We start from the raw sequence: 224,179 nt of genomic DNA on the forward strand, positions 1-224,179 counted from the left end.
CGCCACCCGCTACGACAAGACCCCTGAGAGCTACATCGCCGGCCTCCACCTTCGTGGCGCGATGATTTGGATCAAAGACCTCACACGACCCACCCCTTGATCACAACCCAATACGCGCCCTAGAACGCCCATCAAAGAACGCCTTCGTGTTGATCGCCAGCTGGTCACCGTGCCAACCGCGGGCTGGCTGTGCGACAGGTACGGGCGCCGCCCAGCGATGGTCGCCGGATCGGTCGCGGCAGCGGTGCTGTTCTACCCCTTCTTCATGCTCGACACCGGCACTCCGTGGTGATCTGGGCCGCCTTCGTCATGATCTTCACCCTCTGCAACGACCTGACGCTCGCCTCGCAGGCCACGATGTGTCGGAGCTGTTCGACGTCCGGACCGCTACACCGGCGTCACCTTCACCCACGACATCGTCGGCGGTTGCATCCCCTTCGTGGCCGCCTGGCTCGACGGCTGGTCGAGAGGTCAGCTCTGGCCCGTCGTGGTGGTGTCCGTCGCGCGGTGCCTGCTGTCGGTGCTCGGCAATAGGATCATCGACGAACCCGCCCACCTGCGGCAGCCCGCCACCGGCTTCGGCGCGCGGCGGCAACCCGGCGGCATGACCGGCGATCCTGGCCGTCACGAACGCCGCCCGACCCGGCGCCTCGGGTCAGGACAACTGCGCGCGCCGGCGGGGCTTACGCTTCTTGCCTTTCCGGAGTTCCTGCGACGCGTCGATGGTGTTGCCATCGCCGTTGATGACGACTCCGCAGCCTATCGCGATGTTCGTGGGCCCCGACCGTTCGGGGACGGCCGGCTCCTGTAACGGCGATGCCACCGTGGCCTCCGATGCGGACCTCCTTGATGTCATCGTGCCGAGGGCGGCGCCCACCATGCCCACAACCCCCGTGACGAAGCCGCCGACGCTCGCGAGTTGATCGGCGCTCTGCAACGTATGGTCGTACAGAAAGACGCCCAGCCCCGCCAGAGCGCCGGACGAGATCAGAATGGCTGACCACATGGCGGAGCGGCGGCCTTCTGCCATGGCTTCCTCCTCGACTATCGCCCGGGTCTCTCGAACGGCCCGTGCATTCTGGAGATGTCTCTTGTCATTCCGGACACCTCGCGGGTGCGGCGTGCGACCTCTTTGGCCGGTTCGGGAATCTTCCCGATCTCGGTGCGTATCTTCTGGACGATCCGGTTGTCGCGCCCGACGGTGCCCGTCGTGGCGGAGTCGCCGTACGCGGACAGTCCGTCCCCGGATCGCACGACGCGAGTAGGGCCGCCGTCGCAAGCCAGGGTGCGCATCAGCTTTTCCGGAGCCAGGTCCCGGGTGGCAGCGCCGATACGCCGGTTAAACTGCTGCGCGATCTCGCGATTCGAGGGATCCCGCAGAAGGCGGGCGAAGGTCGCGACCAGTTCCGGATCCCCTCCCAACAGCGTAGACACGGGTATCCCGCCACGGGCGATCACATGACTGATCTTCATCCGGGCGGTGTTCCGGTTTCCCCATGCGACGACGTCACAGCCGATCGCCGTCACGTCGACATGACGGGTCACCCTGAAGCTCACCATGTGCCTGTGGCGGTCGTCTGGTCCACGGGATTTCGTGAGCTCGGCCCGGAACCGGTCGTTGGCCCGGCGGTCGTCCGGATCGCCGATCAGGCGGATCAGCGCCTTGCGGGCGTCACCACCCCGGAGTTTCCCCGCCAGCTCATCCGCATCGAACCTCACGCTTCTGATGCGGTATTTGATCGTCCGTTCGGCCTTGTTGTCGTTCCCGATGAGCACGTGGGAGAACTTGTACAAGGTGACGTCGTGAACGGGCCGGGATCCAGTGCCATGCGGCTCAAGCCGGACGTGTGGTTCCACGGCTATCGTGACCACGGCCGGCTGGGGCGGGCGAGTGCGGCCGGGCTCGGCGCGGGCTGGCAGCGGGATCTTCCGCACCACACGCGTCGTGCGCGTCCGCGTCCGGGTGCCGGAAGGCGGGGGATCGTCTTCGCGGCGTGGCTCTTTATTGTTGCGCTCCGGTGGCCGCCGTGCATCCTGTGCAGGTTCGGGCGCTTGAGAGGGGACTTGGCTGGAATGATATTGCGGAGATTTCCGGTCACGCCGGGCTGATTGCGCTTGGTTGCGAGGCGGTCTCGATGGCGCGGGGAGCCTGAAATCGGCGGGTGAGAGCGCAGGAGAGAACTCGGACGAGGGAGACGGACCCGACATGCTGCTCTCTGGCTTGTCAGGCCGGGACGCGTCGGCCGCTCGATCCAGCGAGACGTCCGCGAATGAGGGTGCCGGCCGCGAGGGCGTCAAGCTATGCCTTGTGAACGACGCCGCGCCGGGCGGCGCGGAAGGCTCTGCCGCGGGGGCGGACTCCCCACTCTGATCCGCGCGCGCCCTCCTCCGGTTGAGTTCCATCCGGATCGCGACGCCGAGGAACAGCCCGGCGAGAAGGAAACAGCTCATGGAGACCAGCGCGCTCACGGCACACCTGCCTGGTTCTACCGGCGGACGGGAAGTCGACGGGCTTCACCACATGGCTGTGGTGAAGCCCCATCCTGGCCGAGCGGGCGGGCTTCGGCGTCTATCGCGACCGATCGAGTATGGTTCCTCAGCACTTCGTACGTACTTCAGGGGATGAAAACGGGCTTCACGGTGACGTACCACTTGCGCGGGAGGAGGCCGGGTTGCGCCGTTGCCGACCCGTACCGCGTCATGCGGCTGGCCATCCAGGCACGGCGGCCACACTCGAGCTCGCCTTCACCGCCTCACGGGAAGGTGACGCCGCCATGATCGAGCAGGGGCGCAGGCTGCTGCGGGCGTACGTCGCCAACGTGGCATCGGCTCGCTGAATGCCGGTGGGAGTTGCGGGCTGCTAGCGTCTCCCCCGTGAGCGGAACTGATCGCAGGATCGGGGACACGGCGGTCATACCGTTACGCATCGGCGGATTCGGCGCCTGCAGGATCGTGGGGATGGACGGCGATCACCTCATCGTGGGCGTGCTCGACTGGCACTCCGAGACGGTGCCGTCCCTGGAGGACGTGGCAGTCGCGGGTACGCTGATTCTTGATCACCATTCACATGCGGCGGAACCCGCCGTGATATCCATCGACCGAACCGAGACTCCGCCTTCCGACCTGCGCTGGATCGGCACGCTGGACGGCATCGAGCCCGTTGCGAACTGCCCGCGTTCCGGAGGATGGGTGTACGTGCTCATCCAGGCGAACCTGCAGTGGCACTGGGATCTGTCCCTTCCCGAGGCGGCGAAGGCGGCCTACAAGGCCGCTGCCGTGATCCCATCGACGAGGGTGGAGCTGGACTTCGGACACGGGCGGAAGACGTTCCGCCTGGGAACGAGCCACCTGGACTTTCCCAAACTGGCCGCCGTCCCGCCTGACGCAACACCCGACTGGTCCCAGCTCGACGCCCTGCCGATGCTGACCGGCCTGACCTGGGAGGGGACTGACCGCGGGCTGATCGAGGCCATCGGCCGCCGTCCTGTCATCTCCGCGCTGCGCTGGCAGAACGCGCCGCCGCTCGTCGACCTCTCCCCGACGCGTGTCACGTCGTTGTGGCTCAGCGGAAGCTCTCCCCGACGGCTGCTGCTGCCGGACCGGTTCGAAAGGCTGACATTCGTGGAGCTCTCCGGTGAGCCGCCGGAGGTCGTGGCCGAGGCGGACGGCGCGCGCGTCGGGCTCTTCATCATTTCGCCGGACCCGTCCATACCCCCAGGTCTGCGCTCCGTCCGCAACCTTCAGCTCAGCGTGCGAGGATCCTTTTCCGTCGCGTCGTTGTCCGGTTTGGATGACCTCGAGGTCCTGCGCATCGACTGGACGACGTCTCCTGGCGAGTTGGCCGAGGCGCGGCAGCTCAGTCGTTTCCTCTCGCTCTTCAGTCTGGAGCTCAACTCCGCGTACGCCCTCGATGCCTCCTCGTTGCCGGAAACTTGGCCCGCGCTGCGTTCGCTGCACGTGGACGGGATCAGGCGGGAGACGGCGAAGCTGCTGAAGTCCCGGTACCGCCGGTCCGAGCTGGATCTCGTCGTCCAAGGCGCGAAGTCGGACGATTGGCTCGCCGAGAACCTGAACAACCCGTTCCGCGACTGGATCGAGGACGACCGGCGCGCTGCCGCGGCCGCCTGCAAGGCCTACACGACCGCCTCGCGCGCCCTTGGCGACCTCCCCGGCGATCCCGGGGAGCGGGCCGAAGCCGCGAAATCGGCGCTTCGCGCTTTCATCGAGACGCTCAATCTGGTGGACGAGCGTCACGACGGCTTCATCGACACCATCAGACGCGAGGAATCCGGCGAAGCCTTCGCCGACCTGGCCGAACGCGCCGGCATCAGCACCACCCAGGCCGACGAATGGTTCGACGACTGGCGCGATTTCTGAGGCGCCCGCTCCGGGCGGCGACACCCGAGTGTCAAGAGGCGCCAACGTTCAGCGCCGCTGCTCAGCAGGTGATGGCAGGGTCGCGGGGTGCCCTGGCTGCTGCACTCCATTCGCGCGGCTCTCCGGACGGTGACAGGCATCCGCTGGTTGCTCGCGCGCTTACGGTGCTGCCCGAGCAGACCCCGGTCTCAACAGAGCGATGTCCGGGCGGAGAGGGTGAGAGGCTCAGCTGGTGGGATGTGCCCTCAAGTTGCCAGCAAGTCGAAATCGAACCCGATGAGGAACAGAACGAACGCGACCAGGCGCGCCGGATGGCCGTCATAGTCGGGCCCGATTGCGTGGCGCGCGACGAACGCAGGCACGATCTATGAAGATCGTGACCAGCGGCACGACAACCACGGCAAGACAACCCGCGATCAGCAGCAGGCCGACCGGGCGGCGACGCCGGCAAGCGCGGCACACGTCCACAATGATCTGACGCAGTGCCGGGGTCCCGGGCCAGGCGCTGCAGCGCGTACAGGCCTGCCAGCCGGACTGGGGCCTGGTCGCTGCCGAACTGCTCGGCGGCTTTGGTGTAGAGCTCGGTCACCCGGCGCTCAGCTGGCGTCGTGCGTGGTGTACGCGGTGGCCGGTTCGTGGTGCCGCTGGCGGCGTACAGCCGGCAGCAGCCAGGTGCTCACCACCCCAGTCGGCCGCGCCGACTAGCAGCGCAGCTGGAAGAGCCCCCACCACAGCGAACGCGGCGGCCGCAACTCGGGTGGACGGGCGGATGGCTCAGGAGCGCCGGACAGGCCCGTGCACGCTTCCTGCGGGCACTGGTTGATCAGGTCGGTAAGGGCTTGCCGGTCCTGCTCGGAGAAGCTTCGAGAAGGTGCGGCTGCGCAGCACCAGCGGCGGCGGGTCGTACGTCATCCACCCGCCGGACCGCCCGCTGGCTCCGACCACCCCAGGGTTGCCCGCGAGCTGGTGAGCAGTGCCCTGGCGGACTTGCGGAACGCCGCCACCAGGCGGTTGCGGTCGCCGGCCCGGGTGGCCAGCACGACGTGACTCGGTTCGACGCCCTCCAGGGGGATCGAGGTGAGGTCCGGGCGGAGGCTGACGAAGATCGGGCCGGCCGCGATGGCCACCGCCTCGCCGGCGGCGATCGCCTCGTACTTGTCCTCGATGCCGGCGATGAGCGGGCCGTCGGGGGCCGGGCGGCCGTCGGGCCTGGGATCGATGCGCCAGTACGCCTCCCAGGCCGGGTCCGGGTCGGCCAGCCGGGGCAGCGGCTCGTCGGCGATGTCGTCCAGCGTCACGGATTCTCGGCCCGCCAGGCGGTGGTCGCGCGAGAGCAGCAGCATGCGCGGCTCGTCGTACAGGATCGTCACGTCGAGCCCATCGGTCACCAACGGCAGCCGGGTCACCACCGCGTCCACACGATGGTCGAGCAGGGCGGGGCGCGGCTCGTTCCAGGCCACGTGTGAGGTGCGTACGTCGGCGTCCGGGTGCAGGCGGCGCAGCTCGCGCACGGCCGGCGTGACGATGAGGCCCGCCGTGTACCCGATCGTGATCCCGCTGGGCCGAGCGGCGGCGCGGGTCTGCGCCGCCGCCTGGGCGGCCGAGCGCAGCAGCGTCTTGGCGCGGGGCAGGAAGACCTCGCCCGCCTCGGTGAGCCGCGTGCCCTGCGGGGTACGGTCGAGCAGGCGGGCGCCCAGTTGCCGCTCGAGGCCGCGGATCTGCCGGCTCAGCGACGGCTGGGTGATGTGCAGGGCCTCGGCGGCGCGGCCGAAGTGCCCGTGCTCGGCGACCGCCGTGAAGTAGCGCACGAGCCGCAGATCGAGGTCGGGCGAGTCGGGCATACACCGCAGCCTACTGCGGTGATGCCTGAAACGTATTGCGCGATGAGGAACAGGCTTTGGACGCCGTACGGCGCCGGCTCCGACGATGGGAACACCGCTGAAGAAGGAGATCATCATGCGTGTTTTCGTCACCGGTGCCACGGGATTCGTGGGTTCCGCCGTCGTTCGTGAGCTCATCGAGGCCGGGCACCAGGTTTCCGGTCTGGCCCGTACGGACGAGGCCGCCGCCGCGTTGAGGGCCGCGGGAGCCGAGCCACACCCGGGCTCGCTCGACAACCTCGCCGGCCTGCGCGCCGGGGCCGCCGCCGCGGAGGGCGTCATCCACCTGGCCTTCGTGCACGACTTCACGAACTTCGAGGCTGCCAACCAGACCGACCGGCGGGCCATCGCGGCGCTCGGCGAGGCGCTAACGGGGTCCGGCCGCCCGTTCGTGAGCACCTCGGGCACCGGCCTGCTCCCGCCTGGCCGCGTCGGCACTGAGGAGGACGAGCCGGGGACACATTCGCCCCGGGGGGCCGCCGAACAGGTGGCGCTGTCGTTCGTGGAGCGCGGGGTGCGGGTCTCGGTGTTGCGGCTGCCGCTGGTGCATGGGGAGGGCGACCCGGGGTTCGTCGCGACCGCGATCGGCATCGCCCGCGCGAAGGGCGTCTCCGCGTACGTGGGAGACGGCGGCCAGCGCTGGCCGAGCGTGCACCGGCTGGATGCCGCCCGCCTGTACCGGCTGGCCCTGGAGGAGGCTCCCGCGGGCGCGCGGCTGCACGCCGTCGCCGAGGAGGGCGTGCCGGTACGCGACGTCGCCGGCGTCATCGGTCACCGGCTCGGCGTGCCGGTGACCGCGATCACCGCGCGGGAGGCGGGCGAGCACTTCGGCTGGCTGGCCTCCTTCGTCACGCCGGACACGCCGGCCTCCTCCGCCCTGACCCAGAAGCTGCTGGACTGGCGTCCCGGCCGGCCCGGGCTCATCGCCGATCTGAACGCGGGACACTACTTCACGGGCTGAGCTCCCAGCACCGCCAGTTCCTCCTCCAGGTCCTGCCCGGCGGCTGGGAGCCGCGCTCCGCGGCGGCCTTGCAGCCTGTCGAACCGCCTTGTCGCGCCCTGACGCCTGTCAGCAAGGGCTCTCGTAGAAGTCCAGGTAGCCGCTGCGGACGCCCCACATGTCGACCGCCCCATTGCAGTCCTCGTACCTCTCTCCGACCACGGTGGTGCGGGTGGAGTCGCTGTAGTAGACGGTGACGCACGCGTGGCCGAGCTTGCAGGCGCGGGCCTGGGCGGTTCCTGTGGTGACGGTGGTGACGGCGGCCAGGGCGAGGACGGTGGCCAGCAGGGCACGGCGGATCATGGGGTCCCTCCGGGGGGGTCGGAAGCTCTGTCTCGATGGTCGGCTGCCACGCCCGATCGATCAAGAGGCGAGCGCGGGTCGTCAGTGCCGGATCAGACAGGCACAACGTGCCGGGCCGCCCCAGAGGATGCTGTGTCAGCACCTGGTCCGGAGCCGAGATCCGCAGGAGGCAGCACGCACGGATGACGGCGCTGGCCGAACCGCCGCCCACGCCGACGTCCTGGTACGCGCCCTGGGCAGGACCCGCCGGCCTTCCCGTCGACGGCTCCTCCGACGCCGGCGCGGTGCACCGCCGCTACGTCCTCCCCCTCGGACCCGGCCGCACCACGTGGCCGCACCGGCTGATCGCCGCGGAGCCGGCCACCCTCAGTGGCGATCACGTGCCTGAGCGACCCGCCGATCCGGACCGCCGCCTCCCGGTCGGCGAGCTGAGGGGACTCTCAGCGCCTCTCAGCGAAATCAAAGGTCCGGCGAAGCAGACTTCCAGGGTCTCTCCCCCAGCCCAAGGAGCCGCATGAACAGCCGTTCCGATACTCACGCGATCGCGTCGTCGATCGGGTGGTGGCGGCGATGGCCGTCGTGGGCGGGTCACGCCGCAGGCGGAGCGGCAGCCTTGTACGGCTGCGTGCTGCTGGTGGCCGCGCTCATGGGATATCGCTCGTTCATCGGCGTCACCGACCTCGGCCTGCCCGACGCCACGTGGCCGGGCGCCGCGGTGCTACTCGCCGGATCCGCGATCGCCACCGCCACCGTACGCCCGTGGGGTGGACGGGTACCGCCTCGGGCCTTGTCGGCAGGCGCGTGGGCCGTGGCGGTGCTGGCCCTGGCGGGTAGCTGCATGGTGCTCCTCAACCTGATCCAGCTGGTCCTGACCGGCACCGTCAGCGACCGCCAGGGCAACAGCGACTGGGTGAGCTTCGCCGAGCGGTTATGCCTGGCCGTCCTCGGAGCCCTGTTCGTGGCCACCGCGCTGTCGCATGCCCGCCGTACCGCCGGCCTCTGCCCCCGGTGCGGCCGGGCGCATCCGCCACAGGCTTCGGGCCGGCGGCATCCCACGCCGCACGCGGCACCTCCCGTGGTGCGCCGGATCGTCTACGCCGGTGGTTGCGCGTGGCTTCCGTACCTCGTCCTGCACACCCTCGGCGCGGCCGGTGTCCCCGGAATCGAGCCCAACGGATTCCGGCCGACCTGGTACATGCTTCTCGCGGGGGTCTGCGGCATCGGGCTCGCCGTGTTCCTGCTGCTGGGACTTGTCCGGCCGTGGGGCATGGTCTTTCCCCGCTGGACGCTGTGGCTGGCGGGCAGACGGGTGCCCCGGTTCCTGCCGCTGGCACCGGTCTGGGTGGTCGCACCGACCCTTGCCGTGTACGGCACCACAAGCGGGATCCTCGCAGGCGCCGGCCTCTTGAGCGACGACCTGTTCGGCATCGGCGGAGCGGCGTCGCTGGCGTTCGGCGGATACGGCTGGGCGCTGGCCATCGCCGCTGTCTCCTACCAGCTCCGGACCCGACCCCTGTGCGTCCCGGCCGGGACGGCCGCCCCCTGAGCCGCCGATGGAGAGCAGCACGCTCGCCGAGCAGTGGGGGGCGAGCGCGTCGGTGACCTGGAACCGCAACCGGGCTGCCGTCGCCTCGTGGCTGGTCTGGTGCCAGGCCAAGAAGGGGTGCCGGTAAGGAATGGAGCAACACGCCCCAACGCGAAGTTCCTGGGCGGCTTGACATAAAGGCCCTCCACTCGCCCAGGGTCCGTGCGATGAGCCCCAAGCTCGAAACCGTGGAACCTTTGCGCTCGGGGAGAGATCCAATAGGGACATGAGAGCCAGGCAACCGCGACTACCCACCCGCCAGGTCATTACGGCGGCGACCGCAGCCAGAGCACGTCGCATGGCCGCAGCCGCAGAAGCGGCTCCTCCGCCGGCCCCGCCCCCCTCGATGCACTGGGCGTGGCGGTGGATACGCCAATTGCTGTGGCTCGTCCCCCTGCTGGCCGGGATCTTATGGGCCGCCTCGACCGCGGCTGACGAGTACGCCATCATCCCGGAGTGGGGACGCTGGATCCTGGCCGGTACCGCCCTGGCCGGTGCCGCCGTCCTCGGCATCGCCGTACTCATCGGCCCGGTCGCGCGCCGCCTCGCAGGTGAACGACACCCGCTCACCCAGGCCGAGCGCGGCCAGATGACCGCCACAGAACGCGTGGAGGCGCTCAACGCCGCCCGCCACACCCTGATCCAAGCCGCCACGGGGCTGGTCGTTGTCGGAGGCGTCGTCTTCACTGTGCAGGGCCTGTGGTACACGGCGCAGTCGCTCGACGCCTCCACGCAGGGGCAGGTCACTGATCGGTTCACCAAGGCGGTCGAACAGCTCGGCTCCGACAAGACGGATGTTCGTCTGGGCGGCATATACGCCCTGGAACGGCTCGCGCAAGACTCCCCGCGCGACCATGTGGCCGTTTACGACGTGCTGGCCGCGTTCGTTCGCGAGCACGACCCGAAGCCCAGCGTCAAAGACAAGGATCTGCCCCCGGAGCCCACCACTGACGTGCAGGGCGCGTTGACCGTCATCGGCCTTCGCGACACTTCCTACGACCTTGCCCGCAATCGGCGTGTGCCCAACCTGTCCCAGATTCGCGTTCCTCATGCGTACCTGGTCCTGGCGTACCTGGCTGGCGCGGACTTGACAGGCGCGAACCTGACAGGCGCGGACCTGACCGGCACGAACCTGGGCGGCGTACGGGGAGTCACAGAGGACGAAATCAGGAAAGTCGCCCGTGTCGATACGACCACGATTTTCTGATCGCATCTGGGCACCCAAGGCCTGATCGACATGGCGGCGATGCGGCGTCGTAACGGGATCTCCTGGTCGGCGGGCCGGTCTTTGACGGCCTTCCGCTCGGGCCCGTGCGACCAGCCGCAGTAGCTCTGGGTGACCGGGAGGGCTTGACATCAAGCTTGCGACCCGCCGTAGCTTCGGGCGTGCTGGGCCGTGACCTGCGTTAAGTCGCTCGTTCGGACCGAGTGAAGCGATTCTCACCGCCGAGCGAAGATGCGCTGGGCCGCTCCGTCGGTCCCGTCCGACGCCACGCACTCGCGGCCCGCTGCTCCTGTCCGAACGGCGCCCCGTCCCCGCTCGTCTTACCGGCTGCCGTCGACATCTGCCCGCACACCGGCCGCAGTTCATCATGGGCAAAACCCGGCAAAAGACGTCAGAAGCCCCGATGGCGGCTGGTGACAGACGCGTTTACGGCACCCCCTGTACGACAGCGCCCACCTCGGCTACGGCTCCGTCGGCCTCGCAGCCAGCGCGCCACGCGACGAACAAGACCAGCTGGGCACCCGCGGCTGGCCGATCACCGGGTCGCCTGCCGACACTCGGATCAGTGCACTCAGGCGAGAGAGGTGTCCTCTTGGGTGACCTCGAGCGCATGCTGCTGAACCTCTGCGGAGCGTTCGCACGTCTGAAGGTCATGCGCTCACTCGCCTTCCTCGCCCTCATGGTGCTGACCGCCTGCGGCAGCGGAGTGGCGGCCAGCAAGCCGGTCACGTACGCGGCCGACGCCGTCTCCGTCCTGGAGGACCCCGGCCACGGGCCGCAGCTGTGCGCCGCGATGGCCGCGTCGCTGCCACCCCAGTGCAGTGGGCCGGACATCGTCGGCTGGGACTGGTCCAAGGTTGAGCACGAGAGCGTCCAGGGTACGAAGTGGGGTCAGTATCGGGTGGTCGGCACCTGGGACGGCTCCCGGCTGACCCTGACCGAACCACCAGGGGCGGCGGCCCAGGGCAGGCCGGAGGAGCACAGGTTCGACAGCCCGTGCCCCGTCCCGGAGGGCGGCCGGCGGCCGGCTGATCCCGCCAAGGCCACCCAGGAAGCGCTCCAGGCGACTCAGCAGCGGCTGCAGAATGAGGAAGCCGTGGGCGGGGTGTGGCTGGACCAGAGCTATCTGGACTCGATCCCCGGCTACGACGGCAGCAAGCGGGAGTGGTCGGAGAAGTACGCCAACGACCCGACCAAGCTGGTGCTGAACGTGAAGTTCACGGGCGACCTGGCCGGCAGGGAGGCGTGGATCCGGGAGACCTGGGGTGGCGCGCTCTGCGTCAGCCAGGCCCGGCGCAGCCAGGAAACGCTGCGGCAGATCCAGGAGTTCATCGGCGACGATCTGGGCCAGCCCTTCACCTCGACTTCCGTCGACGTCATGAAGGAGCAGGTGGTCGTGGGCGTCTGGGTGGCCAGTGAGGAGCTCCAGCAACGGCTGAAGGACAAGTACGGCGAGGGCGTCGTGCTCCTGCAGGCGGTACTGAAGCCGGTGCAATAGGGAAGCCGTGACCGCTCTGACGCGCTGCCAGAGAGTCGACTCGTTGCCGGTGCTCCGCGATCGCCGCGACCATCGTGGTCCTCAACGTGCTGGACCAGCCGCGCGAGAGAGTCTTCCCGAGGACCCTGGATCCGTGGGCCACAGACGCGGCGCCACACCTGGTCGTGAGCGCCAGGCAGGCTCCCCTGCCCGACAGGCAGGCCGGGACCGTTTATGGCGACACCGAGCCGTCGCTGCTGAAAGCGGAATGGCAGCCGGAGGAACCAGCTTCGACGACGTTGACCTCCGCAAGGCCTACCGCGCCAAGATCCAGCTCGTGGTCTGCGAGTACCTGGATTCGCTGGGTGAGCGTGTCACCTCCTGCGGCTACAGGCCCGTTCGGGCAGCTTGAAGATCTGGGAATCGACCGCCGGTGCTGGTCTGGGGTGGACGCTCTCCGGGCTCGCCTGCGGGGCTAGGCATTCGCCCGGCGGAGGCGTTCGGCCGCCTGTGCCCGCAGCGCATCGCCGCCCGCCGGGGGGCCACCGCACAGTGCCATCTCCCGGGCGTTGTACGCAGCCATCCACACGCTGGCCGCCCATGCGATCTCCATCTCCACGGGCGTGAACACGCGCCCCCGAAAGCCCTGATAGGCCACCAGGAAGGCCTCGGAGCTCTCGATCGGCGCCAGCGTCGGCGGCCCGGCACTGGCGAACGACCCGCTCGCCGCTCCCACCAGCGCCGCCTCCGGCTGCCACGCCAGGCTGTCCCAGTCGTGCACCGCCCACACCTGCCGCACCTGCCACCGCAGGTTCTGCGCCTCGAAATCGGCGTGGCCCAACACGCACGGCAGACCGGCGGTCAGCAGCCGCTCCCGGGTCCGCTCAGCCGCCTCGACGATGTGCTCGGGCACGACAGTCTGGTCCAGGCCGTCGAGGAAGTCGATCGCCGGCCACGTCTCAGAACCGGTCTCGTCCCAGCGTACCCAGGGCGGATTCGGCAACGGCGGCGTGACGATCACACCGGCGAGTTCGGCCATCAGCCGAGCGAACACCTCCGCGCAACGCACGGCCGTGTCCGGCGAGTCGCCGTGCAGCACCTCGCCGCCTGGCCGGAATTCCTCAGCGTGCACGGCCAGCGCACCGACACCGACCACCGGCGTCAGCGGCCGGGCACACGGAAACCCGCGCTCGGCCAGCCGGGCCTGCGCCGCAACACACGACCCCGCCCGGCCGTCGTCGGCACGTGCCTTGACCACCACGTCCCGGCCACCGGCCAACCGCAGACCGAACACCATCGAGACCTGTTGGGTCCGGAACAGCACGTCGGCGGGTTCGCCGCCCAGATGGTCAAGACACCAGGCCGGCAACCAGTTCGGCAACTCGTCCAGCGGCACGCTCATGACTGTGCCATAGGCGCCGAACCCAGCGGGAAGCGACGGGCGAGGCCAAGGCTTCGCTTCGCGGCGCCGGCAGGACCAGGACGGCTTGCCGGTGGTCGACGACGACAAGCGTGCCGCATCCTGTCGCGGCGGCAGCGCGGCGAGTCCATCCGCACCATCGCTGCCGAGGTGAAGGTGTCAGTCGGAGTGGTGCGCAAGACCCTGACCGAGGCCGGCCAGGTGGTTCCTGATCAGCAGGTCCAGGGCATGACCGCTTGAGGCGCAGCGATCCATCCACCTGCCTCGAAACCGGACGTATCAGGTGGACCGCGCGCAGCCGGAACGACTCACCTGCCGCTGCACCTCCTACGGCTACTCCCGGAACGAAGCGCCGCTCTCCCGGCCGCCGCCAAGGGCGTGAATGAGGGGCGTGCCGGATGCCGTACCCTGCAAAACGGTCCTCACGAGATCGGGATCAGCAAGTGATCTTCCTGCTGCTGTTGGTGAAGCCACCAGCTTTTTCTGCGTAGACCCAGACACGCCAGTCGTAGGTGCCGTCACCACATTTCGCCGGGAGTCCGACCTTCTTGTCGGGGTCCTTGGTCCACGTGTCCGAATTCATGGTCTGCCAGCCGTACCATCGCTTGCGCTGCACCTTCAGAGTCATCTGCCCGCAGTCGCCGACCCACGCGACCGTACCTCTGACGTGAGCGCCATCCTTGTAAGGAATGCCTGGGCTGACGCTGCACGCTGCTGCTTGTGTCGTGGCGGCGCCCGCCGGCTGGACTCCCGCGAGCAGTCCGGCGGCGACTGCCAGGACGGTAATTCCGACCGATATCCGCATGATTCTCATGTCCCTTTCGTTCCTTGGACCGATGTGGAGGAACGATACGGACGAGCGGTATGTCCGCGGTATGTCAGGCGTGCCCGATTCAACGACCTCCGGCGCCCCGTGACGCGTCCCCCCATTCGGCCCATGGGGGGCAAGTAGCGGCTGCGCAAGGGGGTTACCGGCCGGATCAGCGGCGTTCGCGTAGTGCGCCCGGGCGGTTACCGGTATCCAGGAGGGGGTGCGGCCGGTTGCCAGAGGGGAAGCCGGTTCGTCCATGCGCTGGGCGCCCGGGGAACTGCGGTTCCCGAGCGCTCCCGCGCTCGTCGAGCGTAGGCCCGCCGCGGGCTACATGAAGTAGTTCGGATGGGTCGCCACCCAGAAGACCAGCGCCGCGACGAAAATTGAACAGCCCTCTACGGTCCTATTCCGATCGAATGACTCATGCGTCTTGGGGCTCCTCATAGGGGATGCGGTTCAGGTGCAGAATCTCGCCCAGCGTTCCCCACTCGTCGCCGCCGAGCTTGGTCAGCGGGCGCAACCGCTCGGCGTCAGGCCGGCCGTTGACGATGTACTCCTCGTGCACCGCCGCGAGGAACACCCTGCCGAAGACCAGGGTGGAGTTGCCCATGCGCAGAGTGGTGTGCGAACGGCACTCCAGGACAACGGGAGAGGCGGCCACCCGGGGAGGTCGCACATGACGGCTGGGCTCGCGTTCGATTCCCGCGGTACCGAATTCGCTGACGGTCCGGGGGAAATCGGTGGCGGTGTCGCGGATCAGATGCAGCAGTGGTTCGGAGGAGAAATTGACGACGAACTCACCGGTGTCCTCGACATTGCGCAGGGAATCCTTGCGGCCGATCGAGGTGAACTGCACGATCGGCGGATCGGTGCTGGCGATGCTGAAGAAGGAGTGAGGAGCGAGGTTGTCCACCGCTCCATCGGGTGTGACGGTGGACACCCACGCGATCGGACGCGGAACGACGACCGACGTCATGAACTTGAAGAAAGCCGCCCCACCCAGGGCCTCGGGGTCGAAATCGACACGCATACCGTTCAGTATCCATTTCGCTCACAGCGTGTAGTGGCCGCCACGCGGAGCTACGGCGGTATCCGGCCCCGGCCCCGGCCCGCAGGACAAGCCGGTCTGGTCGAACGCAACTCCCTGCTGGCCCACCGCGTGATCTTCCACCCCGCGCCGGACAACCGCTGGGCGGTGGGGCGCGACATGCCGTACGCCACCGGGGTGGAGCCGACGATCCCCCAGACGGCGGGGCGTGGACGAGGACGGAGGGTAATCCCCCGGGGCACGGCGAGTCGTTCGCAGCGCCCGGCTGACTGCGCCGGTGAGCAGGCCGGCGCGCTTCAACGCGGCTGGCTGCTGGGGTGTGCCGGCTGGGTGGCTGCCAGGCTGGCCAGGAGCTTGAGCCGCTCTTCTGAGGTGCCGCCCGGTTCGGCGGTGTAGATGGTGAGGCCGTACGCCGTCCGGTCGGACATGGGCAGGTCGAGGGACTGGTAGGTCAGCTCCAGGTCGCCGACCTGCGGGTGCCACAGCCGCTTGCTGCCGTCGTGGCGGATACGTACGTCGTGGACGGCCCACTGGCTGCGGAACTCGGTGCTGAGCGTGGACAGCTCACCGACGAGGTCGCGCAGGGCCCGGTCATGGGGCCTGCGTCCGGCCTCGGCGCGCAGCAGCGCGGCGCTGACCACGGCGGCCTCGTCCCAGTCGACGAAGAACTGCGGCGAGCCCGGGTCGAGGAAGACGTAGCGGGCGATGTTGGCGCGGCCGTACTGCGTGGTGGCAGGGCTGTCGAAGACCGGCGCGAGCAGGGCCCGGGCCAGCGCATTGTGGGTGACGATGTCCTGGCGGCCGTTGCGTACGAACGCCGCCGACATCGTCATGGAGTCCAGCATCCACTGGACCTGCGGCGGGACCTGAACGTCCTTGCGGCGCGAGGGCGCGCGGCGGGCGGGCCGGGCGGCGTGGGCCAGGTCGAACAGGTAGGTGCGTTCGTCCTGGTCCAGGCGCAGGGCCTGGGCCACCGCGTCGAGCACCTCTTCGGACACGCCGCCGATGTGGCCCTTCTCCAGCCGGGTGTACCACTCGGTGCTCACACCGGCCAGCACCGCGACCTCTTCGCGGCGCAGCCCGGGGACCCGGCGCCGGCCGCTGGTGGGCAGCCCGACCTGCTCAGGGGTGAGCTTGGCGCGCCGGGTGGCGAGGAAGTCCCGGATCTGGGCGCGGTGGTCGGGCCGGTGGTCCATGCCCTCCACGGTAGCCGCAGGGTTCGCGCAAGTGGCGGCGGTAAGGGGGTTGAGCTTGTCCCCCCATAAACGCGCTCTGCCTCGCGCGCGGCCAGGCGGGTTTCCTGGCATCAGCAGGTTGGACGCAACCCTGCGCCACCCGAGAGAGACAACCGTCTGAAACGGAGACCTTCTGATGCGTGCAACCCTGATGTACGGCGCCGGCGACGTCCGCGTCGAGCAGGTACCCGACTCGGTCATCAAGCTGCCCACCGACGCGCTGGTCCGCATCACCGCGTCCTGCATCTGCGGCAGCGACCTGTGGCCCTACGGCTCGATGAGGCCGGAGGACGGCCCCGCCCGGATGGGGCACGAGTTCATCGGCATCGTCGAGGACACCGGCCCGGAGGTGACCACCCTCAACCGGGGCGACCTGGTCGTGGCGCCGTTCGCCATCTCCGACAACACCTGCCAGTTCTGCCGCGAGGGCCTGCACACCTCCTGCACCCACCCGCAAGCCGGCTTCTGGGGCGGCTCGTCGTTCGAGGGCGGCCAGGCCGAGGCGGTCCGCGTCCCGCTCGCCGACGGCATCCTGGTCAAGCTGCCCGTCGAAGCGGACTCGGCCCTCATGCCGTCCCTGCTGACGCTCTCGGACGTGTTCGGCACCGGCTACCACGCCGCCGTGGCCGGCGGCGTCAACCCGAGCACCCGCGTCACCGTGATCGGTGACGGCGCCGTCGGCCTGCTGGCGGTCCTGTCGGCCAAGCGCCTGGGCGCCGACCAGATCATCCTGATGGGACGCCACCAGGCCCGCACCGACCTCGGCCGCAAGTTCGGCGCCACCGACGTCGTCTCCGCCCGCGGCGAGGAAGGCATCGAGGCGGTACGCGAACTCACCGGCGGGCACGGCACCCACGTGGTCCTGGAGGCCGTCGGCACCATGCCCGCCTACCAGCAGGCCCTCGGCGTCGTCCGCCCGGGCGGCGTCATCAGCCGCGTCGGCGTCCCGCAGTACGAGGACGCGCCGATCGGCTTCGGCGGCCTCTTCCGCCACAACCTCCGCCTGACCGGCGGACCCGCGCCGGTCCGGGCCTACATCAAGGAGCTGATGCCCGACATCCTGGACGGCGCCATCGAGCCGGGGAAGGTGTTCGACGCCACGACCGGCCTCGACGGCGTCCCGGCCGGCTATCAGGACATGGCCGACCGCAAGAGCCTCAAGGTCCTCATCAGGCCCTGACCTCGAGCGGCGGCGACTGGGTGCGGGGTCCGGCCTCGTCCGTACCCCGCACCCGGTCGGAACTGTCGCCCTCCCTGGTCCGCGGCAGGAACGAACTCTTCCCGCCACACACGAATTCTGAGCGCTGGAGGCTCGGTCCTCCGTCGGATCCGGGTACGTGGTGAAGCGTTGGGCTCGGTGACGTCCGTGGGCTGGCGGAACAGGCCGGCTGCTCAGGTGCTGTCCAGATAGGCGAGTACGGCCAGCACCCGGCGGTGGCCTCCCTCGGCGGGTGGCAGGCCGAGTTTGGCGAAGATGTTGCCGATGTGCTTGTGCACGGCGTTGTCGGTGATGAACAGCCGCTTGCCGATGTCGTTGTTGCCGAGGCCCTGGGCCATCAGGGTGAGCACCTCACGTTCGCGGCTGGTGAGTGTGCCGACGGCGCTCGTGCCGCCGCCCGCCAGGAGTTGGGCGATGACCTCAGGGTCCATGACGGTGCCGCCTTCGGACACCCGGCGCAGGCCGTCGACGAACTCGCTGACCCGGCTCACCCGGTCCTTGAGGAGGTAGCCGACGCCCCCGCGGCCGTCGGAGAGCAGCTCCCGTGCGTAGACCTTCTCGACGTACTGCGACAGCACGAGCACCGGCAGGCCGGGATGCGCGCGCCGGATCTCCAGCGCGGCCTTGATGCCCTCGTCACGGAAGGACGGGGGGAGCCGGACGTCGACGATCAGTGCGTCCGGCCGGTGCCGGTCCACGGCCTCGATCAGGGCGGGATGGTCGGTGACGACGGCGGCGACCTCGATGCCCTTGGTGCCCAGGAGGAGTTCGAGACCCGCGGAGAGCAGGACGTTGTCCTCGGCGATCACGACTCGCACGGCAACTCCACGGATACGGCGGTCGGGCCGCCTGGTGGGCTGGTGACGATCATGGTGCCGTCGAGTGCGGCGACCCGGCGCCGGATGCCGGTGACGCCGCTGCCACGGGACTCCTCGACCCCGCCGATGCCGTTGTCGGTTACCTCGATCAGCAGCCATCCGCGGTCGCGGGTGATCCGCACCTGTACCCGGGTGGCGCCGCTGTGCTTGGCGGCGTTGGTGAGCGTCTCGGCCACGATGAAGTAGGCGGCTGCCTCCACGGCGGCGGGTAAGTAGCCGAGATCGCCGAGGTCGATCTCGGCGGGCACGCCCGACCGTGTGGTGAGCGCCGCCAGCGCTCCGGGGAGTCCTCGGTCGGCGAGGATCGGCGGATATATCGAACGGACCACGTCACGGAGCTCCGCCATGGCCTCCTCGGTGCCTTCGTGGGCCTCGCGCAGCAGGTCGGCCAGGTCGGCGGAACCGTCGGTGAGGGACTCCCTGGCCACCCCCAGCCGCATGGCGATGGCGACCAACCGGGCCTGCGTGCCGTCGTGCAGGTTCCGTTCGATACGGCGTAGCTCAGCGCCGTGGGCGTCGAGCACTCCCGCGCGGCTTTCGGTCAGCTCGCCGACCCGCTCGGTGAGCTGATCCTGCGCCGAGGGCTCGAGCGCAGCCAGGCACCTGCTCGCGTGGAAGGCCGCGAGCCGGGGCACCGCCCAGTACGCCAGGGCCGCGAAGCCCGCGATCTGAACGGCCCCCATGCCCAGCGCGCTGCCCCAGCCGGTCACCGGGAACGCACCCAGCAGTCGCAGCGGCGCGCCGGCGGGGAACAACCACCACAGGGGAGCCGCGAACGCGGTGAACACCACCGTACCGACGCAAGCCAGCGCGGCGAACCCCGCCGGCACGCCGGTCACAATGTGCCGCAACACCCAGCGGACGTCACGCCTGGTCTCCGGGTCATCGAGCACCTGCCGCCACCGCGCGCGAATCCCCGTTCCCAGCGCCATCTGCCGGGGGGATACCTGCCTGCCCAGCAGAGCGGCGGCGCGCCGGCGGTGCCACTCGGCCCAGCGCCGCAGCAAGGCCATCGCCCGGGGAAACAGGACGAGCCCGATGCCGCCGAGCCCGGTCGACAACGCCGTGGCCGCGAGGAGCGGCAGCACCATCATCGTGGCCATCGCGGTCGGCAGGCCGAGTAAGAGATATCTGCTGCCCCGCCAGGTCTTCTGCCATCTTTCCTGCACGACATTCAGTCTCGTGCAGTGCGGCCGGTGGACGCACTACAGCGGACTGTAATACCAGCAGGGCCGCCTGCTCCATCGTCGGCGGACCGGGGTGCTACCTACCGTTCGTGGTCATGACCACACCAACGCTCCGCCGCCCCGCCGTGCCATGGCTCACGGTCGCGGCGTTCCTCACCATCACCTTCGGCGCCATCTGGGCCGCCGGAGCCGCCCTCTGGTTCGGCGGAGGTGACGTCCAAGGGGACGCGGCCACGCCCGTCCTCATGCTCGCCATGTACACGCCCACGCTGGGAGTGCTCATCACGGTGTCGGTGACAGGAGAGCTGCGCCGCCCGCGCGACCTGCTCAGGGAGACGGGCGTCCTGCCGTCGCGGTCGCTGCCCCGGATGGCCGGCTACACCGCAGCCGGCCTCCTGCTCGCACCGCTCCTGACGCTCGCCGCGCTCGGCGTCAGCTCGTCCGCCGGTCACTTCGCCTTCCACGATCCCCTGCCGCTCGAGGGCCTGGCGAACATGCTGGCCCCCCAGCTCCTGATCTTCCCGCTCGGCATGGTGTTGACGTTCGGCGAGGAATTCGGATGGAGCTACCTGCTGCCCAAACTCCTCCCGCTCGGGCTCTGGCGCGCCCTGCTGACCAGCGGCGTGATCTGGGGAGTGTTCCACGCCCCGTTCACCTTGCAGGGCTACCACTATCCCGGACTACCCGGCGGCCTGGCCGTACTCGCCTTCACCATCGCGTCGGTGCTGCTCGGCGCCCTGCTGGGCTGGCTGCGCCTGGCCGCCGGCAGCATCTGGCCGGCGGTCGTCGCGCACGCCGCGGCGAACCTGATCGCCTCCGCCCTGCCCGCGCTCGTCGGAACACCCCTGAGCGCCGCGGATGCCGCCTTACACGCATCGCTTTCCGGTTGGCCGGGCTGGCTGGTCATGGCCGGTACGATCGCGGTGCTCATCGTGACAGGACAGTTCAGGAAACTCGCGATCCAGGCAGCTGGTGTCATGCCCGAGCCAGTCCAAGCCGCGCACCGCGTTCGGTCCGCCGATTCCTCCTCCACTGACGACTGCGCTGCGACCCATGACACCTTTGGTACGCGACCGCCGTACCGTCCCGCACAAGCCGCCAGGATGGGCGGGGTCGCGTCCGATCACCGAAGGTCGTGATCTGGTCGAGGTCATCGAGGACGTCGCCCATCTAGGCACCCGCCTTCTCGACCACGCGCTGTCCCGGCGGCTCCGGAGGCCACGTCGTGGATCTCGCCACCCGCTGAAAATCCTCCAAGGTCACGCGGGGCGGGATCAAGGGCGGGGGCCGGAGCGCATGCTCAGGGTTACGGTGGTGCCGGCATCGACTACGCGGCCTGCGGCTGGTGACTGGCTCCCGACCCAGGTGCCGGTGCCTGTGCATTGCGGCACCAGCCCGGCAGCCCTGACCTGGTTGGAGGCGCCCGTGCACGAAAGATCCGTCACGTCGGGCACGACGGCCCGCATGGACAGGCCGACCACGGTGAACTTCGGCACCACGGTCCCCGACGGGATGGACTGCGCGGTCACCGTGCCGCCGTTGTAGGAGCACGCTGGGGTCAGGTCGGCGGCGCTCAGGGCGGCCGCGGCGACGGGGCAGCTGACGCCGATCACGTGGGGCACCACGGCGTGCTGCGAGGTCGCGATCGCAAGCGGGGTGTACTCCCCCACGCTCATGGTGACCACGCCGGGCAGGGTGGTGATCCTGGTGGGCTGGGTGATCGGGTTGGCATCGGTGATGTCGACCGTCCCGTTGGCAGCCTCACCGGAGGTGTTGCTGCCCCAGTAGGAGAGGTTTCCGCCGGAGTCGAGCGCCATGGAGCCCACGCGGCCCGCGTTGATCTTGGTGATGCCGGTCAGCCCGAGGTGCACGGGGACCAGACGGTCGGCCTTCGTGCCGTCGCCGATCTGACCGTGGTCGTTGGCGCCCCAGATCCATACGGTGCCATCGCCACCCAGTGCCATGGCGTGGTTGTCGCCTGCGCCGATCTGGACGATGCCGGACACACGCCGGTCCACCCGCACCGGTGTGGGCACGGCATTGGCGGTCGTGCCGTTTCCGAGCTGCCCGTTGGTGTTTCGTCCCCAGGTCCACACCGAGCCGTCGTTGCGCAGCGCCACGCCGAAGTTGCCCCACGCCGCGATTTGCACGATCCCGTACGGCACGGCCACCCGCACCGGGGTCGGGCCTCCGGCGTTCACGGTGCCGTTGCCCAGCTGGCCCAACCCGTTGCCGCCCCAGGCGAACACCTCACCGTTGGACTTCAGCGCCAGGCTGAAGTCGCGCCCGGCGGCGACCTGGACGACGGTGGAGATCGGCGCGCCTACCGGCGTCACGCTGGTGGCCGGGCCGGTCACGCCCAGTTCGCCGAAGAAGTTGTCGCCCCACCCCCATACCTTTCCTTGGCCGTCGACGGTGAGCACGTGCCCCGTCCCTGCACTGACCTGGCTGATCCAAGGGAGCCCGGGGACCCGGGCCGGTGTCGAGCGGGACGGGCTCGGGTAGCCCAGCCGCCGATCGCTGCCCCAGGTCCACACCGAGCCGTCGGAGTGCCGAGCCGCACTCACCCCGCCGCTGCCGCTGACCTGGGTGACGTCGGTGGCGAGGCCGGACACCGGAGCGGGCGTCGGCAGCGGGGGCCCTATGCCGCCGTTTCCCACCTGGCCCGATCCGTTCAGCCCCCACCCGTACACGATGACGCCGGAGACGGCCGACGCCGGAGAGGCCTGCCCGAGCAGCCCGGACGTCAGCGCGAGCGCGGCCACCGCGGCGACCACGCGCTGCTTCAAGGGTTTCATGAGAGCCTCTCCACCTTCGATTCCTCTTTCCTCGAAGGCGTTCCGTCCCGTTCCACCGTCAGCCGACCCGGCGCGGGGCCCTTTCCCAGCGCTCGGCGACCCGCGAACCCGACTCCCTGCGCCCCCTACCGCGCTCTTCTGCCTGATCGAACCGCCGGGTCCGCCAGGCACTCACCACCCACGGCGCGACCAAGGTCGACGGCTTGTACGCCGGACGACCCGCCATCCCCACCGGCAAGCTCGTCCAACTTCGTCTCCTGGATCTCCTCGGTGTTGATCCACGAGACCTCCGCTGAAGATCACAGCACCTGGTCGCCCTCGAATGGGAGGAACACCTGCGCCCCGCTCCCGCTCTTGGCCACGATGCACAGGTAGGAGTCGGCCGGCGACATCAGGACGTTCCCCGAGCCCAGGATCACCGGCGCGCCGGGTATTGATCGTGGCGGCTGCCATCGCGCCGGTCGAGGGCTTTGCGGCTCGCCTGGCGGATCTCCGCCGGCGTCCCGTTCCCCGAAATCCGCCACATCAAATGAGAAAGCAAGACCAGCTCGACAGGTCGGACGAGAGGCCACATCCGCGGCTCATACGCACGGGGGCGGCTCATCGGCTCGGCCCTGCAGGTCTGTGGCGATGGCGGCGAACTCGCCGATCAGCGGGTTGCGGCGGGTGCTGTCCCAGGCCAGGCACACCTGGTTCGGTGGGATGTCGGCGATCGGGACGTAGGTGACATCGGGCCGGGTGTAGAAGGTCACCACCGACAGCGGCAGGACGATGACGCCGTGGCCCTGCGCGACGTGTTCGAGCTTCTCCTCCACCGAGTGGAAGGCCGGACCGGGGCGGCGTCCACCCGGCCGCCGCAGCTCGGTGGCGATGTCGCGCCATTCGGGAACGGCATCGGGGTCCTGCAGGAGGTGTTCGTCGGCGAGGTCGGGGATGCCGACGACGTCCTTGCCCGCCAGCCGGTGGCCGGTGGGCAGCACGGCGACGCGTGGCTCGGCGAGCAGCGGCCGGACGCGGAGCCCGCGCTGGTCGATCGGCAGGCGCACGTAGCCGACGTCCACCCGGCCGTCGTGGATGACCTCGGTCTGGTCGTCCCAGGTGGTGCGCATCACCTCCACGGTGAGCCCGGGATGGCGTTCGCGGAGCGCCTGGACCGCCGGCGTGACGATCAGCCCGGGCATGAATCCGACAGTGAACACGTCCGTGCCGCGGGCTGCGCGACTGACGCGACGGCGCAGCGCCTGGGACGCCGCCAGCAGCGGGCGGGCGTCGGCGAGTAGTTGCTCACCCGCGGAGGTGAGCTCGGTGGCCCGCCTGTTCCGTACGAACAGCTGGACCTTCAGCTCCTCCTCCAGCGCGCGGATCTGGCGGGACAGGACCGGCTGCGCGATGTGCAGAGCCTCGGCGGCCCGCCCGAAGTGCAGCCGCTCGGCCACCGCGACGAAGTAGCGCAGCTTCCGCAGATCGACGTCCACCAGCGCCTCCTTCCGCCTTTCATTACCCAAAGGGTATTACAGGTCGACGAAAGGGTCTTGGACGGCAGCGATCGGCCGGGTTCATCGTGGAGGAGTCGGATTTCTCTTCTCGAATTTCTCTTCTCAAAGGACACGATCATGGATCTACAGGGTCAACGCGTCATCGTGCTCGGCGGCACGTCGGGGATCGGGCTGGCCACCGCGGAGGCGGCCGCGCGGCAGGGCGCCGTGGTCACAGTCGCCTCCAGCCGGCGGGCCAGCGTCGACCACGCTCTGTCCCGGCTGCCCGGCGGCTCCGGGGGCCATGTCGTGGATCTCGCCGACACCCGGGCGGTGGGCGAGTTCTTCGACGGCGTCGGTGAGTTCGACCATCTGGTGTTCACCGCGGGCGAGCCGTTGACGCTGATGCCGATGGACACGCTCGATCTGGAAGCGGCACGGAACTTCTTCGCCCTGCGCTATTTCGGCGCGCTGAGGGCGGTCCGTGCCGCGATGCCTCACCTGCGCAAGGACGGCTCGATCACCCTCACCACCGGCACCGCCAAGGACCGGCCGGGCCCGGGCTGGGCGGTCGCGGCGAGCATTTGCGGTGCCATGGAGGCGCTCACCAAGGCGCTGGCCGTCGAGCTCGCGCCCGTGAGGGTGAACGTCGTCTCGCCCGGCTTCGTACGGTCGCCTCTTTGGTCGGCGATGGACGAAGAGGAGCGGGAACGGATGTATGCCGAGGTCGGCGCGGCGATCCCGGTGGGGCGGGTCGGCGAGGTCGAGGACATCGCCCAGGCGTTCGTGTTCCTGATGACGGAACGGTTCGCCACCGGGACCGTCCTCACGGTGGACGGTGGGCACGTCCTGGTTTGATCCACCCATCACCGGGGCCGGCCATTGCCGTTCGGTCAGCGTCCGGGTGTTCGTCATCGCGATGCCCAAACGCCAAGGCACCGGTGGGCCGCGTCGGCCTCCTGAACGCGCCTGGGATGCGGTCAGGCGGGCCCCGCGGAGTTCCTAGTTCTCCGGTGCCAGGGTGGTCAGGGTGATCATCTCCTCCGCGCTCAAGTGGAGGTCATGAGCCATGAGGTTCTCCTTGAGGTGACGCAGGCTGGTCGTGCCGGGGATCGGGAGCGTGACGGGCGAGCGGTGCAGGTGCCAGGCGAGCGCGATCTGCTGGAGAGTCGCACCGTGGCGGCGGGCGATCGGCTCAAGAGCGGCGGTGACGCGATCGAGGTCGCCACCGTCGCCGAGCGTGACGGGGTGCCAGGGCGAGAACGCGGTCCCGGCTGCCTCGGCGGCCGTCAGCAGGGTGGCTCCGGTGCGGTTCCCGAGGTTGTACAGGGCGGTGACGGCGGCGATGTCGGTGATGGCCCGGGCCGCGTGGAACTGTTCCAGGGTGATGTTGGACAGGCCGATGTCGCGGATGAGCCCTTGCTCGCGCAGTTCGGCCAGGGTGGCGATCTGCTCCTCGAACGGGGCGTCGGTGGCGCGCCCACTGTGCAGGTAGTAGAGATCGATGTGCTCCACACCCAGCCGACGTGCGCTCATGTGGGCGCTTTGGCGCAGGTAGTTGCGGTTGCCGACGGCGTCGAGGGTGGAGTAGTCGAAGCCCCCGCGGACGAAGCCGCCCTTGGTCGCGATGACCAGGTGGTCCGGGTAGGGGTGCAGCGCGTCCCGGATGAGGAGCTCGTTGCTGTGCGGGCCGTACACGTCGGCGGTGTCGATGAACGTCACCCCGGCGTCCACGGCCGCGCGCAGCAGCCCGATTCCGGCCTGCCGGTCGGGGTAGTCGCCCCACACCTGCCTGCCGGTGAGCTGCATCGCTCCGTAGCCCACCCGCCCGACGGCCGGTCCGTTGCCGATGGTGATCGTCGTACCGCTGGAAGTTTCCGTGGACATGCCGCGGCGCCCTTTCGTCGTGATTGGGGAACAGGTGGCCATGGTGGCCACGTCTCCAGGCAACCAGCGGCGCGCCCGCCGCCACGCCCCGAGAGGGGGCGCGTTCCACCGGGGGCATGGCAGACCCCCTCTGGTGTGGCTCCGCACTAGCCTGGAGGTATGAGCGCACCCTCCGCCGCACCGGGCCAGCGGGAAATCACCGAGTTCCTGCGCTCACGCCGGGCGCGCATCACCCCGAAGGACGCCGGCCTGCCGCTGCGGCATGGCACGCGCAGGGTGCCCGGGCTACGCCGGGAGGAGGTGGCGCTGCTGGCCGGCGTGAGCGCCGACTACTACATCCGGCTGGAACGCGGCCGCGTCCACGCGTCCGACGCCGTCCTGGACGCCGTGGCCCGCGCGCTGGCGCTGAACGACACCGAGCGCGAGCACCTGTACACCCTGAACCGGCCGGTCCGCCCCCCTGCCGCCCCGATGCCGCCGCAGCGGCTGCGCGCCGGCCTTCGCCTGGCCCTCGACTCCGTCGGCGACGTCCCGGCCATGGTGACGGGACGACGCCTCGACGTGCTGGCCGCCAACCGGTTGGCCCGCGCCCTGCTGACCGACTTCGACGCGCTGCCGCACCGGGATCGCAACATGGCCCGCTTCATCTTCCTCGACGAGGCGGCCCGGACGTTGTACACCTACTGGGAGCAGGCGGCCCGCGACGCCGTCGCCGCCCTTCACCTGTACGCCGGCCGCTACCCCGCCGACCCGCTGCTCGCCGAGCTCGTCGGTGACCTGTCCACCAGCGACGCGGACTTCCGCCGGTGGTGGGCCGACCACAATGTGATCCGCCGCAGCAACGGCGTGAAGTACTACCACCACCCCGTGGCCGGTGACCTGGCCCTGGGCTACGAGGCCTTCGCCCCCGTCGGCGATCAGGACCAGACCTTCGCCCTGCACACGGCCGAGCCGGGCTCGCCCTCCGAGCTGGGCCTGCGCTCACTGGCCGCCTGGACCCGGGAGCACCTCGCCTGAACTCGTCGGCGGGGCGCGTGCGACGCGCGGGGTGGGGTGTTCGGCGAGCGGGAAGGCGACCGCCGAGCGACCGCCGAGCGACCGCCGAGCGACCGAGCGCGCCCCGCGACCGCGGCGGGACGCGGGACCGGCCGTCCCGTCGCACTGCCGGGTTTTCCGCCGGGCGGGAGTCAGGCGCGTTCGGCGACGAAGCCGCCGAACGGCCAGAACTCGAGGTCGCTCTCGCCCGGCAGCGCCCGGAACGAGGGGAACCCGGCGTCGGTCAGCGAGCGCGCCCACTCCTGCTGGGTGAGGTAGCCGACGTTGACGCGGCGCGGCGGGTCCAGGACCGCCCGGTTGTAGCTGTGCAGGCTGGTCTGCAGGACCTCGCAGGGGAAGAACATGCCGGCCCGCGTACGGTTCCCCGAGGTGAAGACGAGCCAGCCGCCGGGCTTGAGGATGCGGTGGCAGGAGCGCAGCACCTCGTGGAGGTTCTCGACGTCGTGCAGGACGTTCTCCAGGATGATCAGGTCGGCCGAGCCGTCCCGCAGGTAGGGCACGTCGTCGTAGGAGTCCAGGTCGTCGAGGTCGACCCGGTCGAAGGAGGTGACGGCCAGCAGCTCCGGCGCCTCCTGCCCGAGCATCTCCCTGGCGCCGCGCATGAGCTCGCGGCTGATGTCGGTGAAGCCGTAGTGCCTGATCGCCCTGGCCCGCTCGCGGAACCCGTCGATCTGCAGGGCGGCGCGGATGGTGGCGCCGACGCCGGCGCCGCCCTCGAACACCACGATGGGGTCGCCCGCGCGCAGGCGCTGGTCGAGCACGCGGGCCACGAGGCTGTTGCAGGTCTGCTTGGGTGCCACGTCCACCATGAGGTACTGCCAGATGTCCCAGGTCTCCGCGACGCCGATCCGCTCCTCCATCGCGGCCAGCCCGTCACGGCCCTGGAGGACCTCCCCGGCGACCGACTCGACGGCGCGCAGCGCGACCATGGTGGCCGTGTCCGGCGACGACACCCCGGCCAGGTAGACGTCCTCGGGGGTTTGCGCGCGCCCTACCAGCTCGGGGGTGGGGCGGTAGACGTAGCCGTCGCGGAACAGGTCGCCGCGGTCGGCGAGGTACTCGATCAGGCGCTTGCGGAAGAAGTACGGCTGCCGCTCCGACCCGCTGGACGGCGGCGGCGCCTCCGGGTCGTGCACGGCCTCGCCCGTGGCGAACAGGTGCCGCATGGCGATGCGGGACAACACCAGCGCGGCCTCGTACCTGATGCGTTCGAGCTTGGCGGTGTAGTCGGGCGTGCAGATGTCGCTGATGTCGATCGCCGCGATGTCGGCGCGGGTCGCTTCCTGGACCGTCTGAGTCATGACGTGACCTCCGTGTTCCTCGATCCGAGCCACTTCACGGCGGCGTCGACGACCGCGCCGGGCCGGTGCGCCCAGCGGAAGTGGTGTGTCCTTTCCAGCCCGACGTCCTCGGGTGGGATCTCCGCCCACGTGACACTGGCCGACCGGAGCTTGGCGGCGAGATGCTCCGAACAGGATTCGGGAACGTAGCGGTCCCCGGGAAGTACGACGAACAGCGCGGGGACCGTGGAGCGGGACAGGGCCGCCTCGTAGTCCACCCGGCTGCCGTGGATGAGGTAGGCGCCGTGCCTGGCGTCGTGCATCCAGTCGCGGACCACGCCGCGGGCCTCCTTGCCCGCGAAGGGCACCCAGCCGGGCAGGTAGCCGTGCAGCGCGGTGGCGATCCTGATGATCTGCAGGCCCAGGAACCTGGCCGGCCTGCGCATCCCGGCGACGCGGCCGTACCAGCTCGTTCCGGTGGCGACGAGCACGGTGGCGGCCACGTGCGGCGACGTGGCGGCGTGCAGCACGCTCAGGTGGCCGCCGAGGCTGTGCCCGAACAGCGTGATCCGCTCGGCGCCGAACTCCCGGCGCAGTGCCTCGACGATCTCCGGCAGCTCGGTTTCGAGCATCTCGGCGTAGCCGAACGTGGTCGAGCGCGACGGGCGGACCGAGCTGCCGCCGTTGCCGCGCAGGTCGGCCAGCACCGCGGTGTGCCCGCGCGCGGCGAGCTCGACGGCGACCGCCGTGTAGTAGCTCGCCCGCACGCCCATGGCAGGCAGGCAGAGCACGACTGGGGCGTCCTCCTCGGCGGCCGGGAAGACGACGAGCTCGCTCGTGTTGCCGTCGCTGAGGCTCACGCGGAGGCGCTGCGGCGCCCGGCGCTGGTCGGTCATGGTCATCTCAGGGCACCTCGATGTCGGAGAAGAGCCGTCGCTCGTCGTGGTCGCGTTCGAGGCGGTCCACCGCCTGCCGGCGCAGGCCGGTGTCCGCGGGCTGGGGCTCGCCCAGCCGGGCGGCGATCCGTCGCAGGCACAACAGCAGCCACGCCCCGGTGGCGTGGAAGTCGTCCCGGCGCTGCCCGCGCAACCAGGCCGAGGCGCAGGCCGCGGCGGCGTCCAGACCGGGCGCCGTCCCGCCACGTGAGGTGAGGCGGTCGAGCAGCTCCAGCAGGCGGGGGGCGTACGGTCCCGGCAGGCCCTCCTCGTGGACGAGGGCGCGGGCCCGCGCGAGGGGGTCGCCGTGATCGGGGGCCTCCGCCGCGGGCACCCCGAGCCAGGCCAGCTCGGGCGGCACCGGGACGAACGGGTCGGGCGGCAGCTCGTCCGGCGGCGGCTGGTCGGACTCCGCCAGAGCGGTCACCACGGCCACGTCGCGGCGCATCTTCTCCACGATGCCGTGCCAGTGCTCGGTCGCGCAGTACGCCCGCGCGCCCAGCACGATCGCCAGGGACTCGACGGCGTCGCCGGCCAGCTCCGGGACCAGGTCGCCGACGCGTGCCGAGGCCGCGGGGAAGCGGTGCGGGTCGGTACGCGCGATGCGGCTCAACTCGTGGCAGACGGCCTCGCCGATTTGCACATCCGCGTAGACGTCGGCCAGGCGGACGGCGACGGGTTCGAGCTCCAGGATCGGCGCGCCGTACAACATGCGGGATCGCGCGAACGCCACGACCGCGCGCAGGCAGGTGTCCAGCCCGCCGAGGGCCAGGCCGGCGACCACCAGCCGCGCCACCGGCAAGGTCCGCGCGGCGATCTCCAGCCCCTGCCCGGGCGGGCCCAGCGTCTCGGCGGGGCCCGCGGGGAAGCCCGACAGCGTGAGCCGGCCGAGCGCCGAACCGCGCAGGCCGTGCGTCTCGTACGCGGGGTCGGATCGCCAGTGGCCGCCGCGGTCCGCCTCCCGCAGCAGCAGGAACGCGGTGACGCCGGCGCCGGTGCGGGCCAGCAGGGTGGTGCCCGCGGCGTGCCCGTCGTGGCCGGCGAGCGTGGTCCTGCCGCTCAGGCTCCACGCGCGCCCCGCCCCGGCCAGGGCTTCGAGCCGGGTGTCGGCCGTGACGTCCACGCCGTGCTCGGCCTCGCCGATCGGCAGGCCCAGCAACTCGTGCCGGCGCAGCAGCGCGGCGACCGCCCGGCGCTGGGCGGGCGTGCCGTGCTGCCAGACGGGCAGGCCGGCCAGGAAGCCGGCCGCGATCGCCGACGCCGCCGTGAGGTCGCGCCGCGCCAGGACGCGGAGCAGGGCGACACAGTGATCCAGGGACCGCAGCGAGCCGCCCGAGACGGCGGGGATCAGGTGCTCGGCGAGCCCCCACGAGAACGCCGCGTCGCAGAGGTGCTGGGGGAACCTGCCCTCCCTGTCGGTCGCGACGGCCGCGTGGAAGGAGGCGGGGTTGCGCTCGTCCATGGGGTCGCCGAGAGCCTGGTCGAGCCGGGCGGCCGTGTCGAGGGCGGCCTCGATGGTGAGATCCATGTGCCCGCCCCTTCAGGCCGGTCGTGACAGGGACAGCGCCGAGCGGCCCGCGTACCGCATGGCGAGATCCAGGAACAGGCTCTCGGTCGTCTCGCGCGGCATGCGGGCGCCGGGACGCAGCAGCGACTCCACGCCCGCGGCGAGCCAGTGCGCGGGCTCCGACCGGGCGAGACAGACCGCGGCGAAGGTGCGCGCGTACCGGTCGCCGACCCGCTGGCCGTCCTCGGAGCGCGGGTCCACGTCGCGCCGCGCGTCCGCGAGCAGGTCGCGGCCCGCCTGCCGGAGCAGCGCGGCCGCGCGCCCGGATCCCGCCCGAAGCTCCAGCGCGGCGCAGGCGCCGTCCAGACCGGCGGTGACGGGGTCGAGGTCGCTCGCCGTGCCCAGTGCCGCCAGCCCCGAGGGGTACGGCCGCGGCGCGAAAGCCGGCTGGAACACCTCGTCGGCCGCCCCGGGGTCGGTCCCCGGCTCGGTCAGGCACGACACCTGAGCCGCCAGCGAGCTGAGCACGACCGGCTCGCTGCCGTCGAACAGGCTGAAGAGCCGCGCGTCGCGTACGAGCTTGTCGTAGAGGCCGTACCAGTGGTCCTGGCGCAGCAGGTAGCGCGCCCCGAGCACGCCGGCCAGGCGGCGCAGCCGCTGCTCGGCGAGGTGCGGCACCAGGTACTTGGCGACCGCCGAGGCGATGGGGGCCAGGGCGGGCAGGTGCTGCAGGATCCGCACGCAGCAGGTGGCCACCGTCTCGGCCACGCGCAGGTCCAGGTCGGCGGCGGCGAGCTCCTCCCGGACGTGCGGCAGGTCGATCGCCCGCTCCTGCCGCACGCGGCGGTGGCGCAGGAAGTCGAACGCGCACCGCAACCCGGTGTCGAACGCGCCCAGGCTGAGTCCCGGCACCAGCGTGCGGATGGTCATCAGCGAGCGGATCGTGAGGTCCAGCCCGCGGCCGGGCCGCCCCAGCACGGCCGACGACGGCACGAACGCGTCCAGGAACCGTACCCCCGCGATGTCCGCGCCCCTGATCCCGTGCGTGTGGATCCTGGGCAACAGCTCGTAGCTGCCGGCCGGCAGCCGTTCCATGTCCACCAGCAGCAGGGTCAGCGAGCGCAGCCCCGTCAGGGACGGCTCGCGTACGAGCAGGCAGACGAACCGGGCCAGCCGGACGTTGTTGATCACCCACTTGGCGCCGTCGAGCATGTACCCGCCGCTCACGCGCCGCGCGGTGAGGTCGCTCGACAGCAGGTCGGCGCCCCTGTCGAGCTCGGTCAGCGCCAGCGACATCCACTGGCCGCGCAGGACGGCGTCGGCGTAGTCGCGCTGCTGGGCGGGCGTCCCGGCGAGCCACACCGGCGTGCCGGACGCCCACGGGGAGTTCGCGATCACGGCCACGGTCGGGTCGCGGCGCGCCACCACCCTGCCGAGGGCCAGCAGCTCCTCCAGGGAGGTCAGCCGGCCGCCGAGCGAGGCGGGCACCAGGTGGGCGGGGTAGCCCCATGCCCGCAGCCGGTCCAGCGAGCTGTGCGGCCAGCGTTCGGCGTGGTCGCCCGCCATCGCGGCGCCGAACGTGAGAGGGCCGGTGGGCCGGTGCGGGTCGCCGAGGGCCAGTTCGAGCTGCTCGGCGGCGGGGAAGCGGTTCATGCGGCGCTCCTGACGCGCTCGTCCGCTGTCACGTGTTCGAGGACCCGGTCGAGCGTGCCGGCGAGCAGGTGGTCGCGCATGAGCAGGCGCTGGAACTTGCCGCTGGTGGTGCGCGGCAACCCGCCCCTGCCCAGGAGCACCACGTCGACGGAGGCGCCGCCCAGCTCCTCGGCCGCCGCCGCCCTGAGGTCGGAGACGAGCTGTCCGTACGGCGGCCGCGCCAGGGCGGCCTCAGCCAGCACCGCGATGCGCTCGCGCCGGCCGGCGGCGGGGTCGGCAGGCAGGACGACCGCGACGGCCCGCCGCTGGTACAGCCCCGCCACCTCGCGCACCCTGACCTCGACGTCCTCCGGATAGTGGTTGCGGCCGTTGAGAATGATCATCTCTTTGCGCCGCCCCGTGACGTGCAGCGCCGAGCCGGCCAGGTAGCCGAGGTCTCCCGTGGGGCACCAGCCGCCGGCCGGAAGGGGCGCCTGCCGGTGGTAGCCGCGCGTCACCGGCTCACCCCGGACCTCGATGTCGCCGACGACCCTCTCGCCGGCCTCGACGCCGTCCTTGACGATCCGCACCTGGACGCCGGGCACGGGCACGCCGCAGCTCACGATGCCGCGCGCGGCGGGGTCGTCCCGGTCGGCGGGCTCGGCCCGTCCCGCGTTGTTGAGCAGGTCGCGACGCACCCAGTCGACGCTGGCCTCCTCCCCCGCGGGGGTGAAGGTGACCGCGAGGGTGGCCTCGGCCAGGCCGTAGCAGGGGGTCATGGCGCGAGGGTCGAGCCCGGCGGGCGCGAAGCGCTGCTGGAAGGCGGCGATCAGGTCAGGGGCGATCGGCTCGGCGCCGTTGAGCATGACCCGCACCGCGGACAGGTCGTAGCCGGGCACTTCCTCCGGGGGGATGGAGTCGAGCAGGTAGCCGTAGCCGAAGGCCGGGCCCGCGTAGATGGTGGCGCGCAGGTCGCAGAACCAGCGCAGCCAGTCGTCCGGCCGCTTGACGAAGTCCTGCGGCGCGGACACGTGGACGGCGACGCCGGCGCCGACCGCCGCCAGCGTGGAGAACAACCCCATGTCGTGGGAGAGCGGCAGCCAGTGGCAGACCACGTCGTCGGCTCGCGCGTCGGCCCCACGCTGGATGACGCGCAGGCCCGCCAGCACGTTGCGATGGGTCAGCGCGACGCCGCGGGGCGCCGAGGTGCTGCCGGAGGTGTACTGGATCAACGCGAGGTCGTCGGCGCCGGCCTGCGGCGGCTCCAGGACGCCGGGATCGACGAGCAGTCCCGCGTACGGGCCGGCGAGGTGAGAGACCGGCACGACCCGCAGGCCGGGCACCAGCTCGGCGAGCGGCTCGGCGTACGGGTCGTCGATGACGGCGAACCGCGCGCCGCTGTCGGCCAGCACGTGCCGCATCCGGGACAGAAACGCCTTGGTGAACCCCGTGGAGACGGCGAGGGGGACCAGCACCGCGCCCGCGAGCGCGATGCCGCCGGTGACCCGGAGGAAGTCCAGCGGCGACTGCAGGAGCACGGCCACCGGCGTGCCGGGCTCCGCGCCGAGGAACCGCAGGCGCGCGGCCGCGACGCGGCCGTCGCGGAGCAACTCGTGGAAGGTCAGGCGGTGGCCGGGGAAGAAGGTGCCGGCGACCTGACCAGGATGCAGCTCGGCCGCGCGGACGAACATCTCACCCAGCGTCCGCACGCCTGCCGGGACGAGCGCGCTCAAGCAACCTTCTCCTGTTCCTGCCCGCACAGCCGGTAGACCTCGTCGGCGATCTCGCTCAGGGTTCCGCTGCGGAACAGCACCTCGTTCTCGAGCTCGATGCCGAACGTGCGCTCGATCCGCCCGGCGATCCGGAGCAGCTTGATGGATTCGACGAGGCTCAGGTCGGTGATCCTGGCGTCGTCGGTGATGGTGCTCTCGGGGACTTGCAGTACGCGCGCCACGATGCCTTTCAGCGCATGGGAAACCGCCTGGTGCGTGAGCTGGCCGGCCATTGATAACCCCATTTCAGGTGTTATTCGGTTGAGCCAGGCCAACGTAACCAGGGAATTGCGGCACTCCAACCCCTAACAATGCCGCCCCCTATGCCGTATCCACTGCCACCTGCGCCGACGTGGTCATAGGGGGTTGTGCCGCAGGGCATTGTTTTCCGCGTACTCGAATTCCCGCCCCGAATTCCGGTTCCGGGAACGGCGGCGGTGAACTGGCGGCATGAGGGAGAGGCGGGGCAGTGCGGGATGAGCCGGAGGTGCAGGAGTCGCGGCCGCCTCTTACGGTCGGACGGCCCTTGATCCGTTCAGGGCACCGGAGACAGACTGGCATCCGGGGTTCGCGCTCGCGGAAAGGAGCTGTGGTGTCCGTTTTCGCATGGGTATTAGGGGCTTTCGGGCTTGTCACGGCTTCGCTTCAGCTGTACCGGATGGGAACAGGGCGACTGCTCGGCAGATGGGTACGGGAGGCCGGGCCCGTGGCGGCGCGGCAGCGTTCGGCACGGCATTTCGTGTACGCGGGTCTGATGACGACTCTCGCGGCGGTTATCGGCGTGCTTGGACTCCGATTGCCGGAGGCTGTTCCGGTGATGCTGCTCGCCGCTGCTCTGGGCATGGCGTACGGTGTCAGCGACCTCGTCCTGTGGATGAAGGCATCGCGTGCGTGGGAGGAGGTCCAGCGGTCCGAGCCGCGTTCGCAGATTCATGACGAGAGAGCGGGCACGTGACCCGCTGGAGCATTTTCTTGGCTGTTTACGTACCGTTTAGGGGGCTTTGCCCTGGTCGGGTGGCCGATGTTGGCCAGGCGCCGGTCCACCCCTTACGACCAGCACGAACATGCCCGCGCGCGGCTGCGAGCCCGATCGAGCCGATGCCGGCCACGACGTGGGCAGCGGCATCGCGATCCGCCGCAGCGCCACCCCAGTGATCTTCAAGTGTTCCTCTCCACCACGTAGTACGTCCTGCGATGGAAGCCGGTCACCGTCGCGCCCTCCTCCATGAGGCCGCCCAGTACGTCGCGCACGGCGTGCCGCCACGCCTTGGCGGCGCCGGCGTCCACCCCGCGCAGCCGCTCGATGTCCTCGGGGACCGCGACCAGCACCACGCGCCCGTCGGTACGGCCCTCGACCGGGCGGTCGCCGTCGTCGCCCAGCCCCACCACAGCGTCCTCCGGCACCGCCGGCAGGTACGGCACCCGCCGGACCGCCGCCTCGACCCGCGGATCGGTCAGCGGCCAAACGGCCAGGATGCGGTCGGACTCGTCGCCCTGGTTGATGGCGTCAGCCATCACGCCGTAGAAGTTCGGCAGGTACTCCGCCGGCCGCGCGCCCAGCTTGGCCAGGTTGAAGTGCGCGTTGCGGCGGACCAGCGGGTCGTAGGTCCAGGTGATCCGGGAGATCCCGCGGTCGAGCGCCCACAGCCGCTGGTGCAGCTTCAGTTCGAAGCCGATGCCCCGTCCCGCCGCCGCGCCCGTGGTGTTCGAGTGCAGGGTCGAGTCCTGCCCGAAGAAGCCCACCGACGCCCCGACCATCCGGTCGCCGTCGAAGGCGCCGGAGACGTAGTTGCCCGCGTGGCTCAGCGCCCGCATCAGCCCGGCACTGATCGGCCGGCTGTCCGGCTCGAACCCCCAGATCCGCTCGAACAACTCGTCGACCTGCTCGAACTCCTCGTTCGCACGGAGCTCCCTGATCAGGACCGAGATCGTCATGGTCGAATGGTCGAGCCCGCTGGCCGCCCCCGGCACGTGCACGCGGTCGCCGTCGACGACGGCCCCGGCATACCTGATCTGTTCCTCGAAGGTCGATCCGCTGAGGATCGCGCGTCGCTCCGTCACCCGACGAACGCTAGGAGGACCAGGGGTGATACGTCCAATACGCGCTGGTCGATGAGTTGATATCTGTGGACGTATGGACCGTCCCGAGCGTCCCCTGCTCGGCATCGCGCAGCCGCGAGCACCGTTTGGTCGTTAGGGTGGGCCGCACCTGGGTGGGCGGCTTGAGGGTGTTCACGAGTTTCAGCACCGGCAACATCATCGAGACCGGCACCGACTCCTACCGCCTCGCCCAAACCCGAGCACGCGCCGAAGCCTGAAAGAGGCCCGTCAGCTCTGTCGCCGAGCCGGCCTGGCAGACTCACCCGTTACCAGCTAGCTGCACGGGGGCGGCCATGACCAGCGATCATCTTGTGATCCTCAACGAGCTCGCCCAGGAGCTGAAAGCACTCGAGACCGGCATCGCCTGGTTCAGCTCCCTGAACCCCGCCGAACAGGGCCAGGTCCTCCGTGAGCTCTCCAACTACTGCATCCAAGCCCACCCCAGCCAGGAGGAGACCGCCGAGAGCATCCGCCGCGCCGGGCTTCGCCCGACCCACACGCCTGCAATGCTCATCACCCGCCCAGGCCTCCCCGAACAGCTCAACAAGATCATCCATCTGCCGCAGGCCGAGCGGATCACATCCTTCCGACTCCTGATCGCGCTGCTCGGCATCGCCGACATGCGCAGACGACTGCAAGATTGCATCAACGGATGCAACCATCCCTGGCACCACCTCTAGGCCAGCACGCCCTACGAACCCCCAGCCAGAGCAAGATCAAAAAGTGGCGCTCGAACCCATGACGAACTGGTGCCCGTTCGCACGTTCATGGCCACCAAGGTGAACACGAACGACAGACTCCGGTTCATCACGGACAAAGGCACTACCGCCGAGAAACGCTGGCCGGACCTTCCCGACAACGTCGAGGTGCCGACTCGGGAACTCAGATCGGTCAACTACTGCAAATACTCTTGCGACGAGTATCCGTTAGCGTCAACCAAAGAAGGTGCTCTCAACAGGTTCTATGACGCGATGCCGGCCGCTCGGTCACATGCCGGCGATGAGCTTGTCCACCCGCTCGTCGACGCTGCGGAACGGGTCCTTGCACAGGACGGTGCGCTGGGCCTGGTCGTTCAGCTTGAGGTGTACCCAGTCGACGGTGAAGTCGCGCCGCTTCTCCTGGGCCTTGCGGATGAACTCGCCGCGCAGCCGCGCCCTGGTGGTCTGCGGCGGCACCGACTTGGCCTCGAAGATCTTGATGTCGGAGGCCACCCGCTCCACCGAGCCGCGGCGCTGTAGCAGGTAGAACAGGCCGCGCTTGCGGTGTATGTCGTGGTAGGCGAGGTCGAGCTGCGCCACGCGGGGCGAGGACAGCGGCAGGTCGTACTTCTTCCGGTAGCGCTCGATGAGCTGGTATTTCGTCACCCAGTCGATCTCGCGCGAGACCAGGTCGAGGTTGCCGGTGTCGACCGCGTTGAGCGTGCGCTCCCACAGCTCCAGCACCCGGTGGGCGATGGCGTCGCCGCCGCGGCGGTCGACGAAGTCCTTCGCCTTGGACAGGTATTCCTGCTGGATCTCCAGGCTGGAGGCCTCGCGCCCGTTGGCCAGGCGGACCCGGCGGCGTCCGGTCATGTCGTGGGAGACCTCGCGGATGGCTCGGATCGGGTTCTCCAGGCTCATATCGCGCATCACGGTGCCGGCCTCGATCATGCGCAGCACCAGGTCGGTGGCGCCGACCTTGAGCAGCATGGTGGTCTCGCTCATGTTGGAGTCGCCGACGATCACGTGCAGGCGGCGGAACCGTTCGGCGTCACCGTGCGGCTCGTCCCGGGTGTTGATGATCGGCCGGGACCGGGTGGTGGCCGACGACACGCCCTCCCAGATGTGCTCGGCGCGCTGCGAGACGCAGTAGACCGCGCCGCGTGGCGTCTGCAGCACCTTGCCCGCGCCGCAGATGATCTGCCTGGTGACCAGGAACGGGATCAGTACGTCGGCCAGCCGGCCGAACTCGCCGTGCCGGCCCACGCAGTAGTTCTCGTGGCAGCCGTAGGAGTTGCCGGCCGAGTCGGTGTTGTTCTTGAACAGGTAGATGTCGCCGGCGATGCCCTCCTCGCGCAGCCGCTTCTCGGCGTCGACGAGCAGGCCCTCGAGGATCCGCTCGCCGGCCTTGTCGTGGGTGACCAGCTCCACGACGTTGTCGCACTCGGGGGTGGCGTACTCGGGATGGCTGCCGACGTCCAGGTACAGACGGGCGCCGTTGGGGAGGAAGACGTTGCTCGAGCGGCCCCAGGACACGACCCGCCGGAACAGGTACCGGGCCACCTCGTCGGGGGACAGCCTGCGCTGGCCCCTGAACGTGCAGGTCACGCCGTACTCGTTCTCCAGGCCGAAGATGCGACGATCCATTTGCCTCACGCTACTCCCCCATCACGGTCTCGCCCAGGTCATCCAGGTGGCCGGCGAGGACCTGGTGGTCGGCGTCCCGATGACCGCCCTCCTGCAGGACCTTCCCGCGCAGGAGGAAACCGACCCCGAGCGACAGCTGACCACCTGGGAAGCACCCAAAACCCTGGGTCCGCTTGGTCTGAAATCCCTTGCCGTCATCCTGCTGATGTTGCTCCGCATGACGCACACCGAGATCGAGATCACCGTGGAGTTGGTGCGGGAGCTGCTGCGTGACCAGCACCCCGACCTGGCCCATCACCCGGTGAGTCTCGGCGCGCGGGACTGGGACAACCAGCTGTGGCGGCTCGGCGACGACCTCGCCGTCCGGTTGCCCTGGGCGACGGAGTCCGCGGACGAGCTGCTGCTCAAGGAGCACACAGCCGCGCCCGCGGATGGGCAGTACGCCGCGCTCTCGGCGGCATCCACGTCGGAGAAGCCGGCGTCCGCGGCCGGCCCAGCGGCAAGGCCACGGGGCCCACCCGCCCACGCGGCACTGCGACGCCTCATCGCAACGGCCCAGCGTTGATCGATCGCCTCTCCAGGCTCTCGAAGACCGTCGCGCCGAGGTGATCGTGCGCAAGCCCCGGATGTGTGTCGCCCGCGCCGGCTACCGCTTCCCGACGGTGTAGGCCAGGTGGGTCACCCGGGATGAGGTGTCCGTGCGGGTCTGGTGGAGGGCGAGGCGGGCCGGGTCCACGCGGTCGAACAGGCGGATGCCGGTGCCGAACAGCACGGGCGCGAGGGTGATCGAGAACTCGTCGATCAGGCCGCTGTCCAGGTACTCCTGGATCGTCTCGGCGCCGCCGGCGATGCGGACGTCGCGGTCGCCGGCGGCCTCGCGGGCCTGGTCGAGAGCGCTGAAGATGCCGTCGTTGACGAAGTGGAAGGTCGTGCCGCCCGGCCGCTCCCACGGGTCACGCTTGGTGTGGGTCACGACGAACACCGGGGTGTGGAACGGCGCCTCCTCCGGCCAGGCCAGCTCGCCGCCGTCGAACATCCGCTTGCCCATGACGCTCACGCCGGTGCGCTCGTACGTAGCCCTGACGACGTCGTTGTCGAGTCCTTCCTCGCCGCCCTCGCCGAGCTTGAGGTTCTCCCTGAACCACCGCTGCGGGAACACCCACGCCTGCAGCTCCGACCACTTCGTCATCCAGCGCTGGACCCTCGGGTCGTTCTTACCTTCGGGCGAGAAGACGTCCTCGACGGGCACGGCCTCCGGCGCCATGAAACCGTCGAGCGACATCGTCACGCTGAAGAACACCTTCCCGGCCATCAGCCCTCCGCTCCCTTCGGTGTGGTCTCGTTGCAGGTGAGTTCGGCGACGTAGGCCGCCAGGTTGCGCAGGGTCTGCTCGCCGCCCTCGATCGCGTGGTATTTTTCCACCGCCTCCTCACGGAGCTCCCTGGTGGGGAACACCGTGCGCATCACGATCCGGGTCTCCTCGCCGGCCGGTTCGAAGGTCAGGACCGACTCGAAGGCGTTGGGGTCGTCGCGGAACGCGCCGTGCACCAGGGCGATCCGCTCCGGCGGGACGATCTCGGTCCAGGTGATCCACTCCTGGTAGTCGGTCCCGTCCGGCCCGTGCATCACGAAGGCCCAGGCCCCGCCGACGCGGAACTCGAAGGACCGCGTCGTGGTCGTGAACCCTTCCGGCCCCCACCACCGCGACAGGTGCCGAACCTGTGTGAACGCCTCGAACACCAGCTCCCGTGGGGCGCCGATGGCCCGGGAGAGCACGATCTCGCGGTCCGCGGTCATGTGGTCAGGCGCGCTGCCGTTACTGGTCGTCGTCATCCGGTGGTTCCTCCTGATTTGCTTGCTTCAGATTTCGCACGTACTCGTCCAGCCGGTCGAAGGTCTCGTTCCAGAACTCCTCGAAGCCGCCCACCCACTCGTGGATCGGCCGCAGCCCGCGGGCGTCCAGGCCGTACAGCCGCTGCTTGCCCGCCCCGCGGACCTGCACCAGCCCGACCTCGCGGAGCACCCGCAGGTGCTTGGACGCCTGTGGCTGGCTCATCCCCAGGTCCCGCGCCAGTTCGGTCACGGGCCGCTCGCCGCCCCGCAGCAGCACCAGGATCTCCCGCCGCTGCGGCTCGGCGATCGCATTGAACGCGTCCGAGGTCGTCGCCGCTCGTGCCATGGCCGTCATCATATGCCTATATCGGAATGTGTCAACGGCGGTGTGGTCAACGACCGGTCCCCGGCTGGTCCGGCTTGCCAACCTGACCGTGACGAAGGTGCGGCAACGCATGGCTCGTGGGCGGCTGGGCCATTCACCCATACGGCGGTCCCACGTCGAGCGGATGCGAATACTGGCGTGGGAGATCACCAGGGCCACCCCGGCGACACGGACCCCGACACCGCGCGACTCGCACAAGCGGTCGTTTGCCCGAGCAGCGCCTTCAGCCGCCACAAGCTCACGGATGACTGTCGCGGCCGCCGTGGCGCGCGTGCTGGTCGGCCACGCCGCCGACCTCGTGCCGGCGCCCGCGGTGGGGACGCGGTTCCTCGACGTCCGGGCACTGATCGGCACGGGCGAGGTGGCTGCGCACCCCGGGGCGGCGTCGGCCTACCGTGCTCTTCACGGATGAGACGGCTCCGTCCGAAGGAGGATGCGCGTAGTGCCGGGGCGCTGCCAGGGTCGGAAGCAGGCGGCCGCTGGGCCGCCCCGATCCGGAAGGACTCCAGCAGTGTCATCGAGACACACCTGGGTGGTGCGGGGTTCGGCGCTGATCGCGGGCCTCGCGCTCGCGGGCGGGCTCACCGCGGCCGCTCCCGCCGTGGCGGCGGAGCAGGCCAAGCTCACCGCGCCGGCCCTCACCGGCCGGTACGACGTCGGCACCACCGACCTCCACCTCCTCGACCCCTCCCGCCCCGACCCGTGGAAACCGGAACGCCGCCGGGAGCTCATGGTCACCGTCACCTACCCGGCGGACCCGTCCGCCGGGGGCCCGCGGGCACCGTGGCTCACGCCCGGCATGAGCACCGTCATCGACCAGGCGCTGGCCGGCGAGGACTACCTCGATCTCCCGGCCGGCTCCATCGACTGGGCATCGGCGAAGCGAAGGGCCGAGACCGGCGTCCCCGTGGCGCACGGCGCGCCGAAGCCGGTCGCGCTCTTTTCCCCCGGCTTCGGCAGCCCGCGGGAGACGTACACGGCGATCGTCGACGATCTGGCGAGCCGCGGCTACGTGGTCGTCTCGCTCTCGCACACCTACGAGAGCGTGGCGGTCGAGTTCCCTGGCGGGCGGCTCGAACTCGCGGTGTCCGGGGATGGAATCCCCGACTTCGAGAAGACGGCGCTCGACGCCCGGGTCGCCGACAGCCGGTTCGTCCTCGACCAGCTCACGAAGATCACCCGGGGCGAGAACCCCGACGCCGGCAAGCGGCCGCTCCCCCGCGGGCTCGGCCGGTCGCTCGACCTGTCCCGGGTCGGCGCCTACGGGCACTCCTACGGCGGGTTCACCGCGGGCGAGACGATGGTCCACGACCGCCGCATCGACGCCGGGATCAACCTGGACGGCGCGATGGCGACCGCGTTCGGCTATCCCCCGGGGACTCCTTACGTGCCGGGCGAAGTCACGAAACGCGGCCTGGACAGGCCGTTCCTCCTGATGGGCGCCGAGGGCGTCGACGAGAACGGGAAACCGCTCGAGCACACGCACCGGCATCCCGAATTCGACCGCAGTTGGGCGGACTTCTGGGCCAACCAGCGAGGCTGGAAGCGGGATCTGCTCCTGCGCGGCGGCAGCACGCACATGGCCTACAGCGATCTGCAGATCATCGTGCCGCAACTCGGCGCGCGCGTGGCGCCGGAGAAGCGTGAGGCGGTCATCGGCACCATCGATCCCCGTCGTTCGCTGGCCGCGCAACGGGACTACATCGGCGCGTTCTTCGACCTGCACCTTCGCGGACGGGACCGGCACCTGTTCGACGGCGAATCCCCGCGGCACCCGAACATCGACTTCATCGACTAGGGACTGAATGCAGTTGAAGTCTACTTAATGTCTCGCCGGGCGCCGGTTGGAAATATCTTATTATCCGATGCGTTTATCACTCGATCTCGCCCGTTCTGGATATGGCGCGCTCCAACAAGGGTGCGAAAGCGCCCGCCATCTGGGTGGATGCCGCGGTGTCAGTTCGGTCAACGGATGGCCGATCCCTCGGTGCCCGCGTCTTGAGGTGTTGCCGCGGCGAGTACCGGAACGGACTCCGGGGGTCACTGGGCAGCGTCCTGTGCCGCTTCTACGCTCCGAACATGGCGAACGTCAGCTACTTCGAGGCGTGGGGCATGTGGTTCGACGGCAGGTCAACCCCCGGAAACGACCTGCTGGGGCTGTCGATGATCTGGTGGGGCCGCTTCGGCAAGATCCTCTCGTTCGTGGCTGGTGCCGCGGTCATCGTTGACCTGCTCGGGCCGAGCAGGCTGTCTCGATATAGCGATCGCTTGACGGGGTTTTTGGCGCGGAGGACCTTCATGGCCACGGCTGGCGCCAGTTTCGTAGCAGCGATAACGTTCCTCTGGATCACCGACCCGATCGGGATGCACCGGCTGTTGCAATCTGTGCTTTGTCTGACATTCGTAACGGCTGCCGGCCTACTGGTCACCGCGGTCAGCCGCGCGCTGCCCGCCACTCACCGGGTTATACGGGCGGCGTCCCGCGAACGCGTCGTCGGATGATGCCGACCCAGCCGGCGCTAGCATGGCGTGCCATGCCGATCATCGAGGAGACGATCACAAGGCTGCGGGTCGCGGCTGCCGCCGGGAACCCGGATGCCGCTCGCGAACTGGGCCGCCTGCTGTGCATGCTCAGGACCGACTCCCTGGAAGACGCCATGGACAGCGATTTCCTGGCCACTTGGCCGGAGGAACCCTGGCTCCGCGCCGCCCTGCGCGCCCGCCCTGACGATCAGCTCGCCGCCGTCCTCCTGGCTGGACGGCTCGTTCAGCAAATCGCTTTCTGGCAGATCGATGACGACCACGCGATGGCGCATGGCGAGGACGACGACACGCTCGCCCGCCGACATGACGAAGCACAAGCCCTGTACGCGAGCGTGCTGGAAACCGATCCTGGCCATGCCGCCGCGCGCGCCGGAGTCGCCGCCCTGAACGCCTGGGCCGACGACACCGGCGCCCTGGAGAAGGAGCCGCCCTTCTCGTATTACGAGCTCATCATGGAGGCGGGATCGGGCTCGTTCAGCCATTCCGAGCATGTGGTCACCACAGATCCGGACGAGATGCGCTGGGCCTGCTCGTGGCTCGTGGCCCCGATGGTGGCGCAGGCAGAGGAGCCTCCCTTCGGCGTGGACCTCGATCTGTTCATCTACTCGGATGGGCGGTCCGACAATGTCGTTCGTCTCGCCCGGCATTTCCGCGCCGACGGGACGCTGGACTGGGACGCAGTCGAGATCCCGCCGCTCATGGGCGATCCACTCCCCGTGGGCCACCCGGTCGGCATCGGTCACTACGGCTACTTCTGCGACTGGGGGTGACCTGCCATTTCCTTCAAGGTCTGATCTCGCGTTCCACCTCTGAGGGTCATCGTGGCAACCATCCTCAAGAGCACCGCCCCGCGGGGAACCGGCTGGTGTGGGAGGCCTGTTTCGCAGGGCAGTGTGTCCGTCCCATGCCGGCGACGTCTTGCGCGCAGTGACGGCAAGCTGGCGGAGCCCAAGAAGGTCAGGGCGGGGGCCGTTCCGTCACCGTTGATCGATGTGTTCTTGCTCGGCGGTCGCGGCGTAGGCGGCGTCGAGGCGTTCGAACGGGCCTGGACCGTCGTGCGGCTTCGGCGGGGCGTCGAGGTGGCGGACGCGAAGCTCGTCCATGAGCTCCTCGATGAACGCCGGACCCTCCTCGCGCATGAGCTGCTGCCGGCTCTGAAGTTCGTCGCTGCCCGGGCGCCAGTCGAGGCCCCAGTTGCCGAGGGCGTAGATGATCGGAAGAGTCTGGATCCCGGCTTCGGTGAGGCTGTAGCGAGCGCGCTGCCCCCGCGCGGCGGTGCCACGGGTGAGGAGCCCCGCGTCGACGAGCCGCACGAGGCGGTCGGCGAGGATGTTCGAAGCGATGCCCTCGACCGACCCGGTGAGCAGCGCCCGGAAATAGCGGCGGTCGCCGAAGATGACGTCGCGCAGCACGAGCAACGACCAGCGATCTCCGAGTACCTCGACGGCGGCGTTGACCGGACACCCGGACCGTGGTTCCACGATTCCTCCTTGACAGGTATTTCGTCCTCCCTATAGTAGTTGCAGAATGCAATCACTCTTGGGATGGGGCGATGATGGGCCGCTTCGTTTATTCGATGCAGGCGTCCCTCGACCTGCGGATCGAGCAAGTTCCTGGGGACAACGGTGCCGGTGAGTGGCTGCGCATCGGCGAGGAGCTGCACCGCGAGGCTAATGCGCGGACGCGGGCGCTCGCGCTCATGGTCCAGGGCCGGGTCTACTACGAGGTCATGGAGGAGTACTGGCCACGGGCGCGCGGGGACGCGTCGTTGCCGGGCTACATGCGCGAGTACGGCGAGATCTGGACCGCCAAGCCCAAGGTGCTTGTCTCCCGCACCCGCCTCAGCGCCGATCACAACACCCGGATCATCGGCGGCGACGACGCGATCGAGCAGCTCGCCGCCCTGCGAGCCGGAACCGACGGCAGCATCAGCGTGGGCGGCGCGGCGCTCGCGACGCAGTTGCTCCGGGCGGGGCTTCTTGACGAGTTGATGCTCTGGACCCACCCCGCGATCCTCGGCTTCGGCAGGCCGCTGTTCGACGACTACGACATGCCGATCGAGCTCGACCTGCTCGAGCAGCGATCGTTCGAGCAGGGCGTCACGATGCATCGCTACGCCATCCGGGACGCAAAGGGGGCGAGCTCGTGCTGAGGCAGGTCGCGGAGGGCGTGCTGGTCCACGAGAGCGAGTTCGTGCAGAGCAACGCCGTTGTCGTGCAGGGCCGGGCCGGCGTGTTGCTCATCGACCCCGGGATAACGGGCGACGAGATGGCCTGCCTGGCGAACGACCTGTCAGATTCGGGCCAGACCGTGGTGGCAGGCTTCTCGACGCATCCGGATTGGGATCACCTGCTCTGGCACGCCCAGCTCGGCGCGGCCCCTCGCTACGGCACGGCCCGCTGCGCGGCCACCGTCCGGGATCAGCTGTCCGACCCGGGCGCGAAGGCCGACATCGCCGCCCACCTGCAGGAGACGGAGATCGCCGGACAGGTCCCGCTGGACCTGCTCGGCCTCATCACCGCCCTGCCCGCCGAGACGACGCAGATTCCATGGGAGGGCGGCCCTCACGTCCGGATCATCGAGCATCAAGCGCACGCACCGGGCCACGCGGCGCTGTTCATCGAGGAACGCGGGGTTCTCGTCGCCGGCGACATGCTCTCCGATGTCTTGGTTCCGATGCTCGACCTGGACGGCACCGCTGACCCGATCGAGGACTACCTCGCAGCGCTGCGGCTGTTCGAGGAGGTGGCGGGCGGCGTCGACGTCCTCGTCCCGGGCCACGGGTCCGTCGGCGGAGCTGATCAGGTGCGCGCACGGATCGAGCGGGATCGGGCGTACGTGCTCGCCTTGCGTGACGGCCGGGATCCCAGCGACCCGCGGATCGGCCCATCGGCCAAGCCCGGCTGGGAGTGGGTGAGCGATGTGCACAACGGGCAGGTTCAGCGCCTCGCCCGAAGAAGCGAGCGCGACGGGACGCCCGGCTAGCGATCGGTGTGCGACACGGCCAGTACACGCGGGTCGCCGGTCGGGGGCTGGGGCGACGACACGACGTTCTCCAGGGTGGTCGGGCTGGTCAGCGGGGGTTGCCCTCCGCGGCGGTGAGCCGGGCTTCTGCGAGGGTCTTGTGGACGACGCCGACGAAGACCCGCACTCCGGTGGCGATGGTGCGGATGGATTGGCCGCGCTTGCGGCGGGCGTCATTGACCGCGCGGTACGCGTCCACGGCGACGTGGTCGAACGGGTCCGGTCGACGCGCTCGAATGGCAGGGCGGCGCGGCAACCGGGCACGGCTCCGCATCGACCGAAATATCCGTGGGATTCCGGTCAACCCAGGACGAAGCTCAAGGAGTGTCAGGAGGTGGTCCCATGAAGGAGAGGAGAGCTGGTGGACGCGGAATTCGTGGAGTTCGTGCGGCACCGGGGAGATCACCACCTGAGAACGGCGGTCCTGCTCACGGGGGATTGGCACCTGGCTGAAGATCTGGTGCAGTCCTGCCTGGGCAAGCTGTATCGGGTGTGGCACCGGCTGGATACCAGCAGCGCCCCCGACGCCTACCTGCGCCGCATTCTTGTCAACACGTACCGATCGTGGTGGCGTGCGCGATGGCGCCGCGAGGTCCCCCGGGCCGAGCTGCCCGATCTGCCCGGTCCGGGCGATCTGGGAGACGCCGGGGCCGTGGCCGAGGACGTACGGAACGCGCTGGCGAAGCTACCGGTCAGGCAGCGGACGGCTTTGGTGCTGCGGTTCTTCGTGGACCTTCCGGAGGCTGAAGTCGCCGACCTGATGGGCTGCTCGGTGGGGACGGTCAAGACCCACACGCACCGTGGCCTGCAGGCGATGCGGCGGCTGATCCCGCCCGGCACGCTGGTCAACCGAATCGAGGAGGAAGGGAGTGGGATCCGGTGAGAAGCCAACACGAGGAGCCGTCCATGAACGAGCATGAAATCCGCACGCTGCTCACCAAGGCGACCGAGGACCGGCCGGCGGGCATCGACGTCATGCCGGCGCTGCCGAGACGTCGGCCGGCCAGGATCTTGGCCCCGCTCGCCGCGCTGGGCGCCGCCGCCGCGGTGGCCTTGGTCACGGTCGTGCTGCCCGCCACCCCGTCCACGGCGCAGGCTCAGGTGGTCGCCGCCGTCGAGAACACCGGCCAGGAGAGCTACCGCATTCACACCACGTCCCGCGACAAGGAGTTCGACGGCGCCTTCGATCCCGTCCGGCAGGCGGGTGTCATCACGAGGAACGACGGGGCGGAGACCCGGATCCTCGGCGACCTGATCTATGTCAAGGACAGCGGCGCCGCCACCTGGATGGTCTCCCCGCGCAGCGATGCCGCGTTGGAGCAGGAACCGCCGGCCGTCGCCCTGGTCAAGCTCGCCCCGCTGGACCCGCAGGCGGCGCTGCAGCGGCTCCGTACGGCCACCGACGTCCGCGAGAGCGGCGCCGCCTCGGGACAGGGCTGGACCGGCAAGCGGTTCACGTTCTCGCTGGAGGCCACGGCCGGCACCGACGACGATGCCGGCTCGTCAGCAGAGGTCACAGGAGTCGTGGACGTGGACGACCAGGGCCGGGTCCGGCACCTGGAGGTCGACTTCGAAGACGCCGGCCGCCCCACCATGACGGACTTCAGCGACTTCGGCACCCCGGTCTCGGTCACCGCCCCACCCGCCAACCAGGTGCAGCAGGCGCCCGCCGAGAAACTCGGCCAGCCGAAGGCCAAGCCGACCTCCTGACCGGCACCCCTCCGCTGTGGCGCGGGCCGGCCTCCGGCCCGCGCCGCTGAACGCGCTGTCCCACATCAGCGACGGCGACCCGCTCACCGTCCAGGAGGCCGACCGTCTCGGCCGCAACCTCCTGGACGGGCGGCTCTCCTGGCAGGCGGACGAAGGGTCGCGTCAGTGCGCAGGGTCGAGGCGGCTTGGCGTGGATGGCCGGATGCGGGTGCCTCCGGCCATGGTCATGGAATGGGTCGGTCGCTGAGCTTGCAACCACGCGGCCGCTCCGGCCTGTCGTCGGTCCAGCCCGCCTCGGAGGTCCACACTGTGTAGTGCAGGTATGTGCCCTTGGTGAGCCCTTCGGTGCTCTCGTCCGCGATCGCGGCATCGGACGCCAGGACGGTGCCGGTCCTGGGGTCGAGGATGGTGGTGTACCGTTCGGCCACCTCGTCGTCTGTGCCGAACTCGGCGGAGAATCCCTCACTCTTGATGAAGGTGACCGAAACGCCTGGACGCCCGAGTGGGTCGATGATCGTTCCGCCCACCTTGGTCGTCGGCAGTCCGGCCAGGAGGCGGAGGGCGGCCGCCCGTACCGCGGGTCTGACCGGCATCCCGAGCAGCGCCGACGCGCGGGGCAGGAATCCTTCGAAGCTCTGGCGCTCCGGGTTCGCCTGCCAGTAGCCGCGCAGCTTCTCCCGCAGCCCATCGGCGTCGGCCGGAAGTGCCGCGAGATCGGCGAGCGTGAGGTCACCCAACCGCCGGTCGGCGAACACGCCGCCCGGTTCGGCGGCACGCGTATACACGCATTTGGAGGGTTCGCTGGTAACCCGTACCTTTCCACAATCCTTGGCAGGCGTGCCCGGAGTGCACACTCGCTGGGCCACCGAGGGGGAGCCGGCCGCCCTCCAGAGGCGTTCGTCGGCGAAGGCGGCAGGGCGCACGTACTCCTGCCGCATCCGCGCCTGGACAGGATCGTGCGGATCGCGGGGCTGCCACAGATCTACACGGGAAACGGACAGGACGTTGAACGTCTCGTCCCCGGCCTTCACCCGAATCAGCCCGCCGTTGAGCAGCGGCCTGCGCCAGTACGTGCCGGACCGATCCGGAAGCCGGACCACGTCATCGGCGAGCCGGAGCAGGGCGTCGTTGCCGCGGGGAGGCGCGATCACCGGTGCGGGCACCGGTGCCAGGCTCGACACCAAGGCGATGACGGCGGTGATGACGGCGACGGTGGCCACAGCGGTCCATCCCCAGAAGGCGCGACGGTGCCTGACGTGCCGCACGGGGCGGCCCACAGTGGCTGACATCCGGGTGCGGGCCCTGTCGACCACCTCCTGTGGCGGCGGCGGCGCGTCGGGAAGAGACCTGGCCAGCAGCTCGAACTCATCCATGGTTGTCCTCCAGAGGATTGACGTCGCCGAGCGCCTTGCGGAGTTGTTTACGGGCACGGTTGAGGCGGGACGCGACCGTGCCGGCCGGGATGGTCAGAGCAGCGGCGACCTCGGCGTGGCTGAGACCGCCCAACGCGTGGAGGAGGACGACATCGCGGTCCCTGCGGTTGAGCCTGGCCAGCGCTCCCGCCAGCCTGCCGGTCAGCTCGCTCGCCGCCACCCGCGTGAGGGTCGCGTCCTCATGGCTGTGCTCCGGCCGCTGCGCCGTCCGGCTGAGAGCCTTCCATTTGCGCATCTCGCTGCGGTTGTGCCGCGAGATGAGACGCGTGGCGATCCCGTACAACCAGGGTCGCACCGCGCCGCGCGAGGCATCGTAACCTCTCCGGTACGCGGCCAGGAAAACCTCGGCGGCCAGATCGTCGGCGACGTCTTCGGACAACCGTCTGGCGATGTAGCGGTGGATTCCCGCGAAGTGCGTGGTGAAGATTTCCTCCCAGTCAGCCCGGAGATCGGGCGGGTCGGTGAGGTCGGGTGGTGTAGCCATGCAGGCAACTCCGCTTGGGTCGAGTGATGCTCTAAGTGCTGAACACCTCTTGTTGCCCGAAGCCTCGTCGTGCTTTCACGCGGTGACCGTGACCAGGGAACGTCAGTGCGTTCTCGTGCGGGCGCTCATGAATCGGTTGCGTACGCAGAGGGTTGCGGAGGGCATTCGCTGTCCGAGCCAAGCCGTAGTCCGGGTCGCCCTTCTCCGTTCCGGCGGTCGCAGGGCGGGAAGGTCGCGCCGAAGTACCACACCCCGCACTTCATGCTGCTGCCGCAACTACGGGCGGAACCGCTCGGACCGTGCGGGGGCGCCCTGCGGCCGCGCCAACGTCACGACTTGTCCGGTGCTGGGACGACGCCCCACCTGAACGTGGAGTTCTTCAGCAGTCGCTCCGTCGCCCTGATCCCGGTCAGGTGCTCGACGAGCAGGAAGGCCGGCCCTTTGTAGAAATAGGAAAACCGCGGATAGAGCCGGTCGATGTCCGCCATCGTGTCCATGAGTTCGTCCGGGGTCCCTATCAGATATCCGTCATCGTCTCCCCAGCAGAATCTGATCTCGCCGTCCTCGCACCAGTAGAAGTAGTCGATGCCCTTGATGGCGAGTGCGGCTTGGGAGACGAGGCGGGTGCCCTTGGAGAGCTCGGTGATAACGGCTTCGCGGGTGCCGAGCCAGTCAGGGTCGAAGACGAATGTCCAATCGCCGATGGAGGTGACGCCGAGAGGCTCCCCGGGGCCTGGGAAGTCATCCGGGTCGTCGGGGAAGGGACCCGGCGCGAAGTCCTCCCATCGACCGCCGAGACGCGCGACCACCTGTTCGGGCGTGGAACGCACGTAGATGAAGCTGTAGCACTCCCATCCGTATTTGCCGCAGAGCCAAGAGACATCGAGGGGCTGCAAAGACATGTCGCCATGCTGCCAGCCGGCACCGACAGGCACAGTCGCGTCGTCAGGGGATGACGGGGCTGTGCGCGACGCGGCTGTCCCCTCCGCTGCCTTGCGCCGCATAAGCGACGTGATCGGCCTACTTGTAAGCGAGCTGTCCGTTCGTGCCTTTGGGGGCCTCGGTAGCGCGGTGAACACCACGCCGGACGGATCATGGCTGCCTTTGGAGCTCGCCGGTGGAACCTCCAGGCGACGCCTGCAGCGCGGAGTTGTCGGCGAGCTCGGCCAGGGCCAGGCCGCGGCCGAGCCGTTCGTGTTCGTGGACGACCAAGGTGACGGCGATGCCGGAGGCGCGTATCTCGCGGGCCAGGTCCACGGCCCGCTCGAGTTCGGGCCGCCTCGTGATTCGAAGGGCTGCGGATGACCCAGCAGGCCTACTCCGAGCGGCTCAAGACGTGGGCCGAGTGGTGGAAGGAGCTGTCTGCGGCGGCTCACTGACTGCTTGGCCTCCTGGCTGTGCGGCCCGGACGCCCGTCGGTGTCCGGGCCGCGGTCAGCCACAGGCCGGTCAGTACGGCGCAGGCCAGCGTCACGGCACCTGCCGCGAGGAAGGCGCTGTTGAGGCCGGATTCGAAGGAGGCGCCGCCGGACTGCCGCGTGTGGACGATCGCCCCGAGCATCGCCACGCCGAGCACCGCGCCGATCTGCCGGGTGGTGCTGCTGACGCCCGAGGCGAGGCCGCCCTCCTGCGGGCTGACCGCCTGGATGGCGGCCCCGGTCAGCGGCGACATGGTGAGAGCGAAACCGATGCCGACGACCGCCAGCCGCCACCACACGTTCCCGTAGCCGGTATCGGCGTGGACGAAGCCCAGCGCCAGCAGCCCCAGCCCGGCCAGCGCCAGGCCGATGCCGACGACGACGCGGAAGCCGTACCTGGCCGCGAACCGGCCCGCGTACGGGCTGACGATCACCATGGCCAGCGAGACGGGCAAGGTCCGCAGCCCGGCGACCAGGATCGAAGTGCCCTGGACGTAGACGAAAAACTGGGAGAAGAAGAACGACGACCCCATCAGCGCGAACCCGACCACGACCATCGCCGCGTTGGACACCGTGAACAGCCGCTGACGGAACAGCCGGAGCGGCAGCATCGGCGTCGACACACGACCCTCGACCACGACGAACGCGGCCAGAAGCACCAGCCCGGCGGCGAAACTGCCCAGGATCACCGGCGAGGTCCAGCCTCGGGAACCGCCCTCGATCAGGCCGTAGGTCACAGCGCCCACGCCCGCGACGGACAGGACCGTGCCGGGGACGTCGATCGGCGGCGCGCTCGGGTTGCGGGACTCGCGCAGCACGCGCAGCCCGGCCAGCAGCAGGACAGCCCCGATGGGCACGTTGACCAGGAAGATGGCGGGCCAGCCGAAGGACTCCACCAGGATCCCGCCCGCCAGCGGTCCGGCGGCCAGGCCGATGCCGCTGAAACCGGCCCACAACCCGATCGCTCTGACGCGCTCCCTCGGGGCGGGATACGCGGCGGCGAGCAGCGCCAGCGAGGCGGGGCTCAGCGCCGCGGCTCCGACGCCCTGCAGCACCCGCCCGGCGATCAGCCAGCCGATCGAGGGCGCGAGCGAACACACCACCGACGCGGCCGTGAACACCACCACCCCGGCCAGGAACACCCGCCTGTGGCCGAACCGGTCGGCGAAGACGCCGCCCGACAGCAGCAGCATGGCCACCAGCAGCACGTAGGCGTCGACGATCCACTGCAGGCCGGTCAGCCCGGTGTGGAGCCGCTGCTGCATGTCCGGCAGGGCAGCGCCGACGATCGTGTTGTCGAGCAGCACCATGAACTGACCTGCGCAGGTCAGGGTGAGCAACGCTTTCACGCAAATCCTCCTAAGGCAGTTAATTACTGGTCTCACGCTTGTGAACGCGGTCAACGACCAGGTGATGGGGATCGGGCAGGTGGTGGTGCCAGGCACGCCATCCACGCGCGTTGGTCGGACATGGCCCGGGTCGCTGGTCACCAACGATGGCCCGCGTAGCGGGCGGGCCATCGTTGTGGTGCGGGGTTCGGTCGTGGCTCATCCATCAGTTGCGGGCTGGCCGGGTTCGATTCCCATGGCCGGCACGCCGAGTGCCTCTTTCTCGGGGCGCGTGGTTGCGGCCGAGGTCAGCGTGTGCCGAACCAGATGGAGAGTGCTTCTCGTAGCGCAGGCGTGGCTGTTCCGGCGGGGTCGTCGATGGGTGCGGCCCAGGCGATGTGGGCGTCCGGGCGGATCAGCAGGGCGTCGGCGGGTCGCTGGTCGGTCTTGGCGGTGTGGACGTCGACGCGCTGCCCCCAGTCGCGGGCGGCCTCGCGCAGGTCGGAGCGGTCGGCGAGGTCGAGGAGGATGGGCCGGGCGGGGTGCAGGAGGTCGGCGACGCTGGTGACGCCCTGGTCGGTGTGCAGGGCGAGGTCGGGGGCGAAGGTGCCGGTCAGCGGGTGGTGATCGGTGCCGGGCATGGGGTAGCGGAGGTCGGTGCCGGCGACGAAGGCTCCCATGCGGCGCAGCGGCTGCTCGTCGGTGAGCAGTTCCTGGAAGACCTCGCGGAGCGCTTCTGCGGCCGGGTCGTGCCCGCGGCGCAGCGCCACCTGGGCGCGGGTGTGCAGCATGGTGCGGGTCCCGGCGAGGTGGCGTTCGTCGTGGTAGGTGTCCAGCAGGCCGGGCGGTGCCCAGCCGTGCAGGTCGGCGGCCAGCTTCCAGGCCAGGTTGACCGCGTCCAGCATGCCCGCGTTGAGTGCCACGCCGGTGGCCGGGAACAGGTGCGCCGCATCCCCGGCCACCATGATGCGCCCGGCCCGGTAGTGCTCGGCCTGGCGGGCTTTGAAGGTGAAGCGGGACAGCCGGGTCGATCCGGCCACGGGCAGGTGCGTGCCGAGGACCCGGTGAATGCTGTCCTGGAGTTCGGTCAGGGTCATCGGGACGTCGTCGTCGTACTCGGTGGTCTCGTCCTCGATGGTGTAGAGGGAGACGCTCGTGGCGCCGGGTGCGGAGCCGAGGCCGAACAGGCCGTGGTCGGTGCGGGTGAAACCGGCGCGGATCGTGCCGGAGCCGGGGACGTCGAGATCGCCGTTGCCGAGCACGGTGACCGTGCCGGGCAGGGTGACCTGGGCCAGCCGGTTGACCTCCGGGTAGACGGTGCCGGGGAAGCCGATACCGGCCCAGTCGCGGACGCGGCTGCGGGCGCCGTCGCAGCCCACCAGGTAGCGGGCGCTCACCTGGTACGGCCCGTCCGGGCCCCGCACGTCCACCGTCACCGCGGTCTCGTCCTGGCTGATCCCGGTCACCTCGTGCCCGCGCCGGACATCGATCTCGAGTTCACCGGCGCGTTCGTCGAGCAGCCGTTCCAGCAGTTGCTGCGGCAGCGGCAGGGCGTGCAGCGGCGGGTTTTCCAGCTGGGTGAAGTCCAGATGAACCCCGCCGAACGGGAACCGGGGAGCGGGCATCGGGCCGGGGCAGGCCGCCTGGAAACGTTCCAGCAAGCCCCGATAGCGCAGCAGCTCCAGGATCTGCCCGCCCAGACCACCGGCCTTCGGGGTGTCGCGGCGGTGCGGGTGCCGTTCCAGCACCAGCGGCCGCACGCCGGCCAGCCGCAGTTCGGCGGCCAGCATGAGGCCGGTCGGGCCGGCGCCCACAATGATCACATCGGCGTTCGTCATGTGCCGTTTCCCTCGCGTTTCGTCGTTGTCGTCAGCATGCGGATGTCGTTACTCCCCGGTCCGCGGGTTCCGGGCCTAGCCGATGATCTCCTGGACGGCTCCGGCGATGGCGTGGCCGGGGTGGGATCGTGCTGCGTCATCTTGGGGTTCGTCTGCTTTCGAGGTCATCTTGGGGTTCGTCAGCTTTCGAGGTCGGCCACGGTGGAGGCCGGGGTGGTGAGGACGGCGTCGAACGCGTCCAGGATGGGCGTGTGCAGGTAGGCGCTCTGGATCCGGTAGCGGTCGGGGCCGGGGACCTCGCGGGGCGCCCGGCGGAGATCGCCGATGCTCAGCCCGAGTCCGGCCTCGGCGAAGGCGGCCTCGATGCTGCCCTGCTCGGGTGGCTGCAGCGCGGTGTCGTCGATGGCGAAGCCGAAGCGCGCGTTCTCGTCGGGGCGCATGTCGGCGGTGCGTCCGGTGATGCTGGTCAGGGCGAGGGCGACGTAGTCGTCGCCGAGCCCATTGTGCAGGTGCTGTCCCATAGGCAGCCCGGTGAGGTGGCCGTCGAAGGAGACCGGCGTCTTCTGGATGTGGGCGTTGTGGGCGGCCAGCACGATGCGGGCCCCGGGGCCGGAGCGGTCGAGGTGCCACAGGACCGATCCGGCCATGTAGACGTCCCGGGCCGAGGTGTCGGCGGTCCACCCGGTGCCGGCGTACAGGCCGGCCATCGCGCGGAAACCGTAGTCGGCGTGGCAGGCGGCCTCCACGCGGCGCAGGGCGATGTCGTAGCTGTGCCGGTCGCCACGGGAGACGTACAGCACCTCGACGGCGCGGAAGCGGAGGAGCAGGCGCATGAGGATCGCGCTGAGCGCGTCCTGCTCGGCGGCGGGCAGGCGGGTCCAGGCGGGTGCGGCCGAGGCGGCGGAGGCTCCGGCGAACGATCCGGCGATCCGCATCGCCTGCTCGATGGCCGGCAGGGTCTCGGGGTCGATGTCGCGCAGGTAGTCGGCGACGGGGGCCAGGGCGGGCAGCAGTGATCCGCCGGCCGCCGGGATGTCGATCCCGGCGAAGCGGATCGGCATCCCGGCGGTGGCGTTGTGCCGGCGTAGCCGGCGCAGCGGCTCCTCGACGCCCACCGGGATGGCCGTGGCGAGCTGGGCTGACAGGTCGTCGTCGGTGCCCTCGCCCTGGGCCCAGGCGTCCAGGGGGAAGCCTTCGCTGAAGCCGTACTCGAAGGCCAGGACGGTGAAGCCGCAGCGTTCGACGAGGAAGCGCAGGATGCGCTGCCGCAGTTGGGAGAACTCGGTGATGAAGTGGGAGTTCTCGCCGATCGCGACCACGCGTGCGCTGCCGACGAGGTCGCACAGCGGCTCCAGGTCGTCGAGCGGCGCCTCGGGGTCGAGGTGGGTGAGCGGGGCGGCGTGGTCGCGAAGCCAGCCGGCGAACGGGTTGGGGTGGGACGGAGCAGGCATGCTGGTGAACCGATTCTGTCGTGCTTGATACGGGCGGATCAGTGGTGCGGGAGCGCGGGGGCCGCTTGCTCCAGGTCGTCGATGCTGCCGGACATGATCGTCCGGACGTGCTCGGTGAGGTGCTGGAGCGGCCAGTCCCACCACGCCAGCGCGAGGAGGCGGGCGATGTCGGCGTCGCTGTGGCGGCGGCGGATGAGCCGGGCCGGGTTGCCGCCGACGATGCCGTAGTCGGGGACGTCCTCGACGACGACGGCGCCGGAGGCGATGATCGCGCCGTGGCCGATGCGGACGCCGGGCATCACCAGGGACCGGTAGCCGAGCCAGACGTCGTTGCCCACCACGGTGTCACCCCGTCCGGGCAGGCCGGTGATGAGGTCGAAGTGCTCGGCCCAGGAGCCGCCCATGATCGGGAAAGGGAAGGTCGAGGGGCCGTCCATGCGGTGGTTGGCGCCGTTCATGATGAACCGCACCCCGGTGCCCAGCGCGCAGAATTTGCCGATGATCAGTTTCTCCGGGCCGTAGTGGTAGAGCACGTTGCGGGTCTCGAAGGCGGCCGGGTCGTCCGGATCGTCATAGTAGGAGAACTCGCCGGCCTCGATCAGCGGTGAGGTGACCAGCGGCTTGAGCAGCACCACTCGGGGCTGCTCGGGCATGGGATGCACCACGGTCGGGTCGGCGGGAACAGCCGTCACGCAATCGTCTTCTTCCTGTGAGGTGGCGATGGTGTGGTGAAGAACGTCGGGCCTCGTTGAGGGCACACCGTTGCAAGGTGGCGACCTGGCCGTTCTTATCCGTACGGAACGTACCGTACCGATAAGATGATGTCCACGGCGGGCGCCTGCGTCAAGTACGGAACGTTCCGTACCGATAAGGTGTCGGCATGACCGACACGCCACACCGTCGCGGCGCCGACCGGACCGAGGCCATCATGCGGACCACGCTGGAGCTCGGCCAGGAGATCGGCTACGCCAAACTGAGCATCGAGGCGGTCGCCGCCCGAGCGGGCGCCAGCAAGCAGACCATCTACCGCCGGTGGTCGTCCAAGGCAGCCCTGCTGCTCGACTCGCTGTTGTCACTGAACGAGCCCGCCCTGGACTACCCCGACACCGGCGACATCATGGCCGACTTGCGCGCGCAGATCCACTCGGCCGTTGACCTGCTGGCCAGGCCACCCTTCGGCCCCCTGTACAAGGCCCTGATCGCCGAGGCCCAGCACGATCCCCAGATCGCCGCCGCACTCAACGAGCGCTTCATCACCCCACAGGCGGACAAGACGGTCGCCCGCTTGAAGACGGCCCGCGACCAGGGGCAACTGTCGCCCGCCTTCGACCTCGACCTGGCCATGGCGATCCTGTCCGGCCCGCTGTACTTCCAACTCCTGATCACGCAGGAACCACTGACCCATGAGTACGTCGACCGGATCCTCGACGCCCTTTTCGCCGGGATGAGCCCGGCGACGTAGCTCAGCCCCTGTCAGGCCACCGAGTTCATCGGTGCCCTCCCGCTGCACAAGCGAGGGCTCGTGAAACAGCTCTGCCGGTTCACGGACGAATGTTGATCTCCCGGACGGCCGGCACCGTGGACTTCCTGTGCCGGGAGGAGACCGATCCGCACCTCGTCCTCGACGGATACCCGGCAAGATGCGCTATTTCGGTGCGTGGAAGCCGCCGATCTTCTGCTCGAGCAGTTCGGCCAGCCGCAGCGGGGTGCGGTCCTCGAACATCGGACCGATGAGCTGCACTCCCACCGGCAGGCCCTCGGGGGACCGACCCGCCGGTATGGCGGTGGCGGGCAGGCCGGGCATGGTGGCCAGGCCAGCCCAGACGAGCTGGTCGAAGTACGGGTACTCGACGCCGTCGATGTCGATGCGCCGTTCCAGCGGATTGGGGTCGTGGTCGTGCGGGAACGCGGGCGTCGGCGTGATCGGGCACACCACGGCGTCGAACTCGGCGAACAGCTGCCGCCAGCCGTGGCGGTGGACCTCGCGGCGGTTGTTCGCCTCCATCCAGTCGCGGTGGCTGAACAGCATGGCGCGCAGCCGCACGGCGTCAAGACTCTGGTCGTCTGTGATCGGTCCGTCGGCGCGGGTCCGAAGCTGCTCGTACGATTCGATGGGAAAACGCGCGACGGAGCCCGAAATCAGCAACTGCATGTAGAGCGTCGCGGCTTCGGTCAGATCGGGCAGCAGCGGACTGTGCCGTTCGACGCGGCCGCCGCCGTCGGCGAGCGCGGCGGCCACCCGGTTCACGCCCGCCCGCACGGCGGACCCGGTCGGAATGAGCGGATGCTCGTCGAGGACCAGGACCCGGAAATCGCGGAGCCGATCGTGGCGGGCGGGCGGCAGCGTCAGGTCGTGCGCCTTGCCGAGCGTCAGCGGGTCCGGTCCGGCCATGACGTCGAGCAGGAGCGTGAGGTCGCGGGCGGTGCGGGCCATCGGACCGACGACGGCGAGGTCGAGGTCGGCCGGCAATGCCGGCTCGGACGGCGGGACCATGCCGCGGTTGGCCGCCAGTCCGAGCGTCGGCTTGTGCGCGTAGACGCCGCAGAAATGCGCGGGGGTGCGCAGCGAGCCGGCGAGGTCGGAGCCGATGGACAGCGCGCCGAACCCGGACGCCAGGGCCGCCGCCGACCCGCCGGAGGATCCGCCCGGCGTGCGACCGTGATCCCACGGGTTGACGGTGGTGCCGTAGATGTCGTTGAAGCTCTGGATGTCTTGCAGCCCCAACGGCACATTGGTCTTGCCGAGCACCACCGCGCCCGCGGCCTTGAGCCGCGACACCTGTACCGCGTCCTGGGCCGGCATATAGTCCCGGTGCGGCGGCATGCCCCAGGTCGTGGGCAGCCCGGCGATGTTGTACGACTCCTTGACCGTCACCGGAATGCCGAGCAGCGGCCGGTCCTCACCGCGCGCGCGTGCCTGGTCGGCACCGCGCGCGGCGTCCCGCGCACGGTCGAAGTCCGGCACGCAAACAGCGTTGATCACTTTGTCGTCCCGCTCGATACGGGCGATCGCCTCGTCGGTCAGTTCCACCGAGCTCACTTCACCGGCACGCAATGCAGCTGCGAGGTCTTCGGCCGCCTGAAAACTCCATTCCATGAAGTTGACTCTAACGGCCTGCCGTAAACGTTTGTCACCACGCACGTCGCCCGCATTCGCCGGAAAAGCCGAAACGGCCATCTTCACTGGCTGAAGTTGCGCACTCGTTCTGCCGTCCAAGATGCTCCTCCCCAGGTCAGCTGGGTTAACAGCAGATCGGCTCCATTGGCGAGGGCATGAAATGCGGCTTCGCGCAACGAGATAGACATCTCAATTCTCATCATGTATCTCCCCGGCCGCCGACTATTCGCTCGACTGCTGGCCATAGTGTGCGGGGATTGTCCAGTGAACGGGGTAACTTATTTTGAATTGTGCGCCCAACAGCGGCCCCGGCGTGCGGGTAATGCTTGGCGATATCGGTCGGGGTGTTGTCGCGGATCAGGGTCACCGGGGTCAGGTTCCGCAGTCGCGGGGTGAGCGATCGGTGGCCATCGGATGAGCTCATGGTGCCGCCGCCGACGCGGCCGTTGCCGCAGGTCGGGCCGGTGCTTCGTTGGAAGTTTCTTCATTACCACCGGCACCCCGTTTGATCGCGTGGTGCCGGCTCGCCCTGAGGCCAGATCTGCAGGAGACAGCTGTCGATGACCTCGTCGGAGGTGTCCGCTTCCGCAGCCCCGTCCATGTTCTGAGCGTGGGTAGCGCAGTCGGTGCCAGCCCGGCCCCGGGGGCAGCTGTCCGGCCTCGGACTTCAACGCGCGCGCCGGCTCCAGCGTGCAGGTCCGTGACCAGGACGGCGCCGCCGTCATCCACCCGCATGATCCCGACGGGATGCACAGGATGGTCGGCGGGTATGCCCTCCGGGCCCATGGCGTCGTCGGTGTCGTCGACCGGGTACGCCTCTCACTCTCCGTAGCCCTCAGGCCTGTCCACGGACGGAGTGAGCCGATGGACCCGTACGGTGGTGCGGACGGCCCCTCCCTCCTGCTTGTCCTCGTACGCGCCCACCTTGACGTATCCGCGCCCTTCGTAGAAGCGGTCCAGTTCGGGACTGCCCGCCCAGTGGTCGAGGGCCAGGGCCGGAGATCCGTACGTTCTGGCGCGGTGCTCGGCTTCCTCCAGGAGCGTCGCGCCGACTCCGCGACCCTCGGGTCCGCGGTCGGACATGACGGTGTGGATGAAGATGGCCCCGTCGGGCACCAGCCCGGCCGGCACGCGGGGCGGCGCCGTGGGGCCCAGGGCGAGCAGCCCCACGCAGGCGTCACCCCGTTGGGCGAGGGTGATCGCTCCCTGGGCGGTCCAGTCGGCGACCCTGCCGGGGAAGCCCGGGATGCGGGAGAAGGGCGTGGTGCCCCACTGTTGCGTACGGCCGCGGGCGACGAGCCAGTCGAGGACGGAGTCCATGAGCGCGAGGAGGGCGGGAACGTCCTCGCTGATGGCGGGGCGCAGGACAATCTGCTGGTTCGACATGCTCGCCTCCGGGAGAGTAAAGTGCGACGAGCAGACACTTTAATTTTCTAAGGATTAGATTGTCAAAGCAAAATTTGATCGACGCGCTCGCCAGGGCCGTGCAGGAGCTTCAAGACGCCACGGACGTCATCGACGAACTGGCGGCACGCCGTCTCGGCGTCAACCGCACCGACCTGCGCTGCCTGAGCCGCCTGAGCGCCCGAGGGCCGTTGACCGCCACCGAACTGGCCGCCGCCGCCGGGCTCACCGGAGGCGCCATGACCACCGTCATCGACAGGCTGGAGCGGGCCGGGCTGGCGCGACGCCATCGGGATGAGGCCGACCGCCGCCGCGTGCTCGTACACCTGACCGAACGGGCCGAACGACTCAGCGAGGAGATTTGGGGCCCCGTCCTGGCCGACGCCCGTACCGAGCTGGACCGGTTCACGCCGGCTGAGCTGACCCTGATCGAGAGGTTCCTGTCCGTGGCCCTGGAGCACCAGCAGCGCCACGCCGACCGCCTCCGAGCCGAGACGCCGCTGTGAAGCCGCCGGCCGGCGTCGCCCCGGCCGGCGGCGTCCGCGAGGCCGCGTTCGCCGTCTGGGACCGCAGGTGCGGCCTCAGAGCCGCCTGCCCCGAAACGGCCGGGCCGCCGGCCGGAGGGCGCCGGCCGGAGGGCGCCGGCCGGAGGGCGCCGGACGCCGGCTGACGACCCTGCTCGATCAGTAACTCGCCGGGCTGCGACCGCGCGTGGCTGCCGCTGGGGCGGCGGCCGGGACACTCCCGGGTGCGGCACCGGGCGACGGGGTGCGGGCACCGGGCCCGCCCTCTCCCCTCGACCGTAGGAGCCGGCCGTTCCAGGTAGCTCCCATGACGCCCGTGCAGTCGCGGTGATCAGGCGGCCTCGCCGCGGGCGATGTAGAGGTTCATGTCGGTGAAGTCGACGGTGATGTTGTAGGGCTTCCAGAAGCAGTGGGAAAACCAGCCCATCGTGTCGAACCCCGTCCCATAGGGCGAGGGCACGTTGACCGGTTGGTTGGGGTTCGTGTAGGAGTAGACCTCCTTGGCGACGGCGTTGCCGAGGCGGATCTCCTTCGGGTAGCAGGGATAGACGACGGCCGGGTGGCTCTGCGCAAAAGTCCCGACCTGGCGGTCGTAGTCGGTGCGGATTCCCAACCGCTCGGCCGTTTCCCCGCGCATGCCCGCGGCGATCTCGCTGCCTCCGCCGAAGTTCACGCCCACCACCCCGGTGCGGGAGCCGGCGTCGCCGGCGAAGCTGCCCGTGCTGTGCAGGTATTGCTCACGGGCCAGCCACAGCGGCAGGGGTTCGGCGCCGGCCCGTCTGGCGGCGGCGCGTGCCTTCCTGGCCGTTTCGGGGGTGCGGCGGCGCAGGATCAGTTGCCTGCCCGCGTAGTCGAAGGTGGTCAGCAGGTGGTAGAAGACCCACGTGCCGATCAGGCCGTCGCTGTCGGTGTCGACGTCGTCGCCCGACTCCGTCGCCGACCAGCCCACTGGGACGTTGCGCAGTTCGATGCCGCCCAGCTTGAAGGAGTCCAGTATCCCGTAGTACGCCCAGATGGCGCCGCCCTCGAAATCGATCTTCTGACTGGCGACGGGGCTCAGCCCGGCCTCCTTGGCCACCGACGCGCGCACGCTCAGATTCGGGGCACCGGTGTAGAACGTGAAGCGCTTCGCCGGTCCGCCGTTGACCGAGGCCTCCACCAGCGGCATCGGGTCCGTCTGCTTCCATGGCACCCGCGCGGTCTCGCCGTGGACCTGGTACGCCTCGCCGCGGACTGCCGCGAACCACGTGGCGTAGCTGTCCTCGCCGGCCGCTCTCCAGTGGGGCGCGGACAGGCCGAATTTGTCCTGCCGGATGTAGCAGTCGGCCAGGAAGTAGTTGGCGTCCTTGTCGTCGGGCGCCAGGGCGAGGGCCGTCTTGAGGTGTTTCTCGGCGTCGGCGAACCGATTGGCCAGCAGCGCTACATGGCCGCGCCGGCGGGCCGCGTGCAGGTTCTTGGGGTCTCTCTTGAGGATCTCCTCGTACGCGCGGCCCGCCTCCTCGAACTTGCCGGCCTCGAACAGCGCGTCCGCGTCACCGCTGCCGGCCAGCGCGGTGGCCGCGCCGCCCAGCAGCGGCGGGGCCGCCGCGGCACCGGCCAGCACGGCGGCGCCCCGCAGCAGCGAACGCCGGTCCCATTGCCTGTCATCAGCCACGCCTTCTCCTTTTCCTGATCACCTTCGCCGTGACGTTCCGTCCGACGGACGGGCACAACACCTCCGGCCGGTTCATCTCGCCCTGCTCGATGAGGGCGACACCGTGGTGCCGGGGCCACCCGGGCCGTACGGCGTCGTACCGATGCGGGTGGCCGGATCGCTTCGCAGCGCGCTGCGTAACTCGCCCGCCGTCCGACCCGTCCACTGTCGGCCAGGCGTATCCCCGCCTCGACCGCGCCGTGTCATGGTCGTGTCACGGCCACGACCGACGGTGGCAGCCATCGACGAACCGAGACATGCGGCAGACAACGCGCGCGCATTCGGCACCACTCGTGGTTCGTGATGAGCTGAGGAGAGCCCCGGTCCCGGTGTGGGCATCGACCTGGAGGATTTCGTCCGCATCGCCCGCCCGATCGGGGCACACCGCGCCAGGCACACGATCCACGGCACGTCATTCCCCCACGGAACAGCCCTGAGGTGTCAACAAGCATCACCCCAGCTCAACGCCAGCGCCACCGCGCCAAGCTCGCCGCCGACAAGGCCGCCGCGGCGTAGAAAGCTCCGCCTGGTCAGCGCACCCGAACACAGGGATGCCAGGTCGGCCACCGCTATTGACCCCCGCGCCCTCACCGTCGAAGGTGCACCTCACCGGCCCAGCCGCGCGAGACCGCCCGGTGGGCACGGCACCACGCCGCCGGATCGGCTTTCGCAGGCCGAAGCGAGATGGTCCCGTCCGGAGCGCGAGGCACGTCGGCCGGCCTTCGCAGCAGTCGCATCCAACGCCCGCCGCGCCGGCGGATCAAGCGGGGCTGGTGAGCAGGGCGTGCAGGTCGCGGGCCTGGCGGACCAGCTCGCTGGTACGGGTCCGGCCGGCCAGCTCGGCCACCACGGGCAGCTCGCCCCGCGCGTCCGCCCATCCGGCGACCTCGGCCGCCAGCCGCAGCAGCCTGGTGTGCACGCTGGTCGCCCATTCCCCGGGCCCCGGCAGGTACGCGGGCAGCAGCCCGGTCATCACCTGCCACACCTGCCGGTGCGCGCCCAGCCTGGCGGCCTCGGCTAGCGCGGCGATGGCGTCGCCCGGGCGGCCATGCCCGCGTTCCAGCAGGACGGCCAGTTGTCTGCCCAGCTCGGCGCCCGGCAGGCCGCCGGAGGCGGACAGGAGCAGCAGCGGCCGCACCCCGTCGCCGTCGGGCCCCTCCAGCAGGTGGCGGGCCAGCAGCAGGGCAAGTCCCGGCCCGCCGGGTCCGTCGGCGAGCACCAGGCGGTCGAGGTCGCGTGCGGTGGGCTTGCTCATCGGCCAGGACGACATCAAGGCGAAGACCGACCGCGGGCGCCCACAAGACTGTTGCTGATCATCCCGAGCGCTTCGGGCAGCTCCCATACGCTCCTGCCCTCCTGCTCCGCCTGGACGGCCAGCTCCCGCCACCGGGCCTGGTGTTCCTGATGGCGCTCGATGTCCCGTCGCTCGCCGGCCCGCTGCGCCACCGGCAGGTAGCGGGGCAGCTCGCGCGCCACCTCGCGCCGCTGGGCGTCGTCGAGTCCGGTCAGCAGCGCGGCGATGGCGGCGAGGTCCTCGGCGTCGACGGCCGCGCGGACCGCGTCCCAGGCGTTGATCATGCCCGCAACCGTAGGGAACCCCACCGACAATCTCGCCGCGAGCGGCGGGTACCGGGCCACCGGCAACCTCTGCATGACCGAGCCGGGCGACAGGGTGGACGCCGGAGGGGATGTCCGGGCCCGCGGCCCGCCGCGCCCTCAAGGCCGCCGCCCGGCAGCAGGGTGTCTCCGCTGGCGGCGACGGGCAGCCCAAGCCATCCATCGACAAGGAATCGTCCGGCCGGGGGATGGCAGGCAGAGACGATCGAGCGCCCAGCGGGACCGGACTGGACGGCAATTCATGACATATGTCCCTACACCGCGACACCGGGCGGATCGTACGTTACAGGTGCTCCCGGGCGGTTACCGCTGGATGACGGTCGGGCCCGGGTGCTGCTGCCGGAGCGGGCGGAGGTCGCCTCTGGGAGCCGGGCGCGAGGCGCCCGAGCGGGAGATCGATGACGTTCTGGGCTTCAAGGGAGCGCGTATGGCAGGCAGGGCAGTGGTGCTGGGCGGCGGCGGGATGATCGGGATCGCCTGGGAGACGGGGGTGCTGGCCGCGCTCGCGGCGGACGGTCTCGACCTGCGCGAGGCCGACCTGATCGTCGGCACATCGGCGGGCGCGGTGGTCGGCGCGCAGCTCGCCACGGGGCTCGACCCCCAGGACCTGTACGCCCGCCAGCTCCGCCCGCAGGCCGGCGAGCAGGCGCCGAAGTCGTCGCCGTTCGCGCTGTTCCGGATCGTGTGGCAGTTGACCAGGTCGAAGACGATCGAGGAGTACGGCGCCCGGATGGGCAGGATCGCGCTGGCTGCCAAAACCTCCACCGAACAGGAACGCCGGGCGGAGGTGGCGGGGTTGCTCGGTGACGACGTGCGGGAATGGCCGAACAAGCGGCTGGTCATCACCGCCGTCGACGCGGAGAACGGCAAGCCCGCCGACTTCGACGCGGCCAGCGGGGTCGGCCTCGTGGACGCCGTCTGCGCCGGCACGGCCGGCCCTGGCGTCCGCCCGCCTGCCACGATCGGCGGGCGCCGCTACATCGACGGCGGGATGCGATCACCGGCCAATCTGGACGTGGCCGCCGGATACGACCGCATCGTGGTCATCGCCCCGATGACGCGGGGCGGCGGGGTCATGCCGGGAGTGGAGCGGCAGATCGCCGCACTGGGTGACCGGGCACGTGTCGTGCTGATCACGCCCGACCCGGCGAGCTGGCGCAAGGTCATGGGCCGCTCGCCGGCCGGCGCCCTCGACCCGGCCCGCCGCGCCCCCGCCGCCAGGAACGGCCGCTCGGTACGGGCGGCGGAGCGAGTGGCCGCCGTTTGGAACTGGATCGGGGAACAGCGGGACAGCCACTAGCGGTGACCACAACCATGCGGTCGCAACCCCTGAGCCACCGGGGTTGACGTACTCCAACGCGTAGGGCGGCTGACCATGATGGGGGCGATCGTGAGTGCTGTCCTGATGCGGCGTCAACCTGTGAGGAAGAAGATCACGAGGTATACGGCTGGGCAGAGCGTCCAACCGGACCAGAACGAGAGAGTCACCGGCGACCGCTCCGTTGTCAGTTCGACGACGACTCCGACCACGCCGATGAGCAGGAACGCGAACGGCGTGTACAGCAGGAGGATCGGCAGCAGGGCGAGGCTGAACGTCATCATGGGGACGAGAAGGACCACGGCAGCGTAGACGCCAAGAGCCGCGCCCGCGCCGAGTAGACCCCGTGATAGATGTCTCGCCGGCCGGTTCATGATCGGATCATCCGTGGCCCTGCCAATCATGGCAAGACGATCAGACGCGTGGACCCCGGCCGGGACCGACGACCAGCAGATGCCGCCGCAGCCGATCGCCACGCCGGCCGGGTACCCGTCCCAAGGCCGGCATGGTGCATGCCGGTCTCGCCGACGAGCATGGACAAGACGAGCGCGCGGACGGCGGCGCTGCGCCGGCCCGGCCAGTGCCCGGTACGTCTCGGGGGCGACGCGGATGCGCTCGATCTGCTTGCCGAACGTCCGTCCGCTCAGGGACGTACAGAGCCGGGCACTGCCGCCGTCGTCCCCTGTTCCGACCTCACCAGGACAAGACGGCGGTCGCCTTCGCCCTGCTGGACGTGGTCAGTGCGGGATGGCGTCCCGGTGGGTGGCCAGCCAGGTGTCGAAGGACTGCAACTGCGGGTTGAGCTCGCGCAGCAGCTCGCCGTCGATGAGGTCGACGATGTCCTGCTCGGCCGTGATCAGGTACTGGAGCATGTTGCCGACCTCTCCGGCGCCCGGGAAACCCGCAGCCCGGATCTGGTCGGGGCTGACCGCCTGATAGGTCACCGGCTCACCGAGCGCCTGGCCCAGCGCGGCGGCGTACTGCGCCCCGGTGAGCACGGAGCCGGCGACGCTCACCCTCCTGCCGGCCAGCGCCGTACCGCGGCGGAAGATGCCGAACGCGGTCCTGCCGACATCCTCCGCGGCCTGCGCGGGCACCCGCGCGTCGCCGAATCCGAGTTGCAGCACCAGCGCGCCCTGCTCGTCGCGCCGGGGTGCGAACATGTCCTGGAACGCCTCGTAGTACACGTTCGCCTGCAGAAATGTGGTGGGCACCCCCGATTCCAGGAAGAGCCGGTCGGCCTCTGCCTTGCCGTCGGCATGCGGCACCTTGTACGTGCCGCCGAAGGTCGGCGTGCCGTCGCCCGGCCGGAAGTAGCCCCGAGTGTCGGACAGCGTGGACCAGATGAAATGACGCACGCCGGCGTCCCGGCCGGCCCGCGCCGCGTTACCGGCCTGCTCCAGCTCCTTGGTGGTCGCGGGACGTGCCTGCTCCTCCTCGGGCGTCCGCGGCTCCCAGAAGTTGGTCACCACGAACACGCCGTGCGCGCCGTCGAACGCCTTGCGCAGGCCGGCCGCGTCGTCGAGGTCGGCCTTGACGACCTCGGCCCCGAGCGCGGCCAGTTCCTCGGCCCGCGCCGAATCCGGGTGCCGGGTAAGGGCTCGCGCGGCGAACTGCCCGCTTCGATCGGCCAGGATCGCGCGGACCAGGCCTCCCCCTTGGGCACCGGTCGCGCCCACCACCGCGATGATCTGCTGTTCGCTCACCGGAACAACTCCCTCGATTCAGGTTGATGTATCAACCTAGGCACCATACCGCGTTGGGTTGATACGTCAACCAGCGGGTACCATGGTCGCCATGGGATGGGAGCAGGAACTCGGCGAGGCCGACCGGATGTGGCGCACCTACATCGAGATGTCCAAGCACCTCGGCTCACACCTGCAGCAGCACATGCAGCGCGACCACGAGTTGTCCGCGGCCGACTTCGAGGTCCTGGTCAGGCTCGCGGAATCGGCGGACCGGCGGATGCCCGTCGCGCAACTGGCCGCCGCCACCCAGTGGGAGAAGAGCCGCCTGTCCCACCAGCTCACCCGGATGGCACAACGCGGACTGGTCGAGCGGGTCGATTCCGACCGCCGCTACCCCGACGTCCTGCTGACCGACAAGGGACACGCGGCGATCAACAAGGCCGTTCCGGCGCACACCGAGATGGTCCACGCCCTGTTCATCGACGTGCTCGGCCCCGAGCGGCTGGCAAGCTTCGCCGAAGCCTGCGCCGACGTGCTCCGCACACTCGACGTCCACCGGGAGCAGGACTGCTCGTTGAGCGGGTGACACTCGTGGAACGCAGCAGCCAGGGCCAAGCCCGCGCCTCAGTAGGCCCATCGGCGCCCCGGCCGGGTCGGCCGGCCGGGGAGGATGCGCCCTCCCTGGCAGACCGTTAGAGTTCCCGATCAACGACGTGTCTTCACGCCCGTAGCTCCCCCACACTCGGGTGCCGAGCGCGTCGGCCGATGTCAGCGTGATCACCCGAGGACGTGTGTGGCCAGCCAGAGCAGAGGACGGCCGGGTTGGCTGCATGTAGGTGCGCTCGAAGCTCGCGTTCGCCGGGCGTGGGGTTCGGGAACGTTCCCTCCTGCCGAGACCCTGTTGGCGATCATGACGTTGTCCGCGGTGCCGCGCGCTCTCGGCACCCGGCTGGCCGCCCATCTGGACGGCGGCATCGTCGTGGGCCCGGGCGCCGTCCCGGACTTACCGGGCTTCGAGCGGCTGCGGGGCGTACCGCTGCCCGCCCAGCAAGGCGGATGGGAACGCAGCGCGGGCGTGTACGACCCGACGTGGCGCGCGATCGGGGTGGGCAGCGTGCCGTCACCATCGGCCAGCGTGGCCGGACATGAACTCGGGCACGCGACCGACGACATGGACGGCATGCCCTCGCAAGGCCCGTTCTGGACAGCGCTGCATGCCTCGTGCGCCGAGCGGCTGGATCCTCCGTACCGGGCCATGGTCACCGAACTGTACGCCGAGGCGTTCGCCTGCGTGCTGGTGCGTCGGGCCCGGCGTCTCATCCACCTGTTCGCCGACGAACACGCCGCCCAGCAGGCCTACACCTGGTTCACCGGACAGTACGGGATCGGCTGAACACCATCACCCCTGCCCCCCGGCGCGCCGGGGCTATGCTGGGGAGCGAGACGGTGGCAGATGAGACGGAAGGGGCGAACCACATGACCGCGATCAAGCTGGCCGGCGGCGTCCTCCGCGTCCCCACCTGCACCGTGCTGGCTGACGGGACCCACGTCGACGGCACCCGGGACATCACCCCCGACGAACCCGACTACCAGGACTGGCTGCCCCACGCCATCGACGAGGCGGAATCCTGGCACGGCGGCCCCGACGACGACGCCATCTTGCGCCGCTGGAGAGCGGCGGCCAGCGCGTGACGGCTCGCCCTCCTGCCTCGGGCACGCCTGACCGCAGGTGGTAACCGGCCCGACCTTCATGTCGAGGGGCAGGTCTTCACCCGAGGTCATACCAGCTGCGTGACGTGGCGGCGCTTCCTTGCCCGGGATCGCAAGCTCGTCCGGCTGGTGTGGCCGATGCCGGCCGCGCTGCTCGGCAAGTGCCCCACGCAGGACGAGATTGCGGCCGTTCGGGACGTCAGCTGTTCCCCGCCGGGCAGTTCTCCTGCGGCCGCTTCGCGCGCAGCATCGGTGAGGCACATCCCGCGACACGACGACGACCGCAAGGGAGCGCTCGATGGCTACCACCGCAAGGAGATCACTGCTGGCGAGCCTGGCGGCCGTGCTGCTCTGGGCGGGGCTCGCGCCCGGCGCAGGCGCGCAGAGCGGCACGGCGTTCGGCTGGACGCCGGTCGGCACCGTGGACCCCCAGCACGTCACCTCGGCCGACACCCAGCTCGTGCTGTACGGGGTGCAGGCCTTCACCCCGAACAACGTCGCCTTCAACCCGGACGTGATCCCGGCCTCGGTGGGCCAGCTGGTGGTGCCGTACGTACGGGTGCCCGACGGCAACCCGCACACCTACCGGCTGCGCTTCCACCTCAACACCACCAACGCAGCCAGCACGCAGTACCAGCTCATCACCCCGAACGGCGGCGGCACGCAGACCGCGAACGTCTCCGGCGGCGCGATCACGCTCGACTTCACCGTCAGCGTCGACCTGACCGCAACAGCGTGGATGTACTGGTCGCTGAAGAACAGCGGCGGCCACATATGGGTCTTCACCAGGTGCGAGATCGACGAGCAGACCCCCTGAGGCCGCTCCGCTCTCCCGCACCGCCCAGCGCCCGCCGGGTTACTTCTCGGCCGTGCCGGGTTTCCCGCTGATGGACTCCTGATAGATCTCCGCGTAGGTGCGCGAGTCCTTGATGAGGTCGTCGGCGAAGGCGGCGACGTCGTCGCCGATGAGCTCCAGGACTCCCTTGCCGGCCGCGACGCCCTCCTCGAAGAAATCGACGATCCCCGAGAGCAGGGACCCGTCGGTCAGCTCGACCGGCCCGACCTTGAACAGGTACCTCTGCATCTCCTTGTAGACGATCTGGTAGTCCGGCGGGAGCGCCTTGACCCGGGCCATGTGCGCCCGCCACTGCTTCTTGCCCTCGATGATGTCCTGAATGCCCACGTCAGCCTCCTAGCCGGCCCAATTTCCTGGCGACGTTCCTGTTCAGCTGCTCGCGCCACCGGTCACGGAAGGTCCGGGCCCCTTCTCCGCCGGCCAGCGCCGCGCAGAAGCCTCCGATGTCGTCACCCAGCACCTCGTGAATGCTCTGCCCGTCGGCCGCCGTCTCCTCGAGCAGCCCCAGAGCACCGTCGAGGATCGGCATCAGGTTGCGGCCCGTGAAGTCCCCGTAGAGAAAGAGATGACCCTTGATCTGTTCCCACGCCGCCCGGTAGTCGGCCGGCAATGCCCCGGCCCGGACCTCGAACGCCTTCATGTCCCTGGTGAGATCGCTGCCGGTGATGGTCTCCCAGAAGTTCATCTCCCACCCTCCTTGAGCTTGTCGATCCGTGATGTGATGTACTCCCATTTCGCCCAGAACGTCGCAAGTCGTTCGCGCCCCGCGTCGTTGAGCGCATAGAACTTGCGCGGCGGGCCCAGCTCGGACGGTCGTTTCGTCACCTGGACGAGCCCGTTCTTCTCCAGCCGCAGCAGGATGGTGTAAACCGTCCCCTCGACGACGTCGGCGAAGCCGAGCTCGTTCAGCCGGCGCGTGATGGCGTACCCGTAGGTCTCCTCGTTGCCGATGATTTCCAGCACGCAGCCCTCAAGCGTGCCCTTCAGCATCTCCGTCAGGTCGTCCATCGTGGGTCCTCTTCGATCCTCCAGGTACTCCGTACTAACGAGTACCACTATAAAGTATCACAACGTAGTGGTTTCCCGTCCCCGGCACGCGGCGAGCACCGACCACGGAAGCGATCCGGCGGGGGCGTCAATCCGTCACGAGCAGGCCCCGGGCTCTCAGGTCATCGACGAGGTCGGACGGCAGCGCCCGGCAACCGGACACCCTTACCTCCTTGAGCGACGGGAAGCCGGCGATCGCGCTCAGGTCGCTCAGCCTGGAGCAGGAGTCGAGGTCGAGCCTGCGCAGAGACGGCAGGCGCTCGACGTCGCCGAAAGTGCGCAGCTCGTCGGTGTAGGCCACGTGGAGCTCCTCCAGGTGGAGCAGCCCCGAGAACGGGGTGAGGTCGGCGAGCTGCTCCAGGCCCTGCAACGTCAGCGTCCGCAGGGCCGGCATGCGGGCCAGCGCCGAGAAGTCGCGCAGGTCCTCCGCGTAGGCCAGGTACACCTCCTCGATCGACGGGTGCCCTTCGAGCCCGTCGAGCGAGGTGAGCCGCTGGTCCCGGTCGATGGCCAGCCGCTCCAGCGCGGGCAGCCGCGACAGCGGCCGCAGGTCGGGCAGCGGGGCGGGCGGCAGGCCGAGAGCCGTGAGCCGGGGATGGTGGCCGAGGCCGTCGAGGCTCTTCACCTTCGTGCTGCCGCCGAGCCAGAGCCTCTCCAGCCCCGTCATGACGCCGATGCCGTCGAGGCCGGTCAGGCGGGTGCTGTGCAGGCTCAGCTCGGTGACCGAGCCGAGGTCGCGCAGCCCCTCCAAAGAAGTGATCTTGGTGCGGCTCAGGTCCAGCTCTCTCAGGCGGCTCAGCCCCGACAGGCCGCGTACGTCGTCGACGAACCGGCAGCCGCTCAGATCGAGCTCTTCGAGGTCGGGGAACGCGTCACCGACCCCCGCCACACTCGCCACCGCGGTGCCCCGCAGGTCGAGCCGGCGCAGGTGACGCAGGCCGAACAGCGGGGACAGGTCGGCCACCTGGCGGCAGTTGCGGAGCAGCAGGCTGGTCAGGCCGGTGAGCCCGGACAGCGGCCGCAGATCGCTGACGGCCGCGCAGCCGTCCAGCTCCAGCGCGCGCAGCGCGGTCAGCGGGGCCACCTCGGACACGTCCGTCAGTGTCTTGCAGTGGTCGAGGGTCAGGCTCTCCAGCATCGTCAGGTGCCGCAGCCCCGTGAGCGAGCCCTGCCGGCGCAGCACCAGCTCGGTACGCCCCTCGGCGTCGAAGGCCGGAGCCAGCACCTGCTCGGCGAAGCCGTCGGGGTCGAGCGCCTGGGGCCAGAGCCTGAGCAGGTTGTCCGTGGACGGCTTGGCCACCTCGGCATAGGCGGCGGCCAGGGCGAGCGCGTCACCATCCCGGCTGCCCAGCGCGAGCCGCCGCACGGCCTTCCACGCGTTCGCCGGGGACACGGTCGCCAGCTTGGCGCGCAGGTCGGTCAGGTCTGTGGGCTGGATCATGCCACGAGACCCTAAAGGGTGGGACGACGATTTCCGGGGAAGCGACCATGAAGAACGCTTCAGGAGCAGCCCGGCGACGCCCACCCAGGGTGCGGCCCGCCGGGCGGGGCGACGATCCGGACGCCGATCGGCATCGCGGACTCGCGCACCTGCGCCGGCGGGCACACCCCCGCGGGGTCGTCAGAACGAGCAGCTGTCCACCCATCGGTGGGAGGAGATCTCGTCGTTGGCGTAGGACCCGTCGTTGAAGATCTCCCAGCCGAGCGCGAGATTGCCCCAGTGGTCGCCGTTGCCCAGGCACATCGACGGCTGAGCGTAATGAGCGTGCTTGAAGAACCGCACGTCGTCGAACTCGCCCGGGAAGCCGGTGTTGTACATCGACGTGGCCACGTTGTCGAACGAGTGGCTATCGGACTTGCAGATGCCTGGGGTCGAGCCTTCCCAGGTATCTCCCGATGCGTCCTCCCAGAACCGGTGATTGCCCAGCCACTTGCACCACAGGCCGCCTTCGGTGTCCCACATGGCGTGTTCCCAGACGTTGATGTAACCGTCGGCCAGCACGGCGGCCGTGTCGGCCGTGCCGGTCGTGCCAGGGGGCACGGGCTTGCGCGCGGCATCGCTCGGGACGGGCGTCGCCGTGCTGGACGGATCGGGGCCGGGCGGCACCGCGGAGGCCGCCCCCGGCGTAGCCGCCAGGATCAGGATCGCGCCGGCCAGGCCGGCCAGGGCTCCGGTGGTTCTCTTCATGACTTTCCCCTTCGTGTCGGTCGCCGAATTGACTGCGGAAGGTGGCTCAGGGGGTGGCTCGGACGACGCCGGGCGTGGACGACGGTGCGTGACCTCCACCGGCGGCGGTGATCCTCAGGGCCATCGGGAGCGCGTCCCGTCGCATGCGCCGCTCGGCGATCACGTCCGGCCGGTGGCGGGCCACGAGCTCCCGCGCGTACTTCTCGTCCAGCTCGCGAGCCACGGCCGACAGGCCGCTTTCGCCGGCGCAGATCGCCTCCGCGACCGCGGTGGCGATCTGCTTCTCACGTGCCTTCCGTGCGGCCGGTCCCGCCGACCCGTCCGCGACGGCCTCCGCCCGCGTCAGACGCGGGTGAGCGTACGGATGGCCGCGCCCGCGCATGCACCTCGACCACGCCCCGACCGCGGCGGCGAAGCGCGGATCCCGCACGACCCGGGCCCGGCGCAGATCGGCCAGGTTCTGCACCACCCTGGTGGCCCGGAACCACGTCGCCAGGTCGCCGTACAGCAGCCCTGGCGCCTCCGAGGTGCAACTGGCCGCGTTCCTCCGGACGACGCCCCCCGTGGGGAGCCGGGCCTCCAGCTGATCGGGGCGAGGGGTCGCGGCCCAGGACTGCGGCCCCTCGCCGTACAGGGCGGCGAAGGCGGCTCTCCGGCGCTGCGCGGGCAGCCCTTCGAGATACCGGCGATTCGGATTCCGATCCCGCAGCCGGTCGATCCGTTCGAGGATGTCACCGCCGTAACCATGCCGGCGGGCCCAGCCGAGGTCGTCCACCACGTAGGGGAAGTCGCGGTTCTCAGGGATCGAGTCCCGCGGGACGACCCAGTACCGGAACCCGCGCCGCGCCATGCAGTCACGCACGAGCAACTGTTCGGCGTCCCACAGCACGCGGGCCTCACCGGCCGTCACCTGCGGCGGCAGATCTGAAGGCCCGGCCCGGGGGGCGGCACCCACCGTCTCCCCTCCCCCGGCCGAGCAGCCCGCGACCACCAGGAGACCGACCGCGGCGGCCACCAGACGCCGCGTACCGGTCGACGGCGATGGGAGCGCGGCGGAACGACCTCCCATCTCAGTAGCCGCCCCGCCCATGGGCACCGAACGACAGGTTGAACGCCTGCCCGATCCCCACCAGGACGTTCCTTCCGGTGCAGTTGTCGAATTCCCACACCCGCTGCTCCTGGGGCGAGCGGTTGTAGACCGACCAGGCGACACCGGCGATCCTCACGCACTGCCCCGACGGGACCGGAGCCGAATACCACGGATGGCCCGGGAAGTTGAGCGCGTTCCACCAGCAGAACCCCGACGCCGGCCGGCAATCCCATGACGCCGACTGGGCCGGCGCGGACAACGGGACGCTCAGGGCCAGCGCCACCCCGGCCGCCGCGACCGCGATCCTTCGCTTGAGCATTCTCGCCCTCTCTCTCGATTGATCCGCCGGTGTCCGGTATAGGGGAGGAGGGTTGTTCGGTGTCACGCGCCGCACGCCGAACAACAACGCTTGAACAATGGCGCCCGCAGATCGGGGGACGGACATGCCGCGTCAGGAACGGCCACTTGACGACGGCGACGACGGCGACGACCGGTTACTCCGGTTCGCAGCCGACCTGCGCCGATTACGCGAACGAGCGGGCAGCCCGTCCTACCGGGAACTCGCCAAACAGGCCCACTACTCCGCCGGCACCCTCTCCGAGGCGGCCGGCGGGCGCAAACTGCCCAGCATGGCCGTCACCATGGCCTACGCGAAGGCCTGCGGAGGCGACCCGGCCGAGTGGGAGGCCCGATGGCGGGCGTTGGCCGAGGAGTTCAACCGGCCCGACACCGCCACCGCACCGGACGACACAGCGCCGTACGTCGGCCTGAGAAGCTTCGGGCCCCAGGACGCGAGCCGGTTCTTCGGCCGCGAGCGGCTGACGGACAAGGTCGCCGCCACGATGCGCCGGCACCGCCTCATCGCCGTACTCGGCGCGTCCGGATCCGGGAAGTCCTCACTGCTGCGCGCCGGCCTGCTCCCCACACTCGGCTCCCACCCGGTACTGCTGATCACCCCAGGCACCCACCCGCTGCACGAGTGCGCGGTGCACCTGGCGGCGAGGCTCGACGTCACACCCGGCGGCCTGCTCACCGAACTCACCGGCGATCCCCGCACCCTGGGCCTGGCCACCCGCCAGCTCCTGGCCAAGCACGCCTCCGCCGACGACGTGGTCCTCGTCGTGGACCAGTTCGAGGAGACCTTCACCCTCTGCACCGACCCCGCCGAACGCACCGCCTTCATCGCCGCGCTGGTCGCAGCGGCCCGCGACCCCGACAGCCGGACCCGGGTGGTCCTCGGCGTACGGACCGACTTCTACACCCACTGCGCACGGCACCCGGACCTCGCCGACGTCCTCCAGGACTCACAGGTGCTCGTCGGCCCCCTGACCACCGAGGAACTGCGCCGGGCCATCACCCAGCCCGCCGTCGACATGGGCTACCGCGTCGAATCCGCCCTGGTGTCCCGCCTCATCGCCGACGCCGCCGGCCGGCCGGGCGTGCTGCCACTGGTCTCGCACGCGCTGCTGGAGGCGTGGGGACGCCGCCGCGGGAACACCATCACCCTGGCCGGGTACGAGGCCACCGGCGGCATCGAACGCGCCGTCGCCCGCACCAGCGAGGAGGTCTACACCGCGCTCGGCCCCGAGCGGCAGCCCCTGGCCCGGCAGATCTTCCTGCGGCTCACCGCCCTCGGCGAAGGCACCGAGGACACCAAACGCCGCATCACCCGCGGCGAGATCGACCACCCCGAAACCGCCGCCGTCCTCGACGCGCTCGCCGGAGCCCGGCTCGTCACCCTCGACGGCGACATCGTGGAGATCGCGCACGAGGCGGTGATCCGGTCCTGGCCACGGCTGCGCGACTGGCTCACCGAAGACCGCGAGGGGCTGCGCATCCACCGCCGGATCACCGAAGCGGCCCAGGCCTGGGAGGCCGAGGACCGCGACGAGGGCGCACTCTACCGCGGCACACGGCTCACCGTCGCGAACGACTGGGCCACCGGGAACCCGTCCCTCCTGTCCCCGGGAGAACGACGCTTCCTCCAGACCGGCCTCGCGGCCGAAGCCCGGGAACAGGAAGCCGCCCGCCGCCGTACCCGCCGGCTGCGGCAACTCGCGGCCCTGCTCGCCGTCCTGCTCGTCCTGACCGCCACCACGACCGTCTACGCCTTCCGCGCCCAACAGACCGCCACACAGCAACGCGACATCGCCCTGTCGCAGAAGGCCGCCGCCGAGGCCACCGACCTGCGCGAGGCCAACCCGGCCCTGTCCGCCCAGCTCAGCCTGGCCGCCTACCGCCTGTCCCCCACCGTCGACGCCCGCGACAGCCTGCTGCGAACCTTCGCCGTCCCCTACGCCACCCGGCTCACCGGACACATCAGCCGGGTCAACGCCGTCGCCGTGAGCGCCGACGGACGCCTGCTGGTCACCGCCAGCCGCGACCGGACCGCGAGAGTCTGGGACGTCGGCGACCCCCACCGCCCGCGCCACCTGCTCACCCTCACCGGTCATGGCGACAACGTCAACGCCGCCGCCTTCAGCCCGGACGGCCACACCGTCGCCACCGCCGCCTGGGACAACACCGCCCGCCTGTGGGACATCACCACTCCCGCCCGACCCCGCCCGCTGGCCGTACTCCCCCATTCCATGGGCGTCAACGCCGTCGCGTTCAGCCCGGACGGCCACACCGTGGCCACCGCCAGCTCCGACAAGACGGCCCGGCTGTGGAACGTACGCGACCACCGGCTCCGCGCGACACTGACCGGCCACGACGACGGGCTGGTGTCGGTCGCGTTCAGCCCCGACGGCCACACCCTGGCCACGGCCAGCTTCGACAACACCGCGGCGCTCTGGGACGTCACCGACCCCGGTCACCCCGGCAAGCCCCGAAAACTGACCGGCCACACCGCCCCGGTGGCCTGGCTGGCCTTCAGCCCGGACGGCCGCACCCTGGCCACCGCCAGCAACGACCACACCACCGGACTATGGGACATCTCCGGCTCCGGCCGGGTCCCCCGCCTGGCCACGATCACCGGCCACCAGGACATCGTGCGCTCAGTGGCCTTCAGCCCGGACGGCCGCCGGATCGCCACCGCCGGCCTGGACGACACCGTCCGCCTGGCCGACATCGCCGACCCCCGCCGTCCCCTCCCGCTCGCCACGTTCACCGGCCACACCGGCAACGTCGTCTCGGTGGTGTTCACACCCGACGGCCGCACCCTGGCCACCGGCAGCGACGACTACACCGCCCGCCTGTGGGACCTTCCCGGCCCGGCACTCACCGGCCACGCCTCCAGCATCTGCTGGCTGGCCTTCAGCCCGGACGGACACACCCTGGCCACCGTCGGCGAGGATCGGGCCGTACGACTCTGGGACACCGCCGACCCTCAACGCCCCCACCTGCTGGCCACGCTCACCGGCCACACCGACGCGGTCTGGAGCGTGACCTTCAGCCCGGACGGACGCACGCTCGCCACCGCGGGCAACGACCACACCACCAGGCTCTGGGACGTCTCCACCCCCGCCGGCGCCCGACCCCTGGCCACCATCCGCGGCCACACCGACAACGTCAACGCGGTCGCCTTCAGCCCGGACGGCCGCACCCTGGCCACCGCCAGCCTCGACCACACCGTACGCCTCATGGACGTCACCGATCTTCGGCACCCGACGCAAGCGGCCCGCTTCGAGGCCGACGAGGAAGGCGTGAACGCGGTCGCCTTCAGCCCCGACGGACACCTCCTCGCCACCGCCGGCTGGAACCGCACAGCCCGGCTATGGCACGTGACCGACCGGCGCAACCCGGTCCCGGCATCGGAACTCTCCGGGCACGCCGACGGGATCAACGCGCTCGCCTTCAGCCCCGACGGCCGCACCCTGGCCACCGCCAGCTACGACGACACCGCCCGGCTGTGGAACGTCGCCGACCCCCGGCGACCCACAACCCTGGCCACCCCGATCAGCCACACCGACAGTGTCAACATGGTGGCCTTCAGCCCCGACGGGCACCTGCTCGCCACCGCGGGCAACGACGGCGCCGCCCGGCTATGGGACCTCACCGACCCGCAACACCCCCAGCAGCAGACCTCCCTCGAAGCCCACACCGACCGCGTCTCCTCGATCGCCTTCAGCCCCGACCGGCACACCGTGGCGACCGGCGGCTACGACCGCGCGGCACTGCTGTGGGAGACCGACGCCGAACGAGTCGCCGCCCGGCTGTGCCGGCTGGCCCACCCGCGCATCGATCGCCAGGAATGGGCCCGGCACTTCCCCGGCCTGCCCTACCGACCACCCTGCCCATGACCCGCGACCCCGGAAAGCCGACAGCCCTGCCGCCTCCGGCCGTCACGACGCCTCGGAGCGGGCCAGGTATTTGTCGAGACGGTCACGGACGTGGTTCCGGGCACGGTGCAGCTCACGCCGCGCCGTGACCGGATCGAGACCCAGAGTGCGGATCGCGAGTTCGCTCGGTACGCCTTGGACATCGACCAACGAGAGCAACTCCGCCCCCGCCGGAGGCAGCTCGTCGAGTGCGGCGTCGACGACCCCGTACAGCTCCGTCGTCGTCACGTCCTCATCCGGAGCGAGAATCTGGGCAGGCCCCGGCCAGGAGTTGGGCGACTTGATCCACCCGCCTAGGTCCGGTCCCTCCTGGTAGAGATCGGGATAGAACAGCTCGGCCGGGTCGGCGTAAGGGTCCGGCTCCATCCGGGACACCTCGGTGGCCCGGTCCCGCCGGGGCTGCTCGGTCTCCACGTCCGTGACGCTGTGCCGGTCGGCGAGGTCGCCCAGGGTGCCCAGCAGGCTGCGCAGCTCGAACGCGTCCGGGTCTGCCTGCCGCAGCGCCTGGACCCACGTGCTCTGCACCAGGTCCTCGGCGTGTCCGGGATCGATCGCCCGGGCGAGCGCGAGCAGCCGGGGACCATGCTCGGCGAAGGCCCTCCGGAGGTCGCCTCCCTCGCCGGCTCCCGCGTTCATCCCGTCCACGGCTTCTCGAAGCGGAGCGGGGACCTCGATACCAGGGCGACGGGCGAGGACATCGATCGTCGTCCGCAGCTGTGCCATATAAGCGGCGCAGTCCGCGCAGCCCTCGAGGTGCTCCGTGACCCGGGCCACCTCACCAGGATCCAGAACCGAATCCAGGTAGTCGCCGGCCCGGGACACGACGTCGATGCAGGTCAACTCATTCATCAGCGATTCAGGAGCCGACAGGCCTGCGCCGGCACCCTGGCCCCTTCCGTTCCGCGAGAGCGCCCCTCATCGGCCGGCCTTGTCGTCGCGACGCGGCAGCCGCCAGTCCGGCCGGACGTAATGACAGGTGTAACCGCTCGGATAACGTTCCAGATAGTCCTGGTGCTCGGGCTCCGCCTCCCAGAACGGCCCGGCCGGCTCGACCTCGGTGACCACCTTGTCCGGCCACAGACCGGAGGCGTCCACATCGGCAATCGTGTCCTCCGCGATCCGCCGCTGCTCATCACTGGTGTAGAAGATGGCCGACCGGTAGCTGACCCCGACATCGTTGCCCTGGCGATTCTTCGTGCTCGGGTCATGGATCTGGAAGAAGAACTCCAGAAGGTCCCGGTACGAGACCTTCTCCGGATCGAAGACGATCTCGATCGCCTCCGCATGCGACCCATGATTCCGGTAGGTCGCATTCGGCACGTCACCGCCCGTGTACCCGACCCTGGTGGCATACACCCCGTCGCGCTTGCGAATGAGATCCTGCATACCCCAGAAGCAGCCCCCGGCAAGAACCGCCCTCTCGGTCGTTCCACTCATCGCTTCACCCCTCACCCCTTCACTCTTCCAGCTTGCGGTCCCGGTAGTAACGGCGCAGAAAACAACAGGTACACACCCCGGCGATCCACCTCCCAGATCGCACTCCAAGATCCATAACGGAGCAGGGCGATGCGGTACCCACTAACGCGACGCACCTGCGCGTTCCAACAGCTCCGCAGTCGCCTCCCACAGGCGCCGCTCCCGATCCCGGTCGTGAGCGACCGGCCGCACCTCGGCCAGCTTGGACTTCACCACGAACGCACCCGCACGCAAATGCGCCCACTCCTCGTCAAGGGCCATCGCAGCCAGCAGCGGCCCCGAACGCTCCGGCGTCGACACACCAGGTACCCGACCCAAGGCGCGACTCACCGCCCGAACCACCGCGGGAGCGCCACGACCCAACGCGGTGCCCGGCATCCAACCCGGCTCGAACACCGACACGCTGACCCCGGCACCGACACGACGCTGCAGCTCATGGGCGTAGTACAGGATCGCCAGCTTGGCGTTGGAGTACGCGACGCCGGAGACCGTCATCCCCGGAGCCCGCTCACCGGCGGCCGGACGAGCAAGCTCGACAGGATCGGCCCACTCGGCCTCGGCCACCCCCAGCAGCCTGCGCCAGAAATTGGCGTAATAAGTGTTCGAGCCGAGCAGCACGACCCGCGCCGGGGCAGCGAACGAGCCCAGCAGATCACCGACGAGCTGGGCGTGGGCGAGATAGTTGACGGCGAAAGTCAACTCGTAGCCGTCGGACGAAGCCAGCCGGGTGTCGGTCGAGATGACACCGGCGTTGGCGATCAACGCCCGCAGCGGCCCCACCGCACCGGCAGCGAGCAGGTCACGCACCGCGACCGCCGCGGCACGCACGTCGGCCAGGCGCGACAGATCGCAGCCGATCTCACGGACACGCGCGCCACGCGCGCGAGCCTCGTCGGCGACCGCGGCCAGATCCCGCCCGGCGCGGCCCACCAGCAGCAGATCGGGGCGCTCCCCATGCCGGCGGCCGGCCATGGCCAGCACAGCATGGCGGCCCAGGTTGCGGGTCGGGCCGGTGATCAGAACAGTTCCGGGTTCGGTCATGACCCCAGCCTGCGAGATCAGCCGGCCCGCAGGCAGTCGTCCCGTTTTCGTAGGACTGCCAGGGCCAGGACAACCCAGTACGAGCACCCGCAAACTGGAACGCGTGGAAACATGGGAGTTCGGCCGAACGGTACGCCGCTGGCGCGACCGGGTGACACCCGAGACCGCCGGCGTACCCGTAGGCCGCCGACGCCGGGCCAGCGGCCTGCGCCGCGAAGAACTGGCCGCGCTCGCCGGCATCTCGGCCGACTACCTGACCCGCCTCGAACAAGGACGCGCGACCGCGCCGTCAGCGCAGGTGGTGGAGTCACTGGCCCGAGCGCTGCGCCTGTCCGACACCGAACGCGACCTGCTCCACCGGCTGGCCGGACACGCCGCGCCCGGCCCGGACATCGTGCCCTCGCGGATCCCCCCGAGCGTGCAGCGCCTGCTCGACCGGCTGTCCCACACCCCCGTCGTCGTGTACGACGCCAGCTGGACACTCGTGCTGGCCAACCCGCCCTACGACGCACTCATGGGCGACACGACCACCTGGCACGGCCTGGAACGCAACGCCGTCTGGCGCAACGTCGCCCGCCTGCCCTCCCGGATCGCGCACACCCCACAGGAACAAGCCGAACACGAAGCCCGGCTCGTCGCCGACCTACGCCTGACGGCCTCGCGCTACCCCGCCGACCGCACCCTGCGACGCCTGATCAACGACCTGACCTCCGGCAGCCCCCGCTTCGCCGAACTCTGGGACGCCGACACCCCACCACCCCTGACCGACCCGTCCAGACACAAGACCATCAACCACCCGTCGGTCGGCCCGATCACCCTCGACTGCGACACGCTGTTCGTCGCCCTGGACGACCTGCGCATCACCGCCTACACCGCCGAGCCCGGCACCGAGGACGCCGACCGCCTGGCCCTCGTCATCGTCCTTGGCACCCAGTCGCTGGAGCGCTGACCACGAAAAACGTTCAAAGCCAGCGCCTTTACATTGTAGATTTCTTAAGTTGGAGACTGCGGCGCAAGTGGCGGCAGGCCTGCGACCATCACCCCGTGCGGAGCCGCGCCAAGTGGTAGTCGAGCAGCGCCGCGACGTCCTCGGGTGTGTAGTGCCCCACCAGGGTGGCGTTCACGACGCCCTGGGCGAAGGCGTACAGGATGCTCGCCTCCTTGCCGGCATTCAGGTGGGCGGCCAGTTGCCCGGCGGCCTGGGCGGCCCTGATCTGCTCGGCGAAGAAGGACAGCAGGAGCGGCAACCCGAGCCGCATCGCGGTCGCCTGGTCCTCGGACACCACCGAGCTCGCCTGGAACGCCAAGCCGATGCGGTTCAGGTAGCTGCGCTCCTCGTCCAGCGGCAACAGCTCCAGCACGGTCGCCCGCAGCACGTCGAGCGGCGTGGACCGGTGCGCGGCCACGGCGGCCACCCGCTCCCCGATCCAGATCCCGATGCGCTCCAGCGCCAGCAGCAGCATCTGGTCCTTCGTCGTGACGTAGTACTGCACCGCCCCCATGGACATCCCGGCCTCGGCGGCGACCACCCGCAGGCTGACGCTCTCCATGCCCTTGTCGTGGATGACGCGGTGCACGGCCTCGGCGATGTGCCGCCGCCGGGCCTCGTGGTCGACGATCTTCGGCATATCCCGCGACTTTATCATGCGAGTGCATGGTAAAAACCATCGTCCCCGTTTACCATGCGACTGTATGAAAAAAGGGGACTGACGGGGGTGGATCTGGATGCGGGTTCTGATCATCGGCGTGGGCACGCGCGGGGACGTGGCGCCGTACACGGGGCTGGGGGTGCGGTTGCGCGAGGCCGGGCACGAGGTGGCCATCGCCGCGCACGAGCCGTACGCGGAGCTGGTGACCGACGCGGGCCTGGACCATCTGCCGCTTCCCGGAGACCCGCTCCGCGCGCTGACCGGCCGGCTCGCGGTACGCGTCAGCGCCTTCAAGGAATACAGCGAGCAGCTCGTGGAGGGCCTGGCCGAGATCGCCGAGCAGGAGGCCGACCTGCTCCTGCTCGGCTTGGCGGGCGCGTCGGGCTATCACGTCGCCGAGGCGATGGGCGTGCCGAGCATGGGGGTGCACCTGCAGCCGGTCGAGCCCACGGGGGACTTTCCGCCGGTCATGAGCCTGTTCCACCGGTCGCTCGGGCGGTGGGGGAACCGCAGGGCGGCCCGGCTCGCGTTCGAGTTACCCGCCGCCGGCCCGCTGCTCGCCGGGTTGAGCACCAAGATGCGGGCCCGGCTGGGGCTGCCCCCGATGCCCCCGCGCGCCCTCTACCAGCACCGGGAGAGCACGCGCTGGCCGGTCTTCCACGGGGTCAGCCCGGTGGTGCTGCCGCGTCCGTCCGACTGGCGGCCGGGGCTGGAGATCACGGGTTACTGGTGGCCGCTCCGGCCGCGGGGCTGGCAGCCGGATCCGGTGCTGTGCGACTTCCTGGCGTCGGGACCCGCACCGGTCTTCGTCGGCTTCGGCAGCCTGGCGGGCACGCGGGCCGAGCAGTACACGGAGCTGGCCGTGCACGCGCTGCGGCGGGCCGGGTTGCGCGGCGTGGTGCAGACCGGCCCGCGGGGACACCTCTCGGACGATGTGCTGGCGGTCGGCGACGTGCCGCACGACTGGCTGTTCCCCCGGATGGCCGCCGTCGCCCACCACTGCGGCGGCGGCACCGCCGGAAGCGGGGTGCGGGCGGGGGTGCCCGCCGTGGCCGTGCCGGTGATGAACGACCAGCCGTTCTGGGCGTCCAGGCTGGTGGCGCCCGGCGTGGCTCCGGCCGCGATCCCGTTCCGCCGCCTGACGCCCGCACGGCTGGCCACCGCGCTGACCACAGCGGTCACCGACCCGGCCTACCGGCAGCGGGCCCAGGCCCTGTCGGTCCGGGTCACGGCAGAGGACGGCGCGGCGCCCGTCGTCGAGGCGGTGAACCAGCTCCGGGTTACCCGACGGCCCGGCCACCGGCCAAGATGACGGGTCGGACCGGAGGTCCTTCCGGGCCGGCATCGGCGGCACGCGCCGTCGGGGCGGGCCGCCGAGCCCGAGGCGATGACCGACGTACGCCGGGCCCAGCGCCCGTTCGGGGGCAGCGAAGCTCTGTGATGGCTGATCCCTCATTGTGTGATGGAACGATGACAACGCGGCTGATCGCCGGATTCGTCTGGTTGCCTACGGACCATGCAACCGACGAACCCCTCCCCTGGCTCCCCGTTCCCCCAAGGATCCACCGGCCGCCGTCGTGCCGGAGTGATGGCGGCCGTGGCCGTCGCGGTCGGGGCCACGGCGACGGCCTGCGGCGCGTTCACCGCGTCCCCCGGCGCCGGGCCGACCGCGACGGCCCGGCCCGCCGGTCAGGCCGCGACCAGCGTCAGGGTGTTGTGGATGGGCGACTCCATCGCGGGCGCGCAGGCCCCGGCCGTGGCAGCCGCGCTGCAGGCCAGTGGTGTGCGGTTCAGGAACGCCACCTCCGACGGCGGCGGTAACATCGTCGCCGGTGATCATCCGGTGACGGCCATGGCGGCCAAGGACACCTGGAAGAGGCTGAAGGAGGACCTCGTCTCCTTCCGGCCAACGGTGATCGCGTACCAGATCACCACCTACGACTGGGGCACGCCCCGCCAGCAGCTGGCGGCCTACCAGAGGCTTGCCCGGGCGGCGAAGGACGCCGGTGCCCGGCTCGTCCTGGTCTCCGCCCCGCCGTTCAAGATCGACGAATTCTTCAAGCCCCACGCGGACGCGATCAAGAGCGCCCCCGCGATGGCCGCCAAGGTCGCGGACGTTCGCTACCTGGACGCCTCTGAGCTGTGGGGGGACGACTACGCCGCCGGCAAGGCCCAGCGGGCCAAGGACGGGATCCACTCCTGTCAGCAAGGGTCGGCGGCCTTCGCCACCTGGTTCGCCAGGCAGCTCGGCAAGCTGGCCGGCTTCACCCCGGCCGCCCCCGGCGCCTGGGCCACCGGGCCGTGGACCGGCGACGAGCGCTTCGTCAAACTCGGCTGCGGCTGATGGAGCCGGCCGCCCGCCGCCCGCATATCGGCGCGCTCGACGGGCTGCGCGGGCTCGCCGTCGCCGCGGTCCTGCTGTTCCACGCCGGGCACATGCGCGGCGGGTTCCTGGGCGTCGACCTGTTCTTCGTCCTGTCCGGCTTCCTGATCACCGGTCTGCTGCTGGAGGAGCTCGCCGGGCGCCGCCGTATCGACCTGGTGGCCTTCTGGGGGCGCAGGGCCCGCAGGCTCCTGCCCGCGTTGGCCGTCATGATCGCGGCGACGTTGCTGCTGGCCTGGGCGTTCGCCGGGCCCGGCATGCTGGGGTCCGCCCTGCGGGACGCGCCATGGGTGGCCGTCCAGGGCCTGAACTGGCATTTCATCGGCGAGCAGATCGGATACTGGAACGCCTCCGGCACCCGTCTGTTCGCCCACCTGTGGAGCATCAGCGTCGAGTGGCAGTTCTACCTGGCCTGGCCCCTGGTGGTGGCGCTGGTCGGAAGGGGGCGCGGCGGGCAGCGGCGGGTCGCGGTGGTCGCGGTCGCCGGTGCGTTCGTCTCGCTCCTGCTCATGATCAGGTTCGGGGCGGCCGTGGACACCACCCGCGCCTACGAGGGCACCGACACCCGGGCCTGCTCCCTGCTCCTCGGCGCGGCCGCGGCCACCGCGCCCGTCCGCCACGCCGTGGCCGGCCTGTCACGCGCGGCCGTGGACGCGATCTGCGTCCCGGTTCTGGGCGGGCTGCTCGCGTCATGGGTGCTGACCAGCGGGGAAACGAACCCCGGCCTCTTCCGGGGCGGGATGTTCGCGCACGCCCTGGCCGGCGCGGCGCTGATCGCGCTCCTCGCCCACGCGCCGGACGGCCTGGCGGGCCGGGCAGTGGGCAGCGCCGTACCGCGCCGGCTGGGCGAGCTGTCCTACAGCCTGTACCTGTGGCACTGGCCGGTCTATCTGCTGCTGCCCCGGCCGGTGGCCGGGCTCACCGGCTGGGCCTGGACGGTCACCGCGATCGGCCTGTCGCTGCTGGCTGCGGTAGTGTCGAAGGTCGCTGTCGAGGATCCGGTACGACTGCGCGCCCGGTGGGCCACCGGGCGCCGCGGATGGGTGGCGCTGGCCGCCGCGGGAGCGATGGCGGCGGGACTGTGGGCGGCGATCCCGCGGCCGCAACCCGGTGCCGGGACGGTCGATGTGAGCAAGCTCGGTCAGCTCTAGCCAGGTCACACCGGTGACATCGCGTCGAAGAGGAGAACACCACATGCCGGGCGTGCTGCGCCGCGTGGCGACCGTACTGGTCGCGGCGGCGGCCCTGGCGGGCTGCGGGATCACCGACACCGATGCGCTGCCCGCCGGTCAGCCGGTCCGGGGCGGCCTGACCGAGAACAGCGACCGGCTCCTGCGGGTGTACTTCGTCACGCAGGAGGGCACCTGGCCGGTCTCGCGGCCGGCCCCGGCCGGGAACCGGCTGCAACAGGCCATGAACGCGTTGCTCGCCGGCCCCACGGCGGAGGAGCGGGCCCGAGGGCTGATCACACGGCTTCCCCCGTCGACCCGGCCGGTCCGGGCCACGACGATCAGAGGCCGGGTGGAGCTACGTCTGCCCTGGCAGGTACGCAACCTGCGGCCGGTGGCGGTGAGCCAGCTCGTCTGCACGGCCGCCGCCGCGTACGCCGGCGACGACCCCGTCGTCGAGGTGGTCGAGCCCGACATGGACCGGCCCTGGCCGGTCAGATGCGACGAGAACGGATCGGCCGTCCCGGCCGACCAAGGAGCCTCCTCATGACCCGCGTGCTCGTGATAGAAGACGATCCGGCCGTGCGCCGGGGCGTGAGCGTCGGCCTGCGCCACCGGGGCCACGAAACGGTGCTGGTCGCGACCGGTGAAGAGGGGCTGGCCGAGCTGGTCGCGAGCGCCCCCGAGGTCGTGCTGCTCGACCTGATGCTGCCCGGCATGAGCGGCCTGGAGACCTGCCGCCGCATCCGCGCCTTCAGCCAGGTGCCCATCGTGATCCTGTCCGCGCGCGACGATGACGTGGACATCGTGGTCGGTCTGGAGGCCGGCGCCGACGACTACGTGATCAAACCCGCCAGCAGCGAGGTCATCGAGGCACGCATGCGCGCGGTGCTGCGCCGTACCGCGCCGCCCGCCTCCTCCGGCCAGACCCGCACCACCCACGGCGACCTGCTCATCGACCGGGTCGCCCTGCGCGTGCTCAAGCACGGCGCGCAACTGGCGCTGGCGCCGACGGAGCTGAAGCTGCTGCTGTTCCTGTCGGCCGCGCCCGAACAGACCTTCAGCCGCCAGCAGCTCCTGGAACAGGTGTGGGAGCACACCTTCCACGGCGACTACCGGCTGGTCGACGCGTGCGTGATGCGGCTGCGGGCCAAGATCGAGGACGACCCCCGCAACCCCCGCTACATCCAAACCGTACGCGGCTTCGGCTACCGGTTCGGGCCGCTGTGATCCCCCCGTCGCTCCCCCGCGGTCTGCGAGCCCAGCTGGTCCTGGTGTTCCTGCTGGTCTCCGTGCTCAGCGCGCTGATCGCCGCCACCATCACCTTCCGTCAGGGCCGTACCGCGATCGTGGAACGCGCCCAGGCCGACGCCCTTCAGGACCTGCGCGCCCACCTCGCCTCCCGGACGCCTGACCTGCCCGCCGACCCCACCGAGGCGGACCTGCGCATGCTGGCGCTGCAACTGGACCGCGCGACAGGCCTCCGCGGCTGGCGCACCGCCCTGTCCCATCGCGGCGGCCCGCTCATCGCCACCGGAGCGCAGCCGCCTCTGCCCGCGCAGTTGCGCACTCAAGCGGCCACCGCGGCCACCGCACTGGCCCAGCGCTTCCATCGCGGCCAGGAGCCCTGGCTGGCCATCGCCCTTCCGGTCACCGCCGCCGCCCGCCCACACGGCCCCCCGCCGCTCGTCGTCTACGCCTCCTTCTCCCTGGCCTCGCAGCAGCAGGATGTGGACACGCTGGCGGCCGCCGCCCGCGCCGGAGCCCTGCCCGTCGCCCTGGTCTCCATCGTCCCCGCGCTGCTGGCCGCGCGCAGACTGCTGCGACCGGTACGGCGGCTGCGGACGGCCGCCGAGCGGATGGCGGGCGGCAGTCTCGACACCCGCGTACGCGTCACCGGCAACGACGAACTCGCCGACCTCGGCCGTACGTTCAACACCATGGCGGCCACGCTCCAGTCCGACGCGGCCGCGCTGCGCGACATGGAGGCGCGGGCACGCCGGTTCGCCGCCGACGTCTCCCACGAGTTGCGCACGCCGCTGGCGGCCATGTCCGCCGTGACCGACGTCCTCGACGCCGACGCCGCCTCCGGCCGCCTCGCGCCACTCACCGCCGAGGCGCTGCAACTCGTCTCCGACGAGACACGCAAGCTCAGCCGCCTGGTAGAGGACCTGATCGAGGTGTCCCGCTTCGACGCCGGCGTCGCCGTACTGAACCTTGACGAAGTCGACGTGGGCGAGCTCATCGACAAGACGCTGGCGCTGCGGCACTGGCGCGACCGGGTCCGCACCGAGGTTCCCCCCGGGCTGCGCGCCCGGCTCGACCCGCGCCGCGTCGATGTCATCCTGGCCAACCTCGTCGGCAACGCCCTGCGGCACGGCGGCCCGGCGGTGTCGGTCCTCGTCCAGGTTCGGGCCGATGCCGACCAGATCGTCGTCACCGTCTCCGACGACGGGCCCGGCATCCCCGCCGACCTGCTGCCCCACGTCTTCGACCGCTTCACCAAAGGTGACGCCGCCCGTACCCGTACCGACGGCAGCGGCCTGGGCCTGGCCATCGCCACCGAGAACGCGCGCCTGCACGGCGGCACTCTCACCGCGGCCAACGCCCCCCGAGGCGGAACCGTCCTGGCCCTCACCCTGCCGCGGAGCCATGGGACTCGCCTATAGCACCCGCTGACAGTCAGCTCGCGGCGCGGTCGCCGAGCGGGCGGCGGCGCAACGCCGGGTCGGTCAGGGGCGCGGGGCTCCAGAGGCCGACAGGGTGGTAGACGTTGGTGCCGGGCGGCACGAGCTCGTCGATCCGGTCGAGCACGGTGTCGTCGAGCACCAGCGAGGCGCTCTTCAGCAGGCTCTCCAGCTGCTCCATCGTGCGCGGGCCGAGGATGACCGAGGTGACCGCCGGGTGTGACGCGACGAAGGCGACGGCCAGCGCCGGCAGGGTGCAGCCGAGCTCGTCCGCCAGTTTCACCAGCTCCTCGACGATCTCCAGCTTGGCCGCGTTGACCGGGATGGCCGGGTCGAACCGTTCTGGCGCCCGCGCCGCGCGGCCCTGCGACAGGTCGACCTGCTGCCCCTTGCGGTAACGGCCGGTCAGGAACCCCCAGCCCAGCGGGCTGTAGGTGAGCACGCCCATGCCGAGCCGCTGCGCGGTGGGAAGGACGTCGCCCTCGATGCCGCGGGCCAGGATGTTGTACGGGGGCTGCTCGGTGCGGAACCGGTACAAGCCGCGCTGCCGGGCCACGTGGTAGGCCTCGACCGTCTCGTGCGCCGGGAACGCCGAGCTGCCGAAGGCCCGGATCTTGCCCTGCCGTACCAGATCGGTGAGTGCGGAGAGGGTCTCCTCGATGTCGGTCCGGTGGTCGGGGCGGTGGATCTGGTAGAGGTCGATCCAGTCGGTGCGCAGCCGCTTGAGACTCGCCTCGACCTCGCGCATGATCCAACGCCGCGAGTTGCCGCTTCGGTTGGGCCCCTCCCCCATCTGGAAGTGCACCTTGGTCGACAGCACCACCTCGTCCCGCCGGCCCTGCAGTGCCTTGCCCACAATCTCCTCCGACTCGCCCGCCGAGTACATGTCGGCGGTGTCGACGAAGTTGATGCCGTGGTCGAGGGCGGTGCGGATGATGCGGATGCTGTCATCGTGGTCGGGGTTGCCGGCCGAGCCGAACATCATGGTGCCGAGGCAGTGGGTGCTGACCTCGATGCCGGTGCCGCCGAGGATGCGATGTCTCATACTGCGGACCCTAGAATCTAGAGCCGACTCTAGGGCAAACTCGGCCACATGTCGGGTTTGAGCATCGGCCAGGTCGCCGAACGCACCGGGCTCAGCGTGCACACACTCCGGTTCTACGAGCGGGAGGGGCTGCTGGCCCAGCCGGTACGGCGCGGAACCGCGGGGCACCGGGTCTACGACGAGGGCGATGTCGACTGGCTGGGCGTGTGCATCCGGCTGCGGGCCTCCGGCATGCCCCTGACCGACATCCGGCGCTACACCGAGCTCGTCAGGGCGGGCCAAGGCAACGAGGTGGCTCGGTTGGAGGTGTTGCGCGAACATCGGGAACGGGTGCTCGCCCAGATGCACGAACTCAACGAGTCCCTCAAGCTGATCACCCACAAGGTCGCCATCTACGAGGGCCGTCTGGGTTTGCGGGACAACGTCGCAGATTGTGCGCCCTGACTTTCAGCTGGGTGCTGCTACCGTCCTTCTCCGCGTCGATGAGTCCGTACGTGGCGAGCGTCATCGAGTCCCCGCCGCCCTCCAGCACCAGGCGAATGGCTTCTTCCTTGCACTCCGGCGAGAAGCGGCCCGGCCGCCACATGCCGGGTTCCCCCGCGGAGGACTGAACGTGCAATTACGTCCAATCCACATCGCCTGCCGCATCCTTACCGTGTCGGCATGACGACGCCGACCGAACCCAGCCCCGTCCCCCTTGACCTGACCCCCGGCATGATCGACGACCTCGGCCGCCAGGCCCTCGATCTCATCGTCCGACAGGTCGCCGCCCTGCCTGAGGCCCCCGCCAGCGACTACCGGGCCGCCGCCGAGCTGTCGGCGCGGGTGCGCCGTCCCCCGGCCGACGGGCCCGGTGATTTCGGCGACCTGCTGGAGACCTTCCGGCAGGCGGCCGGGCAGGGTGTGGACACCTCCGGCCCCGGTTACCTGGCCTACTTCCCGGCGGGCGGCCTCGTCTCGGCGGCGCTGGCCGAGCTGCTGGCCCAGGTCGTCAACCGGTTCACCGGGGTGGCGCAGACCGCGCCCGCGCTGGTCGCCATGGAGGAGAGCGTGCTGGCCTGGCTCGCCACGCGGTTCGGCCTGCCCCCGGGTGCGGGCGGGGTGGTCACGACCGGGGCCTCGGTGGCGACGTTGTCGGCGGTGGTGGCCGCGCGGCACGACCGGCTGGGCGCGGAGTTCGGCGACGGCACCCTGTACGCCACCGAGCACACCCACTACAGCCTGGCCAAGGCCGCGCACCTCGCCGGGCTGCCGGCCGGCTGCGTACGCGTCGTGCCCACCACGGCGGACCTGCGGATGGACCCGGCCGCCGCGGCTGCCATGATCGAGGCTGACCGGGCGGCGGGACTGCGCCCGTTCCTGCTCGCCGGAACGGCGGGCAGCACCAGCACCGGCACGATCGACCCGCTGGCCGGCCTGGCCGCGCTGGCCCGCGAGCAGGGCCTGTGGTTCCACGTGGACGCCGCCTACGGCGGCGGCTTCCAGCTCACCGAGCGCGGGCGCGCCCTGCTGGCGGGGATCGGGGACGCCGACTCGCTCACCTTCGACCCGCACAAGAGCCTTTTCCTGCCGTACGGGACCGGTGTCCTGCTCGTGCGGGATCCGGCGGCCCTGCGCGCCGCTCACGCCGGCGGCGGGCAATACCTGCAGGATCTCAGCCCGGTCGAAGATCTGCCCGACTACAGCCAGCTCGGCATCGAGCTGACCAGGGAGTATCGGGGTCTGCGGCTGTGGTTGCCGCTGCACCTGCACGGCGTACGCGCCTTCGCCGACGCCCTCGACGAGAAGCTCGACCTGACGACCCTGGTGTATCGCGAGCTGTCGGCGAACCCGCGCCTCGACGTGCCGTGGCCGCCGGACCTCACCGTCCTGGTGTTCCGGCTGCGGGACGGCGACGACGAGCGCAACCGGCGGTTCCTGGCCGACGTCAACGCCACCCGGCGCGTCTACCTGTCGAGCACCACGGTCGGCGGCGTCTTCTACCTGCGCATGTGCGTGCTGAGTTTCCGCACCGGCAAGGAGCGGGTGGAGGAGGCGCTGCGCATCATCGACGGCGCGGCCCGCTAACCGGCACCCTCTGCGGGGCCGCCCGTCGTGAGGGCGCCCGTCGTGAGAGCGCGCCCGTTCCGTACCCCTCGCTGGTACGCCCCCGGCGTCACGCCGACGGCCCGGCGGAAGTGCCGCGACAGGTGCGACTGGTCGCAGAACCCGACCGACACCGCCACCTCCGCGGGGGCGATCCCCCGAGCGAGCAGGGTCTTGGCCCGCCGCACGCGTAACTGCACGACGTACGCGTGCGGCGGCAGCCCGTAGGCCCGGCGGAACGCCCGCAGCAGCGCGAACGGCTCCGCCCCGACCGCCGCGGCCAGCGTGCCCAGGTCGGGCGGGTCGGCCGGCGAGCCGTGCAGCAGCTCGCGGGCCCGGGCGGCGGCGCGGGCACCGGCCCTGGGGCGGCGGGCGCGCATCTGTCCGCTGGCGTAGCGGCCGATCAGGCGGGCCAGCAGCACCCGCAACATCGAGTCGGCCGCCAGCCGCGCGCCCTGCTCGGCCGCGCGGTGCGCCGCCAGCAGCAGCCGGCACGCGTCGTCGTCGTCCGCCACCCGCGACGGGAACGACGGAACGCCGTCCCCGGCCCCGGCCTCCCGCGCGATGGCCTGGACCTGCTCCGGCCGGGGGTAGAGGACCCGATACGACCATCCGTCGGGGGTGCGGGCCCGTCCGGTGTGCACCACGCCAGGGTCGATCATCACGATCGATCCCACTCCGGTGCTCCGCACGCCCTCCGGGAAGCCGATCTCCTCCTCGCCCCGCTCGACGGCGCCGATGGCGTACGTGTCGTGCAGGTGCCGGCCGAACGGGTCACCGGTGAAGGTCGCCGACATCAGATCCACCCCGCCCCACAACGGGTCACGCCAGTACCGCACCGCGCTCATGCACCACACGGTACCGAGGACCCCCGGCGGCGAACGGCGGCAGCCGCAGAGCGCGGCGCTCTGCGGCTGCGTGGTGCGTCGTGCCGGACGGGTGGGTGGCTCAGTCGGCGGTGGTGTCCCAGCCGTAATCGGGCAGGTCGAAGAAGTCGTCGCCGTCCAGGGCGTCGACGCTGCCGGTGGCCAGGCCGGTCATCAGCGACTCGACCCCGGTCCGCACCGCGTTGACGAACATGCCCTTGTGCTTCTGGCCCAGATCGTCCTGCTGGCCGCGCACCTCGAACAGGACGGTGCCGGTGCCGTTCAGGGCGAACGCCGACCGGCCCTGCCCGGCGTACTCGCGGGTGTCCGGGTGGAAGTAGCGGCCGACGGCCGTGAGGGGAGACTGCGCGCCGTACGTCGCGATCAGCCCGTTGTAGACCGAGAGCGCGTAACGGCGGGACTTGTCCTGGTCCAGCGCCGGCCATTCCGCCTTGTACGCGGCTCCGTCCTGCACGCCGAGGGGCGGGTAGTCCAGCGAGAAGGTGATGAGGTCACCGTCCTGGGGTCCGCCGGTGAGGCGGTCGCAGGGCCCCATGTGGTGCAGGTCGACGTAGGCGTCCACGGCGCCCTTCTCCTGGCGCAGGCCGACGTACACGTCGCGGATCGCGCGCGACTCCGGAGCCAGGAAGAACCCCGCGTCGGTGTCCTTGCCAGGCAGGTCGGCGGCCCGCGGCACGTAGTCGAGATCGGGGTTGAAGTCCCGGTTGAGGTCGTAGCCGGGGAGGTTGATGCCGTCACCGCGCAGGCTGTGGTACCAGGCCGCGGGAGCGCCTTGCAGCTGCGGGAACGTGGCCACCGTGTCGGCCCAGGACAGGACGTTGATGCGCCGGTTGAGCTCGCCGCCGTCGGGGTTGACCATCGGCATCGCGACCAGCGTGATGTCCTCCAGCAGCTGCCTGGTCCGCGCGTCGCCGCCGCTGCCGAGGTCCTTGAGGATCGCCAGCAGCGCCTCGGTCCCGGTGCGCTCGTTGCCGTGGATCGCCGACGTCACCAGCAGGACCCGGTCACCGGTTCCCACCCGGGCGGCCCACAGCGCCCGGCCCTGCGCGGAGTGACCCACGACCTCCACGTCGACGCGGCCGCTGCTGGTCCGCTCGATCTGCGCGAGCGCCGCACCGACCTGCTCGTGGTTGGACCAGCCGGACCAGGAGGGGTTGTCCTGGACCGTGCAGTTTCCCGGCCCTTCCTCGTCCAGCGCGTGCGCGGGTGAGGCGGCGACGATCGACGTGGTCAATGCCATCGCCATGGTGGCGGCAATCATGCTCGTCCGGCCACTGAAGAATCTCGGTGACGGGCTTACCGCGTTCCCCTCGGCTTTTCCTGGAAAACATTTGCGCAGACGCACGACCGCTCCTTGCGTAAACCTGCCAGACCCGCCGGGGAGACCGAAATCCCGGGCGGAAAAGTCACCAGCGACGTTTCCACGGCGGTCCGCCCCGGGACAAGTCCGGAATCCTGTCAGTTTCCTGGGTGTTTTGCGGGCCCGGTTATGGCCGCGACGTTCGGCGGCACCCCTCAACGCCGCCAAGGGTCACGGTGCGGCCCGGCCCGGACACCGAACGTGACACTTGTCATGCCAGTTGAGGTTTGTTACAAGAGTCATGGCGACCCGCGCCGGTCGTGTTGCAGCAAGCACCAGGGAAGGACGATATTCATTCTGCTTCGCCGTGCCGGGGTGCTCCCGACGCCCACGGCCCCATTCGGTCCATATCCAGATATCAGCGGCCACCGGCTACGGCGTCGGCGCAAGGAGCACGCATTGTTCGTTGACTAACCCCTTTCCACCCTCCACGAGGGTGATTTGCCGGGTGTCGCCGCGCATCGGGACAGGCTTTCCCATGCGCCGGAATTTCGTGTTCTCAAGTGGCGGTGGAGCGCGCCCTGAAACCCATTTACGCCTCCGCCGACGTACATCGATAAGGAGACTGTTCTTGTTCACAAAACGACGAACAGCAGTTGCTCTGGCCACCGTTCTGGGCCTCACGATCTGGGGGACGGCGACGGCGTCGGCTGATCGCACGACGCCGGGAGGTCCCTGGGTCCAGGACGCGCAGCAGGTCTCTCTCCAGCGCCTCCACACCTACGACGAGCTCACCGCCGCACTGCGACGCCTGGAGCAGGGCTCCAAGGGCGCGGTCGACGTGGAGTCGATCGGGAGGACGAACGAGGGCCGCGACATCTGGACCGCGACGGTCGGCACCGGGCCGACCAAGGTGCTCTACATCACGCAGCAGCACGGCAACGAGCCGCTGGGCACGGAGGCGGCGCTGCAACTCCTCCAGCGGATCAGCGCGTCACAGGCCAAGTGGGCCGCCGACGTGCTCGACGACGTGACGCTGCGGATCGTCGTACGCGCGAACCCCGACGGCACCGAACGTTTCCAGCGGCAGAACGTCGACCCGGACTGCTCCGGCCCCTTCTGCCTGTCCGGAGTGGGATTCGACATCAACCGCTACCACGACCCCGCGATGTCGCCCGAGGCCAACCCGGTGCCGGAGTCGGCCGCGATCCAGCGGATGGTGCGCTCGTGGCAGCCGGACATCACCGTGGACTACCACCACCAGGGCAGCTACCGCCAGCCTGACGGGTCCCTGGCCACCGCCTCCATCCTGTGGCCCACCAACCCCGGCGTGGCGCCGCAGGTCCTCGCCGACAGCAAGCGCGTCGCCGGTCTCGTCTACACCTCGCTGCAGCAGTACGGTTTCGCCGACGTCAGCCTCTACCCCGGCGACTCCCTCCCGGGCATCGCGCGCAACTCCTTCGGCCTGCAGGGCAGCGCGAGCCTGCTGGTCGAGCTGCGCGGCGGCCTCGGCCAGAAGTCCGGCGGCTACCTGATCCGTACCGCCTACGCCTCCATGGCCGCGCTGCTCCAGGCCGCCGCGGACGGCAGTCTCGCCGCGATCGACCCGGCGGTGGCCGACACCATTCCGGAGCGCGGCGAGCCGATCGACCAGGACGACGAGGAGTGAAGAAGACCATGACGAGGAAGAACCGAACCGCGTACGGTGCCGTGGCGCCGAGGCTGGCCGGCGTGGGCCTGGCCGTGGCGGCCCTGGTGGGCGCGTCCCTGCCGCTGGCGTCGCCCGCCGTCGCCCAGCCCGCGAACGCGCACTGCGGCACCTCCACCGGGGACACCGGCGCATCCGCGTGGACCAGCCACGCCGAGCTGCGCGAAGAGCTCCAGCGGCTGGAGTCGCAGCGCTCCGACGTCCTGGACGTGACGCAGATCGGCACGTCCAACCGCGGGCGTGAGATCTGGGCGGCGCGGACCGGCACCGGCCCCAAGGTCGTGCTGATCACCAGCGAGATCCACGGCAACGAGAAGACCGGCACCGACGCCGTGCTCTCCCTGCTGCGCGACATGACGGCCGGCACGCCGGCGGCCGAGCGCCTGCGCTCGCTGGTCACGCTGGTCGCCGTGCCCAAGATGAACCCGGACGGCGCGGAGCTCGACCGGCGGGGCAACGACCGTACCTGGGCCGAGGTCGTCGCGGACTTCCCGCAACTGGCGGGGGCGCAGCCGGCGTGGAACTACTACAACCAGCCGCGTACGGGAGACGACTACGCGACGCGGCCCGGCTTCGACGTCAACCGCGACTACCACCCGGACCTGAACTACGTGCCCCGGGCCGCGGACTTCCCCGGTTCCTCCTCCGAGCCGGGCTGGTACATCCATCCGGAGTCCAGGGCGGTCAGGGACCTGTACAAGTCGCTGAAGGCGGAGTTCGGCGCCGTCGACACCTACCTCGACCTGCACCACCAGGGCCCCTGCGACCTCGACGAGAGCGGAGAGGACCAGGTGACCATGTCGCTGTCGGGCAAGTTCGTCGACGTGGAGAACCACCAGGAGTACAACCAGGGCTACCGGCTCGACTACTCCAAGCGGCTCACCCTGGCGGCGTACGACGCACTGTCGCTCCGCGGGCAGTCGCCGTTCGGATCGTTGACCCTCTACCCGCAGGACATCGACCTGCCCGGCACCGGGCTCGGCTCGTTCGCGCTCAACGGCTCGGGCACCGTGCTGTTCGAGGTGCGCGGGCAGACCCAGACCTGGGGGGCCAAGCAGCGCGGGCAACTGGTGCAGACCGTCGCCAACGGACTCGACGCCATCATCGAGGCCCTGGGCACCGGTGCGGTGAACCAGATCGACCCCGCCCGGTACGACGACATCCCGGAGACCCAGGACTGATCAGGCCGACGGGAACCTGTCGCCCCTCCCCCGCTCGTTCGCCGTCCATTCGTTTCCGTCGGCGCTGAGCAACGTCCGCGTGTGCCGAACTCTCACGCGGACGTTGCCGCCGATCGGGGGAAGTTCGGTGGCGAGCAGGTCGCCGGGGTGCAGGCAGGTCAGCGGGCCGCTGGAGGTGTCGACGTCGACGCGGGTGGCGATGCCGAGTGCGACGGTCCGGCGCAGCGTTCCGGTCACCGGCCGTACGTCATCGCCTTGGTCAGCGGGGCCATCGGACGCCTCGAGGATGAGGTGGGTGTGCTCGGGCCGTGCCACGAGGGTGTGCGTCCGGCCGGTGAGAGCCGGGGGGAGGATGTTGGTGTAACCGAGCAGCCGGGCCGTGCCGGCGTCACTGGGGTGGTCCAGCACCTCGGCGGTCGGGCCGTGCTGGCGGATCCGGCCGCCGATCAGCAGCGCGGTGTCCTCGGCCAGGGCGAGGGCCTCCTGCCGATCGTGGGTGACCAGGATCGTGGCGGTGGGCTGTCCGGTCAGCGCGGCGCGCAGGTCGGCGATCAGGTCGGCGCGGGTGGTGCCGTCCAACCCGCTGAACGGCTCATCGAGCAGCAGCACCCGAGGCCCGACCGCGAGCGCGCGGGTGATGCTGACCCGCTGAGCCTCGCCGATCGACAGGGTACGGGTGTCCCGGCCGGCGAACGGGCCCAGGCCGAGCGCCTCGATCCACGGCCAGGCGCGCATGCGGGCCTCGCGGCGGCTCATACCGCGGAACCGCAGTCCGCTGATCACGTTGGCGGCCACCGTGCCGCGGCGCAGGATCGGCCGTTGCAGCACGGCCGCGATGGCGTGGCGCATCAGTGGGCGCGTCGCGGGACGACCATCGAGCAGGATCTGTCCGGTGACACGGTGGCTGCTGAGCAGGCCGAGCGCGCGCAGCAGGGTGGACTTGCCGGCTCCGTTGGGACCCAGCACGGCCAGCGTGCGTCCCGAGGCGACATCCAGCTCCGGCACGCTGAGCAGCTCGCGGTCGCCGGCGCGCACGCGCAGGTCTCGGCACCCGATCCCGGTGCTCGGGCCGCTCACCGCGGCGCCGTCCGTTGCTGCTGAATCAGCGTCAGCGACAGGTTCACGCCGAACGCGATCGTCAGCAGGATCATGCCGAACGCGATTGCCAGCGAGAACTGGCCCCGGCTCGTGGCCAGCACCGCAGCGGTGGTCAGCACCCGGGTCTGTCCGGCCAGGTTGCCCCCCACCATCTGCGCGGCCCCGACCTCGCTCACCACCGCGCCGAAGGCGGCCATCGCCCCGGCCAGCAGCGGCAACCTGGCCTCGCCCAGCAGCGCCGCGAACGCACGGATCGGATTCGCTCCCAGAGCCTGCATCTGAACGCGGAAGTCGGGATCGACCTGTTGCAGTGCGGCCGCGACCAGTGCGATCACGATCGGGGTGGCGATCGCGGCCTGGGCGATGATCATCGCGGTGGGTGTGTAGAGCAGCCCGAGCCCGCCCAGCGGCCCGCTGCGCCACAGCAGCACGGTGACGAACAGCCCGACCACCACCGGCGGCATGCCCATCCCGGTATTGGCCGCCGCCAGCAGCAGCCGCCGGCCCGGAAAGCGGGCCAGCGCCACGATCGCACCCAGCGGCAAGCCCAGCAGCAGGGCGATCGCGGTCGCGGTCAACGAGACGCGCAGGGTCAGCGCGATGATCGACCAGCTGTCCTCGTCCCCGGAGAGCAGCAGCTCGATCGCGTCCACCAACCCGTCGAACAGCACATCCATCGAACGACCTCCCCGGCTGCGCTCACTGGCCCAGCGTCGCTTCGTCCTTGCCGGCGTCCGGGGTGAACAGCGGGCGGCCGAACTTCGCCCGCCCGAACTCGCCGATGAGCCGCTGCGCGGGCGGGGCGACGATCCAGTCGGCGAACGCCTTCGCGCCGTCGGGCCGCACGCGGTTGCCCGCCCTCTCGGTCATCTCGATGACGTGGTAGACGTTCAGCAGGTCCGGGTCGCCCTCGCTGAGGACCTCCAGCTCCAAGGTGCCGCGCTGGGTGAGATAGGTGGCCCGGTCGGACACGGTGTAGGCGGCCTTCTCGCCGGCGACCCGCAGCGTCGCGCCCATGCCCTGCCCGGTGGACTGGTACCAGGAACCGCCTGGAGTCACTCCGGCCCGGGACCAGAGGTCCTTCTCCCTGGAATGCGTACCCGACTCGTCGCCCCGGGAGACGAACACCGCCCGCGCGGTGGCGATCTTCTTCATCGCGTTCGTACTGCTCGTGCCCCGTACTTCGGCCGGGTCGGCCTTCGGGCCGAGCAGCACGAAGTCGTTGTGCATCACCAGCCGCCGGGTGCCGGCGCTGCCCTCGGCGACGAACTTCTCCTCCGCTGCGGGGGAATGCACCAGCAACACGTCGGCCTCCCCGCGACGGCCCAGCTCGATGGCCTGCCCGCTGCCGACCGCCACGGTCTTGACCTGCCAGCCGCTGTCGCGGGTGAACACCGGCAACAGCTCGTCGAGCAGCCCGCTGTCCTGGGTGCTGGTCGTGGTGGCCAGGATCAGCGACTTCTCCGCCGGCCCGCTGGAGGAGGGGGCGGTCCCGCACCCGGCCAGTAAGGCTGCCGCCATCCACGCGAACCCGATCAGGACCTGTCTGCGCATGACTGTGACCCTATCTGTGCTACATCAGAGTAGTGCAAGGGTAAATTGTGCAACGTGACCCGATATCGGGAAATTTGCATCGATCTCGCCCAGCGGATCAGCGCGGGGACCCTCCACCCTGGCGACGAGCTGCCGGGGGTCCGCGACATCGCCCAGCAGTGGGACACCACCGCCTCCACCGTCAGCCGGGCGCAGCGCCGGCTGGCCGACGTCGGAGTGCTCGAGCTGGCCGAGCGTCGCCGTGCCCGCGTAGCCCCCGGCGCCACGCTCGCCGCCCGGCGCTTCCTGCACGGGGATTTGGTCTTCACCCTCGCCGGCAGCGACGACCCCGCTCTCGATCTCCTCGCCGGCGCGCTTCACGGCAAGCTGAAGATCGCCACCCGCGAGGGCAGCGTCACCGGCCTCGCCGCGGTACGCCAGGGTCGCGCCGACGGCGCGGCGATCCATCTGCTGCACCACACCGGCGTCTACAACGCGCCTTTCGCGCTCGGCATGCTGCGCGGCCTGGACCCGCACCTGATCCACCTCTGGCGACGCGAGCAGGGGCTGATCGTGCTGCCGGGCAACCCCCACCGCATCACCGGCATAGCCGATGTGGCAAAGCGGCGGGTCTCCACCCGGCGCCCGGGCACCGGGACCCGAATCCTGCTGGACCGGCTGCTCCTCGCCGCCGGCCACGACCCGGACAGCCTCCGGGGACCGCAGGTCGGGACCCACCTCGAGGTCGCCCTGGCCGTTGCCACCGGCACCGTCGACGTCGGCCTCGGAATCCGCGCGGCCGCTGCCGAGCTGGACCTCGAGTTCATTCCCCTGACCTGGGAGGACTTCGACATCGGGCTGGTCGGGACCGCCCTCGACCCGGCCGCTCATCTCATCGCCGCCCTACAGACGCCGGCCCTGCGCGACCGGATCTCCGCACTCGGCGGCTACGACACCGCCAGATCCGGCGACGTCACGAAACTCCCCGACTCGGGTGCCCGGTGAGTTTGGCGGCCACGGCGTCGAGGACCCAGTCCAGGCCGGTCGCGAAGGACGTCTCGGCGTCCACCTCCGTGCCGTCGTGCACGAACTTGGCCAGCGCCGGGAAGCGGCCCGTGGCCAGCATCCTGCTCACATGCGGGCCGGAGGCGCGCTGCCAGTCGCGCTTGGACAGGCCCGTGGCGCGCTCGGCCCGCAGGTTCGCGATCTCGCGCCTGATCGCGCCGGTCAAGTAGGCGCTGACGGTCTCCACGGCGCGCATGACGGTGTCGAGGTCGGCGAGGCCGTCGAGGGCGGCCAGCTTGGCCTCGGTCACGGCGAGGGCGTTCGGGCCCAGGGCTGGACGGCCGCCGAGCAGGTCGGCCAGCCATTCGTGACGGAGGGTGGCCTGCCTGGTGCGGTGGGCGTGGCTGCGCAGCGCCTCCCGCCAGTCGGCGGGCTCCTCCTCGGGGAGGATCTCGGCGTGGACCTCGTCCACCATGAGGTCGAACAGCTCCTCCTTGGTGGAGATGTACCCGTACAGCCGCATCGGGCCGGCGTCCAGCCGGGCGGCGACCTTGCGCAACGACACCGCCTCCAGCCCGCCTTCGTCGGCCAGGGCGATGGCGGCGGCGACGATCCGCTCCCGGTCGAGCGGGGCGGGGCGAGTCGGCGGCTCTGGCCGGTCCCACACAGTCATGCGTACATCGTACTGTTGCGATACGCCATCTCAGCGAAATACAGTGTATCGACATGAGACACCGTATCGCCGTGGTTGGAGGCGGCCCCGCCGGCCTCACCTTCGCCCGCGTCCTGCACCGCCACGATCACCCCGTCACCGTCCTCGAACGCGATCCCGCCCCCGACGCCCGTCCCCCGGGCGGCACGCTGGACCTGCACGTAAAGCTGGGCCAGCTCGCGCTGGACAAGGCGGGGCTGCTGGCGGAGTTCCAGGCGCTGTCCCGTCCCGAGGGGCAGGCCATGCGCATCCTGGACACGGACGGGACCGTCCTGCGCGACTGGCAACCCCGTCCGGACGACCGGGCCAATCCCGAGATCGACCGCGGGCAACTCCGTGACCTGCTGCTCGGCCCCCTGGACGTTCAGTGGGGGCGGGGCGTGACGGAGGTGGTGCCGGGGACCCGGGACGGCGTGCTGGTCCGGTTCGCGGACGGGCGGCAGGAGACGTTCGACCTCGTGGTCGGCGCGGACGGCGCCTGGTCCCGGGTCCGCCCGGCAGTCTCGTCCGCGACGCCGCACTACACCGGCGTCACCCTGGTCGAGACCTCCCTGGACGACGTCGACACCCGCCACCCCGACCTCGCCCGGCTGATCGGCGACGGTTCCGTGGCCGTGTACGGCGTGAACCGCGCCCTCGTCGCCCAGCGCAACAGCGGCGGCCACGTCAAGGTGTACGCCCAGTTCCGCGCGCCGCTGGACGGGCACACGAACCTGGACCGGCGCGCGGGCCTCGACGTGGCCGATGTCGAGACCGATGTCGAGGCCGATGTCGAGACCGTGCGGTCAAGGCTGCTGGCCCTGTTCGACGGCTGGGCCGCTCCCGTCCTCGACCTCCTCCGCCACGGCACCGCCTTCGTCCACCGCCCTCTCCACGTCCTGCCCGTGTCCCACACCTGGACCCACGTTCCCGGGGTGACGCTACTGGGCGACGCCGCCCACCTGATGCCCCCATTGGGGGCGGGCGCGAACCTCGCGATGCTGGAAGGCGCCGAACTCGCCGAGTCCGTCGCCGCCGCCCGCGGTCCTGAGGATCTGGACGAGGCCGTCCGCGCCTTCGAGGAACAGATGTGGGCACGGGCCGGCAGATGGGCGAAGATCACGACAGCCGGGCTGGAACGCCTCGTGAGCCCGGACCCCACCGAAGCCATCGCCCTCTTCGACGAAGTCCAGCCATCCTGACTGCCGAACCCGAGAGAACCAGCGACCACGGGACAGCACCGCACCGCCACGGGTTCCTTCCGGCGATCCACCGCCCGCCCTGTTCCCACCACCGCCCCCAAGCCGCGCTATCGCCGCGCTAACCGCCCGCCAACGCCCGTCCCGATAATCGCCACGACCGTCAGTAAGTAGGGGATACGAGGAGGCAGGATGAAAGTGCTCATCGACAAGGCTCTGGCGCTGGTACTTCCTGAGGTGAGGGCGTCGGCGGTGTGCGGATACCAGTACAAGTGCTTCTCGAGCGGCTGGCACAGGAGGCTGTGCTGCTCGTCTTCCGGCGACAACTGCTCGCCCTGGCAGTTGCTCGGCCCCAGCTGCCCGTCCTAGCGAGAAGACCCGCCACGCACCGCACCGTCAGAAAGGGAAGCCATCGCCGCGCTGTCGAACCCGGACGCGCCGTTGGTCCGGTCTGACGGTTGTTCATCGCGGACGGGCCGGGCTCCGCGGGGGCCCGGCCCGTCGATGCCGCTGTGGTGAAGGGGAATCGCCGGCGGCGCGTACCAGTTGCCCGTACGTCCTTGATGACCTTCAAGCGGCCTCGTCGGGGGCCGCGCCCGCCAGTCGGCCGGCGGGCCGGGCGTTGCGCAGGCCGAAGGCGGAGACGGCCGCCCCCAGCAGCACCATGATCACCGGGACGACGAGCGCGGTGCGGTAGGCGTCCAGCACCGCGCCCGGTGAGCCATCGGCGCCGGCCGCGGCGAACCCGTACACCGCGGTCACCGCGGAGATCCCGACCGCCGAGCCGAACTGGGTGAAGGTGTACAGCAGGCCGCCGGCCAGGCCCTGCTCCTCCTCCGCCACGCTGTCGGTGGCCGCGATCGTCAGCGGACCGTAGGCGAGGGCGAAGGCGGTGCCCGCGATGATCAGGGTCGGGAACATCGCCGCGTACGACCAGTCCATCCCCACCGGCAGGAAGAGCCCGTAGGCCGCGATCGCCAGCAGGAAGCCGCCGAAGATCACCCGGGCGCGGCCGTACCGGTTCACCAGGCGGGGGGTGAGGATGGGAGCCAGCACGGCGTCGCAGCCCATGACGATCAGCGCGATCGCGGTCTGCAGCGACGACCAGCCGCGCAGCTCCTGCAGGTAGAGCGTCACGATGAACTGGAAACCGAAGAACGCACCCAGGAACAGCAGCGCGGCGACGTTGGCCCGGACCAGCGCGGCCTTGCGGAAGATCCCCAGGCGGACGAGCGGCGCCTTGGCGCGCCGTTCGATCACGATGAATGCCGCCACCAGCGCCAGCCCGGCGGCGAGCGCGCCGAGGGTCAGCCCGAGCCCTTCGCCGCCGTGCTCGAGCCGGACGATGCCGTAGGCGAGCAGCAGCATCGCGGCGGCGGCGCTGGCCGCGCCGGCCAGGTCGTAGCCGCGACGCGCGGGCTCAGGGCGGGCCTCGGCGGGCAGCAGCCTGAGCGCCGCGAGCAGGATGGCGCCGGCCAGGAACACCGGGGCGAAGAACACCCAGCGCCAGCCGAGTTCGGTCAGCAGGCCACCGATGACCAGGCCCAATGAGAAGCCGCCGGCGCCGACACCGGCGAAGATCAGCAGGGCCTTGTCGCGCTGCGGCCCCTCCGGGTACGAGGTCGTGATGATCGACATGGCGGCGGGGGTCATGAAGGCCGCCGCCACTCCGGTGACGAACCGCGCCACGACCAGCATCCAGCCGTCGGCCGCGAAGCCGCCCAGCATGGAGAAGACCAGGAAGACGCCCAGCCAGGTGAGGAACATGCGTCGCCTGCCCAGCAGATCGGCGGCGCGCCCGCCGAGCAGGGTGAAACCGGCGTATCCGAGCACGTAGCCGCTCATCACCCACGCCGCGGTGCCGGTGGTGAGGCCGAGGTCGGCGCGGATGGTGGGGATGGCGACGGCCAGCATGGCGACGGCCAGCATGGCGACGTCGCTGCCCTCGAGGAAGATCGTGCCGCACAGGACGAGCAGCAGGGCCCAGGATCGTCCGCTCCCGCGGGCCGTGGGGGTGGTGGACACGGATTCGCTCCTCACTCGTCGAGCCGCTTGGTCACATCCGGTTCATCAGCAGGACGGCCAGATCGCCGATCGGGCCTCGGCCGGGAGCCGCCTGTGGGTCGGTCACTTCAGCGTGGCCGTTCATGAGGTCCGCCCTGCGGGGGTGGTGAGGGCGCACGAGGCTCTGGTGAAGGGGGTGAACAGTTCGACAGTGCCGTCCTCGGTCGTCAGCACGGTGCCGCCGACGGCGACCTGGCCGTAGCGGGTCTGGAGGGCGAAGGTCATGCCAGCACGATGACGGAGTCGTGGCCGCTCGGCGGCTCCTGGCCGCCGGCACTCAAGCTGAGCGGGTTGAGCCCCACGAGGTACGGCTCCCCGCCGGGACCGCCCAGGTGCGCGGCGACCGCGGCGGCGGCCTGGCCGACGGTGTTGGCGGGCCGTACGGCGCGCAGCCCGGCCGCGTAACCCGGCCTTGGCCCGATCGAGCGCCTCGGCCACAGTGCCGGGCACCTCGCCGGGTAGGAGCGGCATGCGCCCTCTGACCTCGAGGAAGCCGTATGTGCAGCTGATCTCGACCAACACGACGCCGCCACGGGAGATCGGCCCGCCGCCGGCGCGGAGAGCGAGCGCGGCGAAGCCGGGGCCGACGGCCGGAGTGGAGGGGCAGAAGCCGGCGCTGATGCGTACGGAAGGTGTGGATGGGAGACGCCGACACTGATGCGGACGGCCGGTGTGGAGCAGCCCGAGCCCCCGCGACCACAGGCTGTGGGGCAGGAGCGGACCCCGGTGGATCGGCGGGTACGGTTCCAGGCCGAGCACGCCGACGGCCGACCGGTGCAGCCGGTGTTCCCAGAGCACCTCGGCGATGCCGTACGCGTGCCGGGACGGCCGGGTGGGCGCCCACGGGCTGCTGGACGGACCGTCGGTCAGCGCCACCGGCCTGCCGTCGCGGGGGAAGACGACGATCGCGTCCGAGGGGCCCCCGGTGAAGTAGGTGTTCTCGTACAGCAAGAGCGCCTCGACGCCTTCGGCATCCATCAGCGCCCGGCCCAGTGCCCAGCGACGGCTGCGCTCGTTCTGCGAGTACATCCCGAGGTTCATGGTCCGAGGCTAGGAACCACCGGGCCCCGGCCGCATCGGACAGATGTCCGGTCTTCCCGATTGCCTGCCGGACGGACACTGATCTAGATTTCCGGTCATGCTTCATGGGCGCGGGAAGGAGCAGGCCGAGCTCGATCGGCTGCTCGACAAGGCCCGCGCCGGCTCCAGCGGGGCACTGCTCATTTCCGGGGAGCCGGGGATCGGCAAGTCGGCGCTGGTCGACTACGCCGCGGATCGCGCGCCGCCACTGCCGGTGCTGCGGGTCAGCGGCGTCGCGAGCGAGGCCGAGCTGCCTTACGCGGCACTGCAGTTATTGCTCGGCCCGGTCCTGGGGGAGATCGAGGCGCTGCCCGAGCCGCAGGCCGACGCGCTGCGAGCCGCGCTGGGCCTGGCCGCGGCGCCGCCGTCCGGGGTGGACCGCTTCCTCGTCGGCCTGGCCGCCCTCACCCTCCTCGCCGAACGGGCGCCGCTGGTGTGCCTCATCGACGACACCCAGTGGCTGGACCGGGCTTCGGCCGACGCCCTGCGTTTCGTGGCGCGCCGGCTGCGGGGCGAGGGCGTCGCCCTGGTCTTCGCCGCCCGGCCGGGGTTCGAGGCCCCGGGGGTGCCGGTGCTGTGCCCTGCCGACCTCGACCGCGCCGCGGCGGCCCGGCTGCTGGACGAGCACGCGCCCGGCCTGAGTGCCGGGGCACGGGAGCGGGTGCTGGCCGAGGCGGCGGGTAACCCGCTCGCGCTGCGCGAGCTGCCCGCGTACACCACCGACCCGCTGGCGACGGCCAGGCTGCCGCTGCCGCTGCCGCACTGCATCCAGCAGGCATACGAGCAGCGCATCCGCGAGCTGCCCGCGCCCACCCAGACCCTGCTGGCCCTCGCCGCGGCCGAGGAGTCCGGCGACCTGACGGTGATCTTCGCAGCCGCGGCGGCCCTCGGCCTGCCGGTCGCCGCCCTCGACTCGGCCGATGCGGCCGGGCTGGTCACCGTCTCCGCACCGACGTGGTCGTTCCGGCACCCGCTCATCCGGGCCGCCGCCTACCAGAACGCCACCTACAGCCAGCGGCTGGATCTCCACCGCGCTCTCGCCGACGTACTGACCGGCGAGCTGGACGCCGACCTGCGGGCCTGGCACCTCGCCGCGGCCGCGACCGGACCGGACGCCCAGGTGGCCGAAGCGCTGGAGCGGGCCGCTGACCGCGCCCGCGAGCGCACGGGCTTCAGCGCCGCCGCCTCCGCGCTGACCAGGGCCGCACAGCTCACCCCGGACGTCGCCGAGCGGGGCCGGCGGCTGGTGCTCGCCGCCGAGACGGCCGAGCTGGCCGGGCGGACGGAACACGCGCTCGCCCTGGCCGACGAGGCCGAACGCCTCACCCCGGAGCTCCGGCCCGCCGCCCTGAGGGCGCGGATCGCCTTCGAAAGCGGTTCGCTGCGTACGGCCTGCGACATCCTGATCGACGCGGCCGGGAAGAACGACACGGAAACCGCCGCCGCGATGCTGTCCGACGCCGTCCGCGCGGCGTTCTACGCGGGCGAACCCGGCTGGGCCGAGCAGGCCCGTACCCGGCTCGACAAGCTGCCGCTCCCCCGCGACGCCCTGGCCCGGCTGATGGCCGCCGGCGTCACCCTGCTCCTCACCGGAGCGGTGGAGGAAGCGCTGCCGAGCTGCCGCGCGTACGTGGCCCGGGTCCGGCGAGCCCCGGACGCCCCGGCCATGATGCGCAGCAACGCCGCCTCGCTGGCCATCCTGGTCGGGGACTTCCACGCCTCCCGCACGCTGTCGATGTCGCTCACCGAGGAGTGCCGCGCCCGCGGCATGATCGGCTGGATGCCGCTGGCCCTGGCGACGCTGTCGGTCGCCGAGCTCTACCGCGGGCGTTTCCGGGACAGCGCGCTCGCCGCGGCCGAGGGGCTGCGCGTCGCCGAGGACACCGGGCAGCTCCACCGCCTGGCGCACCAGCAGGGCGTGCTGGCCTGGCTGGCGGCGGTGGAGGGCGACGAGGAACGCTGCCGCGCCCTGGCCGAGCAGAACCTCACCCACTTCGCCACCGAGCACGTCGCCACCAGCAGGGCCTGGGGCGTGTGGGCCCTGGCCATGCTCGACCTGGGCCACGGACGTTTCGAGGCCGCCCTCGACCGGCTCGACCGGGCCGCTCAGGGGCCGGTCGGACGCCAGATCCACGCCGTGTACTTCGCGCCCGACCAGATCGAGGCCGCCGTACGGCTCGGCCGGCCGGAAGCGGCGGCGGTGCCGTACGAGCGATTCCGCCGCTGGGCGGAGGCGGCCGGCCTGGCCTGGGCGCGTGCCGTACTGCACCGCTGTGAGGCCCTGCTGGCCGCGGACCCGGACGCCGAGGAGCACTTCGTCGCCGCCCTGGACCGTACGGACCGCCCCTTCGAGCAAGCCCGCACCGAACTCCTCTACGGCGAATGGCTGCGCCGCAACCGGCGCCGCACCGACGCGCGCGCCCACCTCCGTGCGGCCCAGGAGACCTTCCGCGGCATCGGCGCCGCTCAGTGGGCCGACCGCGCCGCGGCCGAACTGCGCGCCACGGGCGAGACGCTCAGCCGCCACGACACCGACGACCTGGCCGCCCGGCTCACCGCCCAGGAGCTCCAGGTCGTCCGGCTGGCCTCGACCGGAGCGACGAACAAGCAGATCGCCGCCCAGCTCTTCCTCAGCCCCAAGACGGTCAGCCACCACCTCTACCGGGCCTTTCCCAAGCTGGGCGTCACCGTGCGCACCGAGCTCGCCCGTATCGACCTGGGCTGAGTTCAGCCGTCGGACGATGGCCGCGTGAGGTGGCCATCGCTTCGGGCGATCGAGTCCATCGGGAACAATCGCTTTTCACGATGGCGTCTGGCTCCTAGCGTGGTCGGCATGACAGCGACCCACCGTCGCACCGACAAAGGCCATACCTCGCGCCTGGGATGGCTGGTCCTCGCGGTCGCCGTCGTCGTGCGCTGTTCCGACGATCAAGGGAGAGTCCGATGAGCACATTCGTGTTGATCCACGGCGGAGGAGACGTCGGATGGTCGTGGCACCTGGTGGCGGCCGAGCTACGAGCGCGTGGGCACGACGTGCTGGCCCCCGACCTTCCGGGTGACGACGAGTCGAAGACGCTGGCGGACTACGCCGACGCCGTGGTCGAGGCCGTCGGTGACAAGCGGGACCTGGTCGTCGTGGGCCACTCCTTCGGTGCGTTCACCGCCCCCTTGGTCGCCGATCGCCTGCCCGTCGACGTGCTGGTCCTCCTGGCCGGCATGATCCCGTCGCCGGGTGAGTCGCCGGATGAGTGGTGGGCCAACACCGGCTACCAGAGCGCGATGGAGGAGCAGGCCAGGCGCGATGGCGGTTTGACCGGCCACGCGGACCCATTCGTGAGCTTCTACCACGATGTGCCCCGGGAGCTGGCCGAGGAGGCGCTGGGCAAGGAGCGCGACCATCCGTCCAGTGCCGCCTCGGCCAGTCCATGGCCGTTGGATGCGTGGCCGGACGTGCCGACGAGGTTCGTGCTCTGCACCGAGGACCGCTTCTTCCCGCCCGGCTTCTTCCGCCGGCTGGTGCCCGAGCGCTTGGGCATCGTCCCCGACGAGATCGCGGGCGGCCACTGCGTCGCACTCAGCCGCCCCGGAGAGGTGGCGGACCTGTTGGCGGGCTACGCGGCCGCCGCGTCCGCCACGAGGATCGAGCAGTGAACCGTTCCTCGCCGTTGCCCTCCCACCCAGCGCGGGTCCGACGCTCCCCGGCCGGTGGCCGGCGGACCTCACATCGGATGGACCTGATGCGAGGCTGCTCCCCAAGGGTCGGTCGAAGCGGTGTCGAGAGGATCCGGTGACGGTGATGTCCAACAGGCTGGAGTCACATGGCCAGGTCGCGGCGGCGGAGCCCGTACAGGCCCGCGGCCGTGAACCCGGCGGCCACGAGCGTGAGCCCGAGCAGCGTGCCCGCGGCCGGCGCTGCCCCGACCCAGCCCCCTGACGCGGCCGGCAGTCCCCAAAGGACCCGGCCAGGGGTAGCCCGGCGCTGACGCAGACCACGGTGATCAGCACGGCCAGGACGACATTCGCGGCCAGCACGACGGTGAGGGCGGCGGGGCGTGCCGCGCCACGGCGGACGACCCGACGAGCTCGCGCCTGCCAACACCCGCGGACGACATCGAGGTGCTCTGGCAGGCCGGAGACGTTCGGCGCACGACGGTGCAACTGGTCTCCATACAGGCCCCAACAGCCCGACATCCTGCCTAGATCGGCCGCTTCGAGACCGGCTTGCACACGATTGCCCCGGAACCGTCCCCGCCTGCGGCGCAAGGTTGTCGAACCTTGAGGGGAATCTGCCTTCGCCCCCATCTGGCTCCCGAATGCGCACATTTAACCTGGTCGCACAAGGGGGAGCGCGTTGAAGGCATGTCGTGAGTGGTCGGTGCGGACCCGGCTGAGCCTGCTGTCGGCCATCGTGATGACCCTCCTGTGCGCGGGCATCGCCGCGTTGATCATCAAGATCGTGCACGACGACCGCACGCTGGAAACCAATCGCCGTAATCATCATGCGATCACGCACGCCGCCCGCCTCCTGACCCGTGGCCAGGTGCCCACGGCAAGCACGGGTTACCCGATCTCCGCCTTCCAGGTGATCGACCCCACCGGCCGGATCGTGTCGGCCAGCGCGAACCTACGGGGACGGCCACCGATGGCCCCATTCGTCCCGAGCCCCCTCGTGGGCGGGATGGAAACCCTGTGCCACATGCCCGACCTCCCGGGCACCTGCATGATCGTCTCCGCTCAGCGTGTCCCACGGCCAGACGGCGACTGGAGCATCTTCGTAGCCGCGCCCGCCCACCCGTGGTACGTCACCGAACGGCTCCTGACCGGCGTGGTGGCGGTCTTCGTGCTGCTGATCGCGATCACGACCATCGGCGCGTGGCGGATCGTCGCCAGATCACTCAAGCCGGTCGATACCATCCGGACCCAGCTGTCCAAGATCACCTCCACGGATCTGGGGCACCGCGTTCCGGTGCCCGGGCCGCGAGATGAGATCCATGACCTGGCCTGCACGGTGAACCAGACCCTGACGCTGCTGGAGGCCGCGTTCCAGCGGGAACGCCGCTTCACCTCCGACGCCTCACACGACTTGCGCAGCCCCATCACCGCGATGCGCACGCAGCTGGAAGAGGCGCTCCTCCACCCTGCCGACGCCGACTGGCCCGCCACAACCGCCGCCATGCTGAACAGCCTGCACCGCCTGCAGGCCATCGTCACCGATCTGCTGACCCTCTCCCGCCTGGACGCCGGCGCGCTCGGTCCCGCCGCGCCGGTGGACCTGAGGGATCTGGTGTCCTGCGAACTGGACCACCGCCACCCCCATGAGGTGGTCATAGCTCGCGACCTCCAGTCGGCCCTGGTCCACGGCGACCGCCTGCAGCTCGTCCGCCTGCTCACCAACCTGGTCGACAACGCCGAACGGCACGCCGCTTCCACCGTGACCATCTCACTGAGCGCCGAAGCGGGACAGGCCGTGCTGGCGGTGAGTGACGACGGCTCCGGCATCCCCGCGGATCAGCGGGAGCGGATATTCGAGCGCTTCGCCCGCCTGGACGACGCCCGCGACAAGGACGCCGGCGGCACCGGGCTCGGCCTTCCGATCGCCCGGCAGATCGCCGAACGCCACGGCGGAACGCTCACCGTCGAAGAGTCCGAGCAGGGCGCTCGTTTCGTCGCCCGCATCCCGCTGTACTCCGCACGCCGGCCACATCCCTCACACGATCAGCCCACCGGGTAGCGAGCCAGGTTCTCCCCACTACCCGGATGCGTGCGCAACTGCGGGAGTTTCCGCTGCGCAGGCACCAGTTCGACGGGACGAGGGTGAGCGCGAGCGCCTGGCGGCCGCGCCTGCAGTCGGTCGGACACGCTGTCGCCGAGACGGCCACGGACGCCGGCCTGCAGTGCGAGACCCTGGATGAGCGGGATCGAGTCAAGCTGGGAGCGGATACGACGTCATGGCAGCGGCGAGCGGTCGCCGGCGGCCGGGTCGGCTCGCGACCGGGGATCGCCTTACGGAACACCATCGAACCTCCCGCGCGAGATGCGACTGTCACCCGCGGGGGACGGCGTCCTGCTCCCAAGCTGTCTCAACCCTCAGAGCGGCTGTGAGCTAGATCACGGTTGAGGTTGACCTTGGGTCAGGGTGCAAGCTCGGCGCAGCGCAGCGCAGCGGCGCGACGCCGACCCGGACATGACAACTTCGAAGGGCAAACCACCATGACGATCACCCTTTCCGATCAGGACAAGAGCACCCTGCGGATTGCCGCGTACGGCGCCGTGTCGCTGATGGCCGCCGCCGGTGCCGCCGGCAAGCCTCACAAGATCGCCACCAACGGCAGCATCGCGCTGGGCTCGGCCACCGGCCTGATCGGGCATGTGCTCGCCGACTACCCTGACGGCAAGGACCTGACCGGCACGTCCGTGGCCGAGATGGCCGACCGCGTGCTGCCGGCCCTGACCGCGGCCATGAACCTCCTGAAGCAGCAGGATCCGGCCGAGGCCGACAACTTCCGCGGCACCGTCCTCGTCGCTGTCGAGACCGCCCAGATGCACCAGAGCCGGCCGAGCCCGGCCACCGCCGCGATGGCCCGCAAGATCACCGCCGCCCTCGACGCCGCCGGGGCGGCCGCTGCCGGGCAGGACCGGCCGGAGCTGCAGAAGGTGATCGAGGAGATCGTCGAGTCCGGTTTCCTCGGGGTGTCGCTGCGCGTGCACGACGAGCGGGGCGAGTGGGCCGGCAGCGCCGGGACGGCCGAGCTGGGCGGGACCGCCAAGCCGCCGGTCAACGGCCATGCCCGGATCGGCAGCAACACCAAGACCTTCACCGCGACCCTGGTGCTGCAACTGGTGGCCGAGGGCAAGATCGAGCTGGACACCCCGGCGGCCGACTACCTGCCCGAGTTCGGGCTGGACGAGCGGATCACGGTGCGGATGCTGCTGCAGCACACCAGCGGGCTGTTCAACTTCACCGGCGAGGTCTACGACGACGGGTCGATCGTGCACGGGATCCCCGTGCCCTACGGCACCACGGGCAAGGAGTGGGTGGACAACCGGTTCCACACCTACCGGCCCGAGGAGCTGGTACGTCTGGCGCTGTCCAAGCCGGCCCGATTCGAGCCGGGGACCGGCTGGAGCTACTCCAACACCAACTACGTGCTGGCCCGGCTGCTGATCGAGAAGGTCACCGGCCGCTCGCTGGCCGAGGAGATGCAGCGGCGGATCCTGGGACCGCTCGGGCTGTCGGGCACGGTGGTGCCCGACGCCTCGCCGGAGATTCCCGAGCCACACACCCACATCTACTACCGGTACGAGGACGCCGGCGAGCAGAAGACGATCGACATCACCCGCCACAACCCCTCCTGGGTCTCAACCGGCGGGGACATGATCTCGACCAGCCAGGACCTCCACACGTTCATCTCCGCGCTGCTGGGCGGCAAGCTCCTGCCGGCCGAGTTGCTGGCCGAGATGTGCACCCCGCGCGCCACGGGCATCCCGAACTTCGAGTACGGGCTGGGAGTGATCGTCCAGAAAACGGACTGCGGCGGCACCGTCATCACCCACAGCGGCGGCACTGTCGGCTCCACGACGCTGATGTACATCACACCCGACGGCGGCAAAACCATGACCGCCGTACTGAACTGGGTGGCCGACGCCGACATGTCCATAGCGACAGCGCTCCGGAACGCCCAGCAAAGGCTCGTCAACGAGGTGTTCTGCGGCGAGAAGGCCGATCCGGCTCAGCCGGCGGACTGAACCCCCGTTACCCGTACGCCTCGAGAGGCGACCCCTTCCGGTCGTGCATCAGGTAGAACGCGAACTGGGACCACATGCTCGGCTATGGTCTGGCTAGTCGCCGAGCTCGAGGACAAGGCAGGATTGCGCCGATGAACGGAGTCACGATCGGGCAGGCGGCGGCGTTCGTCGGCGTCACGGTGAAGACGGTGCGCCACTACCACAAGCTCGGCCTGGTGAAGGAGCCGGAACGCGACAGCTCCGGCTACCGGCGCTACGGCTCGGCCGAGCTGTTGCGGCTGGTGCAGGTCCGGACGCTGGCCGCCGCCGGGGTGCCGCTGGCCGAAGTCGGGCCCCTGCTCGACGCCGACGCCGCGCTGTTCGCCGCCGCGCTCACCGACGTCGAGCGGCAGCTCACCGAGCGGATCGAGGAGCTGATCGCGCGCCGTGACATGCTGCACCGGCTCGCCGACGGAGACCGGGCCCTGCTGGGCGACCGCGCCGTGTCGCTGCTGGAGCGGATGGCCGGCCTCGGATTCCCCGCGGAGGAGGTGGCGGCCACCAGGGAGGGCTGGGTGCTGGCCAGGGCCCTGGTCCCGGAGGGCTTCGACGACTTCCTCGCCCATGTCGAGCACGCCCTCGACGACCCCCGCTTCGTCGCGTTGAGCAAGCGCGCAGTCGAAGCCACGACATGGGAGCCGGACGACCCGCGCCTGGCCGAACTCGCCACTGCCGTTGCCGACCACTTCCTCGCCAACCCCGCACATCTGAAGATCGTGACCGGCCTGCAAGCCCGCACCGACGCCGCGGCCCGGTACGACCTGATCGCCCACCACGGCGAAGAGCAGGGATCGGCCACGGCCCGGGGGGTCGCACTCGTCGAGGCCAAGCTCCGCGCCGCGGGCATCCACATCCCCAGACCAGACACCCACTGACCGCGCCGGTCCCCAGGCCGAAGAACCGGGGACCGGCCGAAGAACCGGGGACCGGCCGAAGAACCGGGGACCGGCCGGGATCTGCCGGCAGACAACCGCGGGAGCGGCTCGTCCCACGCTGGGTGCGTGCATCGCCTCAGCCATCCACGCGTCCTTCGAAGGAGCGGCCGTCGCGGGGAAGGAACGTTGCGGCCGGGGCCTCCTGATTTCTGATCGGGCCTGGGTGCTGCGGCGGCCCGCTGGGTGCGGACCGCCGGGTACGTTCACGCGTACGTGATCAGTCCCACTTCTGGCCCGCGGGCACCCGGAACGTGGTGTTGATGCGGTTGAAGAAGTTGGTGGTCGCGATCATCAGCACCAGGGCCCCGAGCTGCCGCTCGTCGAAGTGCTTCGCGGCCTCGGCGTAGATCTCGTCGGTCACCGAGCCCGGCCGGTCGGAGAGCCGGGTCGCGGCCTCGGTGAGCGCGAGCGCGGCACGCTCGGCGTCGTCGAAGATCGGGTTCTCGTACCAGGCGGCGAGGTTGAGCATCTTCTCCGCGCTCACCCCGGAGTTCGCGGCACTGGCGGTGCCGGCGTCCACGCAGGCGCTGCAGCCGTTGATCTGGCTCGCGCGCAGATGCACCAGCTCCAGCGTCTGCTGCGGCACGCCTCCGGCGTACATCGCCTTGAAGAGCTGCTGGACGGCGCCCGTGATGTCGGGCTGGGTCGAGGCGTCCTTGATACGCGTCATCTCTGCTCCCCGGGAGGGTCGTCGGATCGGTTGACGCCACTACGACGTGCCGCCGCCCGGGAAGGTAACGCGGGTGCCTGCGTTACCTTTGCGGCTCGCGATACGTCGAAGTGCCGGTACCGAGGAAAGACCATGAGGAGGATCGTGACCGTGACCGACGAGGAAGAGCTCGCCGCCGCGTTCGAGGCCCAGCGCTCCTATCTGCACGCGATCGCGTTCCGCCTGCTCGGCTCGCACGCGGACGCGGACGACGCCGTGCAGGAGGCGTGGCTGCGGCTCGTACGCAACGGCGCCGACGGGATCGGGGAGCTGCGCGGCTGGCTCACCACGGTGACGGTCCGGATCTGCCTGGACGCGCTGCGCAGGCACGGGGTACGGCGGGAGCAGCCGCTCGAACTGGAGGTCGGGATGCTCCCGCGGGAGGCGGTCTGGGGCTCCGGGACCGACCCCGAGGAGGAGGTCCTGCTAGCCGAGTCGGTCGGTCTCGCGCTGTACGTCGTCATGGACGCCCTGACCCCGGCGGAGCGGGTGGCGTTCGTGCTCCACGACGTGTTCGAGGTGCCGTTCGACGGGGTCGCGGCCATCCTCGGCCGGAGCACCGCGGCCACGAAGATGCTCGCCAGCCGGGCCCGGGGGCGGCTGCGGACCAGGGTGGCCGCCGCCGACGCCGCGGGCAGGGAGGTCGTGGACGCGTTCTTCGAGGCGGTCGGCAAGGGTGACGTCGCCCGGCTGCTCACCATGCTCGCGCCCGATGTGGAGCTGCGCGCCCAGACGCCCGGAGGGGCGGTCACCATTCGCGGAGCGCGCAACATCGCCGGTCAGGCGACGCTGTTCAGGAGCGCGGACGCGCGGATGCATCCGGCGCTGGTGGACGGCGCCCCTGGAGCCGTCATCACCTTCGGCGGGCGGCCGGCCACGGTCGTGGCCTTCACGATCGTGGACGGCCTCATCACGGTGATCGGCTCCATGACCGACCCGGCCCGGCTGGGCCAGATCGTGCCGGCGTGGGTGGAGTGAGGCGGGGCACCGAATCATGTACCGGCGAGCTCGATGCGACCCGCCATACGGTTGAGGAGCCCAGCGGGGTCTTGGCGTCGGCGTTCGCCAGGAGAGTTCGCCGGGCTCACCGTCAGGTGACATCACCCAACTGTCCCGTCAGCTGCTTCCGGCCTGCCGAGGGCCGCCAGCTCCGCTTTCACCTGCTCAAGCGATCTGGGCGTCCACGTTTTGTGCTTCTCCGCCAGCTCGATCGACCGGGTCAGATACTCGCGGGCTTCGCCGGTCGCACCCAGCCCGGCATATGCCCGGCCCAGCGCCAGGCGCATGTTCATCGTCCAGATGCTGCCCTGCTCCATGGTCTCGGCCAGAGCCGGCTCCGCCACCTCGATGGCCTCCTGCCAGCGCTGCGCGGCGAGCAGAGCGCCGGCCAGGCCCCCCAGGGCGAACAACCGTGAGTGCTGTGCCGCGGCGGAGACGACCGGCTGCTCGTCGATGCTCCGCAGCAAGCTGCGGTACTCCTCGATCGCCTCCTCCTGCCTGCCGAGACGGGCGAGCGCGATCGCCACTCCGCCGCTGGCCCAGTAGTAGGTCTGGTGGTAACCGGCGGCTTCGGCCAGCTCTCGCCCCCGGGTGTACGCCCACAGCGCCTGATCGACGTCGGGCAGGGCCCGCCAGGCCTCGGCCGCGTTGCACACCGCGTCGGCCTGCTCTCTGACGGCGCCGAGGCTTTCGGCGAGCCGGTAGACCTCCATCGCCCGCTCCGCACCCTCCCTCAACGCCGCCTCCCCGCGGCGTGAGTAGGCGGCGAGGAACGCCCAGACGTGGCGGTTCATGTGCCACAACTCCCGGCGGCGGTCGGACAGCCGGGCGGCGGCGGCACGCGTCAGCCCGAACACCTCCAGCCAGTCGCCCAACCAGTGCGGCGTGTAAGCCGCGAACCAGCGCATCGCCTCACCGAGTCCGGCCACCTGCTCGTGCCGGTCGGCTGCGGCCGCCATCCGCAGCCCGGCCAGCCAGGTGTCCCTTTCGACCTCCAGCCAGGCCCGCGCCTCCTCCTGCGTGGCGAGCGGAACCATGCTCTCGTAGCCGGGCGGTGGTGCTCCGTGGTCGGGTTCGAACCACCGCCCGGCCACGGTCGCGGTCTCCAGCAGCCAGTCGGCCATGCGCCGCTCGGCTGCCGCTCTGGCCTCGGCGGGTTCCTCCTCGCGCAGCCGGTGGCTCGCGTACAGCCGGATCAGGTCGTGGAAGCGATAGCGGTCGGCGCCTTCGTGCTGCAGCAGGCCCAGCTCGACCAGGTCATCGAGCTGGTCCTCGGCGGCGAACACCTCGCTCTGGGTGAGCACCGCGGCGATCGGCGCCGCGAAGTCCACCGCGGGGACCAGCGCCAGCCGCCGGAAGGTCGCCTTCGCCCGCGACGACAGCAACGCGTACGACAACGCGAACGCCGCCTCCACCCCCACATCGCCCACCGCCAGGTTCGCCAGCCGGCGATCCGCATCCGACAGCCGCTCCGCCAGGTGTCGCATCGTCCATCCGGGCCGGGACGCCAGCCGGGTGCCGGCGATCCGCAACGCCAGCGGCAGGTGTCCGCACAGCCCCGCCACCTGCGCCGTCTCCCCCGCCGCGCGATCGGCGGCGTCCCGCACGATGGCCTGCAACAGCTGCGCCGACTCCCGCGGCGAGAACGGCGCGAGCGCGATCCGCGTCACCCCCTCCAGCCCGCCCAGCGTGCGGCGGCTGGTCACGACCACCATCCCCGCGCCGGGGCCCGGCAGCAGGGGCCGTACCTGAGCCTCGTCGGCGGCGTTGTCCAGCACCAGCAGGCACCGCCGCTCCGCCATGAGCGCCCGCAACTGGCTGGCCCGCTCCTGCTCCTCCTCGGCGATCGCGCGCGGGTCCAGACCCAGCGCCCGCAGCAGCCGGTGCAGCGCCTCGGCCGCCGGCATCGGCTCGGCGTCGACGCCCCGCAGGTCCACGTAGAACTGCCCGTCCGGGAACACCTCCCGCAACAGTTCGGCCGCCCGCACCACGCACGCCGTCTTCCCCAGGCCCGCCTGGCCGTGCACCACCACGACCGGCGTGGGGCCGTCCGCGGGCGCCGCCCACCCTTGCTCGCACAGCAGCTCGAGCTCGGCCTCCCGGCCGACGAAGTCGCCGAGCCCGCGCGGCAGCTCGTACAGCCGCGGCCGCCCCGCCCGCTCCTCCCCCGGGCCGCTGGACCGCGGCCGGCCCGCCCTGGCGGCCTCGGCCAGCTCCGCCCGCTGCTCCTCATCGAGCCGCAACGCGTCGGCCAGCGCCTGCACCGTTCGCCGTTGCGGGCCGCGGCTGATGCCGCGTTCCATGTCTCCGATGGCTCGTACGCTCACGCCGGAGGCGTGGGAAAGCTCCTCGATCGTCAAGTGCGCGGCCTGCCGCAGGCTCCGCAGGAGCGGGCCGAACGAGTTGACCATCCATCCTCCTCGCTGCCTGCACCCGGCCACCGGGCGGCGTGATCCAAGGTACCGGCGTGCCCGGGACCGGCGGCCGGCGGGCCACGCCAGGGTGGAGCCGCCGGTTCGCCCCGTCCGGGGCCGACGGCGACCTGGCCGACGCGGTCGTTGTAGGCGCTCACGGCGGACAAGCGCTGCGGTGCACTGTACTGGCCGGGTTGCGGACGTCCCACAGGACGGCCACGCTGCGCGGACCGCTGCGGCCCTGCCGCCGCGGTGGCACGGGCGATCCGAAGGAGAGAACAGGTCGTTACCGTTGCCCCGGGCAGCTCCGGGGGTCGACGTCCTCCTCCGTGCCGGCGACGGTGACCTGGGCAGGGCTGTCCGGCGTCGCGGCGGCGGCCGTGCACACGATCTGCTGGACGGCGAGCGCGGACAGGTCGCCGGCCGCAGCGGACGGGGTCACCAGCACGTGGCCGGCCGGTTTGGCGGTCACCAGGAACGGGGCGGCTTGGGGTGGGACGTCGGTGGTGAACCCTTTGGCCTGCTCCCTGGCGGTGGGTCCGTCTGCCAGCAGCGCGAGCGTGTCGGCCCGGAACAGCGGACGGCCACCCAGCCCGGGCCGCGCCACCGGACTGAGCCGGCCGTTCTTGACCAGATAGAGAGTGATCGTCGTGACCGGTACGACGCCTCCGCTCGGCGGGTCGCCGGCTTCGATGACGTCGCTCGGCCGCACGCCGCAGCCGGCCACGGCGGCGAGCGACACCAGGCCCGCGGCGAGCACGCGGCGGGCGGGTCCGGCCCTCACTCGGGGCCTCCCGTGTCGGTCTGCCCCTCCGGATCGTGTGCCCGGCGCGGCAGGCGCAGCGTGAAGACGGCGCCGCCGTCCGGGGCGTTGGTGACGGTGAGATCGCCTCGGTGCAGACGCGCGTTCTCCCGCGCGATGGCCAGGCCCAGGCCGCTGCCCTCGGACCGGGCCCTGGCCGCGTTGGCCTTGTAGAACCGGTCGAACACGTGCGGCAGCACCGCTTCGTCCAGCCCCGGCCCGTGGTCGCGGACCTCCAGAGCGATCCAGTGCGGGTCGGCGGAAAGCCGTACCGACACCGGTGGCTCGCCGTGCCGCAGGGCGTTGCCGACCAGGTTCGCGAGGATGACGTCCACGCGGCGCGGGTCCAGCCGGGCCGTCACCCCAGGTGGCAGCTCGGTGTCCGCCCGCTCTGACCAGCCCCGGGTACGCAGGGTCGCGCGCACCAGCTCGGCCACGTCGATCTCGTTCAGCGCGAGGGCCGCGACGCCGGAGTCGAACCTGCTGATCTCGATGAGGTCGTTCACCAGAGCGGTGAGGTTGAGCGTCTCCTGGCTGACCAGCCTGGCGGCCCTGCCGGCGGGCTCGGGCAGCTGGGCCGCCTCCTCGTCCAGGACGTCGGCGACCGCGGTGAGCGCGGCCAGCGGGGTGCGCAGCTCGTGGGACACGTCGGCGACGAACCGGCGCGCGTCGGCCTCCATCTCGCGCAGCTGTTTGACGTGCCGTTCCAGCTCCGCGGCGGTGTTGTTGAACGTGCGCGCCACGTCGGCCAGCTCGTCGGAGCCGCTGACCGCGATCCTGGTCCGCATCTCGCCCTCGCCCAGCAGGCGTGCCGCCCGGCCGAGCTCGCGCACCGGGCGCAGCACGCTCCGGGTGGCCAGCAACGCCAGGGCGACCGCGAACGCCAGGGCCACCCCGCCGGTGGCCCAGGCACGTGCGGCGAGCTCGTCGATGCTGCGCTGTTCGGAAAGCAGGCTACGTGCGGCGTAGACCTCGATGCCGGACACCCGCGTCCTGTGGTCCGGCTCGGCGATCAGCAACGGCGTGCCGACGATCAGCCAGGGCATGCCCTCCCACACCACGCGTTGCCACGCCAGGCCGCCGTCGGCCACCACCCGCCGCAGCTCCGGTGAGATCACCGTGAGATCCAGCACCCTCCCGCCCGGCCTCCAGCGCCCCGGCGGGGGGACCGGCGAGTGCATCTCGCGGTAGACGGCGACCGCGAACTCCACGCTGTTCTGGTCGGGCACGGCGGCGGCGATGTCGTCGAGCTCCTCGGGGCCCGGCGTCGAGGTCCGCAACGGGTAGAGCGCCTGCACGCGGCTCTTCATCGCCTGGACCGTGGCATCCTGGGTCCGCTGCAGGATGGCGGTGCGGGCCTGGACGTAGATCCCGCCGGCCACCGCCGCCGCGGTGACCACGCACAGCAGGGCGAAGGCGAACAACAGCCGGGTACGCAGCCCCAGGCTCGGCCGAGGTGACACCGGCGGCTCACACCGGCCCGAAGCGGTACCCGAACCCACGCACCGTCTGCACGTAGACGGGCGCCGCCGAGTCGTCCTCGATCTTGGCGCGCAACCGCTGCACGCACGCGTCCACCAGACGCGAGTCGCCGAAGTACCCGTGCTCCCACACCGACTCCAGCAGCTGCTGGCGGCTGTGCACCCGGCCCGGCGTGGCGGAGAGCTCGAGCAGCAGGCGCAGCTCGGTCGGGGCGAGGCTGACCGGCACGCCGCGGTTGGCGACCACCAGCCCGGCCCGGTCGATGGTCAGCTCGCCGTGCCGCTCCAGCTCCGCCTGGTCCCGGCCGACCCGCCGCAGCACCGCGCGAATGCGCGCCTCGAGCACCCTGGGCTGCACCGGCTTGACCACGTAGTCGTCGGCGCCCGCCTCCAACCCGGCCACCACGTCCATGTCGTCGCCGCGGGCGGTCAGCATGATGATCGGCACCTCTCCGGCGGCCCGGATGCGGCGGCAGACGGCGAACCCGTCCATGCCGGGCAACATCAGATCGAGCACGACGACGTCGGGAAGGTCGGTGCGCAGCCGGTCGAGCCCCTGCTCGCCGGACTCCACGGCGCGCACCCGGTGCCCATGCCGGCTCAGGGCCAGCTCAAGGCCCTCCCGCACAGCCGGGTCATCCTCGATCAACAACACTCGCGACACGCCCCCGAGTATCACAGTACGCTCCGTAACTCGCCTGCCCGGTCAACCCCATCCACTGTCGGCCGGCCGTGTCCCCGCCTCGTCCGCGCCGTGTCATGGTTGTGTCACGGTCGCGCCGGCGGTGGCCGTCGTCGATGAACCGTGACATGCGGCGGACAACGCACGCATATTCGGCGCCAATCGTAGTTCGTCATGAGCGAACCACGCACCATCCCACCTCGGCCCCGTGACCGGCTGTACGCGGCTGTCACGCTGGTGCTCGCCGTGCTCCTGCTGCCCGTGGCGTTCGCCCGCCATCCCGGCCGCGCCCGCGAAGTGGCCTGCCGCTGGGCGTTGGGGATGCGCTTCCCCGCCGAGGATCTCACCGGGCTCACCGACGGCGCCAGGGCGGCGTTCACCGCGGCGCGCACCGAGGCGCTCTGGCGTCACGGCCAGCTCATCGGCCTCACCTCCGGATACCGCGATCCCCTTGTCCAGCAACGGATGTTCGACGAGGAGGTACGCCGCTCCGGCTCCCCGGCCTCGGCACGCATGCTCGTGCTACCACCGGCGGAATCCAACCACGTCAAGGGCATCGCGCTGGACGTGCGCCCGCACGAAGGCGCCCGCTGGCTCGAGGAACACGGCGCCCGCTACGACCTCTACCGCATCTACGACAACGAGTGGTGGCACTTCGAGCACCGCCCGGACAGGCGCGGCACGCCACCACGACGACAACCCCACCCCGGCGTCGGCTACGTCAGCTGACACGCGCGTCAGGTTCGCCGCCGGCGGCGGCACGCGGTCCCCAGACAGCGGCTTCCACGAACTGGCGGCTCCACCGCGGCATCGTAGAAGACCCGTCGACATCCCAACTGCCCACTACCCGGAGGATCCGAATCCGTGGCGGATGTGATCGTAGACCCCGGCGTACCGCCGCAGGACGCGCAGGTGCTCAGAAGGAGCCGGCGCGTTCTGATCAAGATGCGCCAGGGATGGGCCCCCAAGCTGTGGCGGCCATCCTCCGGCCTGCACTACTGGATGCTGGCGGCGTTCGGCCCGGCGGCCTCCTTCGGCCTGCTGCTGAGCCTCGGCCTCATGAGCCCCGGGCTCGCCGTCCTGCTGCTGGCGCTGCTCGGCCTCCCCTTGGTGATGTTGCGGCTCGGCCGCAACGACCTGTCCACGGAGGAGGCGGATGAGTACGCGTTCGAGCGGCAGGCCTTCGCGCAGCTTCGCTGGTACGAGGGCCGCTACGTGCTCGCCGACGACCTCGATAAGCCCGCCGCCCGGCTCCTGGCCCGCGCGCAGCGCGCCATCGCCACCGTGAGCGGCTCCCGGATCAACGCCGAGGGCCTGCTCGACGACGTGCGCAACGCGGTGATGCTGCCCGCGCAGGAGTGGGAGATCGCCCGCCTGCTGGCCAAGCTGTCGGCGCTGCGCGCCCAGCACACGGAGATCATCTCGCTGGGGCTCACGCCCGGCGTGGCGGCCGTGGCCGAACCCTTGGCGCGGGCGCTGAGCAGCAGCGAGGCAGCGGTGCTGGCCCGGGTCGAGGCGCTGGAGCGGTACGCGGCCAACGTCGCCGGCGCCGAGCGCGCGTACCTGGCCCACCACCAGATCGAGGAACTGCGGAGCCACGTGCACCACTACGAGGAGCTGGTGGCCGAGACGGGGGCCGACGCGTTCGCGGTGCCCGAGCTGGAGCGCCTGGCCGCCGACGCCGGCCGCCTGGAGCAGTCCTTGAGGCGGAGCCTGAGCTCCGCCCACGAGGCCATGCGTACTCCAGCCAGCACTGCACCGACGGCAGCGGCCGCCGAAAGGTCACCGTCGTCACCATGACCCGCTTCGGCCCGCGCGACGAGCCGCGCCGATCGCGGACGTGCGCCCTGATTTGGCACCCTACCTATTGGTAGGTAGGGTGCGTTCGGCCCAAAAGCCTCGTATCGCCCATGACGCAGCCGGAGTGGAGCGCTCGTGACCCAGCAGGCCGGCACGCGCGCCCGCACCCACGCGCACGCCTGCACACAGGCCCTGATCGCCCCCGTCACCGAGCTGATGGAGCAAGTGGCCATGCCGCCGCACGAACGCCCGGCACCTGCCCCCCGCCCCCCATCGCCCCAGCGCGAGCGGAGAAGGACCAGATGACCACGACCACCCGCTGGCGGCGTAACGTCGCCCTGTTCCTGACCGGGCAGACCGTGTCGCTGTTCGGCTCGATGATCGCGCAGTACGCGGTGATGTGGTGGGTGACGCTGCAGACCCGCTCCGGGCTGGCGGTGGCACTCTACGCGGTGGCCGCGTTCCTGCCCCAGGGCCTGGTGTCGATCTTCGGGGGCGTGCTCGCCGACCGGATGAACCGCCGGGTGCTGGTCATGGCCGCCGACGGCGCCATCGCCGCGGCGACGCTGGCGCTCGCGCTGCTGATGGCCAACGGCGTGAACGACCTGTGGATCGTCCTGCTGGCCGTGGCGGTCCGGTCGCTGGGAGCCGGCGTCCAGACCCCCGCCGTGCAGGCGATGATCCCGCAGATCGTGCCGGGCGAGCACCTCATGCGCGTCAACGGGATCTTCCAGACCATCCATTCGGCGATGGCCCTGCTCGCCCCCGCGGCCGCCGGTGCGATCTTCGCCGCGTACGGACTCGTCCCTGTCTTCTTCCTGGACGTGGTCACGGCGGTGATCGGGATCGGGCTGCTCGCCCTGGTCGCCGTACCGACCCTGGAGCGGGTGACCGAGTCCCGCGCCTCCTACCGGCAGGACCTGACCGAGGGGATGCGCTACATCCGCACCCACCCGATCGTGCGCTGGCTGCTCATCGTGTACGCGGTGATCTTCCTGCTCACCGTGGCCCCCTCGTTCGTCACGCCGCTGCTGGTCGCGCGCAGTTTCGGCAACGAGGAGTGGATGCTGGCGGCGCTGGAGATCGCCTTCAGCCTGGGCATGATGCTCGGCGGCGTCCTGATGTCCACCGTGCTGGCCAAACGCAGTCCGATAGGACTGATCCTGGTCGCCGTCTACGGTTTCGGGCTGGTGACCGTGGCGCTCGGGCTGAGCGGCAACCTGTGGGTCTTCTACGGCTTCATGTTCGCCTTCGGACTGCTGGTGCCGCCGTTCGCGACGCCGTTCATGACGCTGATCCAGGAAACCGTCGAACCGGCCCTGCACGGGCGCGTGTTCAGCTACGTCGGCATCGTGATGGCGCTGGCCACCCCGGTCGGCATGGCCGTGTTCGGCCCGCTGGCCGACGTGGTCAGCGTGCAGGTCCTGCTCATCGGCGCCGGGCTGGCCGCCATCGTCGTCATCGCGATCGCGTCCCGCCTGCCCTCCGGCCGGGCCACCATCGCCGCCGCCCGCGCCCACGCCACGCACGATCCCGATGCCGAGACTCTCCCGGAGGAGGAGGCCGCCGGCGGCCGGTGAGTGCCGGACCTCCACGACGCCACCCTGCGCGACCGCGCATGGTGTTTTCGACACGAAACCGATTCGCGAACCCGGCGGCGCTGTCGGTGCCCGCCAGTAGGGTGCCGCCCATGATCGTTTCTTTACGGGTGTCCCCCCGACCGAGTTCGCGCGGTATCGAAGGCGCGGCCGCGTGAATCCCTGGGACGAGGTCCTCGAGCGCATCGAGGCGCAGGATGACGAGCGGCTGGCGGAGTTCCTGAACGGCCTCGGCGACGCCGACCGGCGCATGGTGGCCAGGCAGGTGCCCGACCATCTGGCCAGTCGGCTGGACGGCGCCCCCCGATGGCAGGTCAGGACGCGGCTCGGCGAGCCGGCGACCGGTTACCGGCTCGCCGGAGCCGCCTGCATGGGCGGGGCCGCGCAGGTGGCGACCTGGCTGAACCGGCGTGAGCTGCGCCGCGTGCGCGACCAGAAGTCCGACGCCGCGCTGGTCATGTCCGTGCTGCGAGGCCGCCCGGAGGCGTGGCGGCAGGACCTCGCCGTACGGCTGGTGAAGCGGCTGCGTCCACCGGCGGGCGGCACCTGGTGGCGGTTGCGTGGCGGGCCGGGGTGGGACCTGGCGGCCGCGCTGGTGATCGATACCGGGGTCGAGCCGCCGCCGGAGAGCGACGCGTTCGTGGCCGGCTGGGCATGGCAGGTGACAGCCCGGCACCGGGACAACGATGGCCGGCCCCTCCTCGACGACGATCCCCTGCTGGACCGCTTGCTCCCCCACCTGTTCCACGCACAGGGCGTGGCCACCGCGCTGGCCGTCGACGAGCAGGACAGCCGGCTCCGGCAGCGGGAGACGAGCCGGCACCAGGCGCTGGGCGTCCCGGCACGCGATCCGCGGCCGTCCCTGAGCATCACCGCCGAGCTGGCGGCCCTCGCCGCGGCGGGACGGCTGCCACGCAAGACGCTGGTCGACGGCTGCGCGAGCCGTTTCCTGGCCGGCGGCGGGGCTGCCGAGATCGCTCCGTTCGTGACGCTGTGGCGGCACCTGGAGACCACTGTGGCCGAGATCCCGGTGCTCGACTTCGTCCGGCTCCTGCCATCGGGGGCCTCGCCGTTCGTGGAGCTGGCGCTGGAGGAGTTGCGCCGGGCCGAGGCCGCCGGGGCCCTGGACGACGAACTGTTCGCCGAGGCGATCGGCGCGCTGGTGTTCCGGCCGGAGAAGAAGCACGTCACAGCGGCCGTGCAGTGGCTCGCGACCGGATCCCCGTCCAGGGGCGGCGGCGCGGCGGCCGCGCTGGCGCACGTGTTCGACGCGGGCGTACCGGCCCTGAGGGACCGCGCGGTGCGGCTCGCGGTCAAGCTGGCCCCGCACGCCGACGACGACGCCCGGAACGCCATCCGGGAGGCGGCCGGAGGCCTGCCCGACGAGCTACGCGAGCGCCTGGCCGACGCCTTCGGCACCGTACCGGCCGCGACGCAGCCGGAGCCGGCGGCCGTCCCGGACCTCACCGCGCCCCGGCCGCCCATGCTCGCGCCGCCCCTGGCGTCGGCCGCCGAACTGGCCGCCGAGCTCGGCGCCCTGCGCTGGCCGGAGGCACCAGGCCAGTACGAGCGGATCCTCGCCGCTCTGGTGGAGCTGGCCCATCGTGACCGCGAGGAGCTCGTGGCGCTGCTGGAGCCCCGATGGCGCGGAACCTGGGGACACCCGGACAACCCCTTCCCGCACGCATATGCCGGCAACGACCGCACCACCTACGTGCTGCTGTCACGCTGCGTCCTGGCCCTGGTCCTCCCCGACTACAGCCGCCGGCTGACCACCGCCCTGGCCGAACGCGCCGACCCCGTCGACCACCTCGACGTGCTGCCCCAGCGCCTTGTCGTGCGCCGCCTGCGGGAGATCATCCACCTGTTCGAGCGGGGCGCCACCATCCCCATGCTGCTGGCCACCCCGACCGCCGCCACCGGGCACCTCAATCCCGAGACGCTGATCGACCGCATGGAGCGGCTGGGCGACGCGGAACCGCTGGAAGCCGACTTTCAGCAGGCGCTGCTCCGGCTGCCGCGCCAGGTGGAGGAGTCCCTGCTCGTGCGGGCGGAGAAGCTGCCGACGCGGGCCGGGCGGCGGCTGGCCGGCTGGCTGCGCGACGGCGGCCTGCCCGACCCCCAGGTACGGTGCGAGATGGGAGATCCCCACGGCATCAACCCCGCTCACACCTCCGGCGTGCGGGCATCGACGGAGGCGCCCGACGGTGTGCCGGACTGGCTGCGCGAGCTGTGCTCGGTACGGCCCGCCAACGGATACGCCGCCTACCCCGGCGACGTGATGTGGTGGCCGACGATCATGCCGTCTCATCGTGAGCTCGTGGCCGCGTACATGATCCAGGTGCTGCGCTGGCTCGCCACGGGCAGCGACTCCCACGTGGACGCCGTCGTGGCCCTGGCCCACGGCGACGGCCCGGTGGGCAGAGCGAGCGCGGTCACCCTCGCCGCCTGCCTGGCCCACCCACGACCCGTCCAGCGCGCGACCGCCGTCGACGCGTTCACCATCCTGGCGGTGCGCGGGCAGCTGCCGGCCGCCGATCTCGGCTGGGCTGTCGCGCAGCTGGTCCGGGCCGGCACCGTCTCGCTCAAACGGATCACCGCCGCCCTCGCCGACCTGATCGCCGCCGGGGCGCACGCGCAGGTGTGGCAGGTCCTCACCACGGCCGTCCCGCTACTCCTGCCGGTGGGGGGCGAGAAGGCGCGGGGCGGGCTGGGCGAGTTCCTGAGCGTCGCCGTCCAGGCCGCGGTCCTGGCGCGGACGCGGGCCGAGATCCCCGGGCTCGCGCAGCTGGCGGCGCGCAAGGGCTCCAGCCTCGTCCTCCAGGAGGCCCGCCACCTGCAACGGGCCATCACCTCCTGATCCTCCCGGGTCAACTGGCCGCCGATCTCGACATCGTGGGTGGCGGTCCTCGGGAAACTCGGCGATCCGCGCGGGCCGGCAACGCCGTCCACGACGATGCTCATACCGTGTCCTGCCTCAGCGTCCGCTCAGGCGTGACGCGGTGCTTCCGGGTCGGCATCCCCAGTGTCGGGTTGGCGACGCTCCACGCGGCACCCTTGCAGATCAGTTCCTTGTACGCGGCGGCCGGCCGGCCGGTCAGGACCCCCTGCCTGGCACGGTCGTCGGCCGTGACGTACTGGATCAGGCCCTCCTTGCGGCCCAGCGAGATGCACTGGTTGAAGTAGCCGATCGTCTTGTCCGGGACCTTCCGGCCGGTCAGGCGGGCCGCGATGGCGTCGGCGGCCAGCGCGGCGGCGGGGATTCCCGAGGCGCACGACATCCGTAGCGGCTTGTCCCCGGCACCCATCGCCATGGCCGCGTCGCCGACGGCGTACACGTCGGGGTGCGAAACCGAGCGCATGGTCCGGTCGACCACGATCTGGCCGGTGCCGGAGACCTCCAGGGAGGTCGCCTGCGCGATCGGGTGAACCGCGAAACCGGCCGTCCACACGGTGACCGCGGCGGGGATGACCTTGCCGTCGGCGGTGGTGACGTGGCCGGCCGCGACGCCGCTGACGGTGGTGTGCTCGTACGCGGTGATGCCGAGCTTGCCGAAGACCTTCCGCAGGTGCTCGCGGCCCTTGGGCGAGATCCAGTCGCCGAGACCGCCGCTGACGGCCAGGGCGACGTCGAGGTCCGGGCGGGCCTCGGCGAGCTCGGTAGAGGCCTCCACGCCGGTGAGGCCGCCACCCACCACCACCACGGTCTGCCCGGCGTCGAGGCCGGCCAGGCGCTCGCGCAGCCGGAGCGCTCCGGTACGGCCGGCGATCTGGTGGGCGTGTTCGGCGGTCCCGGGTACGCCCTGGCTGTTCCAGCCGCTGCCGAGGGCGTACACGAGGGTGTCGTACCCCAGTTCTTCGGCACCGTTCGCACCGGTGAGGGCGACGGTCTTGCGGTCGACGTCGACGCGGGTGACCTTCGCGAGCCTCAGTTCGACGCCGGTGCCGGCGAAGATCTCGCTGAGCGGCCGGGGTTTGAGGTCCTGGCCGGTCGCCAGCTGGTGGTTGCGGATGCGTTCGACGAAGTCGGGCTCGGCGTTGACGAGGGTGATGGCGACGTCCTCGCGGCGCAGCCGCCTGGCGAGGCGGCCGGCGGCGCTGGCTCCGGTGTATCCGGCTCCGAGAACGACGATGCGGTGCTTCATTTCAGGCTCCTGTCCGGTTCGGATTTGCCACTTGAACCGGATGGCCCGCCGTTTCCTGACAGGAGCGGGATATGAGTCACGTCACATCACGAGCAGGGGCTCCCCATGGCCGGCCGCCGCCCATTGCTCGGTCGCGCGTGCGAGCTTGTCGGGGTTTGCCTGGGTACGGCAGGCGGTGATGCCCTCGGCGGTGACCTCCAGGCACATGATCGCGACGACCCGGCCCTCCACGACGGCCACAACGGCGGGTTCGCCATTGGCGGTCCAGGCGTATATCTCGGGCGTGCCGCCGACGATGGCACGCTTGGCCTCGGCGGGCTTGAACATGCCCCACACGAACTTCGCGACCGCGACGGCTCCCTCGAACGCCTTGGTACGGGCCGGCACCTTCCCTCCGCCGTCGCCGACGGAGATGGCGTCCTTGGTGAGCAGGCGTACGAGCTCATCGGTCTGACCACTGGTGGCGGCCGCGAGGAACTCCTCGACGATCCGCTGGGCGGCGGCCTCGTCGATCTCGGCGCGGGCTTTGCCGTACGCCACACGCTTCTTGGCACGGTGAAAGATCTGCTGGCTGGCCGCCTCGGTGATGTCGAGGATCTCGGCGATCTCCCGGTGCGGGTAGTCGAAGGCCTCCCGCAGCACGTACACGGCCCGTTCGTTGGGCGACAGGCGCTCCATGAGGGTGAGGACCGCGTACGAGACCGATTCGCGCTGCTCGACGGTGTCGGCCGGGCCGAGCATCGGATCCCCGGCGAGCAACGGCTCGGGAAGCCATTGGCCCACGTAGGTCTCGCGGCGCGCCCGCGCGGAAGTGAGCTGGTTGAGGCACAGGTTGGTGAGCACTTTCGTCAGCCAGGCCTCGGGAACCTCGACGCGGTCGACGTCGGCGGCCTGCCAGCGCAGGAACGTCTCCTGCACGACGTCCTCCGCCTCGTCCGCGGAGCCGAGCAGACGGTAGGCGATGGCCCCCAGACGGGGCCTCGACAACTCGAACCGGTCGACGTCGTCCACCGTTAATGCCATGACCTGATCCTAACGGCGTGGCGGCGCAGACCGTGTGCCGCCTGCCGCAAGTGATCACAGCAGCTTGATCGACCAGCCCGTCCCCGCCTGACCTGGGGAGATCAAGGGACCAAGCATTTTGACGACCGCAGTTCGAGGAGCACCTTCGAGGCATCCGGCCCGGCCGCGTGGTCTCGTGATCTCACAGTCGAAGTCGACGGCCCCGGCATCGTCGACCACGCCGAACCCGCCGAAGCCGTTTTCCGCGGCCCTGCCTGCCATGAGAATTCAATGAGACCTGCTATTCGGACATAAAGAATAATGCCGACACATCCTCGCCAGCCATGACCACCGGTGCCGGACCGAGTTCATTCCGTCAGCATGGCGCACGACCCCTCCACCCGATCCGCCGGAATTCGGCGCCGATCACCACTTCAGCGAGGATTACACTCCGTAAAAGTGAAAGTTTCATAAGAATACCGAAACTTCCCAAAGATCCTTTAATCCTCAATAATTGCCGAGCAGGCACACGTTCCGAAGCACAAGCACCAAGGAGGCAGACGTGAAAACGATTCACCGCGCCGCCAGGCTGGCACTCGGCGCGACGGCCGCGCTGGCACTCGCACTAGCCGGCAGCACCCCGGCCTCGGCGGCGACGTGGGAACTGCTCGACTTCCAGCCCCAGCAACAGATATGCGTCCAGCCGGGCGCCCACCGCGACACGTACCTCGTGGCCGCAGTCGTCGGAAGCTGGTCGACGACCGTCCGCATCGAACTGCGGAACCTGCCCCCCGGCTCGACCAGCGCGGGCGGCTCGCAGATCCCGCCCGGCTCCAACTACACCAACCCCGAAACCGGATCGACGGTGCTGAACGGCTTCGTCCAGATATCGGTCGCGCCGCTCCCAGCCGGGGTGTACAGCCTGCTGCTGACGGCCTCGGACGGGACGGAGACCCAGAGCAACCCCGTCGCCATCAACGTGAAGGACCGCTGCTACTAGGACCTGCAGGGCGTTCAGACCTTCAGAGAGGAACCATGGGGGGCTCCGTAGATGAAGGCAGACTGCAGAAGTCTCGTCATGACCGACCGGTCGGCCACCGCGACAACCCGCGTTTGTTGCGGTTGGCCGCCTGGTCGCTCTTCTGGGGCAGCAGGTGGTGCTCTAGCGCCGGACTGCGTGCGGGTCGACGGCTGCGGCCGCAGTGTCCTACGGTGAGGCCATGGGGCTGCGGATCGGTGCCTTGATCGTCGATTGTCAAGATCCCGGACGACTGGCCAGGTTCTGGGCAGAGGCACTGGGTTGGGTGATCAGCAAAGACGAAGATCCCGAGTGGGTCGTCGAGCCGCCCGAAGGCAGTCGCGAAGACTGCGTGGTGGCCGACCTGCTGTTCATCAAGGTGCCCGAGCCCAAGGCGAGCAAGAACCGCCTGCATCTCGACCTGCGACCCGAGAACCAGCCCGCAGAGGTTGCCCGCCTGGAAGCGCTGGGAGCGACCCGCGTCGATGTCGGCCAGGGCAACAACCAGACCTGGGTAGTGATGGCCGACCCGGAAGGCAACGAGTTCTGCGTACAAGACGCGCATCCGCCGCAGGTCCGAACAGAGTGGCTACAGCGGTACGAGGCCTACCAGCCGGTGCACACCTGAACGCGATGGTCCGGACAGGCCGGCGACAAGCGGCGTTGCGGCGACTGGCGCACCCTCACGGCGGGTCAGCTCGCCGACCGGTCGTCAATCCGCGTCCAACCCGCAACGGCTGATTCGAGTAGAACTTAATATAACGAGCGCCTTTACATGTAGATCAATCGACGAACGAGAGCGGACCAAGCCCCCTCCAGCCACCCATGCAAGCCGCGGAACCTCGCGATCGCGCTGTACGACACCCAGCGGGCCGGCCCGACACTACGGTGTGCCCCCGCCCCACTGCCGAGCGGTTTCACGGTTGTCGCCCACCTCGGTCCAAACTGGCCATGATTAGGGCAACCCCGAATTTGCAGCTCGTCGAGGCACGTCCGAAAAGGTTGCCTCATTGGATTGCTCGGCTGCGGCGGATGAGGCCCGCGGCTGAGCTCAGCATGGATTGCGCAGGTTACGCTTGCCGCGATCAATCTGGCATTGTCCCAAGGGGTGGGCGGATGCAGCCTGCGGCACAACCACCAACGACCGATCTCCTGAGCAAGTTGATCATCGCTGCCGCAGGTCAACAGGTAACCCCGCGACCATCGTCCCTCGTCACCGCACTCGAGCGCGGCTATCAACGCGCGTGGCCTGTAGTGATCGCCAGGCTGGTGGCGACTGCCTTACCTTTCCCGGAAAACGCCGCCACCGCTGCAATCTCGGTTGCTGCGGCGGCAAGCTGGCCGTACCTCCTCAACCTGCTCGCGCTGTTCTGGTTGCCCGAGGTCGCCTACCAGGACCTCACCAGAAACCTCTTCGGGCTGACTGGTGTGCCAATCTGCATGGCCATGCTGGCGTTGGCCTGGTGGTTGTGGCGCCGGGCCGTCGCCTTCGCCGATCAGCTGTCGACGATGGTCGTCTCGGCAGGCGACCGAGCCCTCATGACCGCGTGGCTCAACAGCCGGCTCAGCTTCTGGAAGCAACTCGGCGCTTCCGCGATCGGCCTCATCGTATCGGTGGTGCTCCTGACCGGCGTGCGGAACACCGCAGTGATACCGCCCCATCCCGCGCTCCTGTACTTGCTGGTCGGATGGCTGGGCTTCACTGGTGGCGGAGTCCTCTACTGGCTGCTCACCGTGGCCGAGGTACCCTTCCGGCTCCTACGCTGCCGAGAGCTGTCCATGTCATGGCTGGATCCTGCCCACACACCGGCCATCAAGGATGCTTGCCGGCTTTACGCGCTGGTGGCAGCAGGGATGGCGTTGGGGGTGATCGCCTCGGAGGTCGCCGCTGCCGTCCTGGCCGGCGTTCTGCGTTCTCCTGTTGCCTCTGCTTTTCTGACCGTCTTTCCGGTGTTGGCGGTGCTGCTCGCGCTCTACGTCGCCGTGCAGCCTTACGCGACACTTTCCCGGCTCGTGCGCCGCCACGTCGACACCATCATCCTCGGCCCGATGCTGCCTCAGACGGCCCGGCCGGACAGTGATCTGCTCGCCGCACCGGGCTTCGAAGACGCCACCAAGACCTACCAGTATTTCCGCTCGCTCAAGAGCTTGCCGATCAGGACGGGGTGGATCTTGCAGTATGTGGCGGGCATCGTCACGTCTCTGGTGATCTTCCTTGCTCAGAAACACCTGTCATAGCCACACACTCCTCACCTCGTGCACGCGCCAGGCGATCCGGTGCTCGCCGTCATCGACGTCCGGGCGCTGCAACTCGCCCGTCCGGCTCACCTGGACCGCGCGCTCCCCCGGACCGGCTGCTCGCGTTGGGAGTTGCGCCAGGATCCGGTCCGCTCTCCCGGTGCCGCCGTCTCCACGGGTTTACATGTGACCTTTTGGTCACCTATATTGCCGGTGTGGTGAACGACGATCTGGTCTTCAAGGCGCTGGCGGACCCGACGCGGCGGCACTTGCTGGATCGGCTCTTCGAGCGGGACGGCCGTACGCTCACCGAACTCGAGTCGGAGGTGGAGATGACCCGATTCGGCGTCATGAAGCACCTGCGCCTCCTCGAGGAGGCGGGTCTGATCATCGCCCGCAAGTCGGGCCGGGAGAAGCTGCACTTCCTCAACCCGGTGCCGATCCGGCTGCTCCACGACCGGTGGATCGACAAGTACACCGAACGCCGGGCATCGGCGCTCACCGACCTCAAATCCGAGCTGGAAGGACGAATCATGACCGGTACCACTTCGACCGCCCAGACCGTTCAGGTCTATCAGGTCTACATCAAGGCGACACCGCAGGCGATCTGGGACGCGATCACCAAGCCGGAGTGGACGCGGAAGTACGGCTACGGCGGCGCCGTCGAATACGACCTGCGCCCGGGCGGCACCTACCGGGGTCTGGCGAACGAGGGGATGATCGCGCAGGGTGCGCCGGAGGTGGCCATCGACGGCGAGGTGGTCGAGGCCGACCCGCCGCACAAGCTGGTGCAGACCTGGCGGGTACTCATGGACCCGGCGATGGCGGCCGAGGGCTTCACCCGGCTGACGTACGAGATCGCAGCAGGCCCGGGCGGCGTCACGAAACTGACGGTGACCCACGACCTGAGCGGCGCGCCGCTGACGGCGGCCCTGCTGGCAGGCGAGATGGAGAGCCAGGGCGCCGGCGGCGGCTGGAACTGGATGCTCAGCGGCCTGAAGACCCTGCTGGAGACCGGCGAAGCGCTGGACCGCTGAGTACGGGCGGCATCAGCCGAACCAAGAACGGGAAACGATCATGACCTCGATGAGATCGACACGCCACACCACATCCGATGCCTCCGCTGACCCGCCCTTACCCGCGACCGGAGCGTCGACCACCGCGTTACTCGCATGCGGAGTCGTCGCCGGGCCGCTGTTCATCGCCAGCGTCCTGGCGCAGGCGCTCACACGCGCCGGATTCGATCCGCAACGGCATCCCTTGAGCTCGCTGAGCCTGGGCCACCTGGGCTGGATCCAGATCGCCACCTTCGTGGTCACCGGACTGCTGGTCCTGGCCTACGCGGTCGCGACCCGGCGGGTGCTGCATCCAGGCCGGGGCGGCACCTGGGCACCGCTCCTGATCGGAGTGAACGGCGCCTCCCTGATCGTCAGCGGCGTGTTCCTCGCCGACCCGATCAACGGCTTCCCGCCGGGCATGTCCGAGCAACCCACCTGGCATGGGATCGTGCACTCCCTCGCCCCGGCCCTCGCCGGGCTGGCCGGCCTGGCCACGTACGCCGTCTTCGCCCGTCGCTTCGCCGCCGCCGGCCGGCCCGGCTGGGCCGCGTTCTGCCTGGTGGTCGCGCCGATCGTGGTCGTCCTCAACTTCGCCGCCCTCCCCGCCGCCGACTTCCGGCTGATCCTGGCAGGGCTGGCCCTGAGCTGGACATGGACGTCCCTGATCGCGGCCCGTCTGATGGCCGAGGCTCGCTCCCGGACCACGAACCATTCCCTTCCCCCACGAACCGACCTCTAGCGATGGCCAGGCCACCGACTCTCCCGCCGCGCCAGGAGCGGCACCTCCGGCTCCGAATCTCCCGCGTCGCCGGCAGCCGCCAGGGGCACGGTGCGCCTGTGCAGGACGTGACGCAAGACGCGCCCTGCCCCTCAGCAGCGCGCGCCTTCTCGCACTTCCAGCAGCGGCAGGCCCGCCGCGTACCGCCGGAAGAAACCGGCGGTCGGGGTGTCCGCGGTCGCGACGGCGTCCGGGGTGCCCTCCGCGATCACCGCACCCCCGTCCGGACCGGCTCCCGGCCCCAGGTCGATCACCCAGTCCGCGGACGCGGCGAGGGGGATATCGTGTTCGGCCACGACGACGGTGTTGCCCGAGTCGAGCAACACATCGAGCGCATCCACCACCCGCTGAATGTCAGACGGGTGCAGGCCCGAGACGGGTTCGTCGAGAACGACAAGGCCGGCCTTGCGGCCCGTAGCACCGCGCTGTATCGCGGACGCAAGCTTCAGCCGCTGCGCCTCGCCGCCGGACAACTCTGTGGCGCTCTGGCCGAGCTGGAGATAGCCAAGCCCGACCTGGTTCAAGGCTCCCAGGGTTTCCGCGAGTTGCCGGGGTTCGGAGAGCTGCTCCACAGCCTCGGCGACAGTCAGCTCCAGCACCTGATCGATGGCCAACCCCTGATACCTGATCTCCAACGCCTCCGGCTGGTAGCGCCGGCCCGCGCATGCGTCGCAGACCACCCACACATCCGGCAGGAAGTGCATGTCGACCAGCTTGCGGCCATAACCGGTGCAGGTTTCGCAGCGGCCGCCACCCGCGGTGTTGAAGCTGAACCAGGAGGCGTTGACGCCGCGTCCGCGCGCCACGTCGGTTCCGGCGAACAGCCTGCGGACAATGTCGAACGCCTTGCTGTAGGTGGCCGGGTTGGACCGAGGCGTCCGCCCGAGCGGTTCCTGATCGACGACGGCGACCCAGTCGAACCCCTCCAGGCCGACCACCTGCCGCACCGTGTCGCTCGTCGTCCCGTTCAGGGCGGCCTCCACACTCACTGCGAGCGCGTCGAGCAGGCTGCTCTTGCCGCTGCCGCTCACCCCGGTCAGGCAGGTGAGCCGACCGGCGGGGAAACGCACCAGGTCAGCGGTCACGTTGTGCGCACGCAGGCCGTGCAACTCCACCCACCCGGTGTCGTCCCCGGCCGGACGGCGGGGCCGGCGCAGCCGCGGCCCCTCACCGGCCAGATAGCGTCCGGTCAGCGACGTCGGGTGGGCGGCCACGTCGGCGGGAGGCCCCGACACCAGGACCTCACCGCCGAGGCGGCCCGCACCGGGCCCCATATCGATCACCCAGTCGGCCCGGGCGATCAGTTCAGGGTCGTGCTCGACCAGGAGCACCGTGTTGCCGGCCTCGCGTAGCTCCAGGGCGATGTCGAGCAGGTGCGCCTTGTCCGCCGGGTGCAGCCCGGTCCCGGGCTCGTCCAGGACGAAGACGACGCCGCTCAGCTCGGTACTGAGTTGCGCGGCGAGCCGGGTTCGCTGCAACTCGCCCCCGGACAGCGTCGCCGCACTCCGCGACAGCTGGAGATGGGCCAGGCCGAGCCGGTCGAGGATCCCGAGCCGGCGGCCCAGGTCCTGCAGCAGCGGCTCACCCACCTCGCGCTGCCGGGCGTCCAGGTCGTCCGCCACGCGCTTCGCCCAGCTGCGCACCTCCCGTACTTCCACCTCGATCAGGTCGGGATAGGTCAGCCCGCCGAGCCGCACGGACCGGGCCACCTGGTCGTACCCGCTGCCGCCGCAGGTGCCGCACGGCTGCTTGCGCATGTACGGCAGGTAGCGCTGCTTGGCACTGGAGGTTTGGGCGTTCACGAACACCCGCTCCACCTCGGCGAGCGCCCCCCGCAGCGGCTGGCTCGAGGTGTAGGTCACCGAAACCGTCTCCTTCTTGTTCGACACGTCGACGGTGGCCTCGACCTTCTCCTCGCCCGTGCCGTACAGCACACAGCGACGGAACTCCTCAGGCAGCGACTGCCACGGCCGGCCGAGGTCCACACCCCGCTTCTCGGCAAGCGCCGGCACGAACGCGTGCTCCCCCGACCGCCACTTCGCGTACCAGGGCGAGGCCCCTTCGAAGAGCGGAAGCTCCGGACGGGTGATGACCAGGTCCTCCTGCGCCTGCCAGCGCCCGCCCACCCCGTGGCAGTCCGCACAGCTCCCTTCCGGCGTGTTGCGGTCGAAGTGAGCGGTCGTCAGATGCCCGTCCCCGCTCTCCGCCGCCGGGTCCGCGCCGATCCCGGGAAGGCGCGAGTACAGCAGCCCCAGATGCCCGTCGATGCCGGTGATGGTCGCGACCGTGGACCGGGGGTTGCGGTTGAGACGGCGCTGGTCGACCGCGAGCGTCGCGCCGAGTCCCAGGATGCGGTCGACCTTCGGCCGATTGCGCTGGGTGATGTACTGCCGCACGAACGGCGAAAGTCCCTCCAGATACCGCAGCTGGGCCTCGTTGTGCAGGGTGTCGATGGCCAGCGAGGTCTTGCCGCTGCCGCTCACTCCGGTGAAGGCGACGAGCCGCCCCTTGGGGATGCTCACCGACACGTCCCGCAGATTGTTGGTACGAGCCCCCACCACCTCGATGGCCTCGCACCCCATGCTCGCAACGTCCCGTACGAACGCGGTCAACCTTCGTCCATCCTCTCGCAACACAGCAGAACATGGGCGGACAGGCATCCACCCATGCCGAACAAACCGATCACGCCACTGCGTGGCGGCCGCCCATCACAAGGTGAGCTTGTCGGCGTCGGGGGCGTAGACGGTCATCCAGTGCGGTTGCAGCCGGTAGTAGACCACGTCGTTGTCCCAGTCGAAGAAGTCGTCGCCGTAGAAGTCCTTGACGTAGGCGCGCAGGTCCGGCCAGTCTGCGGCCCGTTCGCCGCGCTGGGGGTTGAGGATCTCCACCGTGCCGTGCGTGAACACGCCCAGGTCCTCCCCGCGCATGTGCGCGGCGCTGACGGCGGGGCGGGCGGCGAGATGGCGGGCCTTGGCTGCGCCGCGCGCCGTGCCGAAGTGCCACTTTCCGTGCAGGAAGTGCCCGTCCACGCCGCTGATCCGCGGCTCGCCCTTCGCCGTCACGGTGGACAGGGCGAGGGTGCACATGCCGGTGAGGACCTGGGTGAGTTGCTCCGCGGTCAGTGTGCGCTCGGTGTTGATGATCGAGCGGAGGTGCGAGGTGGAGCGGGAGAGCGAGGCGTCCAGGAGGGCTTGAAGCTCTTTGAGGTCCTCTGGTGTTTCGCGCATTGCGGTCCTTGTCCATCGGTGGGGCCCCGGTCCATGCCCACATCGGTGCCGACCGGTGCACCCATGATCGATCCAAAACCCGACGTCCTATGTCATGTTTTTTCATCCGTCCTGAGGACGCCGCCGAACCGCCTGGCCGGCGTCCTTCGCCGGAGCTCGTCCCCAGCCGCCCAGATCGGCGAGCGTTCGGTCAGGTGGTCTCGATGACGGACGCCAGTCTGGTGGCTGGGGTGGCGGCCGCTCGTGAGGTGCGGCGGGTGGCGCCGGAGAGGCCGCGGTCGATCGACCACGCCGTGGCCGCCGTCCGGGATCTCGATGTGCATCCGGAGTGCGTCACAGCTGGTTCCTGATGGGTTCCGGCGTGTCCGGGACGGGCTGTGCGAGGTAGGTGGCCACCTCGGCAGGGGTCAGGAGGCGGGCCTCGTGGAGCAGGTCGAGCGACACCCGCCAGGAAGCCCATGCCTCCTCCGGCCGTCCCAGGTCGTGCAGGGTGCGGCCGAGCCACCAGCTGGACACGGCGGTGTAGAGCGTGAAGCCGGCCTCACGTTGGAGCTCGATGGCGTGGCGGTATTCCGCTACGGCCTCGACGAGCATGCCGCCGGCCCGGTAGGCGTCGCCCAGGGTGTCATGGACGATGCCGAGGCCCCCGATGTCGTCCAGTTTCTCCGTCATGGCCACGGCATGCCGTGCTTCCTCCACGGCTTCCTCGAATCTCCCCTGACGGTAGTAGACGTGCACCCGGTTGTTGCGGACGTAGGACTCGTGGTCGACGCGGCCGGTACGCTCGACGATCGCGAGCGCGTGCTCCAGCGCGGCCAGGGCGTCGTCGTTGCGGCCCATCATGGCGTAGACGGTTCCGAGGTCGTTGTACATCCCCGCCTTCCGGTCCGGCAGTCCGGCCCGGTCCCAGCAGGCCAGCCCCTCCTCCAGGTGGTCCAGGGCCTCCTGGAAGCGTCCGAGCTGGTGGTGGACGGAGGCGAGCCCCTGGTGCAGGAGCGCCTTGCCGGGCCAGTCCGCCAGCTCGGCGGCACCTCGCAAAGCCTCCTCGCTGACCTCGACAAGCTCGGAGAACCAGCCTCGCCGGTCGAACAGCCACTGGGTGACGTTCGCGAGCGCGGCCGCCGTCTGATCGGTGAGGTCACCGGTCGCCTGGCGGACCGCGGCCAGCAGGTTGTACCGTTCGCGCTCGATCCACTCGTTCGCGGCCTCCAGGGTGGTGATTTCCTCCCCGGGCTGCTCGGCGGGGACGTGGTCGAAGTTCGTGGCGGTGGCACCCACCATGCCCTCGGCCTGCCTCGCCGTCGCCAGATAGTGGTGCAGAGCGCGGCGGATCGCGCTTGCCCGCTCCTCCGCGGTGAGTTCCAGTTCCCGGGCGTAGAGGCGGACCAGGTCGTGGAACTGGTACCGGTCGTGGCCCGCGGGTTCGAGGAGCCGGGCGTCCAGGAGGCGTTCCAGGGCGGCCTCTGTACGGTGTTGCGGCCAGCCGGCCAGGGCGGCAGTGGCGGCGGGGGTGTGGGTGGGCAGTTCGAGCAGGCCGAGCAGGGCCAGGAGGTGGGCGGCGTCCCGCCCGGCCGGCTCCTCGTGCAGGTGCTGGTGGCTGACCGCGATACCGGCGCGTACGGCCAGGTCGGCGTACTCCAGCAGGTCCAGGCGGCGGGTGGCGTCGGCGAGCCGTACGGCCAGATCGGAGATCGCCCGGGTGGGGTGGGCCGCCAGCCGGGCGCCCGCGATGCGGAGGGCGAGCGGGAAGCCGCCGCAGAGCTGTACGATCTCCGCCGCCGCTTCCGGCTCGGCGCGCACCCGGTCGGCGCCGACGACGCGGGTGAGCAGCGCGGCCGCGTCGGCGTCGGCGAGGGTGCCGAGGTGCAGGTGGTGGGCGTTGTCCAGGACGGACAGCGGGGCGCGGCTGGTGATGAGCACCCGGCAGCCCGCCCCGCCTGGGATGAGCGGGCGGACCTGACGTGCGTCGCGGGCGTTGTCGAGGATCACCAGCAGGTTGCCGGTCGCGGTGAGCGAGCGGTAGCGGGCGGCGGCCTCACCGGGGTCGGCGGGCACGGCGGTGCCGTCGAGGCCCAGCGAGCGCATCAGGTGGCGGAGCGCTTCGATGGCCGTCAGCGGGGCGAGCCCGGCGGTGGATCCGTGCAGGTTGACGTAGACGACGCCGTCGGTGAAACGGTCGGCGACGGTGTGCGCGACGTGTACGGCGAGCGCCGACTTGCCGATGCCGCCGGGACCGTCGATCACGGTGATCGTGGACCCGCCGTCCGTGACGAGGGCGGAACGCAGCCGCTCGATCTCGGCGGCCCGGGCGGTGAACGCGTGGGTGTCGGCGGGCAGCTCGGCGGGCACGATCGGCTCGGCCGGCGTGACCTCCTGCGCCGGGACCCTGAGGTCGAGCTCCGGGTCGCGGGCGAGGATGGCCTGGTGGAGGCGGCGCAGCTCGTTGCCGGGGTCGATGCCCAGCTCCTCCACCATGGCCCGGCGGGTGTCCTGGTAGACGGCCAGCGCCTCGGACGATCGCGCGTCGCGGTACAGGGCGAGCATGAGCTGGGCGGCGGGCCGCTCGCGCAGCGGGTGTGCCGCGACGTGCCCGGCGAGTTCGGCGGCCACGGCACGGTGGTCCCCGGCGGCGAGCCGTACATCGACGTGATCTTCCAGGACGGCGAGCCGCTCCTCCTCCAGCCGCCCGGCCTCGAGCCGCGCCCAAGGCGCGTCCACCTCGGCCAACGCCGGCCCCCGCCACAGCCCGAGCGCCTGGCGGAACAGCATGTCGGCGTCCGCCGTCCTGTTCCGGGAACGGGCGGTACGCGCCTGCAGAGCCAGCCGGCTGAACACGTGCGCGTCGACGCGGTCACGGTCGAGGGTGAGCCGGTAGGCGCCGGGCACGGTCTCGATGATCTCCTCCCCGCCGTGGGGAGCGAGCGTCTCCCGGAGCTTGGAGATCACGATGTGCAGCTGCTTGGCCGCGGTCGCCGCCGAACTGTCCGCCCACACGTCGGCGAGGATGCGCTCGGTGTGGACCGGCCGGCCTGCGTCCAGGGCGAGCCTGGCCAGCACCCCGATCCGCCGCTGCCCGGCCAGCTTGACCACATGGTCACCCGTCGTGATCTCCCACGGACCAAGGAATCTGATCTCCAGACCCATTCGGAGCGCTCCCCTTCGTCACCGGATCTAGAAGAGTAACGATCTCTTGATACGGCGGAGGCGCGTTTCGGGCCGTTCTGCACCTGGTTCCGTTCGCGGCTGGAACGGTGGTGTCACCCGCAGACCCCGTCCGGGTCGACGTCCCCATCGGGTTGGGTTCCACGGACTTCACGTCTGGGGCCGCCTGGCAAGGCTGCCCGTACACGCACCGGGTGGCGCGTTCACGCCGTCCATGTCACACTCACTGTTATAGAACTCCTCATAGAGTTATAGAACGATAGGAGGATGGCATGCGAGACGTGTTGCCGTGGCGTGAGCCGGTCCCGCTGGACGGGACGATGGGCGAGCCCAGAGCGCGGGGCCGATTCGGCGAGTACGGCGGACGGTACGCGCCGGAGTCCCTGGTGGAGGCGTGCCGCGAGGTGGACGAGGCGTTCCGGGAGGCCTGGGCGGATCCGGGGTTCCGCGGCGCCCTGGCGCGGCTGCTCGCCGTGCACGCCGGGCGGCCGACCCCGCTCACACCGGCCCGCCGGCTGTCGGAGGCGCTGGGCGTGCAGCTGTACCTCAAGCGCGAGGATCTCACCCACACCGGATCCCACAAGATCAACAACGTGCTGGGCCAGGCCCTGCTGGCCACCCGGATGGGACGGCGCAGGCTGATCGCCGAGACGGGTGCGGGCCAGCACGGGGTGGCCACCGCGACCGCCGCCGCGCTGCTCGGGCTGGAGGCGACGGTGTTCATGGGCGAGCGCGACATCGAGCGTCAGGCCCTGAACGTCTTCCGGATGCGCATGCTAGGCGCCGAGGTGATCCCGGTGACCACGGGCAGCCGTACCCTCAAGGACGCGACCAGCGAGGCCATGCGGCACTGGGTGGGCGCGACCGGCGACTCCCACTACTGCATCGGCTCGGTCGTCGGGCCGGACCCGTACCCATGGATGGTCAGGGAGTTGCAGCGGGTCATCGGCGACGAGGCCCGCGCGCAGTTCGCCGCCGAGCTGCGGACCGGCGTCCCGGACCACGTGGTCGCGTGCGTCGGCGGCGGCTCCAACGCGGCCGGCACGTTCGCCGGATTCGCCGACACCCCGGCGCGCCTGGTCGGCGTCGAGGCGGAGGGCGGCGCCGGGGCGGCCCGCGGCCGGCTCGGCGTCCTGCACGGCTGCCGCTCGCTGTTCCTGCAGGACGACGACGGGCAGATCGTCGAGGCGCACTCCATCGCCGCCGGGCTCGACTACCCGGGCGTCGGCCCCGAGCACGCCCACCTGCGCGAGCTGGGCCGGGCCCGCTACGTCACGGTGACCGACGAGGAGGCGATCGGCGCGGCGGTACGGCTGGCGCGTACCGAAGGCATCGTCCCGGCGCTCGAATCGGCGCACGCCCTCGCCTGGGTGATCAGCGCGGCGGGCAGCGGCGAGCTGCCCGCCGGATCGACGGTGCTGATGACGTTGTCCGGCCGGGGCGACAAGGACGTCTCAACCCTGAAGGAGCTGCTGTGACGAACCCCACCCTGGCCGCGGGCGCGGTCGAACGCCACCTGCGTGCCCGCCGGGACACCGGCCGTGGCCTGCTCATGCCGTACGTCACCGGAGGGATCACGCCCGGCTGGACGGACTACCTGCGGGCGTTCGCCGCCGCCGGGGCGGACGCGATCGAGGTCGGCCTGCCCTTCTCCGACCCCACGCTGGACGGCCTCACCATCCAGCAGGCCAGCGCCCAGGCACTGGCCCGGGGGGCGAGCACCCGCCGGATCCTCGCCGACCTGTCCGGCATGCCGGACCTGGGCGTGCCACTGGTCGCCAGCACCTACTACAACCTGGTGCTGCACGACGGCCCCGAGGCGTTCTGCGCCGCGCTGCGCCGGGCCGGCATCAGCGGCGTGATCGTCCCCGACCTGCCGGTGCACGAGGCGGACGAGCTGACGGACGTGGCCGCCGCCGCCGGGATCGAGCTGGTCCTGCTGGCGTCGCCGGCGACGCCGCAGCCACGGCTGGCCGAGATCTCGTGCCGCAGCCGCGGATTCATCTACGCGGTGTCGCTGATGGGCACCACCGGCGAGCGGGCCGACCTCGCCGCCTCGGCGGCGGAGCTCACCGGGCGGATCAAGCGCGTCACCGACCGGCCGGTCTTGCTAGGATTTGGCATTTCCACCCCGGACCAGGCACGCGAAGCCCGCCGGCACGCCGACGGCGTGGTGGTCGGCGCCGCGGTCATGCGGCGGGTGCTCGACGGGGGTGGGCCGGACGACCTGCGGGCCTTCCTCGCTACCCTGCGGCAAGCCCTCGACCAGGAGTGTGACCGATCACGATGACCCCCGACGCCGGGCACGAGGCGAGATACCGCGCCATCGCCGCCGACCTCGCCGCGAAGATCCGGTCGGGACACTACTCCCCCGGTGAGGCCCTGCCGCCGCAACGGGAGCTGAGCGCCTCCTACGGGGTGACCCTCATGACGCTGCGCCAGGCGTTGCGGGAGCTCAGCGACGAGCGGCTGATCGTGCAGCAGCCCGGCAAAGGTACGTTCGTCGCCCCGCCGCACCTGGCGTACCAGCTCGACTCGCTCCGCAGCCTGGTCGACGACCTGCGTAAACAGGGCCACGACGTGCGCACCGCAGTGGCCGGGCGGGCGGTGCGCCGGGCCCCGGCCCGGATCGCCGCGGACCTGCGGCTGCGTCCCGGCGACACCGCCCTGCGGCTGGAGCGGGTCCGCGAGTTCGCGGGACGTCCCGCCGTACACCAGGTGTCCTGGGTCCGCCGGCCGGTGGCCGACCAGATCCGCGACCGTGACTTCACCGCCGTCTCCCTCTACACGGCTCTCGCCGACGCGGGAGTGACGGTCGCCCGGGCGTCCGAGGTGGTCCGGCCCGGTTTGCTCGACCCCGCCGCCGCCCGCCACCTCCACGAGCCGCAGGGCAGCCCGGTGCTCGTCAGCACCCGGATCACCTACACCCTCGACGCCACGCCCGTGGTGTCCGACCATGCCACCATCCTCGGCAGCATGATGGAGATCCGTACCGAACGCGCCGCCACCGGCCTGTCCCTCACCTGGGGCGCCACCAGCTGAGAACCCGTGTGCGGCCTGTCCCACCGTGGCGACGAGCAGGTTCTCGCGGACCTTGCCTTGGCCGTCGCGTTGCGGCCCTTCTGGATCCCGGGGTTCCAGCAAGCCTGTTCGATCTCGCTCGGGAAGCCGTTCTCGCCGCCTCATGAAGCGACAAGCTGGGGAGCCCTGGGCCAAGCAGGCCCAGAGCTCACGCGAGCTGAGGGTCAGACGGTCTCACCCAGCTGTTCGGCCACCTGCTCCAGCCCGCTCTTGATGAGCTGCCCGTACTCGTCGTCGCCGAGTGCGCCGATCCCGTCCCGCGCATGCTGGAGGTGCTCACGGGCGCGGTCGAGGTCGCCCAGCTTGCGATAGCACTCGCTCAGGTTCAGGTGCAACGACGGATACAAGCCGGCCACCGAAAGCGGCACCCCGGCTTGGGCCACCCGCTCATCGGTGATCTGGCCGACGGCGGCGAGCGCGCGCAGGTCCCACATCAGCTCCTGGTTCACGTCGTCCTGCACATCGGCCATCGAGTGGGCGAGAACGCAGACATGCAGCGGGTCGCCTTGCTCGCCGCCGATGTCGTCCCAGATCTGCGCGAACAACTCGCGAGCGGCTTCACGCCGGCCCTGGTGGTGATGCAACTCCACCCCCTGGCCGATCCAGGCCATCGTGGGGTCGGCGGTCATATACGGCTCCTTCACCGTCGCAGACGATCGCGGTCAGCCTACCGGCTCACGTGGCTTGATGACCTTCAACCGGCTGAATGGTCTGCTGCTGGGGGATGGGGTCGGCGAGGGAGACGGCAGCGGCTCACACCTACCATTCCGGCCCGTACGGATCGGCGGATCGAGGAGGAGCCGTTCACCCGCCTGGACGTCTCACGGACTGGCTCGGCTGACCTCGGAAATGCACGGCTGGTGCGCTGACGATCAGCGCTCGCATTGAAGAGGTGCTGGACCCCCCGGCCGAACTCGTCCTGTTCGCCGCCGGGCCGGCCGCGGCGTCCTTCACAGACGCTGCAGCCCGGCCACCCGCAGCAGGTCCAGCGCCGTCGCCTCGGGGGTTCCCGGCTCCGCCGAGTACATGAGCACCGTCTGATCGGTGTCCGGGAGCAGCAGGGTGTCGCAGTCGAGCGTGATCGTGCCGACCTCGGGGTGGTTGACGGACTTGGTCGCGCTGCGCCAGGGCACCGAACGTGCCTCCCGCCAGAGCTGCTCGAAGGCCGGGCTGCCCCGCCGCAGCTCGGCGATCAACCGTCTCAGGTCGGGATCGTCCGAGTAGCGGGCCTGGGCGGCGCGCAGGGTGCCGACCGCGGCGCGCGCGGCCGCCTCGTCCTCGTCCGGGTCCGCCCCGGCCTGGCAACGGCTGCTGCCGAGGAAGCGTTGCCAGATGAGATTGCGCCGGCGCTGCGGCCAGGCGGACATGTCGCCCTGAAGCGCCGCGCCCAGGGGGTTCCAGGCCAGCACGTCGCCCTTCGCCGACAGCACGAGCACCGGCAGGTCCGACATCCGGTCCAGCAGGCGAAGCACGCTCGGGCGTACGACCATGGCCACGCGCCCGGCCTGGGGCGGCTGGTGGCCCGCGAGCCGGAAGACGAGATCGCGGTCGTCGTCGTTCAGCCGCAGGGCCTGGGCCAGCGCGGCGACGACCTGGCTCGAGGGCCGGGGGCCGCGCCCCTGCTCGAGCCGGACCACGTAGTCGACGCTCAGCCCCGCGAGCGTGGCCACTTCCTCCCGGCGCAGGCCCGGCACCTGGCGGCGCGGCCCGGACGGCAGCCCGACGTCCTGCGGTCGCACGCGGTCACGTGCGCGACGCAGCACCTCGGCGAGTTCGGCGCGGTTCACCTCTCCATCGTGCCGCAAAGATCGCACGGCGGGGTGGTACCGCCGGTCCCATGGCTCACCGGTCCTGGCGGGGCAGGGCGGCGCGTACCGATCATCGAGTCATGGCAGACGCGAACACGGTGGCGCTGGTCACCGGAGCGAACAAGGGGCTGGGCCGCGAGACCGCGCGCCGCCTGGCCGGCAGGAACTGGCGGGTCTTCCTGGCCGCCAGGGATCGGGAACGCGGCATGCGTACGGTGGACGAACTGGCCGCCGAGGGGCTCGACCTCGAGTTCGTCGAGCTGGACGTGGCCTGCGACGAGTCCGTCGCGGCAGCGGCCAAGGCCGTCGCCGCCCGCGTGGATCGCCTGGACGTCCTGGTCAACAACGCCGGGATCGGCAGCCCGGTGCTGGATCCGGCCGGCACCGGGGTCGACGCGGTCCGGCAGGTGTTCGAGGTCAACGTGTTCGGCCAGGTACGGGTGACGCATGCGTTCCTGCCGTTGCTGCGCAGGTCCGCACGGCCTCGCGTCGTCATGGTGTCCAGCGCTCTGGCCTCGCTGGCGCACGCCGCCGACCCCGCCCGCCCCGAGTCCGGCTTCCTGAACCTGGCCTACGCCTCGTCCAAGACCGCACTCAATATGATCGTTTCCCAGTACGCCCGCGCCCTCGACGGTTTCAAGATCAACGCAGCGGACCCGGGCTTCCCCGCCACCGACATGAACCAGCACACCGGCATCCACACCCTCACCGAGGGCACCGACGCGATCATCCGGCTGGCGACCCTGGACGCGGCCGGATCGACCGGCGGGTTCTTCGATCGCGACGGCGTTGTCCCGTGGTAGGAGCAATGACCATGACCAAGATCCTGACGATCGGCCTCCATCCCCGCGAGCTCGACTACAGCCTGCATCCGGGCCTGGACGAGGCGACGCTCACCGCTCGGATCGAGCAGGGCCACAGGGCGCTGCTGGCGGCGGGCTTCGACGCCGAGCTGTGCCTGGTCGACGCCGACCCGGACGCGGCCGAGAAAACCGTCCGCGAACGACTGTCCCGGGCATCCTTCGACCTGGCCGGGATCGGAGCCGGCCTGCGCGTGGCGCCCGAGCACACCATCCTCTTCGAGCGCTTGATCAACGTGCTGGTGGGGGCCTCACCCGGGATCCGGTTCTTCTTCAACAGCTCGCCCGAGACGACGATCGATGCCATTCGCCGCCAGCTGCACGGACCCTCCTGAGCCGCCTGGCCCCGATCCCGGGCTCGGCCGGCGCGACCAGCGTGCCGTTCGTCAGATCGTCCCAGCACGGGTCGAGGGGGGAGCCCGAGGGAGGCGGCCACCCCCTCGTCCAGCGCGGCGAGCGCCCCCGCCACCCTGCGGGCCGGTTCGTCGCCCGCCGCGGTCGGGTCAGCAGTCCAGCGCGGGCATGGGCCGCCCGTCCGGGTCCCAGTTGCGCAGGAACTCCGGCTGGACGGAGACGTCGACGAGTTCCAGCCGCAATCCCAGGCCCGTCATCCGGTGGTAGGTGAAGGGGCGACCGTACGGGCGAGCGTCGAAGTCCAGCGGCCAGCCCATCTCGGCGAGACGGGCCGCGCAGTCGTCGATCCTGGCGGGCCCAGAATCCGATGTGGTCGCAGCGGGCCTCCCGGCCGGGATCCCAGGGGCTGTCCGCGGGCCCCTCGATCAGCTCGGTGTAGAGCGGACCGTACCGGGAGAAGACGATGCGGTAGGCCCAGTCGCCCAGCCGTCCTTCCCGCACCGCGTTCCACTCGATGCCGACCGTGCGGCTGAAGTCACGCATGGCGGCCTCGATGTCCGGCACGACGAAACCGACGTGGTAGGGGCCGGCGCTCCCGCCGGCCGGGCACGCCGCAGGTCGGTGCCCCCGGTCCGTCGGGGTCCGGCCGTCATCGATGTCCCATCGGTCCCGCATGCTCATCATGCCTTTCTCCCGCAGCCAGGGGGATCACAGCACGGTCCGCAGGCCGAGGACCAATAGGCGGACTTCGGGTGAGCCATCGGATCGCCGATGGCCGGACGCGGGGGCGGGCGCGGATGCCGGATCCCCGGCGTTGGACGTCGTCACTGTCCTGGGCGTGCAACTCCTGCTCGGCCTCGCCGGGTACGGGGGGCGCCGTGCTCGCGCGTACGGGCACCACGCCGCTCGTCGCGCTGTCCGTCGCGGTGGCGTGGGGCGTGTTCGCGCGAGGACTCCTGACGCGCATCAGGCGAGTTCCGTCCAGGCACGGGCGAGCACCCTCGCGACCCGCACGGGCCCGCCCGTCCCCGGCCGGTAGACGGCGGCCTCGCCCTCCGCCAGTTCGATCCCGTCCAGCGCGCGCGTGTAGTGGCCGTGGACGACGAGCACGTTGTTCCGCCCGGACGCGGGAGCCTGACGCAGCAGCGGCTCCAGGCGGCGGGCGGCCAGCCGGTCGGCGGGCTCGTCCTCCGGCCACAGGCGCTCCAGCTCCGGCGTGGCCGTGACCCGCCCGAAAGCCAGTCTGCCGGTCTCCTTCGTGCGGCAGTAGGGGCTGGTCAGCACGTCCGCGACGGGGATGCGGAGGTCGCGGAACGCCCGGCCGATCGCGTGGGCGTCGGCCCGGCCCGCGTCCGACAGGTTCCGCTGCGTGCCGCAGTCGCCGAGATCGACGTCGCCGGCATCGGGGGTGGAATGGTCGGTCGCCGCGTGCCGGAAGACGACATGGTAACCACCGTCCCGAAGCGCCTCCAGCAACGCCCGGCCGGTCAGGGCCTCTCCTCCCGGCGTCCCGAAGCTCCCGCCCGGCGTCGGCGTGGCTGTCGCTGACGCGCCGCCCGTGGCCACCCGCGCGCCGTCGCGATCCTCCGGGCCGCCGGAGCAACCCATGGCGCTCACCATGACCAGCGCGACGATGACGAGCCACAGACGCCGCGGATGAAGAAGATTGTCTTTGCCCATACGCACCTGACCTCCATGATCGGAATCCACAGGGGCAGCATGCCCAGGACACCCGAAAAGCCGGAGAAAGGCCTGCGGGCGTTCGTCGGCGCCTGCGTCCGCACCTACGGCAGGATCGACATCGGCTTCAACAACGCCGGCATCGAAAGCCCCCGGGCGGCGCCCCTGCACGAGCAGACGCTGCAGGATTTCGAGCAGGTGTGGCGCACGAACGCCGCCGGCGTCTTCCTGGCGATGAAGTACGAGCTCGCGCACATGGTCGAGCAGCGGGGCGGCATCATCGTCAACACCGCCTCGATCTCCGCCGAGGTCGGCTTCGCCACCATCTCGCCCTACAACGCCAGCAAGCACGCCGTCGCCTCGCTGACCATGGTCGCCGCGCTGAAGTACGCCGACAGGAACATCCGCGTCAACGCGCTCGCGCCCGGTGCGGTCGACACCCCGATGCTCCGTCGGGCGGCCGAGGCGTTCGGGATGACGTACGAGGAGATCGCGCGGGACTACCCGATCAAGCGGATCGTCCAGCCGCAGGAGATGGCGCGCGTGGTGATGTGGCTGGCCTCCGAGGACGCCAGCGCCGTGCTCGGCACCGACATCGACGCCTCCGGCGGCTACCTCACCGGCTGAACCCGGCGCCGGCATTCAGTCAAGTTCCCGCTCGCTCCTGCGGCACGCAGGCTGAACCGGCCGGAAGGGGGAAGTCAACGCCCTCCCGCGGCACGTCCTGGCCATGATCACCCCGAACTGACCGCGACCCTCAAGAGCATCGCGGCCGCCGCAATCTCATCCACGCAACGACCGCACGCCCGGCCGCCTTCGCGTCGCCGCCGACGGGCGCGGACCTGGACGATGAGAGAAACTCCGGCGCAGCCTCGAACCAATGGTCGTGTCGTGGCATCCAACAAGATCCCGGCATCGGAAGGGACTCATGTGATCATCTGGTTGGACGGCAGCGTCGGGGCGGGCGACCGTGTCCCCGTGGACGGGCCTTTCACCAGACGACCGGGGCCGCCCATGACGCGGGCTGTCCTCGCAGCCGTGAGCGTGCCCCAGGCATGGTGATCCGCAAACGCGCCCCACGCTCCACGCAGCGCATCGACGTGAGCCGCCTTCCCGAAGACGTCGTGGCGCTGATCGACGCCCTCGAGCCTGGTGAGAACGTGGTTCTCACGCGTGACGGCGCGTCGATCGCGACGATCTCCAGCACCGTTGACGTGGTCCAAGGCGCCGTCGTCGATCGCGAGGCGCCGGACGAGGCCGACGATCAAGCACCGGTCGACCACGAGAGCGTGACAGTCGTGGCCACCGCGATGGAGCTGCCGGCCGTGGCTCGGGTTGCGCTGTCCACCCAGCTCGGGGCCGACTACGTGGTGCTCGACATGCATGCGGCTCCGGCAACGGCCGATGTGCTGCTGGTGCCCGCAGGCAGCCCGCAGCTGATCGCAGCGCTCCGGTCGATGTTCCCGAAAGCTCGCGTCGTCGTCACCGAGATCGAGGACCCCGAACTCGGAGTTCGATACCACGGCCCGGTCCGACGGCTACTCGACGCCGGCGCTGACGCGTACCTGCCTCCGGCGACCCTCCCCCACCTGGCCAGGCAGCTTGACCACACCCTGAGTCAAGGGCGCGAGATCGCCGGCGGGGCCGCGACACCGCTGCAGATCGCACCGACCGTGGAGCCGGCAGATCCGGACGACGAATGACCCCGCGCCTCTTCCCCGGACCGCCGGGTGGCGGATCACCGTAACCACGGGAGTGGCATGAGCTTGCTTCGCCACCGGGAACCATCTTGCGGATCGCGCGACGGGAAGGGGTGCTTCGGTCCCGCGGGTATTGCACCCTGGTGCGGTGGACGACGTGGCGGAACTGCTGGACCGGATCTGGCGTACGGATGCGGCCGGCATGCTCGGCGCCCTCAGCCGGCGGCTGGGCGACTTCGACCGGGCCGAAGAGGCGCTGGCGGACGCGCTGGCCGAGGCGCTCAAGCGCTGGCCCGGCGAGGGTCTGCCGGAGAGCCCCACCGGTTGGCTGGTCACCACGGGCTGGCGCAAGGCGCTGGACCGGCTGCGCCGCGACGCCGTCGGCCGCAGGAAGGCGGCACAGTTGGCCGCCGAACCGCCGCCGGAACCGGGCGTGGACGATCGGCTGGCCATGGTCTTCGCGTGCTGCCATCCGGACCTCGCCGAGCCGGCCCGGGTCGCGCTGACGCTGTACGCCGCCGGCGGCCTGAGCACGGCCGAGATCGCCGCCGCGTTCCTGGTGCCGCTGCCGACGATGGCGCAGCGGCTTTCCCGGGCCAAGCGCCAGCTGCGGGAGCGCGGCATCCGGTTCGAGGTGCCGCAGCCGCATGAGTACGCCGACCGGCTGCCGGCCGTGCTCGCGGTGATCTACCTGGTGTTCAACGAGGGGTATCTGTCCAGTGGCCGGTCCGCCCAGCGACGCGAGCTGGCCCGCGAGGGGGTCGAGCTGGCCCGCCAACTCGCCGCGCTGCTGCCCAGTGAGCCGGAGGCCGCCGGCCTGGCCGCCTTGCTGGAGCTGCACCACGCCCGCGCCGCCGCGCGGTTCGACTCGTGGGGCCGCATCGTGCTGCTCGAACGGCAGGACCGGAGGCTGTGGGACAGGGCGGCGATCGAACAGGCGGCGCTGCGACTGCGGGCGGCGGTGCGCCGGGGCCGGCCCGGGCCGTACCAGTTGCAGGCCGGCATCGCCGCGCTACACGCCCTGGCCGCCTCGTACGAGGCCGTCAACTGGGCCGACGTGCGGGCGCTGTACGACCGGCTGTACGCGTTGGACCCGTCGCCGGTGGTGCTGCTGAACCGGGCAGTGGCCACGCGGTTCGCGGTGGGCCCGGCCCCGGCGCTGGACGAGGTCGACGCGCTCGGGGACCGGCTTGCCGGTTACCACCTGTGGCACGCCGCCCGGGCCGACCTGCTGGGCACGCTCGACCGTCCGGCCGAGGCGCTGACGGCGGCGGAGCGGGCTCTGGAGCTGGCGACGAACCCGGCCGAACGCGAGCTGATGTCGCGTCGGGTGGGCGAGCTGAGGCGCCGGCTGTGAGACCGGCGCCCAGCCTCACCGCTATTCGCGGCTCATCACCGGACGGACCTCCAGCGCGCTCATCCCGGCGGCGAGTGGCCAGGTGGCCGCGATCCGCGTGGCCTCGTCCATGTCGTCGCACTCCAGCATGACGATCGCGCCGATGACCTCCTTGAGCTCCAGGTACGGCCCGTCGGTGATCACCGGCTGCCCGCCGGCGCCGGCGCGCACTGTCTTCGCCGCGTCCCGGGGCTGTAGCTCGGCGCCGCCGTCGGCGATCCTGCCGGTCGGCTGCCACCGCTCGAACCACTCGTAGACCTGCTTCATCACGTCCTGCTCGTCGTCCGGGGACAGCGCGGTCCACTCGCGGTCGTCGCCGAAGATCAGCATCGCGTACTTCATCGTCACTCCTCGTGGCTGGAAGGGCTCTGTCGTCCGTGTGACGAACGGCCGGCACCGGTCCTCGACAGGTCCAGCCGAATTTCCTGCCGAACTTTCGGCGGCCAACGGCTCCGGGCGCCGTGTGCGTGACCTCCCGAGGCGCTCGTCGGGACGTCGGCCAGGCGCGGCGGCGGGAATTCGTAGCGGCCGCCGGAGGCGAGCAGGCCGCCGCCGGTGCGGCACCGGGGTGGCCTCGCCAAGCTGGTGGGCCGGCAGTTCCGGGGGCAGCAGGGGCCGGGGATGGCGGATCAGGCAGGCGCTGCGGCTTCTCGATTGGCCTGTCGAGTACCGGCATCGCCGACCTGCGGTTCGCCGGCTGTGTCTGGGATGGTCACTGGTCTTGCCTTCTCGTTCGAGGTGGCGGATTCGAGGGAACGGGACGCCGACCTGCCAGCCACATCGTGAGTTCCTCCACAAGAGTGCCGGTGAGTGTCTCGAAGCGCGGCGTCCGGCGTTCGGGATCGGGCCGGCCGGCCATCCGGCGTTGCGCGCCGCGCCAGGAACGCGAGTGCATCCACGGTGGCTTGAATCCCGTCATCTCCTCGTGGATCTCGTTCATGAGCCGGAACAAGCGCTGCTCGAACCCCTCATCCACCGCCGCGATCGTCGCTATGTTGACCGCGCAACTGTTGAAGAAGGCCACCCGCGCCTCGTCCAGCTGGAGCAGCCATTCCCGCCGGTCACGCCGCTCAGGCGAACGGCTCAGCCGCATGACAGCACGCATCAGCGCCTCGGTGTCACGAATCAGCGTTCGAGCGGCGTTCCTGGCATCGATGATCAGCGCCTGTCTATGCGCCTGCCGCCCCGTGCCGGCGACGACCGCCCAAGCGGTGAGGGCTGCCACGATGCCGCCGATGACAGCGCTGATCCCGCCCTGCAGAAGGTTTGCCCACCAGTCCATGGAGTGTGATCTACCGGCAAACTCCGATCCACGCCAGTGGGAGCAGGTTCATCGATCCGCACCGAAGGCGGCCGGCCCGCTCCCAGCGCAGTCGACGTCCTCCGCCACACCAGATGAGCACTCGCCGCCTTCCCGCGCGGTCACGAGCGCATCTGCACCCTCATGGCGCCGCTGACGCACTCGGTGTAGGTGTTGGGGCCGGTCGGGCGCTCGTTGCACGTCCAGTCCTTGCCGTCCACATAGACCGTGACCGGGCTGCCACTGGCCCCTGCCCAGGCGTTGGCCACGTTCTGCGCGATGGCGCACAGTTCGGGATGGGGCTCGCCGTCCAGGCGGACCACCGCGAAGACGTCACCGCCCGGCCCGGGCCCGCAGTGGATCGCATCCGCGGGCAGCGGTTCGTACAGCCCGGCACCGATCGGCTGCGAGGCGGCCGGGGCGATCGGGACATTCGGGGCGATCGGGGCGTGAGCGGCGGGTTGTGCCGGCGCGTCGGCGACGGCCTGCGTCGAGGGACCGCCGGCGGCGAATGCGGCCGCGGCCAGCAGCGCGATAGAGGTACGGATCGTCATCGTGTCCATGCGAAGACTCCTCCGAATGGTCCGGACACCTCCCGACCTCTCCACCATGACCCGGCAGGCGGCGATGGTGTGTCATGGCCAGACGACGATTGTCCAAGCTTGCGTACGGTCCGCACCGGCAACGGCGATCCAAACCCGCCGTCCTTGCCCGCTATCGTCGGCACGCTGTCGTGCGCGCGCATGGGCAGGCGTTGATCGGGTAGGGCGCGCGCTATGGCCGATGCGGAGGGATACAAGGGTTGGTTGCTCGCTGGTCGTTACCGGCTGCAGGCCGAGCTCGGCCGGGGCGGCATGGGCCGGGTCTGGCGCGGCTACGACGAGCTGCTGGATCGCCCGGTCGCGGTCAAGGAGGTCACCCTGGACCAGCGGCCGCAGCCCGAGCGCGAGGCGCTGCTGCGCCGTACGATGAGCGAGGCCCGTCTGGCCGCCCGGCTGTCCCATCCGCACATCGCAGCCGTCTACGACGTGGTGGTGGCCGACGGACGGCCGTGGATCGTCCTGCAGCTGGTCAGCGCGCCCACCCTGGCCGACGTGCTGGCCGCACGCGGACCCCTGGCGCCGACCGCGGTGGCCAGGATCGGCCTGCAGGTGCTGGAGGCGCTGCAGGTGGCGCACGCCGCCGGCATCGTGCACCGCGACGTCAAGCCCGCCAACGTCCTGCTGGACGGCGACCACGCGGTGCTGACCGATTTCGGCCTGGCCACCAGCCGGCGGCAGCCGGACGGCCACACCCAAGCGGGCCTGGTGGTCGGTACTCCCGCCTACATCGCCCCCGAACGCGCCCGCGGCGCGGCTCCGAGCCCGCCCAGTGACCTGTGGTCGCTGGGCGTCATGCTGTACACCGCGGTCGAGGGCCACTGCCCCTTCGAGCAGGGCAGCGCCCTGGCCACCCTCAGCGCCGTCCTGACCGCCGAGCCGGCCCCGTTCAACCTCGCCGGCCCGCTGGCGCCCCTCATCACCGGCCTGCTGGACAAGGACCCCGACCGCCGCACCGGCATCGACGACGCCCGCCGGCACCTGCACCGCATCAGCTCCCTTTCCCTCGATCGAATGCCCGTCACCGGCGCCGTGGCTCCGATGGCAGCGCCGGTGACACCAGCAGTGACAGCGGTGGATATGGCCGTACCCGCCCCGGCGCCGCCGCCGAGCCGCCCCGCCGGCTCCGCTCCCGCGGGAAGCCGCACGCCGGCTCCCGCCCGCAAGGCTCCCTCCCGGATGCGGCCGGCCGCCGATCCGGCCGGGCGCCGGCCGTGGACCACGCACCTCCGGCCCGCAGCGGCGGCGACCGTCCTGGTCGCCGCCGTGCTGGCAGCCACCTCCTGGCCAAGCCGGCCTGCCGGCGCGCCCACCGCGGAGCGGCGGGTACCCGCCGCCACCCCCACCACCTCGGCCCCGCCGCCATCGACCGCACTCCTGCAGGCGCGGCCCGCAGCCGTCACCCGCGGCACGCCGACCGCCCAGCACCAGGCCGAACCGCCCGCGCCATCCGCGGCGCCATCCCTGCCACCGGGCCAGGCCAAGAAGACCGGCAAGAAGGGCGAGGTCGAACTCGGGCACAAGCTGCGCTCACCGGGCAAGGGCGCCGGCAAAGGGCGCAAGTGATCAGAAAGCGGATGCGGTTCGCGGGAGGGTCTGAGCGCGGCTGGGAGACCTTGGTACGGTGCGCTCTGGCACTGGCCACGCGCGTACGCGTACGGCAAGCGGCTGTCCCCGGGTGCAAAGTCGGGGCGCACAGAAGCAGTTGTCCTTTGCCGGCCACGTGCACGTTTTCTCGATACCGAACTCGCAGCGCAGGTGACGCCGGTCCCGCACGGAAATCCTGTCCCCGTCCTTACGGCGGAACAACCATGCGCGGGTCCGTTCGTCTCCCCGGAAGGAAAGCCGAGGCCACCGTTTGACGCGCGGGCCGTCGGAGCGCCGTCCGTCCGGTTCGTCCGGCTCGTCATTGAGCCCACGATGGCGGGCGAGGCGCGGAAGGCGGCGCGTGAACTCCGCCCTGTCGCTGAAATCCCATTCCTGGCCATCGGGCTCAGCGACAAAGGAAAGGAAGGGGAATTTGCTGTCGATTCCCCGCGCCCGGACGGCTTCCCCCACGTGGGCCGTTTCCACACCGGTGACCCGCCGGTACGCGCTGGAGGCCACGTACGAGAACAACTCGAACTCCGGATAATCATCGTCCGGCCATACCTGACGCCGGATCCGCGTCACCCGCCCCAGCCGGAACCTGCCATCCCTGGATGCCGAGGTCCGCTCGTGGGAGAAGTTCCGCGACAGCTCGAAGAGCCGCTGTATTTCCGGAAGCTGCACAATCCGATCAGGAACGTCGGCGACCTTGTCGAAGGAATCGCGGCCGAGGCTGATCAGCCAGTCCACGAAATACTCGAAACCATCGGACGACCCGGAGCCGGTGATGGTCCAGCACGCCGCGTACATGTCCCAGGAGCAGGCCCGGTTGGCGCAGATCGTGAACCAGGCCTCGAAGTCCACGATCTCCTCGGCCGGCAGGCGTGAAAGGTGATGCGCAAGCCGGTCCAGTCGCTCCTGCCGGTTGCCGGTCTCCTGGGCGGTGCGCTCCACGAGTTCCCAGAAACCGTCGATGTCCATGAGCTCGAGCATGGCATTCGGCGAACCTGGATCGACAACGAATTCGTACGGACCGCAGTTCAGCGCGGTGACGGGGTGGACCGGCGGCCGGGAAAGGAGCCGGGCTGCCGCAACGGGGTCTTTCGGGTCAACTGCCGGATGGCTACGATCGGGCACCGATCACCTGTGTGGAGATCTTTCGTCTTGGGTTTCACCGACCGGCGAGGAGAGTGTCCTGCACGTGGCTGGATGGGGCAGGGGCAGGCAGCGCCGGACGAAGGCCCTGAACGATGAGAGCGAGCCGGCGGAGTCGATCACCGACGGGCCGCGACGACCGGCCGGCGCCCGCCGGCTGCGGTTGCGTACCGTGCTGATCATCATGGTGATCGTGCCGAGCGTGACGTTCACCCCGCTGCTGGCGTCGGGCATGTCACAGCTGTTCACGCAATGGCGGGCGGAGAAGGCCCAGATGGATCTGGCCACCGCGACGGCCGGCAGGCCCGCGGCCGACCTGTTCTTCGCCCTTGACCAGGAGCGCCGGCTCACCGCGAAGGTGCAGGCCAACCCTGGGAGCGCGGCCCGTGAGAGGCTCGCCGAGCAGCGCGCGGCGACCGACCGGGCCGTGCGCGCCTTCCGCCCCCTGGCGACCCTGAACGTCGCCGTCGCGCAGGAAGGGCTCGCCGACGCCGTCTCCCGTACCGAACGCGACCTCGGCCTTCTCGACCAGCAGCGCCGGGCGGTGGACGCGGGCTGGTCCAGCGGCCGGGAGGCGTTCGACTACTACGGCGGCGTCCTCGAGTCGGACCTCAGCGTGCTGACCGCCCTCAGCAACACCGACGAGGGCCAGGTGAACACCGAGGCGCAGACGCTGGTCGACCTCTTCTGGATCATCGACATGGTCGGCCGCGAAGACGCCATTCTGGCTCGCGGCTGGGAGACCGGACGGCTGACGCGGACCGAGTACGGCCTCGCCGCCGAGGCCATCGGCACCAGGAACCACCTCATGCACGCCCGCGTGCTGCCTGCTCTCGCGGGCGAGGAGACCCGGTACGCGAAGCTCACCGACGGCCGGGCGTGGCAGACGATGACCGCCGTGGAAGGGCGGCTGACGCTCGCCGCGGGCAGTTCCGAGGGCGATCAGGTGCGGCTCCGCGACGACGCCGCCGCGTGGCGCTCGGCGCTGGAGGCGCTCACCGCGCAACTGCGCGAACTTCTCGGCCTGCGCTTCGAGCATGTCAGCAGGATCGGCTACGGCCACGCCGACATGATCTTCACGGTCTTCGTCAGCATCTCCAGCGTGGGCCTGCTCGCTCTGGGCCTGGTGGTCGTCACCAGCTGGCGCCTGACCGCCGTTCTCCGCCGGCGCATCCTGCACCTGCGCCACGACGCCCACGAAATCCAGGAGCGGCTGCCCGACGTGGTCGCCCGGCTGGAGCGCGGCGAGGACGTCGACGTGGACGCGGAAGTACGCGTGATCGAGCCCACCGGCGACGAGCTCGGCGAGCTCGGCCAGGCACTCAACATGGCCCGCCGCAGCGCCGTCCGCACCGCCGTGCGGCAGGCCGACCAGCACCGCGGCTTCCAGCGCATGCTCCAGCGCATCGCGCGCCGTACCCAGATCCTCATCGGCCTGCAGCTGAAGAAGCTGGACGAGCTGGAGCGCAGGCACGAGGACCCCGAGGTGCTGGAGGGGCTGTTCGACCTGGACCACCTCACCGCCCGGCTGCGCCGCTACGAGGAGAACCTGGTGATCCTCGGCGGCGGGCAGCCGCAGCGCCGCTGGCGCAGGCCCGTACCGCTGCTCGACATCCTGCGCGCGGCCCAGAGCGAGGTCCAGGACTACCGCCGGATCTCGATCGACGTCGAGGACGAGCCCTGGATAGCCGAGCGCGCGGTGGGACCGCTGATCCACGTCCTGGCGGAGCTGATGGAGAACGCCACCGCCTTCTCCAAGCCGCTGACCCCGGTCGAGGTGCGGGCCGCACCGGTGAGCCGGGGCGTCGCCGTGGAGATCGAGGACCGCGGCCTGGGCATGGAACCCGAGCAGTACGAGGCCGTCAACGCCCTGCTGCAGGCGCCGCCGCAGCTGGACGTGATGACCCACGCCGACGACGTGCGTCTGGGCCTGTACGTGGTCGCCCGGCTGTCTGCGAGCCTGGGCCTGCAGGTGGAACTGCGCTCGTCGGCCTACGGCGGCACCCGGGTCATCGTGCTCCTCCCCGAAGCGCTGGTGGTGGACCGCCCACCCGCCGAGCCCGGCCCCGCCACGCTCCCCGAGGAGGTCCCCCAGGAGGCCGCCGCCGTTCAGGCCCGGCCGCCGCACGGGGACGGCGCCTTGCCGGCCCGCACCAGAGGACGCGCGATGGCTTCCGTCACCGCACCCGCGGGATCGCCGGATCGGGGCGGGGCACCGGCCTCGTCCGGTCCCCGGCCGCTGCCCCGGCGGGTGCGCCAGGCCAGCCTGGCCGAGGAGCTCAGGGTCCCGGCGGACCCGAATGACCGCGGCGACCAGGAGAGCTGGGCCGTCCGCGAGCAGCCCGGCCGATCCAGCGCCATGATCGGCGCCTTCCAACGGCAGTCCCGCAGGCGCCGCACCGATGACGACGCCCAGACCGGGCCGAGCGGATCGGCCGAACCCACTTCCCCGACGACGGAAGATCGATGATGACGCAGCGCACCACCGCCACCAACACGGACCTGGACTGGCTGCTCGACGCCCTGGTCAGCCAGGTCGCGGGTACCCGGCACGCCATCGTGCTGTCCGACGACGGCCTGGTGATCAGCCGGTCGCGGACCATCGAACGCGCGAACGCCGAACGCCTGGCCGCGATCGCCACCGGCCAGCAGAGCCTGGCTCGCGGCGCCGGGCAGCTCTTCGGCGGCGGGCCGGTCCACCAGGTCATCATCGAGATGGCGGAGCTGTGGCTCTTCATCACTGCCGCGGGCCGGGGCACCCACCTGGCCGTGGTCGCCTCCCAGGAGGTCGACGCCGAGCTCATGAGCGTCGCGATGCACACCCTGATCCAGCAGGTCGGACAGAACCTGGGCACTGACGCGCGCCCCCCGCAGGGCCGTGACATCGGAGGACACGGATGAACCACTGGACGGAGGGGCTTGCCGACGATGACGCCGACCAGCCCCTTGTCCGTCCCTACACGATCACCGGCGGACGAACCGCTCCCGAGCGGGACGACCTGACACTGATCACCGTGATGTCGGCGGTGTCCGGGGCCCCCGCGGAGAGGGGACGCGGTCATCGGGGGCTGCAGCCGGAGCACCGCACCATCGTCACGTTGTGCCGGCGGCCCCTGGCGGTGGCCGAGATCGCCGCCGCGCTGAACCTGCCGGTGTCGGTGGCCAAGATTCTCATCGGTGACCTGATCGAGTCGGGCCGGCTGCGAGCCCGGCCACCGCTGGCTTTCACGCAGGCAGGCGGTCTCCCCGATATGGCGATACTTGAGGCGGTGCGGGATGGGTTACGGGAACTCTGACCACGGGGACGACGCTCCCCTGGCCGTGAAGATCCTGATCGCCGGTGGGTTCGGCGTCGGGAAGACGACCCTGGTCGGCGCGGTGAGCGAGGTCGCCCCCCTGCGTACGGAGGAGTATCTGACCCATGCCGGCGTCGGTGTCGATGATCTGGACGGTGTGAGCGGCAAGTCCACCACCACCGTCGCGCTGGACTTCGGCCGGATCACCATCAGCAGCGGACTCGTGCTCTATCTGTTCGGCACGCCCGGGCAGGAACGCTTCTGGTTCATGTGGAACGACCTCGTCAACGGCGCGCTGGGCGCGATCGTCCTGGTCGACACCCGCCGGCTGGAGGTGAGCTTCGCCTCCATCGACTTCTTCGAGAGCCGGGGTGTCCCCTTCGTCGTCGGCGTCAACTGCTTCCATGGCGTCCGGGACCGTACGCGGGAGGAGATCCGCACGGCGCTCGACCTCGATCCGCAGGTGCCCCTGGTGCTCTGTGACGCCCGCGACCGCGGGGAGGGGCGCGATGTGCTGCTGGCGCTGATCGACCAGCTGATGGCCGTCCAGCCCCGCGCCACACCGCACCCCGTGACCTGACCGGACGCGGTCGCCGGGCGGCGGTCGAGGTGTTCAGGCGCGGCCGTTGGCGGCGCACCATCCTGCCCAGGTGGTGGCGCCCCTGCCGAGCTGCTTGGTGTGGAAGGACGTCCAGGAGTTCTCGCTCGGCCCCGGAGCGCTGGGTGCGGCCTTGTACAGCGGGTGGTTCGCCTCGACCTCGGCCCGCAGCCACGGCTCGATCTGGCCGTAGGAGCCCAGCGACCAGCTGCGGGCGTGGTAGGTGAGCTGGCCGCGCACGTCGGTCTCGGCCAGGCACATGAACGGCGCCCACGGGCTGGTCCGCGCCCAGCTGATCTTCGTCTTCATCGCGCCGGTCGGGACGCCGGATCCGGTACGGGCCACCACCTCGCGCCCGTCGACGGAGAAGTCGAACATCTCCTGCGCGGCGTACACACCGCCGACGAGGCCGAATCGCTCGCCGAGCGTGGTGGCGAAGTTCGCGCGTACGCCGATGTCGCTCGTCCACACCGTCTCGTCGTGCAGCTGCTGCAGCGGCGGGCCCGCGTAGGAGGAGGTGATCGTGAACGGGCCGAAGTTGACCATGTCGTTGTTGATGGGGACGACCGGGTATGTCTTGCCGTCGATCGGGTTCTTCCATTCGCGCAGGACGCGCCGCGGATCCGCCGGGTCGGTGTAGAAGACGATCTCCCGGGAGAGCTGGTAGAGCTGGTTGGTGTCAGGGACCCGGTAGAGCCGCCGGATGTTGTAGCCCTCGATGTTGAACAGTTTCTGGCCGTGCCGCATCGCCGGGTCCAGGCTGTTGCCCTCGATGTTCGCGTACACCGATCCGGAGATCCGGAACACCATGTCCTTTCCGTCCGGCCGTCCGAACGTCTGTAAGGACAGTTTCCCGCTCTTGTCGGTGACCGTCGCGTAAACCGGTCCGGGATGTGTGGAGCCGGCGGGTTCGTCGTGCGCCGCCGCACCCGTAGTGCCGGAGCTGAGGAGTATGGCGATCGGGACCAGCAGTCCCTTGATGCCTTTTCTGATCACGTTCGGCCTTTCGTGCCGCGAAGGAAGCGAACAGCGCCATATTGTGATCATGTCCCGCGAAGGCTTGTCCAGCCCGGCGATCAGCGGGCCGCCATCGGGCCGCGGGCACCCGGCATACGTGAGAAGGACACCGTGGCCGGGTGTTCCCGGTGGCTAGTGGCGGTGGTCGGTGACGGCGGCGAGCGCGTCGCCGCCGGAGTGTTCCAGAGCGGTGAGGTGGGCGCGGATGGTGTCGACGTTCGCCTCCTCGTCCTCGGTCTGCTGGTTGCCCAGCGTGGTGAGGATCTCCAGGGCCTGCCGCCAGTGCCGGCGTGCCTCTTCGTACCGGCCCAGCGTGTGGCAGGCGTGGGCGACCCCGTCGTGGGCACGGGCCTCGTCGTCCGGCTGGTTGAGGTCCGTCGCCAGCGCGAGCGCCCGCTGGTGGTGGTCGAGCGACTCCGCCGGCCGTCCGGCGGCGCGCCACAGCCGTCCCAGCCCCTGGACGGCTTCGAACTGCCAGTTGGGGCTGCCGATCTCCGTGGCGATGTCGAGCACCTGTTGGTAGGTGCTGGCTGCCGCCGGCAGGCGGCCGCGCAAGCGATGGATGTCGCCGAGGCTGCTCAGCGTGTCCAGCTCGCCGGTACGGTGCCCGGTCGCGCGGGCGATGGGCAGGGCGCGCGCGAAGTTGTCCGCCGCCTCCTCCAGACGGCCGAGGGCGCGAAGGACGTGCCCCCGGCCGCTCAGCGACTTGAGTTCGCCGGTGCGGTGCCCGAGCGCTCTGGCGATGTCCAGCGCCTGGGCGAAGTCGTCGGCGCTCCGCTCGTGCCGGCCCAGCATGCGGTGGACGTCACCGAGGCCGGTCAGGGCATCGAGCTCGCCGGTGCGGTTGCCGATGGCGTGCGCGATGGCCAGAGCGCGCTCGAACACCTCGGCCGCTTGCTGGTACCGGCCCCGCCGCCGGTGGGTCCAGCCCAGGCCGTTGAGCGCGCCGAGCTCGCCCCGGCGGTCGCTGGTCTCCTGAGCGATGTCCAGAGCCTGCCCGAGGTGGGCGGCGGCCTGTCCGTGCAGTCCCCGGGCCGAGCTGATCTCGCCGAGGCCGAGCAGCGCCTCGATCTCGCCGGAGCGGTTGCCCGTCACGCGGGCGGCCGTCAGCGCGCGATGGAGGATGGCCTCGGCCTCGATGTAGCGGCCGCGGGTGCGCAGGCACCGGTGCAGGGCGGCGGACAGTTGCACGGCGCGGTCGCCGAACCCGTGGTCGGCGGCGTGCGCCGCGACGGCGACCAGGTTGGCCAGCTCCGCGTCCAGCCAGGTGGACGCCTGCGCCGCCGATCGCATGGCCGGAGCGGCGACCCGGGCGGCACGGACGGCACGGACGGCCGGGCGCTTGTCGGCCTCGTACGGGTAGAGCGTGTCCACCGCTGCCGTCACAGCCGTGCCGTAGTGGTCGAGCAGCCGGCCGGTCGCCGCCCCGCTCTCGACCCCGTCGTGGCCGGCCGCCACGGCGGCGTGCTCGCGGACGAGGTCGTGGAAGCGGTACCGGCCGGCGACGGGCTCCTGCAGGAGGTGGACGTCGAGTAACTGGTCGAGCAGTCGCCTGGCCGCCGGGACGGGGGAGCCGAGCAGCGCGGCGGCCGCGTGGACGTCGAAGTCCTTCCCGGGATGCGTGCCCATCAGCCGGTAGGCGCGCTGCTGGCCGGGGGTGAGCTCGCGGTAGGACAGATCGAGGGCGGCGGTGAGGCTTCGTTCTCCCGCCTGGAGCTCGTCGAGCCGCGGTTCGTGCTCGTCCATCCGTTCGAGCAGGTCCTCGACGTTCCAGGAGGGGTGCGACCGCAGGCGGGCGCCCGCGATGTAGATGGCCAGCGGCAGCATGGCGCAGCGCTGAACGGTCCGGTGGAGCAGGTCGGTCGGGGTCCGCACGAGGCGGTTCTGTCCGGCCGCATGGACGAACATCGCGAGGGCGTCGGCGGACGAGGGGATGTCGAGGCTGACGGTATGGGTGCGTTCGAGGCCCGTCAGACGGCCACGGCTGGTGATGACGACCATGCAGCCGCCGGCCCCGGGCAGCAACGGGCGCACCTGTCGTTCGCTCACCGCGTTGTCGAGCACGATCAGTGCCCGGCGGTCGGCGAGCACGCTGCGGTAGAGCGCCGAACGTTCGTCGAGCTCGGGCGGTATCCGCTCGCCGGCCAGGCCGAGGCCGCGCAGGAGCTGGTCGAGCGCGTCTCCGGCGTCGACCGGTGCCCGTCCTTGCGTGTAGCCGTACAGGTCGACGAACAAGGTTCCGTCGGGGAAGTGGGGCGTCAGCCGGTGAGCGGCGTGGATGGCGAACGTGGTCTTGCCGATCCCGGCCATCCCGTCGACGGCGATGATCTTCACCGGCGGGCCGTGGCCGCTGTCGGGATCGGCGCCGTGCTGCTGGTGGGAGTGGACGTTCTCCAGATCGGCGAGCTCCTGCTCCCTGCCGATGAACACGGCGACGTTGGCCGGCAACTGGCGCGGCACCGGCACTTCCGTCACTGTCCGCCGAGGCAGGGCGTCCGAGGTGGCGGTGACCAGAGCCTCCCGCTCGGCGGCGCTGAGCCCGAGGGCGTCCGCCAGGAGCTGTAACGAGGCGCCACGGGGCCGGACCTGGATGCCTCGTTCGAGCCGCCGAACGGTGCGGACGCTGAGGCCGGCCCGGTCGGCCAGCTGCTCCTGGGTCAGCAGTGCCCGCTCCCGCCAGCCACGCAGCAACGTGCCCCGAATGATCTCCGCTTGCTGGGATCCTCCGCCGGCACCGTGTGCACCTGACGACTTGTCCACTCGTCCTCCGGCGTCCGAACACCGATGACATGCCTGTGCGCGCTTGCTGGTGGCCTTGCCGGCTCGGACCAGACAATACATGAGCATGTCACCGCGGCGCCGAGACCGCCGCCGGCGAGGTCTTCGCGGTGCGGGGCGCTGCCGCAGGTCGGCACCCCCTGCTCAGCGCGAGCGTCAGCCCCGCACGCGACTCGTCATGCGGAGCTCGCTCCCGGCATCCTCAGCGCTTTTCTAGGTCCAGACGCGCGGGCTTTCCAGGGATCCGATCTTCGCATGGCTGCTGTTGAATACCGTGATCCTCGAGATGTACGTCCATGGCGTGTTGGAGTCCCGGTAGAGGACGATATCGGAATGCACCCTGTTACAGGGCTGATGCGACGACAGATTGGCCACCCGGCCGCCGGTGACCGGCGCGAGCCGGTCCCACTCGATGAGATAGACGATGTAATAGGAGCAGCCGGCCGGTAATCCCGCGGTGTAGGAGTCGGCTCTGAAATAGCCGCCCGACACGGATATGCAGGGATAGGTGTTCTTGAAGCCGTTGGAGTCGTACGGCGCCCGGCAACCGCCGCCTTCCAGCGCTCCGGCCGATCCCGCGCCTTGGGCGGACCGGGCCAGGCCGGGTGTGGCGAGAAGGAGTATCAGGCTGAAGCAGGTTGCGAGGACAGCTGTCATTCGTCTCATGGTTCCCCCTGTGAACAGAACGCTCCCGGCCGATTCCGGCATGCCCGGCGGTCACCTAACCGTTCCAGAAGCTTGACACCTCTGGACGGTGCGGGTTTGCCGCTGTGCGTCCACTTGCTTGACCTCCGGCGCCATGAGTTCGAGGATGAACGCATGCCTGGCGGGGCCTGGTCCAGGGGATGTCTGCGGGGGCGACAGGTGGCTTTGACGGTGGTTCGGCTCGACGACGTCCCTGTCAAGGACAGGTTCGCTTTCTGGTGGCAGGCGGTCGCCGAGTCGGTGGTATCGGTGGACGCTTTCAGCGAACATGTCGACGACTTCTGGGCGGAGATGCGTACCGTCGATCTGGGTGCGCTGCGGTTGTCGAGAGTCAGGTGTTCCGGGTTCGAGGCGCGCAGAAATGCGAACAGAATTCGACGCGCCAACTCCGATGCCTACCAAGTGGCGCTCTCCTTTCGCGGCCGATCGGGAATCGTCCAGGAAAACCAGGAGACGACGCTTGCTCCCGCGGACCTGACGCTCTACGACGCCTCCCGTCCTTTCGTGGCGTGGAGCTTTCCCGGCGAGCACCGCGCGTCGGGCGGTTCACCCGACGAGATATCCGACGGGCTGATACTGCACGTCCCCCACGGCGCCCTCGCCCTCCCCCGCGCTACCCTGCAGCGATTACTCGCCAGGCGAATCTCCGGGCGTGAGAGCGTGGCCGCGCTGTTCAGCGGACTGCTTCACCAGGTCCTGGCCCAGGCCGCGCGCATGACCCGAGCCGACACCGAGCGGCTGTCGGGGGTCATCGTCGATCTCCTCACTTCCGTGCTCGCCCACGAACTGGAGACCGACCCCTCGCCTTTCGTGACGGATCCCGGTGCGGTGCTCGTTCTTCGTGCCCAGGCGTTCATCGAGCGGCATCTGGATGACTTGGAGCTCTCGACAGCCGACATCGCCGCCGCCCACCACGTTTCCCTGCGGCACATGCAGCGGCTCTTCCAGAAGGAGGGCTACACCGTCACCGGCTGGATCCAGCAGCGGCGGCTCGAACGCTGTCACCGCGCGCTGGCCGATCCCCTGATGGACGGTCGCCCCATCAGGGTCATCGCCGCCTGCTGGGGCTTCACCAACGAAGCGCACTTCAACCGCCTCTTCCGGAAGACCTACGGGGCCCCTCCGGCGACCTACCGGCGCCACCTCCGATACCGCCAGTCGCAACAGGGGTGACACCCTCCGGCCCTGGCCGTCGGCATCGACGCCGACGTGATCAGGTCGGACACGCGGTCACCCAGGTCAGCGCCGTTCCAGGGGCGGAACCATATGGAACGCCCTAGCGAATGGAAGTCTCCCGGATGCCCCGCGGCGCCGCTCGTGGCAGGAAGACGATCGAGCCGTCCGGCGGCTGGTACACCAAACGGAACCGGACCCTCATGTACTGGCCGCATGACCGGCGCGGGCGCGTCATCGGCGAGCACGTTCACGATCACGTCGCCGCACGCGAGATCGTCCCCATCGCCACCAGGGACGTGATCACCCTGGACGACGCCGTACGCACGCTCACCCCGCTGATCCGCCCGCTGCCGCCCTTCCCGGCGGCGCAGGACTGAAAGCCGTGGCCGATCACACGACCGGCACTGCCTGCGGCGACCGAGGTGGCGGCCCCGTTGCTTGAGGTGGCCGAGCGGATGCGGGCCTGAGCGTCGCCGGAAGGTCGGCGGTGGCGAACTCGGCGATTCCGAAGGCGGGCAGCACTGCGGCGAGGCGACCGTCGGTGGCTCGGCGTGGGCGTGGCCGACCCCGGCAGCTCCGGACACGAAGGGCTGCAGCCGGCGGGTGGGATGCGGATGGCCTGGTCAGCGACGGTCGGAGACCAGGCCCGCAGGGTGATGAAGCCGCCGGGTCAGTTTCCGGCCGAGCGCTCGCGTTCGTACTCGGCGTTGATGCGCAGCGCCTCGGCGAGCTGGTCTTCCAGGATGATGATCCGGCAGGCGGCTTCCACGGGGGTGCCCTGGTCGACGAGCTCCCGGGCACGCGCGGCCAGGCGCAGCTGGTAGCGGGAGTAGCGGCGGTGGCCGCCGCTGGAGCGTTTCGGCTCGATCAGTTTGGCGGCGCCCAGAGCCCGCAGGAACGTGGGAGTGACCCCGAGCATCTCCGCGGCCGAGCCCATGCTGTAGGCGGGGTAGTCCTCATCGTCGAACCGGTCGTCGGCGCCGTCAGTGACGCCGTGCGTGCCGCTGTCCACGGTGCCGGCGGGCGGCGCCTGTTTGCCGCCGCGGCGGGTGTGGGGTGGGTGGGTTTGATCCATAGATGCCTTTCATCACGCGAACAGGGGGCCCCGGCGCGTTGCGCCGGGGCCCCGAAGAGGTTCAACACCATCTACCGGCCATCCGGCCGGCTTACTGTTTTCCGCATCCGCCCTGCCGTGCGGCGGTGATGCGGGGATCGCGAATGCGTGACCGTAGACCACCTTCCAATCTGTGGAACTGCGGTACCCGAGCGGCGGGACTCAGCCGGCAACGGGCGATCCTTCGATGGCGTTCAACACTCCCTTCTCTATCTCCTGGACATGGCGTCCACTTACTCTTCGGCAGCGCGTCCACGATCAGGGCCCTATCAACTGCGCTGGCCCGTCACGTCCGACCTTCTGCCGCAACCAACAGACTTCATCCGCGTTCCGGGCAGTTCGTCGTGATGCCAGTTACTACTTCTGCTGCCCGGTGGATCCGTTCCTTGCGATGTCAGAAACTCTAGTACCCATACCCGCGAATGTCTACTGCGGCGAATGTAGATTTTCGGTGGCGGGCGCGGCAGCCTTCCGGCCTGCGCCGTGCCCGCACAGACGCACGACAGGCTCATGCGTCAGCGGGAGCGCCGGCGTGCTGCCGGATCGGGTTCGGCGGCGCCGCGAGCAGAGGGCTTCTCGCCGCGGCGGGCGTAGTGGCCGCGGCGGCGCAGGTGCTGGCGGCGTGACTCGGCGGGTCATCGACGCGGCCGTGGCAGCGGCCGGCGCCGTCGTCGTCCTGGGTTACGGCCTGCAAGGGCACGTCAGGCCTGTCGGCCGGCGATCCTCCCGGAGGGAGCAGAAGTGGGTCAGCTTGGTGTCGGCAAGGGCTTCACAGGTCAGGATGCGGTCAACCGGAGCAGCCGGCCTGGCAATAGCCGTTGGTGACGATCAGCCGTCCGCGCTCGGGCGTGTAGGCGGTGGCCTGCACGCCGACGGTCACTCCCTGGCAACGGGGACAGACGAGCGGTTGCTCGGCCGCCTCACGATCACGTGTCCGGTCACCCACCCCGGTTGACGCACTTACCTCAGGCATGGGATCGACGTGGGTGGGATCGGTCACAACACTGCTTACCGGCGATTCAGTCATGCCCTCCACTGTGCCGTACGCCACCGACAATTCCGCACCCAACCCCCGCCAACCATGCACGAAAGCCGCAGCTCGGACCCCCAGGCATCCACGGGGCGTCACGTCCCCCGGGTCCCGGTGGGAGACCCGGACCCGGGTCAGGGCGTCGGCGGCAGAGAGCGCCCGATCGGGGCAGCACGCCGGACCCGGCGCGGCGATGAGCACTGTGCCGGGCACGTGCGGTGGCCGGGGTGCCGTGTCGGGTCGCACCCCGCCTGCCTACCGCGGGTCGGGCAGCTCCATGATCCGGGTCCTTCAGGCTGCCGCGTAGATGAGCGTGCCCGCGCGTACGAAGGGAACGACGTTGCCGTTGAGGATCACCTTTACGGCATTCGGCGCGGCGATCGCGATGGCCTTGGCGGCGTCGGTGCTCGCGGTCAGCTCGCTGCCGTCGATGCGTACGGTGCCGTCCCCGCCGAAGGTCACGGACAGGTCCTTGACCGCGGCCGGCGCCTTGACCAGGGTCGCGCCCGCACGTTCGACCGACGAGCCGTCCACCATCACGATCGACCCGGCGTCGGCGTAGAGCAGCTTGCCGTCGAAGGTGTAGGACCCGAACGCGCGCGGCGTCTTCGCGGTCCAGGACTTGTAGTAGACCCCGGCGCCGCCGTTCAGGCTGAGAGCTGTCGCCTGGTACGACGGGATGCTGCCCACGGGGAGCCGTTCCACCGTCACGGACGTGTCGGCCGCGCCCTTGGACGGCAGCAGGAGGGTGTCGAAGGTCGTCTGGCCGGTGGTCGTCTTGACGTAGGAGGCGTACTTCGCGTTCTCCACCGAGTAGAAGCGCGGCGCGTAGTAGCCGTCGCGCAGGCCGGAGCCGACCTCGGCCGGGTCGGCGGGGACGATCGCGAGGTTCGCCCCTGTCGGGAAGGCGGTGGTGGTGGCCTCGGTCCCGGAGCGGATCACGGGCTTGGCGTCCGAGGCGAAGTGCCAGTTCTGCTCGTAGCGGTGCGTGGCGGTGTCCACCGGCTTGAGCCGGTCGGAGACCACCCACAGGCCCGAGTGCAGCGACAGGACGGAGCGCTCGTGGCGAGCACCGGCGGAGCTCTCGGTGTTCGCGCCGATCAGGTCGAAGGCGGGGTTGGTGATCAGATGCGAGATTCCGCCCTCCGCCGTCGAGGTCTGCGGCTTGTCGTCGATCTCGATCGTGTTGTGCGCCTCCGTGGTGCGCCGCAGCCACTGCGCGCGGGTGTCCGTGCTGTAGGTGAAGGTGCCCATGTCGGGCAGGAGCGGCCGGCCGTACGCATAAGCGGTGATCGCCAGCTCGTCCGGGTGGCTGTGGTTGCCGCGGTCGGCGTTGATCCGGAGGTGGGAGTCGCCGGCGGTCCAGCCGGAGCGGGAGACCGCGACCCGGGTGTCCGGGTAGAGGGCGGAGGTGTGCGCCGGCTTCGCGCCCGACGTGCCGGAGGTGCCGACGTAGCGGAGTTCGGGGTCATTGAGGAGCTCGCCCAGCTCCGCGAGGGTGCTCCGCAGGTCGAGGGAGTCGCTGTCGCCGTAGGCGGGGCCGTACCCGCTGGGGTAGCTCTGGTCCATGAGGAAGCGGGCCAACTGCCGCAGCTTGGTGGTGGCGGTGAACGCGATGCCGTTGCGCCGCATGTAGGCGACGACGTCCACGTACTGTCTGAGGTAGCCCCGCAGGTAGGCGTCCGTGGACTCCTTGTAGCCGCCGTCGGCGTAGGTCGAGTCGTTGAGCTGGGCCGAGAGGAAGTCGGCGGCGTTCGTCCGCCACGCCGGCGCCACGCGGAACTCCGGGAAGTAGACGGACGCGTGCAGCAGCGTGATCTTCTGCGACTGCATCTTGTTCGGCGTGCCGTTGACGTTCACCTGCAGGAACAGGCCCGCCCGGTTCATCGTCTTGAGGATCGCGGTGTTGGCTTCAGCGGTCAGCGACGGGCTCTTGCGCAGGATCTCGAAGGCCGCGATCCAGTTGTGCAGGCGACGCGCGGCGTGCAGGTTGCCCGGGTAGGAACCGGCGCCCTGGTCGGCGTCGTAGGCGTCGGCGTCCTTGATGAAGTCGGTCATCAGGCCGATGAGCGTGCGGGCGTACTGCTCGTTGCCCGTCTTCCGGTACTCCAGGGCCAGCGGGCCGGCGAAGTAGAAGCGGGGAAGCTGGTAGAGATACTCCATGTCGGCGATGAGATTGTCCTTGTCGGCACCGCCGGGGAGCTTCCAGTCGAACCCGCCGGGGTCGCCCTCCCAGGAGAACGTGTTCTGCACGGTGTTGGACCAGGTGCGGGTGGCCTCGTCGAAGGTCTCGGCGTTGCCGTACAGCATGATGTCCTTCGCGGTGTCGGCCGTGCCGGTCAGCGTCAGCTCCGCTCTCTTCACGCCGGTGACGCCGCCGAGGTCGAACCGCAGGTACGCCTTGCGCGTCTCCCCGGTGAACGCCCCCGTGCCCTGGTCGCTGACCTGCATGTAGTACTTGGCGCCGTACACGCTGCCGGGGTGGGCCGCCCAGATGTAGGTGTCGTGCGTGGGGTGCAGGGTCCTCACCGAGCCGTCGGCCAGGGTCAGGCGGAGGGTGGGCTTGCCCGACCCCTTGCTCCTGCTGTTGACGAGGGCGATGACCGCGTCCTTGTAGCGGCTCATCAGGAAGAATCCGGGCTTGCCGCTGGTGATGCTGCTCGTGACGTCTGCCGTGACCGTCTTCTCCCCCGGGCCGAAGGTGAGCGTCTTGATGTAGACCTCGCCCGATCCGAGCGTCCAGATGTGGCTGGGGGTCAGCTCGAGTGCGCCCGGCCAGGTCGTGTGCGAGAAGCCGCCCGCCTCGATGGCCGGGCGCGCGCGGTAGTAATCCAGCAGCCGCTGTTTGGCCAGCGCGTAGTCCCCCGCCTTCACCGCGCTCTCCACGGGCTTCAGGCCGGCGTGCGCGTAGTTCAGCCGCGGCCCCACCGCCCAGGCGCCGGCGCTCCACCTGCCGAAGAAGCCGGCGTCGGACAATGCGGCCGCGGCGGCCGGAGGGGCCGGCACCAGGAACGCGGCGACCAGAATCAGGACGGCGAGCCGCCGCCACGAGGGAGACATGCACGCCAAGGTAGGGGTGCGCGGTATGTCCGCGGTATGTCGGGCGCGGCCATCGAACTGACCGCCCCGGTGCGGGTCACGGCGGATGGGGTAGCCGGCGCCGCCCAGGAAGGCGTTGAGTTCGGGTTTCGTTGCGGCCGGTGACGGACACGTTGTCGCGCCGTAGTCTCCACGCATGCCGATCCGGTACGCCCTCCCGCCCGACGCGGACGTCATGGCCGACGTCACCTGTGCCGCGTTCGCCGAGTTCGCGGACTTCGACGTCACCCGCGACCGATCCGCCGCCAACTGGCGCCGGAATCTCCTCAGGGAGGCGGCCGAACGGCCTCGCCCGCACCACACCAGGCTCGCCGAGCTGCCGGACGGGACGGTCGTCGGTCTGATCATGGGCGGGCCGGCGCGACCGGAGCTCGGCCTCGACGCCGAGATCTACGCCCTCGCGGTCCGTCCCGGCCATCAGGGCCGCGGCCATGGCCGCGCCCTGCTCAGAGCGTCGGCGGCCGATCTGGCCGCCGACGGGTTCGGCTCGCTGGCGATCCGGGTACGGGCCGCCAACGAACGCGCCCGCCGCTTCTACGCCTCCCTCGGCGGAGTCCTCACCGGCGAGGTGCCACCCGACGAGGTCTTCTACTCCTGGCCGGAGATCGCGGCACTCCTTTGACCCGGTGGACCAGCTCCTCCATCCAACCTCGCCTGCCAGATCGCGGGCGGGTGGCGAGCAGGACGTGCCGCCGCTGACCCAGGCTCGGTGAGGAAGCCCAAAACTGCCGGACGGCGCCCGGTCAGGGTGTGGACAGCGCTTCGGTCGGGGACAGCCGGGCAGCGCGGATGGCCGGGTAGAGCCCGGCGAGGCCGCCGACGAGCATGGTGGCGGCGAGTCCGCCCGCCGTCGCCCAGGCCGGTACGACGGCCGGCCAGGTCTGGTAGATGGCGTATCCGGTGGTGACGGCGATACCGAGCAGAACCCCGCCGACGCCGCCGAGCGCGGACAGCAGGAGCGATTCGGTGAGGAACTGCAGCCTGATCTGTCCCCGGGTGGCGCCGAGTGAGCGGCGCAGCCCGATCTCGGCTCGGCGTTCCAGCACCGAGATGACCATGGTGTTGGCCACCCCGACGCCACCGACGAGCAGGGCCACCGCGCCCAGGCCGAGCAGCAGCCCGTTGAGGGCGGCGTCGGCGGCCTGCTTCGCGGACAGGGCGTCCGAGGGCCGGGACACGCTCACGTCGCCGGGCGTCTGCGGGTTGGCCGTGGCGGCCAGCACGCTGTGTACGGCCTCTACCTGGCTGTCGCGCGACCTGGTGTAGACGGTGGTCGCCCGCCCGTCGAAGCGGAAGAGGTCGGCGGCGACTTCCCAGCCGATCAGGACTGCCGTGTCCAGTTCGCGGGCGAGCGTGACCGGGTCGAGCACGCCGATCACGGTGAACCGTTCGCCGCCGACGAAGATCACCGCCTCCGGGCCGGCCCGACCGACGCCGAGCCGCTCGGCCGCGTCGGCGCCGAGGACCGCCGCCGGATACCGGCTGGTTGCGCCGTTGAGCCAGGTGCCGTTGCGCAGGACCGCGCCGACGGTCTGTGGCAGGCCCAGCCGGGCGGCCGACAGGGTCAGCCCGTTGGTCTCCACTGCGGGGATCTTGTCCGAGCGGTACACGGTGGCGTTGCGGATCGCCCCGGTCGCCGAGACGGCGGTGACCGGGCCGATCCGCGCGATCATCGCCTCGGCCTCGGCGGGCAGCTTCGCGGTCTGGCCCCCGAGCGTCTGTCCAGGGGAGACGGTGAGCAGGTTCGTGCCCAGCGCGGCGAGCTGACGGTCAAGCTGTTCGCGGGAGGAGGACGAGATGCCCACCACGGCGACCATCGCGGCGATGCCGATCGCGATGCCGAGCGCGGACATCAGCGCCCGGGTCGGCCGGGTGCGCGGCCCGGCCGCGCCGACCCGGGCCACGTCGGACGGAGACATCCGGGCGGGCGTGGCCCGGGGGCGGGCCTGCCGCGCGGTCACCATGCCGTCTCCCCCTCCTGGTGTGGCGCGGTCATGTCGTCGCCGACCACGTGGCCGTCGCGCATGAGCACCTGCCGGTCCAGGCCGGCGGCGAGCTCCCGGTCGTGGGTGATCACCACGACCGTGGTACCGGCGGCGTGCAGGTCCCGCAGTACCGCCATGACGCTCTGTCCGGAGGCGGTGTCCAGATTGCCGGTCGGCTCGTCGGCGAGCAGCAGGGCGGGGTTGCCGACCACCGCCCGGGCGATCGCGACCCGCTGCTTCTCGCCGCCGGCCAGCTCGTGCGGCTCGTGGTCGAGCCTGTGTCCGAGCCCGACCCGCTCCAACGCCGCCGCAGCGCGCCGCCGGCGCTCTCCCATCGGCACGCCCGCGTAGAGCAGGCCGTTGGCCACGTTGTCCAGCGCCGGCAGGCCGGTGGCCAGGTGGAACTGCTGGAACACGAAGCCGATCCGGCTCGCGCGCAGCGCCGACAGTTGCCGGTCGGACAGCCGCGCCACGTCGTGGCCGTCGACCACCACCCGGCCCGAGGTGGGCCGGTCGAGCGTGCCCAGTATGTGCAGCATGGTCGACTTGCCGGAGCCGGACGGGCCGGCCACCGCGACCAGCTCGCCGGCGTCGATGGTCAGGGTGACCCCGGCGAGCGCGTGGACGTCACCGGGGTACGCCTTCGTCACGTCGGTCAGCTCGATCATCCCGGCATCCCCACGGTCATGCCCTCCGCCAACCCGTCACCCGTGACCTCGACCAGGCCGTTCGCGAACAGGCCGGTTTCCACCTTGATGTAGCGCGTGGCGGATCCCTCGACGACCTCGACGCCGTAGCCGCCCTCGGCCAGCGCCACCAGCGCCGCGACGGGCACGGTCAGCACGTCCTTGCGCTCTGCGGCGGTGAAGACCACGTTGACCACGGCCGCCTCGATTCCCGCGGCCGCCTTGGGGTCGCGCAGCGAGACGACGGCCTCGATCAGGGTCTCGGCCTGGCCGCTCGGATCGGCCGGCTGCTCGATCACCGTGTGGACCCGGTTCACCCGGCCGGCCACCTTCCTGCCCTCGGGCAGCTGGACCTGCACCCTGACGCCCCTGCGGGCCAGCCGTTGGTCGGACACCTCGAGCCTGACCGTCACCTCGCGGCCGGTGCCGGTGCACCGCAGCACCTCCCGTCCGTTGCCGGTGGACTGGTTCACCCCGGCCGTCACGGTGTCGACCCGGATGGCGCCCGGGGCGAAGAGCACCCGGCCCTGCTCGACCTGGCCGGTCTGCGACAGGCCCAGATCCTGCTGCCATCGCTGCACGGCAGTCGCGGTGGCCTCCGTGTACGTGCCGTCCACCGTGAATCCGCCGTAGCCGAGGGCCTTCAGGTTGGTTTCGAGCTGCCGTACGTCCGCCCCGGTGACCCACGGGCCGAGCGTCCGGTACGCGGCGACGTCGCCGTACATCAGCACGACCGGCGTGTTGTCCACCCGGTAGATCGGCCGGCCCCGGCGGATGACCTGGCCGGCCCGCGGCACCTTGGTGACGACGCCCGCGATGCGCCCGACCAGCACGGTCCTGGCGCCGTACCCCAGGTCGCCGGCCACCTCGTCGGCGTCCAGCATCGTCTGCCGGGTCACCCGCGCGGTGTCCGGGGGCAGGTTCGCCGCGGTCGGCGTGCCCGTGCCGCCCCCGCCGAACCCGCCCCCGCCGAACCCGCCCCCGCCGAACCCGACCCCGCCGAACCCGACGGAGGCCCCGACCGCGGCCGCGGCTCCGACCGCGAGCAGGACCGCACCGGCCACCACGGCGGGCCGGCCGCGCCGGCGGCGGGCGGCGGGGCGGCCGGTCGTCACCGCGTCGCTCCCGCGCTCGGTCGCATCGACGCCTGCGCCGCGTCCCTCTGCGCGGTGCAGAGCGCCTTCGCGTCGTCGAACTGCGGGTCCTTCCCGATGTCTTCGCCGATCCTGGTGCCACCCGGGTTCGGGTCGGGGTAGTTCTCCACGCCGTGCTCCCGCATGCACCGCGCGAACTGGCGCGACAGCTCGTTCTTGAGGTCGGCCTCAGGGCCGGTCTCCTGGGGAGGGCGGAGCCGCTTGCACGCCTCTTCGGCCTCGACCTCCGTGTCCGCGCTCACCGCGTTCTTGTCGTACCTGCCCTGCCGGACGATGTCGCCGTCGACCTCCGGGTCCGTCATCGGCACGCCGTGCTCCCGCATGCACTGCGCGAACCTGGTCAGCAGGTCGAGCCGGCTGAGGCTCCGCGTCGCGTTCGGGGCGGCGGTGCCGCCCGCCGAGGCCACGCCCTCGCCGTCGGTCGATTCCGCGCAGGCGGCCGCCGTGACCAGCAAAAGTGGTAGCAGGCAGACGACGACCACGAATCTCTTTCTCATCAGCGATCTCTCCTCTGGTCCGGGATCCAGTGGAGCAGCGGGCCGGCAACGGCACCGTTACAGCGCCTGTAACGCCGGTGTTACGCCCAACCGCCGAAACTGCTGATGGAGAGGAGGATGTGCGGGTGCGCGTACTGCTGATCGAGGACGAGTTGCTGCTGGCGGAACAGGTCGCCGACGGGCTGCGCGACCAGGGCATCGCGGTCGACCTCGCGTCCGACGGGCTCGACGGCCTGCACAAGGCCGGCGCGAACCGGTACGACGTGGTCGTGCTCGACCGCGACCTGCCGATCCTGCACGGCGACCAGGTCTGCACCGCACTGACCGCGCGTGGCACCGATGCCCGGATCCTCATGCTCACCGCGGCCGGAGAATCCGCCGACCGGGTCGCCGGCCTGATCCTCGGTGCCGACGACTACCTGCCCAAGCCGTTCGTCTTCGACGAACTCGTGCTGCGGATCCGCGCGCTGGCCCGCCGGGCGAACAACGCCCCTCGGGTCCTGCGGCGCGCCGGCCTGGCCTTCGACACCGCTCGGCGCGTCGTCACCCGCGCCGGCCGCATCATCCCGCTGACCACCAAGGAGCTGGCCGTGCTGGAGATCCTGATGGGCGCCGACGGCGCCGTGGTCAGCGCCGAGGACCTGCTGGAGCGGGCGTGGGACGAGCACGCGGACCCGTTCACCGCCACCGTGCGGGTCACCATCGCCCGGTTGCGCCGCAAACTGGGCGACCCGCCGCTCATCGAGACCGTCGTCGGCGCGGGATACCGGCTGTGAGGCCGCGCCGTACGCGCCCGTCCATCCGGCTGCGGCTGACGCTCACCTACGCGGTCGTGCTCGTGAGCACGTGCGCGGCGCTCCTGGCGTTGAACTACGCGCTGCACGCCGGTGCTCCGTCCGCGACCGAGATGGCCGCGATGTGCGACGAGATGGGCGCGGCGGACCCCGTGCGGGCCGACAAGTGCGCGGCCTTGGAGCGCCGTATGGGGGAGATCGTCTGGTACCGCAACGCCACGCTGATGAACATCGCCAGAACGTCGGCGATCGCGTTGTTCGCCACGGCCGTGCTAGGGCTCGGCGTCTGCTGGGTCATCGCCGGCCGCATGCTCCGGCCGCTGCGGACACTCACCACCGCCACCCGCCGGATCTCCCAGCACCACCTGCACGAGCGCGTCGCGCTCACCGGCCCACCCGACGAGCTCAAGGAGCTGGCCGACACCTTCGACGAGATGGTGGCCAGGCTGGAGGCCTCCTTCAACAGCCAGCGGAGGTTCGTCGCCGACGCCTCGCACGAGCTGCGCACCCCGCTCGCGATCGTCCGTACCGGCGCCGAGGTGCTGCTGGCCAAGCGGGAGAGCACGGTCGCCCAGTGGGAGGCGATGGGGCGGCGCGTGCTGACCGCGACCGGCCAGGCCGAACGCCTGCTGGACGGCCTGCTGTCGCTGGCCCGCAGCGAAAGCGGGGCCATCGCCCACGAGGCGCACGATCTGGCCTTCGCCGCGGCCCGCGCGCTGGGCGAGGCGGACGAGGAAGCCGAGACCTCCGGCCTGTCGATGACCACCGACCTGCGCCCCGCCCCTGTCGTCGGCGACCCCGTCCTGCTCGATCGCCTGGTACGCAACCTGGTGGACAACGCGATCCGGCACAACCATCCAGGCGGTCGGATCGAGGTCGGCACCGGTCACCGCGACGGCGAAGCGCTCGTCACGGTACGCAACAGCGGCGACGCCATCCCCCCGGAGGAGGTCGACCGGCTGTTCGAGCCGTTCCAGCGGCTGACGTCCCACCGCACCGCCGGCTCCCGATCGACCGGTCTGGGCCTGGCCATCGTCAGGTCCATCGTGCACGCGCACCACGGCACGGTCACGGCGGCGCCGAACGCGGGCGGCGGCCTGACCGTCACCGTCACGCTGCCGGCCGATGCCCTGGCCGTGGCCGGGCGGCCGGAGCCGGCTCGGGAGACGTCGTAACCCCGCACCCGCTCCTCACGCCGCCGGACGGGGCAGGCAACCCCGATCAGCCGGCCGGACCTGATCGCCGGCGTTGCGTGGAGAGCGCCTGCCGCCAATGCTCGGCCGCCTGGCTCATGTCGTGGCCGAGGAGCTCGAAGAACTGGCTGGTGGTGTGGAGCCGGTCGCCGGTGGGCGTGTCGGTGCCGAAGATGCCGGCGCCGTGCCGGGTGGTGGCGGCCCACAGGGCCATCGACCTGGCGCTGGCCGCCCAGGTGCGGTACCACACGTCGGCGTCGACGAAGTATCGCACCCGGCGCGCCTCGCGCTCCCGGGCGACGAGCTCTCTCTGCTCGAGCCACCTGGTGGCATTGGAGATCGTCGCCGGACTGACACGGAGATGCCGGACGAGCTCCGCGGCGGTCAGGCTGCCGCTCTCGCTGACGAACAGTGCGGCGAACACCCGGGCCGTCATGGGCGCCATCCCGGTCTCGATCATCATGGCGACGAACTGCTCCTCGAACTCCTGGGCCGTGCGGACCTCACGGTCGTCGGTGCCGCGCGGAACGCCGGCGTGGGGAGCGTGCTTGCGGCGGCGGGCGCGCCAGCTCGTCGCATGCTGGGCGCGGGCCGCCCGGTAGCCGTGCGGGCCGCCGTTCCTGGCGATCTCGCGGGTGACGGTGGACCTGGAGCGTCCCAGCCGGCGGGCGATCTCCGCGTAGGTCAGGCCGGCCGCCAGCCCTTCGGCGATCCGGCGACGGTCCTCGGCGGTCAACCGGCCTCCTGGCATGCGATCCTCTCCCCCAGATCGAGCGTTGTTGCACTCAGCTACAAACTCGTTGCACCAATATATCGGCTCCCACCTGCGCAGATGAGTTTCACGAATTGTCTCGGATCGGAACAGGACCTTACCGTTCCCTCAGACCGAAGAGGAGGTTCATCATGGAAAAGGTCGTTCTCGTCACGGGCGCCTCCGCCGGAATCGGCAAGGCCACCGCACTCGAACTCGTCCGCGCCGGCCATATCGTCTACGGCGCCGCGCGGCGCGTACCCAACATGGACGACATCCGCGACGCCGGCGGACACGTCCTGGAGCTGGACGCACGCCGGCCGGAAGACCTGGAACGGGTCGTCGGCGCCGTGGTCGAGGAGCAGGGCCGCATCGACGTTCTGATCAACAACGCCGGCACAGTCCTGCACGGCGCGGCCGAGGACACCGCCCTCGACCTGGCGCGCGACCTGTTCGAGGTCAACCTCTTCGCACCGGCCCGGCTGGCTCAGCTCGCCCTGCCGCACATGCGCGAGCAGGGGTCCGGCACGATCGTCAACGTCTCCTCCATCGGCGGCGAGATCGCGCTCCCCCTCGGTTGCTGGTACTACGCCGGCAAGCACGCGTTGGAGGCGTACTCCGACACGCTGCGCATGGAGGTCGAGCCGTTCGGCATCGACGTCGTGATCATCCAGCCCGGCATCATCAAGACCGAGTTCGAGGACCACACGGCACAACACCTCCGCGAGATCTCCGGCGGGACCGCGTACGCCACGATGGCCGAGGCCATGGCCAGGCGCGCGGAGACGCAGCTCGGCGACAACTCCCAGGGAACCGACCCCGGCGTCGTCGCCACCACCATCCGGCAGGCCATCGAAGCCGGCAAGCCCGAGACGCGGTACGCGGTCGGCTGGCTGGCCGACAGGCTCCTGGAGCTCAACAGGACGCTGCCCGACCGCGAATTCGACAAGCTCGTCATGAACGCCACCAGGTAGCCGCCGGGTTCGCGTTCTCTTCCGCGGCGAGCCGCACGACCCCGTTCGTCCCTACCCGGTGGCGACGCCGGCCAGGAGCTTCGCCGTGCCTTCGGGCGCCTCCACCGGGAAGTGGTGGCTGCCCAGGTCGACGAGCACGATGTCGAGGCGGTCCCCGTAGCGGTCGATCGCCTCCCGCGTCACCAGGTCACGTATCGCGAACACGGTGATCGGCTGCTTCGTCTCGCGCAGCGCCGCGTCCATGTCCCAGCGCACCAGGGCCTCGATGGAACGCAGGCCCGCGGGCTGCCGTACGGCGACCATCTTCTCGAAGTACGCGTCCTTGAGCGCGGGGTCGGTCCCGGCCGGGGAGCCGCCCTCGACGAGCCCCCGAACCCCTCCGGCGAAGTCCTCACGGAACAGGTGCACCACCGCCTCGGCCTGGTCTTCACTTGTCGCCGGGAACAACGACAGATAGTGCAGCGCGTCCAGTGCGACCACATGCGAGACCGTGTCAGGCAACAGCCGGCCGACTTCGACGGCGACCGCCCCGCCGAGGGAATGGCCGGCCACGACCACCGAGTCCACCGCCTCGGCCTCCAGCACCGCCGCCACGTCGCGAGCGAACTCTTCCATGGTCCAGACGTCCCGCGTCGACCGCGACTCGCCGTGCTCGGCAAGGTCGATCGCGAGGACGCGGTAGTGCTCGGGCAGGTGGTCGGTCACCGCGTCGAAGTCGCCTCGGTCGCACGCCCAGCCGTGGATGAGAGCCAAAGTCGGCCCTCCGGCCGGACCGCTGGCCGTGTACCGGATCGTCGTGTGGTCCGATCGCCGAACCTCACGGTTCTTCCTGGCCCTGCTTGCAGTGGTCACGATGTCTCCTTGTTCCGCATTGTGGAAATCTCTATGGGTGATGTGCTGACGGATCCTCTGCCCGCCCGTGCTCAACCGCACGGGACCATGGCGGCGCGGCGCTTGACCCGTACCTGGTTCAGGCGCAGGACGAGGGCGGAGAAGGTGATCGCCACGATCGCCAGCGCGTAGATCACGGTGGCGGTCCTCAGCCCCAGGGCGGTGACGGCGATTCCGCCGAGCATGGCGGGCACGCTGTTCCCCAGATAGCCGATGATGTTCGCCAGGGCGAAGACCGCGCTGCGCTCGTGCGGCTTGGCGACCCGCGCGAAGGTGCCGAACGTGGCCAGCACCGACGCGCCGAAGCCGAGACCCGCGACGAGGGTGCCGGCAGCGGCCAGCCAGAGGAGGTCCTCCGCCAACCCGGCGAGTGAGATCAGGGTGCCGAGCCCGAGCGTCGCGGACGAGGGGGCCAGCAGCGAGGACGCGGGACGGGAGCGGAGCAGGGAGACCGCGAGCGCTCCGGCGCCCGTCAGAAGCGTCACGACGACACCGCCGACCAGATGGTTGTGCAGCCCCAGCAACTCGGCCGCGACGGACGGGCCGAGCGAGAGGTACATCCCGGCCAGGGCCCAGCCGGCCACCATCGCCGGCACCACCGGGACGATGTCCGCGCGCAGGTACGCGGGCATCGCGACCCGCGGGCGCAGGGAGGCGACGGCTCCCGGCCGGCGGAGCGACGTCTCCGGGATGAGGGCGACGACCACCGCCGCCAGCACCATGCCACCGAGCAGCAGTGCGTAGACCAGCCGGGTCTGGGCGGGGCCGAACTCCACCAGCACACCACTGCCGAGAGCACCCAGAGCGAGCCCGGTCAGGGGAGCCACCGAGGTGACGACGCCTGCCCGCCCGCGGGCATGCGACGGCTCGAGATCGACCAGGGTGGCGCTCAGGGTGGTCGCCGCCGCCCCGGTCGCGATGCCCTGCAGCACCCGGGCGGCGGACAGGACGAGCACGTCCCCGGCGACCAGGAACAGGACGAGCGCGACCACCTCCAGCCCGATCGCCGCGGCGAGCACCGGCCGGCGGCCGAGATGGTCCGACAGCGCTCCGACGACGAGCAACGAGCCCAGCAGCCCGAACACGTAAAGGGCGAAGACGACGGTCAGCACCCACGCCGTGAACTGCCACTGCTGCTGGTAGATCACGTAGAGCGGGGACGGCGCGCTGGAAGCGGCCAGGAAGAGGACGAGGACGGCGGCCACGCCGGGGAAGGCGCCCTTCCACGGCACGCGGCGCGGACCGCCGGCGGGCGGTGAGGCGGTATCAGAAGGATCAACAGGCATGCGAACCTCGCAGCGATCGTTGCGTTAGTGGCTCGAAGCTAACACAAACGCATTGATCACTGCAATTTTAAAGCAGTGATCAATGCAATAATGGTCACATGTCCACGACGACTTCCCCGTCCCGCACCGCGAGCCGGCCCGGCGGCCGCTCCGCCCGAATCCGCGCGGCCGTCCACCGGGCCGTCAAGGAGCTGCTCACCGACGAGGCCGGCGACCCGCTGACGATCCCGGTCGTAGCCGCCCGCGCAGGCGTGCACGCCACCACGGTCTACCGGCGCTGGGGCTCCATCGGCGAACTGCTCGCCGACGTCACGAGCAGCCGCTTCTCCGGCGACATCGTGGTGCCGGACACCGGAAGCCTCCGCGGGGACCTGGAACGCTATGCGGCCGACCTCGCCAAGGACCTCAGCGACCCGGACACCCTCGCCCTGGTACGCGCCACCATCGGCACAGCCGGAGAGCAGGGCGCCGCCGTTTGCCGCAGGGAACGCCAGCAGCAGCTCGAAGCCATCCTCGAACGGGAACAGGCCCGGGGCGATCAGACCCCGACCATCGAACGCGCCACAGACGCCGTCCTCGCCCCCCTCTACTACCGGGCCGTCTTCACCGACCTGGCCCTCACCCCCGAATGGACCCGCACCCTCGTGTCACACCTGCTGCCGGACTGACCCACCGCTCCCCTGCTCCGGATCTCATCGTTGATCGATACCGGATACTCTGCCGGGCGTGCGGCGATTAATGACTCCCCGGACGGTGTGGCTCGCGCTCGCGGCGGCCCTCGCGGCGGTGGCGGCGGTGCTGACGATGAGGCGTTCCCGGTGTCTCGCCGCCACGCGACCGCTCCCGGCGCAGCACCAGGACGAGCCGGAGCCGGCCGTCTCCGCAGCCGCTCCCGTTCCCGTTCCCGTTCCCGTTCCCGTTCCCGACCAGCCTGCCGCCGCACCGCTGCTCGGCACTCCCACGGCAAGCGACCTGCAGCGCTTCGTCACCAAGCCCTCCATCCTGGACCGTCCCCCGGCCAGGCCCCGGTCGCCACGGGAGCCCTTGAGCGAAGCGGCCCGCCGCCGCCTGACCCGCTGGGGCGTGGCCGGGTGCGCGCTCGTCCTGCTGGCCTCCTGCACCCAGATGCTCGAGTCCGCGGTCTTCTCCAACGCCCCGGCGACGCGGGACGCCGGCGAGAGCGTCACCCAGCCGGGCCTGATCACGGACGAGGTGTGCGACCCCTCGCTCTCCGAGAGCCGGGCCACCTGCCTGCTGCTGCGCATCCCCGGCGAAGACCCGCCCGGGCGGGAGCCGGTCACGCCGCCCCCCGCGGAAACGGTCGACGAGGACTGCCTGCCCAAGGAGGCCACCCCGCGCGTACGCAAGATCGACGCGAAGGTGACCCGGGCCGTCAACCGGCAATGGCGGCGCATCGAGTCATGGCTGAAGACGCACGCCCCCCGGAGCCACCGCACGCTCGGCAAGCCGGGAAAGGCTGCGGACATCGTGGCGGCGGAGGCCGAGACGGGTCTGCGGTTCCCCGACGACCTGCGCGCGTCGCTGCTGCGGCACGACGGCTCCCGCTTCCTCGACGACACCTGGGCCTTCGGGTTCCTGGGCAACTCGAACGCGGGCGTCGCGCAGATCCTCGACGGCTGGCGGGGCCTGTGTGAGATCGACGGCGGGAACGAGGGGGACGGAGGCGACGCGCACGCGCGCACGGAATGGTGGGACGGGCGCATGCTGCCCGTCGGCGCCGACGGCATGGGAAACCACCTCGTGGTCGATGCGGTGCAGCGCGACGTCGGCACGACCGATCACGAGGGCAGCATGAGCTTCCGGCCCGGCGGAGTGCGGATCCGGTCGTTCCACGCCCTGCTGAAGGCCACCGCCGACGCCATGGAGAACGGCACGTCCATCGGCTACTGGAAGCCCACGGCGGTCGCCGGCGAAGTGGAGTGGGACGTCCTCGACCTCGGCCCCTGAGGTGCCGGCCCTTCCGGAGTCGTAGGAACGAGCCACCGCCGGCGAGCGGCCCGAGCACATGGATGTTCTGCCCGGCGACGATGTGACGGCGGACACAGTCAGCGCCGCCCCCGATTCCGTGGCCGGCCGCACAGGGAAGGCGCGCGGTTGACGGAGGATCCGGTTGTCGTTTCGGTAGCGGTATGGACGGACGGGTGAGCACGTACCGGTCGGAGGCGTACGCGGCGGAGTTCTACCAGGACATGGGGACGCGGTCGCCCGAGGCGCTCGACGCGCCGGCCGACACCCGGGTACGGCTGCGCGCGCTGCTCCCTGCCGGCGAAGCCGACGATCGGCCCGGCCGGCACTAGCGCGACCGCGCGGAACATCACGGCGAGCACGCGGCCGCATCCCTCTCCAGCGTCCAGGCGGGCGTCGAGGGACGAGTGGCCGCGTGGCACCTCTCCCTGTCGTTCAGTCCACCCGTACGGCGTGCATCGCGGTGAAGGCCAGCAGGCGGGCGGCGGTACGCGGTGGATCCTCGAGGTTGGGTGAGTGTCCGAGACCGGGCAGCAACTCGACTTCCGCGCCCGGGACGGTGCGGTAGTCGGCGGCGGACGAGGATCGCCATCTGCGGTCGTCCTCGCCGAAGATCACCAGTAGCGGCTTGCCGAGGCCCCGCAGCCGGTCCGGGAGCGCCCGCTGCATCAGATACTCGCTGGTGGCCCGCATCGTCGAGGTGAGTGTGTGGAACGTCATGGCGCGCACCTCGTCCAGGAGCTCTTGGGGGACCTGGTAGCCCGCGCGGCTGAAGCCGGTGCTCGCGAACTGGCGGAGCTGCTCGTCGGTCGGCGGCCACTGCGACGGGTCGATCGCGGCGGACTCCGGTGCGATGAAGGCGTCCAGGCTGGGGCCGGTGTTGATGAGCGCGAGCGCGGTCACCAGGTCGGGCCGCTCTTCGGCGAGGGCGGTGGCGACGGCGCCGCCGCTGGAATGGCCGACGACCATGGCGTGCGTGACGCCGAGCCGGTCCAGTACCGTGCCGGCGCGGCGTGCCTGGTCCGGGATCGCGTAGCCACGGTCGGCCGGTTTGGCCGACCGGCCGTGCCCGAGCAGGTCGATCCGGATGACGCGATGGGATCGGGTCAGCATCGGCACCAGCGGGTCCCACGAGCGGGTCGAGGAGGCGGACCCGTGGATGAGCAGGAGTGCGGGGGCGTCGCGGGGGCCGTCCTGGTCCACGTGGATGGCGCCGTCGTCCAGGGACAGGGTCGAGCTCTCGTTGGCCTCGGCGTCGCTTCGCGCGTACGGTGCGCCGTCAGAAAGGGTCATGAGGCCACTGTCGCCGCCGGTACGCACCGGTGGATTGGACAAATGTTCCCCTCGGTCGGCTCGTAGCATGGAACGGTGCGGACGTTCGTACATGGTGCGGCTGTGTGGGAGGTCGCGTGCCCGCGGCGGCCCAGCCGGGTGGCCGGTGTCACCATGGCCGGGTTCCGGGTCCGTGACCTGGACGCGCTCCGGATGGTCCCGCACCCGGCCGTGACGCTGCTTCTGGATTTCGGCGCCGGTTCGCCGGTCCTGCACCATGCCGCCGGGCGGCAGCAGGGAAGTGTCGTCGCCGGGCCCGGGGTCGGGTCCGGGGGCGCGCTCTGGGCGCGGGGCGAGAACGTCGAGTGCGTTCAGGTGCGCCTGTCCCCCGTGATCGCAGGCGCGGTCCTGGACGCCTCCCCCGCCGACCTCGACGGCGCCGTGGTGGCCCTCGACGACCTGTGGGGCCGGGAGGCGTCACGGATCCGTGAGCGGCTGAGCGAGCTCTCCTCCTGGCAGGACCGCTTCGCGCTGACGGACGCGTTGCTCGCCCGCCGGTATGCGGCGGGGTCGCCGGTGGACCCGGAGGTGGCCTGGGCCTGGGACCGGATCGTCAGCGGCCGTGGCCTGGTCCGGGTCGACGAAATGGCGGCCGAGGTCGGATGGAGCCGTAAGCGGCTGTGGTCGCGGTTCCGCTCGCAGCTCGGCCTGCCGCCCAAGCGCGCCGTGAAGCTGGTCCGCTTCGACCATGCCGCCCACCGCCTGGTCGCGGGTGAGGCCGCGGCCCGGGTCGCGGCCGACGGCGGCTACGCCGACCAGTCACACCTGCACCGCGACGTCGTGGCGTTCACCGGGGCGACCCCCGCGACCGTGGCCGGTGAGCCGTTTCTGGCGGTTGACCCCCTCGCCTGGCCCGGCCACGGCACGCGTGCCAGGCCGCACGTCTCCAGGGATCTCCGGCCCGGTCGCCGAACGGAGGTGAGACGGCCGCCGCTCTGAACGACGCCGCGGTCACCTGCGCTGGGCGGCGCCCAGCGGTCAGGGGCGCCGGCCGTACTGGTCAGGCCGGGCAGCCGCACGACGCCCTCGGGCGGCCTCGGAGCCGGAGGCGCTGTGCTCCCGGGTTGCCGACGTTGACCCGATCTCCGCCCCCCGGACGCGAAAAACGCGTTGCCATGGATTCCCGCAGTACGTATGGTTTTGCGCTCGTGATCACAGTGGTGGAGCGAGTCCTGCCTGCTCGGCTGGGAACAGGATTCCGGTGGCTGCTGGCCTCGAGCTGGCTGACGAATCTCGGTGACGGGGTCGCGGCCGCCGCGGGCCCGCTGCTGATCGCGACGTTGACCCGCGACCCGCTGATGATCTCGCTGTCGGCCCTGGTGGGCTGGGCGCCGCCGCTGCTGTTCAGCCTGTATGCGGGCGTGCTGTCGGACCGGTACGACCGGCGCAGGATCGTGCTCGTCGCCAACGCCGTGCGGGCCGTGGTGCTGACGGCACTGGTCACGCTCATGGTGACCGGCACCGTGACCGTGGCGGCGGCGCTGGTGGCGCTCACGCTCCGGTCAGTCGCCGAGGTGTTCGCCGACAGCGCGACGGCCACGCTGACGCCGATGATGGTCGGCAAGGACGATCTCGTCGTCGCCAACGCCCGCCTGGGCACGGGATTCATCACGCTCAATCAGCTCGCCGGCCCGCCGATCGGCGCGGCGCTGTTCGGGCTGGGCCTGACCTGGCCGTTCGCGGGCCAGCTGCTGCTGGTGGTGGCGGGGATGATCCTGGTCTCCCGGATCACGTTGCCGCCGCACGGCCGGCAGGCCGACGATCCCGCGCCCGACACCGTACGGGAGCTCATCGCCGGCTTCGCCTGGACCATCCAGCACGCGGCGGTCCGCACGCTGGCGCTCACCATCCTGATCTTCAACTTCACGTTCGGCGCGGCCTGGTCGGTCCTCGTCCTCTACACCCAGGAGCAGCTCGGCCTCGGCGCCATGGGCTTCGGCCTGATGACCACCATCGGCGGGATCGGCGGCCTGATCGGCACCGGCCTGTACGGGACCATCACCCGCAGGGTGAGCCTCGGCGCCCTGATGCGGATCGGGCTCGTCATCGAGACGTTCACCCACCTGGGCCTGGCCCTGACCCATTCGCCGTGGGTCGCCGGAGGTATCTTCCTGGCCTTCGGCGCGCACGCGTTCATCTGGGGCACGACCTCGGTCACCGTCCGCCAGCGCGCGGTGCCGCGCGACCTCCAGGGCCGGGTGGGCAGCGTCAACACCATCTGCGTGTACGCCGGTCTGGTGGTCGGCTCGTTGATCGGCGGTGTCCTGGCCACCCGCTTCGGTGTCGCGGCGCCCTTCTGGTTCGCCTTCGCCGGTTCCGCGGTGTTCCTGGTGCTGCTGTGGCGGCAGCTCATGCTCATCGCCCACGACGACTGAGCCTCCGTCCGTGCTCTCGGAAGGGCACGGACGGAGGTCGCCGCCGTGGTCGTGCAGCCGTGCCGGGAGACCGCCATCTCTCGAGTCCGGCCTGCGCCACCGACGCGGGGGTCGTCGTGGCCGCCGGCTGAGCTGGTCCTCCTCAGGCCGGGTCAGCCGTCCCGGGGGACTGTCCGCGTCCGTCCGGCGGGTGGCTTGTCCTCGGGCTCGGTCGCTGCCGGGCCCTTGCCGCCGTGACCGTTCCCCTCGTCCTCCAGATACGCCTCCGGCACCTGGGGCAGGGTCGGCACCAGCGCCTTGCGGGCCACGAACGTGTCGAGCAGCGAGAGCAGCATGGCCAGCACCGGCACCGCCAGCAGCGCGCCCACCGCCCCGAAGAGCTGCGCTCCCATGATCACGCCCGCGAACGCGACCCCCGGATGCATGTTCACCGACCGCCCGCTGATGCGCGGCTCCAGCGTCAGGTTCTCCACCTGCTGGTACAGGACCGCCCAGGCCAGCGCCACCAGCCCGATCCAGGGCCGGGGCGAGACCAGGCCCACGACGGCGGGCAGCGCGATCGCGATGTACGTGCCGATCGTCGGCACGAACTGGGCCACGACGCCCGTCCACACGCCCAGCGCCAGCCACGAGGGCATGCCGATCAGCAGGAACACGATGGCCGAGGTGGTGCCGTTGATCGTGGCCAGGATGAGCCGGGCGGAGACGTACCCGCCGGTCTTGACCAGCGACACGTCCCACACGGTGAGGAAGACCTGCTGGATGCGGCCGGGCAGGAACTGGGCGAGCCAGCGCCGCAGCCGGGGGCCGTCGGCCGAGAAGTAGAAGGTCAGCAGCAGCAGGGCGAAGCCGTTGAACACCGCCGCGGTGATCGTGCCGAGCACGCCGAGCACGCCACCGACCAGGTCCTGGGCGTAGGTGGCGGCCTGTTGCGGGGTCAGGTTGATGGAGCTGAGGACGGTGGAGATGTCGTACCTGGTGCCGAACCTGGCGTTGATCCAGTCGATGGCGCCGGTGACCACCTCGGGCAGCGCCCGTACGAGCAGCGCGGCCTGCTCGACGAACAGGTTGCCGAACAGGAAGAGGAAGACCGCCGCGAGCAGGATGATCCCGATCATCACGAGGACGGCTGCGGCGCCGCGGCGCATGTGCCGGGCCAGCCGGCCCACCGCGGGCTCCATCGCCAGCGACAGGAACCAGGCCATCACCACGATGACGACCAGCGAACCCGCGTCCACCAGGATGAAGCGAAGGAGGTACACCACCACGACGACGGCGACGACGGCGAACCCGACCCGCCACACGTTGGAGGCCGACAGGAGCACCTGAACCGGAGGGGCAGCCTCGGGACGGGACTCCCGGGGCTCGATCGGCTTGGTCATGGCACTCTCCTGACCGGACCACGCGATGATATGCCTCACCAGCGAATCTACGCCGCCCGGCCGCCGCCCCAGCAGCCGGACCGAACGGGACGAGTGCCCGAGGCGCGCCGGCTGTCACCGCGACGGCGTGAAAGTCACCGCCGGCCCGGACCGAACCTGGCGGCGTCGCACCCGCCGTGGTGGCGCACCGCCGCCGTCCACGCGCACGGCAGCAGCGACGTACGACGGGCACGCCTGAACTCCCCACCCTGGCTACGGGCGGAGACCCCTGCGGGCTTGTTCTCGCTGGTCAGGGGAAGGTGCCCGGAAAAAGGGGACGGCACGGCTTACCTGGGGGGGTGGCTGCTGTGCGAGATATGGACGATGGACGGGGCAGCGGCACGCCGTGAAGGACCTCCGCCGGCGGGTCGTGAACGCCGGATCGCGGGCAGGTGCGCGTCTCAGGCGGGTGGAGTGGTCGATCCGGGCGCGGATGACGATGCTGGCCACCCTGGTGACGGCGGTGCTGTCCGTGTTCGCGGTATGGCTGGTGCTGGATCACCACCACCAGCACGAGACGACCCATCGGATCAGGCACGTCTACGGCGCGGACCTGGAGATGGTGCATCGGTTCGCGCACCGCCGGGTGCCGCCGGTCATCGACGTCGAGGCGGTGGCCGCGACGCAGTTGGTCGATCGTGCCGGGCGGGTGGTGTCGGCGAGCGTCCGGGTGATCGGACAGCCGCGGATGGCCACGTTCGTACCGTCGCGGCGGCCCTCGGCCACCGATCGGCGGCTGTGCGACGTGCCGGGCTTTCCCGGCCGGTGCATGATCGTCGCGGCGATGTGGGTGCCCGCCCTCGGCGGGGACCTGGTCGCCTACAGCGCGCTGCCGGACCCACTCTGGTACGGGAGCGAAGCGCTGCTCGCGCAGCTCCTGGCGGCCATGGCGATCTTGCTGGTCATCGTGGCCGTGGGTACGTACCAGCTCGTCGGCCGTACCCTGCGGCCCGTCGAGGCGATGACCGCCGAGCTCGCCGAGATCACCACGACCGACCTCGGGCACCGCGTGCCCGTCCCGGCCCACCATGACGAGATCCGCTACCTGGCCACCGTCGTCAACGACACCCTGGAACTGCTGGAGGCGGCGCTGCGGCGCGAGCGCCGCTTCACCGCCGAGGCCTCCCACGACCTGCGCACCCCGATCACCGGCGCCATCCTGCGACTGGAAGAGGCACTGGTGGACCCGGACGCGGCCGACTGGCCGCGCATGGCCAAAGACCTGCTCAGCGACGTGGAACGCCAGCAGGCGATCGCCGAGGACATCCTCACCCTGGCCCGCCTGGACGCCGACCGGACGGCCCAGCACGAGCACACCGATCTGGCCGAACTCGCCCGCATCGAGCTCCGCCGCCGGCTGCCCGGCCGGGTCCCCATCCGCACCGACCTGCAGCCGGGCGTGGTCGTCAGCTGCGACCGGCTGCTGATCGCCAGGCTGCTGGCCAACCTGCTGGACAACGCCCAGCGCCACGCCGCCACCGCCGTCACCATCGCCGTCCGGGCCGAGGACGGCACCGGAGTCATGGCGGTCTTCGACGACGGCGCCGGCATCGCCCCCGAACACCGCGAGATCGTCTTCGAACGCTTCGCCCGGCTCCCGGAGTCACGCGAGCGCGACCCGAAGGGCACCGGCCTGGGCCTGGCCATCTGCCGCGAGATCGCCCACGCCCACCGAGGCACCCTGACCATCGAAGACCCCGGCCAGGGAACGTGCCTGGTCCTGCGCATGCCCTTGGTGAACTGACCGCCGGCCGGGCATCTGGCTCATGGGGCGTGGGAAGCGGGTCGTGGTCCTCGGCGATCCGAGGCCGGCGAGTCCAGTTCGTCCGCTCGCCGGAGGTCCTTGGGGCGGCCGATGGCGCGGCGCATCCGGATGAGGTCATCTCGGGAGACGTAGTGAACTTCCAGGCCGCCCGGGCCGGCTGCGGTGATCGCGCGGTCGAGGCACTCCCGGACCCGCAGGTCGCCCCAGGGAAGCGCCGGGGTGCAGCAGTCGCCGGCGGCTCCGGGCGAGGTGAACTCCACTTTGGGACGGAGAAAGGAATCCGCGTGCGTCGCCACGGGGTTGCCCTCTTCGTCGAACAGCCGGGCGTCGACGGAGGTGAAGGCGGCCGCCAGGGCGGGGGCGTGAGCGGGGACGCCGTCCCAGAGCAGGTCCAGATCGCCGGTCAGTTCGGTGGATCCATGCATGATGCCGGCCACCTGCCCGATCACGACGGCTCGGACGCCGTTGCGATGGAGGGCTTCGAGCAGCGGGAACGGGTCGAACCCGAGGGCACCGTCCGTGCCGATCGTGCCGACGTCGTCATCGGCGTCCTGGTGGCCCAGGCCGGTGCCCGCCCGGTTCAGGGCCAGTTCACGGGTGCGCCGGGCGGCGGCGCGGAGTCGTTCCAGCGGTTCGTCGATCATCTGGTTCATGCAACACCCGGCCGCACTCATGGCGCACCCGAATTTCTCGGGATCACCGAAGGGTACGAAGACGACTTCGTGGCGGATGCGGGCCTCGGGAACGGGGCCAGGTCTGGTCAGGCTCGGCGCTGGGGGTCGCGGCGGGCTTGCCGGCGGGGTGAGGAACGCCGGTCCAGGTCCTCGATGTCCAGGCCGAGCAACGCCTCGATGTCGGCGACCGACAGCGCGCGGGTACGGCCGGGTGCACGGCCGCCGGTCGGATCGGCGGTCAGCCAGCCCTGGTCCATCCAGAAGGTCACCGCGGAGCGGAGCGCGTCCGGGTGCCGGTTGAAGGTCGCGGCAACCCGGCCACTCGTTCGACGTTCTCCTCGTCGTTGAGCCCGGCGAGGGGGAAGTGGGTGCCGGACAGGGTGGCCAGGTAAGTACTCGCCGCGGCGGGCAGCGGAGGACTATCGCGGATAGTAATTGCTATACGCGACAGGAGGAGCGATGATCTCAGCACCGCCCGCGATCAGCAGTTTCGTGCCGAGGTGGGAGCGGCCGATACGCGGACCGAACGACGACCCAGCGATCGCGAAGCAGTCTCGATCAGGAGGCGCGACATGGCCAGGATCACCTACGACGACCAGACCGCGGCAGCGTACAAGGCGGTTCGTGAGATCCCCCGAGACGGGCTCGGAGAATGGCGTGAAGCGATACGACGTCACCTCGACCCGTCGCCCGGGATGACGGTGGCCGACATCGGCGCGGGGACCGGGATGTTCGCCGCCGCCCTCACCGATTGGTTCGACCTGAGCGTCGTCGCCGTCGAACCGTCGGCGGCGATGCGGGCCCAGATTCCGCGCCGCCCGGGCATCCAGGTGCTGGCGGGCGACGCCGGCGCCCTCCCGCTCCCGGACGGCTCGGCGGACGGCGCCTGGCTGTCCCTCATGATCCACCACATCCCCGACCTGGAAGCCGCCGCGCGCGAGATCCGCCGCGTTCTGCGCCCGGGCGCTCCTGTTCTGATCCGGCAGGGGTTTCCCGGCAGGGCCGACACGACCAGCACCTTTCCCTGGGGGTTCTTTCCCCAGACCACCCGGACCACCGACACCTTCCCCACGGTCGAGCGGACGTGCGAGGCGTTCGCCACCGCGGGGTTCCGCCGCGACGCGCTCGAACCGGTCCCCGAGACGCTGACCACTCTTGCCGACTTCCTGGCCCGGGTGGATGTCTTCCGCCGCTCCGACACCATCATGCGCGGCCTCACCGAGGAGGAGTTCCTCCAGGGCAAGGAACAGCTGCGCCGGGCCGTGCGGGAGGCCGAGCAGGCATCCAGCCCGGGGACCAGGACCAACTGGCTTGACCTCCTGGTGCTGCGCTGAGGCTCCCGCCCGCCTTGCCGTCGCCGACCGCGACGGTGATGCCCGCGAGGGCCCGCTCACCGGCCCGTCGCGCCGGTCCGGTAGCGCAGGCCGTCGACCAGCAGAGTAATCATGCGCTGGGTGTAGGCGTCGTCGTCGGGGTCGACGATGTTGGCCATGGTGCGCAGCAGGTCGTACGGGGTGATGGCGGGGCGGATGTCCCCGGACGCGGCGGCGGCGTCCAGCAGTCGCTCGATGGCCGGGAGGAAACGCTGCATGAAGTAGGCGGGCAGGTTCTCATAGGCGGGGTCGCCGGAGTGCAGGGCGGTTTTGAGGCCGCGTTTGGTGGCGATGAACCGGGTCAGGCGGTTGAGCCAGCGGGTGAGAGCCTCGACGGGTTCGTACTGTGCCGACAGGGCGGCGGCAGCATCGATGCAGGCGTCGGCTTCCCGGCGGAAGACGGCGACGATGAGGTCCGAGCGCTGCGGGAAGTGCCGGTAGAGCGTGCCCGCCCCGAGCCCGGCCTTTTCGGTGATCCGCCGTACGGGTGCGTCCACGCCCTCCGCGGCGAACACTTCGGCGGCAGCGGTCAGCAGGGCGTCCAGGTTGCGCTGGACGTCGCGTCGTGCGGGGCGGGGAGCCGGTTCCCCGGGCGGAGGCGTCGTCATGCGGCGTGGCCCCTTTTGCGAATCGGAGTGGCGTTCCGCATTGTAGGCGACCGGGCGGGGTTCCGTTTCGGGGTCGGTGAGGCATACGACCCAGGTCTGGATCGTGTGTCGCCTGGGCCAGGGCGGCGTCAGGCGCTTTTCGTGGGCGGCGAGCGCCCGCAGCCCGATCCGCGCGTCGCGGACCTGCGGCGCGCTCACTGCCCGTTCCCGTGGACGGGGCGGTACGTGGGCTGCCACATGGCGTCCTGAACCTGCTGGACGGTGTCACGCAGATCGACGCGGGCCAGGTGCTCCTCGGCCGCCCGGTTCGCGACGGCCACGGCCACCGTGGCAGAGACCTCGCGCAGGTTGTCCACCTGAGGCAGCAGCGACGCGCCCGGGGCGGACACGTCGACCATGTTCCCGACGGCCTCGGCGGCGGCCTGGAACATGCCGGGGCTGACCCGGCGGGCCCGCGCGACCACCACGCCCAGCCCCAGCCCCGGGTAGAGCAGGGCGTTGTTGGCCTGGCCGATGACGTACGTGACGCCGTTGTACGTGATCGGCTCGATCGGGACGCCGGTGGCGATCAGAGCCCGGCCGTCGCTCCAGCGGATCAGGTCGGCCGGCATGGCCTCGATGCGCTCGGTCGGGTTCGAGATCGGGAAGATGATCGGGCGGTCCACACCCGCCGCCATCGTCCGGACGATCTGCTCGGTGAAGGCGCCGTGGGCGGTGGAGGTGCCGAGCAGCATGGTCGGCTTCACGCGCGTGACGACCTCGGCCAGCGAGATGCCGTGCTCGTCGCGAGACCAGTCGGCGACCTCGTCCCTGGGGCGGGCGTACGGCTGCTGGTAGTCGCGCAGGCCGGCCATGTCGTCGGTGAGCAGGCCCTGCTTGTCGATCGGCCAGATCCGCCGGGAGGCGCTCTCGCGGTCCAGGCCGTCGCGGATCATCGCATCGCGCAGCTGGTCGGCGATGCCGGTGCCCGCGGTGCCCGCCCCGAAGATGACGATCCGCTGCTCACGCATCGGGGTCCGGGACACCCGGACGGCGCTGAGCATGGCGGCCAGCACGATCGCGCCGGTGCCCTGCATGTCGTCGTTGAAGGTACAGATCCGGCCGGTGTACTTCTCCAGGATCCGGCGGGCGTTGGACGGGCCGAAGTCCTCCCAGTGCAGCAGGGCGCCGGGGAACATCCGGGTGGCCGTGGTGACGTAGGCGTCGATGAAGTCGTCGTAGCGCTGCCCGCGTACCCGGGCGTGCCGGTTGCCGACGTAGGCCGGATCGTTCAGCAGGGCCTCGTTGTCGGTGCCCACGTCCAGGGCGACCGGGATGACGCGGCCGGGGTCGATGCCCGCGGCGGCCGTGTAGACGGCCAGCTTGCCCGTCGCGATGCCGGCTCCGCCGCCCACCCCCCAATCTCCGATGCCGAGAATCTCCTCGGCATCGGAGGCCACGATCAGGTCGACGTCGTCCGGGCCCAGCCCGAGGTTCCTGAAGGCCCGCTCGATCCCGCCCGGGTCGTCGATGGACAGGTACACGCCACGGGGGCGCTGGTACTCGTGGCTGTAGGCCTTGATCGCCTCGGAGACGGTCGGGTCGTACACGATGGGCAGCATCTCGCGCAGGTGATCGCTCAGCAGCCGGTAGTAGAGCACCTCGTTGCGGTCCCGCAGCCCCTCCAGGTAGACGTTCTTGAGCAGGTCACTCGGCTGTGCCCGGTACTGCGCGTACATCCGCCGCGCCTGCTCCTCCAGCGTCTCCACCGCCAGCGGCAGCAGGCCCTCCAGACCCAGCTCGGCCCGCTCCTGCGGCGAGAACGCCGTGCCCTTGTTCAGCAGCGGCTCCTGCAGCACCGCCTGGCCCCGCAGGGACGTCACGTAGCTGCCGTCCGGCTGCTCGGCGAACATGAGGCTCACCAGATCAGGCTTCTTCTTCCCCATCGACACCGTCATCCCCCTCGGCTGCATCGGCCTGGCACTCAGCGCCGGGTCACGGCGAATCAGGCTGCCCCGGCCAGGAGGACGGACACTGAGCCGCGCCTCACGACTCCACAAATCCGGACAAAGGAAGTGCTGCTCGGCTGAGGAGGTGGCCCGGTCATCGCGGGTGTGATCCCTTTCGGAGAAGTCGTGTCGCGGAGGGGTGACGCGTCAGCCGGCCCGGTCAGAACCGGCCGGAACGCCCGGTGAACCGGTCGGGCCGCGCTCCAGCAGCCGGCGCAGATCGGCGACGGGCTGGACCCCGGAGACCGGCGGCCGGCCGTCGATCACCAGGCTGGGGACGCCGGTGACGCCGAGCTCGGCCGCGCGGAGCCGATCCGCCCGCACCTGGTCGGCGTGGTCGTCACCGGCCAGCACGGCGTGCACGTCATCGGCGTCCAGGCCGGCCGCGCCGCCCAGGCGCCGCAGGACCTGCGGGTCGGCCACGTTGAGCCCTTCGGTGTGGTACGCGTGCAGCAGCAGCTCCATCATCTGGTCGGCCCGGTCGTGGTCGGCGGCCAGCTTGCACAGCCGGTGCGCGTCGAAGGTGTTCACCGGCCGGGCCAGATGCAGGTTCAGCTCCAGGCCTTCCGCGGCGCCCAGCGACCGGATCAGGGTGATTCGGGCAGGTGCCTGCTCGCCCCACCATCCGGCCATGGCCTCGGCGGCGGTCGGACCGGGGACCCGGCCTTCCTCCGGGGCGAGCTCGTAACTGCGCCAGGCGAGCTCCACGCTGTCGCGGTCGGCGAGGCTCGCCAACGCTGCCGTCAGGCGTCTTTTGCCGATGTAGCACCACGGGCACAGCACATCGGCGTATATCTCCAGCTTCATGCAGGTCCTTTGTAGGAGGTTTCGGCGATCAGGAGTCGAGGCGCTGCGGCCCGGGACCGACCTCGCGGGCCACGGTGTAGGTGGGCGGCCCGGTCATGCGCGGTTCGGCCTTGCCGGACAGGCCCCGCAGCGCCCTGCCGATGGCGGCCACCCGGCCGTCGGTGTCCGAGGTCTCCACGAAGGCGCGGTAATCCGCCTCGCTCGCCCAGTGCACGATGTTGTACACGCGGGTGCCGTCGGTGCTCACGTGAAAACGGGCTGAGCGGTAGCCGGGATAGAAGCGCACCCACCGCTCCTGGATCTCCGCGAACGCCTCGACGAGCTCGCGCTGAGTGTCGAATCCGTCGACGGTGTAATCGATGATCGAATAGAAACCCGTGTCCATGCTCACGCGCATGCTCCTCGAGGTCGATGGCAGGACAGGCCCCCGATCGCCATCCTGCAATCTCAACCGCGGTCGAGGTCAACCACGGGCAGGCGAGCGGCCCCGCTCCACCCGCCGTTCGCGGCGCACGCCTGGGTGGTGGAGGCCGGTGGCGTGCCGGTGGAGGAGGCCGTGCCGGAGGGGTACCTCGCCCCGCTGATCACGGTCGCACCGTGGCCGGCTACGGATGCGCCCGCAACGTGAGGGGGTCGAAGGCGTGCCCGGCCCACAACTCACGGGAGGTCTCCTCCGGGTACGCCGTCATGCCGGGCTCGGTGTCGATGACCCAGGTATGCCGGTTCTGCGGCTCGTACGCCGGCCAGCCGGGATCCCCGGTCGTGGCGAAGGCGATCCAGGCCGCGCGGACCCGGGCCGACAGCTCGGCCGCGGCCGGTGGCGGCTCCTGTCCGAGCAGCAGTCCCGCCGCGCCGGCGGTCAGGTTGCCGAACGTGAGCGGCAGGCCGAGCCCATGACAGGCGCCGAGGACCTCGCCGCCCATGCCGGGGGCCGGCCAGGTCAGCTCGTACAGGTGGGCCCGGCCGCGCCTCTGGTGGGCCTCGGCCAGCCGGACGGACGGCATCCGGAACAACCAGTCGGAGTGCACCAGCTCGTACAGCCGCTCCTCGCCGGCCTCCGGGTGGGCGGCCCGGAAGGCCTCCGGATCAGGCGCGAGCTCCCGCAGCGCGGTGGCGGCCCGCTCGGCGGTGATCTGGCCGGTGTCACCCCTGATGGCCATGAACAGCCGGTATTCGTCGCGGGTGTGCCCCGCGATCAGCTCCACCTCGCGCGCGGCCCCGTCCGCCAGTGACCGCCACGGCACCGCGGGCAGCACCTCGCCGTCCACCACCGGCGCGAACGGCGACCGGATGTACGCGGCCCGGCCCCACTGCGGGCGGCCGGCCATCTTGTCCGCCACCGCGTCACCGGCGTCGTTCAGTCGCTCCGGCGACAGGCGGGCGAGTTCGTCCGCGCGCGGGGGCAGGCCCAGCTCACCGGCCACGGCGGCGGCGATGTCGGCGGCCAGCTCAGCGGAGAAGAACAGGCCTGGCACGCTCTGCGCGATCGCCCTGCCGAACAGACCGGCGGCCATGGGCATCGCCATCAGCGCCGCGATGCTCCCGGCTCCGGCGGACTCCCCGAAGACGGTGACCCGGTCCGGATCCCCGCCGAAGGCCGCGATGTTGTCGCGCACCCAGCGCAGGGCGGTCACCTGGTCCAGTAACCCGCGGTTGGCCGGTGCGCCCCGGAAATGTCCGAAGCCCTCGGCGGAGAGCCGGTAGTTGAAGGTGACCACGATGACGCCGTCCCGGGCGAGCACGCGGCCGTCGAAGACCGGGTCGCCGGACCATCCGTACATGTAACCGCCGCCATGGATCCACACCATCACCGGCAGCCGGGCAGCGCCCAGGTCGGGGGACCACACGTTGGCGGTCAGCCAGTCGCCGTCCGTACCGTCGACGCCGGACGCGCCCAGCAACCTGGACTGCGGCGGCGGCGGACCGAACGCCCCGGCCTCGCGCACCCCGTCCCACGGCTCGGCCGGCACCGGCGCGGCCAGCCGCAGGGCGCCCACCGGCGGGCGCGCGAACGGCACGCCGCGGAAGACGGCCACGCCGTCCTCCATCCGCCCGCGCAGCCTTCCCGTGCCCATTCGGATCTCCGGGCCTGCGGATCCGATGGCGCTCATGGCACGCTCCTCTTCCGGGGTGCCGGCTCACATAGCCAGACGCGGCCATCTTCACCCGGGCCACAGGCCCACCGCACCTCGATATCGAGCGGGCCGGACCGGCGAAGGTCTTCCCGGGCCAGCGCGCCAGGCTTGACCAGCGGCACCCGATCGGCCGCCCACCAGCACGAACACTCCCGCGTTCGGCTCCCCATCTCCTTCCCCGGGTCATGGACAGCTCACTACCATTCCGCCATGCCTTTCGATCTTGCGTACTACGTGTTCATGGCCGTATTCCTCGGCCTGTTCGCAGTTCTTCCCCTGATGACCGCGACCGGGGCCGTCCCTGCCGCGGTGCTCTCCGCCCCGCCCAACCGCCACGAGCTCATGAGCCGGCGATTCGTCGTCGCGGGATTGTTCGTGTCGTTCGCCGGCGTCTTGTTGATGGGGCTCGGCGCCTGGCTGGGGCGTGCGGATTCGCGCTACGGCGCCCTCGCGGCTTCCGGGATGTTGCTGATCACCCTCATCGGCGCGGGCCTGCTCGTCGCCGGCCTCGGCCCGGTGCCTTCGTGGCTGCTGGAGATCATCGGTCCGTACGCGGAACGGCTGCCGCCGCCCTTCCGCCTGGCGGCCCGCGACCTGGCCCATCGTCGTGTCCGCGCGGTGCTCGCGATCACGCTGGCGATGCTGGCGACGGCCTTCGGCATCGCGCTGACGGTCGTCGCGGTCGGCGAAACGGCGCAGAGCAGGGCCGAATACTCGCCCCGGGCCCGGCCGGGCACCTTACTGGTCCGGTCGGGCACCTTGTTCGCGCCGTTCTTCTCCTCGGCGGCGGATGCGGGCACCGTACGAGCGGCGATCGAGCGGGAATTACCCGGCGTGCCGATCGCCCAGAGCGAGCGCCCTTCGCGCGAATCCTGGCACTTCCACGCGAACGCGGAGAACATCGAAATATCAGAGGAGGCCGTCTACTGGGATCAGGCCATCGGTGACGAGAAACTGCTGCGGTACCTCACGGGCGATCAGTCGACGCCGTACGACGAGGACACGGCCGTGGTGATCACGTCAGCCGACGTGAAGGCCGACTCGGTCGAGCTCTCCTACGAGATCGACGAGAACGACGACACAACGAAGACCAGAACCGTCCGGGCGGTCATCGCCAGGCCCGCCGACCCGTACATGGAGACGATCTTCGTGCCCTCGAAGATCGTCCGCGACCTCGGCTACCGGCTCCTACCGGACGAGCTGATCGTCGACCCCACTCTCCGCCGGGTCACGGTGCAGGAGCAGGAGCGCCTCGACGACCGGCTGGACGACACGGTCGCGGAGGTCTACGTCGAGCGCGGCTTCGCGGCTTCGACCGGGTGGCTGCCCGTCGTCGCGGCGGCGCTCCTGGTCGCCCTTGGTTGTGCGCTGGCCGCCGGCTTCGGCAAGGCCGCGGACGCGCGTCAGGCCCGGGTCCTGAGGCGGGCCGGAAACGGGTCAGCCGCGGCCTTCCGGTGGTTCTGCGCATCCCGCGCGGGTCTGAGCGCCCTGTACGGAACCGTCCTGGGCGCGGTCGCCGGATGTCCCGCCGGGATGCTGCTGCTGTGGCCCTTGACGGTGCGTACCACGTGGGAGGCACCGGTGCGGGTGCCGTTCGAGACCCCCTGGCCGGCGATCGTGGCCGTCGTCGCCGGCCTTCCCCTCCTCGCCGCCGCCCTCGGCGCGCTCCTCGCCCGCGAGCGACCGCACGTGCCCACGCCCGCTGCGCCTCGGCCCTGAAGCGGGGGCACCCGGCCGAGGTCGCCAGGGCGGTCGTGTTCCTCGCGTTCGAGGCTACCGGTAGGTGGCGACGTCGAAGTTCCCATGACCGAGCAACCGCGCGGACCTGCAGATACATGGGTTGCCGAGATCGCATGACGCATGGTGCCGGCCTTGCCGCGCGATTACCTTTCGTACATGAGCCGATACACACAGTGCGCAAGGGGCAGGGTGGCGGTGGCCCTCACCACCCCGCTGGCCGCCGTCCTCCTCACCGCGCCGGCCGCGCAGGCGGCCTCGGGCACCTACACCTACGTCACCCCCGCCGGGCAGCCGTTCCAGGTCGCCGAGCCGCCCAGCGACATCTGCCTGCAACTGACCGGCGGGGCGATCCGCTTCTCCAACGACACCACCGACACCGCGTTCCTGTACGCCACCGGTGACTGCTCCGGCGGCTGGGGCCTGGTCGGCGTCGGCGCCACCTGGGACGCTCCCACCGGCGTACAGGCCTTCGCCGTACGGCTCGGATCGACACAACAGTAAGGCCCCTCCCCATCACAGCGACACCCGGACACCCCCCGAGGCCCCGCGCTCTCAAGAGCGCGGGGCCGTCCGCGTCTCCGGGCGATCCCGCGTGCCCCTGCCGATCGGTCAGGCGGCCCGCGCGAGCCGGTCCGGCGTGCGCTTCAGGACCGACTCGCCGCGCTCGGGAACCGGCCGCGGATCCACCCCTGCGGGTCCCTGCCACCGCAGGTAGACGACCATCGCACCTTTCCGCGAGAAGATCGCCGCCAACCCTGGCCGACGGCCCGGCGGATGAGGGCTGCCCAGGGCCGGGGAAACTCCCTACGAGGGCTTCCCAGGGCCGGGGACGCTCCCTACCAGGCCACGGGCCCGTCCGCGCTGAAGAACCCGGCGGTGGGTCCGTCGGCGCCGAGTGTGGCCAGGTGCACCAGGGCCGTGGCGCCCTGTGCGGGGGTGAGGAACCCGCCGTGGTTGTTGATGTCCGTGGCGACGTAGCCGGGATCGGCGGCGTTGACCCGGATGCCGTCCTTGCGCAGCTCGTTGGCGTACTGGACGGTCAGCGCGTTGAGCGCGGTCTTGGAGGGCGAGTAGGCGGCCGACGCCGGGAGTCGCGTCAGCGGGCCGTCCGGGTCGCTGTTGAGGGCCAGCGACGCGGCGCCGCTGCTGACGTTGACGACGCACGGCGCCGGCGAGCGCCGCAGCAGCGGAAGCATCGCGTTGGTCACCGCGATCACCCCGAAGACGTTGGTCTCGAACACCGCCCGGACCATGTCCAGGTCGACGGTGCTGGGGATCTGATCGACGGCGTCCTGGGGCGAGACCTGCCCGGAGCCGGTGATGCCGGCGTTGTTGATCAGCGAGTCCAGGTGGCCGAAGCGCTCCCCCACCCACTTCGCGGCCTCCTCGATGGTGGCCTGGTCGGTGACGTCCAGGGTGACCGCGTGGGCGTCGGCTCCCGTCGCGCGCAGCGCCGCGGCGGCCTCCTCGCCGAGCTGCGCGTTCCTGGCTCCGATCAGGACCGTCATGCCCAGCGCGGCGAGTTGCTCGGCGGCCGCGCGACCGATTCCCTTGTTCGCGCCGGTGATCATGGCGACCTTCTGGTGTGGGGTGTGCTCGTTCATGTCCACGCTCTCCGTTAGAGGGTCTGTCTCTCCTGCGACGAGACAGGGGTCACTTCTGTGACATGGGGGAAGGGAGAGCGCCCGTTCAGCCTCGCCGTCCGCCCGCCGGTGTGCTCCCCACGGAGGACACGCTGCGCACGCTGCTGTCCACCAGGACCCGCAAGAGCGTCACGCCCTGGACCAAGGACCGCACGACCGGCCGCAAGCGGCGCATCTACTCCCTGACCGGGACGATCACCCTCAAGGAGCTCTATCGCGTCTCCCCCAGCTTCCGCGAGGCCGCGGGAAACGCGGCTCTCGGGACGTCGGAAGTGACGTGGACGTACATGTACGACGACCGCGGATGGCCGTACCGGATCTTCTGGGGCTTCGACGCGCACCCGCGGCCCGAGGTCCGAGGGCTCGGCGACGACCGGATCCCGCAGGCGCGGCTGGCCACGCAGTACCGGAACTGGGACAAGCCGATGACGATCAAGGCGCCCGAGGCGAGGCCTGGCCAGGGGCTGGCGGTGGACGACCTCGCCGACGTCCTGAGCGCCCCCGAGCGCCGCGGGTGAGGCGCGCTTCGAAGACGAGGGCTGCCACGAGGTCCTGCACAGGCTCCGCGACGCCTGTTTCGGGGGATTGCGGAGACCCTCCGCGACATGATCGAGGCGAAGGTCCGCGACGACGCCGTCAGAGGACGTCGTAGGTCAGGTGCGTCGCGGTCGAGGTCGGGGTCGCGCCTCGCTGCACCAGCGTGCGCGGCGCTCCGCCGGTGAACAGTGGCGTCCCGGCGCCCAGCACAACGGGCGCGAGGTGCAGCGTCAGCTCATCGACCAGCCCGGCGGCGAGCGCCGAGCCGATCGTGGCGCCGCCGCCCATGAGGACGACGTCGAGGTCCTCGCCGCGGTGCGCCGACGCCGCCTCGGCGCGCTCGCGGGCGGCGGTGACGGCGTCGGTCAGACCGGTGGTGACGAACGTCCAGTCGAGGTCGGTGAGCCGCACCGACTTCGGGGGCGAGCTCGTCACGACGACGAACGCGGGCCTGCCGACCTCGCCGGCGCCGTAGCCGGAGTCGTCGTTCCAGCCGTACGGCCCGTCGACCACGTCGAAGAGCCGGCGGCCGAGGACGACGGCGCCCGATCGGGCGGTCGCCTCGCGCAGGATCCGGCGGTCGTCGGGGTCGTCGGAGAACGCCCAGGTGTGCAGGGCCTCGCCACCGGTGCCCAGACCGCTGTCCGGGCCGGGGTCGGGCCCGGTGACGAAGCCGTCCAGGGAGACCGAGATGTCAGCGATGATTCGGGTCATGCCAGGGCAGACCCGATCCGCCGCCCGAACTCATCGCTCACGCCTGAGGCGTGTGCCGGGACGCTCGCGCCGGCGGCAAGGGGGCGGCTCAGGCCAGGGCCGGGATCTCTATCCGGGTGTGGTCGGCGGGGGCCACCAGGCAGGAAAGGGCGACGTTCCCCTTCTCCAGGCGTTCCCCCATGGACGAGGCGAGCCGCGCCGTGCGCTCGATCTCGTACGGGCTGCCGGCCTGAGGGGTCACGCGGAGCCGCAACAGCCAGATGTAGCGTCCGTTGTGCTTGTTGGTCTGCTCGGCTCCCAGGACCACCGCGTTGCACGGCACCGCCGTCGCGCGCTCCTCCGGCGTGAAGGTCTGCAGCGCGGCGGATTCGAGGCCGGCGAACGAGATGGAGCCCAGGGTGAGCATCCCCGCGCCCAGGAACAGGAACGTCGCGCTGACATACGCCCCGACCCGGGTGTGCGGCTTCCGCCTCAACACGATGAACAGCACCACGCCCACGATCGAGGCGATTGCGGCGCATGTCCCGAAGACGACCGATGCCATCCTTCTTCCTCACGCTGAAAGGCGGGCCCGGTTGGGCCGGCCTTGTCCGTTCCGATGCCGGTAGTTGATCAGGTGTCGCTTGCATGACAACTGCAGCCCACATGATCTCCCCGGCCGGCACCGGCCGAAGCCGCCGGCCCGTGCGGGGGCGGCCTGACAGCGGGCTTACCTGATCTGGCGGAGGATGCTCTCGTCGGTGATCTTGGTGTCGTTGGCCAGCAGTAACGCCTTGCTGAGGATGAGAGAAAGCGGGCCGTCCTCCTCGAAGGGGAGGAACCGCCGGGAGTCGCGCGTGCGGGCCGGGACGATGCACAGGTAGACGCCGTCGGGCTCCATGAGGATGTTCGTGCTGCCCAGGTGGATCTTGTAGGTGCGCAGGTCGCCGCGGACGACGAGGAACCGGTCGGTGAGGGTGAGCCGGTCGGCGGCGGCCGTGCGGGGAAGCAGCCGCGCCAGCGCGTCGCGGCGCACCTCGGCCGACGGGGGCAGCGGGCCGACGGAGGCCTGCCTCCAGTAGGCCTGGTGGTCGTCCTCGCCGCGGTCCTGCCATTGCGGGTCGGCGGCGATGGAGGTGACGGCCACGAAGAGGTCCACGTCCCGCATCGCCTCGCTGAACACCAGCGGCGGCACCTCGGCCAGATCGGCCTGTACGAAGCCGCGCCCCTGCCGCCGGTCGAAGCGGACTTGGCCGGTGGCGGCCAGTGTCACCTCGTGGCCCTCCACGCCCGCGGCCTCGTATCTGAACCGGACCTGCCAGGCACCCTCGGCCAGCCCCTTGCTCGCCTCCGCGGTGTAGCCGCCGTCGAAGGGCCCCAGCCAGGTCGTCCGCCAGCGGCGCTCCTTGAGCAGCGCGTACAGGCGGGGATGGTCGACGATGTGGGCGGCGAAGCGGTTGGAGTAGACGCGGGTGCTCTCCTCGGCGGGGGTGAGCGGGTAGGTCTCGCGGAAGGCCTGCTTGAACGGCTGTCGCAGCCGGCGCTCGGTCACCGTCCTTCGCCAGGCGGCGGTCTCCTCCGGGGTGGCGCGTGCGGTGTGCCACAGCCGGACCTCGGAGGCGGGCACGGAGGCGGGGACGGTCTCGTCCGGCAGGAAGGTGTGCCCGTCGGCCGTCCAGATCAGCCCGCGTGCGACGGCGCCGGTGATCGGGTGGTCGCGGTAGTGGCGGGCCCACTCCTCGTACGGCCACGCCCGGTCCGTGGTGAAGAGCTCCTCCAGGCGCGTGCGTTCGGCCGACAGCGTCTGGCGGATCTCCTTCAGCACGGCCTTGAGCGCTTCGAGCTCGGCGGTCTCCTTCAGCGCGACGGGGACGGTGCGGACCGTGGCGCCGTCCGGCGATCGGAAGCCGAGCCGTGCGGTCTTGGCGTTCTCGACGGCCAGCACCGCGGTCCAGCCGTCGATGGTGCGCGTCAGCGTCCCGTCGGGCCCGAGCCCGTGGTCGGGGATGTTGCGCTCCAGCATCTGGCCGGGCGTGATGCCGAGGCGGGCGGCGGCGGCGTCGAGGGCGGTGTCGATCTGCTTGTGCAGCGCCCGATGCCTGATCCGCCGGCGTAGCTGCCACAGCGCCCGCATGGCGACGGGGCCGGGGTAGACGCCCAGCGCGTTGATCGCCGCTCCGGCGAGCTTCAGGTCCTCCCGCAGGCCGCGGTGCACTCCCGAGGTGCGCAGGGCGAGCTCCGTCAGCTCCGGCACGGCGTCGTCCATCGGCAGCAGGGCGGCCGCCCAGACGAACCCCCTGGCCACGTCGGTGTTGGCGCCGGAGACGATCAGCTGGGCCGGGCCCCAGGGGCTGTCGACCTCGCTGACCCTTCCGAAGGCGTTCACCGCGGCGCGCACCAGGTCGCCCGCTCCGTCGGTCTGGAGCAGCTCCAGGCATCGGCCGCGCCAGGTCTTGGCGGGCCGCGGCCCGTTGAGCTCGGCGAGGTGGTCGACGAGCCGCACCAGGCCCTCCGGCGGCGCGGCGCCGAGGTGGTCGCGTACTGCCATGGCCCACTCGTCGCAGGGCACGAGGGCCGCGAGCGGCATCGCCTCGGGGCCGGTGCGGAAGACGCGTGCGATCAGGCCGTGCAGCCGTCGGCGTGCCCCCGCCTCGATGCCGCTCGTGGACACCGCTTCGACCAGCGGCCTCAGGGGCTCCCACACGATGGTCCGATCCTCGTCGTCGAGGCTCGCCGCCAGCTCCAGCGCCGGCGCCAGCCAATCCTCGTCGCGGTAGTGGATCTCCCGCTCCCGCATGACGGTGAACAGCGCCGCGACCTCCGCCGCGGTCCACCCGTCCGAGCCGGACAGTGCCAGGTAAAGCTCGCTCGCGAGGTCGTCCAGCGTGGCCTGGGCGAGATACACGGCGGCGGCGCGCCGGGCGAACCCCCGCTCCCGGGACAGCCGGTCTCTCAGGCGGAGGCGGTCGTTGCCGGCCTGCGTGATCCAGCCTGCTGCGGCGAGCGCGGCCTCGACCGCCGACTCCACCTCGGAGTGGTGCGCGAGTGGTTGACGCATGGCCGGGAGCATGCCAGGCCGCACCGACAGATCTCGCCGCGCGGGTGGAGATCAGGCGGCCCGGAGCGAGCTCCCGGGGAAGGCGACTCCCGTCAGCTTTTCGGAGACCTCCCACAGGCGGCGTGCCACCTCCGCGTCCCGCGCCCTCGCCGAGCGACCGACCAGCTTCGGCGCGCCGCGTCCCTCCAGGAAACCGCTCGGGCCCGCGTAGCTGTCGCCCGGAATGTGCGCCACGGCCGCGTACAGCGTGGGCAGGGCGCCGTCGTCGTCGCTCTGCGCGAGAAGGCCGGCCGCCGCCTGCTGCACGAGGTGGCGCACGCGTCGCCGGCCGTCGAACTTCAGCAGGTTCGTGGCCGCCATGCCCGGATGCGCGGCGGTGGCGATCACCGGCGAGCCGGCTTGGGCGAGCCGTCGCTGGAGTTCCGCGGTGAACAGCAGGTTGGCGAGCTTGGACTGCGCGTACGCGGCCATCGCCCGGTACGGCCTGCGCTCCCAGTTGAGGTCGTCGAAGTCGATCGAGCCCACCTTGTGACCGTTGGACGAGACGATGACGATCCGTTCCCGGATCCGCGGCAGGAGCAGGTTCGTGAGCGCGAAGTGCCCCAGGTGGTTCGTACCGAACTGCAGCTCGAAGCCGTCGGCCGTGCGGGAGAACGGCGGGATCATGACACCCGCGTTGTTGATCAGCACGTCGACGGGCTCGGTGAAGCCCGCGGCGAACGCGCGGACCGAGGACAGGTCGGCGAGGTCGAGCCGCCGGACCTCGACGCGGATCGTCAGGGCGGCCGAAGCGCCGTTCGGGCTGATGAGCGAGCTGATCCTGCAAGGGCAGGAGCAGGGTGCGCTCCAGGCGGGTGACCCCGAGCGGATCGGGATCGTCCTGTTCGCGACCCTCCAGGGCATCGCCTCGCTCATCAACGGCAACATCGTCAAGGCGGAGCTGCTCGACGGGCTGGTGGAGACCGCGGTCGAACAGTTCCTGCACGGTGCCGGCCCGCTCTCGTAGTACATGCCGAGCCGGTCCACGACGCTCACGCCGGCATCCGCGATCGGGTCACGCACCGCTCTCCGTTCGGCTCGGAAAGGCGGTCACCTCTACGACGACGTTCGAGCGGGCGGCCGGGGTCACCAGGCTGCGCGGGGTTCGGTGCCCTCGCCTGGCCGCTCGGCGACGGTGATCGGCACCGAGGCGGCCGTGCCGCCGGCGAGGTCGATCCGGTAGGCGTGCCACTTGTGCACGTACAGGAGGTGCTCGCCGGTCCCGTCGACGCTGAAGCGCAGGCTCAGCGACGCGCCCGGCGGCCGCTCCGGGCGGGCGAGGACCTGCGCCGGCCCGCCCGCCAGGGCGATGCGTTCGACGGTGTGCCCGGTCGCGTAGATCAGCGCGCCGCCGTCCGGGGTGTGGGCGGTCGACTCGATCGGCATGCCGCCCGCGCCGTTCTTGATGATCCGGGACGCCGCGCCCTCCAGGCCGGCGTCCGGGCGGGCGAGGTCGAGCAGGCCGATGGCCCGGCCACCCAGCACGTACGCGAGCGAGCGGCCGTCCGGGGCCCACGACAGACCAGTCACCATCGAGTACGTCGACGTCCAGTCACGGCGCCTGCCGGTGGCGGCATCGAGCACGGAGATCTTGGCGCCGCCCCCGATGAGCGGCGTGGCGTAGGCCAGCCGGGTGCCGTCGGCGCTGAGGGCGAGGTCGTAGACCGACTTCAGGTAGTCGGGGTCGGTCTGCGTGATGGCCACCGGCTGCTCGGGGCGCCCGTCCTGCCCGAGGCGCACCAGGAAGAAGCGGATGTACGGGTCCTTCGGTTCGGTCCAGCCGGCGATGGCGAACGTGCGGTTGTCCCGGGCGGCGGCGACCAGGTGCCAGGAGCCGGCGATGCCGGGCGGCAGCGGGACGTTCGCGACGATCGCCCCGGTCTCCGCGTCGTGCACGGCGGGCGGCACCGGGGTGAAGACAGCGGTCTTCGTCCTGCCGGGGAAGTGGGTGAGCGGAGCGCGCGCGGAGACGAAGAACCGCGGCCGGCCCGTCGCCGGCAGGGGCGCTCCGGTCGCCAGGGGATCGGCCAGGGAGGTCGCCGGCGGGAACGGGTGCCGTACGGGACCCGAGGTCGTCTGCGCGGGCTGCGGCAGGCGCACCGCGGTCGACGGCGACGGCTGCGGCGGTGACGCCGGTGGCTGGGTCGCGCCGACGAGCGACACCCGATCGGCGGCCGGATCGGCGCAGCCACCGACCAGGACGGCCACCAGGACGGCGGCCAGGGCCGATCCGGTCAGAGCGGCGGACGCGGATGAGGGCATGCAGCGATCATCGTACGGAACGGCCTTCTCGACCAGCCCGCGATCCGACCGGCTCGCCGCTGTGCCCGATGCCCGGCTGCGGGCCACCGCCACGAAGGTGGGTACGGCCGGTCCTACCGTCGGCCCGTCCCTGGTTACCGGCTCGCCAGTCGGCCAGTCTCGTCCATATGGCCATTACCTTCTCCCACGACCACGTCGGCATCAGCGTGACGCCCGAGCAGCTCGATGCCACCATCCAGTGGTACGCGAGCAAGCTCGGTTTCGCACTCCAGCAGCGGTTCGACTCCCACGGCACGACGTTCGCCTTCATCGTCAGCGGAGGCGTGAAGATCGAGTTGCTCGCGGGCGCGTCGCGCCGTCACGAGGCGCCGGCCGAGGACGTGCTGGCGAGCATGGACCCGGAGCGGCTGCACCATTTCTGCCTCGCCGTCGAGGATCTCGACGCGACCGTGTCCCAGCTGCGTGACAGTGACGTGCCGCTGATCGGCGGGCCCATGGACGTAGCGGCGATCGGTCAGCGCATCGCGTTCGTCACCGACAACCTCGGCAACATCATCGAGCTCACCGCTCGGCTGAACTGATCGCCGGCCGTGGTCGGCGTCGTCTACGCCCCCGGTCCGGCCCGCCACGCCGGCTCGGGGCGCCGGTGGTCACTGGGCCGGGTGCCGCGCAGCCGCTTGAACGCCACGCTCAGCGCGAAGGCGTTGGCGTAGCCCACCTTCCGGGCGATCGTGCCCACCGTGAGGTCGGTCTCCCGCAGCAGGTCCGCGGCCAGGGCGATCCGCCAGCCCGCCAGGTAGGACATCGGCGGTTCGCCGACCAGCGCGGTGAACCGCCGGGCGAGCGCCGCCCGCGACACTCCCGCCTTGGCGGCCAGGTCCGCCACCGTCCACGGGTGGGCGGGGGTGTCGTGCAGCAGCCGCAGCGCGGCGCCCACGACCGGGTCGTCCAGCGCCCGGCACCAGGCCGGGGCATCGGCGCCGGGGTCGCCGAACCAGCTGCGCAGCGCGGAGACCAGCATCAGGTCCAGCAGCCGGTCCAGCACCAGCTGTTGTCCCGGCCGGTCTGCGGCGACCTCCCCGGCCACCAGCTCCACCGACGGGTAGGGGCCGCCCTCTGCCGGCACCACCAGCACGGCGGGCAGGGCCTGCAGGAGACGTTCGCTGAGCTCTCCCTTGCGCTCGAAGGCCCCGCTGACCAGCACGGCCGCCCCGTCGGCGGGGGTTCCGCAGGTCCGGGCGGTCCGGGACGCCTGCTCGACGCCCTCCGACCCCGGGCAGTAGTCGGCGCTGGTCACCTCCAGCGAGGGTGTGGCCGCGGGGTCGTCGGCCACCGTGTAGGGCGTGTCGCCGCGGACGACGGCGATGTCGCCGACGCCGATGGGCACCGGCTCGTGCCGGTCGGGAACGATCCAGGCCCGGCCGCGCAGCATCGTGGCCAGGGTAAGCGGGGCGCCACTGGCCATCCGCAGCGCCCAGGGCGGCCGCATGATCGTCTGCCGGAAGACGGCGCCGCGCGCCCGTACGTCTGCCAGCAGCTGCGACACGGCGTCCATGCCCTCGAGTGTAGACGCCTAGACATCGGCCAGAGCTTTCCAGCCATGGATCGTCTCGTCCCGGGCCGGTTGACTGGGCCCATGTCTGAACATCCGATTCTTGTCACCGGGGCGACCGGCAAGTCAGGCCGCCGCGTCGTCAGCCGGCTGCGGGCCATGGGGCTGCCGGTTCGCGCGGCGGCCCGCAACGGCGAGCACGCCTTCGACTGGACCGACAGCGGCACCTGGGACGCCGCCCTGGAGGGCGTGCGGTCCGTCTACATCGTGCAGCTGGACGGCACGAAGCTGGTTCGGCCGTTCATGGAGCGGGCGGTGCGGCACGGGGTGCGGCGGGTGGTGCTGGCCTCGGGGCGCGGGATCGACGATCCGGACTACGCGAGGGACAGCGGCGGCATCCTGGCGGGCGTCGTCGACAGCGAGGCCGCCGTGCGGGAGAGCGGTCTGGAGTGGACGATCAGCAGGCCGGGCTGGTTCGCGCAGAACTTCAGCGAGGGTTTCTTCGCCGATGCCGTCCGCGCCGGTGAGCTGCGGCTGCCCGCCGGCGACGGGGCCGCCAGCTTCGTCGACGCCGAGGACATCGCCGCGGTGGTGGTCGCCGCGCTGACCGAGGACCGGCACGCGGGCCGGATCTACGAGTTGTCCGGCCCCCGGGCGGTGACGCTGGCCGAGGCGGTCGCCACGATCTCCGAGGTCACCGGCCGCGACATCCGCTACGTGCCGCTCTCCGTCGAGGACTACGTCGCGGAGCTCGTCCGGCAGGGACTGCCGCCCGCGGACGCCGCGGCCTTCGCGGACGTCATCGAGCCGCTCAGGGAGGGTACGGACGAGTACGTCTCCGACGGCGTGCAGCGTGCCCTCGGCCGCCCGCCGCGGACCTTCGCCGAGTTCGCCAGGTCCACCGCCGCCGCGGGCGGCTGGCCGGCCTGACCGTCTCCCCCGGAACCTGAGGTCGACCACACGCTCATGACGCGGACCTGGCCGGAGCCCTCATCGTTCCCGTACGCCGCCGTCCACGCGCAGGCCGACCCGTTGATCGCCTGGTTCTCCAGCAGGAAGACGGCGGCGTCCACCACCTGCGCCGTGGTCGGCAGCCGGCCGGTCAGCGTTCCGCCGCCCCGCGTACCGGCCCAGCGGCGACCGTACGCGAGGCCTTTTGCCCGCATCGCTCCGGGGCGCCCCACCGTGGGTGCACCCCGGCAGCCCGCCGGCTCAGGTGGCCAGTTTCGCGAGCTCGGCCATCTCCGCCGGCGGATCGACCACCGGCTGGATGACGATCTCGTCGATCCCGGCCTGTTCCAGGGTGGCGATGCGGGCCAGGAGGTCGTCCCGCGTTCCGACCAGGGCCAGCGCGTCGATCAGCGACGGCAGGATCAGATCCCGGTCCGCCGGTGCGATGCGTCCCAGGTAGTCGCGGTAGAGCGCGGTGTGCCGGTCCGGCGCGGTGGTCGTGGTGCCCCGCCGGGCGAGGAGTGACCGCACCGCGTCACGTTCCGCGGCCCCGAGCCGTTCGGCGAACGCGGGTGCCTCGGCGGCGAAGGTCAGCAGCGACATGACGATGTGGCCCGTCGCGTCCCGGACGGCGTCGCCGTAGGGGGCCTCGCCCTCGTCGAGCACGTACAGCGAGGTCATGACGTAGGAGTCGGCGTCGTGAGGCGCGCCCGCGGCCTGCCGGCGAGCATGGTGGAAGGCGTTCCACGCCGCGGGGTCCAGCAGCGCGAAGGAGATGATGCCGGCGCCGCGGCGGCCGGCGACGGCGGCGGCCTTCAAGCCGTTCGCGGCCACCACGAACTCGATGGGGTCAGTGGTGTTCACGTGCTGCCCGGCATGCAGCAGCCTGATGTCGCGGACCTGGTCGCCCTCGCGGTACTCGACGGTGCCGCCGGCGCACAAACCCTGCAGCGCGGCGGTGAACCTCTCGAGCTCGGCCGTCGTGGCCGGCGGCAGCCCCAGGGTGCGGCGGGCGGTGTTCCCGGTGCCGATGCCGCAGATGATCCGACCTGGCGCCAGCGCGTTGAGGCTGGCGAACGCGCCGGCCGCAGCCGGTGTGGACCGCAGCGCCGGTGAGGTCACGCCGACGCCGAGCTTGATACGGCTGGTGACCTTCGCACACGCCCCGAGCGCCACGAACGGGTCACCGTGCAGCATGGGCGTGTCGTAGACCCAGAAGCTGCTGAAGCCCAGCCTCTCGGCCCGCACGGCCAGCTCCTCCACACCCGGCCGTGCCGTGACCACGATGCCTTTGCGCATGACGGCTCCGATCGCTGGACGGTCAGGGCGGCGGACATCTCCACGATCACAGACGACCTCGCCGCACGTACACCGCCAAGGGGATTCCGGTGCAAGCGGTGTGCAAGCGCCAGCCGGGATGATCTCCCCGAGAAGACCGCCGGATCCCGAGCGGACCGGCGACGCGTAGATCAGGAACGGCATGACTGGCACATCCCCCATCCGCGGCAGGTCCGGAGACCGCCGGCGGCAAGCCCTCGTTCTCGACCCCGACCTGCCCGAAGCGCACCGCCGGGCGATGGCCGCCCATCCCGAGCACCTGCCGCCCGCGCCCGAGCGGCCCGCGTGGGGCGGCCGGACGGGCGGTGACGTGCTGGCGGCCCTGGCGCTGTCGGCGCTGTGGGGCTTCCTCCCTCTGGTCCCGGCGCTGGCTCGCCGCGGCCACCGCCGTGCGCTCGTCGCCGGAGCGGTGCTGCTCCAGGTGGCGGTCCTCGCCGTCTGGATCGCGTACGGCTTCCCGGTGTTCTTCCTCGCCTGTCTCGCCGTGCAGGGCATCGCGGCCGTGGCGCTGCTGGCCATGGCGGGCGAATCCCCCGTGGCCGGGTACGGCCGCCGCCACCACGGCAGGTACGTGCACGCGTCCATGCTCGAGCCGCTGGACGCCGCGCTGCTGGATCGCACCGTGGCCGCGACGGACACCGTGCTGAACTCCCCCATCGACCGGGACGGCCTGCTCGACGGCATCGCCAACCGGGTGGCCCTCCCCCGCCAGGCCTGGGAGATCGCCGAGACGCTGACCGAGCTGACCCGGCTGCGCCGCGAACAGGACAACGCCCGCTCCGGCCGCGTCACCGAGAGCATCTCCACCGTGCTCGCATCGCAGGAGGAGGCGCTGACGGTCGCGACCCGGGCGCTGGCCCGGCGCATCTCCGCCCTGGAGGAGTACGCGTGGCGTACCGAGGAGGCGGAGGCCGTCTACGCCGAGTGGCGAACGCTGCAGGACCTGGCCGAGGACGGCGACGCCTACCGCGAACTGCTGTCCAGGACGGTCCGCGACCACCTGGCGGCCGGCGAGGTCGGCGAGCTGACCGAGCGTGCGCGGCATCTGGAGGAGTCCCTGCGCCACAGCGTCGAACAAGCCCGGCGCGCCGGCCTCACCCTGCTCACCCCGGAGGGCTGACCCGTGCCCAGGACTTCCGACCGCATGCGCGACCTCATGGCGCCGTTCCCCGGGTGGCTCCGCCTGGTCGGCGGCGCGCTGCTCCTCACCGAGCTCGCCGTCGGCCTGCACCTGGCGACAGGTGACGGCACGCCGGCGACGCCACCCGCGCAGGCGTCCCCCACGCCTGCTGCCGAAGCGATCGCCACTCCCACTCCCATTCCTACTCCCACTTCCGCTCCCCCTTCCGCCGTCCCGACCCCCAGTCCGACCTCGAGCGATCTCGTGGTCAAGAGGATCGCCGAGGGGACCGTGGTCACGCTCCGGCGTCACCCCGGCAAGGGCGCCAAGGTGATCGGCAGGGTGACCGACCCCAAGACGGGCCTGTCCTTCGCCGAGCTGGGCGCGCCCTGGCGCAGGAGCCGCCCCATCAGCGACGGCCCCGTCACGGACGGCCGCTACAACCTGCGCCAGACGCTGCTCACGGAGTCGTACGGCCCGGACGGCGACCGCGAGTGGTGGGCGGACATCGACTCCCAGCACCTGTGGTCCGAGCTCGACGCGGGCGACAGCCTCTACGACGCCGCCCGGGCGATGCTCGACGCCAAGCAGGCCGGCGCGTTCCCGTCGGGCACGACGGGCGAGGACATCGCCTCACAGCCGGTACGCCACGGCTGGCTGCTGGCCCGGATGATGCGGATGCCGCCGAGCCCGGACGGCCGCGAGGCATCGCAGGAGCTGTCCGTCACGATCGCCGTCGACACCGGCCGCCCTCGCCCGGCCGTCCTGTGGATCACGATCCCCGACACCCACAAGCAGCTCTGGCCCGACGTTCACACCCTGGTGAAGTCGCTCAAGGTGGTCCCGGCGTAAGGACGGGCGGGCCTCAACGCCGCGCGTGGCGGACCTTCAACCGTCCCAGCCCCATCGTCCCGGAGATCCGGATCCTCGGCCCGCCGGGACGGGGGCGCCGCCGGATCCGGTAGAGCGGGCCCTTCCACCCGGTACGCAGGTCATCCATCTCGACGATCGCGTCGCGAGGCACCGTGATCGTGGCTCGGCCGGTGCCGAGCTGCAGCTCGATGTCGATCACCGGATGCTCGACGACGGCCCGGGACAGGTCCAGCCGCACCCTCCCGAGTGCGGACTCGACCTTGAGGACCCGGGGCACCCGCCATGCTCCGCGCCGCTGGATCAGGCCGCCGACGGCGGCGATCGTGGCTGGACTCTCCGTGGGGAGCGAGGCCAGGGGCGGGACGAGGTCGCTGGGATTTTGGGCGGTGAGCACCTGGTGGAGGCGTTCGTCCATCTCCTCGTAGGAGAGGTGCCCCTCGGCGTACGCCTCCTGCAGGCGCCGCACGGCCGCCTCGCGGTCGTCCTCGCTGATCACTGACAGCGGGCCTTTCATCGGGCGACCTCCTGGGTACGGCGTACGCGGTTATTCCGGCCAGACTAAGTCACTGAGTACGCTGTACGCAAGGACTGCGTCGCCACGGCCCTCCGGCGGGACCGCGACGACCAGCGCCCGGCCGGCCACTCCTCCAAGCGTTTGACATCCCCGGCGGCCAGCCGCTACCTATTGGCCGACCGCTAGAGGGGTGGAGTGCGGTGCAGGACGCAGTGCTGGCGATGCTCGCCAAAGAACCGTCGCACGGTTACCATCTGCGCGCCCGGCTGCAGCGAAGCCTCGGCCCGCTGGGCGGCTCGATGAACCCCGGTCAGATCTACGTGACCCTGGCCCGGCTGGAGAAGGCCGGGCTCGTCGTCTGCGAGCACGCCGACGGCCTGCCCGAGCGGCCGGAGCGCAAGGTCTACGCGCTGACCCCGGCCGGGCAGCAGCGGGTGAGCGCGTGGCTGGCCGAGGTGGGCTGGCCGAAACCGGACCTGGCGGAGTTCCACCTCAAGCTCGTCGCGGCGGCCGCGACCCGGCTGGCCGACCCCGTCGGGCTCGTGGCGGCGCAGCGCCGTGAGCTGCTGCGCCACCTGCGCGAGGCGCAGCACGCCGTTCTGGCCGAGCCGGCCGGATCGCCCGCCGTCCTGCTGCTGGAGGGGGTCGTGCTGCGGCTGCGGGCGGACCTGCGCTGGTTGGAAGCCTGCGAGCGGGCCTGGTCCGCCGTCGATGACGATCCCGAGGACGCATGAACGTACCGCGTGCCGTGGTCCAGGTCCGCGGCCTGGTGAAGGATCACGGCCAGGGGCCGGGCCGGATCCGCGCGGTCGACGAGGTCGACCTGGAGGTGCCCGAGGGAGAGACGCTGGCGGTGATGGGCCCCAGCGGCTGCGGAAAGTCGACCCTCCTGCACCTGCTGGGCGGCCTGGAGCGGCCCACCGCCGGAGAGGTGTGGCTGGCCGGGCGGCGCGTCGACACCCTGAGCGAACGGGCCCTGGCGCGGCTGCGGCGGCGGTCGCTGGGGTTCGTCTTCCAGGCCTTCCATCTGGTGGAGGAGTTGTCGGCGGCGGAGAACGTGGAGCTGCCCGCGCTGCTGGCCGGGCGCTCGCGGCGCGAGGCCCGGCGGCACGCGATCCTCCTGCTGGAACGGGTCGGGCTCGCCGACCAGGCCCGGCATCTGCCGTCGCAGCTGTCCGGCGGGCAGCGTCAGCGGGTCGCCATCGCCCGCGCGCTGGTCAACGAGCCGCTGGTCATCCTGGCCGACGAACCGACCGGCAACCTCGGCACCGCGGCCACCCTCGACGTGCTGAGGATCTTCGAGGAGCTCCGTTCGGCCGGGCAGACCCTGGTGATCGTCACGCACGACGAGCGGGTCGCGGCCTGCGCGGACCGGTTGGTCTCGATGCGGGACGGGATGTTCGTCGACGACGTCCGGCTGACCGGCACCGGCACCGGCCGGCTCGGCGACCTGATCGGACTGGAGGACTGACCGCCGCAGGCCGCCGCCGCTCCTGCGCCGCTTGTGTGTCGCTCGCGCACCGTTCCCGCGCCGTTCCCGCGCCGCCGCTCTCGCACCGTTCCCGCGCCGCCGCTCTCGCACCGCTCCTGTGCCGCTCCTGTGCCGTTCGTGCGCCGTTCCTGCGCCGTTCCCGTCGTGCGCCTCGTGCCGGCCGACCTCCGCCGGGACAAGACCCAGGCCCTGATGCTGCTGCTCGCGGTGACCCCCGCGACCGCGCCGCCGGTCCCGAGCCTGCGTCTGCCCCCGAGCTTCCCCCTGGGGCCTGGCCCGGAGCCTCCCCTGGAGCCTGGTCCCGAGCCTGCCCCTCCCCCTGTCGCCTGCCCCTGCCTCTGTTCCTGGGCAGGGCGCTCTGGACGCTTCACGACTAGACCCGGACGGCCACCGCCGGGCCGGCCTGACCGACCATCTCACCGGCATCTCACCAGCGAGCACCAGGCCGGTGCCGGTGGCACCGGCCCTTGAGCAACAGGGACGAGGCGGACCGGCCGGCACGCCACAGGTCCACCGAGAGCGACGGCGGGATGCCGACACCGCCGCGGATCCGTCATATCCGCAATGCCATGCGCACCGACGTACTCGATCCCCTCAGCTCATACGTGCTCCATCACGATCACCCCCGTCGTGTCGGGATCGAGGGCGGTGAAGACATGCGGCGCGTCGCCCGGGTAGGACAGGTAGTCGCCGGGAGCCAGCTCGACCGGCTCGTCCACGGGCCCCGCCAGGGCCCGCCCTGTGCTGATCAGGAGATGCTCGACCGTGCCCGGCATGTGCGGCTCGGAGCGCCGGGACTCCCCCGGTTGCGCCTCGATCCTGTAGAGGTCGCGGCGCGCCCCCGGCGGGCTGGCGGCCAGCAGTGTCGCGGTGTAGTGGGCCTGGCCGGAGTGGGCGGCCGGGCCCTCACCGGCACGGATCAGCTGTACGGCCGGGCGCGGCGGGTCGACCAACCGGCTGAACGGCACGCCGAGCGCGACGCCGAGCGCCCAGAGCGTCTCCAGGCTGGGATTTCCGGTGCCCGACTCGAGCTGGGACAGCGTGGACTTGGCCAGGCCCGAGCGTTTCGCGAGCTCGGTCAGCGAGATCCCGGCACGGTCGCGCTCGCGCCGAATCGCCGCCGCAATACGTTCGAAGGGAGGTTTGCCGTCGGCCACCGTTCGCTCCACCAGTCTTCTCGTTCGATTTGACGAACACTCGTTCTTGGTCCACTATAACGGCCAAGCGTTCCGACATGCCGAACGGGGGATGGGACATGCACGACCTGGAGGAGCGTCACCGGCCGCTCGAGAGCCGCCACGACACGCACCGGCACGGCGGCGTCGACGCCACGATGAGACACCTGGGCATCCTCGCGCACAGCACCGAGGGCGCCGCGCTGAGCTTCCTGTCCTTCTGCCAGGAGGGCTTCCGGCGCTCGGGCGAGCACGACCATCCCGACGTGACCCTCGACTACATCCCGTTCGGCCGCAGCATGCCCGCCTGGGACGCGGGCGATCACGACGCGGTGCGCAGAACCCTCGCGGTCAGCGTGGCCCGGCTGGCCCGGGCCGGCGCGGAGTTCTTCGTCTGTCCCGACAACACCGCCCACCTGGCGCTCGACCGCCCGGGCCCGGCCCTCGCCCTGCCGGGCCTGCACATCGCCGAGGTGGTCGCCGAGCAGGCCGCCCGTGACGGCCACACCCGCGTCGGCGTGCTGGGCACCTCCTACACGATGCAGGGCCCGGTCTACCCACGCGCCCTCAGCTCCCGGGGCATCGCCGCGGAGCTGCCGGATGCGGAAGATCGCCGAACGGTCAATGAGATCATCTTCACCGAGCTGGTCAACGGCGTGTTCACCGACGACTCGCGGGCGGCATACCTCGGGGTCATCGAACGACTGGCCGCCCGAGGCTGCGACGCCGTGGCCCTGGCCTGCACCGAGATCCCGCTCCTGATCACCCCCGAGCACTCCCCGCTCCCCACACTCGACTCCACCCGCCTCCTGTCCACCGCCGCCTACGACGCAGCCACCGGCCTACGCCCGTTCCCCTCCTGGCGCGGCGGACCTCCCAGACCCTCCTGACCCACCGCGGTCGACGCCCACCCGCTCGACCACCTCGACACCCACCTGCCCACCGACCTCTGTACGACCTGGCCACCCGTCCGGGCGCACCCAGCACTCTGCCACGCCCCAGCCAGGGGTGATGAAGTGCTTCCTCGCCAACGCGGGCACGGTTCGCCTCGGCAGGCCGGACGGTCCCGTCGTGCTCGAGGCCAGCGGACTACGCCCGTTGCCGCGCGGACGATCCGCACCGCTACGAGGCAGTCGGAGGCGCGGCCCGCGGAACCTCGTGCTGCGCTGCAGCAGGCCGTACACCAGCTCCACGACATCGCGGTGCAGGTGAGGCCGCCCGGCGACCAGATCCTGGTCATGGCGTGCGCATCGGCGGCGGGCAGGGCGGGAAAGAGGCGCCCGGCGGCCTGCGCCCGCACGACGGCCTGGAGCTGCCGCCCTGCTGGACACAACTCTGCCGGTCACCGCCCCGCCTCGTCACCACCCCGCCTCGTCACCGCCCTGCCGGTCACCACCCCGCCTCGTCACCGCCCCCACCGAGCGCCGCAGTGTCCTGGGCGACATCGTCGAGGAGCGCAACCAGCCGCACCACCGGCCCGCATCGCGCAACACACCCGGCCCGAATCGCGAAGCCCGCTCGGCCTCGCCACGTCGTCGCCGGCGACGAGTTCCCCCGCCGCCGTGGCATGTTGTGATCAAGTGCAGCGCGCATCAAGGGAGTCGTCATGGGACATGTGCTGGTGACCGGGGCCACCGGGGGTATCGGGACCGCGCTGGTCGGCGCGCTCGTGGAGGCCGGGCATCGGGTGACCGCCGTGGGGCGCGGCGCCGGGCGGCTGGACGTACCGGGGATCGAGGCGGATCTGGCCGAGCCCGGGACGCTGGCCGCCGCCATGGGGGCGCTGGAGGATGCGGGGAAGCTGGGGGATGTGCAGGCGCTGGTGCATTGCGCGGGCATCTCCCCCGTCGCGGCCGTCTCCGACGCCGGCCCTGAGACGTGGCGGCGGACGCTGGCGGTGAACGTGGCCTCCGCCGCCGAGCTGGTACGGCTGACGCTGCCCGCGCTGCGGCGGTCCAGGGGCCATGTGATCTTCGTCAACGCCTCGCCCGGGATGACGGGGGCCCCCCGCTGGTCGGCGTTCGTCGGCAGCAAGGCGGCGCTTCGAGAGTTGGCCGATTCGCTGCGCGAGGAGGAGGCCGCCCACGGGATCCGCGTCACCACGGTCTATCCCGCGGCGACGGCGACCGACCTGCTGGGTGAGGTCAGGCGGGCCTTCGGGCGCCCGTACGACCCCGAGGCGTGCATCCGGCCGCAGTCGCTGGCGGCGATGATCGTCTGGGTGCTGAGCGCCCCCGCCGACTCCTACCCCTGCGAGCTGTCCGTGCTGCCCTCCCCCTGCTGAACCGGCGACTGGTTGCGCCATACAACCATCTGGTTGTATGGTCGAACCATGGCGGATGATCGGGAACTCCAGGAAGCCGTGGCCCGCTTCGTTCGGGCCTTCGGCCTCCACCAGCCGGACCAGACCCCCTGCGGGCAGCCCATCCCGGTGTCGGAGGCGCACGCGCTGGGCGAGCTGGCCAGGGACGGAGCGCTGCGGCAGAGCGATCTGGCGCACCGGCTCCGGCTGGAGAAGAGCACCACCAGCCGGCTGGTCACGCAGCTCATCAACCGCGGCTGGGCCGAGCGCACCCCCGCACCCGACGACGGGCGCGGCGTGCTGGTCCGGCTCACGCCACAAGGGGTGCAGGCCGCGGCCCGGCTGGCCGAGGCCAGGGCCGAGCGGTTCTCCACCGTTCTGAACCGTGTCCCCGAGGGCGAACGCGGCGACGTGCTGCGCGCCCTCACCATCCTCACGGAGGCCATAGATGACCCTTGAGAATCGACGCGTCCAGGCGCTCATCGTGGCGCTCGCGCTCGTCGTCGTCGCCGCGACGGCGTACGTGCTCGTCATCCGTGACGAGCGACAGGCGCTGGCCGCCCGGCAGGCCGAGATCGCGGCCAGGAGCCGGCAGGTGATGCCGTTCGACCTCGAGCGCACCACGCACCGTTTCGCCAAGTCGGCCACCGGCGGCGAGCAGACGGTCACCTCCGACGACCCGGCCGACGCCGAGCAGGTGCGGCTGATCCGGGAGCACCTGACCGCCGAGGCCGCGGGCTTCAGCAAGGGCGACTACGGCGACCCCGCCTCCATCCACGGCGGCGAGATGCCGGGCCTGCGCGCGCTCGAGCAAGGCCACACCCGCATCGACATCCGCTACGCCCAGCTGCCCGCCGGCGCCCGGATCACCTACACCACCACCGACGCCTCCTTGCTCACGGCCCTGCACGCCTGGTTCGACGCCCAGGTCACCGACCACGGCCAGCACGCCGAGCACGGCTGACCCCTATCCTCCTCATACCCGGCCTGGGTACGGTTTCCTTCGCCCATCTTGATACCTAACCCCCGTACCGTTCTCACAAAAGGAGCACCGTGACAGCGATCCGTCGTGCCACGCCCCATGACGCCCATGCCGTGCACCGGCTCATCCGCAGCCTGGCCGAACACCAGGACCAGACAGCGGCCATCACCGTGACCGTCGCCGGCCTCGAACGGATGCTGGCCCGCCCGGAGATCACCTACCTGATCGCCGAGCGCGACGGCCAGGCCATCGGGTACGTCTCCTGGCTGCAGCGGGTCAGCTTCTGGTCCGGCGAGGACTACCTCGCACTGGACGACCTGTACGTGGACGGCACGGAACGCGGCCGTGGCGTAGGAGAGCAGCTGATGCGGGCCGCCGCCGATGCCGCCGGCGGAAAGGTGATCCGCTGGGAGGTGGCCGAGACCAACGTGGCCGCGCAACGCTTCTACGCGCGCATCGGCGCCACTCTCCTGTCGAAGAAGATCGGCCGCTGGCGTCCGGAATAGCCCGCCGGGCGCGTGTTCGCGGGTTGTCGATCGTCAGCCCGCAATCAGGTCCGGATCGTCAGCCTGCAACCAGGTTCAGATCGTCAACCTGCGACCAGGTCCATGCGGAGGAACTCGCTGATGCGGAGCAGCTTCGGTGGGCGTTTCACGTCGTCGGACAGGGCCTGGAACGCCTCGTCCTCCCCGACGAGGCGCGGGGCGGCGAGCTCCACCTCCTTCCCGTCGACCCGCAGCCGTGCGCTGCTGGCCGCCAGGATGTTCTGCACCCAGTCCGAGCGGGATCCATAAACCAGGACGAACAGGTAGCCGCCTTCGACGGGAAACGCGTCGAGAGGGGTGCGGTACGTCGCGCCGGAGTTACGTCCGACGTGAATCAGGACAGGCCACTTCCCGCCCGCGAGCGCGCGGGGGTTGAACACTCGCTTGTTCACGTGCCCCCACCACCTCGGCATCGGCATCGGGATCTCCTTGCCTCGCCCCGGTGGGGCGCGTCGTGGGCCGGATGTTCGCCGAACTCCCGGCACCCGGGATGACTTACGCCCGTAAGGCGGCTTACGTACGTAAGGATGGCTTACACTCGTAAGGCTGTCAACCGCCCACACTTCCGGAGCCGTCGTGCCACCACCGTCACCGCCACGGCAGCCGCTCAGCCGAGGTCTCGTGCTGGAGGCCGCGATCCGGGTCGCGGATCGCGGCGGCGTGGAGGCGATCACGATGCGCCGGGTGGCGCAGGAACTGGGCGTGGAGGCGATGTCGCTCTACCACCACGTACCGAACAAGGACGCGATGCTCGACGGCGTGGTCGACATGGTGTTCGCGGCGATCAAGCTCCCCGGTGCCGGGTGCGACGACTGGCGCGACGCGATCCGTGCGCGCGCCTCCTCCGCGCGCGCGGTCCTGTCGCAGCACAGCTGGGCTCTCGGCCTCATGGATTCCCGTCGCAACCCGGGGACGGCGACGCTGCGCCACCACGACGCCGTCCTCGGCGTCCTCCGGGAGGCGGGGTTCACGCTGCCGATGGCCGCGCACGCCATCTCGCTCATCGACAGCTACATCGGCGGGTTCGTCCTCCAGGAGGCGAACCTGCCGGTGATGACGCCGGACGACATGGAGGAAGTGGCCGGCGGCATCCTCGAGCAGCTCCCGGCGGACGAGTTGCCGTACCTCACGGAGATGATCGTCGACCACGCCCTGCGGCCGGGCTACGACTACACGAGCGAGTTCGGCTACGGCCTGGACCTGATCCTGGACGCGCTCGAAGCCCGCCGGAGGCAGAGCCCCGATCCCGCCACCGACCCCGCCACCGGCACTGGCACCGGCACTGGCACTGGCACTGGCACTGGCACCGGCAGCGGACCTCGCGCCTCCACCGCGGACCGGTGATCGGCCGGCCCGCGTTCAGCCCCGTCTCGTGGCCAGAAGCTCGCGTCCGCGTTCCGGCGTGATCAGCCGGGCGGCCCGGGGGTCGGCGAGCAGGGCGATGGGTGCGAGCTGGTCCTCATGCAGCGGCCGCCAGTGGACGAGGGCGTCGCGCAGGCGCGACCAGGAATCTCCACCGGTACCTCCGCCGGCATCCTCGCCGGCGTCGAGAGCGGCGTGCGCGGCCACGTCGAACTCCGGGTTGCCGAAGCAGAGCCGGAACCCCGGCTCCCTCCGCCGCGCCTGATGCCGTCCGAGCAGGTGCCTGACCCACTGCGGCCCCCGCTCGCGCAGGGACTGGAGCGTGGAACCGGAGGCGAAGCGGCGGTCCCGTTCGTGCGCGGCGAACAGCAGCGGTACGACCTGCACGGCGAACAGTCCCTCGTCAAGGGTCCACGACCGGGTGTCGTCGTTCCTGAGCAGCCGGCGAAACGGGTCGTCGTCGTCCTGCCTCAACAGGGTCCGCATCTGGAAGTGCAGGAACGAGGCGCGGTCGCGGCCGAAACGCGCGGCCTGCGCGAACACGGCCAGCGGGCCGTCCACCTCGCCGCGCAGGCTCTCCAGCCGGGCCTCCTCGACCCTGGCGTCCCAGGCGCGCTGGGTCTCGCATCGGGGGCGGTCGAGGGCGTGGAATCCGGCGTAGAAGTCGTACATCTTCTCGTAGAACGAGCCGTGCCGTTCGGGGCCCATGGCCGTCCAGGAGAAGACGTCGTAGGCCGCCCACTCGCCGCGCTCGTCGACGTCGCCCGGATCGAGGTAGATGACGCCGGCGTCCGCCTCCAGGGAGATCAGCAACGATCGGGCCGCCGCGGGCTCGGTCTCCTCCTCGTCACGGCCAGCGTACACGTCGGCCCAGCTCGGCTCCAGGTCGGCCAGCCAGCCGATCTCCTCGGTGCCCCGCAGCCTCCTGACGAACTTGCCCGCGTTCCGCCAGCCGTTGGTGACGAGCAGGAACTCCCGGAACGACGGGGGCAGCACGCGGCCCAGGCGAGCCTCCAGGGCGCGTATCTCGTCCTCGGTGGCGGGCGGGCGGCCGAGCCAGGGGTCGTCGTCCGGCTCCTCGCCGGGGTGGGCGATGCGCCACTCCTCGCTCCAGCGCTGGAGAAACGGCTTCCATGCGTGACGGTCCACGGCGGGCTCCTACGGGGTCGTACGTGCTGGTCCCGCCGAGCGCGCAACCGGTCCGGCCGGCGACTCCCCCGCCCGGCTGTCGCACTAGTCTTGCTCACCGCCGGACCCTGACGGAACGAGACGCTCGATGACCCTCCCCAACGTGCAAGAACTCCGCGAAAGCTCGCGTCGGCGAGCCGCCGGCCGGCCCGAAGGTCCCGCGCTGAGCCGCGTGGAAGACCTCCGCGGCCCGGACGGCATTCGGCCGAGCGGACGCACCCGCCGGCCCGCGGCCGGCGAGGTGAGCAGCCGGTTCGGTCGGGTTCGGATCGTGTGCAC

General features: G+C 71.0%; 211 protein-coding genes and 2 pseudogenes. 98 read left to right on the top strand and 115 right to left on the bottom strand.

The annotated features are described in order from the left end of the window. The first annotated feature begins 169 nt into the window (after nt 1-169). Nucleotides 170-292 (top strand): hypothetical protein, encoded by a 123-nt coding sequence (locus ACBJ59_RS23780; protein WP_375112432.1) that lies wholly within the window; start codon nt 170-172, stop codon nt 290-292. A gap of 363 nt (nt 293-655) precedes the next feature. Here ACBJ59_RS23780 and ACBJ59_RS23785 read toward each other — a convergent pair whose 3' ends face one another. After that, nucleotides 656-1,030, bottom strand: a complete 375-nt coding sequence (locus tag ACBJ59_RS23785; RefSeq protein ID WP_375112433.1) for a hypothetical protein — start codon at nt 1,028-1,030, stop codon at nt 656-658. Nucleotides 1,031-1,044: 14 nt separating this feature from the next. Beyond that, a complete protein-coding gene (locus tag ACBJ59_RS23790) occupies nt 1,045-1,794 on the bottom strand; it encodes a hypothetical protein (RefSeq protein WP_375112434.1) in 750 nt (249 codons plus the stop codon). 1,080 nt (nt 1,795-2,874) lie between these two features. On the opposite strand from ACBJ59_RS23790, the gene ACBJ59_RS23795 reads away from it, so the two are divergent. Continuing rightward, nucleotides 2,875-4,377, top strand: a complete 1,503-nt coding sequence (locus tag ACBJ59_RS23795; protein ID WP_375112435.1) for a hypothetical protein — start codon at nt 2,875-2,877, stop codon at nt 4,375-4,377. Between the two features lie 908 nt (nt 4,378-5,285). Here the strand turns inward: ACBJ59_RS23795 and ACBJ59_RS23800 are convergent. Continuing rightward, nucleotides 5,286-6,218, bottom strand: a complete 933-nt coding sequence (locus tag ACBJ59_RS23800; RefSeq protein ID WP_375112436.1) for a LysR family transcriptional regulator — start codon at nt 6,216-6,218, stop codon at nt 5,286-5,288. 115 nt (nt 6,219-6,333) lie between these two features. On the opposite strand from ACBJ59_RS23800, the gene ACBJ59_RS23805 reads away from it, so the two are divergent. After that, nucleotides 6,334-7,218 (top strand): SDR family oxidoreductase, encoded by an 885-nt coding sequence (locus ACBJ59_RS23805; RefSeq protein ID WP_375112437.1) that lies wholly within the window; start codon nt 6,334-6,336, stop codon nt 7,216-7,218. Between the two features lie 108 nt (nt 7,219-7,326). Here ACBJ59_RS23805 and ACBJ59_RS23810 read toward each other — a convergent pair whose 3' ends face one another. Continuing rightward, complete coding sequence (locus ACBJ59_RS23810) at nt 7,327-7,560, bottom strand: DUF6289 family protein (RefSeq protein ID WP_375112438.1); 234 nt, start codon at nt 7,558-7,560, stop codon at nt 7,327-7,329. Between the two features lie 514 nt (nt 7,561-8,074). Here ACBJ59_RS23810 and ACBJ59_RS23815 point away from each other — a divergent pair. The 3 genes from ACBJ59_RS23815 to ACBJ59_RS23825 all read left to right on the top strand — a co-directional run bounded on the left by ACBJ59_RS23815 (nt 8,075) and on the right by ACBJ59_RS23825 (nt 11,868). Next, complete coding sequence (locus tag ACBJ59_RS23815; RefSeq protein WP_375112439.1) at nt 8,075-9,106, top strand: hypothetical protein; 1,032 nt, start codon at nt 8,075-8,077, stop codon at nt 9,104-9,106. Nucleotides 9,107-9,521: 415 nt separating this feature from the next. Then, nucleotides 9,522-10,352 carry a pentapeptide repeat-containing protein gene (locus tag ACBJ59_RS23820; protein WP_375112440.1) on the top strand — a complete coding sequence of 277 codons (831 nt, stop codon included), beginning with the start codon at nt 9,522-9,524 and terminating at the stop codon, nt 10,350-10,352. Nucleotides 10,353-10,962: 610 nt separating this feature from the next. Beyond that, nucleotides 10,963-11,868, top strand: coding sequence for a hypothetical protein (locus ACBJ59_RS23825; protein WP_375112441.1), 906 nt, complete (start codon nt 10,963-10,965; stop codon nt 11,866-11,868). A 454-nt stretch (nt 11,869-12,322) separates the two neighbouring features. Here ACBJ59_RS23825 and ACBJ59_RS23830 read toward each other — a convergent pair whose 3' ends face one another. The 4 genes from ACBJ59_RS23830 to ACBJ59_RS23845 form a co-directional block, all read right to left on the bottom strand. After that, nucleotides 12,323-13,249 (bottom strand): hypothetical protein, encoded by a 927-nt coding sequence (locus ACBJ59_RS23830; RefSeq protein WP_375112442.1) that lies wholly within the window; start codon nt 13,247-13,249, stop codon nt 12,323-12,325. A gap of 454 nt (nt 13,250-13,703) precedes the next feature. Continuing rightward, nucleotides 13,704-14,081, bottom strand: coding sequence for a hypothetical protein (locus ACBJ59_RS23835; protein WP_375112443.1), 378 nt, complete (start codon nt 14,079-14,081; stop codon nt 13,704-13,706). Between the two features lie 418 nt (nt 14,082-14,499). Further along, on the bottom strand, nt 14,500-15,108 hold the full coding sequence (locus ACBJ59_RS23840) for a flavin reductase family protein (RefSeq protein ID WP_375112444.1): 609 nt from the start codon (nt 15,106-15,108) through the stop codon (nt 14,500-14,502). 314 nt (nt 15,109-15,422) lie between these two features. Next, nucleotides 15,423-16,322, bottom strand: coding sequence for a helix-turn-helix transcriptional regulator (locus ACBJ59_RS23845; RefSeq protein ID WP_375112445.1), 900 nt, complete (start codon nt 16,320-16,322; stop codon nt 15,423-15,425). A 175-nt stretch (nt 16,323-16,497) separates the two neighbouring features. On the opposite strand from ACBJ59_RS23845, the gene ACBJ59_RS23850 reads away from it, so the two are divergent. After that, nucleotides 16,498-17,541, top strand: a complete 1,044-nt coding sequence (locus ACBJ59_RS23850) for a zinc-binding dehydrogenase (RefSeq protein WP_375112446.1) — start codon at nt 16,498-16,500, stop codon at nt 17,539-17,541. 212 nt (nt 17,542-17,753) lie between these two features. Here the strand turns inward: ACBJ59_RS23850 and ACBJ59_RS23855 are convergent, their stop codons facing one another. Next, on the bottom strand, nt 17,754-18,398 hold the full coding sequence (locus tag ACBJ59_RS23855; RefSeq protein ID WP_375112447.1) for a LuxR C-terminal-related transcriptional regulator: 645 nt from the start codon (nt 18,396-18,398) through the stop codon (nt 17,754-17,756). Further along, the gene (locus ACBJ59_RS23860) at nt 18,386-19,627 is read right to left on the bottom strand and encodes a sensor histidine kinase (protein ID WP_375112448.1); all 1,242 of its coding nucleotides are present in this window, start codon (nt 19,625-19,627) and stop codon (nt 18,386-18,388) included. Before ACBJ59_RS23860 ends, ACBJ59_RS23855 begins: the two co-directional genes overlap by 13 nt. Before the next feature lie 113 nt (nt 19,628-19,740). Here ACBJ59_RS23860 and ACBJ59_RS23865 point away from each other — a divergent pair, with 113 nt between their 5' ends. After that, nucleotides 19,741-20,784 carry a lysostaphin resistance A-like protein gene (locus ACBJ59_RS23865; RefSeq protein WP_375112449.1) on the top strand — a complete coding sequence of 348 codons (1,044 nt, stop codon included), beginning with the start codon at nt 19,741-19,743 and terminating at the stop codon, nt 20,782-20,784. Between the two features lie 135 nt (nt 20,785-20,919). Here ACBJ59_RS23865 and ACBJ59_RS23870 read toward each other — a convergent pair whose 3' ends face one another. Next, nucleotides 20,920-22,443: a PASTA domain-containing protein gene (locus ACBJ59_RS23870; protein ID WP_375112450.1), complete on the bottom strand. Its 1,524-nt coding sequence runs from the start codon at nt 22,441-22,443 to the stop codon at nt 20,920-20,922. A gap of 581 nt (nt 22,444-23,024) precedes the next feature. Next, nucleotides 23,025-23,918 carry a LysR family transcriptional regulator gene (locus tag ACBJ59_RS23875; RefSeq protein WP_375112451.1) on the bottom strand — a complete coding sequence of 298 codons (894 nt, stop codon included), beginning with the start codon at nt 23,916-23,918 and terminating at the stop codon, nt 23,025-23,027. A 138-nt stretch (nt 23,919-24,056) separates the two neighbouring features. Here ACBJ59_RS23875 and ACBJ59_RS23880 point away from each other — a divergent pair, with 138 nt between their 5' ends. Continuing rightward, nucleotides 24,057-24,776, top strand: coding sequence for an SDR family oxidoreductase (locus ACBJ59_RS23880; RefSeq protein ID WP_375112452.1), 720 nt, complete (start codon nt 24,057-24,059; stop codon nt 24,774-24,776). A 144-nt stretch (nt 24,777-24,920) separates the two neighbouring features. Here the strand turns inward: ACBJ59_RS23880 and ACBJ59_RS23885 are convergent, their stop codons facing one another. Next, complete coding sequence (locus ACBJ59_RS23885; protein WP_375112453.1) at nt 24,921-25,805, bottom strand: aldo/keto reductase; 885 nt, start codon at nt 25,803-25,805, stop codon at nt 24,921-24,923. Between the two features lie 159 nt (nt 25,806-25,964). Between ACBJ59_RS23885 and ACBJ59_RS23890 the strand changes: the two genes are divergently transcribed. Continuing rightward, nucleotides 25,965-26,822, top strand: coding sequence for a helix-turn-helix domain-containing protein (locus ACBJ59_RS23890; RefSeq protein ID WP_375112454.1), 858 nt, complete (start codon nt 25,965-25,967; stop codon nt 26,820-26,822). Nucleotides 26,823-26,992: 170 nt separating this feature from the next. Here ACBJ59_RS23890 and ACBJ59_RS23895 read toward each other — a convergent pair whose 3' ends face one another. From ACBJ59_RS23895 to ACBJ59_RS23920, 6 genes are read right to left on the bottom strand one after another with little or no spacing between them, the layout of a single operon-like run. Further along, on the bottom strand, nt 26,993-28,162 hold the full coding sequence (locus ACBJ59_RS23895) for a class I SAM-dependent methyltransferase (RefSeq protein ID WP_375112455.1): 1,170 nt from the start codon (nt 28,160-28,162) through the stop codon (nt 26,993-26,995). Beyond that, a complete protein-coding gene (locus ACBJ59_RS23900) occupies nt 28,159-29,043 on the bottom strand; it encodes an alpha/beta fold hydrolase (protein ID WP_375112456.1) in 885 nt (294 codons plus the stop codon). Before ACBJ59_RS23900 ends, ACBJ59_RS23895 begins: the two co-directional genes overlap by 4 nt. Nucleotide 29,044: 1 nt before the next feature. Beyond that, nucleotides 29,045-30,604: an acyl-CoA dehydrogenase family protein gene (locus ACBJ59_RS23905; protein WP_375112457.1), complete on the bottom strand. Its 1,560-nt coding sequence runs from the start codon at nt 30,602-30,604 to the stop codon at nt 29,045-29,047. Between the two features lie 12 nt (nt 30,605-30,616). After that, nucleotides 30,617-32,236, bottom strand: a complete 1,620-nt coding sequence (locus ACBJ59_RS23910) for an acyl-CoA dehydrogenase family protein (protein ID WP_375112458.1) — start codon at nt 32,234-32,236, stop codon at nt 30,617-30,619. Further along, the gene (locus tag ACBJ59_RS23915) at nt 32,233-33,948 is read right to left on the bottom strand and encodes an AMP-binding protein (RefSeq protein ID WP_375112459.1); all 1,716 of its coding nucleotides are present in this window, start codon (nt 33,946-33,948) and stop codon (nt 32,233-32,235) included. Before ACBJ59_RS23915 ends, ACBJ59_RS23910 begins: the two co-directional genes overlap by 4 nt. Continuing rightward, entirely contained in the window at nt 33,945-34,220 is a 276-nt protein-coding gene (locus ACBJ59_RS23920) for an acyl carrier protein (RefSeq protein WP_375112460.1), read from the bottom strand. The genes ACBJ59_RS23915 and ACBJ59_RS23920 overlap by 4 nt, the downstream gene beginning before the upstream one ends. Before the next feature lie 359 nt (nt 34,221-34,579). Between ACBJ59_RS23920 and ACBJ59_RS23925 the strand changes: the two genes are divergently transcribed. Next, a complete protein-coding gene (locus ACBJ59_RS23925; protein ID WP_375112461.1) occupies nt 34,580-34,942 on the top strand; it encodes a hypothetical protein in 363 nt (120 codons plus the stop codon). 203 nt (nt 34,943-35,145) lie between these two features. Here ACBJ59_RS23925 and ACBJ59_RS23930 read toward each other — a convergent pair whose 3' ends face one another. Then, the gene (locus ACBJ59_RS23930; protein WP_375112462.1) at nt 35,146-36,048 is read right to left on the bottom strand and encodes a GNAT family N-acetyltransferase; all 903 of its coding nucleotides are present in this window, start codon (nt 36,046-36,048) and stop codon (nt 35,146-35,148) included. Between the two features lie 332 nt (nt 36,049-36,380). On the opposite strand from ACBJ59_RS23930, the gene ACBJ59_RS23935 reads away from it, so the two are divergent. Continuing rightward, a complete protein-coding gene (locus tag ACBJ59_RS23935) occupies nt 36,381-36,767 on the top strand; it encodes a DUF5958 family protein (RefSeq protein ID WP_375112463.1) in 387 nt (128 codons plus the stop codon). Nucleotides 36,768-37,073: 306 nt separating this feature from the next. On the opposite strand, the gene pafA is transcribed toward ACBJ59_RS23935, so the two are convergent. Further along, nucleotides 37,074-38,432, bottom strand: coding sequence for a Pup--protein ligase (gene pafA / locus ACBJ59_RS23940; protein ID WP_375112464.1), 1,359 nt, complete (start codon nt 38,430-38,432; stop codon nt 37,074-37,076). Between the two features lie 46 nt (nt 38,433-38,478). Between pafA and ACBJ59_RS23945 the strand changes: the two genes are divergently transcribed. After that, entirely contained in the window at nt 38,479-38,997 is a 519-nt protein-coding gene (locus ACBJ59_RS23945) for a hypothetical protein (protein WP_375112465.1), read from the top strand. A gap of 81 nt (nt 38,998-39,078) precedes the next feature. On the opposite strand, the gene ACBJ59_RS23950 is transcribed toward ACBJ59_RS23945, so the two are convergent. Genes ACBJ59_RS23950 through ACBJ59_RS23960 form a run of 3 tightly spaced genes read right to left on the bottom strand, consistent with a single transcriptional unit; the run spans nt 39,079 to nt 40,611 of the window. Next, nucleotides 39,079-39,744, bottom strand: a complete 666-nt coding sequence (locus tag ACBJ59_RS23950; protein ID WP_375112466.1) for a dihydrofolate reductase family protein — start codon at nt 39,742-39,744, stop codon at nt 39,079-39,081. Continuing rightward, nucleotides 39,744-40,265 (bottom strand): SRPBCC family protein, encoded by a 522-nt coding sequence (locus ACBJ59_RS23955; protein ID WP_375112467.1) that lies wholly within the window; start codon nt 40,263-40,265, stop codon nt 39,744-39,746. The genes ACBJ59_RS23950 and ACBJ59_RS23955 overlap by 1 nt, the downstream gene beginning before the upstream one ends. Next, on the bottom strand, nt 40,249-40,611 hold the full coding sequence (locus ACBJ59_RS23960) for an ArsR/SmtB family transcription factor (protein ID WP_375112468.1): 363 nt from the start codon (nt 40,609-40,611) through the stop codon (nt 40,249-40,251). Before ACBJ59_RS23960 ends, ACBJ59_RS23955 begins: the two co-directional genes overlap by 17 nt. A 283-nt stretch (nt 40,612-40,894) precedes the next feature. Here ACBJ59_RS23960 and ACBJ59_RS23965 point away from each other — a divergent pair, with 283 nt between their 5' ends. The 4 genes from ACBJ59_RS23965 to ACBJ59_RS23980 all read left to right on the top strand — a co-directional run bounded on the left by ACBJ59_RS23965 (nt 40,895) and on the right by ACBJ59_RS23980 (nt 43,964). After that, the gene (locus tag ACBJ59_RS23965) at nt 40,895-41,062 is read left to right on the top strand and encodes a hypothetical protein (RefSeq protein WP_375112469.1); all 168 of its coding nucleotides are present in this window, start codon (nt 40,895-40,897) and stop codon (nt 41,060-41,062) included. A gap of 99 nt (nt 41,063-41,161) precedes the next feature. Continuing rightward, a complete protein-coding gene (locus ACBJ59_RS23970) occupies nt 41,162-42,448 on the top strand; it encodes an alpha/beta hydrolase family protein (RefSeq protein ID WP_375112470.1) in 1,287 nt (428 codons plus the stop codon). 281 nt (nt 42,449-42,729) lie between these two features. Beyond that, complete coding sequence (locus ACBJ59_RS23975) at nt 42,730-43,152, top strand: hypothetical protein (protein ID WP_375112471.1); 423 nt, start codon at nt 42,730-42,732, stop codon at nt 43,150-43,152. Nucleotides 43,153-43,184: 32 nt separating this feature from the next. Beyond that, nucleotides 43,185-43,964 carry a hypothetical protein gene (locus ACBJ59_RS23980; protein WP_375112472.1) on the top strand — a complete coding sequence of 260 codons (780 nt, stop codon included), beginning with the start codon at nt 43,185-43,187 and terminating at the stop codon, nt 43,962-43,964. Between the two features lie 207 nt (nt 43,965-44,171). Here ACBJ59_RS23980 and ACBJ59_RS23985 read toward each other — a convergent pair whose 3' ends face one another. Beyond that, entirely contained in the window at nt 44,172-44,675 is a 504-nt protein-coding gene (locus tag ACBJ59_RS23985) for a winged helix-turn-helix transcriptional regulator (protein WP_375112473.1), read from the bottom strand. Nucleotides 44,676-44,746: 71 nt separating this feature from the next. On the opposite strand from ACBJ59_RS23985, the gene ACBJ59_RS23990 reads away from it, so the two are divergent. Next, the gene (locus ACBJ59_RS23990) at nt 44,747-45,346 is read left to right on the top strand and encodes a dihydrofolate reductase family protein (RefSeq protein ID WP_375112474.1); all 600 of its coding nucleotides are present in this window, start codon (nt 44,747-44,749) and stop codon (nt 45,344-45,346) included. Further along, nucleotides 45,340-46,179 (top strand): MBL fold metallo-hydrolase, encoded by an 840-nt coding sequence (locus ACBJ59_RS23995; protein WP_375112475.1) that lies wholly within the window; start codon nt 45,340-45,342, stop codon nt 46,177-46,179. The genes ACBJ59_RS23990 and ACBJ59_RS23995 overlap by 7 nt, the downstream gene beginning before the upstream one ends. Nucleotides 46,180-46,267: 88 nt before the next feature. Here ACBJ59_RS23995 and ACBJ59_RS24000 read toward each other — a convergent pair whose 3' ends face one another. Then, nucleotides 46,268-46,492, bottom strand: coding sequence for a hypothetical protein (locus ACBJ59_RS24000; RefSeq protein WP_375112476.1), 225 nt, complete (start codon nt 46,490-46,492; stop codon nt 46,268-46,270). A gap of 87 nt (nt 46,493-46,579) precedes the next feature. Between ACBJ59_RS24000 and ACBJ59_RS24005 the strand changes: the two genes are divergently transcribed. Next, the gene (locus ACBJ59_RS24005; protein ID WP_375112477.1) at nt 46,580-47,101 is read left to right on the top strand and encodes a SigE family RNA polymerase sigma factor; all 522 of its coding nucleotides are present in this window, start codon (nt 46,580-46,582) and stop codon (nt 47,099-47,101) included. Nucleotides 47,102-47,124: 23 nt separating this feature from the next. Further along, complete coding sequence (locus ACBJ59_RS24010; RefSeq protein WP_375112478.1) at nt 47,125-47,928, top strand: hypothetical protein; 804 nt, start codon at nt 47,125-47,127, stop codon at nt 47,926-47,928. A 224-nt stretch (nt 47,929-48,152) separates the two neighbouring features. On the opposite strand, the gene ACBJ59_RS24015 is transcribed toward ACBJ59_RS24010, so the two are convergent. The 8 genes from ACBJ59_RS24015 to ACBJ59_RS24050 form a co-directional block, all read right to left on the bottom strand. Further along, nucleotides 48,153-49,301 (bottom strand): CU044_5270 family protein, encoded by a 1,149-nt coding sequence (locus tag ACBJ59_RS24015; protein ID WP_375112479.1) that lies wholly within the window; start codon nt 49,299-49,301, stop codon nt 48,153-48,155. Beyond that, nucleotides 49,294-49,845 (bottom strand): RNA polymerase sigma factor, encoded by a 552-nt coding sequence (locus ACBJ59_RS24020; protein WP_375112480.1) that lies wholly within the window; start codon nt 49,843-49,845, stop codon nt 49,294-49,296. The genes ACBJ59_RS24015 and ACBJ59_RS24020 overlap by 8 nt, the downstream gene beginning before the upstream one ends. A 329-nt stretch (nt 49,846-50,174) precedes the next feature. After that, nucleotides 50,175-50,747 carry a DUF6461 domain-containing protein gene (locus tag ACBJ59_RS24025; RefSeq protein WP_375112481.1) on the bottom strand — a complete coding sequence of 191 codons (573 nt, stop codon included), beginning with the start codon at nt 50,745-50,747 and terminating at the stop codon, nt 50,175-50,177. A gap of 190 nt (nt 50,748-50,937) precedes the next feature. Beyond that, nucleotides 50,938-51,102: a hypothetical protein gene (locus ACBJ59_RS24030; RefSeq protein ID WP_375112482.1), complete on the bottom strand. Its 165-nt coding sequence runs from the start codon at nt 51,100-51,102 to the stop codon at nt 50,938-50,940. 72 nt (nt 51,103-51,174) lie between these two features. Beyond that, on the bottom strand, nt 51,175-52,611 hold the full coding sequence (locus tag ACBJ59_RS24035; protein ID WP_375112483.1) for an MFS transporter: 1,437 nt from the start codon (nt 52,609-52,611) through the stop codon (nt 51,175-51,177). A 287-nt stretch (nt 52,612-52,898) separates the two neighbouring features. Beyond that, nucleotides 52,899-54,428, bottom strand: a complete 1,530-nt coding sequence (locus ACBJ59_RS24040; RefSeq protein WP_375112484.1) for an FAD-dependent monooxygenase — start codon at nt 54,426-54,428, stop codon at nt 52,899-52,901. 179 nt (nt 54,429-54,607) lie between these two features. Continuing rightward, nucleotides 54,608-55,879 (bottom strand): erythromycin esterase family protein, encoded by a 1,272-nt coding sequence (locus ACBJ59_RS24045; RefSeq protein ID WP_375112485.1) that lies wholly within the window; start codon nt 55,877-55,879, stop codon nt 54,608-54,610. A gap of 38 nt (nt 55,880-55,917) precedes the next feature. Continuing rightward, nucleotides 55,918-56,532: a CatB-related O-acetyltransferase gene (locus tag ACBJ59_RS24050; protein WP_375112825.1), complete on the bottom strand. Its 615-nt coding sequence runs from the start codon at nt 56,530-56,532 to the stop codon at nt 55,918-55,920. Nucleotides 56,533-56,759: 227 nt separating this feature from the next. Here ACBJ59_RS24050 and ACBJ59_RS24055 point away from each other — a divergent pair, with 227 nt between their 5' ends. Next, on the top strand, nt 56,760-57,341 hold the full coding sequence (locus ACBJ59_RS24055) for a TetR/AcrR family transcriptional regulator (RefSeq protein WP_375112486.1): 582 nt from the start codon (nt 56,760-56,762) through the stop codon (nt 57,339-57,341). A 183-nt stretch (nt 57,342-57,524) separates the two neighbouring features. Here the strand turns inward: ACBJ59_RS24055 and ACBJ59_RS24060 are convergent, their stop codons facing one another. Further along, the gene (locus ACBJ59_RS24060) at nt 57,525-59,057 is read right to left on the bottom strand and encodes an amidase (protein WP_375112826.1); all 1,533 of its coding nucleotides are present in this window, start codon (nt 59,055-59,057) and stop codon (nt 57,525-57,527) included. Between the two features lie 759 nt (nt 59,058-59,816). Beyond that, entirely contained in the window at nt 59,817-60,383 is a 567-nt protein-coding gene (locus tag ACBJ59_RS24065) for a GNAT family N-acetyltransferase (RefSeq protein ID WP_375112487.1), read from the bottom strand. Nucleotides 60,384-60,442: 59 nt separating this feature from the next. On the opposite strand from ACBJ59_RS24065, the gene ACBJ59_RS24070 reads away from it, so the two are divergent. After that, nucleotides 60,443-60,907 (top strand): MarR family winged helix-turn-helix transcriptional regulator, encoded by a 465-nt coding sequence (locus tag ACBJ59_RS24070; protein ID WP_375112488.1) that lies wholly within the window; start codon nt 60,443-60,445, stop codon nt 60,905-60,907. A gap of 349 nt (nt 60,908-61,256) precedes the next feature. Here the strand turns inward: ACBJ59_RS24070 and ACBJ59_RS24075 are convergent, their stop codons facing one another. From ACBJ59_RS24075 to ACBJ59_RS24085, 3 genes are all read right to left on the bottom strand, one after another. Continuing rightward, a complete protein-coding gene (locus ACBJ59_RS24075; RefSeq protein ID WP_375112489.1) occupies nt 61,257-62,579 on the bottom strand; it encodes an aspartyl protease family protein in 1,323 nt (440 codons plus the stop codon). Between the two features lie 799 nt (nt 62,580-63,378). Further along, nucleotides 63,379-63,873, bottom strand: a complete 495-nt coding sequence (locus tag ACBJ59_RS24080; RefSeq protein WP_375112490.1) for a hypothetical protein — start codon at nt 63,871-63,873, stop codon at nt 63,379-63,381. A gap of 14 nt (nt 63,874-63,887) precedes the next feature. Further along, nucleotides 63,888-64,196, bottom strand: coding sequence for a hypothetical protein (locus ACBJ59_RS24085; protein ID WP_375112491.1), 309 nt, complete (start codon nt 64,194-64,196; stop codon nt 63,888-63,890). Between the two features lie 466 nt (nt 64,197-64,662). Here ACBJ59_RS24085 and ACBJ59_RS24090 point away from each other — a divergent pair, with 466 nt between their 5' ends. Next, a complete protein-coding gene (locus ACBJ59_RS24090) occupies nt 64,663-65,535 on the top strand; it encodes a patatin-like phospholipase family protein (protein WP_375112492.1) in 873 nt (290 codons plus the stop codon). Between the two features lie 113 nt (nt 65,536-65,648). On the opposite strand, the gene ACBJ59_RS24095 is transcribed toward ACBJ59_RS24090, so the two are convergent. Both ACBJ59_RS24095 and ACBJ59_RS24100 read right to left on the bottom strand, forming a co-directional pair. Continuing rightward, nucleotides 65,649-66,029, bottom strand: coding sequence for a hypothetical protein (locus tag ACBJ59_RS24095; protein ID WP_375112493.1), 381 nt, complete (start codon nt 66,027-66,029; stop codon nt 65,649-65,651). Nucleotides 66,030-66,290: 261 nt separating this feature from the next. After that, a complete protein-coding gene (locus tag ACBJ59_RS24100) occupies nt 66,291-67,259 on the bottom strand; it encodes an NmrA/HSCARG family protein (RefSeq protein WP_375112494.1) in 969 nt (322 codons plus the stop codon). Between the two features lie 91 nt (nt 67,260-67,350). On the opposite strand from ACBJ59_RS24100, the gene ACBJ59_RS24105 reads away from it, so the two are divergent. From ACBJ59_RS24105 to ACBJ59_RS24120, 4 genes are all read left to right on the top strand, one after another. Next, nucleotides 67,351-67,827 carry a MarR family winged helix-turn-helix transcriptional regulator gene (locus tag ACBJ59_RS24105; RefSeq protein WP_375112495.1) on the top strand — a complete coding sequence of 159 codons (477 nt, stop codon included), beginning with the start codon at nt 67,351-67,353 and terminating at the stop codon, nt 67,825-67,827. Between the two features lie 324 nt (nt 67,828-68,151). Then, entirely contained in the window at nt 68,152-68,634 is a 483-nt protein-coding gene (locus ACBJ59_RS24110) for a hypothetical protein (protein ID WP_375112496.1), read from the top strand. An 83-nt stretch (nt 68,635-68,717) separates the two neighbouring features. Next, nucleotides 68,718-68,933 carry a hypothetical protein gene (locus ACBJ59_RS24115; protein ID WP_375112497.1) on the top strand — a complete coding sequence of 72 codons (216 nt, stop codon included), beginning with the start codon at nt 68,718-68,720 and terminating at the stop codon, nt 68,931-68,933. Nucleotides 68,934-69,249: 316 nt separating this feature from the next. Beyond that, on the top strand, nt 69,250-69,768 hold the full coding sequence (locus tag ACBJ59_RS24120) for a hypothetical protein (protein ID WP_375112498.1): 519 nt from the start codon (nt 69,250-69,252) through the stop codon (nt 69,766-69,768). A 39-nt stretch (nt 69,769-69,807) separates the two neighbouring features. Here the strand turns inward: ACBJ59_RS24120 and ACBJ59_RS24125 are convergent, their stop codons facing one another. The 7 genes from ACBJ59_RS24125 to ACBJ59_RS24155 all read right to left on the bottom strand — a co-directional run bounded on the left by ACBJ59_RS24125 (nt 69,808) and on the right by ACBJ59_RS24155 (nt 74,451). Then, entirely contained in the window at nt 69,808-70,134 is a 327-nt protein-coding gene (locus tag ACBJ59_RS24125; RefSeq protein ID WP_375112499.1) for a DUF1048 domain-containing protein, read from the bottom strand. Between the two features lies 1 nt (nt 70,135). Continuing rightward, nucleotides 70,136-70,492, bottom strand: a complete 357-nt coding sequence (locus ACBJ59_RS24130) for a DUF1048 domain-containing protein (protein ID WP_375112500.1) — start codon at nt 70,490-70,492, stop codon at nt 70,136-70,138. Next, nucleotides 70,489-70,815: a PadR family transcriptional regulator gene (locus tag ACBJ59_RS24135; protein ID WP_375112501.1), complete on the bottom strand. Its 327-nt coding sequence runs from the start codon at nt 70,813-70,815 to the stop codon at nt 70,489-70,491. The genes ACBJ59_RS24130 and ACBJ59_RS24135 overlap by 4 nt, the downstream gene beginning before the upstream one ends. Nucleotides 70,816-70,942: 127 nt before the next feature. Next, a complete protein-coding gene (locus ACBJ59_RS24140) occupies nt 70,943-72,295 on the bottom strand; it encodes a leucine-rich repeat domain-containing protein (RefSeq protein WP_375112502.1) in 1,353 nt (450 codons plus the stop codon). Nucleotides 72,296-72,475: 180 nt separating this feature from the next. Next, a complete protein-coding gene (locus ACBJ59_RS24145) occupies nt 72,476-73,042 on the bottom strand; it encodes a hypothetical protein (protein WP_375112503.1) in 567 nt (188 codons plus the stop codon). Between the two features lie 46 nt (nt 73,043-73,088). Beyond that, entirely contained in the window at nt 73,089-74,057 is a 969-nt protein-coding gene (locus tag ACBJ59_RS24150) for a hypothetical protein (RefSeq protein WP_375112504.1), read from the bottom strand. Between the two features lie 55 nt (nt 74,058-74,112). Continuing rightward, complete coding sequence (locus tag ACBJ59_RS24155) at nt 74,113-74,451, bottom strand: peptidase inhibitor family I36 protein (RefSeq protein WP_375112505.1); 339 nt, start codon at nt 74,449-74,451, stop codon at nt 74,113-74,115. A gap of 124 nt (nt 74,452-74,575) precedes the next feature. Here ACBJ59_RS24155 and ACBJ59_RS24160 point away from each other — a divergent pair, with 124 nt between their 5' ends. Further along, a complete protein-coding gene (locus tag ACBJ59_RS24160) occupies nt 74,576-78,373 on the top strand; it encodes a helix-turn-helix domain-containing protein (protein WP_375112506.1) in 3,798 nt (1,265 codons plus the stop codon). Nucleotides 78,374-78,415: 42 nt separating this feature from the next. Here the strand turns inward: ACBJ59_RS24160 and ACBJ59_RS24165 are convergent, their stop codons facing one another. From ACBJ59_RS24165 to ACBJ59_RS24175, 3 genes are all read right to left on the bottom strand, one after another. Next, nucleotides 78,416-79,261 (bottom strand): zf-HC2 domain-containing protein, encoded by an 846-nt coding sequence (locus tag ACBJ59_RS24165; RefSeq protein ID WP_375112507.1) that lies wholly within the window; start codon nt 79,259-79,261, stop codon nt 78,416-78,418. 66 nt (nt 79,262-79,327) lie between these two features. Beyond that, nucleotides 79,328-79,849 carry a peptide-methionine (S)-S-oxide reductase MsrA gene (gene msrA / locus ACBJ59_RS24170; RefSeq protein ID WP_375112508.1) on the bottom strand — a complete coding sequence of 174 codons (522 nt, stop codon included), beginning with the start codon at nt 79,847-79,849 and terminating at the stop codon, nt 79,328-79,330. A 141-nt stretch (nt 79,850-79,990) separates the two neighbouring features. After that, nucleotides 79,991-80,929: an SDR family NAD(P)-dependent oxidoreductase gene (locus tag ACBJ59_RS24175; protein WP_375112509.1), complete on the bottom strand. Its 939-nt coding sequence runs from the start codon at nt 80,927-80,929 to the stop codon at nt 79,991-79,993. A 103-nt stretch (nt 80,930-81,032) separates the two neighbouring features. On the opposite strand from ACBJ59_RS24175, the gene ACBJ59_RS24180 reads away from it, so the two are divergent. After that, nucleotides 81,033-81,878 carry a helix-turn-helix transcriptional regulator gene (locus ACBJ59_RS24180; RefSeq protein WP_375112510.1) on the top strand — a complete coding sequence of 282 codons (846 nt, stop codon included), beginning with the start codon at nt 81,033-81,035 and terminating at the stop codon, nt 81,876-81,878. 88 nt (nt 81,879-81,966) lie between these two features. Here the strand turns inward: ACBJ59_RS24180 and ACBJ59_RS24185 are convergent, their stop codons facing one another. After that, entirely contained in the window at nt 81,967-82,557 is a 591-nt protein-coding gene (locus tag ACBJ59_RS24185) for a TetR/AcrR family transcriptional regulator (RefSeq protein ID WP_375112511.1), read from the bottom strand. 97 nt (nt 82,558-82,654) lie between these two features. On the opposite strand from ACBJ59_RS24185, the gene ACBJ59_RS24190 reads away from it, so the two are divergent. The 6 genes from ACBJ59_RS24190 (at nt 82,655) to ACBJ59_RS24215 (ending at nt 88,799) form a co-directional block, all read left to right on the top strand. Further along, entirely contained in the window at nt 82,655-83,890 is a 1,236-nt protein-coding gene (locus ACBJ59_RS24190) for a glycosyltransferase (protein WP_375112512.1), read from the top strand. A gap of 204 nt (nt 83,891-84,094) precedes the next feature. Further along, on the top strand, nt 84,095-84,922 hold the full coding sequence (locus ACBJ59_RS24195) for an SGNH/GDSL hydrolase family protein (RefSeq protein WP_375112513.1): 828 nt from the start codon (nt 84,095-84,097) through the stop codon (nt 84,920-84,922). Continuing rightward, complete coding sequence (locus ACBJ59_RS24200) at nt 84,922-86,112, top strand: acyltransferase family protein (protein WP_375112514.1); 1,191 nt, start codon at nt 84,922-84,924, stop codon at nt 86,110-86,112. The genes ACBJ59_RS24195 and ACBJ59_RS24200 overlap by 1 nt, the downstream gene beginning before the upstream one ends. A 43-nt stretch (nt 86,113-86,155) precedes the next feature. Continuing rightward, the gene (locus ACBJ59_RS24205) at nt 86,156-86,680 is read left to right on the top strand and encodes a GerMN domain-containing protein (RefSeq protein ID WP_375112515.1); all 525 of its coding nucleotides are present in this window, start codon (nt 86,156-86,158) and stop codon (nt 86,678-86,680) included. Beyond that, nucleotides 86,677-87,360, top strand: coding sequence for a response regulator transcription factor (locus ACBJ59_RS24210; RefSeq protein WP_375112516.1), 684 nt, complete (start codon nt 86,677-86,679; stop codon nt 87,358-87,360). Before ACBJ59_RS24205 ends, ACBJ59_RS24210 begins: the two co-directional genes overlap by 4 nt. Then, nucleotides 87,357-88,799 carry a sensor histidine kinase gene (locus tag ACBJ59_RS24215; protein ID WP_375112517.1) on the top strand — a complete coding sequence of 481 codons (1,443 nt, stop codon included), beginning with the start codon at nt 87,357-87,359 and terminating at the stop codon, nt 88,797-88,799. Before ACBJ59_RS24210 ends, ACBJ59_RS24215 begins: the two co-directional genes overlap by 4 nt. Before the next feature lie 13 nt (nt 88,800-88,812). Here the strand turns inward: ACBJ59_RS24215 and ACBJ59_RS24220 are convergent, their stop codons facing one another. After that, the gene (locus ACBJ59_RS24220; RefSeq protein ID WP_375112518.1) at nt 88,813-89,862 is read right to left on the bottom strand and encodes an aldo/keto reductase; all 1,050 of its coding nucleotides are present in this window, start codon (nt 89,860-89,862) and stop codon (nt 88,813-88,815) included. 48 nt (nt 89,863-89,910) lie between these two features. On the opposite strand from ACBJ59_RS24220, the gene ACBJ59_RS24225 reads away from it, so the two are divergent. Further along, on the top strand, nt 89,911-90,306 hold the full coding sequence (locus tag ACBJ59_RS24225) for a MerR family transcriptional regulator (protein WP_375112519.1): 396 nt from the start codon (nt 89,911-89,913) through the stop codon (nt 90,304-90,306). Between the two features lie 219 nt (nt 90,307-90,525). Further along, nucleotides 90,526-91,929, top strand: a complete 1,404-nt coding sequence (locus tag ACBJ59_RS24230; protein ID WP_375112520.1) for a pyridoxal phosphate-dependent decarboxylase family protein — start codon at nt 90,526-90,528, stop codon at nt 91,927-91,929. Here ACBJ59_RS24230 and ACBJ59_RS24235 read toward each other — a convergent pair. Both ACBJ59_RS24235 and ACBJ59_RS24240 read right to left on the bottom strand, forming a co-directional pair. Continuing rightward, nucleotides 91,926-92,795, bottom strand: a complete 870-nt coding sequence (locus ACBJ59_RS24235) for an AraC family ligand binding domain-containing protein (protein WP_375112521.1) — start codon at nt 92,793-92,795, stop codon at nt 91,926-91,928. The genes ACBJ59_RS24230 and ACBJ59_RS24235 overlap by 4 nt on opposite strands. 100 nt (nt 92,796-92,895) lie before the next feature. After that, nucleotides 92,896-94,080, bottom strand: coding sequence for a M14 family zinc carboxypeptidase (locus ACBJ59_RS24240; protein ID WP_375112522.1), 1,185 nt, complete (start codon nt 94,078-94,080; stop codon nt 92,896-92,898). A gap of 685 nt (nt 94,081-94,765) precedes the next feature. Between ACBJ59_RS24240 and ACBJ59_RS24245 the strand changes: the two genes are divergently transcribed. Both ACBJ59_RS24245 and ACBJ59_RS24250 read left to right on the top strand, forming a co-directional pair. Beyond that, entirely contained in the window at nt 94,766-95,803 is a 1,038-nt protein-coding gene (locus ACBJ59_RS24245) for a M14 family zinc carboxypeptidase (RefSeq protein WP_375112523.1), read from the top strand. A gap of 8 nt (nt 95,804-95,811) precedes the next feature. Then, nucleotides 95,812-97,023 (top strand): M14 family zinc carboxypeptidase, encoded by a 1,212-nt coding sequence (locus tag ACBJ59_RS24250; RefSeq protein WP_375112524.1) that lies wholly within the window; start codon nt 95,812-95,814, stop codon nt 97,021-97,023. Here the strand turns inward: ACBJ59_RS24250 and ACBJ59_RS24255 are convergent, their stop codons facing one another. Genes ACBJ59_RS24255 through ACBJ59_RS24265 form a run of 3 tightly spaced genes read right to left on the bottom strand, consistent with a single transcriptional unit; the run spans nt 97,024 to nt 99,675 of the window. Continuing rightward, nucleotides 97,024-98,100 carry an ABC transporter ATP-binding protein gene (locus tag ACBJ59_RS24255; protein ID WP_375112525.1) on the bottom strand — a complete coding sequence of 359 codons (1,077 nt, stop codon included), beginning with the start codon at nt 98,098-98,100 and terminating at the stop codon, nt 97,024-97,026. Continuing rightward, nucleotides 98,097-98,798, bottom strand: a complete 702-nt coding sequence (locus ACBJ59_RS24260; protein ID WP_375112526.1) for an ABC transporter permease — start codon at nt 98,796-98,798, stop codon at nt 98,097-98,099. Before ACBJ59_RS24260 ends, ACBJ59_RS24255 begins: the two co-directional genes overlap by 4 nt. A gap of 22 nt (nt 98,799-98,820) precedes the next feature. Continuing rightward, nucleotides 98,821-99,675 (bottom strand): substrate-binding domain-containing protein, encoded by an 855-nt coding sequence (locus ACBJ59_RS24265; protein ID WP_375112527.1) that lies wholly within the window; start codon nt 99,673-99,675, stop codon nt 98,821-98,823. 54 nt (nt 99,676-99,729) lie between these two features. On the opposite strand from ACBJ59_RS24265, the gene ACBJ59_RS24270 reads away from it, so the two are divergent. Continuing rightward, nucleotides 99,730-100,659, top strand: coding sequence for a substrate-binding domain-containing protein (locus tag ACBJ59_RS24270; protein WP_375112528.1), 930 nt, complete (start codon nt 99,730-99,732; stop codon nt 100,657-100,659). On the opposite strand, the gene ACBJ59_RS24275 is transcribed toward ACBJ59_RS24270, so the two are convergent. Next, on the bottom strand, nt 100,628-101,332 hold the full coding sequence (locus ACBJ59_RS24275; RefSeq protein ID WP_375112529.1) for a TetR/AcrR family transcriptional regulator: 705 nt from the start codon (nt 101,330-101,332) through the stop codon (nt 100,628-100,630). The genes ACBJ59_RS24270 and ACBJ59_RS24275 overlap by 32 nt on opposite strands. Before the next feature lie 53 nt (nt 101,333-101,385). Here ACBJ59_RS24275 and ACBJ59_RS24280 point away from each other — a divergent pair, with 53 nt between their 5' ends. Beyond that, nucleotides 101,386-102,552, top strand: coding sequence for an FAD-dependent monooxygenase (locus ACBJ59_RS24280; protein WP_375112530.1), 1,167 nt, complete (start codon nt 101,386-101,388; stop codon nt 102,550-102,552). Between the two features lie 567 nt (nt 102,553-103,119). Here ACBJ59_RS24280 and ACBJ59_RS24285 read toward each other — a convergent pair. Then, nucleotides 103,120-104,574: an MFS transporter gene (locus ACBJ59_RS24285; RefSeq protein WP_375112531.1), complete on the bottom strand. Its 1,455-nt coding sequence runs from the start codon at nt 104,572-104,574 to the stop codon at nt 103,120-103,122. A 120-nt stretch (nt 104,575-104,694) separates the two neighbouring features. Beyond that, complete coding sequence (locus ACBJ59_RS24290) at nt 104,695-105,654, bottom strand: hypothetical protein (RefSeq protein WP_375112532.1); 960 nt, start codon at nt 105,652-105,654, stop codon at nt 104,695-104,697. Between the two features lie 97 nt (nt 105,655-105,751). Between ACBJ59_RS24290 and ACBJ59_RS24295 the strand changes: the two genes are divergently transcribed. The 5 genes from ACBJ59_RS24295 (at nt 105,752) to ACBJ59_RS24315 (ending at nt 114,353) form a co-directional block, all read left to right on the top strand. Next, a complete protein-coding gene (locus tag ACBJ59_RS24295; RefSeq protein ID WP_375112533.1) occupies nt 105,752-108,418 on the top strand; it encodes an AAA family ATPase in 2,667 nt (888 codons plus the stop codon). Nucleotides 108,419-108,636: 218 nt separating this feature from the next. After that, entirely contained in the window at nt 108,637-109,344 is a 708-nt protein-coding gene (locus tag ACBJ59_RS24300) for an alpha/beta fold hydrolase (protein WP_375112534.1), read from the top strand. 700 nt (nt 109,345-110,044) lie between these two features. Further along, nucleotides 110,045-111,424: a sensor histidine kinase gene (locus ACBJ59_RS24305; protein WP_375112535.1), complete on the top strand. Its 1,380-nt coding sequence runs from the start codon at nt 110,045-110,047 to the stop codon at nt 111,422-111,424. Nucleotides 111,425-111,903: 479 nt separating this feature from the next. Continuing rightward, nucleotides 111,904-113,439, top strand: coding sequence for a serine hydrolase domain-containing protein (locus ACBJ59_RS24310; RefSeq protein ID WP_375112536.1), 1,536 nt, complete (start codon nt 111,904-111,906; stop codon nt 113,437-113,439). Between the two features lie 131 nt (nt 113,440-113,570). After that, on the top strand, nt 113,571-114,353 hold the full coding sequence (locus ACBJ59_RS24315; protein WP_375112537.1) for a MerR family transcriptional regulator: 783 nt from the start codon (nt 113,571-113,573) through the stop codon (nt 114,351-114,353). A gap of 277 nt (nt 114,354-114,630) precedes the next feature. Here the strand turns inward: ACBJ59_RS24315 and ACBJ59_RS24320 are convergent, their stop codons facing one another. Further along, complete coding sequence (locus ACBJ59_RS24320) at nt 114,631-115,083, bottom strand: carboxymuconolactone decarboxylase family protein (protein WP_375112538.1); 453 nt, start codon at nt 115,081-115,083, stop codon at nt 114,631-114,633. A 132-nt stretch (nt 115,084-115,215) separates the two neighbouring features. Here ACBJ59_RS24320 and ACBJ59_RS24325 point away from each other — a divergent pair, with 132 nt between their 5' ends. Further along, nucleotides 115,216-116,100, top strand: a complete 885-nt coding sequence (locus tag ACBJ59_RS24325; RefSeq protein WP_375112539.1) for a sigma-70 family RNA polymerase sigma factor — start codon at nt 115,216-115,218, stop codon at nt 116,098-116,100. Between the two features lie 122 nt (nt 116,101-116,222). Here the strand turns inward: ACBJ59_RS24325 and ACBJ59_RS24330 are convergent, their stop codons facing one another. From ACBJ59_RS24330 to ACBJ59_RS24345, 4 genes are all read right to left on the bottom strand, one after another. Beyond that, the gene (locus ACBJ59_RS24330) at nt 116,223-118,532 is read right to left on the bottom strand and encodes a helix-turn-helix domain-containing protein (protein ID WP_375112540.1); all 2,310 of its coding nucleotides are present in this window, start codon (nt 118,530-118,532) and stop codon (nt 116,223-116,225) included. Nucleotides 118,533-118,821: 289 nt separating this feature from the next. Beyond that, a complete protein-coding gene (locus tag ACBJ59_RS24335) occupies nt 118,822-119,319 on the bottom strand; it encodes a hypothetical protein (RefSeq protein WP_375112541.1) in 498 nt (165 codons plus the stop codon). After that, entirely contained in the window at nt 119,316-120,800 is a 1,485-nt protein-coding gene (locus ACBJ59_RS24340; protein ID WP_375112542.1) for an ATP-binding protein, read from the bottom strand. The genes ACBJ59_RS24335 and ACBJ59_RS24340 overlap by 4 nt, the downstream gene beginning before the upstream one ends. Before the next feature lie 7 nt (nt 120,801-120,807). Continuing rightward, on the bottom strand, nt 120,808-121,482 hold the full coding sequence (locus ACBJ59_RS24345; protein ID WP_364131137.1) for a response regulator transcription factor: 675 nt from the start codon (nt 121,480-121,482) through the stop codon (nt 120,808-120,810). A 192-nt stretch (nt 121,483-121,674) separates the two neighbouring features. Here ACBJ59_RS24345 and vanY-N point away from each other — a divergent pair, with 192 nt between their 5' ends. The 4 genes from vanY-N to ACBJ59_RS24365 all read left to right on the top strand — a co-directional run bounded on the left by vanY-N (nt 121,675) and on the right by ACBJ59_RS24365 (nt 127,758). Then, the gene (gene vanY-N, locus ACBJ59_RS24350) at nt 121,675-122,229 is read left to right on the top strand and encodes a D,D-peptidase/D,D-carboxypeptidase VanY-N (RefSeq protein ID WP_375112543.1); all 555 of its coding nucleotides are present in this window, start codon (nt 121,675-121,677) and stop codon (nt 122,227-122,229) included. A gap of 135 nt (nt 122,230-122,364) precedes the next feature. After that, nucleotides 122,365-123,300: a hypothetical protein gene (locus tag ACBJ59_RS24355; RefSeq protein WP_375112544.1), complete on the top strand. Its 936-nt coding sequence runs from the start codon at nt 122,365-122,367 to the stop codon at nt 123,298-123,300. Between the two features lie 302 nt (nt 123,301-123,602). Further along, nucleotides 123,603-124,880, top strand: a complete 1,278-nt coding sequence (locus ACBJ59_RS24360) for an MFS transporter (protein ID WP_375112545.1) — start codon at nt 123,603-123,605, stop codon at nt 124,878-124,880. 172 nt (nt 124,881-125,052) lie between these two features. Then, nucleotides 125,053-127,758: a DUF6493 family protein gene (locus ACBJ59_RS24365; protein ID WP_375112546.1), complete on the top strand. Its 2,706-nt coding sequence runs from the start codon at nt 125,053-125,055 to the stop codon at nt 127,756-127,758. Between the two features lie 100 nt (nt 127,759-127,858). Here ACBJ59_RS24365 and ACBJ59_RS24370 read toward each other — a convergent pair whose 3' ends face one another. Together ACBJ59_RS24370 and ACBJ59_RS24375 are read right to left on the bottom strand one after the other, a co-directional pair. After that, nucleotides 127,859-129,043, bottom strand: coding sequence for an NAD(P)/FAD-dependent oxidoreductase (locus tag ACBJ59_RS24370; protein ID WP_375112547.1), 1,185 nt, complete (start codon nt 129,041-129,043; stop codon nt 127,859-127,861). An 81-nt stretch (nt 129,044-129,124) separates the two neighbouring features. After that, complete coding sequence (locus tag ACBJ59_RS24375; RefSeq protein ID WP_375112548.1) at nt 129,125-130,066, bottom strand: RNA polymerase sigma-70 factor; 942 nt, start codon at nt 130,064-130,066, stop codon at nt 129,125-129,127. 541 nt (nt 130,067-130,607) lie between these two features. Between ACBJ59_RS24375 and ACBJ59_RS24380 the strand changes: the two genes are divergently transcribed. The 5 genes from ACBJ59_RS24380 (at nt 130,608) to ACBJ59_RS24400 (ending at nt 135,098) form a co-directional block, all read left to right on the top strand. Further along, the gene (locus ACBJ59_RS24380) at nt 130,608-131,045 is read left to right on the top strand and encodes a DUF5980 family protein (protein ID WP_375112549.1); all 438 of its coding nucleotides are present in this window, start codon (nt 130,608-130,610) and stop codon (nt 131,043-131,045) included. Between the two features lie 220 nt (nt 131,046-131,265). Further along, nucleotides 131,266-131,691, top strand: a complete 426-nt coding sequence (locus tag ACBJ59_RS24385) for a VOC family protein (RefSeq protein WP_375112550.1) — start codon at nt 131,266-131,268, stop codon at nt 131,689-131,691. Nucleotides 131,692-132,179: 488 nt separating this feature from the next. Further along, a complete protein-coding gene (locus tag ACBJ59_RS24390; protein WP_375112551.1) occupies nt 132,180-133,301 on the top strand; it encodes a hypothetical protein in 1,122 nt (373 codons plus the stop codon). 215 nt (nt 133,302-133,516) lie between these two features. Then, nucleotides 133,517-134,338 (top strand): ArsR/SmtB family transcription factor, encoded by an 822-nt coding sequence (locus ACBJ59_RS24395; protein WP_375112552.1) that lies wholly within the window; start codon nt 133,517-133,519, stop codon nt 134,336-134,338. A 49-nt stretch (nt 134,339-134,387) separates the two neighbouring features. Next, nucleotides 134,388-135,098: a DUF998 domain-containing protein gene (locus ACBJ59_RS24400; protein WP_375112553.1), complete on the top strand. Its 711-nt coding sequence runs from the start codon at nt 134,388-134,390 to the stop codon at nt 135,096-135,098. Nucleotides 135,099-135,229: 131 nt separating this feature from the next. Here the strand turns inward: ACBJ59_RS24400 and ACBJ59_RS24405 are convergent, their stop codons facing one another. The 3 genes from ACBJ59_RS24405 to ACBJ59_RS24415 all read right to left on the bottom strand — a co-directional run bounded on the left by ACBJ59_RS24405 (nt 135,230) and on the right by ACBJ59_RS24415 (nt 141,508). Then, the gene (locus ACBJ59_RS24405; RefSeq protein WP_375112554.1) at nt 135,230-137,620 is read right to left on the bottom strand and encodes an excinuclease ABC subunit UvrA; all 2,391 of its coding nucleotides are present in this window, start codon (nt 137,618-137,620) and stop codon (nt 135,230-135,232) included. A 225-nt stretch (nt 137,621-137,845) separates the two neighbouring features. After that, nucleotides 137,846-138,364 carry a pyridoxamine 5'-phosphate oxidase family protein gene (locus ACBJ59_RS24410; protein ID WP_375112555.1) on the bottom strand — a complete coding sequence of 173 codons (519 nt, stop codon included), beginning with the start codon at nt 138,362-138,364 and terminating at the stop codon, nt 137,846-137,848. Nucleotides 138,365-138,697: 333 nt separating this feature from the next. Then, nucleotides 138,698-141,508, bottom strand: coding sequence for a BTAD domain-containing putative transcriptional regulator (locus ACBJ59_RS24415; RefSeq protein ID WP_375112556.1), 2,811 nt, complete (start codon nt 141,506-141,508; stop codon nt 138,698-138,700). Nucleotides 141,509-141,798: 290 nt separating this feature from the next. Between ACBJ59_RS24415 and trpB the strand changes: the two genes are divergently transcribed. Genes trpB through ACBJ59_RS24430 form a run of 3 tightly spaced genes read left to right on the top strand, consistent with a single transcriptional unit; the run spans nt 141,799 to nt 144,568 of the window. Beyond that, nucleotides 141,799-143,004: a tryptophan synthase subunit beta gene (gene trpB, locus ACBJ59_RS24420; protein WP_375112557.1), complete on the top strand. Its 1,206-nt coding sequence runs from the start codon at nt 141,799-141,801 to the stop codon at nt 143,002-143,004. Beyond that, nucleotides 143,001-143,816 (top strand): tryptophan synthase subunit alpha, encoded by an 816-nt coding sequence (trpA, locus tag ACBJ59_RS24425; protein WP_375112558.1) that lies wholly within the window; start codon nt 143,001-143,003, stop codon nt 143,814-143,816. The genes trpB and trpA overlap by 4 nt, the downstream gene beginning before the upstream one ends. Further along, entirely contained in the window at nt 143,813-144,568 is a 756-nt protein-coding gene (locus ACBJ59_RS24430; RefSeq protein ID WP_375112559.1) for a GntR family transcriptional regulator, read from the top strand. The genes trpA and ACBJ59_RS24430 overlap by 4 nt, the downstream gene beginning before the upstream one ends. A 203-nt stretch (nt 144,569-144,771) precedes the next feature. On the opposite strand, the gene ACBJ59_RS24435 is transcribed toward ACBJ59_RS24430, so the two are convergent. Then, the gene (locus ACBJ59_RS24435; RefSeq protein WP_375112560.1) at nt 144,772-145,236 is read right to left on the bottom strand and encodes a hypothetical protein; all 465 of its coding nucleotides are present in this window, start codon (nt 145,234-145,236) and stop codon (nt 144,772-144,774) included. A 321-nt stretch (nt 145,237-145,557) separates the two neighbouring features. Beyond that, a complete protein-coding gene (locus ACBJ59_RS24440) occupies nt 145,558-146,394 on the bottom strand; it encodes a helix-turn-helix transcriptional regulator (RefSeq protein WP_375112561.1) in 837 nt (278 codons plus the stop codon). Nucleotides 146,395-146,495: 101 nt separating this feature from the next. Between ACBJ59_RS24440 and ACBJ59_RS24445 the strand changes: the two genes are divergently transcribed. Then, nucleotides 146,496-147,218 carry an SDR family NAD(P)-dependent oxidoreductase gene (locus ACBJ59_RS24445; RefSeq protein WP_375112562.1) on the top strand — a complete coding sequence of 241 codons (723 nt, stop codon included), beginning with the start codon at nt 146,496-146,498 and terminating at the stop codon, nt 147,216-147,218. An 11-nt stretch (nt 147,219-147,229) separates the two neighbouring features. Further along, entirely contained in the window at nt 147,230-147,610 is a 381-nt protein-coding gene (locus ACBJ59_RS24450; RefSeq protein WP_375112563.1) for a hypothetical protein, read from the top strand. A gap of 168 nt (nt 147,611-147,778) precedes the next feature. On the opposite strand, the gene ACBJ59_RS24455 is transcribed toward ACBJ59_RS24450, so the two are convergent. From ACBJ59_RS24455 to ACBJ59_RS24465, 3 genes and pseudogenes are all read right to left on the bottom strand, one after another. After that, the gene (locus tag ACBJ59_RS24455; protein WP_375112835.1) at nt 147,779-147,946 is read right to left on the bottom strand and encodes a hypothetical protein; all 168 of its coding nucleotides are present in this window, start codon (nt 147,944-147,946) and stop codon (nt 147,779-147,781) included. 94 nt (nt 147,947-148,040) lie between these two features. Next, nucleotides 148,041-148,313 (bottom strand): annotated as a pseudogene (locus tag ACBJ59_RS24460) (hypothetical protein); the annotation flags it as partial. Between the two features lie 282 nt (nt 148,314-148,595). Beyond that, nucleotides 148,596-149,309: a histidine phosphatase family protein gene (locus tag ACBJ59_RS24465; protein ID WP_375112827.1), complete on the bottom strand. Its 714-nt coding sequence runs from the start codon at nt 149,307-149,309 to the stop codon at nt 148,596-148,598. A 39-nt stretch (nt 149,310-149,348) separates the two neighbouring features. On the opposite strand from ACBJ59_RS24465, the gene ACBJ59_RS24470 reads away from it, so the two are divergent. From ACBJ59_RS24470 to ACBJ59_RS24480, 3 genes are all read left to right on the top strand, one after another. Then, nucleotides 149,349-149,936, top strand: a complete 588-nt coding sequence (locus tag ACBJ59_RS24470) for an SDR family NAD(P)-dependent oxidoreductase (protein WP_375112564.1) — start codon at nt 149,349-149,351, stop codon at nt 149,934-149,936. Between the two features lie 428 nt (nt 149,937-150,364). Further along, the gene (locus ACBJ59_RS24475) at nt 150,365-151,012 is read left to right on the top strand and encodes a hypothetical protein (RefSeq protein ID WP_375112565.1); all 648 of its coding nucleotides are present in this window, start codon (nt 150,365-150,367) and stop codon (nt 151,010-151,012) included. A gap of 145 nt (nt 151,013-151,157) precedes the next feature. Further along, nucleotides 151,158-152,366, top strand: coding sequence for an RNA polymerase sigma factor (locus ACBJ59_RS24480; RefSeq protein ID WP_375112566.1), 1,209 nt, complete (start codon nt 151,158-151,160; stop codon nt 152,364-152,366). Between the two features lie 21 nt (nt 152,367-152,387). On the opposite strand, the gene ACBJ59_RS24485 is transcribed toward ACBJ59_RS24480, so the two are convergent. The 3 genes from ACBJ59_RS24485 to ACBJ59_RS24495 form a co-directional block, all read right to left on the bottom strand. Further along, the gene (locus ACBJ59_RS24485) at nt 152,388-152,747 is read right to left on the bottom strand and encodes a YciI family protein (RefSeq protein WP_375112567.1); all 360 of its coding nucleotides are present in this window, start codon (nt 152,745-152,747) and stop codon (nt 152,388-152,390) included. Between the two features lie 370 nt (nt 152,748-153,117). Next, the gene (locus tag ACBJ59_RS24490; protein WP_375112568.1) at nt 153,118-153,687 is read right to left on the bottom strand and encodes a hypothetical protein; all 570 of its coding nucleotides are present in this window, start codon (nt 153,685-153,687) and stop codon (nt 153,118-153,120) included. Between the two features lie 140 nt (nt 153,688-153,827). After that, nucleotides 153,828-154,268 carry a hypothetical protein gene (locus tag ACBJ59_RS24495; RefSeq protein ID WP_375112569.1) on the bottom strand — a complete coding sequence of 147 codons (441 nt, stop codon included), beginning with the start codon at nt 154,266-154,268 and terminating at the stop codon, nt 153,828-153,830. 243 nt (nt 154,269-154,511) lie between these two features. Here ACBJ59_RS24495 and ACBJ59_RS24500 point away from each other — a divergent pair, with 243 nt between their 5' ends. Beyond that, nucleotides 154,512-155,870, top strand: a complete 1,359-nt coding sequence (locus ACBJ59_RS24500) for a protein kinase (RefSeq protein ID WP_375112570.1) — start codon at nt 154,512-154,514, stop codon at nt 155,868-155,870. Here the strand turns inward: ACBJ59_RS24500 and ACBJ59_RS24505 are convergent, their stop codons facing one another. Continuing rightward, on the bottom strand, nt 155,871-157,028 hold the full coding sequence (locus ACBJ59_RS24505) for a DUF4240 domain-containing protein (RefSeq protein WP_375112571.1): 1,158 nt from the start codon (nt 157,026-157,028) through the stop codon (nt 155,871-155,873). Nucleotides 157,029-157,092: 64 nt separating this feature from the next. Between ACBJ59_RS24505 and ACBJ59_RS24510 the strand changes: the two genes are divergently transcribed. The 4 genes from ACBJ59_RS24510 to ACBJ59_RS24525 are packed head-to-tail and all read left to right on the top strand — an operon-like array spanning nt 157,093 to nt 160,922. Beyond that, nucleotides 157,093-159,516 (top strand): nitrate- and nitrite sensing domain-containing protein, encoded by a 2,424-nt coding sequence (locus ACBJ59_RS24510; protein ID WP_375112572.1) that lies wholly within the window; start codon nt 157,093-157,095, stop codon nt 159,514-159,516. Continuing rightward, a complete protein-coding gene (locus tag ACBJ59_RS24515) occupies nt 159,516-159,947 on the top strand; it encodes a roadblock/LC7 domain-containing protein (RefSeq protein WP_375112828.1) in 432 nt (143 codons plus the stop codon). The genes ACBJ59_RS24510 and ACBJ59_RS24515 overlap by 1 nt, the downstream gene beginning before the upstream one ends. Then, complete coding sequence (locus tag ACBJ59_RS24520) at nt 159,944-160,342, top strand: DUF742 domain-containing protein (protein ID WP_375112573.1); 399 nt, start codon at nt 159,944-159,946, stop codon at nt 160,340-160,342. The genes ACBJ59_RS24515 and ACBJ59_RS24520 overlap by 4 nt, the downstream gene beginning before the upstream one ends. Then, a complete protein-coding gene (locus ACBJ59_RS24525) occupies nt 160,323-160,922 on the top strand; it encodes an ATP/GTP-binding protein (protein WP_375112574.1) in 600 nt (199 codons plus the stop codon). The genes ACBJ59_RS24520 and ACBJ59_RS24525 overlap by 20 nt, the downstream gene beginning before the upstream one ends. Before the next feature lie 33 nt (nt 160,923-160,955). Here the strand turns inward: ACBJ59_RS24525 and ACBJ59_RS24530 are convergent, their stop codons facing one another. The 3 genes from ACBJ59_RS24530 to ACBJ59_RS24540 all read right to left on the bottom strand — a co-directional run bounded on the left by ACBJ59_RS24530 (nt 160,956) and on the right by ACBJ59_RS24540 (nt 165,392). Then, nucleotides 160,956-161,936: a DUF1838 family protein gene (locus tag ACBJ59_RS24530; RefSeq protein ID WP_375112575.1), complete on the bottom strand. Its 981-nt coding sequence runs from the start codon at nt 161,934-161,936 to the stop codon at nt 160,956-160,958. A gap of 153 nt (nt 161,937-162,089) precedes the next feature. Then, a complete protein-coding gene (locus tag ACBJ59_RS24535; RefSeq protein WP_375112576.1) occupies nt 162,090-164,648 on the bottom strand; it encodes a tetratricopeptide repeat protein in 2,559 nt (852 codons plus the stop codon). 300 nt (nt 164,649-164,948) lie between these two features. Then, on the bottom strand, nt 164,949-165,392 hold the full coding sequence (locus ACBJ59_RS24540; protein ID WP_375112577.1) for a hypothetical protein: 444 nt from the start codon (nt 165,390-165,392) through the stop codon (nt 164,949-164,951). Nucleotides 165,393-165,611: 219 nt separating this feature from the next. Between ACBJ59_RS24540 and ACBJ59_RS24545 the strand changes: the two genes are divergently transcribed. After that, a complete protein-coding gene (locus tag ACBJ59_RS24545; protein ID WP_375112578.1) occupies nt 165,612-166,613 on the top strand; it encodes a helix-turn-helix domain-containing protein in 1,002 nt (333 codons plus the stop codon). A gap of 110 nt (nt 166,614-166,723) precedes the next feature. After that, nucleotides 166,724-166,993, top strand: a complete 270-nt coding sequence (locus tag ACBJ59_RS24550; RefSeq protein WP_375112579.1) for a hypothetical protein — start codon at nt 166,724-166,726, stop codon at nt 166,991-166,993. A 293-nt stretch (nt 166,994-167,286) separates the two neighbouring features. Here ACBJ59_RS24550 and ACBJ59_RS24555 read toward each other — a convergent pair whose 3' ends face one another. The 3 genes from ACBJ59_RS24555 to ACBJ59_RS24565 form a co-directional block, all read right to left on the bottom strand. Further along, the gene (locus ACBJ59_RS24555) at nt 167,287-167,691 is read right to left on the bottom strand and encodes a MerR family transcriptional regulator (RefSeq protein ID WP_375112580.1); all 405 of its coding nucleotides are present in this window, start codon (nt 167,689-167,691) and stop codon (nt 167,287-167,289) included. Between the two features lie 826 nt (nt 167,692-168,517). Next, entirely contained in the window at nt 168,518-168,757 is a 240-nt protein-coding gene (locus ACBJ59_RS24560; RefSeq protein WP_375112581.1) for a hypothetical protein, read from the bottom strand. 294 nt (nt 168,758-169,051) lie between these two features. Continuing rightward, nucleotides 169,052-171,820: a heparinase II/III family protein gene (locus tag ACBJ59_RS24565; RefSeq protein WP_375112582.1), complete on the bottom strand. Its 2,769-nt coding sequence runs from the start codon at nt 171,818-171,820 to the stop codon at nt 169,052-169,054. 175 nt (nt 171,821-171,995) lie between these two features. Here ACBJ59_RS24565 and ACBJ59_RS24570 point away from each other — a divergent pair, with 175 nt between their 5' ends. Further along, nucleotides 171,996-172,481 (top strand): GNAT family N-acetyltransferase, encoded by a 486-nt coding sequence (locus ACBJ59_RS24570; protein ID WP_375112583.1) that lies wholly within the window; start codon nt 171,996-171,998, stop codon nt 172,479-172,481. 121 nt (nt 172,482-172,602) lie between these two features. Here the strand turns inward: ACBJ59_RS24570 and ACBJ59_RS24575 are convergent, their stop codons facing one another. The 4 genes from ACBJ59_RS24575 to ACBJ59_RS24590 are packed head-to-tail and all read right to left on the bottom strand — an operon-like array spanning nt 172,603 to nt 176,181. Continuing rightward, nucleotides 172,603-173,823 (bottom strand): ABC transporter permease, encoded by a 1,221-nt coding sequence (locus ACBJ59_RS24575; protein ID WP_375112584.1) that lies wholly within the window; start codon nt 173,821-173,823, stop codon nt 172,603-172,605. Further along, nucleotides 173,817-174,512 (bottom strand): ABC transporter ATP-binding protein, encoded by a 696-nt coding sequence (locus ACBJ59_RS24580; RefSeq protein ID WP_375112585.1) that lies wholly within the window; start codon nt 174,510-174,512, stop codon nt 173,817-173,819. The genes ACBJ59_RS24575 and ACBJ59_RS24580 overlap by 7 nt, the downstream gene beginning before the upstream one ends. After that, nucleotides 174,509-175,645 (bottom strand): peptidoglycan-binding protein, encoded by a 1,137-nt coding sequence (locus ACBJ59_RS24585; protein WP_375112586.1) that lies wholly within the window; start codon nt 175,643-175,645, stop codon nt 174,509-174,511. The genes ACBJ59_RS24580 and ACBJ59_RS24585 overlap by 4 nt, the downstream gene beginning before the upstream one ends. Continuing rightward, nucleotides 175,642-176,181 (bottom strand): hypothetical protein, encoded by a 540-nt coding sequence (locus tag ACBJ59_RS24590; RefSeq protein ID WP_375112587.1) that lies wholly within the window; start codon nt 176,179-176,181, stop codon nt 175,642-175,644. The genes ACBJ59_RS24585 and ACBJ59_RS24590 overlap by 4 nt, the downstream gene beginning before the upstream one ends. A 125-nt stretch (nt 176,182-176,306) precedes the next feature. On the opposite strand from ACBJ59_RS24590, the gene ACBJ59_RS24595 reads away from it, so the two are divergent. Together ACBJ59_RS24595 and ACBJ59_RS24600 are read left to right on the top strand one after the other, a co-directional pair. Continuing rightward, nucleotides 176,307-176,957, top strand: coding sequence for a response regulator transcription factor (locus tag ACBJ59_RS24595; protein WP_375112588.1), 651 nt, complete (start codon nt 176,307-176,309; stop codon nt 176,955-176,957). Further along, nucleotides 176,954-178,150, top strand: a complete 1,197-nt coding sequence (locus ACBJ59_RS24600; RefSeq protein ID WP_375112589.1) for a sensor histidine kinase — start codon at nt 176,954-176,956, stop codon at nt 178,148-178,150. Before ACBJ59_RS24595 ends, ACBJ59_RS24600 begins: the two co-directional genes overlap by 4 nt. Nucleotides 178,151-178,196: 46 nt before the next feature. On the opposite strand, the gene ACBJ59_RS24605 is transcribed toward ACBJ59_RS24600, so the two are convergent. Both ACBJ59_RS24605 and ACBJ59_RS24610 read right to left on the bottom strand, forming a co-directional pair. Continuing rightward, nucleotides 178,197-178,631 (bottom strand): MarR family transcriptional regulator, encoded by a 435-nt coding sequence (locus ACBJ59_RS24605; protein ID WP_375112829.1) that lies wholly within the window; start codon nt 178,629-178,631, stop codon nt 178,197-178,199. A gap of 153 nt (nt 178,632-178,784) precedes the next feature. Continuing rightward, nucleotides 178,785-178,919: pseudogene (locus ACBJ59_RS24610) on the bottom strand (helix-turn-helix domain-containing protein); the annotation flags it as partial. Nucleotides 178,920-179,071: 152 nt separating this feature from the next. On the opposite strand from ACBJ59_RS24610, the gene ACBJ59_RS24615 reads away from it, so the two are divergent. Further along, entirely contained in the window at nt 179,072-179,893 is an 822-nt protein-coding gene (locus ACBJ59_RS24615; RefSeq protein WP_375112590.1) for an oxidoreductase, read from the top strand. A gap of 51 nt (nt 179,894-179,944) precedes the next feature. Here the strand turns inward: ACBJ59_RS24615 and ACBJ59_RS24620 are convergent, their stop codons facing one another. After that, nucleotides 179,945-180,745 carry an alpha/beta fold hydrolase gene (locus ACBJ59_RS24620; RefSeq protein WP_375112591.1) on the bottom strand — a complete coding sequence of 267 codons (801 nt, stop codon included), beginning with the start codon at nt 180,743-180,745 and terminating at the stop codon, nt 179,945-179,947. Nucleotides 180,746-180,816: 71 nt separating this feature from the next. Further along, complete coding sequence (locus ACBJ59_RS24625) at nt 180,817-182,070, bottom strand: MFS transporter (protein ID WP_375112592.1); 1,254 nt, start codon at nt 182,068-182,070, stop codon at nt 180,817-180,819. Between the two features lie 98 nt (nt 182,071-182,168). Between ACBJ59_RS24625 and ACBJ59_RS24630 the strand changes: the two genes are divergently transcribed. The 3 genes from ACBJ59_RS24630 to ACBJ59_RS24640 all read left to right on the top strand — a co-directional run bounded on the left by ACBJ59_RS24630 (nt 182,169) and on the right by ACBJ59_RS24640 (nt 184,388). Next, a complete protein-coding gene (locus ACBJ59_RS24630; protein WP_375112593.1) occupies nt 182,169-182,738 on the top strand; it encodes a TetR-like C-terminal domain-containing protein in 570 nt (189 codons plus the stop codon). Between the two features lie 58 nt (nt 182,739-182,796). After that, nucleotides 182,797-184,038, top strand: coding sequence for an SMI1/KNR4 family protein (locus tag ACBJ59_RS24635; RefSeq protein WP_375112594.1), 1,242 nt, complete (start codon nt 182,797-182,799; stop codon nt 184,036-184,038). Between the two features lie 182 nt (nt 184,039-184,220). Next, complete coding sequence (locus tag ACBJ59_RS24640) at nt 184,221-184,388, top strand: hypothetical protein (protein WP_375112595.1); 168 nt, start codon at nt 184,221-184,223, stop codon at nt 184,386-184,388. Nucleotides 184,389-184,491: 103 nt separating this feature from the next. Here the strand turns inward: ACBJ59_RS24640 and ACBJ59_RS24645 are convergent, their stop codons facing one another. Further along, nucleotides 184,492-185,349 carry an alpha/beta fold hydrolase gene (locus tag ACBJ59_RS24645; protein WP_375112596.1) on the bottom strand — a complete coding sequence of 286 codons (858 nt, stop codon included), beginning with the start codon at nt 185,347-185,349 and terminating at the stop codon, nt 184,492-184,494. Nucleotides 185,350-185,451: 102 nt separating this feature from the next. Here ACBJ59_RS24645 and ACBJ59_RS24650 point away from each other — a divergent pair, with 102 nt between their 5' ends. Continuing rightward, a complete protein-coding gene (locus ACBJ59_RS24650) occupies nt 185,452-186,327 on the top strand; it encodes a helix-turn-helix domain-containing protein (protein WP_375112597.1) in 876 nt (291 codons plus the stop codon). A gap of 209 nt (nt 186,328-186,536) precedes the next feature. Next, nucleotides 186,537-187,763, top strand: coding sequence for an MFS transporter (locus ACBJ59_RS24655; protein WP_375112598.1), 1,227 nt, complete (start codon nt 186,537-186,539; stop codon nt 187,761-187,763). 152 nt (nt 187,764-187,915) lie between these two features. Here the strand turns inward: ACBJ59_RS24655 and ACBJ59_RS24660 are convergent, their stop codons facing one another. Next, complete coding sequence (locus ACBJ59_RS24660) at nt 187,916-189,145, bottom strand: AI-2E family transporter (protein WP_375112599.1); 1,230 nt, start codon at nt 189,143-189,145, stop codon at nt 187,916-187,918. A gap of 385 nt (nt 189,146-189,530) precedes the next feature. Here ACBJ59_RS24660 and ACBJ59_RS24665 point away from each other — a divergent pair, with 385 nt between their 5' ends. Further along, a complete protein-coding gene (locus tag ACBJ59_RS24665) occupies nt 189,531-190,928 on the top strand; it encodes a sensor histidine kinase (RefSeq protein WP_375112600.1) in 1,398 nt (465 codons plus the stop codon). 20 nt (nt 190,929-190,948) lie between these two features. Here the strand turns inward: ACBJ59_RS24665 and ACBJ59_RS24670 are convergent, their stop codons facing one another. Beyond that, nucleotides 190,949-191,593, bottom strand: a complete 645-nt coding sequence (locus ACBJ59_RS24670; RefSeq protein WP_375112601.1) for a hypothetical protein — start codon at nt 191,591-191,593, stop codon at nt 190,949-190,951. 116 nt (nt 191,594-191,709) lie between these two features. Beyond that, the gene (locus ACBJ59_RS24675) at nt 191,710-191,892 is read right to left on the bottom strand and encodes a hypothetical protein (RefSeq protein WP_375112602.1); all 183 of its coding nucleotides are present in this window, start codon (nt 191,890-191,892) and stop codon (nt 191,710-191,712) included. Nucleotides 191,893-192,195: 303 nt separating this feature from the next. Between ACBJ59_RS24675 and ACBJ59_RS24680 the strand changes: the two genes are divergently transcribed. Beyond that, nucleotides 192,196-192,957 carry a class I SAM-dependent methyltransferase gene (locus ACBJ59_RS24680; protein WP_375112603.1) on the top strand — a complete coding sequence of 254 codons (762 nt, stop codon included), beginning with the start codon at nt 192,196-192,198 and terminating at the stop codon, nt 192,955-192,957. 56 nt (nt 192,958-193,013) lie between these two features. Here ACBJ59_RS24680 and ACBJ59_RS24685 read toward each other — a convergent pair whose 3' ends face one another. The 5 genes from ACBJ59_RS24685 to ACBJ59_RS24705 all read right to left on the bottom strand — a co-directional run bounded on the left by ACBJ59_RS24685 (nt 193,014) and on the right by ACBJ59_RS24705 (nt 198,510). Continuing rightward, entirely contained in the window at nt 193,014-193,604 is a 591-nt protein-coding gene (locus ACBJ59_RS24685; RefSeq protein ID WP_375112604.1) for a TetR/AcrR family transcriptional regulator, read from the bottom strand. A 194-nt stretch (nt 193,605-193,798) separates the two neighbouring features. Continuing rightward, nucleotides 193,799-195,496 (bottom strand): NAD-dependent malic enzyme, encoded by a 1,698-nt coding sequence (locus tag ACBJ59_RS24690; RefSeq protein ID WP_375112830.1) that lies wholly within the window; start codon nt 195,494-195,496, stop codon nt 193,799-193,801. A 243-nt stretch (nt 195,497-195,739) separates the two neighbouring features. After that, nucleotides 195,740-196,399 (bottom strand): DsbA family protein, encoded by a 660-nt coding sequence (locus ACBJ59_RS24695; protein ID WP_375112605.1) that lies wholly within the window; start codon nt 196,397-196,399, stop codon nt 195,740-195,742. Nucleotides 196,400-196,427: 28 nt separating this feature from the next. Next, nucleotides 196,428-196,784 (bottom strand): antibiotic biosynthesis monooxygenase family protein, encoded by a 357-nt coding sequence (locus ACBJ59_RS24700; RefSeq protein WP_375112831.1) that lies wholly within the window; start codon nt 196,782-196,784, stop codon nt 196,428-196,430. Nucleotides 196,785-197,004: 220 nt separating this feature from the next. Then, entirely contained in the window at nt 197,005-198,510 is a 1,506-nt protein-coding gene (locus ACBJ59_RS24705; RefSeq protein ID WP_375112606.1) for a carboxylesterase/lipase family protein, read from the bottom strand. Between the two features lie 234 nt (nt 198,511-198,744). Between ACBJ59_RS24705 and ACBJ59_RS24710 the strand changes: the two genes are divergently transcribed. Beyond that, entirely contained in the window at nt 198,745-200,253 is a 1,509-nt protein-coding gene (locus ACBJ59_RS24710; RefSeq protein ID WP_375112607.1) for a hypothetical protein, read from the top strand. Between the two features lie 177 nt (nt 200,254-200,430). Beyond that, a complete protein-coding gene (locus ACBJ59_RS24715) occupies nt 200,431-200,775 on the top strand; it encodes a hypothetical protein (RefSeq protein ID WP_375112608.1) in 345 nt (114 codons plus the stop codon). Between the two features lie 335 nt (nt 200,776-201,110). Here ACBJ59_RS24715 and ACBJ59_RS24720 read toward each other — a convergent pair whose 3' ends face one another. Beyond that, nucleotides 201,111-201,878, bottom strand: a complete 768-nt coding sequence (locus ACBJ59_RS24720) for an SDR family NAD(P)-dependent oxidoreductase (protein ID WP_375112609.1) — start codon at nt 201,876-201,878, stop codon at nt 201,111-201,113. Nucleotides 201,879-201,988: 110 nt separating this feature from the next. Here ACBJ59_RS24720 and ACBJ59_RS24725 point away from each other — a divergent pair, with 110 nt between their 5' ends. Then, nucleotides 201,989-202,435, top strand: a complete 447-nt coding sequence (locus ACBJ59_RS24725; protein ID WP_375112610.1) for a hypothetical protein — start codon at nt 201,989-201,991, stop codon at nt 202,433-202,435. A gap of 118 nt (nt 202,436-202,553) precedes the next feature. Here ACBJ59_RS24725 and ACBJ59_RS24730 read toward each other — a convergent pair whose 3' ends face one another. The 5 genes from ACBJ59_RS24730 to ACBJ59_RS24750 all read right to left on the bottom strand — a co-directional run bounded on the left by ACBJ59_RS24730 (nt 202,554) and on the right by ACBJ59_RS24750 (nt 208,506). Further along, nucleotides 202,554-203,168: a dihydrofolate reductase family protein gene (locus ACBJ59_RS24730; protein ID WP_375112611.1), complete on the bottom strand. Its 615-nt coding sequence runs from the start codon at nt 203,166-203,168 to the stop codon at nt 202,554-202,556. A gap of 88 nt (nt 203,169-203,256) precedes the next feature. Then, a complete protein-coding gene (locus ACBJ59_RS24735) occupies nt 203,257-203,712 on the bottom strand; it encodes a hypothetical protein (RefSeq protein WP_375112612.1) in 456 nt (151 codons plus the stop codon). 165 nt (nt 203,713-203,877) lie between these two features. Further along, nucleotides 203,878-206,205, bottom strand: coding sequence for a DUF4132 domain-containing protein (locus ACBJ59_RS24740; RefSeq protein ID WP_375112613.1), 2,328 nt, complete (start codon nt 206,203-206,205; stop codon nt 203,878-203,880). Nucleotides 206,206-206,256: 51 nt separating this feature from the next. Next, complete coding sequence (locus ACBJ59_RS24745) at nt 206,257-207,120, bottom strand: oxidoreductase (protein ID WP_375112832.1); 864 nt, start codon at nt 207,118-207,120, stop codon at nt 206,257-206,259. A 210-nt stretch (nt 207,121-207,330) separates the two neighbouring features. Continuing rightward, nucleotides 207,331-208,506: a WD40 repeat domain-containing protein gene (locus ACBJ59_RS24750; protein WP_375112614.1), complete on the bottom strand. Its 1,176-nt coding sequence runs from the start codon at nt 208,504-208,506 to the stop codon at nt 207,331-207,333. Nucleotides 208,507-208,673: 167 nt separating this feature from the next. On the opposite strand from ACBJ59_RS24750, the gene ACBJ59_RS24755 reads away from it, so the two are divergent. Beyond that, on the top strand, nt 208,674-209,087 hold the full coding sequence (locus ACBJ59_RS24755) for a VOC family protein (protein ID WP_375112615.1): 414 nt from the start codon (nt 208,674-208,676) through the stop codon (nt 209,085-209,087). Between the two features lie 23 nt (nt 209,088-209,110). Here the strand turns inward: ACBJ59_RS24755 and ACBJ59_RS24760 are convergent, their stop codons facing one another. Beyond that, the gene (locus ACBJ59_RS24760) at nt 209,111-210,061 is read right to left on the bottom strand and encodes an AraC family transcriptional regulator (protein ID WP_375112616.1); all 951 of its coding nucleotides are present in this window, start codon (nt 210,059-210,061) and stop codon (nt 209,111-209,113) included. 81 nt (nt 210,062-210,142) lie between these two features. Here ACBJ59_RS24760 and ACBJ59_RS24765 point away from each other — a divergent pair, with 81 nt between their 5' ends. After that, complete coding sequence (locus tag ACBJ59_RS24765) at nt 210,143-210,988, top strand: NAD(P)H-binding protein (protein ID WP_375112617.1); 846 nt, start codon at nt 210,143-210,145, stop codon at nt 210,986-210,988. Nucleotides 210,989-211,270: 282 nt separating this feature from the next. Here ACBJ59_RS24765 and ACBJ59_RS24770 read toward each other — a convergent pair whose 3' ends face one another. Then, nucleotides 211,271-212,308, bottom strand: coding sequence for an LLM class flavin-dependent oxidoreductase (locus tag ACBJ59_RS24770; RefSeq protein WP_375112618.1), 1,038 nt, complete (start codon nt 212,306-212,308; stop codon nt 211,271-211,273). 181 nt (nt 212,309-212,489) lie between these two features. On the opposite strand from ACBJ59_RS24770, the gene ACBJ59_RS24775 reads away from it, so the two are divergent. Both ACBJ59_RS24775 and ACBJ59_RS24780 read left to right on the top strand, forming a co-directional pair. After that, nucleotides 212,490-213,467, top strand: a complete 978-nt coding sequence (locus tag ACBJ59_RS24775) for a hypothetical protein (protein WP_375112619.1) — start codon at nt 212,490-212,492, stop codon at nt 213,465-213,467. 3 nt (nt 213,468-213,470) lie between these two features. Further along, entirely contained in the window at nt 213,471-214,319 is an 849-nt protein-coding gene (locus ACBJ59_RS24780; RefSeq protein WP_375112620.1) for a hypothetical protein, read from the top strand. A 13-nt stretch (nt 214,320-214,332) separates the two neighbouring features. Here the strand turns inward: ACBJ59_RS24780 and ACBJ59_RS24785 are convergent, their stop codons facing one another. Next, nucleotides 214,333-214,854, bottom strand: a complete 522-nt coding sequence (locus tag ACBJ59_RS24785; RefSeq protein ID WP_375112621.1) for a DUF1707 domain-containing protein — start codon at nt 214,852-214,854, stop codon at nt 214,333-214,335. A gap of 200 nt (nt 214,855-215,054) precedes the next feature. On the opposite strand from ACBJ59_RS24785, the gene ACBJ59_RS24790 reads away from it, so the two are divergent. Together ACBJ59_RS24790 and ACBJ59_RS24795 are read left to right on the top strand one after the other, a co-directional pair. Further along, complete coding sequence (locus tag ACBJ59_RS24790) at nt 215,055-215,588, top strand: PadR family transcriptional regulator (RefSeq protein ID WP_375112622.1); 534 nt, start codon at nt 215,055-215,057, stop codon at nt 215,586-215,588. Beyond that, nucleotides 215,585-216,325: an ABC transporter ATP-binding protein gene (locus ACBJ59_RS24795; protein ID WP_375112623.1), complete on the top strand. Its 741-nt coding sequence runs from the start codon at nt 215,585-215,587 to the stop codon at nt 216,323-216,325. Before ACBJ59_RS24790 ends, ACBJ59_RS24795 begins: the two co-directional genes overlap by 4 nt. 620 nt (nt 216,326-216,945) lie before the next feature. Here the strand turns inward: ACBJ59_RS24795 and ACBJ59_RS24800 are convergent. After that, nucleotides 216,946-217,515 (bottom strand): helix-turn-helix domain-containing protein, encoded by a 570-nt coding sequence (locus ACBJ59_RS24800; protein ID WP_375112624.1) that lies wholly within the window; start codon nt 217,513-217,515, stop codon nt 216,946-216,948. A 65-nt stretch (nt 217,516-217,580) separates the two neighbouring features. On the opposite strand from ACBJ59_RS24800, the gene ACBJ59_RS24805 reads away from it, so the two are divergent. The 5 genes from ACBJ59_RS24805 (at nt 217,581) to ACBJ59_RS24825 (ending at nt 221,311) form a co-directional block, all read left to right on the top strand. Continuing rightward, nucleotides 217,581-218,411, top strand: coding sequence for an aspartate/glutamate racemase family protein (locus tag ACBJ59_RS24805; RefSeq protein ID WP_375112625.1), 831 nt, complete (start codon nt 217,581-217,583; stop codon nt 218,409-218,411). A 716-nt stretch (nt 218,412-219,127) separates the two neighbouring features. Beyond that, complete coding sequence (locus ACBJ59_RS24810) at nt 219,128-219,805, top strand: SDR family NAD(P)-dependent oxidoreductase (protein WP_375112626.1); 678 nt, start codon at nt 219,128-219,130, stop codon at nt 219,803-219,805. 48 nt (nt 219,806-219,853) lie between these two features. After that, nucleotides 219,854-220,282: a MarR family winged helix-turn-helix transcriptional regulator gene (locus ACBJ59_RS24815; RefSeq protein WP_375112627.1), complete on the top strand. Its 429-nt coding sequence runs from the start codon at nt 219,854-219,856 to the stop codon at nt 220,280-220,282. Beyond that, on the top strand, nt 220,272-220,787 hold the full coding sequence (locus ACBJ59_RS24820; RefSeq protein ID WP_375112628.1) for a hypothetical protein: 516 nt from the start codon (nt 220,272-220,274) through the stop codon (nt 220,785-220,787). Before ACBJ59_RS24815 ends, ACBJ59_RS24820 begins: the two co-directional genes overlap by 11 nt. Nucleotides 220,788-220,876: 89 nt before the next feature. Then, nucleotides 220,877-221,311 carry a GNAT family N-acetyltransferase gene (locus ACBJ59_RS24825; protein WP_375112629.1) on the top strand — a complete coding sequence of 145 codons (435 nt, stop codon included), beginning with the start codon at nt 220,877-220,879 and terminating at the stop codon, nt 221,309-221,311. Between the two features lie 83 nt (nt 221,312-221,394). Here ACBJ59_RS24825 and ACBJ59_RS24830 read toward each other — a convergent pair whose 3' ends face one another. Continuing rightward, nucleotides 221,395-221,769 (bottom strand): nitroreductase family deazaflavin-dependent oxidoreductase, encoded by a 375-nt coding sequence (locus ACBJ59_RS24830; RefSeq protein ID WP_375112630.1) that lies wholly within the window; start codon nt 221,767-221,769, stop codon nt 221,395-221,397. 157 nt (nt 221,770-221,926) lie between these two features. Between ACBJ59_RS24830 and ACBJ59_RS24835 the strand changes: the two genes are divergently transcribed. Continuing rightward, nucleotides 221,927-222,694 (top strand): TetR/AcrR family transcriptional regulator, encoded by a 768-nt coding sequence (locus ACBJ59_RS24835; protein ID WP_375112631.1) that lies wholly within the window; start codon nt 221,927-221,929, stop codon nt 222,692-222,694. Nucleotides 222,695-222,709: 15 nt separating this feature from the next. Here ACBJ59_RS24835 and ACBJ59_RS24840 read toward each other — a convergent pair whose 3' ends face one another. Then, nucleotides 222,710-223,861: an SMI1/KNR4 family protein gene (locus tag ACBJ59_RS24840; protein WP_375112632.1), complete on the bottom strand. Its 1,152-nt coding sequence runs from the start codon at nt 223,859-223,861 to the stop codon at nt 222,710-222,712. Nucleotides 223,862-224,179: the final 318 nt, after the last annotated feature.

This window comes from Nonomuraea sp. MTCD27 (assembly GCF_041950495.1).
Lineage (GTDB): Bacteria > Actinomycetota > Actinomycetes > Streptosporangiales > Streptosporangiaceae > Nonomuraea.

Excerpts from the sequence above, each read along its gene's own strand:
- ACBJ59_RS23785 (WP_375112433.1), bottom strand. The coding sequence starts at position 1,030 with ATGGCAGAAGGCCGCCGCTCCGCCATGTGGTCAGCCATTCTGATCTCG.
- ACBJ59_RS23800 (WP_375112436.1), bottom strand. The coding sequence starts at position 6,218 with ATGCCCGACTCGCCCGACCTCGATCTGCGGCTCGTGCGCTACTTCACG.
- ACBJ59_RS23805 (WP_375112437.1), top strand. The coding sequence starts at position 6,334 with ATGCGTGTTTTCGTCACCGGTGCCACGGGATTCGTGGGTTCCGCCGTC.
- ACBJ59_RS23810 (WP_375112438.1), bottom strand. The coding sequence starts at position 7,560 with ATGATCCGCCGTGCCCTGCTGGCCACCGTCCTCGCCCTGGCCGCCGTC.
- ACBJ59_RS23815 (WP_375112439.1), top strand. The coding sequence starts at position 8,075 with ATGAACAGCCGTTCCGATACTCACGCGATCGCGTCGTCGATCGGGTGG.
- ACBJ59_RS23830 (WP_375112442.1), bottom strand. The coding sequence starts at position 13,249 with ATGAGCGTGCCGCTGGACGAGTTGCCGAACTGGTTGCCGGCCTGGTGT.
- ACBJ59_RS23835 (WP_375112443.1), bottom strand. The coding sequence starts at position 14,081 with ATGAGAATCATGCGGATATCGGTCGGAATTACCGTCCTGGCAGTCGCC.
- ACBJ59_RS23840 (WP_375112444.1), bottom strand. The coding sequence starts at position 15,108 with ATGCGTGTCGATTTCGACCCCGAGGCCCTGGGTGGGGCGGCTTTCTTC.
- ACBJ59_RS23845 (WP_375112445.1), bottom strand. The coding sequence starts at position 16,322 with ATGGACCACCGGCCCGACCACCGCGCCCAGATCCGGGACTTCCTCGCC.
- ACBJ59_RS23850 (WP_375112446.1), top strand. The coding sequence starts at position 16,498 with ATGCGTGCAACCCTGATGTACGGCGCCGGCGACGTCCGCGTCGAGCAG.
- ACBJ59_RS23865 (WP_375112449.1), top strand. The coding sequence starts at position 19,741 with ATGACCACACCAACGCTCCGCCGCCCCGCCGTGCCATGGCTCACGGTC.
- ACBJ59_RS23870 (WP_375112450.1), bottom strand. The coding sequence starts at position 22,443 with ATGAAACCCTTGAAGCAGCGCGTGGTCGCCGCGGTGGCCGCGCTCGCG.
- ACBJ59_RS23880 (WP_375112452.1), top strand. The coding sequence starts at position 24,057 with ATGGATCTACAGGGTCAACGCGTCATCGTGCTCGGCGGCACGTCGGGG.
- ACBJ59_RS23885 (WP_375112453.1), bottom strand. The coding sequence starts at position 25,805 with ATGTCCACGGAAACTTCCAGCGGTACGACGATCACCATCGGCAACGGA.
- ACBJ59_RS23890 (WP_375112454.1), top strand. The coding sequence starts at position 25,965 with ATGAGCGCACCCTCCGCCGCACCGGGCCAGCGGGAAATCACCGAGTTC.
- ACBJ59_RS23895 (WP_375112455.1), bottom strand. The coding sequence starts at position 28,162 with ATGACTCAGACGGTCCAGGAAGCGACCCGCGCCGACATCGCGGCGATC.
- ACBJ59_RS23900 (WP_375112456.1), bottom strand. The coding sequence starts at position 29,043 with ATGACCATGACCGACCAGCGCCGGGCGCCGCAGCGCCTCCGCGTGAGC.
- ACBJ59_RS23905 (WP_375112457.1), bottom strand. The coding sequence starts at position 30,604 with ATGGATCTCACCATCGAGGCCGCCCTCGACACGGCCGCCCGGCTCGAC.
- ACBJ59_RS23910 (WP_375112458.1), bottom strand. The coding sequence starts at position 32,236 with ATGAACCGCTTCCCCGCCGCCGAGCAGCTCGAACTGGCCCTCGGCGAC.
- ACBJ59_RS23920 (WP_375112460.1), bottom strand. The coding sequence starts at position 34,220 with ATGGCCGGCCAGCTCACGCACCAGGCGGTTTCCCATGCGCTGAAAGGC.
- ACBJ59_RS23935 (WP_375112463.1), top strand. The coding sequence starts at position 36,381 with ATGACCAGCGATCATCTTGTGATCCTCAACGAGCTCGCCCAGGAGCTG.
- pafA (WP_375112464.1), bottom strand. The coding sequence starts at position 38,432 with ATGGATCGTCGCATCTTCGGCCTGGAGAACGAGTACGGCGTGACCTGC.
- ACBJ59_RS23950 (WP_375112466.1), bottom strand. The coding sequence starts at position 39,744 with ATGGCCGGGAAGGTGTTCTTCAGCGTGACGATGTCGCTCGACGGTTTC.
- ACBJ59_RS23955 (WP_375112467.1), bottom strand. The coding sequence starts at position 40,265 with ATGACGACGACCAGTAACGGCAGCGCGCCTGACCACATGACCGCGGAC.
- ACBJ59_RS23960 (WP_375112468.1), bottom strand. The coding sequence starts at position 40,611 with ATGGCACGAGCGGCGACGACCTCGGACGCGTTCAATGCGATCGCCGAG.
- ACBJ59_RS23965 (WP_375112469.1), top strand. The coding sequence starts at position 40,895 with ATGACTGTCGCGGCCGCCGTGGCGCGCGTGCTGGTCGGCCACGCCGCC.
- ACBJ59_RS23975 (WP_375112471.1), top strand. The coding sequence starts at position 42,730 with ATGGCGAACGTCAGCTACTTCGAGGCGTGGGGCATGTGGTTCGACGGC.
- ACBJ59_RS23980 (WP_375112472.1), top strand. The coding sequence starts at position 43,185 with ATGCCGATCATCGAGGAGACGATCACAAGGCTGCGGGTCGCGGCTGCC.
- ACBJ59_RS23990 (WP_375112474.1), top strand. The coding sequence starts at position 44,747 with ATGATGGGCCGCTTCGTTTATTCGATGCAGGCGTCCCTCGACCTGCGG.
- ACBJ59_RS24000 (WP_375112476.1), bottom strand. The coding sequence starts at position 46,492 with ATGCGGAGCCGTGCCCGGTTGCCGCGCCGCCCTGCCATTCGAGCGCGT.
- ACBJ59_RS24010 (WP_375112478.1), top strand. The coding sequence starts at position 47,125 with ATGAACGAGCATGAAATCCGCACGCTGCTCACCAAGGCGACCGAGGAC.
- ACBJ59_RS24015 (WP_375112479.1), bottom strand. The coding sequence starts at position 49,301 with ATGGATGAGTTCGAGCTGCTGGCCAGGTCTCTTCCCGACGCGCCGCCG.
- ACBJ59_RS24020 (WP_375112480.1), bottom strand. The coding sequence starts at position 49,845 with ATGGCTACACCACCCGACCTCACCGACCCGCCCGATCTCCGGGCTGAC.
- ACBJ59_RS24025 (WP_375112481.1), bottom strand. The coding sequence starts at position 50,747 with ATGTCTTTGCAGCCCCTCGATGTCTCTTGGCTCTGCGGCAAATACGGA.
- ACBJ59_RS24040 (WP_375112484.1), bottom strand. The coding sequence starts at position 54,428 with ATGACGAACGCCGATGTGATCATTGTGGGCGCCGGCCCGACCGGCCTC.
- ACBJ59_RS24045 (WP_375112485.1), bottom strand. The coding sequence starts at position 55,879 with ATGCCTGCTCCGTCCCACCCCAACCCGTTCGCCGGCTGGCTTCGCGAC.
- ACBJ59_RS24050 (WP_375112825.1), bottom strand. The coding sequence starts at position 56,532 with ATGCCCGAGCAGCCCCGAGTGGTGCTGCTCAAGCCGCTGGTCACCTCA.
- ACBJ59_RS24055 (WP_375112486.1), top strand. The coding sequence starts at position 56,760 with ATGACCGACACGCCACACCGTCGCGGCGCCGACCGGACCGAGGCCATC.
- ACBJ59_RS24060 (WP_375112826.1), bottom strand. The coding sequence starts at position 59,057 with ATGGCCGTTTCGGCTTTTCCGGCGAATGCGGGCGACGTGCGTGGTGAC.
- ACBJ59_RS24065 (WP_375112487.1), bottom strand. The coding sequence starts at position 60,383 with ATGTCGAACCAGCAGATTGTCCTGCGCCCCGCCATCAGCGAGGACGTT.
- ACBJ59_RS24080 (WP_375112490.1), bottom strand. The coding sequence starts at position 63,873 with ATGAGCAAGCCCACCGCACGCGACCTCGACCGCCTGGTGCTCGCCGAC.
- ACBJ59_RS24085 (WP_375112491.1), bottom strand. The coding sequence starts at position 64,196 with ATGATCAACGCCTGGGACGCGGTCCGCGCGGCCGTCGACGCCGAGGAC.
- ACBJ59_RS24090 (WP_375112492.1), top strand. The coding sequence starts at position 64,663 with ATGGCAGGCAGGGCAGTGGTGCTGGGCGGCGGCGGGATGATCGGGATC.
- ACBJ59_RS24105 (WP_375112495.1), top strand. The coding sequence starts at position 67,351 with ATGGGATGGGAGCAGGAACTCGGCGAGGCCGACCGGATGTGGCGCACC.
- ACBJ59_RS24110 (WP_375112496.1), top strand. The coding sequence starts at position 68,152 with ATGACGTTGTCCGCGGTGCCGCGCGCTCTCGGCACCCGGCTGGCCGCC.
- ACBJ59_RS24115 (WP_375112497.1), top strand. The coding sequence starts at position 68,718 with ATGACCGCGATCAAGCTGGCCGGCGGCGTCCTCCGCGTCCCCACCTGC.
- ACBJ59_RS24120 (WP_375112498.1), top strand. The coding sequence starts at position 69,250 with ATGGCTACCACCGCAAGGAGATCACTGCTGGCGAGCCTGGCGGCCGTG.
- ACBJ59_RS24130 (WP_375112500.1), bottom strand. The coding sequence starts at position 70,492 with ATGAACTTCTGGGAGACCATCACCGGCAGCGATCTCACCAGGGACATG.
- ACBJ59_RS24135 (WP_375112501.1), bottom strand. The coding sequence starts at position 70,815 with ATGGACGACCTGACGGAGATGCTGAAGGGCACGCTTGAGGGCTGCGTG.
- ACBJ59_RS24140 (WP_375112502.1), bottom strand. The coding sequence starts at position 72,295 with ATGATCCAGCCCACAGACCTGACCGACCTGCGCGCCAAGCTGGCGACC.
- ACBJ59_RS24145 (WP_375112503.1), bottom strand. The coding sequence starts at position 73,042 with ATGAAGAGAACCACCGGAGCCCTGGCCGGCCTGGCCGGCGCGATCCTG.
- ACBJ59_RS24155 (WP_375112505.1), bottom strand. The coding sequence starts at position 74,451 with ATGCTCAAGCGAAGGATCGCGGTCGCGGCGGCCGGGGTGGCGCTGGCC.
- ACBJ59_RS24160 (WP_375112506.1), top strand. The coding sequence starts at position 74,576 with ATGCCGCGTCAGGAACGGCCACTTGACGACGGCGACGACGGCGACGAC.
- ACBJ59_RS24165 (WP_375112507.1), bottom strand. The coding sequence starts at position 79,261 with ATGAATGAGTTGACCTGCATCGACGTCGTGTCCCGGGCCGGCGACTAC.
- msrA (WP_375112508.1), bottom strand. The coding sequence starts at position 79,849 with ATGAGTGGAACGACCGAGAGGGCGGTTCTTGCCGGGGGCTGCTTCTGG.
- ACBJ59_RS24175 (WP_375112509.1), bottom strand. The coding sequence starts at position 80,929 with ATGACCGAACCCGGAACTGTTCTGATCACCGGCCCGACCCGCAACCTG.
- ACBJ59_RS24185 (WP_375112511.1), bottom strand. The coding sequence starts at position 82,557 with ATGCCGAAGATCGTCGACCACGAGGCCCGGCGGCGGCACATCGCCGAG.
- ACBJ59_RS24190 (WP_375112512.1), top strand. The coding sequence starts at position 82,655 with ATGCGGGTTCTGATCATCGGCGTGGGCACGCGCGGGGACGTGGCGCCG.
- ACBJ59_RS24195 (WP_375112513.1), top strand. The coding sequence starts at position 84,095 with ATGCAACCGACGAACCCCTCCCCTGGCTCCCCGTTCCCCCAAGGATCC.
- ACBJ59_RS24200 (WP_375112514.1), top strand. The coding sequence starts at position 84,922 with ATGGAGCCGGCCGCCCGCCGCCCGCATATCGGCGCGCTCGACGGGCTG.
- ACBJ59_RS24205 (WP_375112515.1), top strand. The coding sequence starts at position 86,156 with ATGCCGGGCGTGCTGCGCCGCGTGGCGACCGTACTGGTCGCGGCGGCG.
- ACBJ59_RS24210 (WP_375112516.1), top strand. The coding sequence starts at position 86,677 with ATGACCCGCGTGCTCGTGATAGAAGACGATCCGGCCGTGCGCCGGGGC.
- ACBJ59_RS24220 (WP_375112518.1), bottom strand. The coding sequence starts at position 89,862 with ATGAGACATCGCATCCTCGGCGGCACCGGCATCGAGGTCAGCACCCAC.
- ACBJ59_RS24225 (WP_375112519.1), top strand. The coding sequence starts at position 89,911 with ATGTCGGGTTTGAGCATCGGCCAGGTCGCCGAACGCACCGGGCTCAGC.
- ACBJ59_RS24230 (WP_375112520.1), top strand. The coding sequence starts at position 90,526 with ATGACGACGCCGACCGAACCCAGCCCCGTCCCCCTTGACCTGACCCCC.
- ACBJ59_RS24235 (WP_375112521.1), bottom strand. The coding sequence starts at position 92,795 with ATGAGCGCGGTGCGGTACTGGCGTGACCCGTTGTGGGGCGGGGTGGAT.
- ACBJ59_RS24240 (WP_375112522.1), bottom strand. The coding sequence starts at position 94,080 with ATGGCGATGGCATTGACCACGTCGATCGTCGCCGCCTCACCCGCGCAC.
- ACBJ59_RS24250 (WP_375112524.1), top strand. The coding sequence starts at position 95,812 with ATGACGAGGAAGAACCGAACCGCGTACGGTGCCGTGGCGCCGAGGCTG.
- ACBJ59_RS24260 (WP_375112526.1), bottom strand. The coding sequence starts at position 98,798 with ATGGATGTGCTGTTCGACGGGTTGGTGGACGCGATCGAGCTGCTGCTC.
- ACBJ59_RS24265 (WP_375112527.1), bottom strand. The coding sequence starts at position 99,675 with ATGCGCAGACAGGTCCTGATCGGGTTCGCGTGGATGGCGGCAGCCTTA.
- ACBJ59_RS24275 (WP_375112529.1), bottom strand. The coding sequence starts at position 101,332 with ATGACTGTGTGGGACCGGCCAGAGCCGCCGACTCGCCCCGCCCCGCTC.
- ACBJ59_RS24280 (WP_375112530.1), top strand. The coding sequence starts at position 101,386 with ATGAGACACCGTATCGCCGTGGTTGGAGGCGGCCCCGCCGGCCTCACC.
- ACBJ59_RS24290 (WP_375112532.1), bottom strand. The coding sequence starts at position 105,654 with ATGAACCTCGGGATGTACTCGCAGAACGAGCGCAGCCGTCGCTGGGCA.
- ACBJ59_RS24295 (WP_375112533.1), top strand. The coding sequence starts at position 105,752 with ATGCTTCATGGGCGCGGGAAGGAGCAGGCCGAGCTCGATCGGCTGCTC.
- ACBJ59_RS24300 (WP_375112534.1), top strand. The coding sequence starts at position 108,637 with ATGAGCACATTCGTGTTGATCCACGGCGGAGGAGACGTCGGATGGTCG.
- ACBJ59_RS24310 (WP_375112536.1), top strand. The coding sequence starts at position 111,904 with ATGACGATCACCCTTTCCGATCAGGACAAGAGCACCCTGCGGATTGCC.
- ACBJ59_RS24315 (WP_375112537.1), top strand. The coding sequence starts at position 113,571 with ATGAACGGAGTCACGATCGGGCAGGCGGCGGCGTTCGTCGGCGTCACG.
- ACBJ59_RS24320 (WP_375112538.1), bottom strand. The coding sequence starts at position 115,083 with ATGACGCGTATCAAGGACGCCTCGACCCAGCCCGACATCACGGGCGCC.
- ACBJ59_RS24325 (WP_375112539.1), top strand. The coding sequence starts at position 115,216 with ATGAGGAGGATCGTGACCGTGACCGACGAGGAAGAGCTCGCCGCCGCG.
- ACBJ59_RS24330 (WP_375112540.1), bottom strand. The coding sequence starts at position 118,532 with ATGGTCAACTCGTTCGGCCCGCTCCTGCGGAGCCTGCGGCAGGCCGCG.
- vanY-N (WP_375112543.1), top strand. The coding sequence starts at position 121,675 with ATGAGCGAACCACGCACCATCCCACCTCGGCCCCGTGACCGGCTGTAC.
- ACBJ59_RS24360 (WP_375112545.1), top strand. The coding sequence starts at position 123,603 with ATGACCACGACCACCCGCTGGCGGCGTAACGTCGCCCTGTTCCTGACC.
- ACBJ59_RS24370 (WP_375112547.1), bottom strand. The coding sequence starts at position 129,043 with ATGAAGCACCGCATCGTCGTTCTCGGAGCCGGATACACCGGAGCCAGC.
- ACBJ59_RS24375 (WP_375112548.1), bottom strand. The coding sequence starts at position 130,066 with ATGGCATTAACGGTGGACGACGTCGACCGGTTCGAGTTGTCGAGGCCC.
- ACBJ59_RS24385 (WP_375112550.1), top strand. The coding sequence starts at position 131,266 with ATGGGGCTGCGGATCGGTGCCTTGATCGTCGATTGTCAAGATCCCGGA.
- ACBJ59_RS24390 (WP_375112551.1), top strand. The coding sequence starts at position 132,180 with ATGCAGCCTGCGGCACAACCACCAACGACCGATCTCCTGAGCAAGTTG.
- ACBJ59_RS24400 (WP_375112553.1), top strand. The coding sequence starts at position 134,388 with ATGAGATCGACACGCCACACCACATCCGATGCCTCCGCTGACCCGCCC.
- ACBJ59_RS24410 (WP_375112555.1), bottom strand. The coding sequence starts at position 138,364 with ATGCGCGAAACACCAGAGGACCTCAAAGAGCTTCAAGCCCTCCTGGAC.
- ACBJ59_RS24415 (WP_375112556.1), bottom strand. The coding sequence starts at position 141,508 with ATGGGTCTGGAGATCAGATTCCTTGGTCCGTGGGAGATCACGACGGGT.
- trpB (WP_375112557.1), top strand. The coding sequence starts at position 141,799 with ATGCGAGACGTGTTGCCGTGGCGTGAGCCGGTCCCGCTGGACGGGACG.
- ACBJ59_RS24430 (WP_375112559.1), top strand. The coding sequence starts at position 143,813 with ATGACCCCCGACGCCGGGCACGAGGCGAGATACCGCGCCATCGCCGCC.
- ACBJ59_RS24435 (WP_375112560.1), bottom strand. The coding sequence starts at position 145,236 with ATGACCGCCGACCCCACGATGGCCTGGATCGGCCAGGGGGTGGAGTTG.
- ACBJ59_RS24445 (WP_375112562.1), top strand. The coding sequence starts at position 146,496 with ATGGCAGACGCGAACACGGTGGCGCTGGTCACCGGAGCGAACAAGGGG.
- ACBJ59_RS24450 (WP_375112563.1), top strand. The coding sequence starts at position 147,230 with ATGACCAAGATCCTGACGATCGGCCTCCATCCCCGCGAGCTCGACTAC.
- ACBJ59_RS24455 (WP_375112835.1), bottom strand. The coding sequence starts at position 147,946 with ATGGGCTGGCCGCTGGACTTCGACGCTCGCCCGTACGGTCGCCCCTTC.
- ACBJ59_RS24465 (WP_375112827.1), bottom strand. The coding sequence starts at position 149,309 with ATGGGCAAAGACAATCTTCTTCATCCGCGGCGTCTGTGGCTCGTCATC.
- ACBJ59_RS24470 (WP_375112564.1), top strand. The coding sequence starts at position 149,349 with ATGCCCAGGACACCCGAAAAGCCGGAGAAAGGCCTGCGGGCGTTCGTC.
- ACBJ59_RS24475 (WP_375112565.1), top strand. The coding sequence starts at position 150,365 with ATGGTGATCCGCAAACGCGCCCCACGCTCCACGCAGCGCATCGACGTG.
- ACBJ59_RS24485 (WP_375112567.1), bottom strand. The coding sequence starts at position 152,747 with ATGAAGTACGCGATGCTGATCTTCGGCGACGACCGCGAGTGGACCGCG.
- ACBJ59_RS24490 (WP_375112568.1), bottom strand. The coding sequence starts at position 153,687 with ATGGACTGGTGGGCAAACCTTCTGCAGGGCGGGATCAGCGCTGTCATC.
- ACBJ59_RS24495 (WP_375112569.1), bottom strand. The coding sequence starts at position 154,268 with ATGGACACGATGACGATCCGTACCTCTATCGCGCTGCTGGCCGCGGCC.
- ACBJ59_RS24515 (WP_375112828.1), top strand. The coding sequence starts at position 159,516 with ATGACGCAGCGCACCACCGCCACCAACACGGACCTGGACTGGCTGCTC.
- ACBJ59_RS24520 (WP_375112573.1), top strand. The coding sequence starts at position 159,944 with ATGAACCACTGGACGGAGGGGCTTGCCGACGATGACGCCGACCAGCCC.
- ACBJ59_RS24525 (WP_375112574.1), top strand. The coding sequence starts at position 160,323 with ATGGGTTACGGGAACTCTGACCACGGGGACGACGCTCCCCTGGCCGTG.
- ACBJ59_RS24540 (WP_375112577.1), bottom strand. The coding sequence starts at position 165,392 with ATGACAGCTGTCCTCGCAACCTGCTTCAGCCTGATACTCCTTCTCGCC.
- ACBJ59_RS24550 (WP_375112579.1), top strand. The coding sequence starts at position 166,724 with ATGGAAGTCTCCCGGATGCCCCGCGGCGCCGCTCGTGGCAGGAAGACG.
- ACBJ59_RS24555 (WP_375112580.1), bottom strand. The coding sequence starts at position 167,691 with ATGGATCAAACCCACCCACCCCACACCCGCCGCGGCGGCAAACAGGCG.
- ACBJ59_RS24560 (WP_375112581.1), bottom strand. The coding sequence starts at position 168,757 with ATGACTGAATCGCCGGTAAGCAGTGTTGTGACCGATCCCACCCACGTC.
- ACBJ59_RS24565 (WP_375112582.1), bottom strand. The coding sequence starts at position 171,820 with ATGTCTCCCTCGTGGCGGCGGCTCGCCGTCCTGATTCTGGTCGCCGCG.
- ACBJ59_RS24570 (WP_375112583.1), top strand. The coding sequence starts at position 171,996 with ATGCCGATCCGGTACGCCCTCCCGCCCGACGCGGACGTCATGGCCGAC.
- ACBJ59_RS24575 (WP_375112584.1), bottom strand. The coding sequence starts at position 173,823 with ATGGTGACCGCGCGGCAGGCCCGCCCCCGGGCCACGCCCGCCCGGATG.
- ACBJ59_RS24580 (WP_375112585.1), bottom strand. The coding sequence starts at position 174,512 with ATGATCGAGCTGACCGACGTGACGAAGGCGTACCCCGGTGACGTCCAC.
- ACBJ59_RS24590 (WP_375112587.1), bottom strand. The coding sequence starts at position 176,181 with ATGAGAAAGAGATTCGTGGTCGTCGTCTGCCTGCTACCACTTTTGCTG.
- ACBJ59_RS24605 (WP_375112829.1), bottom strand. The coding sequence starts at position 178,631 with ATGATGATCGAGACCGGGATGGCGCCCATGACGGCCCGGGTGTTCGCC.
- ACBJ59_RS24615 (WP_375112590.1), top strand. The coding sequence starts at position 179,072 with ATGGAAAAGGTCGTTCTCGTCACGGGCGCCTCCGCCGGAATCGGCAAG.
- ACBJ59_RS24625 (WP_375112592.1), bottom strand. The coding sequence starts at position 182,070 with ATGCCTGTTGATCCTTCTGATACCGCCTCACCGCCCGCCGGCGGTCCG.
- ACBJ59_RS24630 (WP_375112593.1), top strand. The coding sequence starts at position 182,169 with ATGTCCACGACGACTTCCCCGTCCCGCACCGCGAGCCGGCCCGGCGGC.
- ACBJ59_RS24640 (WP_375112595.1), top strand. The coding sequence starts at position 184,221 with ATGGACGGACGGGTGAGCACGTACCGGTCGGAGGCGTACGCGGCGGAG.
- ACBJ59_RS24645 (WP_375112596.1), bottom strand. The coding sequence starts at position 185,349 with ATGACCCTTTCTGACGGCGCACCGTACGCGCGAAGCGACGCCGAGGCC.
- ACBJ59_RS24660 (WP_375112599.1), bottom strand. The coding sequence starts at position 189,145 with ATGACCAAGCCGATCGAGCCCCGGGAGTCCCGTCCCGAGGCTGCCCCT.
- ACBJ59_RS24670 (WP_375112601.1), bottom strand. The coding sequence starts at position 191,593 with ATGATCGACGAACCGCTGGAACGACTCCGCGCCGCCGCCCGGCGCACC.
- ACBJ59_RS24680 (WP_375112603.1), top strand. The coding sequence starts at position 192,196 with ATGGCCAGGATCACCTACGACGACCAGACCGCGGCAGCGTACAAGGCG.
- ACBJ59_RS24685 (WP_375112604.1), bottom strand. The coding sequence starts at position 193,604 with ATGACGACGCCTCCGCCCGGGGAACCGGCTCCCCGCCCCGCACGACGC.
- ACBJ59_RS24690 (WP_375112830.1), bottom strand. The coding sequence starts at position 195,496 with ATGTTCGCCGAGCAGCCGGACGGCAGCTACGTGACGTCCCTGCGGGGC.
- ACBJ59_RS24695 (WP_375112605.1), bottom strand. The coding sequence starts at position 196,399 with ATGAAGCTGGAGATATACGCCGATGTGCTGTGCCCGTGGTGCTACATC.
- ACBJ59_RS24700 (WP_375112831.1), bottom strand. The coding sequence starts at position 196,784 with ATGGACACGGGTTTCTATTCGATCATCGATTACACCGTCGACGGATTC.
- ACBJ59_RS24705 (WP_375112606.1), bottom strand. The coding sequence starts at position 198,510 with ATGAGCGCCATCGGATCCGCAGGCCCGGAGATCCGAATGGGCACGGGA.
- ACBJ59_RS24710 (WP_375112607.1), top strand. The coding sequence starts at position 198,745 with ATGCCTTTCGATCTTGCGTACTACGTGTTCATGGCCGTATTCCTCGGC.
- ACBJ59_RS24715 (WP_375112608.1), top strand. The coding sequence starts at position 200,431 with ATGAGCCGATACACACAGTGCGCAAGGGGCAGGGTGGCGGTGGCCCTC.
- ACBJ59_RS24720 (WP_375112609.1), bottom strand. The coding sequence starts at position 201,878 with ATGAACGAGCACACCCCACACCAGAAGGTCGCCATGATCACCGGCGCG.
- ACBJ59_RS24730 (WP_375112611.1), bottom strand. The coding sequence starts at position 203,168 with ATGACCCGAATCATCGCTGACATCTCGGTCTCCCTGGACGGCTTCGTC.
- ACBJ59_RS24735 (WP_375112612.1), bottom strand. The coding sequence starts at position 203,712 with ATGGCATCGGTCGTCTTCGGGACATGCGCCGCAATCGCCTCGATCGTG.
- ACBJ59_RS24740 (WP_375112613.1), bottom strand. The coding sequence starts at position 206,205 with ATGCGTCAACCACTCGCGCACCACTCCGAGGTGGAGTCGGCGGTCGAG.
- ACBJ59_RS24745 (WP_375112832.1), bottom strand. The coding sequence starts at position 207,120 with ATGAGCGAGGCGATGCCCTGGAGGGTCGCGAACAGGACGATCCCGATC.
- ACBJ59_RS24750 (WP_375112614.1), bottom strand. The coding sequence starts at position 208,506 with ATGCCCTCATCCGCGTCCGCCGCTCTGACCGGATCGGCCCTGGCCGCC.
- ACBJ59_RS24755 (WP_375112615.1), top strand. The coding sequence starts at position 208,674 with ATGGCCATTACCTTCTCCCACGACCACGTCGGCATCAGCGTGACGCCC.
- ACBJ59_RS24760 (WP_375112616.1), bottom strand. The coding sequence starts at position 210,061 with ATGGACGCCGTGTCGCAGCTGCTGGCAGACGTACGGGCGCGCGGCGCC.
- ACBJ59_RS24765 (WP_375112617.1), top strand. The coding sequence starts at position 210,143 with ATGTCTGAACATCCGATTCTTGTCACCGGGGCGACCGGCAAGTCAGGC.
- ACBJ59_RS24770 (WP_375112618.1), bottom strand. The coding sequence starts at position 212,308 with ATGCGCAAAGGCATCGTGGTCACGGCACGGCCGGGTGTGGAGGAGCTG.
- ACBJ59_RS24775 (WP_375112619.1), top strand. The coding sequence starts at position 212,490 with ATGACTGGCACATCCCCCATCCGCGGCAGGTCCGGAGACCGCCGGCGG.
- ACBJ59_RS24785 (WP_375112621.1), bottom strand. The coding sequence starts at position 214,854 with ATGAAAGGCCCGCTGTCAGTGATCAGCGAGGACGACCGCGAGGCGGCC.
- ACBJ59_RS24795 (WP_375112623.1), top strand. The coding sequence starts at position 215,585 with ATGAACGTACCGCGTGCCGTGGTCCAGGTCCGCGGCCTGGTGAAGGAT.
- ACBJ59_RS24805 (WP_375112625.1), top strand. The coding sequence starts at position 217,581 with ATGCCGAACGGGGGATGGGACATGCACGACCTGGAGGAGCGTCACCGG.
- ACBJ59_RS24810 (WP_375112626.1), top strand. The coding sequence starts at position 219,128 with ATGGGACATGTGCTGGTGACCGGGGCCACCGGGGGTATCGGGACCGCG.
- ACBJ59_RS24815 (WP_375112627.1), top strand. The coding sequence starts at position 219,854 with ATGGCGGATGATCGGGAACTCCAGGAAGCCGTGGCCCGCTTCGTTCGG.
- ACBJ59_RS24820 (WP_375112628.1), top strand. The coding sequence starts at position 220,272 with ATGACCCTTGAGAATCGACGCGTCCAGGCGCTCATCGTGGCGCTCGCG.
- ACBJ59_RS24830 (WP_375112630.1), bottom strand. The coding sequence starts at position 221,769 with ATGCCGATGCCGAGGTGGTGGGGGCACGTGAACAAGCGAGTGTTCAAC.